194 protein-coding genes, 1 pseudogene and 3 riboswitches (1 of these 198 cut by a window edge) are annotated in these 230,686 nt (G+C 59.7%); of the genes and pseudogenes, 105 read left to right on the top strand and 90 right to left on the bottom strand.

The window, feature by feature from the left end:
* Positions 1–2,116, bottom strand: the 5' portion of a protein-coding gene (gene leuS / locus QD336_RS10380; RefSeq protein WP_499170548.1) for a leucine--tRNA ligase. 515 nt of this gene lie to the left of the window's left edge; the window shows 2,116 of its 2,631 coding nt (coding positions 1–2,116); it begins with the start codon at positions 2,114–2,116; the stop codon falls past the left edge of the window.
* Positions 2,117–2,307: 191 nt separating this feature from the next.
* Here leuS and QD336_RS10375 point away from each other — a divergent pair, with 191 nt between their 5' ends.
* Positions 2,308–2,967: a YggS family pyridoxal phosphate-dependent enzyme gene (locus QD336_RS10375; protein ID WP_499170546.1), complete on the top strand. Its 660-nt coding sequence runs from the start codon at positions 2,308–2,310 to the stop codon at positions 2,965–2,967.
* A 59-nt stretch (positions 2,968–3,026) separates the two neighbouring features.
* Here QD336_RS10375 and QD336_RS10370 read toward each other — a convergent pair whose 3' ends face one another.
* Positions 3,027–3,728 carry a DUF1013 domain-containing protein gene (locus QD336_RS10370; RefSeq protein ID WP_269347223.1) on the bottom strand — a complete coding sequence of 234 codons (702 nt, stop codon included), beginning with the start codon at positions 3,726–3,728 and terminating at the stop codon, positions 3,027–3,029.
* 230 nt (positions 3,729–3,958) lie between these two features.
* Between QD336_RS10370 and acs the strand changes: the two genes are divergently transcribed.
* The gene (gene acs / locus QD336_RS10365; protein ID WP_499170544.1) at positions 3,959–5,914 is read left to right on the top strand and encodes an acetate--CoA ligase; all 1,956 of its coding nucleotides are present in this window, start codon (positions 3,959–3,961) and stop codon (positions 5,912–5,914) included.
* A 108-nt stretch (positions 5,915–6,022) separates the two neighbouring features.
* Here acs and QD336_RS10360 read toward each other — a convergent pair whose 3' ends face one another.
* The 6 genes from QD336_RS10360 to QD336_RS10335 form a co-directional block, all read right to left on the bottom strand.
* On the bottom strand, positions 6,023–7,030 hold the full coding sequence (locus tag QD336_RS10360) for a TRAP transporter substrate-binding protein (protein WP_269347227.1): 1,008 nt from the start codon (positions 7,028–7,030) through the stop codon (positions 6,023–6,025).
* Between the two features lie 40 nt (positions 7,031–7,070).
* Positions 7,071–8,348: a TRAP transporter large permease gene (locus tag QD336_RS10355; RefSeq protein ID WP_269347228.1), complete on the bottom strand. Its 1,278-nt coding sequence runs from the start codon at positions 8,346–8,348 to the stop codon at positions 7,071–7,073.
* A gap of 4 nt (positions 8,349–8,352) precedes the next feature.
* Positions 8,353–8,883 carry a TRAP transporter small permease gene (locus QD336_RS10350; RefSeq protein ID WP_080815535.1) on the bottom strand — a complete coding sequence of 177 codons (531 nt, stop codon included), beginning with the start codon at positions 8,881–8,883 and terminating at the stop codon, positions 8,353–8,355.
* Between the two features lie 21 nt (positions 8,884–8,904).
* On the bottom strand, positions 8,905–10,065 hold the full coding sequence (locus QD336_RS10345; protein WP_499170542.1) for a fumarylacetoacetate hydrolase family protein: 1,161 nt from the start codon (positions 10,063–10,065) through the stop codon (positions 8,905–8,907).
* Between the two features lie 204 nt (positions 10,066–10,269).
* Positions 10,270–10,986 (bottom strand): FadR/GntR family transcriptional regulator, encoded by a 717-nt coding sequence (locus tag QD336_RS10340; RefSeq protein WP_269347230.1) that lies wholly within the window; start codon positions 10,984–10,986, stop codon positions 10,270–10,272.
* Between the two features lie 118 nt (positions 10,987–11,104).
* Complete coding sequence (locus QD336_RS10335; protein ID WP_499170541.1) at positions 11,105–12,547, bottom strand: FAD-binding oxidoreductase; 1,443 nt, start codon at positions 12,545–12,547, stop codon at positions 11,105–11,107.
* A gap of 193 nt (positions 12,548–12,740) precedes the next feature.
* Here QD336_RS10335 and denD point away from each other — a divergent pair, with 193 nt between their 5' ends.
* The 4 genes from denD (at position 12,741) to QD336_RS10315 (ending at position 17,509) form a co-directional block, all read left to right on the top strand.
* Positions 12,741–13,727, top strand: coding sequence for a D-erythronate dehydrogenase (denD, locus tag QD336_RS10330; protein ID WP_269347232.1), 987 nt, complete (start codon positions 12,741–12,743; stop codon positions 13,725–13,727).
* The gene (locus QD336_RS10325) at positions 13,724–14,626 is read left to right on the top strand and encodes an NAD(P)-dependent oxidoreductase (protein ID WP_499170539.1); all 903 of its coding nucleotides are present in this window, start codon (positions 13,724–13,726) and stop codon (positions 14,624–14,626) included. Before denD ends, QD336_RS10325 begins: the two co-directional genes overlap by 4 nt.
* Before the next feature lie 9 nt (positions 14,627–14,635).
* On the top strand, positions 14,636–16,420 hold the full coding sequence (locus QD336_RS10320) for an IlvD/Edd family dehydratase (protein WP_499170538.1): 1,785 nt from the start codon (positions 14,636–14,638) through the stop codon (positions 16,418–16,420).
* Between the two features lie 114 nt (positions 16,421–16,534).
* Entirely contained in the window at positions 16,535–17,509 is a 975-nt protein-coding gene (locus QD336_RS10315; RefSeq protein ID WP_499170536.1) for a threonine ammonia-lyase, read from the top strand.
* Positions 17,510–17,523: 14 nt separating this feature from the next.
* On the opposite strand, the gene QD336_RS10310 is transcribed toward QD336_RS10315, so the two are convergent.
* Positions 17,524–18,627 (bottom strand): NAD(P)/FAD-dependent oxidoreductase, encoded by a 1,104-nt coding sequence (locus QD336_RS10310; RefSeq protein ID WP_499170535.1) that lies wholly within the window; start codon positions 18,625–18,627, stop codon positions 17,524–17,526.
* Positions 18,628–19,071: 444 nt separating this feature from the next.
* Positions 19,072–20,253, bottom strand: coding sequence for a M20 aminoacylase family protein (locus QD336_RS10305; RefSeq protein WP_499170533.1), 1,182 nt, complete (start codon positions 20,251–20,253; stop codon positions 19,072–19,074).
* A gap of 577 nt (positions 20,254–20,830) precedes the next feature.
* On the opposite strand from QD336_RS10305, the gene QD336_RS10300 reads away from it, so the two are divergent.
* Entirely contained in the window at positions 20,831–29,326 is an 8,496-nt protein-coding gene (locus tag QD336_RS10300) for a glycoside hydrolase family 94 protein (RefSeq protein ID WP_499170531.1), read from the top strand.
* A 714-nt stretch (positions 29,327–30,040) separates the two neighbouring features.
* Here the strand turns inward: QD336_RS10300 and QD336_RS10295 are convergent.
* Complete coding sequence (locus tag QD336_RS10295; RefSeq protein ID WP_499170529.1) at positions 30,041–31,807, bottom strand: glucan ABC transporter ATP-binding protein/ permease; 1,767 nt, start codon at positions 31,805–31,807, stop codon at positions 30,041–30,043.
* 338 nt (positions 31,808–32,145) lie between these two features.
* On the opposite strand from QD336_RS10295, the gene QD336_RS10290 reads away from it, so the two are divergent.
* From QD336_RS10290 to QD336_RS10265, 6 genes are all read left to right on the top strand, one after another.
* Entirely contained in the window at positions 32,146–32,883 is a 738-nt protein-coding gene (locus tag QD336_RS10290) for a helix-turn-helix transcriptional regulator (protein WP_269347242.1), read from the top strand.
* Between the two features lie 106 nt (positions 32,884–32,989).
* Positions 32,990–36,451, top strand: a complete 3,462-nt coding sequence (pyc, locus tag QD336_RS10285) for a pyruvate carboxylase (protein ID WP_499170527.1) — start codon at positions 32,990–32,992, stop codon at positions 36,449–36,451.
* A 126-nt stretch (positions 36,452–36,577) separates the two neighbouring features.
* Positions 36,578–37,378 carry a DeoR/GlpR family DNA-binding transcription regulator gene (locus QD336_RS10280; protein WP_499170525.1) on the top strand — a complete coding sequence of 267 codons (801 nt, stop codon included), beginning with the start codon at positions 36,578–36,580 and terminating at the stop codon, positions 37,376–37,378.
* 12 nt (positions 37,379–37,390) lie between these two features.
* On the top strand, positions 37,391–38,581 hold the full coding sequence (locus QD336_RS10275; RefSeq protein WP_269346796.1) for an MFS transporter: 1,191 nt from the start codon (positions 37,391–37,393) through the stop codon (positions 38,579–38,581).
* Between the two features lie 120 nt (positions 38,582–38,701).
* The gene (ispG, locus tag QD336_RS10270; RefSeq protein WP_269346797.1) at positions 38,702–39,952 is read left to right on the top strand and encodes a flavodoxin-dependent (E)-4-hydroxy-3-methylbut-2-enyl-diphosphate synthase; all 1,251 of its coding nucleotides are present in this window, start codon (positions 38,702–38,704) and stop codon (positions 39,950–39,952) included.
* Between the two features lie 66 nt (positions 39,953–40,018).
* Positions 40,019–40,681 carry a YiaD family glycine zipper/OmpA-like lipoprotein gene (locus tag QD336_RS10265; protein WP_269346798.1) on the top strand — a complete coding sequence of 221 codons (663 nt, stop codon included), beginning with the start codon at positions 40,019–40,021 and terminating at the stop codon, positions 40,679–40,681.
* Positions 40,682–40,710: 29 nt separating this feature from the next.
* Here QD336_RS10265 and QD336_RS10260 read toward each other — a convergent pair whose 3' ends face one another.
* Positions 40,711–41,625 carry a polyprenyl synthetase family protein gene (locus tag QD336_RS10260; protein WP_499170523.1) on the bottom strand — a complete coding sequence of 305 codons (915 nt, stop codon included), beginning with the start codon at positions 41,623–41,625 and terminating at the stop codon, positions 40,711–40,713.
* A 137-nt stretch (positions 41,626–41,762) separates the two neighbouring features.
* On the opposite strand from QD336_RS10260, the gene mtgA reads away from it, so the two are divergent.
* A complete protein-coding gene (mtgA, locus tag QD336_RS10255) occupies positions 41,763–42,509 on the top strand; it encodes a monofunctional biosynthetic peptidoglycan transglycosylase (protein WP_499170522.1) in 747 nt (248 codons plus the stop codon).
* A 17-nt stretch (positions 42,510–42,526) separates the two neighbouring features.
* Here mtgA and QD336_RS10250 read toward each other — a convergent pair whose 3' ends face one another.
* Positions 42,527–43,546 carry an aldose epimerase family protein gene (locus QD336_RS10250; RefSeq protein ID WP_269346801.1) on the bottom strand — a complete coding sequence of 340 codons (1,020 nt, stop codon included), beginning with the start codon at positions 43,544–43,546 and terminating at the stop codon, positions 42,527–42,529.
* Positions 43,547–43,723: 177 nt separating this feature from the next.
* Positions 43,724–44,650 carry a homoserine O-acetyltransferase MetA gene (gene metA / locus QD336_RS10245; protein WP_499170521.1) on the bottom strand — a complete coding sequence of 309 codons (927 nt, stop codon included), beginning with the start codon at positions 44,648–44,650 and terminating at the stop codon, positions 43,724–43,726.
* An 84-nt stretch (positions 44,651–44,734) separates the two neighbouring features.
* Positions 44,735–44,811: riboswitch (SAM riboswitch) on the bottom strand.
* 90 nt (positions 44,812–44,901) lie between these two features.
* On the opposite strand from metA, the gene QD336_RS10240 reads away from it, so the two are divergent.
* From QD336_RS10240 to QD336_RS10210, 7 genes are all read left to right on the top strand, one after another.
* The gene (locus tag QD336_RS10240; RefSeq protein WP_499170520.1) at positions 44,902–45,555 is read left to right on the top strand and encodes a thiamine diphosphokinase; all 654 of its coding nucleotides are present in this window, start codon (positions 44,902–44,904) and stop codon (positions 45,553–45,555) included.
* A 4-nt stretch (positions 45,556–45,559) separates the two neighbouring features.
* On the top strand, positions 45,560–47,386 hold the full coding sequence (locus QD336_RS10235; protein ID WP_499170519.1) for an ABC-F family ATP-binding cassette domain-containing protein: 1,827 nt from the start codon (positions 45,560–45,562) through the stop codon (positions 47,384–47,386).
* 98 nt (positions 47,387–47,484) lie between these two features.
* Positions 47,485–47,877, top strand: coding sequence for a VOC family protein (locus QD336_RS10230; RefSeq protein WP_499170518.1), 393 nt, complete (start codon positions 47,485–47,487; stop codon positions 47,875–47,877).
* Between the two features lie 46 nt (positions 47,878–47,923).
* Positions 47,924–48,034, top strand: a riboswitch (TPP riboswitch).
* A 39-nt stretch (positions 48,035–48,073) separates the two neighbouring features.
* Positions 48,074–49,087, top strand: a complete 1,014-nt coding sequence (gene thiB / locus QD336_RS10225) for a thiamine ABC transporter substrate binding subunit (RefSeq protein WP_499170517.1) — start codon at positions 48,074–48,076, stop codon at positions 49,085–49,087.
* 19 nt (positions 49,088–49,106) lie between these two features.
* Positions 49,107–50,732 carry a thiamine/thiamine pyrophosphate ABC transporter permease ThiP gene (gene thiP, locus QD336_RS10220; protein ID WP_499170516.1) on the top strand — a complete coding sequence of 542 codons (1,626 nt, stop codon included), beginning with the start codon at positions 49,107–49,109 and terminating at the stop codon, positions 50,730–50,732.
* Complete coding sequence (thiQ, locus tag QD336_RS10215) at positions 50,729–51,445, top strand: thiamine ABC transporter ATP-binding protein (RefSeq protein WP_499170515.1); 717 nt, start codon at positions 50,729–50,731, stop codon at positions 51,443–51,445. The genes thiP and thiQ overlap by 4 nt, the downstream gene beginning before the upstream one ends.
* A 254-nt stretch (positions 51,446–51,699) precedes the next feature.
* The gene (locus tag QD336_RS10210; protein ID WP_499170513.1) at positions 51,700–53,214 is read left to right on the top strand and encodes a M48 family metalloprotease; all 1,515 of its coding nucleotides are present in this window, start codon (positions 51,700–51,702) and stop codon (positions 53,212–53,214) included.
* A gap of 12 nt (positions 53,215–53,226) precedes the next feature.
* Here QD336_RS10210 and QD336_RS10205 read toward each other — a convergent pair whose 3' ends face one another.
* Positions 53,227–53,820, bottom strand: a complete 594-nt coding sequence (locus tag QD336_RS10205; protein WP_499170657.1) for a TetR/AcrR family transcriptional regulator — start codon at positions 53,818–53,820, stop codon at positions 53,227–53,229.
* Between the two features lie 97 nt (positions 53,821–53,917).
* Here QD336_RS10205 and QD336_RS10200 point away from each other — a divergent pair, with 97 nt between their 5' ends.
* Entirely contained in the window at positions 53,918–54,427 is a 510-nt protein-coding gene (locus tag QD336_RS10200) for a DinB family protein (RefSeq protein ID WP_499170512.1), read from the top strand.
* Positions 54,428–54,483: 56 nt separating this feature from the next.
* On the opposite strand, the gene leuC is transcribed toward QD336_RS10200, so the two are convergent.
* Positions 54,484–55,893 carry a 3-isopropylmalate dehydratase large subunit gene (gene leuC, locus QD336_RS10195; RefSeq protein WP_269346818.1) on the bottom strand — a complete coding sequence of 470 codons (1,410 nt, stop codon included), beginning with the start codon at positions 55,891–55,893 and terminating at the stop codon, positions 54,484–54,486.
* A gap of 428 nt (positions 55,894–56,321) precedes the next feature.
* Here leuC and QD336_RS10190 point away from each other — a divergent pair, with 428 nt between their 5' ends.
* Positions 56,322–57,599, top strand: a complete 1,278-nt coding sequence (locus QD336_RS10190; protein ID WP_499170510.1) for an MFS transporter — start codon at positions 56,322–56,324, stop codon at positions 57,597–57,599.
* Positions 57,600–57,715: 116 nt separating this feature from the next.
* Here the strand turns inward: QD336_RS10190 and QD336_RS10185 are convergent, their stop codons facing one another.
* From QD336_RS10185 to rplS, 4 genes are all read right to left on the bottom strand, one after another.
* Positions 57,716–58,654 (bottom strand): calcium-binding protein, encoded by a 939-nt coding sequence (locus tag QD336_RS10185; RefSeq protein ID WP_269346822.1) that lies wholly within the window; start codon positions 58,652–58,654, stop codon positions 57,716–57,718.
* 180 nt (positions 58,655–58,834) lie between these two features.
* Positions 58,835–60,148, bottom strand: coding sequence for an HlyD family type I secretion periplasmic adaptor subunit (locus QD336_RS10180; RefSeq protein ID WP_499170509.1), 1,314 nt, complete (start codon positions 60,146–60,148; stop codon positions 58,835–58,837).
* A complete protein-coding gene (locus QD336_RS10175) occupies positions 60,141–61,874 on the bottom strand; it encodes a type I secretion system permease/ATPase (RefSeq protein WP_499170507.1) in 1,734 nt (577 codons plus the stop codon). The genes QD336_RS10180 and QD336_RS10175 overlap by 8 nt, the downstream gene beginning before the upstream one ends.
* A gap of 335 nt (positions 61,875–62,209) precedes the next feature.
* Complete coding sequence (gene rplS, locus QD336_RS10170) at positions 62,210–62,749, bottom strand: 50S ribosomal protein L19 (RefSeq protein WP_046799594.1); 540 nt, start codon at positions 62,747–62,749, stop codon at positions 62,210–62,212.
* 268 nt (positions 62,750–63,017) lie between these two features.
* Between rplS and QD336_RS10165 the strand changes: the two genes are divergently transcribed.
* Positions 63,018–63,764, top strand: coding sequence for a sulfite exporter TauE/SafE family protein (locus QD336_RS10165; RefSeq protein ID WP_499170506.1), 747 nt, complete (start codon positions 63,018–63,020; stop codon positions 63,762–63,764).
* Here QD336_RS10165 and trmD read toward each other — a convergent pair.
* From trmD to ffh, 5 genes are all read right to left on the bottom strand, one after another.
* Positions 63,746–64,444 (bottom strand): tRNA (guanosine(37)-N1)-methyltransferase TrmD, encoded by a 699-nt coding sequence (gene trmD / locus QD336_RS10160; protein ID WP_499170505.1) that lies wholly within the window; start codon positions 64,442–64,444, stop codon positions 63,746–63,748. The two genes, QD336_RS10165 and trmD, sit on opposite strands and share 19 nt — an antisense overlap.
* 3 nt (positions 64,445–64,447) lie before the next feature.
* Positions 64,448–65,014, bottom strand: coding sequence for a ribosome maturation factor RimM (gene rimM, locus QD336_RS10155; RefSeq protein ID WP_499170504.1), 567 nt, complete (start codon positions 65,012–65,014; stop codon positions 64,448–64,450).
* Positions 65,015–65,134: 120 nt separating this feature from the next.
* Positions 65,135–65,512: a 30S ribosomal protein S16 gene (rpsP, locus tag QD336_RS10150; protein ID WP_004443943.1), complete on the bottom strand. Its 378-nt coding sequence runs from the start codon at positions 65,510–65,512 to the stop codon at positions 65,135–65,137.
* A gap of 33 nt (positions 65,513–65,545) precedes the next feature.
* Positions 65,546–65,863 (bottom strand): chorismate mutase, encoded by a 318-nt coding sequence (locus tag QD336_RS10145; RefSeq protein ID WP_269346833.1) that lies wholly within the window; start codon positions 65,861–65,863, stop codon positions 65,546–65,548.
* 11 nt (positions 65,864–65,874) lie between these two features.
* Positions 65,875–67,446: a signal recognition particle protein gene (ffh, locus tag QD336_RS10140; RefSeq protein WP_499170502.1), complete on the bottom strand. Its 1,572-nt coding sequence runs from the start codon at positions 67,444–67,446 to the stop codon at positions 65,875–65,877.
* Between the two features lie 325 nt (positions 67,447–67,771).
* Here ffh and QD336_RS10135 point away from each other — a divergent pair, with 325 nt between their 5' ends.
* The 7 genes from QD336_RS10135 (at position 67,772) to QD336_RS10105 (ending at position 75,150) form a co-directional block, all read left to right on the top strand.
* Positions 67,772–68,842, top strand: a complete 1,071-nt coding sequence (locus QD336_RS10135; RefSeq protein WP_499170501.1) for an MBL fold metallo-hydrolase — start codon at positions 67,772–67,774, stop codon at positions 68,840–68,842.
* Positions 68,843–68,964: 122 nt separating this feature from the next.
* Positions 68,965–69,864, top strand: coding sequence for a diaminopimelate epimerase (dapF, locus tag QD336_RS10130; protein WP_499170499.1), 900 nt, complete (start codon positions 68,965–68,967; stop codon positions 69,862–69,864).
* Entirely contained in the window at positions 69,861–71,135 is a 1,275-nt protein-coding gene (gene mtaB, locus QD336_RS10125) for a tRNA (N(6)-L-threonylcarbamoyladenosine(37)-C(2))-methylthiotransferase MtaB (protein ID WP_499170498.1), read from the top strand. Before dapF ends, mtaB begins: the two co-directional genes overlap by 4 nt.
* 31 nt (positions 71,136–71,166) lie before the next feature.
* Positions 71,167–72,603: a signal recognition particle-docking protein FtsY gene (ftsY, locus tag QD336_RS10120; protein ID WP_499170497.1), complete on the top strand. Its 1,437-nt coding sequence runs from the start codon at positions 71,167–71,169 to the stop codon at positions 72,601–72,603.
* Positions 72,604–72,605: 2 nt separating this feature from the next.
* Positions 72,606–73,256: a septation protein A gene (locus QD336_RS10115; RefSeq protein WP_269346844.1), complete on the top strand. Its 651-nt coding sequence runs from the start codon at positions 72,606–72,608 to the stop codon at positions 73,254–73,256.
* Positions 73,253–73,849 (top strand): DUF2585 domain-containing protein, encoded by a 597-nt coding sequence (locus QD336_RS10110; protein ID WP_499170495.1) that lies wholly within the window; start codon positions 73,253–73,255, stop codon positions 73,847–73,849. Before QD336_RS10115 ends, QD336_RS10110 begins: the two co-directional genes overlap by 4 nt.
* 119 nt (positions 73,850–73,968) lie before the next feature.
* Positions 73,969–75,150, top strand: a complete 1,182-nt coding sequence (locus QD336_RS10105; RefSeq protein ID WP_499170494.1) for a GGDEF domain-containing protein — start codon at positions 73,969–73,971, stop codon at positions 75,148–75,150.
* Positions 75,151–75,167: 17 nt separating this feature from the next.
* On the opposite strand, the gene QD336_RS10100 is transcribed toward QD336_RS10105, so the two are convergent.
* From QD336_RS10100 to ccmA, 5 genes are all read right to left on the bottom strand, one after another.
* Positions 75,168–75,767: a DsbE family thiol:disulfide interchange protein gene (locus QD336_RS10100; RefSeq protein ID WP_269346850.1), complete on the bottom strand. Its 600-nt coding sequence runs from the start codon at positions 75,765–75,767 to the stop codon at positions 75,168–75,170.
* A complete protein-coding gene (gene ccmD / locus QD336_RS10095) occupies positions 75,764–75,937 on the bottom strand; it encodes a heme exporter protein CcmD (protein WP_269346852.1) in 174 nt (57 codons plus the stop codon). The genes QD336_RS10100 and ccmD overlap by 4 nt, the downstream gene beginning before the upstream one ends.
* Before the next feature lie 4 nt (positions 75,938–75,941).
* A complete protein-coding gene (locus QD336_RS10090; protein WP_499170493.1) occupies positions 75,942–76,703 on the bottom strand; it encodes a heme ABC transporter permease in 762 nt (253 codons plus the stop codon).
* A gap of 74 nt (positions 76,704–76,777) precedes the next feature.
* Positions 76,778–77,437 (bottom strand): heme exporter protein CcmB, encoded by a 660-nt coding sequence (ccmB, locus tag QD336_RS10085; RefSeq protein ID WP_173987904.1) that lies wholly within the window; start codon positions 77,435–77,437, stop codon positions 76,778–76,780.
* A 202-nt stretch (positions 77,438–77,639) separates the two neighbouring features.
* Positions 77,640–78,281, bottom strand: a complete 642-nt coding sequence (gene ccmA, locus QD336_RS10080) for a heme ABC exporter ATP-binding protein CcmA (protein ID WP_499170491.1) — start codon at positions 78,279–78,281, stop codon at positions 77,640–77,642.
* Between the two features lie 269 nt (positions 78,282–78,550).
* Here ccmA and acnA point away from each other — a divergent pair, with 269 nt between their 5' ends.
* The 3 genes from acnA (at position 78,551) to QD336_RS10065 (ending at position 82,957) form a co-directional block, all read left to right on the top strand.
* Positions 78,551–81,244, top strand: a complete 2,694-nt coding sequence (gene acnA, locus QD336_RS10075; RefSeq protein WP_499170490.1) for an aconitate hydratase AcnA — start codon at positions 78,551–78,553, stop codon at positions 81,242–81,244.
* Between the two features lie 190 nt (positions 81,245–81,434).
* Entirely contained in the window at positions 81,435–82,175 is a 741-nt protein-coding gene (locus QD336_RS10070) for a DUF1223 domain-containing protein (RefSeq protein WP_269346860.1), read from the top strand.
* Between the two features lie 389 nt (positions 82,176–82,564).
* A complete protein-coding gene (locus QD336_RS10065; protein ID WP_269346862.1) occupies positions 82,565–82,957 on the top strand; it encodes a DUF2794 domain-containing protein in 393 nt (130 codons plus the stop codon).
* 118 nt (positions 82,958–83,075) lie between these two features.
* Here the strand turns inward: QD336_RS10065 and QD336_RS10060 are convergent, their stop codons facing one another.
* The 3 genes from QD336_RS10060 to QD336_RS10050 all read right to left on the bottom strand — a co-directional run bounded on the left by QD336_RS10060 (position 83,076) and on the right by QD336_RS10050 (position 87,300).
* Entirely contained in the window at positions 83,076–83,813 is a 738-nt protein-coding gene (locus QD336_RS10060) for a Bax inhibitor-1/YccA family protein (protein ID WP_269346863.1), read from the bottom strand.
* A gap of 218 nt (positions 83,814–84,031) precedes the next feature.
* The gene (locus tag QD336_RS10055) at positions 84,032–86,593 is read right to left on the bottom strand and encodes an ABC transporter permease (RefSeq protein ID WP_499170489.1); all 2,562 of its coding nucleotides are present in this window, start codon (positions 86,591–86,593) and stop codon (positions 84,032–84,034) included.
* A complete protein-coding gene (locus QD336_RS10050; RefSeq protein ID WP_269346866.1) occupies positions 86,590–87,300 on the bottom strand; it encodes an ABC transporter ATP-binding protein in 711 nt (236 codons plus the stop codon). Before QD336_RS10050 ends, QD336_RS10055 begins: the two co-directional genes overlap by 4 nt.
* Positions 87,301–87,392: 92 nt before the next feature.
* Here QD336_RS10050 and QD336_RS10045 point away from each other — a divergent pair, with 92 nt between their 5' ends.
* Positions 87,393–88,043, top strand: coding sequence for an arylesterase (locus tag QD336_RS10045; protein WP_269346868.1), 651 nt, complete (start codon positions 87,393–87,395; stop codon positions 88,041–88,043).
* Positions 88,044–88,111: 68 nt separating this feature from the next.
* The gene (gene thpR, locus QD336_RS10040) at positions 88,112–88,705 is read left to right on the top strand and encodes an RNA 2',3'-cyclic phosphodiesterase (protein WP_269346870.1); all 594 of its coding nucleotides are present in this window, start codon (positions 88,112–88,114) and stop codon (positions 88,703–88,705) included.
* Here thpR and QD336_RS10035 read toward each other — a convergent pair.
* Positions 88,639–89,118, bottom strand: a complete 480-nt coding sequence (locus QD336_RS10035) for a low molecular weight protein-tyrosine-phosphatase (RefSeq protein WP_269346872.1) — start codon at positions 89,116–89,118, stop codon at positions 88,639–88,641. The genes thpR and QD336_RS10035 overlap by 67 nt on opposite strands.
* Positions 89,119–89,177: 59 nt before the next feature.
* Between QD336_RS10035 and QD336_RS10030 the strand changes: the two genes are divergently transcribed.
* The 7 genes from QD336_RS10030 to QD336_RS10000 all read left to right on the top strand — a co-directional run bounded on the left by QD336_RS10030 (position 89,178) and on the right by QD336_RS10000 (position 94,997).
* Positions 89,178–89,483, top strand: a complete 306-nt coding sequence (locus QD336_RS10030) for a 4a-hydroxytetrahydrobiopterin dehydratase (protein ID WP_269346874.1) — start codon at positions 89,178–89,180, stop codon at positions 89,481–89,483.
* A gap of 51 nt (positions 89,484–89,534) precedes the next feature.
* Complete coding sequence (locus QD336_RS10025) at positions 89,535–89,915, top strand: YkvA family protein (protein ID WP_269346875.1); 381 nt, start codon at positions 89,535–89,537, stop codon at positions 89,913–89,915.
* A 298-nt stretch (positions 89,916–90,213) separates the two neighbouring features.
* On the top strand, positions 90,214–90,717 hold the full coding sequence (locus QD336_RS10020; protein WP_269346877.1) for an invasion associated locus B family protein: 504 nt from the start codon (positions 90,214–90,216) through the stop codon (positions 90,715–90,717).
* Positions 90,718–90,983: 266 nt separating this feature from the next.
* On the top strand, positions 90,984–92,156 hold the full coding sequence (rlmN, locus tag QD336_RS10015) for a dual-specificity RNA methyltransferase RlmN (RefSeq protein ID WP_269347074.1): 1,173 nt from the start codon (positions 90,984–90,986) through the stop codon (positions 92,154–92,156).
* A 108-nt stretch (positions 92,157–92,264) separates the two neighbouring features.
* Positions 92,265–93,218: an ABC transporter substrate-binding protein gene (locus QD336_RS10010; protein WP_269346878.1), complete on the top strand. Its 954-nt coding sequence runs from the start codon at positions 92,265–92,267 to the stop codon at positions 93,216–93,218.
* Between the two features lie 106 nt (positions 93,219–93,324).
* Positions 93,325–94,206: an ABC transporter permease gene (locus QD336_RS10005; protein ID WP_269346879.1), complete on the top strand. Its 882-nt coding sequence runs from the start codon at positions 93,325–93,327 to the stop codon at positions 94,204–94,206.
* Positions 94,203–94,997, top strand: a complete 795-nt coding sequence (locus QD336_RS10000; RefSeq protein WP_269346881.1) for an ABC transporter ATP-binding protein — start codon at positions 94,203–94,205, stop codon at positions 94,995–94,997. Before QD336_RS10005 ends, QD336_RS10000 begins: the two co-directional genes overlap by 4 nt.
* 39 nt (positions 94,998–95,036) lie before the next feature.
* Here the strand turns inward: QD336_RS10000 and QD336_RS09995 are convergent, their stop codons facing one another.
* Both QD336_RS09995 and QD336_RS09990 read right to left on the bottom strand, forming a co-directional pair.
* Positions 95,037–95,684, bottom strand: a complete 648-nt coding sequence (locus QD336_RS09995) for a LysE family translocator (RefSeq protein WP_269346883.1) — start codon at positions 95,682–95,684, stop codon at positions 95,037–95,039.
* 131 nt (positions 95,685–95,815) lie between these two features.
* The gene (locus tag QD336_RS09990; protein WP_269346885.1) at positions 95,816–96,670 is read right to left on the bottom strand and encodes an SDR family NAD(P)-dependent oxidoreductase; all 855 of its coding nucleotides are present in this window, start codon (positions 96,668–96,670) and stop codon (positions 95,816–95,818) included.
* A gap of 315 nt (positions 96,671–96,985) precedes the next feature.
* Between QD336_RS09990 and QD336_RS09985 the strand changes: the two genes are divergently transcribed.
* Positions 96,986–98,209: an argininosuccinate synthase gene (locus QD336_RS09985; protein WP_269346887.1), complete on the top strand. Its 1,224-nt coding sequence runs from the start codon at positions 96,986–96,988 to the stop codon at positions 98,207–98,209.
* Between the two features lie 53 nt (positions 98,210–98,262).
* Here the strand turns inward: QD336_RS09985 and QD336_RS09980 are convergent, their stop codons facing one another.
* Both QD336_RS09980 and QD336_RS09975 read right to left on the bottom strand, forming a co-directional pair.
* Entirely contained in the window at positions 98,263–99,459 is a 1,197-nt protein-coding gene (locus QD336_RS09980; protein ID WP_499170485.1) for a multidrug effflux MFS transporter, read from the bottom strand.
* A gap of 5 nt (positions 99,460–99,464) precedes the next feature.
* Positions 99,465–99,923 (bottom strand): MarR family winged helix-turn-helix transcriptional regulator, encoded by a 459-nt coding sequence (locus tag QD336_RS09975; protein ID WP_499170483.1) that lies wholly within the window; start codon positions 99,921–99,923, stop codon positions 99,465–99,467.
* 265 nt (positions 99,924–100,188) lie between these two features.
* Here QD336_RS09975 and QD336_RS09970 point away from each other — a divergent pair, with 265 nt between their 5' ends.
* From QD336_RS09970 to ppa, 4 genes are all read left to right on the top strand, one after another.
* Positions 100,189–102,249, top strand: a complete 2,061-nt coding sequence (locus QD336_RS09970) for a M3 family metallopeptidase (RefSeq protein WP_499170481.1) — start codon at positions 100,189–100,191, stop codon at positions 102,247–102,249.
* 150 nt (positions 102,250–102,399) lie between these two features.
* Positions 102,400–104,220, top strand: coding sequence for a translational GTPase TypA (gene typA, locus QD336_RS09965; protein ID WP_269346894.1), 1,821 nt, complete (start codon positions 102,400–102,402; stop codon positions 104,218–104,220).
* 215 nt (positions 104,221–104,435) lie between these two features.
* A complete protein-coding gene (locus QD336_RS09960; RefSeq protein ID WP_269346896.1) occupies positions 104,436–104,942 on the top strand; it encodes a GNAT family N-acetyltransferase in 507 nt (168 codons plus the stop codon).
* Positions 104,943–105,076: 134 nt separating this feature from the next.
* The gene (ppa, locus tag QD336_RS09955) at positions 105,077–105,610 is read left to right on the top strand and encodes an inorganic diphosphatase (RefSeq protein ID WP_269346898.1); all 534 of its coding nucleotides are present in this window, start codon (positions 105,077–105,079) and stop codon (positions 105,608–105,610) included.
* A 6-nt stretch (positions 105,611–105,616) separates the two neighbouring features.
* On the opposite strand, the gene QD336_RS09950 is transcribed toward ppa, so the two are convergent.
* Positions 105,617–105,922, bottom strand: coding sequence for a DUF167 domain-containing protein (locus QD336_RS09950; protein WP_499170480.1), 306 nt, complete (start codon positions 105,920–105,922; stop codon positions 105,617–105,619).
* Complete coding sequence (locus tag QD336_RS09945) at positions 105,919–106,209, bottom strand: YggT family protein (RefSeq protein WP_269346902.1); 291 nt, start codon at positions 106,207–106,209, stop codon at positions 105,919–105,921. Before QD336_RS09945 ends, QD336_RS09950 begins: the two co-directional genes overlap by 4 nt.
* Positions 106,210–106,455: 246 nt before the next feature.
* On the opposite strand from QD336_RS09945, the gene QD336_RS09940 reads away from it, so the two are divergent.
* The gene (locus tag QD336_RS09940) at positions 106,456–107,688 is read left to right on the top strand and encodes an MFS transporter (protein WP_499170479.1); all 1,233 of its coding nucleotides are present in this window, start codon (positions 106,456–106,458) and stop codon (positions 107,686–107,688) included.
* Positions 107,689–107,700: 12 nt separating this feature from the next.
* On the opposite strand, the gene QD336_RS09935 is transcribed toward QD336_RS09940, so the two are convergent.
* The 6 genes from QD336_RS09935 to hemC all read right to left on the bottom strand — a co-directional run bounded on the left by QD336_RS09935 (position 107,701) and on the right by hemC (position 113,751).
* The gene (locus QD336_RS09935; protein WP_499170478.1) at positions 107,701–108,432 is read right to left on the bottom strand and encodes a glutamine amidotransferase; all 732 of its coding nucleotides are present in this window, start codon (positions 108,430–108,432) and stop codon (positions 107,701–107,703) included.
* Positions 108,422–108,910, bottom strand: a complete 489-nt coding sequence (locus QD336_RS09930) for a tellurite resistance TerB family protein (protein ID WP_269346907.1) — start codon at positions 108,908–108,910, stop codon at positions 108,422–108,424. Before QD336_RS09930 ends, QD336_RS09935 begins: the two co-directional genes overlap by 11 nt.
* A gap of 14 nt (positions 108,911–108,924) precedes the next feature.
* Positions 108,925–110,541, bottom strand: a complete 1,617-nt coding sequence (locus QD336_RS09925) for a heme biosynthesis protein HemY (RefSeq protein WP_499170477.1) — start codon at positions 110,539–110,541, stop codon at positions 108,925–108,927.
* Positions 110,542–110,545: 4 nt separating this feature from the next.
* Positions 110,546–112,003 (bottom strand): COG4223 family protein, encoded by a 1,458-nt coding sequence (locus tag QD336_RS09920; RefSeq protein WP_499170475.1) that lies wholly within the window; start codon positions 112,001–112,003, stop codon positions 110,546–110,548.
* 73 nt (positions 112,004–112,076) lie between these two features.
* The gene (locus tag QD336_RS09915; RefSeq protein WP_499170474.1) at positions 112,077–112,817 is read right to left on the bottom strand and encodes a uroporphyrinogen-III synthase; all 741 of its coding nucleotides are present in this window, start codon (positions 112,815–112,817) and stop codon (positions 112,077–112,079) included.
* Between the two features lie 4 nt (positions 112,818–112,821).
* Positions 112,822–113,751: a hydroxymethylbilane synthase gene (gene hemC / locus QD336_RS09910; RefSeq protein ID WP_499170473.1), complete on the bottom strand. Its 930-nt coding sequence runs from the start codon at positions 113,749–113,751 to the stop codon at positions 112,822–112,824.
* 73 nt (positions 113,752–113,824) lie between these two features.
* On the opposite strand from hemC, the gene tsaD reads away from it, so the two are divergent.
* The 5 genes from tsaD (at position 113,825) to QD336_RS09885 (ending at position 117,390) form a co-directional block, all read left to right on the top strand.
* Positions 113,825–114,922: a tRNA (adenosine(37)-N6)-threonylcarbamoyltransferase complex transferase subunit TsaD gene (tsaD, locus tag QD336_RS09905; protein WP_499170472.1), complete on the top strand. Its 1,098-nt coding sequence runs from the start codon at positions 113,825–113,827 to the stop codon at positions 114,920–114,922.
* On the top strand, positions 114,922–115,905 hold the full coding sequence (locus QD336_RS09900) for an NAD(P)H-dependent glycerol-3-phosphate dehydrogenase (RefSeq protein ID WP_499170471.1): 984 nt from the start codon (positions 114,922–114,924) through the stop codon (positions 115,903–115,905). Before tsaD ends, QD336_RS09900 begins: the two co-directional genes overlap by 1 nt.
* 89 nt (positions 115,906–115,994) lie before the next feature.
* Positions 115,995–116,288: a YciI-like protein gene (locus QD336_RS09895; protein WP_269346921.1), complete on the top strand. Its 294-nt coding sequence runs from the start codon at positions 115,995–115,997 to the stop codon at positions 116,286–116,288.
* A 6-nt stretch (positions 116,289–116,294) separates the two neighbouring features.
* Positions 116,295–116,738, top strand: a complete 444-nt coding sequence (locus QD336_RS09890) for an EVE domain-containing protein (protein ID WP_269346923.1) — start codon at positions 116,295–116,297, stop codon at positions 116,736–116,738.
* A 7-nt stretch (positions 116,739–116,745) separates the two neighbouring features.
* Positions 116,746–117,390: a class I SAM-dependent methyltransferase gene (locus QD336_RS09885; protein WP_499170469.1), complete on the top strand. Its 645-nt coding sequence runs from the start codon at positions 116,746–116,748 to the stop codon at positions 117,388–117,390.
* Here the strand turns inward: QD336_RS09885 and QD336_RS09880 are convergent, their stop codons facing one another.
* Positions 117,391–117,759 (bottom strand): hypothetical protein, encoded by a 369-nt coding sequence (locus QD336_RS09880; protein WP_499170656.1) that lies wholly within the window; start codon positions 117,757–117,759, stop codon positions 117,391–117,393.
* 304 nt (positions 117,760–118,063) lie between these two features.
* Between QD336_RS09880 and sdhC the strand changes: the two genes are divergently transcribed.
* The 16 genes from sdhC (at position 118,064) to QD336_RS09800 (ending at position 134,982) form a co-directional block, all read left to right on the top strand.
* Positions 118,064–118,456 carry a succinate dehydrogenase, cytochrome b556 subunit gene (sdhC, locus tag QD336_RS09875; RefSeq protein WP_006310797.1) on the top strand — a complete coding sequence of 131 codons (393 nt, stop codon included), beginning with the start codon at positions 118,064–118,066 and terminating at the stop codon, positions 118,454–118,456.
* An 11-nt stretch (positions 118,457–118,467) separates the two neighbouring features.
* On the top strand, positions 118,468–118,848 hold the full coding sequence (sdhD, locus tag QD336_RS09870) for a succinate dehydrogenase, hydrophobic membrane anchor protein (RefSeq protein ID WP_499170468.1): 381 nt from the start codon (positions 118,468–118,470) through the stop codon (positions 118,846–118,848).
* 7 nt (positions 118,849–118,855) lie between these two features.
* Positions 118,856–120,697 carry a succinate dehydrogenase flavoprotein subunit gene (gene sdhA / locus QD336_RS09865; RefSeq protein ID WP_149742089.1) on the top strand — a complete coding sequence of 614 codons (1,842 nt, stop codon included), beginning with the start codon at positions 118,856–118,858 and terminating at the stop codon, positions 120,695–120,697.
* Positions 120,698–120,712: 15 nt separating this feature from the next.
* On the top strand, positions 120,713–121,492 hold the full coding sequence (locus tag QD336_RS09860) for a succinate dehydrogenase iron-sulfur subunit (protein WP_003523509.1): 780 nt from the start codon (positions 120,713–120,715) through the stop codon (positions 121,490–121,492).
* A 205-nt stretch (positions 121,493–121,697) separates the two neighbouring features.
* Positions 121,698–122,240 (top strand): protease inhibitor Inh/omp19 family protein, encoded by a 543-nt coding sequence (locus QD336_RS09855; protein WP_080853029.1) that lies wholly within the window; start codon positions 121,698–121,700, stop codon positions 122,238–122,240.
* A 92-nt stretch (positions 122,241–122,332) separates the two neighbouring features.
* Entirely contained in the window at positions 122,333–123,496 is a 1,164-nt protein-coding gene (gene zapE, locus QD336_RS09850; RefSeq protein WP_499170466.1) for a cell division protein ZapE, read from the top strand.
* 178 nt (positions 123,497–123,674) lie between these two features.
* A complete protein-coding gene (mdh, locus tag QD336_RS09845) occupies positions 123,675–124,637 on the top strand; it encodes a malate dehydrogenase (protein ID WP_065114269.1) in 963 nt (320 codons plus the stop codon).
* Between the two features lie 33 nt (positions 124,638–124,670).
* Positions 124,671–125,864 carry an ADP-forming succinate--CoA ligase subunit beta gene (gene sucC / locus QD336_RS09840; protein WP_269346938.1) on the top strand — a complete coding sequence of 398 codons (1,194 nt, stop codon included), beginning with the start codon at positions 124,671–124,673 and terminating at the stop codon, positions 125,862–125,864.
* 17 nt (positions 125,865–125,881) lie between these two features.
* The gene (sucD, locus tag QD336_RS09835; protein WP_127756557.1) at positions 125,882–126,784 is read left to right on the top strand and encodes a succinate--CoA ligase subunit alpha; all 903 of its coding nucleotides are present in this window, start codon (positions 125,882–125,884) and stop codon (positions 126,782–126,784) included.
* Between the two features lie 175 nt (positions 126,785–126,959).
* The gene (locus QD336_RS09830; protein ID WP_269346942.1) at positions 126,960–129,956 is read left to right on the top strand and encodes a 2-oxoglutarate dehydrogenase E1 component; all 2,997 of its coding nucleotides are present in this window, start codon (positions 126,960–126,962) and stop codon (positions 129,954–129,956) included.
* Positions 129,957–130,009: 53 nt separating this feature from the next.
* Positions 130,010–131,239: a 2-oxoglutarate dehydrogenase complex dihydrolipoyllysine-residue succinyltransferase gene (gene odhB, locus QD336_RS09825; RefSeq protein ID WP_499170464.1), complete on the top strand. Its 1,230-nt coding sequence runs from the start codon at positions 130,010–130,012 to the stop codon at positions 131,237–131,239.
* A gap of 22 nt (positions 131,240–131,261) precedes the next feature.
* Positions 131,262–131,672 carry an MAPEG family protein gene (locus tag QD336_RS09820; protein WP_269346945.1) on the top strand — a complete coding sequence of 137 codons (411 nt, stop codon included), beginning with the start codon at positions 131,262–131,264 and terminating at the stop codon, positions 131,670–131,672.
* A gap of 10 nt (positions 131,673–131,682) precedes the next feature.
* Positions 131,683–132,327 (top strand): LysE family translocator, encoded by a 645-nt coding sequence (locus QD336_RS09815; protein ID WP_499170462.1) that lies wholly within the window; start codon positions 131,683–131,685, stop codon positions 132,325–132,327.
* A 67-nt stretch (positions 132,328–132,394) separates the two neighbouring features.
* Positions 132,395–133,801 (top strand): dihydrolipoyl dehydrogenase, encoded by a 1,407-nt coding sequence (lpdA, locus tag QD336_RS09810; RefSeq protein ID WP_499170460.1) that lies wholly within the window; start codon positions 132,395–132,397, stop codon positions 133,799–133,801.
* Positions 133,802–133,927: 126 nt separating this feature from the next.
* Positions 133,928–134,428, top strand: coding sequence for a cytochrome b (locus QD336_RS09805; protein ID WP_499170459.1), 501 nt, complete (start codon positions 133,928–133,930; stop codon positions 134,426–134,428).
* An 86-nt stretch (positions 134,429–134,514) separates the two neighbouring features.
* On the top strand, positions 134,515–134,982 hold the full coding sequence (locus QD336_RS09800) for a DUF2867 domain-containing protein (RefSeq protein ID WP_499170654.1): 468 nt from the start codon (positions 134,515–134,517) through the stop codon (positions 134,980–134,982).
* A gap of 4 nt (positions 134,983–134,986) precedes the next feature.
* On the opposite strand, the gene QD336_RS09795 is transcribed toward QD336_RS09800, so the two are convergent.
* Positions 134,987–136,084, bottom strand: a complete 1,098-nt coding sequence (locus QD336_RS09795) for a TraB/GumN family protein (protein WP_499170457.1) — start codon at positions 136,082–136,084, stop codon at positions 134,987–134,989.
* A gap of 80 nt (positions 136,085–136,164) precedes the next feature.
* Positions 136,165–137,112, bottom strand: a complete 948-nt coding sequence (locus QD336_RS09790) for a tyrosine recombinase XerC (RefSeq protein WP_499170652.1) — start codon at positions 137,110–137,112, stop codon at positions 136,165–136,167.
* A gap of 121 nt (positions 137,113–137,233) precedes the next feature.
* Here QD336_RS09790 and QD336_RS09785 point away from each other — a divergent pair, with 121 nt between their 5' ends.
* From QD336_RS09785 to fdhD, 8 genes are all read left to right on the top strand, one after another.
* On the top strand, positions 137,234–139,450 hold the full coding sequence (locus QD336_RS09785) for a primosomal protein N' (RefSeq protein WP_499170456.1): 2,217 nt from the start codon (positions 137,234–137,236) through the stop codon (positions 139,448–139,450).
* Between the two features lie 80 nt (positions 139,451–139,530).
* Positions 139,531–139,917, top strand: a complete 387-nt coding sequence (locus QD336_RS09780; protein WP_269346958.1) for an AGROH133_08824 family phage infection protein — start codon at positions 139,531–139,533, stop codon at positions 139,915–139,917.
* Positions 139,918–140,178: 261 nt separating this feature from the next.
* On the top strand, positions 140,179–140,745 hold the full coding sequence (locus tag QD336_RS09775) for a F0F1 ATP synthase subunit delta (RefSeq protein WP_269346960.1): 567 nt from the start codon (positions 140,179–140,181) through the stop codon (positions 140,743–140,745).
* On the top strand, positions 140,745–142,274 hold the full coding sequence (gene atpA / locus QD336_RS09770; RefSeq protein WP_004443771.1) for a F0F1 ATP synthase subunit alpha: 1,530 nt from the start codon (positions 140,745–140,747) through the stop codon (positions 142,272–142,274). Before QD336_RS09775 ends, atpA begins: the two co-directional genes overlap by 1 nt.
* A 30-nt stretch (positions 142,275–142,304) precedes the next feature.
* Positions 142,305–143,183 (top strand): F0F1 ATP synthase subunit gamma, encoded by an 879-nt coding sequence (locus QD336_RS09765; RefSeq protein ID WP_499170454.1) that lies wholly within the window; start codon positions 142,305–142,307, stop codon positions 143,181–143,183.
* 23 nt (positions 143,184–143,206) lie between these two features.
* Positions 143,207–144,661 (top strand): F0F1 ATP synthase subunit beta, encoded by a 1,455-nt coding sequence (gene atpD / locus QD336_RS09760; protein ID WP_499170452.1) that lies wholly within the window; start codon positions 143,207–143,209, stop codon positions 144,659–144,661.
* Positions 144,662–144,791: 130 nt separating this feature from the next.
* The gene (locus QD336_RS09755; RefSeq protein WP_269346969.1) at positions 144,792–145,202 is read left to right on the top strand and encodes a F0F1 ATP synthase subunit epsilon; all 411 of its coding nucleotides are present in this window, start codon (positions 144,792–144,794) and stop codon (positions 145,200–145,202) included.
* Between the two features lie 347 nt (positions 145,203–145,549).
* Entirely contained in the window at positions 145,550–146,365 is an 816-nt protein-coding gene (gene fdhD, locus QD336_RS09750) for a formate dehydrogenase accessory sulfurtransferase FdhD (RefSeq protein ID WP_499170450.1), read from the top strand.
* A gap of 138 nt (positions 146,366–146,503) precedes the next feature.
* Here the strand turns inward: fdhD and QD336_RS09745 are convergent, their stop codons facing one another.
* From QD336_RS09745 to QD336_RS09725, 5 genes are all read right to left on the bottom strand, one after another.
* A complete protein-coding gene (locus tag QD336_RS09745; protein WP_499170448.1) occupies positions 146,504–148,240 on the bottom strand; it encodes a methyl-accepting chemotaxis protein in 1,737 nt (578 codons plus the stop codon).
* Positions 148,241–148,619: 379 nt separating this feature from the next.
* Complete coding sequence (locus tag QD336_RS09740) at positions 148,620–149,096, bottom strand: chemotaxis protein CheW (RefSeq protein ID WP_003504949.1); 477 nt, start codon at positions 149,094–149,096, stop codon at positions 148,620–148,622.
* Positions 149,097–149,264: 168 nt separating this feature from the next.
* On the bottom strand, positions 149,265–153,425 hold the full coding sequence (locus QD336_RS09735; RefSeq protein ID WP_499170447.1) for a translocation/assembly module TamB domain-containing protein: 4,161 nt from the start codon (positions 153,423–153,425) through the stop codon (positions 149,265–149,267).
* 45 nt (positions 153,426–153,470) lie between these two features.
* Complete coding sequence (locus tag QD336_RS09730) at positions 153,471–155,396, bottom strand: autotransporter assembly complex protein TamA (RefSeq protein ID WP_499170445.1); 1,926 nt, start codon at positions 155,394–155,396, stop codon at positions 153,471–153,473.
* Between the two features lie 175 nt (positions 155,397–155,571).
* The gene (locus QD336_RS09725) at positions 155,572–155,823 is read right to left on the bottom strand and encodes a YMGG-like glycine zipper-containing protein (RefSeq protein WP_003504940.1); all 252 of its coding nucleotides are present in this window, start codon (positions 155,821–155,823) and stop codon (positions 155,572–155,574) included.
* A 371-nt stretch (positions 155,824–156,194) separates the two neighbouring features.
* On the opposite strand from QD336_RS09725, the gene hemA reads away from it, so the two are divergent.
* Complete coding sequence (gene hemA / locus QD336_RS09720) at positions 156,195–157,412, top strand: 5-aminolevulinate synthase (protein WP_003521261.1); 1,218 nt, start codon at positions 156,195–156,197, stop codon at positions 157,410–157,412.
* Between the two features lie 34 nt (positions 157,413–157,446).
* On the opposite strand, the gene dxr is transcribed toward hemA, so the two are convergent.
* Positions 157,447–158,640: a 1-deoxy-D-xylulose-5-phosphate reductoisomerase gene (dxr, locus tag QD336_RS09715; RefSeq protein ID WP_499170443.1), complete on the bottom strand. Its 1,194-nt coding sequence runs from the start codon at positions 158,638–158,640 to the stop codon at positions 157,447–157,449.
* A 175-nt stretch (positions 158,641–158,815) separates the two neighbouring features.
* Between dxr and QD336_RS09710 the strand changes: the two genes are divergently transcribed.
* The gene (locus tag QD336_RS09710) at positions 158,816–159,517 is read left to right on the top strand and encodes a phosphatase PAP2 family protein (RefSeq protein WP_269347078.1); all 702 of its coding nucleotides are present in this window, start codon (positions 158,816–158,818) and stop codon (positions 159,515–159,517) included.
* A 32-nt stretch (positions 159,518–159,549) separates the two neighbouring features.
* Positions 159,550–160,806 (top strand): FAD-dependent oxidoreductase, encoded by a 1,257-nt coding sequence (locus QD336_RS09705; RefSeq protein WP_499170442.1) that lies wholly within the window; start codon positions 159,550–159,552, stop codon positions 160,804–160,806.
* A 12-nt stretch (positions 160,807–160,818) separates the two neighbouring features.
* Here the strand turns inward: QD336_RS09705 and QD336_RS09700 are convergent, their stop codons facing one another.
* The 4 genes from QD336_RS09700 to QD336_RS09685 are packed head-to-tail and all read right to left on the bottom strand — an operon-like array spanning position 160,819 to position 164,705.
* On the bottom strand, positions 160,819–161,739 hold the full coding sequence (locus QD336_RS09700) for an ROK family protein (protein WP_269346988.1): 921 nt from the start codon (positions 161,737–161,739) through the stop codon (positions 160,819–160,821).
* Positions 161,740–161,742: 3 nt separating this feature from the next.
* Positions 161,743–162,909, bottom strand: a complete 1,167-nt coding sequence (gene nagA / locus QD336_RS09695) for an N-acetylglucosamine-6-phosphate deacetylase (RefSeq protein ID WP_499170441.1) — start codon at positions 162,907–162,909, stop codon at positions 161,743–161,745.
* Complete coding sequence (locus tag QD336_RS09690) at positions 162,906–163,928, bottom strand: SIS domain-containing protein (protein WP_499170439.1); 1,023 nt, start codon at positions 163,926–163,928, stop codon at positions 162,906–162,908. Before QD336_RS09690 ends, nagA begins: the two co-directional genes overlap by 4 nt.
* Positions 163,929–163,952: 24 nt before the next feature.
* Entirely contained in the window at positions 163,953–164,705 is a 753-nt protein-coding gene (locus QD336_RS09685) for a GntR family transcriptional regulator (protein ID WP_269346994.1), read from the bottom strand.
* 440 nt (positions 164,706–165,145) lie between these two features.
* Here QD336_RS09685 and QD336_RS09680 point away from each other — a divergent pair, with 440 nt between their 5' ends.
* The 5 genes from QD336_RS09680 (at position 165,146) to QD336_RS09660 (ending at position 170,654) form a co-directional block, all read left to right on the top strand.
* Positions 165,146–166,327, top strand: a complete 1,182-nt coding sequence (locus QD336_RS09680) for a Gfo/Idh/MocA family protein (RefSeq protein WP_499170438.1) — start codon at positions 165,146–165,148, stop codon at positions 166,325–166,327.
* Between the two features lie 13 nt (positions 166,328–166,340).
* Positions 166,341–167,225, top strand: coding sequence for a carbohydrate ABC transporter permease (locus QD336_RS09675; RefSeq protein WP_269346997.1), 885 nt, complete (start codon positions 166,341–166,343; stop codon positions 167,223–167,225).
* Positions 167,222–168,079 (top strand): carbohydrate ABC transporter permease, encoded by an 858-nt coding sequence (locus QD336_RS09670; RefSeq protein WP_269346999.1) that lies wholly within the window; start codon positions 167,222–167,224, stop codon positions 168,077–168,079. Before QD336_RS09675 ends, QD336_RS09670 begins: the two co-directional genes overlap by 4 nt.
* Positions 168,080–168,117: 38 nt before the next feature.
* Positions 168,118–169,350: an ABC transporter substrate-binding protein gene (locus tag QD336_RS09665; protein ID WP_269347000.1), complete on the top strand. Its 1,233-nt coding sequence runs from the start codon at positions 168,118–168,120 to the stop codon at positions 169,348–169,350.
* Between the two features lie 191 nt (positions 169,351–169,541).
* On the top strand, positions 169,542–170,654 hold the full coding sequence (locus QD336_RS09660) for an ABC transporter ATP-binding protein (protein ID WP_269347002.1): 1,113 nt from the start codon (positions 169,542–169,544) through the stop codon (positions 170,652–170,654).
* A gap of 152 nt (positions 170,655–170,806) precedes the next feature.
* On the opposite strand, the gene QD336_RS09655 is transcribed toward QD336_RS09660, so the two are convergent.
* Positions 170,807–171,292, bottom strand: a complete 486-nt coding sequence (locus QD336_RS09655; protein ID WP_499170436.1) for a hypothetical protein — start codon at positions 171,290–171,292, stop codon at positions 170,807–170,809.
* A 243-nt stretch (positions 171,293–171,535) separates the two neighbouring features.
* On the opposite strand from QD336_RS09655, the gene QD336_RS09650 reads away from it, so the two are divergent.
* From QD336_RS09650 to QD336_RS09625, 6 genes are all read left to right on the top strand, one after another.
* The gene (locus tag QD336_RS09650) at positions 171,536–172,399 is read left to right on the top strand and encodes a MurR/RpiR family transcriptional regulator (RefSeq protein ID WP_499170434.1); all 864 of its coding nucleotides are present in this window, start codon (positions 171,536–171,538) and stop codon (positions 172,397–172,399) included.
* 76 nt (positions 172,400–172,475) lie between these two features.
* Positions 172,476–173,258 (top strand): SDR family oxidoreductase, encoded by a 783-nt coding sequence (locus tag QD336_RS09645; RefSeq protein ID WP_499170433.1) that lies wholly within the window; start codon positions 172,476–172,478, stop codon positions 173,256–173,258.
* A 44-nt stretch (positions 173,259–173,302) separates the two neighbouring features.
* The gene (locus QD336_RS09640; RefSeq protein ID WP_499170432.1) at positions 173,303–175,222 is read left to right on the top strand and encodes a beta-N-acetylhexosaminidase; all 1,920 of its coding nucleotides are present in this window, start codon (positions 173,303–173,305) and stop codon (positions 175,220–175,222) included.
* A 12-nt stretch (positions 175,223–175,234) separates the two neighbouring features.
* On the top strand, positions 175,235–176,668 hold the full coding sequence (locus QD336_RS09635; protein ID WP_499170430.1) for a M81 family metallopeptidase: 1,434 nt from the start codon (positions 175,235–175,237) through the stop codon (positions 176,666–176,668).
* Positions 176,669–176,730: 62 nt separating this feature from the next.
* Positions 176,731–177,936, top strand: coding sequence for an MFS transporter (locus tag QD336_RS09630; protein ID WP_499170428.1), 1,206 nt, complete (start codon positions 176,731–176,733; stop codon positions 177,934–177,936).
* Between the two features lie 77 nt (positions 177,937–178,013).
* A complete protein-coding gene (locus QD336_RS09625) occupies positions 178,014–178,754 on the top strand; it encodes a copper homeostasis protein CutC (RefSeq protein ID WP_499170427.1) in 741 nt (246 codons plus the stop codon).
* On the opposite strand, the gene QD336_RS09620 is transcribed toward QD336_RS09625, so the two are convergent.
* From QD336_RS09620 to QD336_RS09590, 7 genes are all read right to left on the bottom strand, one after another.
* Positions 178,720–179,871, bottom strand: coding sequence for a glycosyltransferase family protein (locus QD336_RS09620; protein WP_499170425.1), 1,152 nt, complete (start codon positions 179,869–179,871; stop codon positions 178,720–178,722). The two genes, QD336_RS09625 and QD336_RS09620, sit on opposite strands and share 35 nt — an antisense overlap.
* Positions 179,868–181,115 carry a glycosyltransferase gene (locus QD336_RS09615; protein ID WP_499170424.1) on the bottom strand — a complete coding sequence of 416 codons (1,248 nt, stop codon included), beginning with the start codon at positions 181,113–181,115 and terminating at the stop codon, positions 179,868–179,870. Before QD336_RS09615 ends, QD336_RS09620 begins: the two co-directional genes overlap by 4 nt.
* Before the next feature lie 43 nt (positions 181,116–181,158).
* Positions 181,159–182,367, bottom strand: coding sequence for a glycosyltransferase family protein (locus tag QD336_RS09610; protein ID WP_499170423.1), 1,209 nt, complete (start codon positions 182,365–182,367; stop codon positions 181,159–181,161).
* Positions 182,368–182,439: 72 nt separating this feature from the next.
* Positions 182,440–183,615: an ABC transporter permease gene (locus QD336_RS09605; protein ID WP_269347022.1), complete on the bottom strand. Its 1,176-nt coding sequence runs from the start codon at positions 183,613–183,615 to the stop codon at positions 182,440–182,442.
* Positions 183,612–184,610 (bottom strand): ABC transporter permease, encoded by a 999-nt coding sequence (locus QD336_RS09600; protein WP_026363773.1) that lies wholly within the window; start codon positions 184,608–184,610, stop codon positions 183,612–183,614. Before QD336_RS09600 ends, QD336_RS09605 begins: the two co-directional genes overlap by 4 nt.
* 1 nt (position 184,611) lies before the next feature.
* Positions 184,612–186,513, bottom strand: a complete 1,902-nt coding sequence (locus QD336_RS09595; RefSeq protein ID WP_499170421.1) for an ABC transporter substrate-binding protein — start codon at positions 186,511–186,513, stop codon at positions 184,612–184,614.
* Positions 186,510–188,402 (bottom strand): ABC transporter ATP-binding protein, encoded by a 1,893-nt coding sequence (locus QD336_RS09590; RefSeq protein ID WP_499170420.1) that lies wholly within the window; start codon positions 188,400–188,402, stop codon positions 186,510–186,512. The genes QD336_RS09595 and QD336_RS09590 overlap by 4 nt, the downstream gene beginning before the upstream one ends.
* A gap of 210 nt (positions 188,403–188,612) precedes the next feature.
* Here QD336_RS09590 and QD336_RS09585 point away from each other — a divergent pair, with 210 nt between their 5' ends.
* Positions 188,613–189,575, top strand: coding sequence for a glycosyltransferase family 32 protein (locus QD336_RS09585; protein ID WP_499170419.1), 963 nt, complete (start codon positions 188,613–188,615; stop codon positions 189,573–189,575).
* Here the strand turns inward: QD336_RS09585 and QD336_RS09580 are convergent.
* The gene (locus QD336_RS09580) at positions 189,567–190,310 is read right to left on the bottom strand and encodes a polysaccharide deacetylase family protein (protein ID WP_499170418.1); all 744 of its coding nucleotides are present in this window, start codon (positions 190,308–190,310) and stop codon (positions 189,567–189,569) included. The genes QD336_RS09585 and QD336_RS09580 overlap by 9 nt on opposite strands.
* Complete coding sequence (locus QD336_RS09575) at positions 190,307–191,404, bottom strand: glycosyltransferase family 4 protein (protein WP_499170417.1); 1,098 nt, start codon at positions 191,402–191,404, stop codon at positions 190,307–190,309. The genes QD336_RS09580 and QD336_RS09575 overlap by 4 nt, the downstream gene beginning before the upstream one ends.
* 127 nt (positions 191,405–191,531) lie before the next feature.
* Between QD336_RS09575 and QD336_RS09570 the strand changes: the two genes are divergently transcribed.
* Both QD336_RS09570 and QD336_RS09565 read left to right on the top strand, forming a co-directional pair.
* Positions 191,532–192,872: a nucleotide sugar dehydrogenase gene (locus tag QD336_RS09570; protein ID WP_499170416.1), complete on the top strand. Its 1,341-nt coding sequence runs from the start codon at positions 191,532–191,534 to the stop codon at positions 192,870–192,872.
* Between the two features lie 4 nt (positions 192,873–192,876).
* Positions 192,877–193,359, top strand: coding sequence for a class I SAM-dependent methyltransferase (locus tag QD336_RS09565; RefSeq protein ID WP_499170415.1), 483 nt, complete (start codon positions 192,877–192,879; stop codon positions 193,357–193,359).
* A 32-nt stretch (positions 193,360–193,391) separates the two neighbouring features.
* Here the strand turns inward: QD336_RS09565 and QD336_RS09560 are convergent, their stop codons facing one another.
* The 4 genes and pseudogenes from QD336_RS09560 to QD336_RS09545 form a co-directional block, all read right to left on the bottom strand.
* Positions 193,392–195,086 (bottom strand): adenylate/guanylate cyclase domain-containing protein, encoded by a 1,695-nt coding sequence (locus QD336_RS09560; RefSeq protein WP_499170413.1) that lies wholly within the window; start codon positions 195,084–195,086, stop codon positions 193,392–193,394.
* Between the two features lie 267 nt (positions 195,087–195,353).
* Complete coding sequence (locus QD336_RS09555) at positions 195,354–196,214, bottom strand: MBL fold metallo-hydrolase (protein WP_269347037.1); 861 nt, start codon at positions 196,212–196,214, stop codon at positions 195,354–195,356.
* Positions 196,215–196,404: 190 nt separating this feature from the next.
* Positions 196,405–196,860, bottom strand: coding sequence for a cyclic nucleotide-binding domain-containing protein (locus QD336_RS09550; protein ID WP_269347039.1), 456 nt, complete (start codon positions 196,858–196,860; stop codon positions 196,405–196,407).
* A 43-nt stretch (positions 196,861–196,903) separates the two neighbouring features.
* Positions 196,904–199,622 (bottom strand): annotated as a pseudogene (locus QD336_RS09545) (ABC transporter transmembrane domain-containing protein).
* 344 nt (positions 199,623–199,966) lie between these two features.
* Here QD336_RS09545 and QD336_RS09540 point away from each other — a divergent pair.
* On the top strand, positions 199,967–201,787 hold the full coding sequence (locus QD336_RS09540; RefSeq protein WP_499170410.1) for a hypothetical protein: 1,821 nt from the start codon (positions 199,967–199,969) through the stop codon (positions 201,785–201,787).
* Here the strand turns inward: QD336_RS09540 and QD336_RS09535 are convergent.
* Genes QD336_RS09535 through QD336_RS09515 form a run of 5 tightly spaced genes read right to left on the bottom strand, consistent with a single transcriptional unit; the run spans position 201,755 to position 207,543 of the window.
* Positions 201,755–204,211, bottom strand: a complete 2,457-nt coding sequence (locus QD336_RS09535; protein ID WP_499170408.1) for a glycoside hydrolase family 2 protein — start codon at positions 204,209–204,211, stop codon at positions 201,755–201,757. The two genes, QD336_RS09540 and QD336_RS09535, sit on opposite strands and share 33 nt — an antisense overlap.
* Positions 204,208–205,191, bottom strand: a complete 984-nt coding sequence (locus QD336_RS09530) for a DUF1839 family protein (RefSeq protein ID WP_499170406.1) — start codon at positions 205,189–205,191, stop codon at positions 204,208–204,210. The genes QD336_RS09535 and QD336_RS09530 overlap by 4 nt, the downstream gene beginning before the upstream one ends.
* Before the next feature lie 6 nt (positions 205,192–205,197).
* On the bottom strand, positions 205,198–206,106 hold the full coding sequence (locus QD336_RS09525; protein ID WP_269347049.1) for an amino acid--[acyl-carrier-protein] ligase: 909 nt from the start codon (positions 206,104–206,106) through the stop codon (positions 205,198–205,200).
* 4 nt (positions 206,107–206,110) lie between these two features.
* Entirely contained in the window at positions 206,111–207,292 is a 1,182-nt protein-coding gene (locus QD336_RS09520; RefSeq protein WP_499170404.1) for an acyl-CoA dehydrogenase family protein, read from the bottom strand.
* A complete protein-coding gene (locus tag QD336_RS09515) occupies positions 207,292–207,543 on the bottom strand; it encodes an acyl carrier protein (protein ID WP_003504852.1) in 252 nt (83 codons plus the stop codon). Before QD336_RS09515 ends, QD336_RS09520 begins: the two co-directional genes overlap by 1 nt.
* A gap of 182 nt (positions 207,544–207,725) precedes the next feature.
* Positions 207,726–207,837, top strand: a riboswitch (TPP riboswitch).
* A 95-nt stretch (positions 207,838–207,932) separates the two neighbouring features.
* Here QD336_RS09515 and thiC point away from each other — a divergent pair.
* The 6 genes from thiC to QD336_RS09485 all read left to right on the top strand — a co-directional run bounded on the left by thiC (position 207,933) and on the right by QD336_RS09485 (position 213,195).
* Positions 207,933–209,756 carry a phosphomethylpyrimidine synthase ThiC gene (gene thiC / locus QD336_RS09510; RefSeq protein ID WP_499170401.1) on the top strand — a complete coding sequence of 608 codons (1,824 nt, stop codon included), beginning with the start codon at positions 207,933–207,935 and terminating at the stop codon, positions 209,754–209,756.
* Position 209,757: 1 nt separating this feature from the next.
* Entirely contained in the window at positions 209,758–210,762 is a 1,005-nt protein-coding gene (gene thiO / locus QD336_RS09505; protein WP_499170400.1) for a glycine oxidase ThiO, read from the top strand.
* On the top strand, positions 210,731–210,928 hold the full coding sequence (gene thiS, locus QD336_RS09500) for a sulfur carrier protein ThiS (protein ID WP_269347056.1): 198 nt from the start codon (positions 210,731–210,733) through the stop codon (positions 210,926–210,928). The genes thiO and thiS overlap by 32 nt, the downstream gene beginning before the upstream one ends.
* A 4-nt stretch (positions 210,929–210,932) precedes the next feature.
* A complete protein-coding gene (locus QD336_RS09495) occupies positions 210,933–211,706 on the top strand; it encodes a thiazole synthase (RefSeq protein WP_269347057.1) in 774 nt (257 codons plus the stop codon).
* Positions 211,707–211,791: 85 nt separating this feature from the next.
* On the top strand, positions 211,792–212,796 hold the full coding sequence (locus tag QD336_RS09490) for a P1 family peptidase (protein WP_499170397.1): 1,005 nt from the start codon (positions 211,792–211,794) through the stop codon (positions 212,794–212,796).
* Between the two features lie 3 nt (positions 212,797–212,799).
* Complete coding sequence (locus QD336_RS09485) at positions 212,800–213,195, top strand: winged helix-turn-helix domain-containing protein (RefSeq protein WP_499170396.1); 396 nt, start codon at positions 212,800–212,802, stop codon at positions 213,193–213,195.
* On the opposite strand, the gene modC is transcribed toward QD336_RS09485, so the two are convergent.
* The 4 genes from modC to QD336_RS09465 form a co-directional block, all read right to left on the bottom strand.
* The gene (modC, locus tag QD336_RS09480; RefSeq protein WP_499170394.1) at positions 213,164–214,240 is read right to left on the bottom strand and encodes a molybdenum ABC transporter ATP-binding protein; all 1,077 of its coding nucleotides are present in this window, start codon (positions 214,238–214,240) and stop codon (positions 213,164–213,166) included. The two genes, QD336_RS09485 and modC, sit on opposite strands and share 32 nt — an antisense overlap.
* Entirely contained in the window at positions 214,237–214,944 is a 708-nt protein-coding gene (gene modB / locus QD336_RS09475) for a molybdate ABC transporter permease subunit (RefSeq protein WP_499170392.1), read from the bottom strand. The genes modC and modB overlap by 4 nt, the downstream gene beginning before the upstream one ends.
* 53 nt (positions 214,945–214,997) lie before the next feature.
* Positions 214,998–215,789 (bottom strand): molybdate ABC transporter substrate-binding protein, encoded by a 792-nt coding sequence (gene modA / locus QD336_RS09470; RefSeq protein ID WP_499170391.1) that lies wholly within the window; start codon positions 215,787–215,789, stop codon positions 214,998–215,000.
* Between the two features lie 292 nt (positions 215,790–216,081).
* Positions 216,082–217,365 carry an NAD(P)/FAD-dependent oxidoreductase gene (locus QD336_RS09465; RefSeq protein WP_499170390.1) on the bottom strand — a complete coding sequence of 428 codons (1,284 nt, stop codon included), beginning with the start codon at positions 217,363–217,365 and terminating at the stop codon, positions 216,082–216,084.
* Positions 217,366–217,495: 130 nt separating this feature from the next.
* Between QD336_RS09465 and QD336_RS09460 the strand changes: the two genes are divergently transcribed.
* On the top strand, positions 217,496–218,422 hold the full coding sequence (locus tag QD336_RS09460) for a LysR family transcriptional regulator (RefSeq protein WP_499170389.1): 927 nt from the start codon (positions 217,496–217,498) through the stop codon (positions 218,420–218,422).
* 103 nt (positions 218,423–218,525) lie between these two features.
* Entirely contained in the window at positions 218,526–218,762 is a 237-nt protein-coding gene (locus QD336_RS09455) for an Lrp/AsnC ligand binding domain-containing protein (protein ID WP_003521320.1), read from the top strand.
* A gap of 188 nt (positions 218,763–218,950) precedes the next feature.
* On the opposite strand, the gene QD336_RS09450 is transcribed toward QD336_RS09455, so the two are convergent.
* The 3 genes from QD336_RS09450 to epmA all read right to left on the bottom strand — a co-directional run bounded on the left by QD336_RS09450 (position 218,951) and on the right by epmA (position 221,642).
* Positions 218,951–219,139: a hypothetical protein gene (locus QD336_RS09450; protein WP_045019798.1), complete on the bottom strand. Its 189-nt coding sequence runs from the start codon at positions 219,137–219,139 to the stop codon at positions 218,951–218,953.
* 377 nt (positions 219,140–219,516) lie between these two features.
* A complete protein-coding gene (locus tag QD336_RS09445) occupies positions 219,517–220,581 on the bottom strand; it encodes a lysine-2,3-aminomutase-like protein (protein ID WP_499170388.1) in 1,065 nt (354 codons plus the stop codon).
* Positions 220,578–221,642, bottom strand: coding sequence for an EF-P lysine aminoacylase EpmA (gene epmA, locus QD336_RS09440; protein ID WP_499170386.1), 1,065 nt, complete (start codon positions 221,640–221,642; stop codon positions 220,578–220,580). The genes QD336_RS09445 and epmA overlap by 4 nt, the downstream gene beginning before the upstream one ends.
* A gap of 251 nt (positions 221,643–221,893) precedes the next feature.
* Between epmA and efp the strand changes: the two genes are divergently transcribed.
* Positions 221,894–222,463 carry an elongation factor P gene (efp, locus tag QD336_RS09435; RefSeq protein WP_269347069.1) on the top strand — a complete coding sequence of 190 codons (570 nt, stop codon included), beginning with the start codon at positions 221,894–221,896 and terminating at the stop codon, positions 222,461–222,463.
* A gap of 113 nt (positions 222,464–222,576) precedes the next feature.
* On the opposite strand, the gene QD336_RS09430 is transcribed toward efp, so the two are convergent.
* From QD336_RS09430 to QD336_RS09410, 5 genes are all read right to left on the bottom strand, one after another.
* On the bottom strand, positions 222,577–224,019 hold the full coding sequence (locus tag QD336_RS09430) for an efflux transporter outer membrane subunit (RefSeq protein ID WP_269347070.1): 1,443 nt from the start codon (positions 224,017–224,019) through the stop codon (positions 222,577–222,579).
* Between the two features lie 149 nt (positions 224,020–224,168).
* Positions 224,169–227,258, bottom strand: coding sequence for an efflux RND transporter permease subunit (locus QD336_RS09425; protein ID WP_499170383.1), 3,090 nt, complete (start codon positions 227,256–227,258; stop codon positions 224,169–224,171).
* Between the two features lie 53 nt (positions 227,259–227,311).
* Positions 227,312–228,514: an efflux RND transporter periplasmic adaptor subunit gene (locus QD336_RS09420; protein ID WP_499170382.1), complete on the bottom strand. Its 1,203-nt coding sequence runs from the start codon at positions 228,512–228,514 to the stop codon at positions 227,312–227,314.
* A 199-nt stretch (positions 228,515–228,713) separates the two neighbouring features.
* Positions 228,714–229,373 carry a TetR/AcrR family transcriptional regulator gene (locus QD336_RS09415; RefSeq protein WP_499170380.1) on the bottom strand — a complete coding sequence of 220 codons (660 nt, stop codon included), beginning with the start codon at positions 229,371–229,373 and terminating at the stop codon, positions 228,714–228,716.
* A gap of 2 nt (positions 229,374–229,375) precedes the next feature.
* Positions 229,376–230,326 carry a phosphoribosylaminoimidazolesuccinocarboxamide synthase gene (locus tag QD336_RS09410; protein ID WP_499170378.1) on the bottom strand — a complete coding sequence of 317 codons (951 nt, stop codon included), beginning with the start codon at positions 230,324–230,326 and terminating at the stop codon, positions 229,376–229,378.
* Positions 230,327–230,686 lie beyond the last annotated feature (360 nt).

Raw genomic sequence — 230,686 nt, 5'->3', positions numbered from 1 at the left:
TCGCCGGCTTCGGCTTCACGCCCTTCAACTCTTCAGCCGCTTCACCGATGATGCGCCAGACGCGCTGGACGAATCGGTTCGCACCTTCGACGCCGGCTTCCGACCAGATGACATCGCGATCGGGCGGCGAATCCGACAGGACGAAGAAGCGTGCGGTATCGGCGCCATAGGATGCGATGATGTCATCCGGGTCGACCACGTTCTTCTTCGACTTCGACATTTTTTCGATGGAGCCGATCTTCACCTCTTCACCGGAAGAGAGCAGGAACGCCCGGCGCGTACCGTCATTTTCCTCGATCCTGAGATCGGCAGGCGGCACCCATTCGCGTGTCATGCCTTCGCCGCGGCTGTAGGTCTCATGCACCACCATGCCCTGCGTGAACAGGCCCTTGAAGGGTTCCTTGACGTCCACATGGCCGGTCTCGCGCATCGCGCGGGTGAAGAAACGCGAATAGAGCAGATGCAGGATCGCGTGTTCGATACCGCCGATATATTGATCCACCGGCAGCCAGTGATTGGCGACCTTCGGATCGGTCGGCGCGTCTTCCCAAGGCGCGGTAAAGCGCGTGTAATACCAGCTGGAATCGACGAAGGTGTCCATCGTATCCGTCTCGCGGCGCGCGTCATGGCCGCATTGCGGGCAGGAGACATGGCGCCAGGTCGGATGGCGATCCAGCGGGTTGCCGGGCACGTCGAAAGTCACGTCGTCGGGCAGCTTGACGGGCAGGTCCTTTTTCGGAACCGGCACGACGCCGCAGACTTCGCAATGGATGACCGGGATCGGGCAGCCCCAATAACGCTGGCGGGAAATGCCCCAGTCGCGCAGGCGGAAATTGACCTTGCGTTCGGCCTGCGGCGTATTGCCCAGCGTCTGCGCCGACAGCTTCTGCACGACGGCTTCGAAGGCGTCCGCCGTCTTCATGCCGTTCAGGAAACCGGAATTGATCATCACGCCATCATCGGTGAAGGCGGTGTCGTCGATGGTGAAGTTTGCTGCATCCGGGCCTTCGGGGGCGACGACCGCCACGACCGGCAGGCCGTATTTGCGAGCGAAATCCAGGTCGCGCTGGTCACCGGAGGGGCAGCCGAAGATCGCGCCGGTGCCGTAGTCCATCAACACGAAGTTGGCGACATAGACCGGCAGTTCCCAGCTGGGGTCCAGCGGATGCATGACCTTGACGCCGGTATCGATGCCCTTCTTTTCCGCGGTTTCCAGCGCTGCCAGCGAAGTGCCATGGCGGCGGCATTCATCGCAGAACTCGGCAATCGCCGGGTTGTTCGCCGACAGTTCCTTTGCCAGCGGGTGGTCGGCGGCGATTGCCAGGAAGGAGGCGCCGAACAGCGTGTCTGGACGCGTCGTGTAGACAGTGATGTCGGAGAAACCTTCCGGAGCCGTCTCAGTGACGGTCTGCCAGCGCAGCGACAGGCCTTCGGAGCGGCCGATCCAGTTCTTCTGCATCAGGCGCACTTTTTCCGGCCACTGGTCCAGCGTATCCAGCTCGTCCAGCAGGTCCTGGCTGAAATCGGTGATGCGGAAGAACCATTGCGTCAGTTCACGCTGTTCGACCAGTGCGCCGGAACGCCAGCCGCGGCCGTCTATGACCTGCTCATTGGCCAGAACCGTGTGGTCGACCGGGTCCCAGTTGACCTTGGACTGCTTGCGGTAAACCAGGCCCTTATCCATGAAGTCGACGAACAGCGCCTGCTGGCGGTGGTAATATTCCACGTCGCAGGTGGCGAATTCGCGGGTCCAGTCCAGCGACAGGCCCATGGATTTCAGCTGGCCACGCATGGTGGCGATGTTCTGGTAGGTCCAGTCCTTGGGATGGACCTTGTTCTGCATGGCCGCATTTTCGGCGGGCATGCCGAAGGCGTCCCAGCCCATCGGGTGCAGGACGTTGAAACCGCGGGCGCGCTTGTAACGGGCGACGACGTCACCCATGGCGTAGTTGCGGACATGGCCCATATGGATGCGTCCCGAGGGATAGGGAAACATCTCTAGAACGTAATATTTCTCGCGCGGATCGCTGTTGTCGGTGACGAAAACCTTGTCTTCGTTCCATTTCTGCTGCCAGCGCGGCTCGGCGTCGCGAGGATTGTAACGTTCGATGGCCATTGTCTAAAATTCCGGGTATCGAGGGGAAAAATGTGCGCTGACCTTCACCATGAAACGACCGGGGCGTCAAGTTTGGCGGGACATTCGGAGGTGCAATCTTGACCAGCGTGCCTCAAATGGTGCTAAACCCGCTTGGCATCAAGGCATTCGGCGTCTAGTTAGCGGTTTGAATGGTAAAAGAAGGTCTTGTGATGGAAATCGAAGCACGTCTTGAGGATGTCAGGCAGCGCATTGGCGATGTCGCGGAAAAATCCGGCCGCAAGCCTGCCGACGTAGCCCTCGTTGCTGTCTCGAAGACATTTGATGCGGAAGCGATCCAGTCCGTCATCGATGCAGGCCAACGCATATTTGGTGAAAACCGCGTGCAGGAAGCACAGGCCAAGTGGCCGGAGCTGAAAGAGAAGGCGCCGGGCATAGAATTGCATCTGATCGGCCCGCTGCAATCCAACAAAGCGGCGGATGCCGTTGCGCTGTTCGATGTGGTGCAGAGTGTCGACCGGGAGAAGATCGCCCGCGCGCTTGCCGAAGAATGCACGAAACAGGACCGCAACCTGCGTTTTTACATCCAGGTCAATACCGGCCTTGAGCCACAGAAGGCGGGCATCGATCCGCGGGAAACTGTCGCCTTCGTCAAGCTTTGCCGGGAGGAACTGAAACTTCCAGTGGAGGGCCTGATGTGCATTCCGCCGGCGGAGGAAAATCCCGGTCCGCATTTTGCGCTTCTGGCGAAGCTTGCGAAGGAATGTGGCCTTGAAAAGCTTTCCATGGGCATGTCTGGCGATTTCGAAACCGCCGTCGAATTTGGCGCGACCAGCGTGCGCGTCGGCTCGGCAATCTTTGGCGCGCGATAGGGCGGAAAATAAAAAACCCGGCGCTGAGGCCGGGTTCTCAATCTTCAGACGGGTTGAGATCAGTATTGATCGTCTTCGTCTTCATCCTTCTGCGTGGACTTCAGCGAAGAGAGCTTCTTGAAGACTGCATCGGCGTCGATCTGCTCGTCTTCCTCACGCTGGAAGTTGTAGTCCAGGCCTTCCGTTGCCGATGCCGGCTGCAGCGTGTTGTCGAGTTCTTCCGCAGTCGGCAGCGGACGGCCGCGCGAGGCGCGTTCGACTTCGAGGTCGAGGTCGATCTGGCTGCAGAGGCCGAGCGTTACCGGGTCCATCGGCGTCAGGTTGGCCGAGTTCCAATGGGTGCGGTCGCGAATCTGTTCAATCGTCGACTTGGTGGTGCCGACGAGACGCGAAATCTGCGCGTCCTTCAATTCCGGATGGTTGCGAACGAGCCAGAGAATGGCATTCGGACGGTCCTGACGCTTGGAAACCGGGGTGTAACGCGGGCCACGGCGCTTGGATTCTGGAACGCGGACTTTCGGCTCGGAAAGCTTGAGCTTGTGGTTGGGATTGGCTTCGGCGCGGGCGATCTCGTCGCGGGAAAGCTGTCCGGTCGCGATCGGGTCGAGGCCCTTGATACCCTGCGCGGCTTCACCGTCGGCAATGGCCTTGACTTCGAGCGGATGCAGTTTGCAGAACGTGGCGATCTGATCGAACGACAGCGCGGTGTTGTCAACCAGCCATACAGCCGTTGCCTTTGGCATGAGCAATTGTTGAGCCATAGATACAGTCCTTCTGTCCGTCCGCGCCGGTGTCGCGGGCGTGGTATCAACCACTGATTTCCGGGATATTGGCGCTCTATAACCGGATTGCATCATAATTGCAATTCTTTGCGAAACAAATGACCTTTGTCTAATTGCCGTGCGCATTTGACCTGCTATGAATTCAACACATGCCTGAGGTGGGAGTCTCGGGCCGCGTCAAAAGCCATACCCGGTTCCAGGAGGAGTTAATGTCTGCCAAAATCTATCCGGTGCTCAAGTCGGCGAAAGCCCGCACGCTCATCGACAATGAGCGTTACCAGAAATGGTACCAGGAGAGCGTCGAGAATCCTGAAAAATTCTGGGACAAGCACGGCCGGCGTATCGACTGGTTCAAGCCTTATACCAAGGTCAAGAACACGTCCTTCAAGGGCCGGGTGCCGATCAAGTGGTTCGAGGACGGCCTGACGAACGTTTCGTATAACTGTATCGACCGGCATCTGAAGACGCATGGCGAGCGTACCGCGATCATCTGGGAAGGCGACAACCCCTATATCGACAAGAAGATCACCTATAACCAGCTCTATGATTATGTCTGCCGTCTGGCCAATGTGCTGAAGAAGCACGGCGTCAAGAAGGGCGACCGCGTCACCATTTACATGCCGATGATTCCCGAGGCGGCCTATGCCATGCTCGCCTGTGCCCGCATCGGTGCCGTGCATTCCGTCGTTTTTGGCGGCTTCTCGCCGGAGGCGCTGGCCGGCCGCATCGTCGACTGCGAATCAACCTTCGTCATCACCTGCGATGAAGGCGTGCGCGGCGGCAAACCGATCCCGCTCAAGGAAAACACGGACAAGGCGATCGATATCGCCGCCAAGCAATACGTCATCGTCAACAAGGTTCTCGTCGTGCGCCGCACCGGCGGCAAGACCGGCTGGGCGCCCGGCCGTGACGTCTGGTATCATCAGGAAATCGCCACGGTGAAGCCGGATTGCCCGCCGGTGAAGATGCGCGCGGAAGATCCGCTGTTCATCCTCTATACTTCAGGCTCCACCGGCAAGCCGAAAGGCGTGCTGCACACCACGGGCGGCTACCTCGTCTATACGTCGATGACGCATGAATATGTCTTCGACTACAAGGATGGCGAGGTCTTCTGGTGCACCGCCGATGTCGGCTGGGTCACCGGCCATTCCTATATCGTCTACGGGCCGCTCGCGAATTGCGCGACGACGCTGATGTTCGAAGGTGTGCCCAACTTCCCGGATCAGGGCCGTTTCTGGGAAGTCATCGACAAACACAAGGTCAATATCTTCTATACCGCGCCGACGGCGCTCCGATCGCTGATGGGATCGGGTGACCAGTTCGTCACGCGTTCATCTCGCGACAGCCTGCGGCTTCTCGGCACGGTTGGCGAGCCGATCAATCCGGAAGCCTGGGAGTGGTATTACCATGTGGTCGGCGAGGACAAGAGCCCGATCGTCGACACCTGGTGGCAGACGGAAACCGGCGGCATCCTCATCTCGCCGTTGCCCGGTGCAACCGATCTGAAACCGGGTTCGGCAACGAGGCCGTTCTTCGGCGTGCAGCCGCAGCTTGTCGATGCGGAGGGCAATGTGCTGGAAGGCCCCGCTGACGGCAATCTCTGCATCATCGACAGCTGGCCGGGCCAGTCGCGCTCCGTCTATGGCGATCACCAGCGCTTCGTCGATACATACTTCTCCACCTACAAGGGCAAGTACTTCACCGGCGATGGCTGCCGTCGCGACGAGGATGGTTATTACTGGATCACCGGCCGCGTCGATGACGTGTTGAACGTTTCCGGCCACCGTCTTGGCACGGCCGAGGTGGAATCGGCGCTGGTGTCGCATCATCTCGTTTCGGAAGCGGCCGTGGTCGGTTACCCGCATGCCATCAAGGGGCAGGGCATCTATTGTTATGTCACGCTGATGGCGGGCCAGAATGGCGATTATGCGCTGCGTGAGGAGCTGGTAAAGCACGTGCGTAACGAGATCGGGCCGGTCGCGACACCGGACAAGATTCAGTTCGCACCGGGCCTGCCCAAGACCCGCTCCGGCAAGATCATGCGGCGTATCCTGCGCAAGATCGCCGAGGATGACTTTGGCGCGTTGGGGGATACATCGACGCTCGCCGATCCGGCGGTGGTCGAAGATCTCATCGCCAACCGGCAGAACCGCACGGCATCCTGATTGCCTGAGAAGGCTGCTCCGGCAGCTTTTTTCCGGCCTGAATTTTCCGCAAACAAAAACACCCGGAGGCGGAAACCTCCGGGTGTTTTTCATTTCAACCAGATGGGCTTACTGGCCGCGGATCTTCTTCAGGTCCGCAAGAGCGGCATCAACGACGTCGGCGCCGATTTCAGCCTTGTGCTTTTCGTAAACGACCATCGACTTTTCGCGAATGCGGGTCTGCTCTTCTGCAGACAGCGTGTTCACTTCAAGGCCGGCAGCCTTGATCTTCTCCAGCGACTTCTGGTTCAGTTCACGGATGACCTTGCGCTCTTCATCGCGGCCGACGACTGCGCATTCACGCAGCGCTGCCTGCTCTTCGGGCGTGTAGCTGTCGAAGATCGGCTTGGAGAAGAGGAAGAGGAACGGCGTATAAGCGTGGTTCGTCTCGGTGATGTACTTCTGCACCTCGTAGAACTTCGAGGTGTCGATCGTCACATAGGGGTTTTCCTGTGCGTCGATCGCGTTGGTTTCCAGCGCCGAGAAGACTTCGCCGAAGGCCATCGGCGTCGCATTGGCGCCGAGGTTCTGGAAGGTGTCGAGGAAGATGTTGTTCTGCATCACGCGGACCTTAAGGCCCGAGAAATCTTCCCACTTGTTCACGGCATGCTTGGAGTTGGAGAGGTTGCGGAAACCGTTTTCCCAGTAAGCCAGGTTCACGAGGCCCTGTTCTTCCAGCTTCTTGTTCATCATGTCGCCAAAGGCGCCGTCCATGACGGCATCGGCTTCCTTGGCATTGGCGAAGAGGAACGGCAGGTCGAAGACGCCAAGCGACGGGATGAGGCCGACGAGCGGCGAAGAGGACGTTACGACGGCTTCCTGAACGCCGGAGCGGAGTGCCTGGGTTGCCTGAAGGTCACCGCCGAGAGCGCCGCCCCAGAATGCCGTCAGCTTCAGCTTGCCGCCCGACTTGTCGTCCAGGCAGGCCTGCATGGCCTTGATGCCGTTGCCGACCGGGTGGTCCTGGTTGATGCCGTTCGAAACGCGGATATTGCGGCTGTTGAATTCGGCCATTGCCGGCGCTGCTGCGCCAACGGCGAAAGCGATGGCCGTGGTGGTCAGAAGAAGCTTTCTCATAATATCCTCCCTTGGATTGTGTTCGAGAAACGGATGCGGATTAACGAAGGTACTGCAACGGAACCATGACGATGTCCGGGAAAATCACGAGCAGCGCCAGTACGATGGTCTCGGCAACGAGGAACGGCCAGACGCCGATCGTAACCTTGCCGAGTGGAATGCGGCCGACGCCGCTGACGACGTTCAGCACGACGCCAACCGGAGGGGTAATCAGGCCGATGGCGTTGTTGATGATGAAGAGAACACCGAAATAGACTGGATCGATGCCCGCCTGCTTGATGATGGGCATCAGAACAGGCGTCAGGATCAGGATGGTCGGCGTCAGGTCGAGCGCGGTGCCGACGATGAAGACCAGCACCATGATGACAACCATCAGCAGCATCGGACGATCGATCAGCGGCTCGATGTAGCTTGCGACTTCGTTCGGAATGTTCGCTGCGGTGATGAGCCATGCGGAGACGAGTGCTGCGCAGACGAGGAACATGATGATCGAGGTGCTCTTGGCGGCGCGCAGAAGCACGTGGAAAAGATCCGCCGGCTTCAGTTCGCGATAGATCACCATGCCGACGAAAAGCGCGTAAGCGGCGGCGACGACGGCGGCTTCCGTCGGCGTCATGATGCCGGCCTTGATACCGCCCAGAATAATGACGGGCATGCCCAACGCCCAGCCGGCGCGTGCGGTGGCGACGAGACGTTCCTTGGCGGTGGTTTTCGGCAGCGGCTTGATATTGTCCTTACGCACCACGATCAGCCAGGCAACGATCAGCGAAATACCCATCAGAATACCGGGAACGATACCTGCGAGGAACAGCTGGGTGATCGAGACGTTGGCGGCGACACCGAAAACGATGAAGGCCATGGACGGCGGAATGACAGGGGCGATGATGCCGCCTGCGGCGATGAGGCCGCCGGAGCGCGGAATGTTGTAGCCGGCCTTGGCCATCATCGGGATGAGGATGGCAGCGAGAGCCGCGGTATCGGCCGCGGCCGAACCGGAGATGCTGGCCATGATGATGGCTGCGACGATGGCCACGATGCCGAGACCGCCGCGGATATGGCCAACGCAGGCAATGGCGAAATCGATGATGCGGCGGGAAAGGCCGCCCGAATTCATCAGTTCGCCGGCCAGAATGAAGAAGGGGATGGCGAGCAGCGTGAAGGTGTCTGCGCCGGAGATCATGTTCTGGGCGATGATCGCGGTGTTGAACATGCCCATGTACCACATGAGCACGACGCCGCAGAACATCAGCGAGAAAGCGACGGGAACGCCAATCGCCATGGCTCCCAGAAGAGAGCCGATAAAAACGAGAAGTGTCATGGTATCAGCGCTCCGAAAGCTGTTCGATCGTCAGGTTCTCGCCCGCGAACTGGGCGATTTCGTCTTCCGTAACGCGGCCCGTCAAAAGACGGTACAGGCGTTCCAACGCGATGATGAACATCAGGCCGCCCGTGAACATGCCGACGCCATAGACCCAGATCATCGAAAGCTTGGTGACCGGTGCATGCATGCTGGCATTGATGCCGGACTGCTTCCAGGTTCCCCAGAAGAAGATGGCGGAACAGGCCAGAATGATGATGTTTGACGCGATCATGCAGACGATGCGGGCACGGCGCGACAGGAACATCACCAGCGTTTCGATGCCCATGTGGCTGTTCTCGCGGAAGGTCAGCACGGCACCGATGAAGGTCAGCCACACGAAGAAATAGCGTGACAGTTCTTCCGAGACGTTGATGCCGGAATTCATCGTGTAACGCATGACGACGTTGACGAAGACCATGATCGACATGCCGGCGAGCAGCAGGACGAGAATGATTTCGAGAATCCGGTAAAAGAGATTGATGGTCTTTTGCATTTTCCCCTCCCGAAGAAATATCTAGAGCAGCCCTCGTTTCGCCAGGTTGCGCATCAGGGCCGCGGTGCCGAATGTCCATTCCGGGCATTCGTCGGTCGTCGTGACCCAGTTGATCAGCTTGCCGAGCTTGGGCGTGGAGATTTCGACACGGTCACCCTTTGAATGGGTGAAACCGAGACCTGGACCATGGCGGTCCTTCACCGGCGCGAACATCGTGCCAAGGAAAAAGACTGCGCCGTCAGGATATTGATGGTTGCGGTTCAAAAGCTGCGAAGCGAGGTTTTCCGGCGTGCGGCTGATCGCCTCCATGGGGCTGACGCCCGTCATGGTGAAACCGTCTTCGCCCTCGACCAGAAGCGAGATCTGCGACTTCTTCACATCTTCAATGGTGAAGTTGCCGTCGAACAGGCGGATGAAGGGACCGATCGCGCAGGATGCGTTGTTGTCCTTCGCCTTGCTGAGCAGCAGGGCGGAACGGCCTTCGAAATCGCGCAGGTTGACGTCGTTGCCGAGCGTTGCGCCGATGATGCGACCGTCGGAGGTGATGGCCAGAACCACCTCCGGCTCCGGGTTGTTCCATTGCGATTTCGGGTGAACGCCGATCAAAGCGCCGCAGCCGACCGAGGCCATGGCCTGCGCCTTGGAGAATATTTCCGCATCCGGACCGATGCCAACTTCCAGATATTGCGACCAGAGGCCCATTTCCTGAAGCAGTTTCTTGACCTCGGCGGCCTTTTCCGAACCGGCCTCGAGACCCTTGAGATTGTCGCCGAGAACCGGTGCCAGCCGTCCGCGGATTTCCTGCGCGCGCAGCGGGTCGCCCTTGGCCTGCTCCTCGATCACGCGTTCCAGCATGCTGTCGGCAAAGGTGACGCCAGCGGCCTTTACGGCCTGAATGTCGTTGGGAGCAAGAAGCTCACCGGCGGAGCCGTCCAGAAACGCGTCAAGCGCGCCGAGCGCGACGAAAGTGCTGGTGTCGGCAAGCCGCTCCAACAGATCGGCCTTTTCCAGAAGTTCGGACATGGTGGGAGAAAGCGAGGTGAGGTCATAAAGCACACCACCCTTGAGCAGGACGGGGCAGGGGCCGCTTTCGCTTTTCGACCAGACGCGGCCGACGAGCAGCGCGTTTTCGAAATCGTCAGGCAAAATTGCGGTAGCGTCGATGGACCTTGTACCGGTCATGTATTCCTCCCCTTCAGCATCTGACAGGCCGCCTCCTGCGGTCTTATTGTCTGGATGTCTGACAACCTAATCTTATTCTTCTTAGTATGACTTTTCGGACGAGTCTAGCGGTCTCGCGGACAAAATTATCGCCTTTTGTTTCTGGATTACCGGAAAGCTGTGAAACCTGTCCTATAGCTTTGCGGTTCAGCCCTTATTCTATCTTCAGAAGATATCCAGTTCGAGATTGACCCGGCTTGCCGCGCCGATCAGGTGCTTGCGCATGGCGTTCTTGGCGGCGGCCGCATCCGCCTTCTCGATGGCCTCATAGATCGCCACATGTTCGGCGATCGTCACCTCGAGAATTTCACCAAAAACCGCGCGGGAGAAAGCGATGTTGATGGCGGAGCTGATGCGTTCCGCGATGAAGCCGAGGAACATCAGGAAATATTCATTTCCGGTCGCCTCCGCCAGAATGCGGTGAAAGTCGAGATCGGCCGCAACGCCTTCCGTCGACCAGTCGTCGGCGGTCTTCATTTTTTCCAGTGCCGTTGCCAGCCGTGCCAGTTGCTGCGGGCTGCGATGCAGCGCCGCAAGCCCTGCCGCCTCGATTTCCAACGGCATGCGAAGCTGGAAGAGGTCGCGGAAATTTTCCGGGTCGTTCAGGCGGGAGCGCTCGATACGGATGGAAATTCTCTGACGGGGATCGGTGACGAAAGCGCCCACGCCCTGGCGGGTTTCAACGAAACCTTCGTTGCGCAATTGCGCGATCGCCTCGCGAATGACCGAGCGGCTGACGCCGAAGGTTTTCGCAAGGACATGTTCCGTTGGCAGCCTGTCGCCCGGCCCGAGTTTCGAATCATTGATCTCGCGGGCGATCTCCGCGGCGATACGGCCGGGCAGATGGTCGTTGCGATGTATCTGATTGAACTCCAGCGTCATGATTGCTCCCGTTCCACAGAAACGATTGGTTCGTTTTTCCCGCAGCAGGCGACTTCCTCCTTCGCCGTCAGCGGGGTTTTCAAAGGCGGCATTTTCAGCCGCCTTTGCCATTTCTCGATTAGCTATCCGGTTGCAGGCTTATCTGGCAACCGGGATTCATCCGCAAATCGGGGTCGAACGCGTTTTTCAATCCCGTGATCATCCGACGTTGCACATCAGATAGCCGGCTTTCGAAATCGGAGCGTTTCAGGCGACCGATGCCGTGTTCGGCGCTGATGCTGCCGACATAACGATCGAGGACCTCGTTCACGAGTGTCTTGGACTTGTAGATGAAGGCCTCCCGCTCTTCCGGCGTGGCGCCATTCGGCGGCAGCACGTTGAGGTGGACATTGCCGTCTCCGACATGGCCGTAAGAAACCGCGAGGCACTCGGGCAGCTTTTCCGCCAGTTCCGCTTCCGCTTCAGCCACGAAAGCCGCGAGTTTGGAGAGCGGTACCGAGATATCGGTGCGCATATGACTGCCGCGCAGCGCCTGGCCTTCGTTCATGCCTTCACGGAACAGCCAGAGCGACTGTGCCTGTGCGCGGGAGGAGGCGATGACGCCATCCAGCACGAGCCCGTCTTCCATTACGCCTTCAAGGAAACGTCCCATCAGATCGGCGGTGTCCACCAGACCCGAGCCGGAAATCTCCATCAGCACATAGGCGGGATAATCAGCGGCGATCGGCATCTTCAGATCGGGAATAGCCTCGATCGCCAGCGTGAAGGCGACGGGCGGCATGAATTCGAATGCGGACATGAGATCACAGCATTCGCGGCGGGCGCGGCGGTAAAGTTTGATGGCGTCATCAAGCGAATTGAGGCCAAGCAGTGCCGTCTCGACATGTTCGGGGTTGGGGTAAAGCTTGACCGCAACGGCGGTGATGATGCCGAGCGTTCCTTCCGCGCCGATGAAGAGCTGTTTCAGGTCGATGCCGCGATTGTCCTTGCGCAGCGTCGAGAGGCCGTTCCAGATGGTGCCATCCGGCAGCACCACTTCGAGGCCCAGCACCAGTTCGCGGGTCATGCCGTAACGCAGGACGTTGATGCCGCCGGCATTGGTGGAGACGTTGCCGCCGATGCGGCAGCTGCCCTGCGCGCCGAGCGATAGCGGGAAGAACATGCCCTTGTCCTGAACCGCATCCTTGAATTCCGAGAGGATGCAGCCGGCCTCGACCACGGCCGAAAAATCGTCGCCATCTATGGTGCGGATGGCGTTCATGCGCTCGAGGCTCAGCACGACCTGATGTTTTGGCGCATCGGGAATGCCGCCGAGCACAAGACCGGTATTGCCGCCCTGGGGGATGATGGCGAGGCCGAGTTCGGCGCAGGCTTGCACCGTGTCGGAAACTTCCTTCGTCGAACGGGGGCGGATGACGGCCACGGCCGAGCTGGTGACGTCGCCATGCCAGTCACGGCAATAGCGCAGCATGTCTTCCTGCGACGTCAGCAGCAAGGCTTCGCCCAGCCTGTTCTTCAGCGAGAACCGCAATTCCTCGATATTGTGTTCGCTCAATTCCACCCTCTCCGTCCAATCCGCCCTAAAATATCCGGGCAGGGGTCTTTAGCCCTTGCTTTTACCGGTTTGTGAAAAATACTATTTTCAATCGGATCATATAAGGTTATCAGACAACCTTACAAGCTAATTTATCGGTCACCAGGCCGATGGTGATTTTCGGTCCCGGGAGAACGGCCGGGACATAGAGGAGGAAGACATGCATATCGCAATCATCGGCGCCGCAGGCATGGTTGGCCGCAAGCTGACACAGCGTCTCGTCAAGGATGGATCGCTCGGCGGCAAGCCGGTCGAGAAATTCACGCTCATCGACGTGTTCCAGCCCGAAGCGCCCGCCGGTTTTTCGGGTGTGGTCGATGCGCGGGCGGCTGATCTGTCCGCGCCGGGCGAAGCCGAAAAGCTGGTCGAAGCCCGTCCCGATGTCATCTTCCACCTCGCGGCCATCGTCTCCGGCGAAGCCGAACTCGATTTCGACAAGGGTTATCGCATCAATCTCGACGGCACGCGTTATCTCTTCGACGCCATCCGCATTGCCAACGGCAAGGATGGCTACAAGCCGCGCGTGGTGTTCACCTCGTCGATCGCCGTTTTCGGTGCGCCGCTTCCCTATCCGATCCCGGATGAATTCCACACCACGCCGCTGACCAGCTACGGCACGCAGAAGGCGATCTGCGAATTGCTGCTCTCCGACTACAGCCGCCGCGGTTTCTTTGACGGTATCGGCATCCGCCTTCCCACCATCTGCATTCGCCCCGGCAAGCCGAACGCGGCTGCCTCCGGCTTCTTTTCCAATATCCTGCGTGAGCCGCTGGTCGGCCAGGAAGCGGTTCTGCCGGTGCCGGAGAGCATTCGCCACTGGCACGCCTCGCCGCGTTCCGCCGTCGGTTTCCTCATCCATGGTGCGACGATCGACGTCGAAAAGGTCGGCCCGCGCCGCAACCTTTCGATGCCGGGCCTCAGCGCCACCGTTGGCGAACAGATCGAGGCGCTGCGCAAGGTTGCCGGTGAAAAGGCCGTTGCCCTCATCCGCCGCGAGCCGAACGAGATGATCATGCGCATGTGTGAAGGCTGGGCGCCCGGTTTCGAAGCCAAGCGCGCCCGGGAGCTGGGCTTCACGGCCGAGAGCTCGTTTGAAGAAATCATTCAGGTTCATATCGAGGACGAGCTGGGAGGTTCGCTGAAATGACTGTTGGCGGGGAGGAGAAGAAGCGGTCTGTCGCCTTTATCGGCACGGGCCTGATGGGCGGGCCGATGGCCCGGCGTCTGCTGGGTGCCGGTTTTTCAGTCACGGTCTGGAACCGTAGCGTCGATAAGGCGCAGGCGCTGGTTGCCGATGGTGCCGTTCTGGCGGCATCTCCGGCGGAGGCCGCCAGGGGTGCCGATATCGTCATTACCATGCTGAGCGACGGCAATGCCGTGGGCGAGGTACTGTTCGAGGCGGGCGTGGCCGAAGTGCTGGCCAAGGGTGCCGTCGTCATCGATAGCAGCTCGATTGCGCCGCCGATCGCGCGTGACCATTCCTCCCGGCTTCAGACGCTTGGCATTCATCACGTTGATGCCCCGGTTTCCGGTGGCGTACCCGGTGCAACGGCCGGCACGCTCGCCATCATGGCAGGCGGGGACGAGGCATTGATCGCCGGACTTGCAGATGTCTTCGCGCCTATGGGCCGGCTTACCTATGTCGGTCCTTCGGGTGCGGGCCAGCTCTGCAAGCTCGCCAACCAGCAGATAGTCGCGATTACCATCGGCGCGGTCGCCGAGGCGATGATGTTGGTGGAAGCGGGCGGAGCTTCGCGCGAAGGCTTCCGCAATGCCATACGCGGTGGTTTCGCCGAAAGCCGGATTCTGGAACTGCATGGCGAGCGTATGGTGAAGCGCAATTTCGTGCCGGGCGGTCCGTCCAAGTTCCAGCTGAAGGATCTGAACGGCGTATTGGCCACGGCGAAGGATCTCGCTCTAAACCTGCCGCTCACCCAGCAGGTCACGCGGGAATTCGATGATTTCGTTGGCGATGGCGGGGCCGATATCGACCATAGCGGCATTCTGCTTTACCTCGAAAAACTCAACAACCGGGAACAGGGCTGAAGCGATCTCATGAGCGACGACAAGACCCCCATGCGCCGCCTGCGGTCCCAGGACTGGTTCGACAACCCCGATCATCTCGACATGACGGCGCTCTATCTTGAGCGCTTCATGAATTACGGCGTGACACCGGAAGAGTTGCGCTCCGGCAAGCCTGTCATCGGCATTGCGCAGAGCGGCAGCGATCTCACGCCTTGCAACCGGGTCCATGTGGAGCTGGTCAAGCGGGTGCGCGACGGCATCCGCGATGCGGGTGGCATCCCGATCGAGTTTCCGACGCATCCGATGTTCGAAAACTGCAAGCGCCCGACGGCGGCGCTTGATCGCAATCTGGCCTATCTCAGCCTTGTGGAAGTGCTCTACGGCTACCCGCTCGACGGTGTCGTTCTGACAACGGGCTGCGACAAGACCACTCCTTCGGCGCTGATGGCGGCGAGCACGGTTGATATTCCCGCGATCGTGCTCTCCGGTGGGCCGATGCTCGATGGGTATCATGACGGCGATCTGGTCGGTTCCGGCACCGTCATCTGGCGCATGCGCCGCAAATATGGCGCCGGCGAAATCACCCGCGAGGAGTTTTTGCAGGCGGCGCTGGAATCGGCTCCGTCGGTCGGCCATTGCAACACCATGGGCACGGCCTCCACCATGAATGCCATGGCGGAAGCGCTCGGCATGTCGCTCACCGGCTGTGGAGCTATCCCGGCCGCTTACCGTGAGCGCGGCCAGATGGCCTATCGCACTGGCCGCCGCGCCGTCGAACTGGTCATCGAGAATATCAAGCCTTCCGACATCATGACACGTGAAGCGTTCCTGAATGCGATCCGCGTCAACTCGGCGATCGGCGGTTCCACCAACGCGCAGCCGCATCTGGCGGCGATGGCGAAACATGCGGGCGTAGAGCTTCACGAAGAGGACTGGCAGGTCCACGGCTATGACATTCCGCTGCTGGCCAACGTCCAGCCGGCCGGCAAATGGCTGGGTGAAAAATATCACCGCGCCGGCGGCACGCCCGCCATCATGTGGGAGCTTCTGAAGGCCGGCAAGCTCGACGGAAGCTGTCCGACCGTAACCGGCAAGACCATGTCGGAAAATCTGGAAGGACGGGAATCGACCGACCGCGACGTGATCCTGCCTTATGATCAGCCGCTCAAGGAACGCGCTGGTTTCCTCGTCCTCAAGGGCAATCTCTTCGATTTTGCCATCATGAAGACGAGCGTGATCTCGGCGGAATTCCGCCAGCGTTATCTGAGCGAGCCGGGCCGCGAAGGCATCTTCGAAGGCAAGTGCGTCGTATTTGACGGTTCGGAGGATTATCACGCCCGCATCAACGATCCCTCACTTGATATTGACGAGCGCACCATTCTCGTCATTCGCGGCGCGGGGCCGCTAGGATGGCCGGGTTCGGCCGAGGTCGTCAACATGCAGCCGCCGGATGCGCTTCTGAAAAAGGGCATTACCAGCCTGCCGACCATCGGCGATGGCCGCCAATCAGGAACGGCGGACAGCCCGTCGATCCTCAATGCTTCGCCCGAAAGTGCGGCGGGTGGCGGGCTGGCATGGCTGCGCACCGGCGATGTGATCCGCATTGACTTCAACAAGGGCGAATGCAACGCGCTGGTGCCGGATGCAGAGCTTTCCGCCCGCAAGGCCGATGGCATTCCCGCCGTGCCGGCGGACGCGACGCCCTGGCAGCGCATCTATCGTCAATCGGTAACCCAGCTTTCGGATGGTGCGGTGCTGGAAGGCGCTGCGGATTTCCGCAGGATTGCCGAAAAAATGCCGCGGCACAATCACTGACAAAATCCCCGGCCAAGACCGGGGATTTTTCTTTTGGGGGCGGTTTCGCATTTGATTGCGACCTCCTAATGTAGCTGCGAATCCGCGTTACATCCGCATTTCCGGGGACAGGGCATGACAGATATTTCGATGATCGAGGCGGCGCGTAAGCGCATCGGCAACCATGCGGTGCGGACACCGCTGCTCACATCGCCTTTTCTGGACGAGATTGCCGGGCGCAAGCTCTTCGTGAAGGCGGAATGCCTGCAAAGGACGGGCTCCTTCAAGTTCCGCGGCGGCTGGTCGGCGGTGTCCGGCCTGCCGGCGGCGGTGCGCGCCAAGGGCGTGATCGCCTTCTCTTCCGGCAACCACGCGCAGGGCGTGGCGCTGGCCGCCCGCCTGCACGGCGTACCCGCCGTCATCATCATGCCCTCGGATGCGCCGAAGATCAAAATCGACAATACCCGCGCCTATGGTGCTGAAGTGGTGCTTTACGACCGGGCAAACGAGGATCGCGACGCCATCGGCGACCGGCTGTCGCGTGAACGCGAATTGACGCTGATCAGACCCTTCGATGAACCGCTGGTCATTGCCGGGCAGGGGACCGTAGGGCTGGAAATTGCCGAACAGGGCGCGGAACTGGGCATTGGCGCGGCCGAGGTTCTGGTGCCCTGCGGCGGCGGCGGGCTGACCTCCGGCATTGCGCTCGCGCTTGCTGCAAAAGCCCCGAATTACAAGGTCAGGACGTCGGAGCCGGAGCATTTCGACGATGTGGCGCGCTCGCTTGCATCCGGCAGGATAGAGCGCAATGCCACGACGTCAGGCTCGCTCTGCGATGCGATCATCACGCCGCAGCCGGGTAACATCACCTTCCCCATCATGGCCCGGCTTTGCGGAAAAGGCATCGCCGTGACCGAAGAGGAAGCGTTGCGGGCCATGGTGCTTGCCTTCAACCGGCTGAAGATCGTCGTCGAACCCGGCGGCGCAGTAGCGCTCGCAGCCGCCCTGTTTCACGGCAAAGAGCTGGAAAGCGAGACGGCGATTGCAGTCACCTCCGGCGGCAATGTCGATCCGGGGATCATGGCGGACGCTCTGTCTCGCTTCGGTTGAAGCTGCGGCTGATATCAGGCCTCTAGCCGTGCCGCGACCTCGCCGGCGATCGCCAGTGACGCGGTCAGGCCGGGGCTTTCGATGCCGAACAGATTGACGAGGCCGGCAAGACCATGGGTTTCCGGGCCATCGATGCGAAAGTCCATGGCCGGCTCGTCCGGCCCGGAAATTTTCGGGCGGATGCCGGAATAGGCCGGGGCCAGCGCGTGTTCCGGCAGGCCCGGCCAATAACGCCTTATGGCGTCGCCGAAACCCTCCATGCGGCGGGGATCAACGGCATAATCGATCGCGTCCACCCATTCCACATCCGGCCCGAACCGGGCCTGACCGGCAAGATCCAGCGTCAGGTGTACACCCAGGCCGTGGGTGTGTGGCGCGGGATAGATCAACCGCGAAAAAGGCGATTTGCCTGTCAGTGAGAAATAGCTGCCCTTGGCGAAACGCGCCTGCGGGATCACTTCTGACGGTAGTCCCTCAATCATTGCCGCCACCATCGGCGCGACAAGGCCGGCGGAATTGACGAGCAGCCGGCATGTGAGGCTGACAGGTTCCTTTCCGCCGACATGAACCCGGAAACCGTTGCCGATCGCTTCCGCCCGTTCGAACGGCGCGTTGAGCGCGAGGGCCGCGCCATGGTCTTCCGCCTCGCCAAGCAGGGCCAGCATATAGCCATGGCTGTCGATGATGCCCGTCGAGGGCGATAGCAGGGCGGAGCTGCAGGCAAGGGCAGGTTCGAGTGAAAGTGCGTGTCGCTCACCGATCAGCTCCAGATCGTCGCACCCATTGGCTTCGCCTTTTTCGCGAAGGGCGGCGAGCAGGGGCGTTTCGTCATCGCTCGTGGCGACGATGAGTTTTCCGCAGCGGCGATGCGCAACACCATGGCTCCGGCAGAAGTCATAAAGCCGCTCCTTGCCCTCGACGCAGAGTTTCGCCTTGAGGCTTCCGGCCGGATAATAGAGGCCCGCATGGATGACTTCGCTATTGCGGGAAGACGTCGCGGAGCCGAATTCCTTTTCGCTTTCGAGGATGATGACGGAAAGGCCGCGTTTTGCCAGTTCGCGGGCTGTCGCAAGCCCGATCACACCGGCTCCGATGATGATGGCGTCGATATCCGTCATGGTCTCTTGCGCATTGGCCCTGATTTTGAACGGAAACAGCCTCCGCCGCGTTGATGCTGCGCAATGGGTAGATTGATGCTTGCCAACGGGCAAGTCGCAATCCGTATTTTTCCCGATGCGCCGATCTTATGGAATTTTATCTCTACCGAAACAGTGGGGAATAAAGCTATTCTTTGCTGGAACTAAGCAATGCCCGCTTTGACGGGCTGAGCAGGAAGGGAGTTGTACAATGTCTTATTCCAAGGCAGGAAAAGTAAAAGACTTTGTCTCGCAGCCCCAGTCGCCGCGTAACTGGAGAGATTCGGTGCATGCGGCTCTTGTCGGCGTCTGCGTGGCTTTTGTCGCCGCGGTCATATTCGGTCTCGTTCCCTGATCCTCCCGATCTTTTCCATCAGGTAACTGGAGAATAAAGGCCGGTCGCTCCTCCGACCGGCCTTTTTATATTTATCGCGCTTTCAGATAATCCTCTGCCAGATCCACCCAGAAGGTAGCACCGATCGGCAGGATATCGTCGTTGAAATCGAATTTCGGATGGTGCAGCGGCGGATCATTATCGGTGCGCGCCGTACCGAGGAAGAAATAGCAGCCCGGCCGCTTCTCCAGCATATAGGCGAAGTCTTCCGCACCCATGGACGGGCGCTGCATCTCTGCCACCTTTTCCGGCCCGGCAAAACGGCGGGCGAGATCGGTGACATAATCCGTTTCCGCCTTGTGGTTGACGGTTGCGTTATAACCGCGCTCGTAATCGATGGTCACGCTCATGCCATAGCTGGCCGCCTGGCCTTCAGCGATGGCCCGGATGCGCTTTTCCAGCTCGTCGCGCACGCCCGGGTCGAAGGAGCGGATGGTCAGCAGCATCTCCGCCGTTTCAGGAATGACGTTGCTGGCAGCACCAGCATGGAATGCGCCCACGGTGACGACGGCCGACAGTTGCGGATGGATGTTGCGCGACACCACCGTCTGCAAGGCCATGATGATGCTTGCGCCGGCAACGATGGGGTCGGCCGCATCCTGCGGTTCGGCGCCATGGCCGCCATAACCCTTGACGGTGATCTTGCATTCGTCCACGGCGGCAAGGATTGGCCCGTCGCGCAGCACGAACTGCCCGAAGGGCAGGCCGGGATCATTATGCAGGGCAAAGACCGCATCGCAGGGGAAACGCTCGAACAGGCCGTCCTCGATCATGATGCGGGCGCCGCCGAAATTTTCCTCCGCCGGCTGGAAGATCAGATGCAGGGTTCCGTCGAAATTCCTGCGTTCGGCGATGATCTTCGCCGCTCCCAGCAACATGGCCGTGTGACCGTCATGGCCGCAGGCGTGCATCACACCCTGATTGGCGCTTGCATAATCCGTCCCGGTTTCCTCGTGGATCGGCAGGGCGTCGATATCGGCGCGAATGCCCAGCGTGCGCGCACTGTCGCCGTTGCGTAGCGTCGCGACGATGCCGGTTCCGGCGAGCCCCCGCGTCACTTCATAGCCCATTGCCAGCAATTGTTCGGCAATGAAATCCGAGGTCTTGAACTCGGAAAGGCCGATTTCCGGATTGCGGTGCAGGTGGCGGCGAATAGCCACCACATCTGGCATATGGTTGGCGAAGGATGCGATATTCGCGGTCTGTCTGGTCATTTTCGAAGTCCCGGGTTCGGCCGTTTTTTCTGGCGCCTTTTACAAAGGACATAGCAGCATATGCGAACATGCGTAAGGGGCGTTACCGGTGCCGAAACGGCCTGAAATTCAGCGCTTGCATCGTGCCGCGACAGGTGGCATGGAACTATTGACGTCCTGGGGCATTAGCTTCTTTCGGATGTAGCGCGGGCAGTCCCGGTTCCGCGTTGCCTTTCAGGTTGTCAACGGGGGAATATCGGACTTTGCGCGAACAGTTTTCGCCGTCGGGGAGGGTGCGAAATGCGGTCGGAACGGCGATGCCGGGCCGCAGGACGTCATTTTCTTCCCATTATCGAAAATCTCGTTGCCGCACCGATCTCCGGTTTTGCAAGTATATCGGAATAAATGCAGACCAAGATGCCAGGCCTGCGGGTGCCTTCCACCTGATGACCCGTTCCGCTCGGTGTCGCGTCCGGTTCACCGAAGGTTCAGGATAAGTCATAAATATAGCGTGGCCTGATTTTCGTTCGTGTTTCCGCCATGAACGAAATGCCGGTCCAGTCGAACAAATCTCCATAAAGTTCAGAATACGAGCCCGATGTCATTTCATATCACCCCGACCGCCGCCGCCCGTGATTCCGAGACGAAGCAGATCGATCATAACGATTCGATCCGTGCGTCCTACATGACGATCGAGGAACTGCATGATGCCGGTGCCGCGCTTTCCCGCGACGGTGCCGACAGCCTGCCCGGCTTCATGGAATTCGATTTCTTCGAGCGTCACCGCGAGAATGAGAAGGAAATCCTGCGGGTCTACCGCACGACGGCCGTTGATGCGGAAAATGGTGCAACGATCACGCCGGCGGCGGAATGGTTGCTCGACAATCATTACGTCATCGAAGAGGCGATCCAGGAAGTGCGGCGCGATTTCCCGCGCAAATTCTATCGCCAGCTGCCGACGATGACGGTGGGCGGAGTGACCATTCCTCGCGTCATGGCGCTCGGCTGGCTTTATGTCGCCCATACCCACAGCACGGTTTCGCGCGAAAACATGACGGCGCTGGTGGATGGCTACCAGACGTCCAAAACGCTGCAGATCGGCGAATTGTGGGCGCTGCCTTCGATCATCCGTTTTGTTCTCATCGAAAATCTGCGCCGCATCTCCATTCGCGTCGAGCGCTCGCGCCGCATGCGCCAGAAGGCGAATGAGGTCGTCGATGAGATCATCCGGCTGAATGATGCCGAAGCATCGGCCGCACTTCTCAAGCAGGTCGATTCACTGGTCGATGATCCGACCTTTGCGACGCAGTTCCTCTATCGTCTGCGCAACGGTTCGCAGACATCGGGCTTCGCGGTTGCCTGGCTCGAAGAGCGTCTGCATGCCGCCGGCACCGACGCCGAAAACGTCATGATGTCGGAACATAACCGCCTGGCCTCCGGCAATGTGACGATGGGCAACATCGTCAAGAGCCTGCGTGAAATCGACGACACCGAATGGTCGGTGTGGTTCGAGGAAGTCAGCCATATCGACAAGGTCCTGCGCGAGGAGACCGATTACGAGGTTCTCGATTTCGGTTCGCGCAACACCTATCGCAACACGATCGAGCTTCTGGCTCGCCGCTCACCCAAGACCGAAGTGGAGGTGGCGCGTGCCGCCGTCGAAATGGCACGGTCCGATCTGCCTGCGGGCGCTGACGAGAACCATCGCGTCAATGTCGGCTCGGTGCTCGTCGGTCAGCGCCGCTTCGAGCTTGAAAAGGCGCTGGGGTATCGGCCGCTCGCGTCGCAGCACATCGTCCGCTCGATGCGCAAGTTCAACTGGCTTGCGATCGCCGCGCCGGTGCTTCTCATTACGGCGGTCGCGATGCTTGCGGTAGGCTGGTTCCTGGCAAAGGCGGGCATGCCCTGGTATGTCGTCACCGCCTTCCTGCTGATGTTTGCATTGCCGGCATCCGAAGGTGCTACCGGCCTCTTCAACACGCTCGTCACCTTCTTCGTGAAGCCGTTCCGCCTCGTCGGATACGAATTCAAGAACGGCATCCCTGAGGATGCCCGAACATTGGTCGCCGTGCCCTGCATGTTGACCAGCCGCGACAGCGTCGATGAGATGATGCGCAATATCGAGGTGCATTATCTCGCCAACCCGCATGGCGAGATTTATTTCTCGCTGGTGAGCGACTGGCGCGATGCGCAGTACGAGCAGTCCGAAGACGATATCGAGATTCTCGATTATGCCAGGCGCGAGCTTGCGGCGCTGAACAACCGTTATGCCTTCGACGGCAAGACACGTTTTTACCTGCTGCATCGCCGCCGCATCTACAATCCGGCCGAAGGTTGCTGGATGGGCTGGGAGCGCAAGCGCGGCAAGCTGCATGAGCTGAACATGCTGCTGCGCGGCGACAAGGACACGACGTTCCTCAGCGGTGCGAACATCGTGCCGGCCGATGTCAAATACGTCATGACGCTGGATGCCGATACGCGCCTGATGCGCGATGCGGTGACCAAGCTCGTCGGCAAGATGCACCACCCGATCAACCGTCCGAAGATCGATCCGGTGTCCGGCCGCGTCGTGGAAGGTTACGGCCTGTTGCAGCCGCGCGTGACACCCTCGTTGACGACCGGCAAGGACGCATCCGTCTTCCAGCGCGTCTTCTCGATCAATCGCGGTATCGATCCTTACGTCTTCACCGTTTCCGACGTCTATCAGGACCTGACCTCCGAAGGCACCTTCACCGGCAAGGGTCTTTATGATGTGGACGCCTTTGAAGCGGCGCTGAAGGGCCGTATCGAGGAGAACTCCATTCTCAGCCACGATCTGCTCGAAGGCTCCTTCGCGCGCTGCGCGCTGGTGACCGATGTGGAGCTGGTCGAGGATTTCCCGACCCGCTACGAGGTTGAAGTCTCCCGTCAGCACCGCTGGGCACGTGGCGACTGGCAGCTGCTTCCCTTCATCCTTGACCGTGCCCGTGGCGTCACCGCCATCGGCCGCTGGAAGATGGTCGACAATCTGCGCCGTTCGCTGACGCCGATTGCCTGGTTCTTCGCTTCGGTGCTGGGCTGGTATTTCATGGATCCGCTCGGTGCCCTGATCTGGCAGATCCTGCTGATCTTCTCGCTCTTCGTTGCGCCCACGCTGTCGCTGCTGTCCGGCCTCGTGCCGCGCTCCACCGATATCGTGCCGCAGGCGCATTTCCACACCATCTGGTCGGAAATCCGCGCCACCAATGCGCAGGTGGCGCTGCGCATTGTCTTCATCGCCGATGCCGCCTGCATGATGACGGATGCGATTGCCCGCTCGCTCTATCGCCTGCTCGTCAGCCACAAGCTGATGCTGGAATGGCGCACGGCCGCTAGCATGCAGTCCAGTGCGCAGGGCAGCATCGTCGATTATTACCGGCAGATGTGGCATGCGCCCGTGGTGGCCATGCTCGGCCTCCTGTTCGCGGCGCTGCCCGGCGACAATGCCTTCCTGATCGGCATTCCCTTCACGCTGCTCTGGGTTCTCTCCCCGGCTGTTGCCTGGTATGTCAGCCAGTCGGCGGAAACCGAAGACCGGCTGTTCGTTTCCGAACACGTCTCCTTCGAGCTGCGCAAGATCGCGCGTCGCACCTGGCGTTATTATGAAACCTTCGTGACGCCGCAGGAAAACCACCTGCCGCCGGACAACTTCCAGGAAACGCCGGAGCCGATCGTTGCCTCCCGCACCTCGCCCACCAATATCGGCGTCTATCTGCTGTCCGTCATATCGGCGCGCCAGTTCGGCTGGATCAGCTTTGCCGATACGCTGGAGCGGATCGAAAACACGATCCAGACCGTCGAGAAGATGGAGAAGCATCGCGGCCATCTCTACAACTGGTATCATACGGATACGCTGCAGACGCTTGGACCGCGCTATGTTTCGGCGGTGGACAGCGGCAATCTCGCCGGCCACCTGATTGCGGTTTCGTCCGCCTGCCGTGACTGGGCCGAAGCGCCGTCGGCCCATCTTCAGGGTAATCTGGACGGTATCGGTGATGTCGCCGGCATTCTGCGCGAAACGCTGAAGGCGCTGCCCGACGACCGCAAGAACCTGCGTCCGCTGCATCGCCGTCTCGAGGAACGCATCATCGGCTTCTCGAACGCTCTTGCCTCCGTCAAGCGCGAGCATGAATTCGCCTCGATCCGCGTCATCAACCTTGCGGTTCTGGCACGTGACATCCAGAAGCTCGCCACCAACGTCGATCACGAGGTAAAGTCCGCACAAAGCGCGGAAGTGACCCGCTGGGCGCAATTGCTGGTGGAATCCTGCGAGGCGCATATTTCCGACAGCGCCATCGATCTCACCAATATGGAACCGCTGCGCCAGCGTCTCGCATCGCTGCGCGACCGCAGCCGCAACCTCGCTTTCTCGATGGACTTCACCTTCCTTTACCGCAAGGATCGTCGTCTTCTGTCGATTGGCTACCGCGTCGAAAGCAAGGAGCTGGACGAGGCCTGCTATGACCTTCTGGCATCCGAATGCCGCCTGACCAGCCTTTTTGCCATCGCAAAAGGCGATCTGCCGACCGAACACTGGTACCGTCTCGGCCGCCAGGTCGTGCCGATCGGCGCGCAGGGCGCGCTGGTGTCGTGGTCGGGCTCGATGTTCGAATATCTGATGCCGCCGCTTGTCATGCAGGAGCGTCAGGGTGGCATTCTCAACCAGACCAACAATCTGATCGTCAAGGAACAGATGAACCACGGCCGCCGCCTCGGCACGCCATGGGGCATTTCCGAAGCGGCATTCAACGCCCGCGATCACAACATGAATTACCAGTACACCAACTTCGGTGTGCCGACGCTTGGCCTCAAGCGTGGCCTTGGCCAGAATGCGGTGATCGCGCCTTATGCGTCGATCCTCGCCAGCCAGTACGATCCTGACGGTGCGCTTGAGAACCTCGACAAGCTGCGCAAGCTTGGCGCTCTTGGCCAGTACGGCTTCCACGATGCGGTGGATTTCACGCCGACGCGTGTGCCTGACGGCAAGGTCTGCGCGGTGGTCTACAACTATTATGCCCACCACCACGGCATGTCGATCGCGGCCGTTGCCAACGTCGCCTTTGATGGCGTGCTGCGCGAGCTTTTCCATTCCGATCCGGTGATCGAAGCGGCCGAACTGCTGCTGCAGGAAAAGGCGCCGCGCGAAGTGCCCGTCATGAGCGCAAAATACGAGCCGGAAACTCCCGGCAAGGAACAGGCCGACCTCCTGCGTGCGGAAGTGCGCTCCATTGCCGATCCGGCGGTGCGCGACCGCGAAGTGGTGTTCCTCTCGAACGGCCATTATTCGACGATGCTCACCTCGACGGGTGCGGGTTATTCGAAGTGGAACGGACAGGCGATTTCCCGCTGGAAGGCGGATCCGACCGACGACCGCTGGGGCACCTTCATCTTCCTGCGCGACACCACCAATGGACAATGGTGGAGTGCGACGGCCGAGCCGCGTGTCATCGAAGGTGAAAAGACCAAGACGATCTTCACCGACGACAAGGCCGAGTTCCACAAGACCATCGGCGATCTGCAGAGCGTGGTCGAGTGCATCGTTGCCACCGAGCACGATGCCGAAGGCCGCCGCATCACCCTGCTGAACGTCGGTTCCGAGGATCGTTACATTGAAGTGACCTCCTATATGGAGCCGGTCATCGCGTCCGAGGATGATGACAACGCCCATCCGCTGTTCTCGCGCATGTTCGTGCAGACGGAAATCGGCCGCCGCGGTGACGTCATCCGCGCCTGGCGCAACCGCCGCAGCCCGAACGAGCCGGGCACCGTCATCGCGCATCTGGCCGCCGACAATGCCGGTCCGTCGCGCCCGACGGAGTTCGAGACGGACCGCGCCAAGTTCATCGGCCGCGGACGGTCGCTGCGCGAAGCGGCGGCATTCGATGCCGGTGCGACGCTCTCCAGCACCGACGGTTTCACGCTCGATCCGATCCTGTCGCTGCGGCGCACCGTGCGTGTGCCTGCCGGCAAGAAGGTGAGCGTGATCTTCTGGACGATTGCTGCACCGAGCCGTGAGGAAGTCGACAAGGCGATCGATCGTTATCGTCATCCGGACGCTTTCGCCCACGAACTCGTGCATGCCTGGACGCGTACGCAGGTGCAGATGCGTCATGTCGGCGTCACCTCGCAGCAGGCGGCCGCCTTCCAGCATCTCGGTCGTTATCTGACCTATCCCGACATGCATCTGCGTGCGGATTCGGAAACGCTGAAAACGGGCCTCGCTTCGCAGCGCGCCTTGTGGCCGCTTGCCATTTCGGGCGATTTCCCGATCTTCAGCCTGCGCATCAACGATGACATGGACATGGATATCGCCCGTGAAGCGCTGAGCGCCCACGAATATCTGCGTTCACGCGGCGTGATCTTCGATCTCGTCATCGTCAACGAACGGGCTGCGTCCTATGCGCAGGATATGCAGCATGCGCTCGATCATATTTCCGAGACGCAGCGCCGCATCAATCCTGCCGATGGTGGTCGCCCGCACGTCTTCTCCGTTCGCCGCGACCTGATGGACGAAGAGACATGGAGCGCGCTTCTCGCCGCTTCCCGCGTTGTGCTGCACGTGCGCAACGGCAAGATCGTCGACCAGATCAACCGCGCGGTCTCGCTGTTTGCGGCCAATCGCGGTCCTGACGGCACCTCTGATGCTGCACAGGCCCGTCTGCCCGTGCCGGCCTTCCCGGTTGCGGAGCCGGTCGAGGATGCGGGTGATCTCGATTTCTGGAACGGTTTCGGCGGCTTCGCCAGGAACGGCCAGGAATATGTGGTGCGCCTCAATGGCGGGCAGTCCACGCCGCATCCATGGATCAACGTTATCTCGAACGAGAATTTCGGCTTCCATATTTCAGCCGAAGGCGCCGGTTTCAGCTGGAGCCGCAATTCGCGTGACTATCAGCTGACGCCATGGACCAATGACCCGGTCATCAACCGGCCGGGTGAGGCCTTCTATGTTGCCGATGTGGAAACAGGAAAGCTCTATACGCCCTGTGCCGCGCTGTCGCGCGATCCCGAAGCCATGTTCGAAACCCGCCATGGTCTCGGTTATTCCGTGCTGACCAGCGTGGCGGATACGCTCGAAGTCGAGCTGACGCAGACCGTTGACCGTGAAAAGCCGGTCAAGTTCTCGCAGGTCATCGTGCGCAACAAGGGTTCGAAAAGCCGCCGTCTGAAGGTCTATGCCTATGTGGAATGGGTGCTCGGCAATAATGGCCAGAAATCCGCGCCGTTCATCCTGAGCAGGCATGATGCGGACAGCAACGCGATCTTCGCGTCGAACCCCTACAGCATCGATTATAGCGCCCGCACCGCGTTCCTTACGCTCGACAGTGAAGCCAGCGGCTTCACCACCAGCCGCCGGGAATTCATCGGCCGCTTCGGTTCGGCACAGGCCCCGCAGGGCATCGTGTCCGGTGCGGCGCTCAGCGGCACCACCGAGGTCGATGGTGATCCCTGCGCGGCACTGATGCAGGAAATCCACCTGAAGCCCGGCGAAGAACGGCACATGACCTTCATTCTCGGCGATGCCGACAATGCGGAAGAGGCTGAAGCGCTGGTGAAGGATGTTCGCCAGGCGGACTTCCTGTCGGTACTGGACGAGAGCAAGGCATTCTGGACGGGCTTTACCGGCCAGTTGCAGGTCTCCACGCCTGATGCCGGCTTCAACCACATGGTCAATAACTGGCTGCCCTATCAGGCGCTGGCGTGCCGCATTCTGGCGCGCACGGCCTTTTACCAGTCGAGCGGCGCCTTCGGTTTCCGTGACCAGCTTCAGGATACGCTGGCTTTCCTGCTCTACCAGCCGGATCTCGCCCGCAAGCAGATCCTGCGCGCGGCAGGCCGCCAGTTCCCGGAAGGCGATGTGCAGCACTGGTGGCTGCCGCTGACGGGCGCCGGTGTCCGCACGACGATCTCCGATGACGTGGTCTGGCTTGCTTATGCCATCAACCAATATGTCTCGGCGACGGGCGACGCTGCCATCCTCGATGAGAGCATTCCCTTCCTGAAGGGGCCGGCATTGATGCCCGGTCAGCACGATGCTTTCTTCCAGCCGGAAACGAGTGACAGGTCTGGCACGCTTTATGAACATGCGGCGCTGGCGCTTGATCTTGCCATCCATCGCACCGGTGAAAACGGCCTGCCGTTGATCCTCGGCGGCGACTGGAACGACGGCATGAACCGCGTGGGCGTCGGTGGCAAGGGCACAAGCGTCTGGCTCGGCTGGTTCCTCTCAGGGGCTTTGCGCGATTTCATCGAGATCGCCGAAAAGCGTGGTGATGCCGACCGTGTTGGCAAGTGGGCGGCGCATCGTGAAAAGCTGCGTAATGTTCTCGAAACCGCTGGTTGGGACGGCAGCTATTATCGTCGTGGTTACTTCGATGATGGCACGCCGCTCGGTTCCGCCGAAAGCGAGGAATGCCGGATCGATTCCCTCGGCCAGAGCTGGAGCGTCCTCTCCGGTGAAGGTGAGGAAGGTCGGTCGCGGCAGGCAATGGATGCGGTCATGGAACATCTGGTCGATGAACAGACCGGCATCATCCGGCTGTTCACACCGCCCTTCTCGCGTGCGCCGCATGATCCCGGCTACATCAAGGGATATCCGCCGGGTGTGCGCGAAAACGGCGGGCAATATACCCATGCGGCGACCTGGGTGGTTCTTGCGCTTGCCAAGCAGGGCCGCGCGCAGGAGGCCTGGAACTGCTTCAAGCTGCTCAACCCGGTCAACCATGCGCTCGACGCGGCATCCTCGGAAACCTATCGGGTCGAACCTTATGTGGTGACTGCCGATGTTTATGGTGAAGGCGCCTATGCGGGTCGCGGTGGCTGGAGCTGGTACACCGGCTCCGCCGGCTGGCTCTACCGCGCCGCAGTCGAGGGCATTCTCGGTATCACCCGGACGGATAGTAAGCTTCACATCTCGCCGTCACTGCCGGAGGATTGGAGCGGCTTCTCGGTCAAGATCGCGCTCGACGGCAAGGCAAGAAACATCACCGTCAGCCGCAAGGCCGGTACGGCGGAGGTTTCCGTATCCGTCGACGGTAAAGACCTGGCGGTTGGTGATGGGGTGATCTCCCTCGACTGAGACGATCAGGTCTCTGCTCGCTTTTAAACTCAGGCTCCTGCGGTGACGCAGGGGCCTGATTTTTTTTGGCAGCCTTTGCCTATGCTTCGGCACGTTTACCGGATCATAGGCCCGTCGCAGTCGCCTTCGAAATCACCGGCTGAAGATCGGCGGCAATGAGCGGGCGTCCACGAGAGCCACGATCAGCGGGGCCGGATTGCCAGGTCACGATGGTCAATGACTCCGAGCATGGACGGTGGTCGCGAGCGAGCCATTCCCCAAAGATGTTCCATGACAGGAAGCCGGCATGTATGGTCCGTTTCAGAAAACGACCGTAACGCTGGGGTTTCCGTGGGCTTCTCGATGAACCTGGCCAATCGGGGAGGAGGGGACTTTGCAGTTCAGCGCATCTTTCACAGAAACCGGCTTGCTGGTCTTGCTCGCCATTCTTTCCCTGGCGTTGTCGTGTTGGTCGGCACGCTATCCTCGGAAAACGAGCGTTGGAATCCTGTTCGGCGTGCTTCTCGGAATTTTCGCATTCAATATCGCTGCAGGTTTAGTTGCCTTCCTGGGGAATGTCCTCCCTTTCGGGCAGATAGATTTTTGGCTGTCGAACTCTTTGGCCGGAATTCTCCGATAGGCGATCCATGGTTTCGCCCAAGTCCCGTGAAAGCACGCAAAGAAAAAGGGCGGACAATCCTGTCCGCCCTTGCTTTTATTGCCTCGGCCAAGGCCTCAGGAGGCTATGGCCTTCGGTCGGGGCTGCTGGCCTTCGTCTTCCGTCAGCAGGCCACTGGTGCGCAGCAGCGAGGTGAAGCGTCCGCCGCGCTGGCTCAGCTCATCGAAGGTGCCCTTTTCGATGATCCGGCCCTGATCGAGGAACAGGACGAGATCGGCATCGCGAACCGTGGAAAGACGGTGGGCGATAATGAAGGTCGTGCGGTTCTTTCTCAGTGCATCCACGGCCGCCTTCACGCGGGCTTCGGTTTCAACGTCCAGCGCACTGGTCGCCTCATCGAGGACCAGAATGGGGGCGTTCTTCAGGATGGCGCGGGCAATGGCGATACGCTGGCGCTCGCCGCCGGACAGGCGGTTGCCGCGCTCGCCCACCTGGGTCAGATAGCCGTTGATGCGGCTGTCGATGAAATCCGTTGCCGCTGCCGCTGCTGCTGCTTCCACCACTTCCGCATCGGTGGCCGTTTCACGGCCGAGGCGGATGTTTTCGCGGATGGAGCGGTTCAGCAGGCCGGCATCCTGAAACACGGTCGCGATGGAGTTGCGCAGCGAGTTTTTCGTGACCGTCGAAATATCGGTACCGTCGATCAGGATCTGACCGGAATCGGGATCGTAGACGCGTTGCAGAAGGTTGATCAGCGTGGTCTTGCCAGCGCCGGTCGGCCCGACGATCGCAATGGTCTCACCGGCCTTGGCCGTAAACGAAACGTCGTGAACGCCCTGCTTGGTGTTGGCAAAACCGAAATTGATGTGGCGGAACTCCACGGTGCCGGAGACATTGGACAATTCGCGGGCATCGCCCGGCTCTTCCCGTTCCTTGACGGAATCCTCCAGAACGAAAAAGTCCTCAAGCTTGGCGCGGGCTTCGAAAATCTGCGTCACGAATTGGCGCATCTGGTCCAGACGGCCGATCAGGAGATTGGCGAAACCGATAAAGGCGATGACATCACCCACACGCAGCTCGCCGTTCTTTACAAGCACGGTGCCAATGACGAGGATGATCATCATCGAAACGGTGGAGGCCGTGCGGTTCAGAGCGCTCGCGAAAGCCCACCAGTCGAGCACGGGATATTGCGCGCTCAGGAGCTTCTCGGTGAAGGATTTCAGCGCCTTCGTTTCGGCCTCGATGCGGTTGTAGCTATGCAGCACCGATACGTTGCTGATGGAATCGCTGACATGGGCAAAAACGCTGTGATAGTGCTCCTCGACCGAAGCCTGGCCGTCCTTGGTGCGGTCCATCACCCACTTGCCGATGAACCAGTAGACGATGCCGAGGCCGATCAGGACGAAGCTCAGGCGCAGGTCCATGGCCATGGCAGTCGGGACGAGCAGCACCAGCGCCACGAAGGTGGCGAGATGCGTGCGCATGAATTCAAGCCAGAGGCCGAACAGAGTTTCACTGGCGCGCAGCAGCGTATGCAGGGCATTGGACGTGCCGCGCTGATGGTGCCAGGAGAGCGGCATCGAGATAATGCGCCCGAAGGCTTCCGTCAGGAGCGTTGCGCGCCGGCCATGGGCCAGACGGTCGGCCTCGCGGGCGACCGCGACATAGGCGACGGTGTTGAAGACGCCAAAACCCGCCCACAGAATGAGGATGGGCGTGACATTGGTGCCGGAGGAAATGGCGTCAATGATCCGGCCGAACAGCACGGGTTCGGCGATGGTGATCGCTGCAAGAATGACGTTGGCGATGACGACCACCGTCACACGCCATTTATGAACGGTCAGATAGCGCAGAGCGCGTGTGTAAACCTGAAACAAGGTCAAATTTTCAATCCAGTCCGGGCGTCTTTTCAAGCGGTTGATTGTTCGGCCTCAATACTCTGCTGCTTTAGCAAGGTTGCATGAGACGGCGAATTTTGTGTAATTATCGCTCTTTCTGTCTGAATGGCGGCTTAACAGATTGACCGCGCGTGCGAACCGAAAAAACCGAACCCGATGTTTCCCGGGGCCTGCCGTCACTAGATTTCGCATCTTCGTTTCAGGGATTGCTAACGACGATATGTTCAATCTGAACCGACCGGCGCCCGAGTAACATGACGTCATCGCGGGACCATGTCCTTCGTGTCATCCCCTTCAAGCCAAGCCCCGGACCATGTGTCTTTATGCATGATATTCTTCACTTCATCTCTGCGTGCTACCAGGCGGGAAACGCCGACCGCGTTCGCTCTGAATTCGTGACGCTTATTCGCGAATACGGTTTCGAGTATTTCCTCGTCAGCAGGCGAATGACCGGCGAACTCGCCACGACCGGCCAGATTCTTGCGCAACATCTTCCCGAGGGCTGGATCGAGGTCTACAGGGCCAAGAAATACAATCTCGTCGATCCCGTCCGCAAAGTGATCGGCATGGTGCACAAGCCGTTCCAGTGGAAGGAAGCGCTTGAAGGCCTGCCGCGCGCGATGCATCGGAAAAGGGCGAGTGTCTTTTTTCATGATGCCGGGCGTTACGGTCTGCAGGGCGGTTATGCCTTTCCCGTGCATGGCCGCGCGGGCTTCATCGGCGCGGTGTTCATCGGCGGTCAGGACCGGCAATTGCCCTCGTTGCAGGTCGAATTGCTCGACGCGGCCACGCGTGCGGTGTTCTGGCGCCTGCTCGATCTTTCGGGTCAGGCTCATCATCTCAGCAATGCGCCGGATGTTTCGGCTCTTGAGTTGACGAGGCGAGAAATGGAGGTGCTGACGCTGATGGCGGATGGCATGACTTCCACCGAAATCGGACGCCAGCTATCGATCTCCAACCACACTGTCGACTGGTATATCAACGGAATCCAGCGCCGTTTCAGCGCCAGGAACCGGCAACATACCGTAGCGCTTGCTTTCCGCCACGGTCTGCTGAGCTAGCGCAAACAGGACATTTCTCGCCGGAATTGCCCTTTCCAAGACGGGTTTTTGCTGCTTAATTCCGCAGTGCAGCAGAAAATTTGTTTTGGCGTGTGGGGAGACCGTCTTGAAGATATCGAAAATACTTGTTGCCAACCGATCCGAAATAGCGATCCGCGTTTTCCGGGCAGCGAACGAGCTTGGGATCAAAACCGTTGCGATTTGGGCGGAAGAGGACAAGTTGTCTTTGCACCGCTTCAAGGCGGATGAATCCTATCAGGTCGGCAGGGGCCCGCATCTTGCCAAGGACATGGGACCGATCGAGAGCTATCTTTCGATCGAGGAGGTTATCCGTGTGGCCAGGCTCTCCGGAGCGGATGCGATCCATCCCGGTTACGGTCTTCTGTCCGAAAGCCCTGAGTTCGTGGAGGCCTGCAACAAGGCCGGCATCACCTTCATCGGACCGACGGCGGATACGATGCGCCAGCTCGGCAACAAGGTTGCCGCCCGCAATCTCGCGATCTCGGTCAACGTCCCCGTTGTTCCCGCCACCGATCCGCTGCCGGACGATATAGCGGAAGTGGAGCGCATGGCCGAGGAAATCGGCTATCCCGTCATGCTGAAGGCCTCCTGGGGCGGTGGCGGCCGCGGCATGCGCGCCATCCGCAAAAAGGAAGACCTCGCCCGTGAGGTGACGGAAGCCAAGCGCGAGGCGAAGGCTGCCTTCGGCAAGGACGAAGTCTATCTGGAAAAGCTCGTTGAGCGCGCCCGCCATGTCGAGAGCCAGATTCTCGGTGATACGCATGGCAATGTCGTGCATCTGTTCGAGCGTGATTGTTCGATCCAGCGGCGCAATCAAAAGGTCGTCGAGCGCGCGCCTGCACCGTATCTGTCAGAAGCGCAGCGCCAGGAGCTGGCCGCTTACTCCCTGAAGATCGCCGCTGCGACCAGCTATATCGGTGCCGGCACGGTCGAATATCTGATGGATGCCGATACCGGTAAATTCTACTTCATCGAGGTCAATCCGCGCATCCAGGTGGAGCACACGGTCACCGAAGTCGTGACCGGCATCGATATCGTCAAGGCGCAGATCCATATTCTCGAAGGTGCTGCCATCGGCACGGCGGAATCCGGCGTGCCCAAGCAGGAAGATATCCGCCTCAACGGCCATGCGCTCCAGTGCCGCATCACGACGGAAGACCCGGAACACAACTTCATTCCGGATTATGGCCGCATCACTGCCTATCGTTCCGCTTCGGGCTTCGGCATCCGTCTGGATGGCGGCACGTCCTATACCGGCGCCGTCATCACCCGTTATTACGATCCGCTGCTCGTCAAGGTCACGGCCTGGGCGCCGCAGCCGGATGAGGCGATCAACCGCATGGACCGCGCGCTGCGCGAATTCCGTATCCGCGGCGTTGCCACCAACCTCACCTTCCTCGAAGCCATCATCGGTCACGACAGTTTCCGCAACAACACCTATACGACGCGTTTCATCGATTCGACGCCGGAACTGTTCGCGCAGGTCAAGCGTCAGGACCGCGCCACCAAGCTCCTGACCTATCTGGCTGATGTGACCGTCAACGGCCACCCGGAAACCAAGGGTCGTGCCAAGCCTTCCGAAAAGGCGGCAAAGCCCATCGTGCCCTATATCGATGCGCCGACGCCGGACGGCACCAAGCAGCTGCTGGACAAGCTCGGGCCGAAGGGCTTTGCGGACTGGATGCGCAACGAAAAGCGCGTGCTGGTCACGGATACGACCATGCGCGACGGACATCAGTCGCTGCTGGCCACCCGCGTCCGCACCCATGATATCGCCCGTGTCGCCAGCGTTTACGGTAAGGCTCTGCCGCAGCTTTTGTCGCTGGAATGCTGGGGTGGCGCGACCTTCGACGTTTCCATGCGCTTCCTGACCGAAGACCCGTGGGAGCGCCTGGCACTGATCCGCGAAGGCGCGCCGAACCTGCTGCTGCAGATGCTGCTGCGCGGTGCGAACGGCGTCGGTTACAAGAACTATCCCGATAATGTCGTGAAGTATTTCGTCCGCCAGGCCGCAAGGGGCGGGGTCGATCTTTTCCGCGTCTTCGACTGCCTGAACTGGGTGGAGAATATGCGCGTCTCGATGGATGCGATTGCCGAGGAGAACAAGCTCTGCGAGGCAACCATCTGCTACACTGGCGATTTGCTGAATTCGGCGCGTCCGAAATATGATCTCAAATATTATACCAGCCTTGCCGCCGAGCTTGAAAAGGCCGGTGCCCATATCATCGCCGTCAAGGATATGGCGGGCCTGCTAAAACCGGCTGCCGCCAGGGTTCTGTTCAAGGCGCTGCGCGAGGCGACCGGTCTGCCGATCCACTTCCACACCCATGATACATCGGGCATTTCCGCCGCGACCGTTCTTGCGGCTGTGGATGCCGGCGTCGATGCCGTCGATGCTGCAATGGATGCCTTCTCCGGCAATACGTCGCAGCCTTGCCTCGGCTCGATCGTGGAGGCACTCGCCGGATCGGAACGCGATACGGGTCTCGATACCGAATGGATCCGTCGCATTTCCTTCTATTGGGAGGCTGTGCGCAATCAATATGCGGCGTTCGAAAGCGATCTCAAAGGACCGGCTTCGGAAGTCTATCTGCATGAAATGCCGGGCGGCCAGTTCACCAATCTCAAGGAACAAGCTCGTTCGCTGGGTCTTGAAAGCCGCTGGCACGAGGTGGCGCAGGCCTATGCCGATGCCAACAGGATGTTCGGTGATATCGTCAAGGTGACACCGTCCTCCAAGGTCGTCGGTGACATGGCACTGATGATGGTCAGTCAGGACCTGACGGTGGCCGATGTCGAAAACCCTGACCGTGAAGTATCCTTCCCGGACTCGGTGGTGTCGATGCTGAAGGGCGACCTTGGCCAATCACCGGGAGGCTGGCCGGCAGCGCTGCAGAAAAAGGCGCTGAAGGGTGACGCGCCCTATACGGTGCGTCCGGGCTCGCTGCTGGCGGATGCCGATCTTGATGCCGAACGGAAGGTGATCGAGACCAAGCTGGAGCGCAAGGTCGATGACTTCGAGTTCGCATCCTATCTGATGTATCCGAAGGTGTTCACCGATTTCGCGCTTACTGCCGAGACCTACGGCCCGGTTTCCGTGCTGCCGACCCATGCCTATTTCTATGGCATGGAGGATGGTGAAGAGCTGTTTGCCGATATCGAGCGCGGCAAGACGCTTGTCATCGTCAATCAGGCCTCGTCCGGCACGGATGATAAGGGCATGGTGACGGTGTTCTTCGAGATCAACGGTCAGCCGCGCCGCATCAAGGTACCGGATCGCGCCCATGGCGCCTCCGGCTCCGCGGTGCGCCGCAAGGCAGAACCCGGCAATGCGTCTCATATCGGCGCGCCGATGCCGGGCGTGATCAGCCGGGTCTTCGTCAATCAGGGTCAGGAGATCAAGGCCGGCGACGTGCTGCTCTCCATCGAGGCCATGAAGATGGAAACCGCGTTGCATGCCGAGCGTGACGGCAAGATCGCTGAAGTTCTGGTAAAGCCCGGTGACCAGATCGATGCAAAGGATCTGCTGATCTCATACGCCGAATAACGGCTTACCTTATCGGCAATAGGTTACAGACGCCCGCCTTCCCGGCGGGCGTTTTTTATTGCGCTCCGGCAGAAACTTGATTATGCATGTTCGTGCACGTTTATTCTTGTTTATGCATGAGTCCCCATGAGTGATCATTTTGTCAGCGAGCGGCAGGCGCTCATTCTGGCGCAGTTGCGGCAAAGCGGCCGTGTGCTGGCGCAGGATCTGGCCCAGAATTTCGGTGTTTCCGAAGACACGGTGCGCCGCGACCTGCGCGAGATGGCGGCGCGCGGGGAATGCCTTCGCGTTTATGGCGGGGCACTGCTTTCCGACAGCACGACAGTGCCGCTGAAAACGCGGATTGCCGAGGATGCCGACCGCAAGGCCCTGCTGGCGCGCGCCGTCATTCCGCTCATTGAACCGGGCATGGTGGTTTTCATCGATGCAGGGTCGACCAATCTCGCCATTGCAAGAGCGATCCCAGCCGGCCTTAATCTGACCGTGGTGACGAATACGCCCGCCATAGCCGCCGAGCTGACCGGGCGGGCCGATATCGATCTGGTGCTGATTGGCGGCAAGGTCGATCCGGCCGTCGGTGCGGCAATCGATGCCATGGCGCTTCGGCAGCTTGAGCTGATGCGGCCCGATCTCTGCGTGCTCGGTGTTTGTGGTGTTGCGGTTGAGACGGGCCTTTCGGCGGATGTTTTCGAGGATGCGGTGTTCAAGAGGCTTGCCTGTAGTGCCAGCCAGCGGGTCATCGCCGCAATCACCACGGAAAAGCTCGGCCATAAGGCCGCTTTCCACGTTCATGATTTTTCCCCACCGCTTTGCCTCGTGCTGGAACGGGATGCCGACCGTGCATTGGTCGAGTCGCTCTCGGCAAAGGGCGTAGACGTTCATTGCGGCGACGATGACGCTGCTCAGTTTTCTCATGGTCAAGTCTGAAGGATATTGCCGATGAATGGCCCCACGACATTTTCGCCGACAGGCACACGCTCATCCTATCTGACGCGGCACAGGCTTGGCGTTTCGCTGCTGTTTTTGATGAACGGCTTCATGATGGGATCATGGGCGCCCAAGATTCCGGAATTTGCCGCACGGCTGTCCCTCAGCGAAAGTGCGCTCGGCCTGATCATTCTGGTTTTTGGTATAGGTTCGCTGGTTTTCATGCCCATTGCCGGTTCGCAGATCGCCCGTTTTGGATCGCGTACGGTGAGCCTTGTCACCGCCGCGATCTTTCTGCCGACGCTGCTTTTCATTTCCTGGGCCGGCACCGTCTGGGCAGGGGTGATCGCAGTTTTCCTGTTCGGCGGGCTGACGGGGGCAATGGATGTCGCCATGAATGCCAACGCCGTGGCTGTGGAGCGTGATATGCGCCGGGCGATCATGTCGTCCTGCCATGCCTTCTGGAGCCTCGGCGGCCTCATCGGGGCCGGTCTTGGCGGTTACCTCATCACGGCCATTGGCGTGCAGGGCCACGCCATTGCGCTCACCGTCATCGCGCTCGTGCTTCTGGTCATCGCATGGCCACGGGTTCTGGCGGATCGTCCGCACCCCGAGGAGGAGCGTCCGAAAGGTGGCCTGCCGCTGACGCCGCTACCGTGGATCATCGGCCTGATGGCGCTGTTCTCGATGATCCCGGAAGGGGCCATCCTCGATTGGGGTGCCCTTTATCTGCGCAATGAGCTCGGCGCTTCCGTATCGCAGTCCGGTTTTGCCTTCGCGGCCTTTTCCATGACCATGGCGGTGATGCGTTTTGCCGGCGATCTGGTGCGGGACCGCTTCGGCGCCGTGACGACCCTGCGGTTCTGCTCGGCGATGTCGATCATCGGCCTCGTCATTGCCGGTCTTGCGGGTAATTCCACCATTGCGATCATCGGCTTCGCGATTGCCGGCATCGGTATTTCCAACATGGTGCCCATCGCTTTTTCGGCCGCAGGCAATATGCCGGGGCTGGCGCCGGGAATCGGCCTTTCGGTCGTTACCACCATGGGTTACTCCGGTATTCTGGTGGCACCGTCCGCCATCGGTTTCATTGCAGAACATACCGGCCTTGCCAGTGTCTTCATCGCGCTGCCCCTGCTGCATGTGGTGGTTTTTCTGCTTTCGCGGCTCGCCCGCCATGCGGATGGTGCGGGCAAGGAATAGGCGTCTCGAATTTTGCCATGATTGCGGTAAAGTAGAAGCTCCAGTGCGTTGGGTGTTGACAAGCAGCCCCCCTTGTTTCACCTCAATTGCAAGACCTTGCCGCAAGCTCCAGAGACCGCCATGACGTCACATGCCGATTACGACCCGAAGCCCCGCCGTGCATCCGTCGCCGTAGACGTGGGCGGCGTCATCGTGGGTGGCGGCGCACCCGTCGTCGTGCAGTCGATGACCAATACCGACACGGCGGATATCGACGCCACCGTGCAGCAGGTGGCGGCGCTGTTTCGAGCTGGTTCGGAAATCGTGCGCATCACCGTTGATCGCGACGAAAGTGCGGCCGCTGTGCCGAAAATCCGTGAGCGGCTGCTGCGCCTTGGGCTTGATGTGCCGCTTGTGGGCGATTTCCATTATATCGGCCACAAGCTTCTGGCCGATCACCCGGCCTGTGCAGAGGCGCTGGCCAAATACCGCATCAATCCCGGCAATGTCGGTTTCAAGGACAAGAAGGACAAGCAGTTCGGCGAGATCGTCGAAATGGCGATCCGTTATGACAAGCCCGTCCGCATCGGCGTGAACTGGGGGTCGCTCGATCAGGAACTGCTGACGACGCTGATGGACAGGAACAAGGAGCAGGGTTTTCCGCTCTCCGCCCGTCAGGTCACACGAGAAGCCATCGTTCAGTCGGCGCTGATTTCCGCCGAACTTGCCGAAGAGATCGGCCTGCCGCGCAATCGCATCATCCTGTCTGCCAAGGTCAGCCAGGTTCAGGACCTGATCGCCGTTTATTCGATGCTGTCGGAACGCTCCGACCACGCCCTGCATCTGGGCTTGACCGAGGCGGGCATGGGTTCGAAGGGCATCGTCGCTTCGTCCGCCGCCATGGGTTATGTGCTGCAGCACGGTATCGGCGATACGATCCGCGTTTCGCTGACGCCGGAGCCGAATGGTGACCGCACCCGCGAGGTGCAGGTGGCGCAGGAACTGCTGCAGGTCATGGGCTTTCGGCAATTCATTCCTGTTGTGGCGGCATGTCCCGGCTGCGGGCGCACCACGTCCACCGTGTTCCAGGAACTGGCGCAGAACATCCAGAACGACATTCGCAAGAACATGCCGATCTGGCGTGAGAAATATCCCGGTGTCGAGGCGCTGAATGTTGCCGTCATGGGCTGCATCGTCAACGGCCCCGGCGAAAGCAAACATGCCGATATCGGCATTTCGCTGCCCGGAACCGGCGAAAGCCCGGCTGCACCGGTCTTCATCGATGGCGAAAAGGCGCTCACCCTGCGTGGTCCCAATATCGCCGCCGATTTTGAAGCGCTTGTGATCGATTACATCGAAAAGCGTTTTGGCCAGAAAGATGCGGCGGAGTAAAAACGACCGTGAAAAGGCCGGAATTCCACTGTCATACCTCCTGAACCTCTCGGAGCATCAAAACACATGATCAAAAAAATCGCGATCGTCGCCCTTTGCGGCACCTATCTTTCCGCCTGCACCACCACCGATCCCTATACGGGCGAGCAGAAGATGTCGAACACCGCCGGCGGTGCCGGTATCGGCGCTGTTGTTGGTGCTCTCGGTGGTCTGGCTGTCGGCGGTTCGCCGGTTGGTCGCCGTAACGCCGCGCTTATCGGTGCTGGTATCGGTGCTCTCGCTGGCGGCGCCATCGGCAACTACATGGACGGGCAGGAAGCCGAGCTTCGCGCCCAGCTTCAGGGAACCGGCGTTTCGGTGACCCGCCGTGGCGACAGCATCGTTCTCAACATGCCGTCCAACATCACCTTTGCCACGGATCAGGACCAGGTCATTCCGCCGTTCTACCAGACGCTCGATTCCGTCGCCATCGTGCTGAACAAGTTCAACCGCACGCTGATCGATATTAACGGCCACACCGATTCCACCGGTAGCCTGCAGCATAACCAGGCGCTCTCCGAGCGTCGTGCGGCCTCTGTTGCAAATTATCTCGGTGCACGCGGCGTCGACCAGCGCCGTATTTCGACGCTCGGTTACGGCCCGTCCCAGCCGATCGCTTCGAATGCCTCCTCGGACGGCCGTGCCCAGAACCGTCGCGTCGAAGTGCTGATTTCGCCGCTCAAGGGCTGATGGGATGATGAAAAGCTGAGCGGTTCCGCTCAGCTTTTCCGTTCGGCGATGAATCTTGCGGCGGCGATGAGAATCGCGGCCTTTTCGCCATAAGGGGTTAGGAGTTCGCTGGCCTCGGCCACCTGTTCCTGCAGTTTGCTGCGTGCCCAGTCTTCGCCGCGCAAAGACACCAGCGTGCCCTTGCCGCGTGCGGCATCCTTGCCGGTCGCCTTGCCCATGGTGGCGGCATCGGCGGTCAGATCCAGAAGATCGTCGGCAAGCTGGAAGGCGAGGCCGATCTTTTCGCCGAAGTGACGCAGTCGCTGCCTTTCGGATTGATCGCTGCCGGCAATGATCGCGCCGGCCTCGCAGGCGAAACGCAGCAAGGCGCCGGTTTTCATAGCCTGCAATGTAATAATGCCGTCCTCATCAGGCGCTTTCTTTTCGGCAGCAAGGTCAAGGGCCTGCCCGCCAGCCATGCCGCCAATACCGGCGGCGCGCGCGAGCGAAAGAACGAGTGCGGCCTTGCGCTCGGCCGCGAGCGGATTTTCATCCGAGGCGATGATGTCGAAAGCAAGCGTCAGCAGGCTGTCACCGGCGAGGATGGCGGTTGCCTCATCGAATTTGCGGTGCACGGTCGGCTGACCACGGCGCAGGTCGTCGTCGTCCATGGCCGGCAGATCGTCATGGACAAGCGAATAACAATGCAGGCATTCGAGTGCCGCGCCGACATAAAGGGCGGCTTCGGCATCTCCGCCGAGAAGCGCGACACTTTCTATGACGAGAAAAGGCCGCAGGCGTTTGCCGCCGTTCAGCACGCCATGGCGCATGGCCTCGAGCAGGTTTTGCGGGCGTGTGATCTCATCCGCGCGTGCCTTGCCGGAAAGCAGTTGGCCAAGCAGCGCTTCGGTTTTTGCCGCGTTTTCGCGCAGCCTTGTTTCGAAATTCGTCATCTGAGCGTCCATGCCGCGCTCTTTGGCATGCCGCGCGAATGCAGGCAAACCTTTTCGTGATTCCTGCGCCGCAACAGTGTGACCGGACTCGCCTTGAAGGCGGCAATGGACTATGAAAGGCTTAAATTGGTGCGGGGCTTTGACGAATATTGAGCAGTACGCCTGAAAGCGACGCAGATTACGCCGTGCCGGCGGAAGACCGGAGCAGTCCGAAGGTGGATTTTCGCACGTTGGCAAAGCGCATCATCATGACCTTGCTGGCCTTGCTGATCCTGCCCTATCTGCTGATCCCGGTTTATGCGTTGCCGTTCATCCGGCCTGTTTCAACGCTGATGCTTGCCGATCTCGTGACCCTGCAGGGTTATGACAGGCGCTGGGTGCCGCTCGAGGATATTTCGCCGCGCCTCGTGCAATCCGTAATGATGTCCGAGGATGGGCAATTCTGTTTCCACGGCGGTGTGGACTGGAACCAGATGCAGTCCGTGGTCAGCAATGCACTCGACGGCGCCTCCACCCGTGGCGCAAGCACCATTCCGATGCAGACGGCGAAGAACCTGTTTTTATGGAACGGCCGCTCTTTCCTGCGCAAAGGGCTGGAATTGCCGCTGGCAATAGCGGCTGATTTCGTCTGGTCGAAAAAGCGGATGATGGAGATTTATCTCAATGTTGCCGAATGGGGGCCAGGCATTTACGGCATCGAGGCGGCGGCCCAGCATCATTTCAAGATACCTGCCGCCAAGCTCAGCTCCCGTCAGGCGGCGCTTTTGGCCGTCTCCCTGCCCAATCCCATCGACCGTGTCGCGAGCAAGCCCGGGCGCGGTCTGCAACGGCTGGCCGGCCTTATCGAGCGCCGTGCCCGTGCCTCGGGCGGCTATGTCGGCTGTGTACTGGACTGATCCCGGCCCTCTGCTTCTCAGCCCTTCGTGAAGATATAATCGGTTTCCTGACGCAGGGTTTCGCCCGGCCGTAGGATCGCATGCGGAAAATCCGGGTGATTGACGGCGTCAGGCCAAATCTGTGTTTCCAGGCAGAAACCGGCAAAGGGGCCGTAATGGCGGCCATCGAGGCCCGGAACGGGGACATCCAGCTTGAAGGCCGAATATAACTGCACGCCGGGCTCTGTCGTGTGAACCTCAAGTGCGATATCGGAGGCGGGCGAATAGGCGCGGGCGACCTTGCGCTTGGCGCGACGCTCGGGCGAGAGGCAGAAATTGTGGTCGTAGAGAACCTGTTCGCCATTCTCCTTGCGCCGCATCGGCGTTGTGTGGCGCAGGTCGAAGACGGTGCCTTCGACGGAGCGGATTTCGCCGGTCGGTATCTGCTGTTCGTTTGTCGGCAGGTAAAAGTCAGCGGCGATGCTGATCTCATGACCAAGTGCGGTATCCGCGCCATCGAGATTGAAATAGGAGTGCTGGCAGACATTGGCGATGGTTGGCTGGTCCGTCACCGTTTCATAAACCACCGAAAGCACGCCGCCATCGCGGATCGTATAGGTGGCCGTGACCGTGCAGTTGCCGGGATAACCGGCGCGGCCATCGGGATCGATGATCTGCAGGACGGCATGGCTTTCGCCATGTTCCATCAGCATCCAGTTGCGCTTGCCCATGCCATCGCTGCCGCCATGCAGATGGGTTACGCCCTTTTCGTTCAGCTCCAGCTGGTATTCATGCCCGTCGATGGCGAACCTGCCATTGCCGATGCGATTGGCGTTGCGGCCCGGCGTGGCGCCGAAATAGGAGGAATATTTGTAATCCTCAAACTTGTCGAAGCCGAGAACGAGTGGCGGCTGGTGGCCGTCAAGGCGCAGATCCTGAATGACAGCGCCCCAGGTGATAACCTTCGCCGTCAAACCGTCTTTCGAGATGGTGACGCGTTCGACCTTTTCACCGGTTGCCGTGAAACCGAAATCTTCCCGTGCCGCGCCGTCGCTCATCTCGTCATTCTCCCTGGTGTCGCGAATTGCCGGGCGGACGTTGCGTCATTTTCCGGCAATTCGCAATCCCGCAATTCAAAGCATGTCTCCCAAAAGTGTCCTGCGGTTTTGGGACAAAGACATGCTTAAAACAAAGACGAAAGCGCGTCGTATGCGTTTGGCCAAACGCGACGCGCTTTACGCGGCCAGTTTGCCTATGGCTTGGAGATCATAGGGCGTCGTCTGGTATATCTCGTTGATCCAATTTCCGAAAAACAGATGGGCATGGCTGCGCCAGCGGTTGAGCGGAGCGAGTTCCGGGTCGTTATGCGGAAAATAATCATGCGGCAGCTTGATGGGCACGCCGGAATTCACGTCGCGGAAATATTCGTCGGAAAGAGAGGTCGAATCATATTCGACATGATTGAACATGTAGAGCCGGTTGCCTGTCTTCTCATGCACCAGACACACGCCCATTTCCTCTGATTCCATCAGGATTTCGAGTTCGGGGTTTTTCTCGATATCGGCGCGGCGCACTTCCGTCCAGCGCGAGACGGGAACCTGAAAGTCATCCGAAAAGCCGTTGAGGTAAATCGATGAGGGGCAGAGATTGCGGTGGCGATAAACGCCGAAAGCCTTCTCCTTCAGCTCGTATTTCGGCACGCCGTGGAAATGGTAGATGGCGGCCATAGCGCCCCAGCAGACATTCAGGGTGGAATGGACGTTGGTCTGCGTCCATTCGAAAATCTGCTGCATCTCGTTCCAGTAGGTCACATCTTCATAGTCCAGCAGCTCGATCGGTGCGCCGGTGATGATGAAGCCGTCGAACTTGCGGTGGCGTACTTCCTCCCACGTTTCATAGAAGGAGAGGAGATGCTCTTCCGGCGTGTTCTTGGCGCGGTGACCGCCGATGCGGATGAGCGACAATTCCACCTGCAGCGGGGAGGCGCCGACGAGGCGCGCCATCTGGATTTCCGTCTTGATCTTGTTCGGCATGAGGTTGAGAAGCCCGATCTGGAGCGGGCGGATATCCTGCCGGATGGCCGCCGTTTCGGTCATGACCCGCACACCCTCATGAACGAGGGTCTCAAAGGCGGGAAGCGTATCGGGGATCTTGATTGGCATGTCGAACTCTCTTTTCCGGATCACGTAAAGAACGTTGCGAAAACAAAAAAAACCGGCAGCGAAATCGCGGCCGGTCCCAGGAAATTGCCCTTTTCCTCGACCCTTTAGCGACTTCTTTAAAGTGGCTGCAAGCCGGTCGGCAAATCACCACTGAGGCGTTTCATAGTCCCGAAGCCGGCGAAAATCAATATAGGCTGATTTCATCGGGGTTTCGGCTTTCCATTTTCGGCCGAGGTGCGGTAAGGCAGGGCATGAACAAAGAGCGCTTCACCATTCTGCTTGGCGGCGATGTCGCGGTGACCGATCGTCTGAAACAGGCGGTCGGCAATAGCCGCGTGATTGCGGCCGATGGCGGCATGCGCCATGCCGCGCCGCTTGGTCTCACACCTGAACTGTGGGTCGGAGATTTCGATTCCGCCAGCCAAGAGCTGCTCGATGCCTGGCCGGATGTGACGCGGCAACCCTATCCGGCCGCAAAGGCAGTGACGGATGGTGAGATCGCGGTCTCCGAGGCACTTTCGCGCGGCGCGCGTTCGTTGCTGCTGGTGGGCGCGCTCGGCGGCGCGCGAAGCGACCATGCGCTTCAGCACCTTCTTTATGCCGTAGCGCTTGCGGAGCGCGGTTTCGAGGTGACGCTGACCTCCGGTGAGGAAGAGGCGAAGCCGCTGCTTGCCGGTTCGCTCACCATCGATTTGCCGGCCGGATCGTTATTTTCCGTCGCCGGCTTTACCGCCCTGGAGGGGCTCGATATCGGCAATGTGCGTTATCCGCTTGATGATTTCGCGCTTGCTTTCGGTTCCTCCCGCACTATTTCCAATGTCGCGAATGGCGGCCTTGTGCATTTCTCGCTGAAAAGCGGCAAAGCCATCGTGCTCGCCCGCCCCTATGATCTGACCGGAGCCTGACGCCTTGGCACCCCCAATTCTGAAACTCGATGATATCAAGCTGACCTTCGGCGTGACCCCGCTGCTCGACGGCGCCAATCTCCAGGTGGAGCCCGGTGACCGCATCTGCCTCGTCGGACGCAATGGCTCTGGCAAATCCACGCTGATGAAGATCGCTGCCGGCCTGGTTGAAGCGCAGTCGGGCGAGGTTTTCCGGCATCCGGCCGCCACCATTCGTTACCTGGAACAGGCGCCGGATTTTGCCGGTTACGACACCATTCAGGCCTATGCGGAATCGGGGCTCGGGCCGGGCGACGATCCCTATCGCGTGACCTATCTTCTCGAGCATCTGGGTCTTACCGGACAGGAAAACCCGGAGAGCCTTTCAGGCGGCGAAGCACGCCGTGCGGCGCTTGCCCGCGTCATGGCGCCGGAACCCGATATTCTGATGCTGGACGAGCCCACCAACCATCTGGACCTTCCCACCATCGAATGGCTGGAAAGCGAGCTGCAGCAGACGCGCAGTGCGCTGGTGCTGATCTCGCACGACCGGCGCTTTCTGGAGAAGGTCTCGACCTCCACGGTGTGGCTCGATCGCGGCCAGTCGCGTCGCCTCAATCGCGGCTTTGCCCATTTCGAGGAATGGCGCGACAAGGTGCTGGAAGAGGAAGAGCTTGAACAGCACAAGCTCGGCAAGGCCATTGAGCGCGAAGAACACTGGATGCGCTATGGCGTGACCGCAAGGCGCAAGCGTAACATGCGCCGCGTCGGCGAGCTTCAGGCCATGCGCGCGGAATATCGCGGCCACAAGGGACCGCAGGGTTCCGTGCAGGCGACCGTCACGGAAGGGCGGGAATCCGGCAAGCTGGTCATCGAGGCGGATGCCATCACCAAGGCTTATGGTGAGCGCGTGATCGTCGCGCCATTTTCGCTTCGCGTGCATCGTGGTGACTGCATCGGTCTCGTCGGACCGAACGGTGCGGGCAAAACCACGCTTCTGAAGATGCTGACGGGCCAGCTTGAGCCCGATAGCGGCACGGTGAAGCTCGGCACCAATCTGGAGATCGCCACGCTCGACCAGAAGCGTGAGGATCTCAATCCTAACGAAACGCTCGCGCATTATCTGACCGACGGGCGTGGTGACAATCTTCTCGTCAATGGCGAAGTGAAGCATGTCACTGGTTACATGAAGGACTTCCTGTTCCAGCCGGAGCAGGCGCGCACGCCCATCCGCAATCTTTCCGGTGGGGAGCGCGCCCGTCTTATCCTGGCGCGCATTCTGGCCCGGCCGACCAATCTTCTGATCCTCGACGAACCGACCAACGATCTCGATATTGAAACGCTCGATCTGCTGCAGGAGATCGTCGCCGGTTTTTCCGGCACGGTCATTCTCGTCAGCCACGACCGTGATTTTCTGGACCGCACCGTCACCTCCACCATCGCACCGGCCAACCCCGATCAGCCGGATGGGCGCTGGATCGAATATGCGGGCGGCTATTCGGACATGATGGCGCAGCGCAAGGGTGCGGCCGAAGAAAAACGCAAGGCCGAAAGGCAGGAAAAGGCCAAGGCGGTATCTTCAGCTTCGACGCCGCAGGAGCCTGCAAAGGCCAAGGGCAAACTCTCCTTCAAGCAGAAATTCGCCCTCGAAAATCTGCCGAAGGAAATGGAAAAGGCTCAGGAAGAGATCGCAAAACGCGAACAGCGCATGGCTGACCCGGAACTTTTTGCCAAGGATCAGGCCACCTTCAACAAGCTGGCGCAGGAAATGGAAAAGCTGCGCGACAAGCTGGAGACCATGGAGGAGGAATGGCTGGAACTGGAAATGCTGCGCGAGGAACTGGAGAGCTGAAGCCAGACGCGCGCCCGTTCGACCAGCTTTTCTTCGGCCTTTGACAGGTAAGCGGAATTGCCGTTTTATGACCGCGTTCGTTTGGAGGAGGTCTGAAAATGCGCATGATTTTCGTCAATCTGCCGGTCAAGAATATCGAGGCATCGAGAAGCTTCTTCACGGCCCTCGGTTTCAGCTTCAATCCGGAATATTCCGACGACCGGACGCTCTGCATGATCGTGGAGGAAAACATCTTCGTGATGCTTCTTCAGGAAGACCGTTTTCGCGATTTCATCAATGGCGATATCGCCGATGCCAAAAGCAGCACCGAGGTTCTGACCTGTCTCTCCGCCGGAAGCCGCGAGGAGATTGACCGGATGATTGCAACCGCGCTTGCGTCTGGCGGCGGCAGCTGGAAACCGGTTCAGGACCACGGTTTCATGTATGCCGGCAGCTTTCAGGATCCCGACGGGCACGTCTGGGAACTGGTGCATATGACGGAGCAGGGCTGATCTTCGGCCATCTTGCCAATCGGGGACGGCGGGACTAAACCATCATCTTGATCTAACGGGGTGTCTTCTGTGCTCGTGCGCAGAAGGCTGAGAGGCTTGCCAACCCGAAGAACCTGATCCGGTTCATACCGGCGGAGGGATTAGACGGCTTCAAGGCAGGCGGCTATTTCCCTTCTCGTTTTTTGAGGAGATACCCGTGCGCCGTCGTCTTTTCCTGAATTCCGTCATTGCCGCCTCGCTGTTCCTGCCCGGTTTCGCCGTGGCTCAGGACAAGCCGGAACTGACCGTCTACACCTATGAAAGCTTCGTTTCCGAATGGGGTCCGGGTCCCAAGGTGAAGGAAGTCTTCGAGAAGGTCTGCGGCTGCACGGTCAATTTTGTGGGTGTCGCGGATGGCGTGGCGCTGCTCAACCGTCTGAAACTTGAGGGCAGCGGTTCCAAGGCGGATGTCGTTGTTGGTCTCGACACCAATCTTGTCGCGGAAGCCAAACAGACCGGCCTTTTTGACGCCAGCGGCATCGATGCATCGGCGGCCAAGGCGCCGGGCGGTTATACCGACGATGTTTTCGTGCCCTATGATTATGGGCATTTCGCTGTCATCTATGATACGCAGACGGTGAAAAACCCGCCGGCGAGCCTCAAGGAGCTGGTGGAAGGCGACCCTGCGCAGAAGATCGCCATTCAGGACCCGCGTACTTCCACGCCGGGGCTCGGCCTGCTTTTGTGGGTAAAATCGGTTTATGGCGACAAGGCGCCGGAGGCCTGGACAAAGCTCAGGAAGCGCATTCTCACCGTCACGCCGGGCTGGTCGGAATCCTATGGCCTGTTCACCAAGGGGGAGGTGCCGATGGTGCTCTCCTACACCACCTCGCCTGCCTATCACATGGTCGCCGAAAAGTCGGACCGTTATCAGGCCGCGGTCTTTTCCGAAGGGCATTACATCCAGATCGAAGTGTCTGGCCTTCTCAAAAATGCACCGCATAAGGAGCTGGCAAAGCAGTTCCTCGCTTTCACGCTGACCTCAGGTTTTCAGGATGCCATCCCGGAAAACAACTGGATGATGCCGGTCGCGGCAACCTCGACGCCCTTGCCCGAGGCATTTTCCAAACTCGTCGTGCCGCAGAAGACCTTCCTGATGGATCCCGAAGAAGTGGCGAAGAACCGCAAGGCGTGGATCGACGAATGGCTTGCCGCCATGAGCATGAACTGAGGAAGAGGCACGCCCGCGCATGATGCTGCGTCGCGATTATCGGCGATCGATCATTTTCGGGACGGCGGCTTTTGCCGCCGTTTTCCTGTTCATGGCGCTTGCGGTTTTTGCGCTGCTGTCATTTGACGCTGGCGCATCCGCCGCCGGTATCATGGATGCCTATACGTTGCGCATCCTGCGCTTCACGCTGTATCAGGCCACGCTCTCCACCCTTTTGTCCATCACTCTTGGCCTGCCCGTCGCTCTGGCGCTCGCCCGACGGAAAGAGTTTCCGGGAAGGATCTGGATCATCCGGCTGATGGCGGTGCCAATGGGGCTGCCGGTGATCGTCGGCGCTTTCGGCATCATCACCATCTGGGGCCGGCAGGGTGTGCTGAACAGTGCCCTTGTTTTTGCCGGTGTGGATGAGCCTTTCAGCATTTATAGCCTTTCCGGTATTCTCATTGCTCACGTCTTCTTCAATCTGCCACTTTGCGTGCGGCTGATGCTGGCGGGGCTGGAGCGTATTCCGGGGGAATATTGGCGCATGGCGGCAAGTCTCGGCATGGGGCCGGTTTCGGTTTTCCGTTTCATCGAATGGCCGGCGGTCTCGCGGCTCATTCCCGGCATTGCCGGGTTGGTTTTCATGCTGTGCGCCACCAGCTTCACGCTTGTGCTTCTTCTCGGCGGCGGGCCGGCGGCGACAACGCTGGAGGTGGCGATCTATCAGGCGCTGCGGTTCGATTTCGATCCGCAGCGGGCAATCGCGCTATCGGTTCTGCAGATCGCCCTCACCGCAATCCTGCTCGGAATGCTCGCCTTTCTGCCGTCACCGGAAGCGGAAATCTCGTCGCTTGGTCGCAGCATCCGCCGTTTCGACGGCAAAAGTACCGCTGCACGCCTGTGGGACGGGGCGGCAATCGTTTTTGCCGTTTTCCTGATCGGGCTGCCGCTTGTCGCCATAGCGGTTTCGGGGCTGCAGGCCGATCTGCCGCGTCTGCTCACCGCGCCGGTCTTCCTGCGCGCCGCGGCGACCAGTCTTGCAATCGCCATGCTGTCGGCAATTCTCGTCGTCCTTTGCTGCATGGCGATCATCGGCGCGCGTCAGGCTGTCAACTCCAGACGCAGGGTGGCCTGGCCTCTCCGCCTGCTTTCCGCAGTCCTTGGGGCGGGGGCGTCGCTGGTGCTGCTTGTGCCGCCCGTCGTGCTGGGAAGCGGATGGTTCCTGCTGCTGCGGGTGTTCGGTGATGTCAGCTTTTATGCGCCCGTTCTCGTGGCGCTCATCAATATGTTGATGGCCTTACCCCTTGCCATGCGGGTGATGGAGCCGGCTTTCACCAGCCATTTTCTGCGCACTGGCCGGCTTTCCGCCAGTCTCGGGCTTCAGGGCCTGTCGCGGCTGCGGTTTGCCGATCTGCCGGTTCTGTGGCGGCCCGTGCTGATGGCACTTTCCTTTGCCATGGCGCTGTCGCTTGGTGATCTCGGGGCGGTTGCGCTGTTCGGATCGGAAAGTTTCGTCACCTTGCCCTGGCTGGTTTATAGCAATATGGGCAGCTATCGCACCAATGATGCCGCCGGTTATGCCTTCCTCCTCGGTGTCGTTTGCCTGCTGCTGGCCGCAGGCGGCGTTTCGCGGCAATCCCAATCAGCAAGGGCGAGCATATGACGGGTCATGATTTTGCCGTTGAGTTGGACAAGGTCACGCTGCGGCTTGGAGCGCAGGATTTCGATCTCGATTGCGCCTTCCCGCAAGGTCAGGTGACCGCCGTTGTGGGTGCCTCCGGTTCGGGAAAATCGACTCTCCTTAATCTTGTCGCTGGTTTTGAGGTGCCGGATTCCGGTCGCGTAGTGATCGATGGGCAGGATATGACGGCACAAGATCCTTCGGAGAGACCGGTTTCGTCGATCTTTCAGGACAATAATCTTTTTGCCCATCTCGATATTTTCACCAATGTCGCTCTCGGCGTCAGCCCCGGGCTGAAATTGCGGGCGGAAGACCGGCAGAGGATCGAGGTGGCGCTGGCGCGCGTCGGCCTTGCGGGTTTCGACAAGCGCCTGCCGGGCACGCTTTCCGGCGGGGAAAGACAGAGGGCGGCGCTGGCGCGTGCGCTGGTGCGGAAAAAACCGGTCATGTTGCTCGACGAGCCCTTCGCCGCGCTCGATCCGGGATTGCGGGCGGGCATGGCCTCTTTGCTTCTCGACTTGCATGATGAAACAAAAAATACGGTGATTATTGTCACGCATCACCCCGATGACATAAGAAAGCTGGCGCAGCGGGTGGTTTTTCTTGAGCGCGGCCGCGTTGTCTATGCAGGCTCGACCGCAGATTTCTTCACCACACAAAATGTGAAGGCGGTCGACAGTTTTCTGAATGGCTGATCGCCTTATTTTCGACGCGCGCCGCTGGCAATCGCTTTAGATGACTTCAATGGCGCTAATTTGCACTTGCCAGTTTCAAGTTGTTGTCCGAGAAAAGATGGGAATTATTGCGTTCTTCAGGAATATTCCGGACTTGATGGATCGTTTTTACCGCTTTGGCATTCATCGCCCATTGGGGCGAATCTGTTATTCTGGTCTGCAATTAACGGATGATCAGGAACGTTAAGGGGCAGGCATAGAGAATGAAAAATAGCATGACTGCACAGCGGAGGCTCTTCTCCGGTTCAGGCCTTCGCCGTTCCGGCCGGCTTGCTGCGGCCTGGTCCGCGCTGACGGCGTCCGCCGTGTTGCTGTCATCGTGCCAGTCTCTCTTCAGCCCGGCCTACCAGTCCACATTGCGTCCCTCGGACAATCCCCAGACTGTGGAAGAGGTGCAGAAGAATGATCCCCGCGCTCAGATGGGCGCGCGCGAGCATCCGCGCATCGTCGCAAGTTATGGCGGCGAATATCGTGACGCCAAGACGGAGCGGCTGGTCGCCCGCATTGCCGGCGCGCTGACGGCCGTCTCGGAAAATCCGCAGCAATCCTATCGAATCACCATTCTGAACTCCCCCGCCATCAATGCTTTCGCATTGCCCGGCGGATATCTCTACGTGACGCGCGGACTTCTGGCGCTCGCCAATGATGCTTCGGAAGTGGCGGCGGTGCTGTCGCACGAGATGGGCCATGTGACCGCAAACCACGGCATCGAACGCCAGCGCCGCGAAGAGGCCGAGGTGATTGCGAGCCGCGTAGTCGCCGAGGTGCTGTCGAGCGACCTTGCCGGCAAGCAGGCACTAGCCCGCGGCAAGCTGCGGCTTGCGGCCTTCTCCCGCCAACAGGAATTGCAGGCGGACGTGATCGGCGTTCGTATGCTGGGCGAGGCTGGCTACGATCCCTTCGCATCGCCGCGTTTTCTGGATTCCATGGCGGCCTATGCGCGGTTCTCCTCGGCTGATCCCGAAAACGACCAGAGCCTCGACTTCCTTTCCAGCCACCCCAATACGCCGCAGCGCATCGAGCTTGCCCGCCGTCACGCCCGTGCCTTCGGCCAGGAAGGTCAGGTCGGGGATCGTGGCCGCGACTGGTTTCTGGATGGCATAGATGGCCTGCTTTATGGCGACAGTCCGCAGGAAGGTTACGTCCGCGGTCAGACATTCCTGCATGGAACGCTGGGTATCCGCTTCGATGTGCCGGAAGGTTTCGTCATCGACAACAAGGTGGAGGCCGTTCTGGCGACGGGGCCGGGCGACATGGCGATCCGTTTCGACGGCGTGGCAGATCCGAAACAGACGAGCCTTGCCAATTACCTGACCAGCGGCTGGGTTGCCGGCCTGTTGCCGGAAACCGTCAAGGAAACGCAGATCAATGGTCTGGAAGCTGCGACAGCCCACGCCAGCGCGGATAAATGGGATTTCGACGTGACCGTCATTCGTGTCGGGCAGCAGATTTTCCGGTTCCTGACGGCGGTGCCGAAGGGCAATACGCAGCTTGATTCCATCGCCAATATATTGCGTACCAGCTTCCGCAAGATGACGCCGCAGGAGATCGCCTCGCTGAAGCCGCTGAGGGTGCGGGTGGTGACGGTGAAGTCCGGTGAAACCGTGGCGACGATGGCAGCACGGATGATGGGAACCGACCGGAAGCTCGACATGTTCCGCATGATCAACGCGATGAGCGCCACGGCCACCATTCAGCCCGGTCAGCGGGTGAAGATCATTTCGGAATGAGCTGAGAAGCTTTTATTGGCCGCTTGCCTTCGACAGATAGGCGTGAACGAGTGCGATCATTTCCCGCCTGACTTTGGGTGACTGCAATTCTCCACGGCGGGCGGCATTGTGAATGATGCCGTCGATGGCGTCTGATACGATCAGGGCCGCCGTTCTGCTCTCTGCCTTCGAACTAGCCATATGTGTCGCGATCGCGGCCGCATAGAGACCGAGATATTCCTGTTCGAAGGCGCTGTTCGGATCGTTCATTCCCTCGTGGCTCGGCGCGTCATCCAGAAGGACCTTGTGAAGGCCGGGATGGATGCTGTGGACCGCGATCATGCCGGTCACGAGTTCTTCCACGAATTTGGCAAGCGATTGCTGCCGTTCGGCAACACGCTTCATCACCGAGAGGCAGTCCTCGAGGTGACGGTGGCGCACCGCTTCCACGATCGAAACCTTGTCCGGGAAATATTGATAAAGCGAGCCGATGCTGACACCAGCCGTTTCTGCCACCTTGTTCGTGGTGAAGCCTGCCCAGCCGTGATCGCTCAAAATGCGAGCCGCTGCGTGGATGACGGCATCGACCGTGGCTCTGGAACGCTTCTGACGTGGCTCCTTGCGCATCTCGGTCTTCCGCTTGGCAATGCGAGTAGACAAGCCGTCCTCCATGGCGAAAATATAAACATAATGCTCACATTTTTCAGATGTAAAGGATATTGTCATGAGGGATTTGCTCAGGAGCCTGCTCGGCTATCACGCATGGGCGAACAGGGACTTGTTCGAGAAGCTGCAACATCTCGATCCCGATCGAAACGCATCCGAACGCCACGCCGCCATTCGGCTGATCAATCACTATTACGTCGTCGCAAGGATTTTTTCGGGTCACCTCACCGGAACGGCACACGGTTTTCTCTCGGACAATACCGAGGCAACACCGCAACTGGGTGATCTTGCGAAGGATGTCGCCGCTCTTGATGGCTGGTATCTCGATTATATCGAGGCAACATCGCCGGCGTCGCTCGGCGAGTTCGTCGCCTTCACCTTTACGGATGGCGACAGGGGGTACATGTCCCGCGCAGAGATGATCTCACATATGGTCCTGCATGCCGGCATTCACAGGGGCGAGGTTGCGCGTATTTTGAGCCAGCTCGCCATCACGCCGCCCTGGGATACTTTTGCGGTATTTCTGCATGGGACGCAGCTGCAGCGGCGTTTGCAAGGGGCGCAATAAAAAGCCACCCACCCCTGTGCGGGGCAGGTGGCTCGTCTTAAGCGGACTTCAGGCTCTTATTCCCACTCGCGCACGTCGACGAAATGACCGGCAATCGCCGCCGCTGCCGCCATGGCGGGGGAGACGAGGTGGGTGCGGCTCTTGTAACCCTGACGGCCCTCGAAATTGCGGTTCGAGGTCGAGGCGCAACGTTCGCCGGGCTTCAGGCGGTCGTCATTCATGGCAAGGCACATGGAGCAGCCCGGTTCGCGCCACTCGAAACCGGCGTCGAGGAAAATCTTGTCCAGACCTTCCTTTTCCGCCTGTTCCTTCACGAGGCCGGAGCCGGGCACGATCATGGCCGAGACGGTGGGGGCCACCTTGCGGCCATCGACGATCTTCGCCGCCGCACGCAGATCCTCGATGCGGCCATTGGTGCAGGAGCCGATGAAGACGCGGTCGATGGCGATATCGGTGATGCGCGTGCCGGGCTTCAGGCCCATATATTCAAGCGCGCGCCACTTGGAGGTGCGCTTGTTTTCTTCCGCGATATCGTCCGGATTGGGAACGATGCCCTGAACGGAGGTCACGTCTTCCGGTGATGAACCCCAGGAGACGATGGGCGGCAGGTTGGCCGCATCCAGCACCACGACCTTGTCGTAATGAGCGCCTTCATCGGATTTCAGCGTCTTCCAATAGGCTATGGCCTGTTCCAGCGTTTCGCCCTTCGGTGCGCGCGGCTTGTCCTTGATGTAGTCGAAGGTCGTCTCATCCGGTGCGATCAGACCGGCGCGGGCTCCGCCTTCGATGGTCATGTTGCAGACCGTCATGCGGCCTTCCATGGAGAGCGACCGGATTGCCTCGCCGGCAAATTCGATCACATGGCCGGTGCCGCCGGCGGTGCCGATCTCGCCGATAATGGCAAGGATGATATCCTTGGCCGTGACGCCTTCCGGAATCTTGCCGTCGACACGCACCAGCATGTTCTTGGCCTTTTTCTGGATCAGTGTCTGGGTGGCCAGAACATGTTCCACTTCCGAAGTGCCGATGCCATGGGCGAGTGCGCCGAAAGCACCGTGGGTGGAGGTGTGGCTGTCACCGCAGACGATGGTCATGCCGGGCAGGGTGAAGCCCTGTTCGGGGCCAACGATATGGACGATGCCCTGGCGCTTGTCGCGCTCGGAATAATATTCCACACCGAAATCCTTGGCGTTCTGCGCAAGCGCTTCCACCTGAATACGGCTTTCCTCGTTCTTGATGCCTTCCAGCCTGTCGGCGGTGGTCGGGACGTTATGGTCGACCACAGCCAGCGTGCGGGTCGGCGAATGGACCGGGCGGCCGGCCATACGCAGACCTTCGAAGGCCTGTGGGCTCGTCACCTCGTGCACGAGGTGACGGTCGATGTAGAGAAGACAGGTTCCGTCCGGGTCACGATTGACGACGTGGTCGTCCCAGATCTTGTCATATAAGGTGCGGGGTGCGCTCATGGCTCTATGCCTTGTCATGAAAAAGGGTAATCGGGGTTCAAAAAGGCGGTGGACAGCGGGTGCTGTCAGGCGAGCCTAAGTCGGCTGGTGAGCGCCCCGGAAACGCGCGCAAAGAACCGTGCCGGCAGACGCTTGTGGTCCTGCAGCACGTAAACATTCTGTGCGAGACATCCGAATTTAGATCCCATGGCAGCCTTCATAGCAGATCGCCGGTTTTACGGCAATATGGATGCGTATTGTCGGCAGAGCGGTTGATGGGCGGCTCTTATATGCGCTGCACCATGCTATTCCGGTCGTGACTTGCCTGTTCTGCGGAGGTTCCGCCCATTGTCATGATGCGATGCAACTTGCGTATTTTGCGACGCACATATAGATGGGTTCCCTTATCATCTGCATTTCGACGAGAAATCGAAGGGAGGGAAAAGCATATGGTATCCGAAAAAGCCCTTATCTCGAAGATCACCTGGCGGCTGATGCCGTTTCTTGGCCTTCTCTATCTCATCGCCTATATCGACCGCCAGAATGTCAGCTATGCCAAGCTGCAGATGGTCGATGCGCTGAGCCTGAGCGAATATGCCTACGGTCTTGGCGCTTCGCTGTTCTTCATCGGTTACTTCATCTTCGAAGTTCCGAGCAACCTGTTCCTCAACCGTTTCGGCGCCAGCAAATGGTTCGCCCGCATTCTGGTTTCCTGGGGTGCCGTCACCATCGCGCTTGCCTATACGCAGAACGCCACGATGTTCTACATCCTGCGCTTCCTGCTCGGGCTTTGCGAGGCTGGCTTCTTCCCCGGCGTGCTGTTCTTGATGACGCTCTGGTTCCCGCGTGATTATCGCGGCCGCATGATCGGCCTGTTCATGATCTTCAGCGCGCTTGCCAATGCCATCGGCGCGCCGCTCGGCGGCATGCTGCTCGATCTCGACGGTTTCCTCGGTTATGCCGGCTGGGAATGGGTATTCTTGGCAACGGGTATTCCGGCTGTCATCGCCGGCGTCGCCACCTTCTTTTATCTGGATGATACGCCCGAAAAGGCGAAGTTCCTGACACAGGACGAGAAGGACTGGCTGAAGAATCGTCTGGCCGAAGAAAACAAGGGCATGGAAGATCATGCGGAAGACGGCTTTAAGGCGCTGACCAATCCGCGTGTCCTGTTCATGGCGCTTTGTTATGTCGGTTTTCCGCTGGCGGCCTACGGTCTCAGCTACTGGCTTCCGACGATCGTGAAGAGCTTCGGCGTTTCCAATACCGCCAATGGCTTCATCAACATCATCCCCTGGGTGATCGTCGCCATTGCCCTGTTCATCGTGCCTTTGGCCGCCGACAAGGCAAAGAACAAGACGCCCTATATCGTTGGCCCTGCCTTCGTCGGCGCCTTCTGCCTGCTGATGTCGGCGCTGCTCAGCGATCCCGTCTTGCAGTTTGCCTTCCTGTGCGTTGCCGCTGCGGGTATCTTTGCCGGCCAGCCGGTATTCTGGAGCCTGCCCGGCCGCTTCCTCAAGGGTGCGGGTGCGGCTGCTGGCATTGCCGCCATCAATTCCGTCGGCAATCTGGGTGGCTTCGTGGCGCAGAATGTCGTGCCCTGGATCAAGGATCAGACCGGCAGCACCATCGCGCCGATGTTCTTCCTCGCCCTGTGCCTGGCGCTTGCGGGCGTATTGGTCATCATCGCCACGCGTAAAATGGGGAGCCAGGCCAAGATGGCCTGACCTTGAAGAAAGCGACAGCCGTAAATTACGGCTCTCATACATACAAAAATCGTGGCCCGGATAGTTCCGGGCCACGACTATTTTAAGCACTGTTGTATGCGATCCCTTTGAGGGAATTATGCGGTGAACCAGTCGCTACCGGTCAGGTGAACGCCGGAAAGAACGATTTTCTCGCCCTTGTGCTCGCCAGTGACGTTGTAGGTAAGGATGGTGTCGCTATCGCTCGTCGATACTGCCCAGTTATCGATCACCGTACCGACCAGCTTGAGCTTGTCCTTGACGACGTCAAAGCCTTCAATGCTGTCGGTGGCAAGGCTCTTGGCCATGTCGCCGAGATTGAAGACGAAAGTGTCGGCGCCACCGCTTGCCTTGATGTTGTCGATGCCCTTGCCGCCGGTTACCAGCGAGGAAGCAAGGTTCACACCGCTCAGGTCGATCGTATCGTTGCCGGCACCGGCATCGATCTTGACGGTGGTGAAGCTGCCGTCGGTGACGCCAGCGCCGCCGTTCACAGCCTGGGCGCTGACAATACCGCCCGTACCTCCGGCGGAAGTGTCGTTGAACGCCTTGCCTGCCTTGAAAGTGATGGTGTCGTTGCCGGCACCGGTATCGACGTTGAAGGCATTTACCCAGAACTTCTCGTTCGAAACGAGGGAGACGGTGACCGTGTCGTTGCCCGAGCCCGTGGAAATATTGCCACGCTTGGCGTTGAGAACTTCAACGTTGGAGGAACCCGTGCCGCCGAGGTGAACGTCGACGTGAACGAAATCCTTGAACGAAAGGTTTTCGGATGTGTTGGATTTGGCGAGGACGTTTTTCACGGAGTTCCACGCCGTTACGACGTCGAAATTGAAGCTGTTGGTATCGGCATTGTATCCGACAGCGACCTTGGCGGCCGGGTTGTCGACCTGAACGATGCCGGTATTGAGCGAGGAGCCGTTCTTGGTCTGCGTCGTCGCTTCATCGAGGAGTTTGTATGTTTCCTGATCGACCGGATTGGTGAGCGAAGCGACCGTGTAAGCGCCGCCGTTACCGAAAGTTACCGTCAATGCCATGTTACTCTCCCATAAATTTTTGAGAATGAATTGAAGTGAAAATGTGCTTTTGGATAAATGTGCATGCAATTTCTAATCCATAAAAATTCATAGTACAATATATTAATTCGTTTTTTATAAAAATTGATAATAATAATATTTATGGAAATTTTTACTGGATAACGCGTTTTTGGTGATGAATTATTCCTGAACGAATGTCTTTCTAAGTCTATCCTGGAATGGCTTCACAAAATAAGAAAGAACACTCCTTTCGCTGGTCTGTATGAATACTTCAGCGGGCATGCCGGGGTACAACCGCCCACCTGGCAGATGAGACATGCCGGTCTTGTCGGGTTTGATGCGCAGCGCGTAATAGGATGCGCCAGTTCGGGGATCTGCCTGCAGATCGGGGGCAACGACAGCAACTTCCGCGCTCAAATCCGGCGTCGTGCTTTGATTGAATGCCGTGAAGCGAACGGTAACCGGCTGCCCGACGTAAATCTGATCGATGTCGCGCGGGGTTATATTGGCTTCGATGGCAAGCTCATCCTGCTCCGGCACGACCAGCATCAGCACTTCACCCGGTTGGATGACGCCATTTATGTTGTGCACTGAAAGCTGGTAGATGCGACCGGAAATCGGCGAGCGGATATCGAGGCGATCCAGCTGGTCGCGCGTTGCTGCAAGCCGTTCTTCGTATTCTGCGACCGTTGCTTCGATCGCGGTCAGATCTTTCGTGACTTCCGATTTGCGGTCTTCGTCGAGCTGAAGCAATTGCAGATCCAGTTCGCTCAGCTTGCCCACCGTCTGCGCGCGAGCCGCCATATATTGGCCCTGCTGACCCTCGAGATTGGAAAGCTGGCGCTTGAGGAGATTGAGGCGCTGAAGCGTGACGAGCCCTTTTTTGAAGAGCTCATCGGTCTTGGAAACATCGTCCTTTACAATGGCAAGCTCATTTCCCGTCGCCTCCACCTGCACCTCGAGACCCCGTGCCTCGTCGGCCAGCTGATCCTTGCGTGTTCCGAGCTGCTTTTTCATCCCGACCAACGCGTTGCGACGGCTGCTGAAAAGGTTCTGCTCACTGTCGATGAAGGTCTTGGCGGCCTTGGAAGTCGTCAGCGCCGCCAGGTCTTCCTGCACGGTGAAAGAGGGTTCCTCGGCAATCTCCGCACGCAGGCGCGCCCGGCGCGAATAGAGTTGCGCGAGCGTGTTTTCAACGATGGAGAGGTTTGCCTGAACGATCGTGCTGCTCAGCCGCACCACGATCTGGCCTGCCTCGACCCTGTCGCCTTCGGCGACATCGATTTCGCTGACGATCCCGCCGGAAAGATGCTGGATCTTTTTGGAGTTGCCCTCAACCACAACCCGGCCCGTGGCCACCACGGCGCCCGCAAGCTTCGCGAGGGCCGCCCAGCCGCCCAATCCGACCAGAAGGCCGAGGGCAAGAACGATCACCGCCGCCGAGTGCCTGACGATGGACGGATTTGTCATACCGGCTTTTTCCGCCTCAGCCATTTTCGCTCACCCGGTTTTCGATCTTGCGTGTTTCTTCCCCCTCCGGCACCTGGCGGATATTCTGTCGTAGGATTTGCGCAAGCACCTCTTCCTTGGTGCCGAAGCGCAGCATCCGGCCATTGCTCATCACCATCACCAGATTGATGCTTTCGATGGCGCTGGGGCGATGGGCAATGACGACGACGATGCCGCCCCGCGCCCTGATATCGCCAATGGCAGTGCGCAGGGCCGCTTCGCCTTCACTGTCCAGATTGGAGTTCGGTTCGTCGAGAAGAACGAAGAAGGGCTCGCCGAACAGCGCGCGTGCCAGGCCGATGCGCTGTTTTTGCCCACCCGACAAAGCCTCGCCACGATCGCCTATGTGGGTGTCGTAGCCATTGGGCAGGTTCAGGATCAGCTCATGCACCTGAGCGGCCTTGGCGGCGGCGACGATCGATTCCGCGGTCGCATCACGGTCGAAGCGGGCGATATTCTGCGCCACTGTTCCCGGCATTAGCTCCACCTGCTGGGGCATGTAGCCGATGGATTTGCCGAGAAACTCGAAATCCCACTGGTTCAGTGCCGCCCCATCGAAGCGGACGGAGCCGCGTTCATAGGGCCAGATGCCGGCTATCAAACGTGCCAGCGTAGATTTGCCGGATGCGCTCGGGCCAATGATGCCGAGACCATCGCCCGCATTCAGCGTGAAGGAGATATCGGCCACGGTATCGCGCGCACCATTGGGCGGGCCACCGGTGACGCGATCGACGGCAACGGTATATTGCGGACGCGGCAGGGAGAGAGGCGGTGCGGGTTCGGGCACCAGTTCAAGGAATTCGTTGACGCGTTTCCACCCCTGCCGGGCAGTCATGAAACTGCGCCAGTTTGCAATCGCATGTTCGACGGGACCGAGCGCCTTTGCCGAGAGGATCGAGCCGGCAATGATGCTGCCCGCCGATGCGTGGCCGTCGATCACCAGCACGGCGCCAAGCGCCATGACACCGGATTGCAGCAACAGGCGGAATGTTCGGGATATTGCGCCAAGCATGCCGGTCGTATCGGATGCCGACAGGGTGATGGCGCGATAGCCGGAATGCAGCTCATCCCACATCGAGGTCACCGCTCCCATCATGCCCATGGTCCTGATGGATTCGATGTTGCGCTGGCTGCTGCCGACAAGCGCGTTTCTGTGTCCCCGCACAGTATAGGCCTGCTTTGTCGCTCTTTCGGTCAGCCAATTGGTCAGCAGCGTCAGCACGACAAGGACCACGGCGCCGGCGAGCACGGCAAAGCCGATCCACGGATGCAGGGCAAAACAGATCACGAGATAGACGGGCAGCCAGGGTATATCGAAAAAGGCCGCCGGTCCCGGCCCGGAGAGAAACTGACGAATCTGGTCGAGATCGGCGATAATCTGCAAACCATCGACTTTGGCGGAAGCGATGAGCGGTGTGCTGATCGACGCCCGGAAAAGCTTCCGATTGAGCGCGTCGTCCATATTGTCGGAGATGCGCGCCAATATCCGGCCTCGCAATGCATCGAACCCCGTAAGAAACGCGTAGAGAACGACAAGCAGAACAACCAGCGCCACAAGAGATGGAATGCTCTTGCTGGGCAGAATCCGGTCGTAAACTTCCAGCATGAAAAGTGAGCCGGAAAGATTGAGAACGTTCATCAACGCGCTGGCGAGGCCAACGGCGAAAAAGGCAGACTTATTTCTTGTTAAAAAAGAATTAAAGAAAAACATAATAACACCTAAAACAGCAAGAAAATTGCACAATAAAAGGAATTAGGCAATGCTATTCGAGGAAGGGCTAAAACACCCGCACGAAAAATTTAAGTAAGTATCCGTTATCTTGTTGGAATTTGCCGTATCCTCCCATGAAAAAAGACTGAAGGACGTGCGGCCGACGGGAAGGATGGCGGCTTTTCTTTCGGTTTTCTGGCCTATCGCCCGTCGCGCATAGTTCAGGTCAGGTATCGAATTCCCAATCTGTGGGCTGCGACTTCCGATTGGCAGTCAGGCACCACAAAAAAAGGCGACCCGAAGGTCGCCTTTCGTGCATCCATCGAAATGGAATCTTATTCCGCCGTTGCTTCTGCAGCCTTTGCTGCTTCTTCCGCTGCCTTGGCTTCTGCGGCTTCGGCTGCTGCCTTTTCGGCGGCGAGAGCCTGTGCTGCTGCTACCTTTTCAGCTTCCAGACGTGCCTTTTCTTCGGCAGCTGCCTGGCGCTCGGATTCATTCAGCTTGCGCGCGCGCGTACCGGTGTTTTCAACGATACGGGCAGCCTTGCCGCGACGGTCGCGCAGGTAGTAGAGCTTCGCGCGGCGAACCTTACCACGGCGAACGATTTCAACGCCTTCGACCAGCGGGGAGTAGATCGGGAATACGCGCTCGACGCCTTCGCCGTAGGAGATCTTGCGAACGGTGAAGCTTTCGGAAAGACCACCGCCGGAACGGGCGATGCAAACGCCTTCATAAGCCTGAACGCGGGTACGGTTACCTTCCGTCACGCGCACGTTGACGCGTAGCGTGTCGCCCGGAGAAAAGTCCGGCAGGGTGCGCTTTGCTTCGATCTTGGCAGCCTGTTCGGCTTCCAGCTGCTGAATGATATTGGTCATGTTAACCTCTGATTTCTTCTGAAACAGCCAGAGCGCTCAACGGTTCGCCTGTCGGTCAATGCCTTCAGACCATGCCTTGCGGCAGGAGCGGGTTCGCCATTCTTTGCTTGCGGTTAAAGGGGTAAACCCCAATTCCACGCGGGCACATACACGAGGATGCGCCGTTTGTCATCCCTTTCATGACAATATTTTATCAATTACGCACTGCGTCACGGTGATTGCGAAGGCGCGTCTGCCCGGTTATGGCATGGGAACCTTGGGAGGGGCCATGTCTGTATTTATCATTCTCATGCTGTTTGCGACCGGTTTCCTGTCGGGTGTCGTCAATGCGATCGCCGGTGGCGGCACCTTCCTGACCTTCGGGGCGATGACGCTTGCCGGCCTGCCGCCCATCGTCGCCAATGCCACGTCGGCGATCGTGCAGTTTCCGGGCTATATCACTTCCGTTATCGCCTATGGGCCGGAAATCCGTGCACATTGGCGCGAAGCGGTCTCGCTGTCTGTCGTCTCCATTGTCGGCGGGCTTGCCGGGTCGCTGCTTCTGCTGTCGCTCGACAATCCGTCCTTCCGTCAGCTGGTGCCATGGCTGCTTCTGGCCGCTACCGCCGTTTTCGCCGGCGGCCCATGGCTGCGACCAAAGGCGAGCGCGGAACGTTCACCCGGCAATCTGCCGAGCCTCGTCTTTCAGGGGCTCGCCTCCATCTATGGCGGTTTTTTCGGAGCGGGCATGGGCATTATGATGCTGGCCATCCTCGGAATAACCTCGGGTGGCAGCTATCATCATCTGAACGCGCTGAAGAACCTGCTGTCGGTGGTGATTGCCGTCATCGCCATCACGATCTTTGTCAGCGGCGGGGTCGTGTCCTGGTGGGCCGCCCTCATCATGTTCCCGGCGGCGGCACTTGGCGGTTATGTGGGCGTGCATACTGCTAGGCGGGTGCCGCAATGGATCATCCGCTGGCTGGTCATTGCGGTCGGGCTGGTGCTGACGGCCTATTATTTCGTCTCGGTCTGAGTACTTTCCAGCAGATCGGGCCGTCTTTCCTTCGTCAACGCCAGCGCCTGTTCGTGCCGCCATTTATCGATGGCGGCATGGTTGCCTGAGGTGAGGACGGCGGGAATATCGCGGCCTTCCCAGAGCTGTGGGCGGGTATAATGCGGATGTTCCAGCAACCCACCCTCGAAGCTTTCATGCACGCCGGAAAGATCGTTGCCCATGACGCCCGGCAGGATGCGGACGACGGCATCCAGAAGCGTCAGCGCCGCCGGTTCGCCACCGGAGAGGATGTAGTCGCCAATCGACACTTCCTCCAGTCCACGCGCCTCGATGACGCGCTGGTCGACACCTTCGAAACGGCCGCAGACGATGATCGCGCCTTCGCCGGCCGCCAGTTCCCGCACGCGGGTCTGAGACAGGGGTTTGCCGCGCGGGCTCATCAGCAGCCGTGGCCGGGTGTCGCCATTTGAAACATGATCGATGGCCGTAGCCAGAACATCGGGCTTCAGCACCATGCCGGCACCGCCGCCTGCCGGCGTGTCATCGACGCTTCTGTGCCTGTCGGTGGCGAATTCGCGGATCTGCACGGCATCCAGAGACCATTGCCCCCGCTCCAGCGCCTTGCCGGCCAGCGAATATTGGAGATGCCCCGGAAACATTTCCGGGTAGAGCGTCAGCACGGTCGCCTTGAAGGTCATGGATTATTTCTTGCCGAACGGCGGTACGCCGGTTTCGTTCTTGTCGTCAGGATTGTCGATCAGGCCGGCGGCCATGGGATCGATGAGAATGCGCCCCGCTTCCAGATCGATCTCAAGCACGGCCGCTTCTGAAAATGGAATAAGGGCGGGCCGGCGGCCGGCGCCTTTCAGTTCCAGCAGATCGCCGGCGCCGAAATCATAGACGGCGCTGACGGCACCATAGCTTTTTCCCTCGGCGTCAACGGCTTCCAGCCCTTCGAGATCGGCATAATAGAATTCGTCGTCATCGAGTTCGTCATCCGGCAGATTGTCGCGTTCGACAAAGAGTTCCAGCCCGTTCAGGCTTTCGGCCGCATTGCGGTCGTTGATGCCACGGAAGCGGACAACGACGACATTCTTGCCCTCGCGCAGTTCCAGAATCTCGAAGACGCGGCCATCGGCGGTGACCAGATTGCCGTAATCGCCAAGCGCCAGAGGGTCGGCCGTATAGGTGCTGACACGGACTTCGCCGCGCAGGCCCTGCGCGCCGCCGATCTTTGCCATGAGTACCGGGTTTTCCAGCTTTGCCATCGGGCCGTCCGTCTTCTGGTGTTGGTTGCGTCAGCTTTAAGGTTTGTTGACGCCAAAATAAACAAAAAACGGGCGGCATGGAAAACCACGCCGCCCGTTCTTCAAAAGTTTCCGTGCAGATTATTCTGCAGCAGAGGCTTCCGCAGCAGCAGCGGCTGCATCTTCAGCCTTCTGCTTCTTTTCAGCAACGCGTTCCAGAGCGCGCTTGCCCGGCTTTGCCTTTTCCGGGTTGCTGCGAGCGGCGCGCTCGGCAAGGCCGGCTTCGGCGAGGAAGCGCAGAACGCGGTCGGTCGGCTGCGCGCCCTTGGCGATCCATTCCTTGATGAGGTCAGCCTTCAGCTCAACGCGCTGCGGGTTGTCCTTGGCGAGCATCGGGTTCCAGGAACCGACCTTCTCGAGGAAACGGCCGTCGCGGGGCGAGCGGGCGTCAGCAACGACGATCTGGTAGTACGGGCGCTTCTTGGAACCACCGCGTGCGAGACGAATTTTCAGTGCCATGTCATTTACTCCTTAGGATGGCTTGTCCGCCGTTCAGGCGGTCTTTTCATTACCGCCATGTTCGGCGGCTATTGCTTCATGATGCCGGATGACTTCCTTGATGACGAAGTTCAGGAACTTCTCGGCGAAATCCGGGTCCAGATTGGCGTCCTTCGCCAGACGGCGAAGGCGTTCGATCTGGTATTCCTCGCGCGCCGGGTCGGCCGGCGGCAAACTGTATTTTGCCTTCAATACGCCCACCGCCTTGGTGCAGCGGAAACGTTCGGCAAGAATGTGAACCAGTGCGGCATCGATATTGTCGATCGACTGGCGGTATTCGGAAAGCTGGGCTTTCACCTCTGCATTGTTCATCGGCGTCGACCTCACTTCTTTTTCGGGAAACCGGGCAGGCCCGGCATGCCACCAAGACCCGGCAGCTTTGCCCCACCGAGACCGGGCAGCCCGCCCGGCAGGCCGCCAAGACCTGGCATTGCGCCCGGCTTGCCGAGGCCGGCGGCTTCAGCCTGTTTCTGGAGCGCCTCAAGCTGCTTGGGATCAATGTTCGACAGGTCAGGCATGCCGCCGCCCATCATGCCACCAAGCCCCATCTTGCCGGCAAGGCCGCCCATCATCTGTTTCATGATGCCGCCTTTGCCCTTGCCGCCCATGGCCTTCATCATGTCGGCCATGCCGCGATGCATCTTCAGGAGCTTGTTGATTTCAGCGGCATCGGTGCCGGAACCGGCGGCGATGCGCTTCTTGCGGCTGTGCTTCAGAATGTCCGGATTGGCGCGTTCCGCCTTGGTCATGGAGGAGATGATGGCGATCTGACGGTCGAACATCTTGTCGTTCATACCGGCCGAGGCCATTTTGTCCTTCATGCCGGCCATGCCGGGCATAAGCCCCATGATGCCGCCCATGCCGCCCATCTTCTTCATCTGGCCAAGCTGGTCGGCCAGATCGTTGAGGTCGAACTTGCCCTTGGCCATTTTCTCGGCCATGGCGCGGGCTTTTTCCGCATCGATGTTTTCGGCGGCCTTTTCGACCAGCGAAACGATGTCGCCCATGCCGAGAATACGGTCGGCGATACGGCGCGGATGGAACTCATCGAGTTCGTTCATGCGCTCGCCGATACCGATCAGCTTGATCGGCTTGCCGGTGACGGCGCGCATGGAGAGGGCCGCACCGCCGCGGCCGTCGCCATCCATACGGGTGAGCACGAGACCGGTTATGCCGACACGCTCATCGAAATTGCGCGCCAGATTGACGGCGTCCTGACCGGTCAGCGAATCCGCGACCAGCAGGATTTCATGCGGGTTGGACTTCTTCTTGATGTCGGCCATTTCCAGCATCAAGGGTTCGTCGATATGGGTACGGCCGGCGGTATCGAGAATGACGACGTCATGGCCGCCGAGCTTTGCCGCCTGCACAGCGCGTGCGGCGATATCGGTCGGCGACTGGCCGGCGATGATCGGCAGCGTGTCGACGCCGGTCTGGACGCCGAGCTGGCGCAGCTGCTCCTGTGCGGCCGGACGACGCGTGTCGAGAGATGCCATCAGCACCTTCTTCTTGTCGCGGTCGGTCAGGCGCTTGGCGATCTTGCCGGTCGTGGTCGTCTTACCCGAGCCCTGCAGACCCACCATCATGATGACGACGGGAGCCGGGGCATGAAGGTCGATGGAGACGCCTTCGGTGCCGAGCATTTCGACAAGTTCGTCATGCACGATCTTGACGACCATCTGGCCGGGCTTGATGGATTTCAGGACGGCCGCGCCGACGGCCTTTTCACGCACCCTGTCGGTGAAGGAACGCACGACTTCCAGCGCCACGTCCGCTTCCAGAAGCGCACGGCGAACCTCGCGCAGGGCGGCGGCAACATCGGCTTCCGTCAGCGCGCCACGGCCGGTCAGTCCATTCAGAATGGAACCAAGGCGGTCCTGGAGGTTTTCAAACATCGTTTCTTCCTTCTTCGTTCCGGGTCTCCGAAACGTCGGTGCTTTCGCTGGCAAAAACAAGACGCAAAGCCAAAAAGCACCCGAGGGCGCATCGCGCTGTCGGGTGTTGACCTCCGGGATCTCTTTATACCTTTGCGGGTCCCGGTCGGCGGCTTGGAGTCATGAAACTGCCAGCTGATGGGCGGGATAAACAGGAAAGTGCGGGAAAAGTCAAGGCAGCGCCGGTTTATGGCTGGCAAAGCCCGCATTTCATCTTTGCGTGATCGGTCGCAGGCCGTTGTTGGCAGCGCTTGAACGGCGCCAATGCGCTTCCTATACCTTTGTCATGAAACGTCGAAACTTTTTTCGTTTTTCCGCACTTGGCCTGCTCGCTCTGGCGGGCGGCGGCCTTTATGCACGCCGTTCGAGCGCCAGCGCCTATTATAGCGGCCCGATCTCCGATCATTTCGACGGGGTACGCTTTTTCAATCCCGGCGGCACGCCGCCCGGCAATTTCATGGGCCTTTTGAAATGGCGCTTTAATGGCGAGCGTGCCACATGGCCGGAAAGTTATCCGAGCCCCTTTCCCTTCGCAAAGCCGGAAGCCCGGATCGAAGGTAAGGATATGCGTGTCACCTTCGTCGGCCATGCCTCCTTTCTCATCCAGACGGCAGGGCTGAATATTCTCGTTGATCCGGTATGGTCGCAGCGCACCAGCCCCTTCAGCTTTGCCGGTCCCAAACGGGTCAATGCACCCGGCATCCGTTTCGAGGACCTGCCGCCTATTGATCTGGCTCTGGTGACGCATAATCATTACGACCATCTGGATATGGAAACGCTGAAGCGCCTGCATGTGGCGCACAAGCCGCTTTTCATCACCCCACTCGGCAATGACGCCATCATCCGTACCGGCGTTCAGGCGGCGCGTATCGAGGTGGGGGACTGGGGCGATGTGGTGGAGACGGGTTCGGTGAAAATTCACTTCGAACCGTGCCACCACTGGTCGGCGCGCGGTTTGAACGATCGGAGCATGGCGCTCTGGGCCGCCTTCGTTATCGAAACGCCGGGCGGCAAGATTTACCATATCGGCGATACCGGCTTCCACGAAGGCCTCAACTATCACGCCGCACGCAAGAAGCATGGTGAATTCCGCCTCGCTAACCTGCCTTTCGGCGCCTATGAACCGCGCTGGTTCATGAAGGGCCAGCATCAGAACCCGGCGGAAGCCGTGGAAGGCATGAGGCTTTGCGGTGCGGCGCATGTCTGCGGCCACCATTGGGGTACGGTACAGCTTACCGATGAGGCGGTGGATGCACCGCTTGTGGCGCTTAAGGCCGCACTGACGGAGCAGGGGGCGGAGGAGAGCCGTTTCCGGCCGATGCGCCCCGGCGAGGTTTTCGACGTGCCTGCCGCCTGAGCCGCTGCCGCGTTTGCGCCGCAACAGTCTGGTAATTTCCCGTCCTTTCCGCCATATAGGGCGAAAGCGCGGGGAAATCCCGTATGCAAACCGGTTTTCAGACAGTTTTCAGGTTTAAGGCGATGGCGGACACGGTCGAATTTGCGAAGATGAACGGGCTTGGCAACAAGATCCTCGTTGTCGACATGCGCGGCCGCAAGGATATGGTCACGCCAGCGGCTGCAATCGCCCTCAACGCCGATCCCGCCACACAGTTCGACCAGATCATGGCGATCCACGATCCGCGTGTCAGCGGCACGGATGCCTTCATCGATATTCTCAATTGCGATGGCACCAAGGCGCAGGCCTGCGGCAATGGTACGCGCTGCGTTGTGCAGGCGCTATCTTCCGAAACCGGCAAGACCAGCTTCACCTTCCAGACGGTCGCCGGCATTCTGAACGCCGTCGAGCATGAAGACGGCATGATATCGGTCGATATGGGCCTGCCGCGTTTCCGCTGGAGTGACATTCCGCTTTCTGAGGAGTTCCACGACACGAGCCGCATCGAATTGCAGATCGGGCCGATCGACGCACCGATCCTGCATTCGCCCGCCGTCATGTCCATGGGTAACCCGCATGCGATTTTCTGGGTGGATCGCGATCCGATGGAATTCGATCTCGAACGTTTCGGGCCGCTTCTCGAAAATCATCCGATGTTTCCGGAAAAGGCCAATATCACGCTGGCACAGGTCATTTCCGACAGCGCGCTTCGCACCCGCACCTGGGAGCGCGGCGCCGGGCTGACGCTTGCATGCGGTTCCGCCGCCTGTGCGGCGGCCGTTTCCGCCGCTCGCACCGGTCGCACCGGCAGGAAGGTCACCATCGATGTCGCCTCGAGCCCCATCCGCGTGCCGCTGACCATCGACTGGCGTGAGGATAACCACGTCATCATGACCGGCCCGGCCGAATGGGAATGGTCGGGTTCCGTCGATCCCGTTACTGGCGCGTGGTCGCGCGATGCAGTCGAACGGGGGGCCGTATGAGTGGCGTCGAGGTCATAACCTTCGGCTGTCGTCTCAACACCTATGAATCGGAAGTGATGCGGGCGGAGGCCGAAAAGGCGGGGCTCAACAATGCCGTGCTGGTCAATACCTGCGCCGTGACGGGTGAAGCGGTGCGGCAGGCGCGTCAGGCCATACGTCGCGCACGGCGGGACAATCCGCATGCGCGCATCATCGTTACCGGCTGCGCCGCTCAGACCGAAAAGCAGACCTTTGCCGAAATGCCCGAGGTGGATGCGGTGCTGGGCAACGAGGAAAAGCTGAAAAGCGTCTCCTATCGCGCGCTGCCGGATTTTGGCGTCTCGGCGGAAGAAAAACTGCGCGTCAACGATATCATGAGCATCAAGGCGACTGCGCCGCAGATGGTCAAGCATATTGACGGGCATGTGCGCGCCTTCATTCAGGTGCAGAATGGCTGCGATCATCGCTGCACCTTCTGCATCATTCCCTATGGGCGCGGCAATTCGCGCTCCGTGCCGATGGGTGCGGTGGTGGATCAGGCGCGCAGGCTGACGGAAAGCGGTTATCGCGAAATCGTACTGACCGGGGTGGATGCCACGAGTTATGGCGCGGACCTGCCCGGCGAGCCGTCGCTCGGTTACCTCGCCAAGACCTTGCTGAAGCAGGTGCCTGATATTCTCCGCCTGCGGCTTTCCTCGATCGACAGTATCGAGGCCGACCATCATCTGATGGATATGATTGCCGACGAGCCACGTTTCATGCCGCATCTGCATCTCTCTCTTCAGCATGGCGATGACATGATCCTGAAACGCATGAAGCGCCGCCATTCGCGCGCCGATGCCATCCGTTTCTGTCACGAGGTGCGATCGCTGAGACCGGATATCGCCTTCGGTGCGGATATGATCGCCGGGTTTCCGACCGAAACGGAAGAGATGTTCGAAAACGCCGCGACGCTGGCTGAAGAGTGCGGCATTTCCAGCCTGCATGTCTTCCCCTACAGCCCGCGTGCCGGTACGCCGGCGGCGCGCATGCCGCAGCTCGACCGCTCTCTGGTGAAGGAGCGGGCGGGCAGGCTTCGGGCACGCGGTGAGGCGCTGAGACTGGCGCATCTGCAAAACATGGTCGGTTCGGTGCAGACGATCCTGGTCGAAAACAACGGTTTTGCCCATACCGACAATTTCACGCTGGTGGAGACGCCTGATCTCGCCCCGCGCACTCTTGCGCAGGTTGCGATTACCGGCCACAACGGCAAACATCTGAACATGAAGCTTCTGGCGGCGGACGCGGCCTGAGGCGGCTAAGAGAAAAGACACGGGAACAACCATGGCCCTCGGCTTCATCAAAAAAGTCTTTTCGTTCGGCAAGGACAAGGCCGAAACGGAAGAGCGGCCGCAAGAGGATGCCGCACCCGCGCGCGGCAATGAAAACGCCTCCTTCGAAGCCGCGCTGAGCGACGCTGAAGCGCATGACCCTGTCGACAAGGACCCGGTTTCCGAACTGGAAATGGAGACGGCCGGCGGGCCGGCTGCTGACGAGGCCGTCGATGCTGCCCTCGCTGAAGACGACGAGGAAGAGGACGCGCCGCTTCTGCCCGGCGCCGAGCTTTCCGGCGATATGGGTCTCGTGCCCTTATCCTTGCTGCAGGCGGAGGCCGCTGCCGAGGAGCAGGCGGAACCTTTGCAGGAGCCTCTGGATGCCGGGCTCGATGCGGATGCAATGGATGCGCTGCTCGATGAGGCGGAAGCCGCGAGTGCGGCCGAACCCTCTGCCATTCCTCCGGTCCTGCCCAAGGGCTTTTCGTCAGCAAGCGAGCGGCAGGAACCTGCCCCTGCCGCGCCTCAGGTAAAATTGACCTGGTTCCAGCGCCTGCGGGCCGGTCTTGCACGCACATCAACACAGCTGACCACGCAGATTTCAGCGCTCTTCACCAAACGCAAGCTGGATGAGGATACGCTCGACGAGCTGGAAGACCTTCTCATCCAGTCCGATCTTGGCGTCGAAACCGCCATGCGTATCACCGGCGCCCTGTCTTCGGAACGCTACGGCAAGGATGTGAGCGGCGAAGATGTGGCGCGCATCATGGCGGGTGAGATCACCAAGGTTTTGAAACCCGTCGCCAAGCCGCTGGAACTCGATCTTTCGCACAAGCCGCATGTCATCCTCGTCGTCGGCGTGAACGGTACCGGCAAGACGACCACCATCGGCAAGCTTGCCGCCAAGCTCTCCGGCTCCGGCCTCAAGGTCATGCTGGCGGCGGGCGATACGTTCCGCGCGGCGGCAATCGAGCAGCTCAAGATCTGGGCCGATCGCACGGGTTCGGAATTCATCGGCACCAAGCTCGGTGCGGATGCCTCGGGTCTCGCCTACGACGCTTACGAGCAGGCGCGGGCGCAGAAAAGCGACGTGCTGATCATCGATACGGCCGGCCGTCTGCAGAACAAGACGGAATTGATGGCGGAACTGGAAAAGATCGTGCGTGTGCTCGGCAAGCTCGACCCGGATGCGCCGCACACCGTGCTGCAGACGCTGGATGCGACGACGGGACAGAACGCCATGAACCAGGTGGAGATATTCCGCAATGTTGCGGGTGTTTCGGGCCTGATTATGACAAAATTGGATGGCACGGCGCGGGGCGGTATCCTCGTCGCCATCGCTGCCAAACATAAGCTGCCGGTCTATTTCATCGGTGTGGGTGAAGGTGTTGACGATCTGGAGCCCTTCGAGGCGGAAGATTTCGCCAAGGCCATTGCGGGAGTTTGAGTATGGATATTGAAAGCAATTCCAAGGAAAGCGAAAAGATGGTGGCGGAAATCAGCCCGCTGCTGAAGTTCGTGCTCGAGCTTGGCCCGCTGATGGTGTTCTTCTTCGCCAATTCCCGCGGCGAATGGCTGGCTTCCACCTTCCCGGTGCTGACGGAGTTCGGTGGGCCGATCTTCATCGCAACCGGCCTCTTCATGATCGCCACGGCCGTTGCCCTTTCCGTTTCCTGGGTGCTGACGCGCAAGCTGCCGATCATGCCGCTGATTTCCGGCATCGTGGTGTTCGTGTTCGGTGCGCTGACCTTGTGGTTGCAGAACGACACCTTCATCAAGATGAAGCCGACCATCGTCAACACGCTGTTCGGCGTCATCCTGCTCGGCGGCCTGTTCTTCGGGCAATCGCTTTTGGGTTATGTCTTCAATTCGGCCTTCAGGCTGACGGATGAGGGCTGGCGCAAGCTGACGCTGCGCTGGGGCATTTTCTTCCTCTTCCTCGCGGTGCTGAACGAGGTCGTGTGGCGCATGTTCACCACTGATACCTGGGTGGCTTTCAAGGTGTGGGGCACGATGCCGATCACCATTATCTTCACCATGGCGCAGATGCCGCTCGTCATGCGTCATTCGCTGGAACCGCTTAACAAGGACGAAAAATGACAGTTGCGGAGATGCCGACTTCCCGTTCGCGTTCGCTCAAATGGTTCGGCGTGGCCGCCGCGCTGCTTCTCCTGCAAATCATCATTCTTTATGCCATGGGCCGTATTCCCATCTGTGAATGCGGTTATGTGAAGCTGTTCGAGCCGGGCGTGAACACGCCGGGCAATTCCCAGCATCTGGCCGACTGGTATACGCCTTCGCATATCATTCATGGCTTCCTGTTCTACTGGTTCGCCTGGCTGCTGTTCCGCAACAAGCCGCTCTCCATGCGCCTTTCGCTGGCGGTTCTGGTGGAGGCGGCGTGGGAAATCCTCGAAAACTCCCCGCTCATCATTGATCGCTACCGCACCGCGACCATGGCGCTGGGTTACACCGGCGACAGCATCCTGAACTCGGCGATGGATACGGTCTTCATGGTGCTGGGTTTCCTCTTCGCCGCGCGCGTGCCGGTGTGGCTGACGGTCCTGATCGCCATCTTCTTTGAAATCTTCACCGGCTGGCTGATCCGCGATAATCTGACGCTGAATGTGGTGATGCTGGTCTGGCCCGTCGAAGCGATCAAGGAATGGCAGAACGCGCTCCCGCAAATGTGAACGGGTTCGCCGGGATTTTGGCCGGAAAGGTGCTGAAACCGCGCGTTATATGCAGGCTTTCTTAAGGGCATTGCGGTAACGTCCGGCTTCAAAGGCCCGTTTCTTCCTGGCAGATCCCGTTGCAAGATAATTTCGCCTATCTTCTTCCCTTCATCATGCTGACATTCGGCGTGGTGTTCCTGTTCCTGCAGAGGATCGGCCACGCTTCGGCGCGCTATTGGGGTATAGGATATCTTGCGGCGGCTTTTGGTTTCGCGACGCCTCTGGTGCTTGGCGGCCTGCCCTTCGAAGTCCAGGCGATCCTTTCGAACCTGCTGTTCTTCTCCGCCTTCTTTCTGTATGGCCATGCGCTGCTCACCCATTTTGAGCGGCCGCTTTATACCAAGGCGCGGCTGTCGATCGTGGCAGTGGCGGTATTGCTGGTCTCGTTCCATGTTTTCGTCACGCCGGATCTGAAACGCGAACTCGTCATCGGTGATTTCGTCTGTGCCCTGCTGCTTGCCTTTCCGGTCTGGCTCGTGCGCCGGCGGCCCGTCGCGCTGGCTGACAGGCTTATGGTAGCCATCGCTTCGCTTGTGGTGCTGGAAACGCTGGTGCGCATCGGCATGCTGCTGGTGATGACGCCGAACGGCTCGATGATCGAGCTCAGCGAATTCTTCGAGTCGGATTATGCCTTCTACATGCAGCTTGCGGCGAGCATCTTCGGCTTCCTGCTCGCGCTGTCTGTGCTCGCAAGCCAGATTTCCGTCACCGTTGACCGTCACCTGCATGCGGCGGAACATGATCCGTTGACGGACGTGTTGAACCGCCGTGGTTTCGACCGGTGCGTTCCCGATTTTCGCAACGATACGCCGGAAGGCGCGATCATCGCCTGCGACATAGACCACTTCAAGCGCATCAACGATGTTTATGGTCATGCGGCCGGCGATATCGTGCTCATCGGCCTTTCCGACCTTCTCAGGCGAAACGCGCCCGCGAATGCGCTGGTGGCGCGTTTCGGCGGTGAGGAATTCGTGGTCTTCCTGCCCGGGCAGACTGCCGCTGCAGCCGGCCAGCTTGCCAATGGCATGCGCACAGGTCTCTCATTGCTCGATTGGCGCAATCGCGGTGTTATGAGCCAGATCACCGCAAGTTTCGGTGTCTCGGCTGTCGCGAGGGGAGATCATTCCATTCACGATGCCATCAAGCGGGCAGATGACAGCCTTTATGCCGCAAAGCGTGGCGGCCGTGATCAGGTCGTGCTGGAAGGCATACGCCTGCCTGCGGAAGGGCCGGCGCTGAGGGTCGTTACCAAGGGGTAAGGCCTTACGGTATGAGGTTATTTCCCGGCTGCGGCCGTAATGGCGGGCAGCAGGTCACGTTCGACACTGCGGGCATCGAAGGGGCCGACCTTTTTATAAAGGATCGTGCCATCAACGCCGACCAGATAACTTTCGGGAATGCCATAGACACCCCAGTCGATTGCCGCCTTGCCATTCGGATCGACGCCTATCGCGGCAAAGGGATTGCCGAGTTCACCAAGGAAGCGCAGCGCATTGTCCTGCTTGTCCTTGTAGTTGATGCCAACGACGGTGATGCGGCTGTCTTTGGCCAGTTCCTGAAGCAACGGATGTTCCTGTCGACATGGAATGCACCAAGAGGCGAAGACGTTGACCAGCGTCAGCTTGCCCTTGATGGCGGCATCGGTGAGCGCCGGCAGGTTCGAGCCTTCCAGCGGCGGCAGCGACAAGGCGGGCGCCTTGGTGCCGATCAGCGCTGACGGGATGGCGCTGATATCCAGCCCGTTCACATCCTGATCGTAAAGCATCTTGCCGGCGATGAGGGCAAAGCCGCCAAATAGCAGAAGCGGCAGCAGCGCCAGCGCGTAACGGGCGCGGCCCGTCGATTTGGCCTTGGTGTCGTGGTCGGTCTGCGTCATTGCGCATCACCTGCGGAACCGGCTCTCGCCCTGCGGCGCACGCCGGATGCTTCGAGTTCCTTCAGTTCCCGTTTGCGCGCCTGGCCATCCATGACGACCCAGGCGATGAGACAGAGAACGACAAACCCGGTCGCAGCATAGGACATGCCGATATAAAAGGCGTGTGTCATCGCTTCAGCCCTCCCGGTTTGCCATGCGCGCGGCAAGCCGCCGCTGCGCGGCCACGCGCCGGCGCCAGATTTCATTGCGCATGGCAGCGATGTGCAAGGTGAAGAACAGCAGCGTGAAGCCGACAGCCATGGTCAGAAGCGGCCAGAGGAACTCCGTATCGATGGCGGAACCGCCCATGCGGATGACGCTTGCCGGCTGATGCAGCGTATTCCACCACTCGACCGAAAACTTGATGATGGGAATATTCACGAAACCGACGAGGATCAGCACGGCGCTTACGCGGGCGGCTCTGGAAGGATCGTCCATGGCGCGGTTGAGCGCAATCAGCCCGAGATACATCAGGAAAAGCACGAAAACGGAGGTGAGCCGCGCATCCCACACCCACCAGGTTCCCCACATGGGCTTGCCCCAGAGCGAGCCGGTGATGAGCGCTATCAGCGTGAAGGCGGCGCCAATGGGAGCGGCGGCCTTGTGGCTGACATCCGCCAGCGGATGACGCCAGACGAGCGTGCCGATGGCCGAGATCGCCATGACCGAATAACACATCATCGCCAGCCAGGCGGAGGGCACATGCACATACATGATGCGCACGGTATAACCCTGCTGGTAATCACCTTCGGTGGTGAAGGACAGATAAAGACCGGCGGCCAGCACCAGCGCCGTGAGCCCAGCGAGCCAGGGCAGAATGCGCGCCGCCAGCGCCAGAAACCGCGTGGGGTTGGCGAGATCGCTGAATTTGGTGATGGTAAAGGTCTGCTCGTTCATGCCGTTTGTGTAACCCGAGAATGGCCGCCCCGCAATTGATCCCTGTCAATCGGGGATCGTCCATCACGGTTTCGTCAATCCATAACATTGCGCAGCGCCAAAGCGGCAAAGAAAGGGCCGGTCACGGCTGAAAATAACGTGATCGCGCCGAGAATGAGAAATGGCGGCATGAAGGGTGCTGGGTCCTGCACCGCCGCGTAGGAAGCGCTGACGCCGAAGATCAGCACCGGAATGGCGAGCGGCAGGACGAGGATGGAAACGAGAAGCCCGCCGCGCGGCAGGGCAACGGCAACCGCCGCGCCCACCGCGCCGATGAAGGTGATGGCGGGTGAGCCGACGAGAAGCGTAAGCATCACCGCACCGATCGCCACCTCGTCCATGTTCATGAACAGGCCGAGCAAGGGTGATGCCAGCACCAATGGCAGCCCGGTCGTGACCCAGTGCGCCAGGCATTTGACGAAGACGGTCAGCACCAGCGGGGTTTCCTGCATCAGGATCAGATCGAGGGAGCCGTCATCCCGCTCGGCCTGAAACAGCCGGTCGAGGCCGAGAAGCGCGGACAGAAGCGCGCCGATCCAGACGATGGCCGGGCCGATGCGGGCGAGCAGGTTGAGATCGGGGCCGACGCCGAAGGGGATGACGGCAACCACGGTCATGAAGAAGAGCACGCCGATCAGCGCGCCGCCGCCGGCGCGGATGGAGAGTTTGATATCGCGGAGGAAGAGGGCGGTCATTGGGGTTGCTCCGCGTCTGGGGCTTTACCCCCCTCTGCCCTGCCGGGCATCTCCCCCTCAAGGGGGGAGATCGACCCGCGGCAAGGTCTCGTCCATCTCAATGCTGGAGAAAGAAACGGCGGGAGTGCGCCTTGCCTATCTCCCCCCTTGAGGGGGAGATGCCCGGCAGGGCAGAGGGGGGTAAGCCCCGTGTGCAAACCGTTCATGCCCAAGCCTCCACACCCGCAAAACCCGTCATCTGCAATTCCCGCGCCTTCTCCAGCCCCAGGGGCTGATGGGTCGCAGCCAGAACGATCCCACCTTTCCCAAGGTGGCTTTTCACGAGATCGGTAAACATGGCGTCCGCAGCCCTGTCGAGCGCCGCCGTCGGCTCATCGAGAATCCACACCGGTCGCCATGCGATCAAAAGCTTCGCCATGGCAAAACGCCGCTGCTGGCCGGCCGAGAGATAACCGAAGGGCAGGTGGGTGATGCCCGCAAGGCCGACGATCTCCGCCGCCTCGTCGATCGTCGTGCCCGTGCTGCCGGAAAAATCGCAGAGGAAGTCCTTCCAGAAGCGCAGATTTTCCGCGACGGTCAGTTCGGTTTTCATCGCATTGCGATGGCCGAGATAATGGCAGGCCTCCGACGGCCGCATCTCGGCGTCTATTCCTTTGCCGGCTATCTTCACCCGCCCCTGTTCGGGGCGCAGCAGGCCAGCCACCGCGCGCAGCAGCGTGGATTTTCCCGAGCCGTTGCGGCCGGTCAGCACCAGCGCCTCACCGTCGCTTAACTTGAAGGAAATGTTCATGAATATGAAATCTTCGCCGCGTCGCACGCCAAGATTTTCCGCCGTCAAATCCATGCTGCGGTTCCGTTTAAGATTTCGTCGTCTCGATAAAAAAATCGATTAGCTTCGTTGAATGGTCTGGCACGTTTCTCCGAAATTATCTATATGGGTGTCAACCACGCCAGCGGCCGGCGTGAACATCATCTTGCGCCGGACTTGACGATTGCGAGGAGCAATTTTCACGTGCGGACAGCGGAAATGGTCGTACCCGCATCCTGATGTGCATGAGTGCATAGGTGTCCGCACGAACGTGTTGGCTATCAGTGTAAGCGGGGTTTTGATCCATGCCCAAATCACTCGACAGTTTTCAATGTCGTTCCGTCCTTACCGTGGATGGTAAGGAATACGTCTATTTCAGCCTTCCCAAGGCTGAAGCCAATGGCCTGAAGGGCGTTTCCAAGCTGCCCTATTCCATGAAGGTTCTCCTGGAAAATCTGCTGCGTTTCGAGGACGGTCAGTCCGTCACCAAGGAACACATTCTGGCGGTTTCCGAATGGCTGAACAACAAGGGCCTGACCGAAACCGAGATCGCCTACCGCCCCGCCCGCGTTCTCATGCAGGACTTTACCGGTGTTCCCGCCGTGGTCGACCTTGCCGCCATGCGTGACGGCATCAAGGCGCTTGGTGGCGACCCGGAAAAGATCAATCCGCTGGTTCCTGTCGATCTCGTCATTGACCACTCCGTTATCGTTGACGAATTCGGCACGCCGAGCGCCTTTGCCCGTAACGTTGAACTGGAATATGAGCGCAATGGCGAGCGTTACCGCTTCCTGAAGTGGGGCCAGCAGGCGTTCAAGAACTTCCGTGTGGTTCCACCCGGCACCGGCATCTGTCACCAGGTCAACCTCGAATATCTCGGCCAGACCGTCTGGACGAAGGAAGAGGACGGCGAGACGGTCGCTTATCCGGATACCTGCGTCGGCACTGATAGTCACACGACCATGATCAACGGTCTCGGCGTTCTCGGCTGGGGTGTTGGTGGTATCGAGGCTGAGGCAGCCATGCTCGGCCAGCCGGTCTCCATGCTCCTGCCCGAGGTCATCGGTTTCAAGTTGACCGGAAAGGTGAAGGAAGGCGTTACCGCGACCGACCTCGTGCTGACCGTGGTACAGATGCTGCGCAAGAAGGGCGTCGTCTCCAAATTCGTCGAATTCTTCGGCCCGGGCCTCGATTCGATGTCTCTCGCCGACCGTGCGACCATCGGTAACATGGGTCCGGAATATGGCGCGACCTGCGGCTTCTTCCCGGTTGATGGCGAAACCATCAATTACCTCACCATGTCCGGCCGCGCCAAGGACCGTATCGCCCTCGTTGAGGCCTACTCCAAGGCTCAGGACATGTGGCGCACCGGCGATGGTTCCGACCTCGTCTTCACCGACACGCTGGAACTCGATCTCGGCGACGTCGTGTCCTCCATGGCCGGTCCGAAGCGTCCGGAAGGCCGCCTGCCGCTCGAAACCATCGCGCCGAATTTTGCGACGGCTCTCGAAAACGACTACAAGAAGCCCGGCCAGCTTTCGAACCGTTACGCAGTTGAAGGCGAAGCTTTCGATCTTGGCCATGGCGATGTGGCGATTGCCGCCATCACCTCCTGCACCAACACCTCCAACCCCTCGGTTCTCATCGCTGCCGGCCTTCTCGCCCGCAATGCGGTCGCCAAGGGGCTGACGTCCAAGCCATGGGTGAAGACCTCGCTTGCACCGGGATCGCAGGTGGTTGCGGAATATCTCGACAAGTCCGGTCTGCAGAAGGATCTCGATGCGATCGGTTTCAACCTCGTTGGTTTCGGTTGCACCACCTGCATCGGTAACTCCGGTCCGCTGCCACCGGCGATCTCCAAGACGATCAACGACAAGGGCCTGATCACCGCAGGTGTTCTCTCGGGTAACCGCAACTTCGAAGGCCGTATCTCGCCGGATGTTCAGGCGAACTATCTAGCCTCGCCGCCGCTTGTCGTGGCTTACGCGCTTGCCGGCACGGTCCAGAAGGACCTGACGAAGGAGCCGATCGGCAACGACCAGAACGGCAATCCGGTCTATCTCAAGGATATCTGGCCGACTTCGAAGGAAATCCAGGAATTCATCCTGAAATACGTCACCCGCGAGCTTTATGAAACCAAGTATGCCGACGTGTTCAAGGGTGATGCGAACTGGCAGGCCGTTCAGGTTCCGCCGGGCCAGACCTATGCCTGGGACGACCAGTCGACCTATGTTCAGAACCCGCCTTATTTCGTCGGCATGGGCAAGAAGGGCACGGGTCTCAAGAACATCAAGGGTGCGCGCGTCCTTGGTCTCTTCGGCGACAAGATCACCACCGACCATATTTCTCCGGCCGGTTCGATCAAGGCAGCTTCGCCTGCCGGCGCCTACCTGACGGAGCATGGGGTCGGAGTTGCCGACTTCAACCAGTACGGCACGCGTCGTGGCAATCATGAAGTGATGATGCGCGGCACCTTCGCCAATATCCGCATCCGCAATCACATGCTCGGCCCGAACGGTAAGGAAGGTGGCTACACCATCCACTATCCGTCCAAGGAAGAGATGTCGATCTATGACGCCGCCATGAAATACAAGGCGGAAGGCGTTCCGCTCGTCATCTTCGCCGGCGTCGAATATGGCAATGGCTCGTCGCGCGACTGGGCGGCGAAGGGTACCAACCTGCTCGGTGTCAAGGCTGTCATCGCGCAGTCCTTCGAGCGTATCCATCGCTCTAACCTCGTCGGCATGGGTGTCGTTCCCTTCGTCTTCGAAGAAGGTACGACCTGGGCGAGCCTTGATCTCAAGGGTGACGAAATCGTCGAGATCGATGGTCTCGAAGGTGACATCAAGCCGCGTGAAAAGAAGATCGCCAAGATCACCTATAGCGACGGTTCGGTGAAGGAAGTTCCGCTTCTCTGCCGCATCGATACGCTGGATGAGGTGATCTACATGAACAATGGCGGCATTCTGCAGACCGTTCTTCGCGATCTGGCCGCCTAACGCTTCAACAATTGCAGGCGCCGGGAGAAATCCCGGCGTCTTTCCATTTCTTGTTCTCGTTTTTTGTGATTGTCGCTCACCCCTTCGTGACTTTCTATTGAAGGGCAATAGACGTTATTTTCCGGTTTGCATCCCGGCAGGATTGATCGCATCAATTCGTCTGGATCTCTTCCGGACAAAGGTTTTTGTAATGCCGCTGAAATTCCCCCTGTCGATATGTCTTCTCGGCACGTTCCTCGTCACCTCCGCGCAGGCGCAGGAGGCCGTGAAGGGCGTCGTCGAATTGTTCACATCTCAGGGGTGTGCCTCCTGCCCGCCGGCGGATGAGGCCTTGCGCAAGATGATCCAGAAGGGCGATGTCGTCGGTCTCTCCTATCATGTCGATTACTGGAACTATCTCGGCTGGACCGATTCGCTGGCATCGAAGGAAAATACCGAGCGGCAATATGGCTATATGCGCGCACTCGGTCGCAACGGGGTTTATACGCCGCAGGCTATTCTGAACGGCCGCGACCATGTCAAGGGCGCCGATGTCCGTGGTATCTATGACAGGCTGGACGCCTTCAAGCGCGAGGGCAAGGGGCTGAACGTGCCGGTCTCGTCAAAGTTTGCCGGAAATGAGGTGGAGATCGATATCGGTGCCGGCAGCGGCAGGGCGGATGTCGTGGTCGCCTATTTCACCCGTGAACAGACGGTGGATGTGCAGAAGGGCGATAACCAGGGCAAAAAAATATCCTACTGGCACAGCGTTTATGACGTGCAGACCGTCGGCATGTGGGATGGTTCGCCGATGACGGTGAAGCTTCCGGCAAGCGTTGTGGCAAAGGTGAAAAAGGGCGGCTGCGCCGTTCTGTTGCAGAGCGCCAATGCCAGCGGCGATCCGGCGGCTATCGTCGGCGCAAGTATTCTGCTGGGAAGCGAAACGCCATAATCGCCTATTGGCGATTGAAGATCCGGTCCGGGCATTGGGGGCTGGGGGTAAAGGGTCAATGCACCGGACCGGGTCATCTTGGTGCCTAGGCATCAATTGACAATAGGACTATTCCACCCAATTCAGGCCATGGTTTGACCGAAATACGGCAGGGTCCCCTAAAATGGGTGCCTAAATGGTTACCAATTTTTACCTCTGCTTTTACGGAGGCACCTGTCATGCGGCCGTGCTGCCGTCGTTCCGTATCGTCGCGTCCGGTTCTGCCGCTGCCCGAAAGCCCTCAAGCCCTATGGAATGGGTGGCCTGCTCCCGGCAGGGGGCAAGGCTTGCAATTTCGTCGTCTCAGGCTCACATTGATGGGATGATTTGGGTGGATTCGGAGGCATTGGATGACCGATCAACCGGATGTGCAGCAGGTGCAGACCGCTTCACGCGACAGTTCCACCGTTATCGATCTCCGCGAATATAAGAAGAACAAGGACCCTCTGCCGGTCACCTTTCACCGCCGCGAGCTGGATGCGATCCTGCGCATCTATGGCCGCATGGTGGGCGAGGGCGAGTGGCGTGACTACGCCATTGACCATCTGAAGGAGAAGGCGGTGTTTTCCGTCTTCAAGCGCTCGGGTGAGATGCCGCTTTACAGGATCGAGAAGAACCCCAGGCTGGCGGCGAAACAGGGCGCCTATTGCGTGGTGAATGTGGATGGCCGCATCCTCAAGCGCGGTCATGAGTTGCCGCAGGTTCTCAAGGTTTTTGACAAGGTTTTGAAGCTTATCGAGTGAGCTTTGACTGGCTGTAATGTCGATAACGACGGGAACACGCGAAGCGCAAAGGTATTTGCAAACAAAAAAGGCGGCCGATCGGCCGCCTTTTGTGTGTCTGTCACCAGAACTCCCGACCTTAGTCGTCGCGGTTGCCGAGGAACTGCAGAAGGAAGGTGAAGAGGTTGATGAAGTCGAGATAGAGCGTCAGCGCGCCCATGATGGCCTTGCGGCCAGCCACGGCAACATCATCAGCGTCAAAGTACATTTCCTTGATCTTCTGCGTGTCGTAGGCGGTCAAACCTGCGAAGATCAGAACGCCGATCGCAGAGATCGCGAACTGCAGCGCAGACGATGCGAGGAAGATGTTGACGATCGACGCGATGATCAAGCCGAACAGGCCCATGATCAGGAACGAACCGAGGCCCGAGAGATTCTTCTTCGTGGTGTAGCCGTAGAGCGAAAGCGCGCCGAACGAAGCAGCGGTCACAAAGAACGTCTGCACGATGCTCTGGCCGGTATAGACCAGGAAGATCGAGGAGAGCGAAACGCCCATCAGTGCAGCGTAGACCCAGAAGGTCGTCTGCGCAGCGGAAACGCTCATGTTCTGAATACGGAAGCTAAGGAAGAACACCAGTGCCAGCGGTGCGAGCATCACGACCCAGCGCAGCGGCGATGCGAAAAGCAACTGGGCAAAAGCCGGGTTGGAGGCGGCGAGCGTATAGGTGCCGAACGCCGCGACGCCGGTGATGACCAGAGCCAGCGCCATCAGGTTGTAAACCTTGAGCATGTAGGCGCGAAGACCTTCATCGATCATCGCACCAGACTGTGCACGGGTCTGCGCCATGCGGTTCTGGTAGTTATTGAAGTCAGCCATTGTTTCCTCTTTTGAGCTCCGTGATTGCTACGGTGTCGGGATACCTCCCGGGCGCCGCTGCGGAGCTTCAGCAAGCCTGCTCAAGAATATGATGGCAGAACGTGTCCGATACAAGGCCTTTTGCGGTTGAAAAGACACCATATGCGCGAAAAGCGCTCACGTTTTGGCGATCATTACAAAGAATTAATCGTTAAAGTTAAGCGGTGCGCAACCGATGATTATTCCCCCGCCTGCCTGAGGACCGGCGCCGCCTTCTGCCCGAGAATTCGCCAAGTGCCGATGAGGCCGATGCCGACCGTCATGACGAGGGCGACGAGAAGGGTTCCGATCGCCACATCCGGCAGGAAGCTGGAGGGCAGTTTCATGATGCGGGCTACGACGAACCATGCGGAAACGCCGCCGGCAAAAAGCGCGAAGACGGCGGTGGCGAGGCCGAGCATCATATATTCGTAGGAGAAGGCGCGGATGAGCAGGTTTCGCGTGCCGCCCAGCGTCTTGAGGATGACCGCGTCATGGGTGCGGGCGCGGTTGCCGGCTGCAAGCGCGCCGGCGAGAACGAGGACGGAGGCTATCAGGGCGACGGCCGCAGCTGCGCGAATGGCGGTGGCAAGCTGGCCGACCAGCCGGTTCACGACATCGAGCGCGTCCTTCACGCGCACGCTGGTGATCGTTGGGTAGGTGTTGGTGACGGCGCGCAATATCCGGCCCTCATCGCCGGCGGTTGCGGAAGGATCGTCAAGGGTTGCGAGCCAGGCATGCGGTGCGCCGCGGAAGGTATTCGGCGAAAACACCATGACGAAATTGATCGACAGCGATTCCCATTCGACATTGCGCAGATTGGCGATCTTGGCCGTGATGCTGCGACCGAGCACGTTGACGGTGACCTTGTCACCGATCTTGAGGCCCAGATCCCCCGCCTCTTTCGCCGCGAAGGAGACCAGTGGCTCGCCGCTATAATCTGGCTGCCACCATGTTCCCTCCGTCAGCGTCGCGTTTTCGGGAACGTCCTGCGAATAGGTGATGCCACGGTCACCGCGCAGCAGCCAGCGCCCTCCCGGCGGCACCTCCATTTTCGTCACATCCGTGCCGTTCAGCGCCATGATGCGGCCGCGCAGCATCGGCACTTCGGTCAGGGTTCCCTCCGGCGCTTCCCGCTTCAGGAGATCGCGGAAGCCCTGAACTTCGCTGCCCTGAATATCCACGAAGAAGAAATTCGGCGCCTTTTCCGGCAGGCTGTCAGTCAGTTCACGGCGAAGATTGCCGTCGATCAGCGTTAGCGTCACGAGCAGGGTGAGGCCGAGGCCGAGGGAAAGAACGACTGACGGGGTGAGCGCACCGGGCCGGTGAATATTGCCGATCGCCAGACGAAGGGCTGCGGAGTGAACGCGCGGGCTGCGTTTGGCAATGGCCTTGACGCCGGAAGCCACCAGCCGCAGCACCACGAAGGCAAAGGCGATTGCCGCAAGGAAGACCGAGGCGATGAAACGGTCTTCCGCCGAAAAGATGGCCAGTGCGGCCAGCGCCGCCAGCAGAACGCCGGTTGCAGCGAGATAAGGCCAGGATGGCCAGCTGCCCTCCTCGAAACCCTGTTCGCGGAAAAGCGCCGTCGCCGGAACCTCGCGCGCCTGGCCGAGCGGCACGATGGCGAAGGCAAGCGTTGTCAGGAGACCGAACAGGGCGGCGAGACCGAGTGCGCCGGGATAAAAGGCAAGTCCTTCTGGCACCGGCAGCACACCTTCCAGAAACCGCATGGCGATAAGCGGCGCAACGGCGCCAACCACAAGGCCGATCACGATGCCGACGGTGGCAATGAAGGCGATCTGGAAGAGGTAGGTCATGGTGACCACCGAGGCCGGCGCACCCAGGCATTTCAGCGAGGCGATCGTGGTGCGCTTGGAATCGAGAAAGGCGCGAACGGCGTTGGCGACGCCGACGCCGCCGACGATAAGGGCTGTGAGGCCTACCAGTGTGAGGAATTGCGAGAAGCGGTTGACGTTTTCGGTGAGCGAGGGTGCTGCCCGGTCGCTGGTGCGGATGGACCAGCCGGCATCGGGAAAGGCCTTGTTGGCCGCATCGGTCATGGTTACCCGCGCTGACGGATCGTTCAACTTGATCTTGTAGGCGTGTTCGACGAGGCTGCCGGTCTGGACGAGGCCGGAGGCGAAGAGGGCATCGCGGCTGACGATGAGCCTTGGCGCAAAACCGAAACCGTCGGACAGCGCGTCCGGCTCGTCGACGACGGTGCCGGTCAATTTCAATTTCACATTGCCGAGCAGTATCTCATCGCCCACCTTGATACCGAGCCGTTCCAGCAGAAGTGGCGCGGCAATGGCGCCATAGGCGTCGCCATTGCCGGCCAGCAGTTCCGCCAAAGGTTGATTGGGATCGGCGACGAAAGTTCCATAGAGCGGGTAGGCGCCGTCTATGGCTTTCACTTCCGTCAAAGTCTGTTCGGAGCCGTCGGCAAGGCGGGCCATGGAGCGCAGCCCGGTGGAGACCGCGACGGTGCCAAGGCCGTCGAGATAGGCCTTCTCCTCCGCCGTTGCCTCCCTGTTGCGCAGTTCGAAGCGCACGTCGCCCGCCAGAATCGACTGGCCTTCGGTGGCAATCGCGCTGGTGACCGCACGCGAGACGGAATTGACCGCAGCGATGGCCCCTGTTCCAAGCGCAATGCAGGCGAGGAAAATGTAAAAGCCGCGCAGACCGCCGCGGATTTCGCGACGGGCGAGCCTTGCGGCGTTTCTGATATTGGCAAAAGACGGGAGAATGAATCCGGTCATGCCGATACCACCCGCGCTACCTGCGGTCTGGCGCTGTCGCCCTCGATCTCGCCGGAGCGCACCTTGATCTGCCGCGAGCAGCGGGCGGCGAGCGACGGATCATGGGTGACGAGCACCATGGTCATGCCGCGTTCGGCCTGTTTGGTAAACAGAAGATCGGCGATCTGCCTGCCGGTATCGGTATCGAGATTGCCGGTCGGTTCGTCGGCGATCAGCACGGCCGGTGAGGGGGCAAGCGCGCGGGCGATGGCGACACGCTGCTGCTCGCCGCCGGAAAGCTGGCCGGGATAATGGTTGAGGCGTTCGCCGAGACCGACGGCGACGAGTTCGCGCTTGGCAATCTCGAAGGGATTGGGAACGTTGGCCAATTCCAGCGGAACGGCGACATTCTCCAGCGCCGTCATATTGGCGATGAGGTGAAAGGACTGGAAAACAATGCCGATATTCCGGCCGCGAAAATCCGCCAGCGCGTCTTCGCCAAGCTTGTGCAGTTGCGTATCCGCAATGACGATTTCGCCGCTGTCCAGCCGCTCCAGACCGGCAAGCACCATGAGAAGCGTCGATTTTCCCGAACCGGAAGGGCCGACGATGCCGACCGCTTCGCCTTCGCCGATGGAAAGATCGATGTTCTTGAGAACGTGAACGGAGGCGGCGGCGTTACCGAGCGTGAGGTCGGCCTTCTTCAGCTCTATGATGCTTTTCGTCACAATTCTCGTTCCTATATAGGGGATGAAAACGGTCTGGCGGTGTCGATGCGGTCGGTATTTCAGACAATGCGAACCAAGTTAGGAAAGCCGTGATGAGATTTAAAGCTGCCCTGTTTCACTTCATCGTCATTTTCGCCGCCGCCTTTTCCGCCGCGTCCGCCATGGCGCAGGAGCGGACATTGCAACTGGTCGGCCTCGGCGACAGCCTCATGGCCGGGTACCAGCTTCCGCCCACCGACAGCTACACCGCACAGCTTGAAGCTGCATTAAAGGCGAAGGGCGCCAATGTCGCCATCGCCAATGCCGGCGTCTCCGGCGATACGTCCTCCGGTGGTCTGGCGCGGGCGGAATGGTCGGTTCCGGACGGCACGGACGGGGTCATTCTGGAGCTTGGCGCCAATGATGCACTGCGCGGTATTGCACCGGAACAGACGGAAAAGAACCTCGATACCATCATTTCCGGCTTTCAGAAGCGTAACATAGCCGTGTTGCTGGTCGGCATTATGGCGCCGCCGAACATGGGCGAGGATTATGCCGGGCGGTTCAATCCGATCTTCCCGAAGCTTGCCGAAAAATACAACCTGCCGCTTTATCCCTTCTTTCTGGACGGCGTCGTGACGGATGATGCGCTGAAGCTCGATGACAAGATGCACCCCAATACCAAGGGGGTGGCGATGATGGTCGAAAAATCTTTGCCGGCTGTTGAAAGCTTCATCAAGACAATCGGTGCGCAAAAAAAATAAGCACTTGCGCCCGTCTGCATTGCGTGATTCGCTATGCTTGTTCTGCCAAGAGATTCGGGGAGCTCGCCATGCCGAGACTGTTTACCGCCCTCGAAATTCCGCGCAATGCGGCTATGAGCCTCTCATTGTTGCGCGGTGGTCTGCCGGGAGCCCGGTGGATCGATGTGGAGAATTATCACATAACCCTGCGTTTTATCGGTGACATCGACGGGCGTACCGCCGATGAGGTCGTGGACAGGCTGGACCGGATCGACAGGCCGGAATTCCAGCTCAGCCTCACCGGCATGGGGTCCTTCGGTTCCAAGAAACCGCATTCCATCTGGGCCGGGGTCTCGCCCTCGCCGGAAATGCATGCGCTGCAGGCGGAGGTGGAGAGAATCTGCCAGAGGATCGGTCTCCCGCCCGATCCGCGCAAGTTCATGCCGCATGTCACGCTGGCGCGGCTGCGCTCTTCCCGCCTGGATGATGTGGTGCATTATCTTTCCGGACGCGGCAACTTCCGCACCTCGCCCTTCACGGTCGGCCGTTTCGTGCTGATGTCGTCGAAGGAATCGGTGGGCGGCGGGCCCTATATCGTGGAGGAGGCTTTCCCGCTTCACGAGGCGCGATCCAGCTCCATCTTTTCGAGCAACGATCTGCATCCTGCCAAGAGCATGTTGTAGACGGTCAGAAAACCGTCTTCACCGCCGAAATAGGGATCCGGGACGCTCTCGTGGTGTCCCGAAGCATAGTCCAGAAACAGGTGGATTTTGTGCCTGTGGTTTTCCGGCGACTTTTGAAGCAGTTTCGCCAGATTGCTCGTGTCCATGGCAAGGATGAGATCGAAGTTTTCGAAATCGGCCTGACTGACCTGCCGCGCGCGCTGCCCTGAAATATCGATGCCATGCTTGCGGGCTATCGCGATGGATCGACGATCCGGGGCATTGCCGGTATGCCAGCCGCCGGTGCCGGCGGAGTCGACCGTAAGTTGGCGGGATACGCCGTCTCCATCGGCAAGGTTTGTCAAAACGCCTTCGGCAAGTGGTGAGCGGCAGATATTGCCCATGCAGACAAAAAGAACAGCTATATGTTTCATGGAATATGCGTCGATCCGGTCGTTGAAGCGTTAATGGGTCTCAAGCGGAGGCAAGAGTCATGAAATATCCCAGACTTGAACCGGACGCCATCCGGCAGGCATTGTCGAAACTCGAGGGCTGGTCGCTGCGTGAAGACGGGGCGGCGATCGTTCGCTCCTTCAAGTTTTCGAGTTTTGCGGAGGCCTTCGGTTTCATGGCCGAGTCCGCACTTGTCGCGGAAAGGCTCAATCATCATCCCGAATGGTCCAATGTCTATTCGCGGGTCAAGGTCTGCCTCACCACCCATGATTCACAGGGTGTGACGGAGCGGGACTTTCTTCTGGCCGAAGCCATGCAGAAGGCGGCTGCGGGTCGGGGGAATTGAACGGCGCGCGTTCAGTCCCATATAATAGCCGTGACCGGAGGACCGTCGATCATGGATGATGTGAAAATCGGTGAAATTCTTCTGCCGGGCGAAGCCGACAAGCAGCAGGAGCGTGAGAATGTCGTGCGCGCCAAATTCTGGCCCAAGCTGAAGCGGGTGATGACGAAGGTTCCCTTCGCGCGCGACGCGGCTGCGGCCTATTATTGCGCGATCGACCGTGACACGCCGTTGCGCGCCAAGGGTATTATTCTGGCTGCCCTTGCCTATTTCATCATGCCCATCGATGCGGTGCCGGACATGCTGGCGGTCGTCGGTTTTACCGATGATATCGCGGTCATTACCGCCGCGCTCGCCATGATCCGCGCCCATATCAAGATGGAGCATTACGAGGCGGCTGACGCCATGCTGAAGCGCCAGCAGGAAGCCGGGTAACGTCTCTGTGATGTGTCCTTCCGGCAGAGCCCGGCGGGTGACAAATTCTTGCCTGAATTTATGTGTCTTACACACGAGGGAAGGGCGTGCCACGCCGTTCTCCTCAGGGCGTCGGGAAGTCGCCAATCTGTAACACCGCAAGACGTTTCCGGCATTTTATGCGTGTTGTTGACGGTTTGGTAACCGCTTTCCGACCACAATGAGAAAAGACGATCCGCACCTGAACGTGGCCGATCCAGAAAATGGAGCCCGCCGCTGCTTCGGGCCAATGGAAGACAATAACCCGGCAGGAAATTCTATGTTTGTAAGAAGTGTAGCAACCGCAGCGGCCATTTTGCTGACCAGCGTCGGCGTAGCATCTGCACAGTCGCCCACGCGCATCCAGCAGTTCAATGCCTGGGGTGCCTATTCGTACAAATCGGGCAACAGCACCGTCTGCTACGTTCTTTCCATTCCGACCTCCAAGGAACCGGCAAGTGTTGACCACGGCGATATCTTCTTCATCGTCTCGCAGCGCCCTGGCCAGAACATCTCCTATGAGCCGCAGGCCATGGTAGGTTATCCGCTGAAGCAGGGCTCCAAGGTCAATGTGACGATCGACAACAAGAACTTCGTCATGTTCACCAAGGACAAGGCCGCCTGGGTTGAGAACGCCGCTGAAGAGCCAGCTCTCGTCGCAGCGATGAAGAGCGGCAAGTCGATGACGGTGAAGGCGACGTCCGGTCGCGGAACCGGCACTTCCTACTCCTATTCGCTCTCGGGTATTTCGGCTGCTCTCAAGCAGATCGAGAGCTGCAAGTAACACGGACGCTTCATCGCGTTTGATAATGGCCGGTCCTCGACCGGCCATTTGCGTTTTTGCCAGTTTGATGCTAAAGGCGCGGCAACATTGACAGGCGGATGCGCGAAAAGTGCTCCGCCTTTGATTTTCTCGACATGCAGACGATTTTCCGCCTTTCCGACAGGCCGGTCGTGCGATGCATGGAACGATGGGATAACGTGATGTCCGTAATGCAAGCTTCTGCCGGTCTGGCAGTCAAAACCCCGCTGATCGCCAATAGCGATCTCATGTCCGGCAAGCCGTCGCTGATCGGCCTGACGCGTGAGGAAATGGGCGAGGCGCTGGCAGAAATCGGCGTGCCGCAGAAGCAGGTGAAGATGCGCGTCAGCCAGTTGTGGAACTGGCTTTATGTGCGCGGCGTCTCCGATTTCGACAATATGACCAATGTCGCCAAGGAACTTCGCGAGAAGCTGAAGGCGGCCTTCACCATCGCTCGCCCGGAAATCGTCGAGGAGCAGATCTCCAATGACGGCACCCGCAAATGGCTGATGCGTTTTCCGCCGCGCGGTGCCGGCCGCCCCGTCGAGATCGAGACGGTCTATATTCCCGAAGAAGGGCGCGGCACGCTGTGCATATCGAGCCAGGTGGGCTGTTCGCTGACCTGCTCCTTCTGTCACACCGGCACGCAGCGCCTGGTGCGCAACCTGACGGCGGAGGAAATTCTCTCGCAGCTTCTACTCGCCCGCGACCGGCTGGGTGATTTCCCTGATGGTTCTACGCCGGTCGGTGCCTATGTGCCGAGCGAAGGCCGCAAGGTCTCCAACATCGTGATGATGGGCATGGGCGAACCGCTCTATAATTTCGAGCACGTGAAGACCGCGCTCCTGATTGCCACCGACGGCGACGGCCTGTCGCTCTCCAAGCGTCGCGTCACGCTCTCGACGTCCGGCGTTGTGCCGGAAATCTTCCGCACGGGTGATGAGATCGGCGTGATGCTGGCGATTTCGCTGCATGCGGTGCGTGATGAGCTGCGCGACATGCTGGTGCCGATCAACAAGAAATATCCGCTGAAGGAGCTGATCGAGGCTTGCCGCAACTATCCGGGTCTTTCCAATGCCCGCCGCATCACCTTCGAATATGTGATGCTGAAGGACGTCAATGACAGCCTGGAAGACGCCAAGATGCTGGTGCAGCTTCTGAAGGGCGTTCCGGCCAAGATCAATCTCATTCCGTTCAACCCCTGGCCGGGCACGAATTACCAGTGCTCCGACTGGGCGCAGATCGAGAAGTTTGCCGATTTCATCAATCAGGCGGGTTATGCATCGCCGATCCGCACGCCGCGCGGCCGCGACATCCTTGCCGCCTGCGGTCAGCTGAAGTCGGAATCGGAACGCATGCGCAAGACCGAGCGACTGGCTTTTGAGGCGATGATGATCGCTAACCACGGCGCAGACGACTGAATAAGCCGCATTTGCGCCATAAAGCTGGGTTTCCGGCGGTTCTCCGATTGATTTCGGTCTGTCTTGTTCCTAGAAAGACGAAAACAGGGAACCAACAGGAGGATATCCATGCGCGCATTCATTCTGGCTCTCGCTGCCGCGAGCGCCATCGTTCTGCCGGCCAAGGCTGAAAACGTCACCGTTGCCGTCACCGCCATCGTTGAACATCCGGCGCTTGACGCCGCCCGTGACGGCGTCAAGGCTGCCCTTGCCGAAGCCGGTTACAAGGAAGGCGAGAACCTCAAGTTCCTTTATGAGTCCGCACAGGGAAATCCCGGCACCGCAGCGCAGATTGCGCGCCAGTTCGTGGGCGACGCTCCTTCGGTCATCGTGCCGATCTCCACGCCGTCGGCTCAGGCTGTCGTTGCGGCCACGCGTGATATCCCGGTCGTCTTCACGGCAGTTTCCGATCCTGTCGGCGCACAGCTTATAAAGAGCATGGAAAAGCCCGGTGGCAACGTGACCGGCCTTTCCGACATGCTGCCGGTTGGCGAGCACCTGGCGCTTATCAAGGAAATCTCCCCGAACGCCAAGTCCATCGGTTTCATCTACAACTCGGCCGAAGCCAATTCCGCCTCGACGCTCGCCCTGCTGAAGGCCGAAGCCGACAAGGCCGGCCTGAAGGTTGTCGAATCCGTCGCCACCAAGTCCGCTGAAGTTCAGGGCGCAACCCGCGCACTGGTCGGCAAGGCCGACGTGATCTACGTTCCGACCGACAATACCATCGTTTCTGCTTTCGAGGCGGCAGCCGGTGTTGCCTCCGAAGCGAAGATCCCGCTTTACGCTGCTGACACGGATTCCGTCGCGCGTGGCGCGGTTGCAGCCCTCGGCTTCAACTATTTCGACGTTGGCAAGCAGACAGGCGCCGTCGTTGTCCGCATCCTCAAGGGTGAAAAGCCGGGCGACATTCCGGCCACCGTGGCTGTCGGCACCGATCTCGTGATCAACAAGAAGGTTGCCGAAAAAGTTGGCGTCACCTTCCCTGAAAGCGTGACGAAGCGCGCCACCAAGGTCATCGACTGAACCGAAACATGACTGAATTGCGGGCGGCGGCATTCCGCCGCCCGTTTTACGTGGCACGAGACGGTGCCCGTATCCGCCTGATGGCGGCAATAACAAGGACATTACCGTGAGCCAAATCGCCTTCTGGGGTGCCGTGGAGCTGGGACTGGTCTTCGCTTTCGTGGCGATCGGCGTCTATCTCGCTTTCCGCGTACTCGATTTTCCGGACCTGACCGTGGACGGTTCGTTTCCGCTTGGCGCCGCCGTTGCTGCCGTGCTGATCATCGCCGGTCTGAATGCCTGGGTCGCGACGGCGATTGCCATGGTTGCCGGCGCTGCCGCGGGCATCGTGACCGCCACCCTCAATGTTCGTTTCAAGATCCTGAACCTGCTTGCCTCGATCCTGACGATGATCGCGCTGTTTTCCGTCAATCTTCGGGTGATGGGAAAGCCGAATGTGGCGCTGCTCAATCAGGACACGATGATTTCGCCGTTTTATGGCCTCGGCCTCTCCGAATATCTGGTACGGCCGCTCTTCGTTGGTGCGCTGGTGCTGATCGTGGTCATTCTCGTCTGGCGTTTCCTTGAAAGCGATGCGGGCCTCGCCATGCGGGCGACGGGTGCCAATGCGCGGATGGCGCGGGCGCAGGGCGTGAAGACCGGCAACCAGATCTATCTCGGCATGGCGCTCTCAAACGCGCTGGTGGCTCTTGGTGGTGCGCTGTTTGCGCAGACCAATGGTTTTGCGGATGTGACCTCCGGTGTCGGTACCATCGTTGTCGGGCTTGCGGCCGTCATCATCGGTGAGACGCTGTTTGGTGCACGTGGCATCCTGATCGCGCTGATCGGCTGTGTCTTCGGCTCCATCGCCTATCGTCTCGCCATTCAGCTCGCTTTGTCGAGCGATGTGCTGGGTCTCAAGGCGTCCGATCTCAATTTCGTAACGGCGGTATTGGTGGCCATTGCATTGATCCTGCCGCGACTGCGCCGTGGGGGAGCAACATCGTGATTTCGCTTTCCGATATCCAGGTCGTCTTCGGGCGCGGCACACCGCTGCAAAAGCAGGCGCTGGCCAAGATCGATCTCACCATCGAGGATGGCTCCTTCGTCACAGTCATCGGCTCCAATGGTGCGGGTAAATCCACGCTTCTCGGTGTTCTGGCCGGTGATGTCCTGCCAACGGCGGGTAAGGTGATGATCGGCGGCGCCGATGTCACCCGCAAGCCGACTGCCAGCCGGGCGGGACGGGTGGCGCGCGTGTTTCAGGACCCGCTGGCGGGCAGCTGCGGTGCGCTGACCATCGAGGAAAACCTGGCACTGGCGGCATCGCGTGGTGAACGCCGCGGCCTTCTGCCGGCGCTCGGGCGCGGCCGCCGGGAGTTCTTCAAGGAACGGATTGCTTCGCTCAATCTCGGTCTCGAAAACCGTTTGAAGGACCGTATGGACCTTCTGTCCGGCGGGCAGAGGCAGGCCGTGTCGCTTGTCATGGCGACGCTTTCTGGTTCGGACGTGCTGCTGCTGGATGAACATACGGCAGCGCTCGATCCCGGCATGGCGGAATTTGTGATGGAGCTGACCCGCAAGGTGGTGTCGGAGCGCAAGCTGACGACCCTGATGGTCACCCATTCCATGCGTCAGGCGCTGGATTACGGCACCCGCACGATCATGCTGCATGCCGGTGAAATTGTGCTCGACGTATCCGGTGACAGCCGTAAGGATCTCGAGGTCGAAGACCTGATCGAGATGTTCCGCAAGATACGCGGCCAGACGCTTGACGATGACGAGTTGCTTATCGGTTGATTATAGAAAAGGCGCCTTCCGGCGCCTTTTTATTTGCCCTCAGCGCGTTTGCGTGAAGAAAATCTTGACTGCGAAAAGCGAGAAGACGCCGGCGATCGTATAATCCAGCCCGCGCAGAACCTTCCGGTTGCGCTGCAGCCAGGCGGAGAGAACATCGGCGGCAATCACGATGCCGATACCGATCGGCAGCGCCACGATGATGGACCAGATGCCGAGGAAGATCAGCTTGCCGGTGACATGCGGATCGGAGGCGCTGACGAATTGCGGCAGGAAGGTCATGAAAAAGATGATGACCTTGGGGTTCAGCAGATTGACCCAGATGCCGTTCAGCAAGGCCGATTTCAGCGAGGCCTGCGCTTTTTCACCGGTGCTTTTCACCATCACGAAATCCGAGCCCTTGCGGATGGCCTGAATGGCGAGCCAGACCAGATAGGCAGCGCCACCGGTTTTCAGGATCATGAAGGCGGTCGGCGATGCGACGATGAGGGCGGCGACGCCGAAAGCGACCAGCATTGTGTGCACGGTGATGCCGATATTGGTTCCCACCAGCGTCATGAAACCTGCCGCGCGGCCTTCACGCAAAGAGCGGCTGATCCAGAGCGTCATGTCGGGCCCCGGCGTCACCGCCAGAAGCAGAATGGCAATGGTGAAGGCGATCAGTGTTGGCAGGCTCGGAACGAAATCCATCGCGGCACCCGTAAAATTTGGAGATTGCCGTTGCTTAACGCGGTTTCGCGTTTCTGCCAATGTTTTTGCGCGACAATGCGCCTGTCGGGGAGGATAGCCGCCGTACCCTTTCAAGCACGGCGACTGGGAATTCAGTTTTTCAGGAAGCTGGTGAAGGCGGCGGAATATTCCGTGTGCCAGCGCGAAAGCGGCGGGCGGTTCTGGACGATATCATAGGCGGCCCAGAGAATGCGTTTTTCATCCGTCGGGCGATCCACCTCGCCATCCGGGCAGAGAATGTAGAAATCGCCCCGGCCGATGCTCTCGATCATGAAATCGACGGTTTGTTCGCCGGTCCAGGCGCCCTCCGGCTTTTCCGTCCTGCCATGGGCGGTGAGACCCGTGAAAACGAAACCGGGTATCAGCAAATGGGCGGAAACTGCGCCGTTCGGAATATTGCGCAGCTCGTGCTGAAGCGCTTCCGTGAAGGTTTTGACGCCTGACTTCGAGACGTTGTAGGCCGGATCACCGGGAGGCGTGGTGATGCCCTGTTTTGAGCCGGTGTTGATGATGAGCGCTGGCTCGCCATGGGCGATCATGCCTTGACCGAAAACGCGGCTGCCGTTCACCACGCCCATCAGATTGACGCCGATAATCTTTTCCCAATTGGCCTGCGGTCCGAAGATGGCGCTGCCCGGCTGAATGCCGGCATTGTTCATGAGGACGTGGACGCGCCCGAAACGCTGGATCACGGCGCGTTCCAGCGCCTCCAGCTCATCGAGTTTCGATACGTCGGTTGGGATTGTGACGATCTGCGCTTCGCCGTCCTTGGCGACGGCAAGAATATCCGCATGGGCTGCGGCGAGCTTTTCGCCATCGAGATCGACGAGCACGACGCTCATGCCGAAACCGGCGAATTTGCGGGCGGCGGCGAGTCCGATGCCGGATGCCGCACCGGTGATGACAGCGACATTATCTTCCTTGAATGCGGGGTGGATGGTCGTCATAGGTTTCTCCTTCGCGTCGTTTCTGCTGTTTCCAGCGGTTTGCAACGTTGCCTGAACCTGAGTGGCTTCATTCACGGTCTTCAAGTCGATCGCGCCGCTTTATGATAAAGCGCGAATTTTCTAAATGCATGTGACAATTGCTTCGTTCCCATCGGTGCGGCCGGTGATCACCTGTCGTCATGCGCGCCCATCAATTGTTTTGTCGCTTATCTCACGGAAAAGCGCTTCACACATTTCGGGTTGCACTGTAAAAGTGCCGAAATCCCAAGGAAATGGCGGTGCCCTGATGCCGTCATCATGCAGATGGACATCACTATGGCACTTCCGAAAGACGTTAAGAAAGTCGTTCTCGCCTATTCCGGCGGCCTCGACACCTCGATCATCCTGAAATGGCTTCAGACGGAACTCGGCGCTGAAGTCGTGACCTTCACCGCCGATCTCGGCCAGGGCGAAGAGCTTGAGCCGGCGCGCAAGAAGGCCGAGATGCTGGGCATCAAGGAAATCTTCATCGAGGACGTCCGCGAAGAATTCGTGCGTGATTTCGTCTTCCCGATGTTCCGCGCCAACGCCGTTTATGAAGGCGTCTATCTGCTCGGCACGTCGATTGCCCGTCCGCTGATTTCCAAGCACCTGATCGAGATCGCCAAGAAGACCGGCGCCGACGCCATCGCCCATGGCGCCACCGGCAAGGGCAACGACCAGGTTCGTTTCGAGCTTTCGGCCTATGCGCTGAACCCGGACATCAAGATCATCGCGCCCTGGCGCGACTGGACGTTCAAGAGCCGTACCGACCTCCTGAACTTCGCCGAACAGCACCAGATTCCGGTCGCCAAGGACAAGAAGGGCGAAGCGCCTTTCTCCGTCGACGCCAACCTGCTGCACTCCTCTTCCGAGGGCAAGGTTCTGGAAGATCCGGCACAGGAAGCGCCGGAATATGTGCATATGCGCACCATCTCGCCGGAAGCGGCTCCGGACAAGGCAACCGTCATCAAGGTCGGTTTCCGCAAGGGTGATGCCTGCTCCATCAACGGCGTTGAAATGTCGCCTGCGACGCTTCTTGCCACGCTCAATAATTACGGCCGTGAAAACGGCATCGGTCGTCTCGATCTGGTCGAGAACCGCTTCGTTGGCATGAAGTCGCGCGGCGTTTACGAAACACCCGGCGGCACCATCCTGCTTGCCGCGCATCGCGCCATCGAATCCATCACGCTCGACCGGGGTGCAGCGCACCTCAAGGACGAGCTGATGCCGCGTTATGCCGAGCTGATCTATTACGGCTTCTGGTTCTCGCCGGAGCGCGAGATGCTGCAGGCCCTGATCGACAAGAGCCAGGAACATGTGGAAGGCGAAGTGACGCTGAAGCTCTACAAGGGCAATGTCATGGTGACCGGCCGCGAAAGCGCCAAGTCGCTTTATTCCGACGCGCTGGTGACCTTCGAAGACGACCACGGCGCTTACGACCAGAAGGATGCTGCGGGCTTCATCAAGCTCAACGCGCTGCGCCTGCGCACGCTGGCCAAGCGCAATCTCAGCAAGTAATTCTGCTCACGTGAAGATGATGAAACCCGCTGACGGCGACGTCGGCGGGTTTTTTATGTCTCTTTTCTGGAGATGATACGGAAGCCGATATAGCTCGCGACGGCTGTGAATTCCATCACCGGGATGATGATGCCGAAACCGGTCAAGGGCGAACCGATGAGCGAGGCGGCAGCGCCGCCCGCAAAACCCGATCCCATCTGGATGAAACCCATCATCGCCGAGGCCGAACCGGCGATATGCGGGAAGGGTGCAAGCGCCGCCGTCACCATCGAGGGTGTCAGCAAGGCGATACCGACCGTTGCAACCGCCACAGGCCCCATGATGGAGAGGAAGGACGGCGGTATCAGGAAGACCGACAGCAGGATGAGCAGACCGCCCGCTCCTGAAAAGCAGAGGCCGAGCATGACGGAACGGCGATCACCCAGTCGCGGTGCGATGTAGCGCAGGGCGATGGAGCCGAAAAAATAAGCGCCGGTCTGCATCAACATGCCGATGCCGAAAGCGGTGGGCGTCAGGCCGACTGTGTTGATGAGAATGAAGGTCAGCATGGTGGCCTGCGCATAAAGCGCGCCGATGGAGCCGCCAAGTACCAGTGCGGCCAGAAGAAAACGCGGCTCGGTCAGCAAGGTGCCGTAGGCCGACAGGAGCCGGCGGGGGCGGATCAGGCCTTTGTCGGGGACCGTCGTTTCGCGCAGGAAAACCACGACGGCGAAAATGGCGACGGCACCGAGGCCGGCCATCAGGAAAAACACGGATTTCCAGCCGAAAGCCGCAAGTGAAAGTCCGCCGATCGCCGGTCCCATGGCGGGGCCGATGGCCAGCATGATGCCGATGAGGTTCATGATGCTGGAGGCTTCCGCGCCGGTGAACTGGTCGCGGACGATGGCGCGCGCCACCGTCATGCCGACGGAGGCGCCGATGCCCTGAATGAGCCGGGCGAAAAGCAGCACTTCAATCGTCGGGGCAAAAATCGCCAGCAGCCCGCCGCCCAGAAAGATCGAAAGGAAAGCGAGGCTCGCCCTGCGTCGCCCGAAGGCGTCGGAAGCCGGCCCGGCGAGCAGCTGTGCCATGGCAAAACCGGCAAAATAAAGCGAGAGGCTGAGCTTTATCGCGGATTCGTTTGTGGCGAAAACCCGTGTCAGTTCCGGCATGGCCGGCGTATAGATCGCCATGGAAATCGGCGCCAGCGCCGTCAGCAACGCGCCGAGCAGGGCCGTGCGTTTTGTCGACATGATCGGTTCTGGCGGCATTGCGGTCAGCAGCTCTGGCCCGGCTGTTCCGGCTGGAGATTGTTGCGAAGCGTCTGCAGGAAGTCACGGAGAAGCGCGACCTCTTCTTCGTTCAGGCCCCGCGTGGCGTGACGCACCAGTTCATCGATTTCCTGGCGCACGGCTTCCAGCATCTCGGTGGAGTTTTTCGTCAGCACGATGCGCTTGGAACGCCTGTCCTGCGGGTCCTGCTGGCGCTCGATGAGGTCGAGGGATTGCAGCTTGTCGAGATAGGCGCAGATGGTCATGGGCTCGATGCCGAGGCGGGCGGCAATATCCGACTGCTTGCTGCCATCGACGGCGGCAACCGTCAGTAATGCGCGCGCTTCGCCGGGCGTCAGGCCCAGGCCGGCTTCAGAAATTCGGCGCTCAAAAGCACTGTTCAGCAGGCGTGCGCCGCTGTTCAGCAAAAATGCCAGTGAGTCTTTTTCGCGTTTCGTGCCCATGCTTCGCCTTTTCGTAAGTCAGCCTTACTAAATTCCGGGCGATAATCAATGGTGCACAAATCATATTGTCGAAAATCGAGTAAAGTATGCGTCAATTCGGTTATTGGATGGCCCGTAACATAGTCGACAATTGTTACGCCGAAGCAAAAAGACCGGAGTTTCTGCGTTTTTTCCACATCGCCTGTCATCTGCGCCCGGCATATTGAATTGGCGGTGGAGGCGTGCCCATATGGGTTTTAAATCGGAATTGCACAAGGAAGACGAAATGCCATTGAAGACCGCGCTTTATCCCGCACTCGTCCACTGGAACGGCCATAATGGTCTGCCAAAATTCGATGCGGTCAAGGATGAGAATTTCGCGCCGGCCTTCGATGCCGCCCTTCTGTCCCACGAGCAGGAAATCGACGCGATTGCCGGCAACCTGGAAGCGCCGAGTTTCGTAAACACGGTGACCGCACTCGAAATCGCCGGCGATGATCTTTCGCGCATTTCGTCGCTGTTCTGGAACAGGGCAGGCGCCAATACCAATGGTGTGATTCAGGCGCTGGAGCGGGAGATCGCTCCGAAAATGTCGCGGCATTATTCCAAGATCGGCATGAACGAGGCGCTGTTCAAACGCATCGACACATTGTGGGAAAAGCGCGAGACGCTGGGGCTCTCGGGTGAGGAAAAGCGGGTTCTCGAGCGGCACTGGAAGGGTTTCGTGCGTTCTGGCGCAAAATTGCCCAAAGACCGGCAGGAGCGGCTGGCCGCGATCAACGAGGAACTCGCCGGTCTCGGTGCCAGGTTCGGTCAGAACGTGCTGGCGGATGAAAAGAACTGGAAGCTCCTGCTTGTCAACGAGGAGGAACTGGCCGGCATTCCCGGTTTCCTGCGCGATGCGATGGCGGGGGCTGCCCGCGAGCATGGCGAGGACGGCAAATTTGCCGTTACGCTTTCCCGCTCGATCATCGAGCCCTTCCTGACATTTTCCGAGCGCCGCGACCTGCGCGAACAGGCCTTCAAGGCCTGGGTGGCGCGCGGTGAAAATGGCGGCGAGACCGATAATCGCGAAACCGTCCACCGCACGCTTGAACTGCGCGAGGAAAAGGCAAAACTTCTCGGTTATGCGAATTTCGCTGCTTACAAGCTCGATGACACGATGGCGAAGACGCCGGATGCGGTAAGCGGTCTTCTCGGCCAGGTCTGGGAAAAGGCTGTTCGTCGCGCCGGTGAGGAAGAGGCTGAACTTGCAGCCATCATCGCTAACGAAGGCAAGAACCACGAGGTGCTGCCATGGGACTGGCGGCATTATGCCGAAAAGCTCCGGGCGCAGAAATTCAATTTCTCCGAGGCGGAACTGAAGCCCTACCTGCAACTGGAAAAGATCATCGAAGCCTGTTTCGATGTGGCCGGGCGGTTGTTCGGGATTCACGCGGTCGAGGTCAAAGGCGTTGCCGCTTACCACCCGGATGTGCGGATTTTCGAGATCCGTGACGGCAAGGGCGATCTGAAGGCCATGTTCCTCGGCGATTATTTCGCCCGCCCCTCCAAACGGTCCGGCGCATGGATGAGCTCCTTCCAGTCGCAGCATAAGTTGCCGCTGAAGAATGGCACGGTCGGTGAAATCCCGATCATCTACAATGTCTGCAATTTTGCCAAACCGGCGGAGGGAAAACCGGCGCTGCTTTCGCTTGATGATGCACGCACGCTGTTCCATGAATTCGGCCACGCCTTGCATGGCATGTTGTCCGATGTCACTTATCCTTCCGTATCCGGAACGGGCGTCTCGCGCGATTTCGTCGAATTGCCGTCGCAGCTTTACGAACATTGGCTGACGGTGCCGGAAATTCTGGAAAAATACGCCCTCCATTACGAAACCGGTGCGCCGATGCCGAAGGCGCTGCTGGACAAGGTTTTGGCCGCTCAGACCTTTAATGCCGGTTTCAGCACGGTGGAATTCACCTCTTCGGCGATTGTCGACATGGCCTTTCACACCCGCGACAGCGTTGCCGATCCGATGGCCGTGCAGGGTGAGGTGCTCTCCAGCCTCAATATGCCGAAATCCATCGTCATGCGGCACGCGACGCCGCATTTCCAGCATGTGTTCTCGGGCGATGGTTATTCCGCCGGTTATTATTCCTACATGTGGTCGGAAGTTCTCGATGCCGATGCCTTTGCCGCTTTCGAGGAAACCGGCAATGCCTTTGATGGCGAGATGGCGCGCCGGCTGAAGGATAATATCTATTCCGTCGGCGGATCGATCGATCCCGAGGAGGCCTATCTCGCCTTCCGCGGCAAGATGCCAAGCCCGGATGCGATGCTTTCGAAGCGCGGTCTCCTATAAGAGACTGTCATAATTCTCAGCTAGAAGCTGAGCGCAGGGGGCTTATGATATGAGCCCCCCTTTCGCATTTGCAAAAAAAAGGTTATGAGCGCGCCAAACTAAATTGGCGTTTCTCATCAATATAGCGCCCAACCTCAGAGATTTTGAACAATGGCACTTCGCAACATCGCGATCATCGCGCACGTTGACCATGGAAAAACGACGCTTGTTGACGAGCTTCTGAAGCAGTCCGGCTCGTTCCGCGATAACCAGCGCGTTGCAGAGCGCGTGATGGACAGCAACGACCTCGAAAAGGAACGTGGTATCACCATTCTCGCCAAGGCGACCTCGGTGGAGTGGAAGGGTGTTCGCATCAACATCGTCGACACCCCCGGCCACGCCGACTTCGGCGGCGAAGTTGAGCGTATCCTGTCGATGGTGGATGGCGCGATCGTTCTGGTCGATAGTTCCGAAGGTCCGATGCCGCAGACCAAGTTCGTGGTCAGCAAGGCGCTGAAGGTTGGTCTGCGCCCGATCGTCGCGATCAACAAGATCGACCGTCCGGATGGCCGTCATGAAGAAGTCATCAACGAAGTCTTCGACCTCTTCGCAAACCTCGATGCGACCGACGAGCAGCTCGACTTCCCGATCCTCTACGGTTCTGGCCGTGACGGCTGGATGAACGTCAACCCGGAAGGCCCGAAGGATCAGGGTCTCGCGCCCTTGCTCGATCTGGTTCTCGAACATGTTCCGGAGCCCAAGGTCGAAGAAGGTCCGTTCCGTCTGATCGGCACGATCCTCGAAGCCAACCCCTTCCTCGGTCGTATCATCACCGGCCGCATCGCTTCCGGTTCGATCAAGCCGAACCAGGCTGTGAAGGTGCTTGGCCAGGATGGCAAGACGATCGAAACCGGTCGTATTTCCAAGATTCTCGCATTCCGTGGTATCGAGCGCACGGCCATCGATGAAGCCCATGCTGGCGACATCGTCGCCATTGCCGGTCTCTCCAAGGGTACGGTCGCCGATACCTTCTGTGATCCGTCCGTCACCGAGGCGATGACCGCGCAGCCGATCGATCCGCCGACCGTCACCATGTCGTTCATCGTTAACGACAGCCCGCTTGCCGGCACCGAAGGCGACAAGGTTACGAGCCGCGTTATCCGCGACCGTCTGTTCAAGGAAGCCGAAGGCAACGTTGCGCTGAAGATCGAAGAGGCCGAAGGCAAGGATTCGTTCTTCGTTTCCGGCCGTGGCGAATTGCAGCTGGCGGTTCTGATCGAAACCATGCGTCGCGAAGGCTTCGAGCTTGCCGTTTCGCGTCCGCGCGTTGTGATGCACAAGGACGAGAACGGCACCCTGCTGGAGCCGATCGAAGAAGTCGTGATCGACGTTGACGAAGAGCATTCCGGTGTCGTCGTTCAGAAGATGTCCGAGCGCAAGGCTGAAATGGCCGAGCTCCGTCCTTCCGGCGGCAATCGCGTTCGTCTGAAGTTCTACGCTCCGACCCGTGGCCTGATCGGCTACCAGTCGGAACTGCTGACCGACACGCGCGGTACGGCCATCATGAACCGTCTGTTCCACGACTATCAGCCCTTCAAGGGCCAGATTGCCGGTCGCGTCAACGGCGTTCTGCTGTCCAACGGTTCGGGCGAGGCTGTTGCCTACGCCATGTTCAACCTGGAAGATCGCGGCCCGATGATCATCGAGCCGGGTGAAAAGGTTTATGCCGGTATGATCATCGGTATTCACACGCGCGACAACGATCTCGAAGTGAACGTGCTGAAGGGCAAGCAGCTGACCAACATCCGCGCCGCCGGCAAGGATGAAGCCGTCAAGCTGACGCCGCCGATCCGCATGACGCTCGACCGCGCTCTTTCCTGGATCCAGGAAGACGAGTTGATGGAAGTGACGCCGAAGTCGATCCGTCTGCGCAAGATGTTCCTCGACGCAAATGACCGCAAGCGTTTTGAAAAGGCCAAGCTCGCAATCTGATTGCGGTTGGTCATCACGAATGCAAAAAACCCGGCCTTGTGCCGGGTTTTTTTATGCATTCGTTTTTATGTGTGCATGAGTCGAAAGGCGCTTGTGTCGAAGGTTAAGGATGCGTTAATTTTTTCTGGTCGTCCACATGAATAGGCTGTGGGTAAGCCTGCCGGCGTTAACCTTTATGACTGGCAAGTTTCCGTGGCCGGGGCCAGAATCGCGTTATGAAAACGTTATCCATCGATGTTCGCCGTGCCGAGCCGCATGATGCGCGCGCCATCTCCGAGGCGCACCGTCTGTCGTGGCAACAGGCCTATGCGGGGCTGATCCCGCACAGGCCGTTGACGCAGATGCTGGAGCGTCGCGGCGAAATCTGGTGGAGGAAGGCGACCAAGGGCTCCGCGACCATGCTGGTGGTGGAAGTGGCAGGTGTGGTTGCCGGATATGCGACGCTGGGTCTCAGCCGCGCGCGCGGGCTGCCGCATGATGGCGAGATTTACGAAATTTATCTCCGTCCGGAATATCAGGGTATCGGGCTCGGCTCGCTGCTGTTCACGGAGGCCCGCAGACTGCTGACCTCACTCGGCTGCAACGGCATCGTCGTCTGGTGCCTCGAGGACAGCGATGTCGCCAATCGCTTTTTCCGGTCGCATGGCGGCCGCGATATTGCCGAAGGCATGGAAGATTTCGATGGCACCTCGCTGCGAAAGGTCGGCTTCGTCTGGAACTGACGAAGACGCCGGCGATAGGCAATTGCGATGGCCTCAAATCCGGCATTCTGCCTTATCAGCCCAAACCCATGTTGCAATGCGGCGACTTTCCCAGTATCGAAAACCAAATCCAACCCGTCGAATGAGGGAAGCGAATGCGTATCGATGCAATTTCCGTAGGCAAAAATCCGCCGGAAGACGTGAATGTTATCGTTGAAGTGCCGGTTGGCGGCCAGCCGATCAAGTACGAGATGGACAAGGATGCCGGTGCGCTGATCGTCGATCGCTTCCTCTACACGCCGATGACCTATCCGGGTAACTATGGCTTCGTGCCGCACACCCTGTCCGACGATGGCGACCCGATCGACGTTCTTATCTGCAACACCCGCCCGCTGGTTCCCGGCTGCGTCATCAATGTTCGCCCCATCGGCGTAATGATCATGGAAGATGATGGCGGCAAGGACGAGAAGATCCTCGCCGTACCGGTTCCGAAGCTGACGCGCCGTTACGACAAGGTCCACAATTACACCGACCTGCCGGAAATCACCCTGAAGCAGATCGAGCACTTCTTCGAACACTACAAGGATCTGGAGCCCGGCAAGTGGGTGAAGATGGGCGGCTGGCAGAATGTCGACGTCGCCAAGAAACTGATCGTCGAAGCCATCGAGCGCTACAAGGCGCAGGGCTGATTCGGTCTAAAGCTTTTTAAAACGCTCTTCGAAATCCTCCGGTTCGGTATCGATCCGGAGGATTTTTTTGCGCGCTGTTTCGCCTGAAACGAAGCTGATGGAAGATTTGGGCAGGCCGAGTTTTTTCGCCAGCAAAACAATCAGCGCCTTGTTGGCCTTGCCGTCTTCCGGCACGGCGCTGACGCGGGCCTTCAGATGCGCGTGTCCATCCGCATCCTGCTCCACGCCGTCGATGGCATCCCGCCCGCCATTCGGGGTGAGGCGGACGGACAGGCGGATATGATCGCCGTGTTTTAGCCAGCAGCTGCTCAAGCGAACATCGGGTAAAGCGTGTTCCACATGAAGGAGCGGATGAAGAAGATAATCAACAGCACGATGATCGGTGAAATGTCGATGCCGCCGAGATTGGGCAGAATGCGGCGGATGGGGCGCAGAACCGGTTCCGTGACATTGACCAGGAAACTCCCGATGGCGTTCACGAACTGGTTGCGGGAATTGATGACGTTGAAGGCGTAAAGCCAGGAAAAAATAGCGCTGGCGATCAGCACCCACGTATAGAGGTTCAAGGCCAGATCGATGGTCTGAAACAGGGCAAGCATCAATATCTCCGTATCTTGGTTGCAAGACATTTAGACATTGACGCGTGAACCGGCAAGTGTTCCGCCAGATCGTAATGATCTTTGGTCGGATCGACCGGCGATCGTCACGATCTGGTCCATGGCCTGGCAGCGGGATTTCAGGCGAAAACCGCTCACACTTTTCGCCATCCCGCTGGCGAGGGCTAGCGATTCTTGTCATATCGCTCTATTGCAAAGCTCTCATATTGTCTCGCGAGCACCTAGCCGATGTCCCTGCCTTCTGCCGAAAACCGCTTTGGCGCATTCCGGCATAGTTCCTATCGCCGCTTCTTCAGCGCCCGGTTTTTCTCGGCCTTCGCCATCCAGATCGTCAGCGTCTCCGTCGGCTGGCAGATGTATGAGGTAACAGGCAATGCCTTTTATCTCGGCCTGATCGGTCTTTTCCAGTTTCTGCCATCGTTGCTCCTGATCCTGGTGACCGGAACGGTCGCCGACCGGCACAATCGCCGCCGCATCATGGCCATATGCCTGCTGATGGCGGCGCTCTGTGCTGCGGCGCTCCTCGGTCTCACGTTGACGCATAGTTTTTCCCCCTGGCCGGTCTTTGCCATTCTCGTCGTCTTCGGCATTGAGCGGGCCTTTATGGGACCGGCGGTCCAGTCGCTGGCGCCCAATCTCGTGCCGGTCGAGGACTTGCCGAATGCCATCGCCTGGAATTCGTCTTCCTGGCAGATGGCATCGATTCTTGGACCGGTTGCCGGTGGTCTGCTTTATGGCCTCGGTGCGTCCGTCGCCTATAGCGTGGCGTTCGTGCTGTTCATCGTATCTGCAACGCTTGCGGTCGCTATCCGCAAACCGGAACAACGCGGACCGGCAAAAGCCATCAGCCTCGAAACCATGCTGGCAGGGTTCAAATTCATCTCGCAGGAGGGGATCGTTCTTGGAGCGATCTCGCTCGACCTTTTCGCCGTCCTGCTGGGTGGTGCTGTTGCGCTGATGCCGATCTTTGCCAAAGAAGTGCTGACACTCGGACCATGGGGCCTCGGGCTTTTGCGTGCGGCTCCCGGCATCGGGGCTATCACCGTTGCGGTCATTCTGGCGTTCAAACCCATCCGGCACCATGCGGGCCTGCTGATGTTTGTCGGTGTCGGTCTCTTCGGCGTTTCCACCGTGGTCTTCGGGCTTTCACAAACCGCGTGGCTCTCCATCGCCGCGCTGGTGGTCATGGGCGCATCGGACATGGTGTCGGTCTATGTGCGTGAAACACTGATCGCGCTCTGGACGCCGGATGAGGTGCGCGGGCGCGTGAATGCGGTGAACATGGTGTTCGTGGGGGCATCAAACGAATTGGGTGAGTTCCGCGCCGGCACCATGGCCCATGTCGTGGGGGCGGTTCCGGCCGTCGTCATCGGCGGGGCAGGCACGCTTGCTGTGGCGGTCATCTGGGCGCTCGGTTTTTCCAAGCTGCGCAAGATCGACAATCTGGACGCGCCGCATTGAGGGTACAAGGTCTCAGCGCTGCGCCTTGCCTTCGAAGACCAGATCGAGAAAATTGCCGAGCCATGCTCTGAGCGGTGTGTCGAACAGCATGCGGCCTTCCAGATGCTGGCTGCCGACCTGCGCATTGGGCATGCCGAAACGCTGCGCGCCGCGCACCACCCAGCTATGCATCATGGCGCGGGTGAGTTCTGCGTGAAACTGCAGGCCCCAGGCATTTTTTCCATAACGATAGGCCTGGTTGGGATAGGTCTCACCGGAGGCCAGAAGCTCAGCGCCACGCGGCAGTTCAAAGCCTTCCTTATGAAAATGATAGACCATCTTTGGCCAATGCGGCATTAAAAGCCGCCCATGTTCGGTGGCGTGAAGCGGATACCAGCCGATTTCCACCTTGCCATCCCTGTCGGCCTCGACCCTGCCGCCCAGATGTTTGGACAGCATCTGCGCGCCGAGACAGATGCCGAGAAAGGGCTTGTTTTCCTTCAGCGGCACCTTCAGCCAGTCGATTTCGGCTTTGACATAATCATGTGGGTCATTGGCGCTCATCGGGCCGCCGAAGATGATGGCGCCGGCGTGTTTTTCCAATGTCTGCGGCAGGTCATCGCCGAGCGCTGGGCGCCTTACATCGAGGCGATACCCCTTTTCCACCAGCATCTGGCCGACGCGACCGGGCGTGGAACGTTCCTGATGCAGGACGACAAGCAGCGAAGGTTGTTCTTTCTGTTGCCTGGAGGGGTCAAACAGCATCGTCTTCGTTTTCGCTTTCTTCAGCGGGCCCGGACCTCGTGGCGGCCTGCTGACGTTGCAGAACCCTGTCGCGCACGGAAACACCAAGCAGATCGGCGACTCGCCAGATCACATGATCTTCCATTTCGCTTCGTTCGCCGTCAGCGTAAACAATATCCCATAATATGCCAATAAGCTCCACGCGCTGATCTTCATCGAGATGGCGGCGGATATCGGTGGTGAAGCGGTAATAATCGACGGCTTCCTTGCCGGCCTCCTGGCCGGCGGCGAGAAGGGCATCGAGTTTGCCGCTGTCGAGATGATAATAATCCTGCAGGATTTCGCGCAGGCGATCACGTTCGCTTTTCGAGACGGTGCCATCCGCTTCCATCACCTGGAAACAAAGGGCGGCGACTGCCACCCTCAGATCGTCCGGGCTGAAATCACCCGCATGCGGACCGACGAGGTTTTGAAGAAACGACTGTATTTGATGGAACATTGATCGCCTGTTCGTCAAAAGAGTTTGAGCCGGGTCTTGGGGTCGGCTTCCGCGGCGGGTTTCTTGACGCCCGGATCATCCGGTGCGCCGCCGAAAAATGGCACGGCTTCCGCCTTTTCATCCGGTTGATCGGCTTCCGCCGGCGCTTCGATTGTGACGGGCTTCTTTTCCTTCGGGGCTGATACGATCGGCTTCACCTCGATCGGCGCAGCCGGGGCGGGTTTCGGTTCCGCGCGGGTCTCGGGCGCGGCTTCGACAATGATCGTCTTTGCAGCCGGTTCGGCCCGTGCTGGTGCTGCGGCAATCGCGTTTTCGATCGCAAGATCCTCGACGGGACCTTCGAGTTGGCCGAAGGGCGCTTTCCATTCGAAGGCGTCGAGACGACCGGTGACGGGCGAAACGGGCAGCCATTTTTCAGAGACGATGCCATCGGCAACCCAGGCGGGGTCTCGCGGCGCGCGCAGCGCCTGCGCCATCCAGTAGCGCACCCGGCCCTGATCGCCGGTTTCGGCCTCCTCGATATCGGCCATCAGCAGGAAGATGCTTTCACGCGGTTCGATCCGGGCGGCGGCCTCGGCCTTGGCCCGCGCCTTGGCGAATTCCTTGGCATCGAGTGCTGCCTGCGCCACGGCGAACAGGGATTCGATATTGTTGGGTTTCAGGCTTTCCAGCCGCTCGGCGCGTTTCAGCCGGTCGATGGCGGTGTCGCCACTGCGGGCGCGGACATAAAGCTCGGCGATCTGCGGATGTGGATCGTTCTTCCACACCGGTTCCAGAACCGTTGCCGCCTTGCGCAGATTGTCTTCACGCAGATAGGATTTCGCCGCGATCAGCGCCGCCGGCACGAGGCCTTTTGCGAGCTTGAGAGCCTGCTTGGCATCCTCGCGCGCACCGACCGGATCGCTTTCCAGCTTCTCGCCTGCCTTGGCGGTGAGAAGCACGGCTTTCAGCCGTTCCGCTTCACCACGCTCGATCACGCTTGCCGCCTTCTGCTGGTCGAGCAGGCGGATGGCATCGTCCCATTGCCCATTGCGGCAGCGGTTTTCCAGCGTTGCCTGTGCTGCCCAGGGCAGATAGGGGGCTTTTTCCGCTGCATCCTCGGCATATTGCTGGGCGGCCTCATAAGCTCCCTGTCGGCGCGCCTCTATATACAAGCCACGAAGCCCCAGCTCGCGGGTTTCCGGATCTCGGGCCATGGCTTCGAATTTGCGCCGCGCCTCGTCATATTTGCCTTCGATCAGATCGGCCTGCGCATCCAGCAGGTGGATGAGTGGTTCCTGATCGGCGCTAAGCAGCCCCTGCGTGCGGGCCGTCATCTTGCGGGCGAGGATGGCATTGCCGGCGCCGGCGGCGATGAGGCCGGTGGACAGGGCCTGATAACCGCGGTCACGCTTGCGGGCGCGAAAATAACGGCGGGCGGCATTGGGCGAGGTCCAGATGGCGTTGACGACCCACCAGACCAGCATGACGGCGGCAACCAGCGCCGCGATGATGGAGGCGGCAACCATCAGGCTCATTTCGATCAGCTGGCCCTGCCAGACGATGGAGAGCACGCCCGGCCTGTCCGCCAGCCAGGAGAAACCGAAACCGAGCGCCAGAACGATAACGGCGAAAGTCAGAATTCTGGTCATGCCCTTACCCCTGCCTGCCGGTGCTGGTGATGGCACGGTTCAACGTGCCTCCCACCAGATTTTCGACCTCGATACGCGCATCCAGAGATTTCTTGTAGTCGGCGGATGCCGCCTTGGCCGCCTCGGGAAGCCCGTTCCATTCAAGCGCTGCGCCCTGCAGATCGCCGTTGCGCAGCTTGTTTTCCATGCGCGCGATCACCGCGTCGGGGGTCTCACCCTCGATATTTCCGACGGGGCGAACCTTCACCAGCGAAAAGGCGCTTTCGGTCAGGCGTTCCATTATGCCCTGGTTGGGATCGGGCTGGTTGATGGCCGATAGCATCGCATTGGCGACATCAGGGAATTTCTGCATCAGTTCCGAACGTGACGGCACGCCGGTGGCGGCGAAAGATTGCAGCGATGCGATGGCCGGATCGTCAGGCGTGACCTTGGAGAGCGTATCGAGTTCGGTGAGGAACGGCCCGCCGCGATCGATCGCGGCTTTCAGCGCGGCCGAGGCTATGGCGCGGGCGACTTCGATATCGTCGCGCGGCTCGTTGATCTTGGCTTCCGCATCGGCCAGGCGGCGCGTCAATTCGGCCGTAGCGGAGGCCTGCGCGGAACGCTCGGACTGAAGGGTGGCCTCCAGTGCCGTGATTTTTTCCGAAAGCCCATCCACTTGCGGGGCTTCACCCTTTGCCCCTTCGAGCGCTGCAATGCGCTGTTCCAGCGCCGAGCTGTCTGCCGCCGGAGTGTTGGCAAGCTGTTGCCGCAGGCTGCCGAGATCGGATTTCAGTGTGGTGATTTCATCGCTTCCGGCCCGGCCTGCATTAAAGGATGGCAGGATACCGGCATATTGCATACTGCCGGCGGCGGCGAGCGCCACAAGGCCGCCGACGATACCGGCCGCAACCAATCCTGAGGTGGCCGCCTGTTTGCGCTCCGCCTGCTGCGGCGTGGAGGGCTTCGTCGGCCCCGACGAGGAGGTGGCGGTCGAGGATTTTGCAGCAGCCGAAGCAGCGGCGCTGCCGGATGTGCTGGAGGAGGCCGGGGAGCCGAAGGCCGGCTTCGAAGCCGCTGAGGCAGCCGAAGCGGCGCTCGTTCCGGCGGTGCCTGTCGCTGGTCCTGCATCGGCTTTCGGCGGGACAGCAGCTGGCGAAACGGGCTCCTTCGGCTTGTCCGCAGGGCTTTCCGCATTCTGCCCGGCAGTCGCCGATTCCGTCCTGCCGACATTGGGCCCAGGTTCGAGAGGGGTTTTGTGTGGCTGGTCCCAGACGGGGGCAGGATTGCCCGCTGCGGCTGCTGCGGGTTTTGTTTCTGCTGCGCCCGACTCGGTCGCTGCCGGCGTTTTGTCACCGGGCTTTTCGTCCGTTCTGGCAGCATCTCCATCGGCAGAAATTGCTTTCACGTCTTTCGCGTCCAGGTCGATGGTGACCGGTTCGGCTTTGGACTTGGAGTGGCGTGGCGGCTTTCCCGATACCATGACAACCTCATTTCTGCCTGCAGTAGTCTAAACCTAGTCAGTGACGGCGGCAAAGGAAAGAGGCGAGCTTGAATTAGGTTCCAGAGTCGCGGCGCAGAAGTTTGAACATGGCCACCTCGCTCGGCTCTTCGGCGGCTCTGGCGTTTGCACGAAAGATTTCCGGAACCAGAGACAGCACGTTGCGGCTGATGCAGATGAATTTTGTCGCCGCCAGCGCTGCCCCGTATTTTTCTGCCGATGCATGCCGGAAAAAGGCCCGCGCCGCTTCCGAGGAATAGAGCAGAACGACATCGGCAGCGGGTTCGGCAAGCACCGTTTCCAGCATGGCTTCGGAGATAGGCGAGGGCAGCATCTCGTAACAGTCGACCGCTCTGAAGGGGATTGCAGCGGCGGCGAGACCCTCTTCGAAGACGGTGCCGCGTGGCCTGCCGGCGAGATAGAGCAGGGGGTCTTCTTCAGTCAGAAAAGCGCGGTGCTGCGTTACCAGAGCGGTCAGGCTCACGGCATCACCGGAGGCGGTGAATATCTGCTCGAAGCCGGTTTTTTCCGCCGCTTCCGCTGTCGCCTCGCCGACGGCAAAAAGCGGTTTTGACAGATGCGGGGCGAGCCGCTCCCCGGAGGTTGCCAGCGCATGCAGGGCTTCGGCGCTCGTCACCGCGATGGCTCCGGCCGGGTCGGACAGTGCCGCCACGGCGCGTTCCCCATGATGGACGGGATGAAACAGCGGCAGAAGCGCAGGCTCATGGCCGAACGCTTCAAGCTTTGCGGCCGTCCTTTCTCCCGAACGTTGCGGCCGGGTGACGACGATCCGCATCGGTTCAGCTCCAGCCTTCGAAGAAATTGCTGCCCGCCTCGGCGCGCACCTCTTCGCCGGCCTGTTGGCCGAGCTTCGCCGCATCCCTGCGGTTGCCGGAGATTTCGACGCCGTGGCTCGTCTGGCCATCCGGCGTGAGGATCAGGCCGGAAAAATGCAGCGCTTCGCCGTCGCAGGTGGCGTAACCGGCAATGGGGGTGCGACAGGAACCGTCAAGTGCCGCCAGAAAGGCGCGCTCGCAGGTTACGGCATCATGGGTGGGCCTGTGGTTTATGGGGGCGAGCAGCTCGTCCATGCGAGCGTCGCCGATGCGGCTCTCGATCCCGATTGCGCCTTGGGCCGGAGCGGGGGGAAATTCTTTCGGATCGAGAATTTCCGTCGGGACGTTGTCCTTGCCGAGCCGCTTCAGGCCTGCAAAGGCAAGAAGTGTCGCGTCTGCCTGGCCATCTTCCAGCTTACGCAAGCGTGTATCGACCTGACCACGAAAGATGATGACACGGAGATCCGGGCGCTGTCGGCGGATCAGTGCCTGGCGGCGCAAGGATGCGGACCCCACCACGGCGCCCTGCGGTAGTTCCAGCAGCTTTGGCGCGGTACGACCGATAAAAGCATCGCGCACGTCCTCACGCGGCAGGAAAGCGGAAAGATGGAGGCCGTCAGGCAAAACCGTTGGCATGTCCTTGGAGGAGTGCACGGCAATATCGAGCTCGCCGGAAAGCAGCTGGCTTTCCAACTCCTCCGTGAACAGGCCCTTGCCGCCGATTTCCGAAAGGGCGCGGTCGGTGATCCGGTCGCCCTTGGTGGACAGCACGACGATCTCGAACATTTCTTCCGGCAGACCATGCGCCGCCATCAGCCGGCTGCGGGTCTCATAAGCCTGTGCAAGCGCCAGCGGGCTGCCGCGCGTGCCGATTCGGAAAGGTTTTGTTTGCATCCGCGTCTATCCATTGTTACCGGAGTTGTCTTAGACCAACTCAGCGCATGATCGCAATGAACGAACAGATTTGATGGCCCCCTTTCTTCGTATCCTCGGCATAGAGACCAGCTGTGACGAAACCGCTGCATCCATTGTGGTTCGGCATGCGGACGGGCGCGGCGAGATCGTCTCCGACGTCGTTTTGTCGCAGCTTGAGGAACACAGCGCCTATGGCGGTGTGGTGCCGGAAATTGCTGCCCGTGCCCATGTCGAGGCGCTGGATACGCTGGTGGAGGAAGCGCTGGAGCAGGCGGGTGTGACCCTTGCGGATGTCGATGCCATCGCCGCCACCTCCGGCCCCGGTCTCATCGGCGGCCTGCTGGTGGGGCTGATGACGGGCAAGGCCATCGCCAAGGCGGCCGGCAAGCCGCTTTACGCCATCAACCACCTGGAAGGCCATGCGCTGACGGCGCGGCTGACCGACGGTCTGTCTTTTCCCTATCTGATGTTGCTGGTGTCCGGTGGCCACACCCAGCTGGTGCTGGTGCGCGGGGTGGGCGACTACGAGCGCTGGGGAACCACCATCGATGACGCTTTGGGCGAGGCCTTCGACAAGACTGCGAAGCTTCTGGGCCTGCCCTATCCCGGTGGGCCTGCCGTGGAGAAAGCGGCGGCGAAAGGTGACCCGGACCGTTTTACGCTTCCCCGCCCGATGGTGGGTGAAACACGGCTCGACTTTTCCTTCTCGGGCTTGAAGACAGCAGTGCGGCAGGCCGCGACCGCTATCGCACCACTTTCGGAGCAGGATATCGCCGATATCTGCGCCTCCTTCCAGAAGGCGGTGTCGCGCACCCTGAAAGACCGTATCGGCCGTGGCCTTGCGCGGTTCAGCCGAGAGTTTCCGCAGTTGGAGACCACACCTGCACTGGTCGTGGCCGGCGGCGTCGCTGCCAACCAGGAAATCCGCCAGACCCTGCAATCGCTTTGCGACACCCATGGCTTTCGTTTCGTCGCACCGCCGCACCGGCTCTGCACCGATAATGCCGCGATGATTGCCTGGGCCGGGCTGGAGCGCATGGCGGATGGCAGGCAAGCCGATCCGCTGGAAATTCCGCCGCGCTCGCGCTGGCCGCTTGATGGCAGCGCCGAGACATTGATCGGTTTCGGTAAAAGGGGAGCCAAGGCCTGATGCAGCGGGAAAAAATCGTCGTTGTAGGCGCCGGCGCCTTCGGAACTGCGCTCGCCGTCGTTATCGCGCTGGAGAACCGGCATGATGTGATCCTGCTCGGCCGCGATCCGGCCTTGATGGCCGATCTCAGGAGCGACCGGATGCACGAGGCGGCCCTGCCGGGCGTGGACCTGCCGGATGCGCTTGAATTTTCCGCCGAGCCGGATGTGCTGACTGGTGCCGATATCGTCCTCTTCGCCATGCCTTCGCAGGCCCATGCCGATGCTGCCCGCCATTATGGTCCTTATCTGGCTAATGACTCTATCGTCGTCACCTGTGCCAAGGGTATTGACCGCAATTCCGGCCGTCTGCTGACGGAACTTCTGGAATTGGAACTGCCGCATCATCCGATCGCGGTTCTGTCCGGTCCGGGGTTTGCTGCCGATATAGCGCGCGGATTGCCGACGGCCATGGCTATTGCGGCGGAAGATGCAGCGGTTGCCGAACGGCTGGCAACCACGATTTCCGGCAGAACCTTCCGGCTTTATGCCTCGACCGACCGCATCGGCGTGCAGCTTGGTGGCGCACTCAAGAATGTTCTCGCCATTGCCGCCGGCATCGTCGAAGGCGCTGGCCTTGGCGATTCCGCCCGGGCGGCGCTGATTTCGCGCGGGCTCGCGGAAATGTCGCGCCTCATCGTCGCCATGGGTGGCAAGGCTGATACGGTGCGCGGACTTTCCGGCCTCGGCGATCTGGTGCTGACCGCAACCAGCCACCAGTCGCGAAACCTGCGTTTCGGCATCGCGCTTGGCCGGGGTGAGGGCAAGGACATGTCCGGCGGGCTGGTTGAAGGCGCTTTTGCGGCAGCCGTCGCCGCCAGGCTTGGCGAACAGCACGCTGTCGACATGCCGGTCACGCAGGCGGTGGCCGCCATCATTGATGGCAATCTGGATGTGGCGAGCGCCATGCAACAATTGATGACACGGCCGATCACCACCGAATGAGGGTGGGGCGGTCGAATAATATTCTACGCATGTCCTGGTCCCAAAACCGCTGACACTTTTGGGAGACATGCTTTAACGAGGAGACGAAAATGCTGTTTGCCTTTATCTGCAAGGACAAGCCCGGCCATCTGAACGTGCGCATGGAGACGCGTCCGGCCCATCTGGAGCACCTGAACACGCTGAACGCCGAGGGTAAATTGAAGATTGCCGGCCCGTTTCTCGATGCCGAAGGCAAACCGAATGGCAGCCTCGTCATCGTGGAAGCGGCTGATATCGACGCGGCGAAGGCTATCGCCGATGCCGATCCCTATGCCAAGGCCGGTCTGTTCGAAAGCGTGGATGTGAAGCCCTATAATTGGGTCTTCAACAATCCGGGGGCGTGACCGGACATGGCAAATTACTGGCTTTACAAGTCCGAGCCGTTCAAATGGTCCTGGGAAATGCAGAAGGCCAAGGGCGAGGCGGGCGAAGAATGGACCGGCGTGCGCAACTATCAGGCCCGCAACAACATGCGCGCCATGAAAATCGGCGACAAGGGTTTCTTCTATCACTCCAATGAGGGGCTTGATGTCGTCGGCATCGTCGAAGTCTGCGCATTGTCGCATCCGGATTCGACCGCCGAAGGCGATCTGAAATGGGATTGCGTTGATATCCGCGCCGTCTGCGATGTGCCGCAGCCGGTCTCTCTGAAGGATGTGAAGGCCAATCCGAAGCTGGCGAAGATGTCGCTGGTGACGTCCATGCGCCTTTCCGTGCAGCCGGTGACGGAAGAGGAATATCTCGAGGTCTGCCGCATGGGCGGTCTTGCCAATCCGCCGAAATCGCCGGATTGATGCTTCGGTGAGGACCGATCCCGAACGCTTCATTCTCGACAATGCCGCCATCATGCGCCCGCCGCATGTGCCGGAATTACGTCTTTATCTCGCCACCGAAGCCCATGAGCTGTGGCTGAAGACGGAGGAGGAGCTGGAGGCGGTCGGCCTGCCGCCGCCCTTCTGGGCCTTTGCCTGGGCTGGTGGGCAGGGGCTTGCCCGCTATGTTCTCGATCATCCTGAAAGCGTTTGCGGCAAGCGCGTGCTGGATTTCGCCAGCGGCTCCGGACTGGTCGCCATCGCGGCGTCGAAGGCCGGCGCCCGTGAAGTTCTGGCCGCCGATATAGATCCGTGGACGGAAACGGCCATTCGGTTGAATGCGGCGCTCAATGGCGTGGATATCGGCTTTACGGGGCTCGACCTGGTCGGAAAGCCGGTCGAGGCGGATGTTCTGCTGGCGGGCGACGTGTTTTACGACCGTGCCTTTGCCGACCGTCTCGTGCCATGGTTTCTGGAATTGACGGAAAAGGGCGTGAGTGTGCTCGTCGGCGATCCGGGTCGGGCCTATCTGCCCAAGGAGCGGCTTCACCCCGAGGCGACCTATCAGGTGCCGGTGACGCGGGCGCTTGAAGACAGCGAAGTGAAGAAGACCACGGTGTGGCGTTTTATCTGATCAGGGCCTGATGATGCAGACGCCATGCTCATACGAGCAGGCATCGTCTGCGTTTTCGGCATGGACAGAGATGATTTTCGCCTTGGGGGCTAGTTGTAAGCCCGTTCTATCCGTTACACTTCTTCGCGAAAATCCGCTGCTGATCGCGAAATAATTGCCGTTTCCGCGCACCCGCAGCGCCGATATGCCGCCGACATAGGTGCCGCCGGGGAGGGTGGATGGCAATCCATCGGTGGAGAAGCTTACCTCGGATTGATGGTGACGATATTGGTGGCGGCCATAAAAATCCTCTGCCGCTACCGGCGGCACGAAGGTAAAAATAGCGCCTGCGACCATCATGGTCAGGGCGGCGATTCGGCGCTGTAACATGAGCTTCATGCTCCGGTTTTCGAGGTTAACCAATCGTAAATTACACCTTTTCTGAATTACGTAAAGGTAAATATTTTGAGGGCGTAAATCTTGGAAACGCTTGATTTTTTATTTTGACATGAAAAAATCCAAAAAAAATTCGTGAACCAATCGATTAAATTCGAATCGGTCATGAAATATGCTTGTGGTGACGCCCCCATGTGATTAAACGTCGCGGTTGGTGCAATGCACATTCTTTCGTCATGTGCTGTTGCTTGGGGGCGTCCGATCTTACGGACGCACGGGAAAACGCCGCGAGGTTCTGATGGCGAATGTGACAAATAACCGGCCTCTGTCGCCGCATCTTCAAATTTACAAGCCGATTCCGACGATGGTTGCATCCATCGTGCACCGCATCACGGGCGGTGCACTTTATTTCGGAACGCTTCTGGTTGCCTGGTGGCTGATCGCGCTCGCTTCGGGCCCTGCCTATTACGACTGGGTCAACTGGGCGATGGGCACGATCATCGGCAGGCTTATCCTGATCGGATATACCTGGGCTCTGGTCCACCACATGCTGGGCGGCCTTCGCCACTTCATGTGGGATCTGGGGCATGGCTTCGACAAGCACTTTACCACCAAGCTGGCAAAGGCCTCGTGGGTCGCGTCGATCTGTCTGACCGCGCTGATCTGGGTCATCGTCCTGATCGTGCGCTGAGGAGATTTTTCATGGATATGCGTACACCCCTCGGAAAGGTTCGCGGCCTCGGCTCCGCCAAGGAAGGCACCGACCATTTCCTGCGCCAGCGCGTCACAGCGGTCGCCAACGTTCCGCTGCTGATCTTCTTCGTAATCTTCCTCATCAAATATGCCGGTGCGCCCTATCCGGAAGTCGTCGCCGCGCTGTCGAACCCGCTCGTTGCGGTCATCATGGCTCTGGTGCTGGTCTCCGGCCTCATCCATATGAAGCTCGGCATGCAGGTCATCATCGAAGACTACGTTCACGCCGAGGTTTCGAAGCTCGTTCTTCTGATGCTCAATACGTTTTTCGCGATCCTGATTGGCGGTTTTTCCATCTTCGCCATTCTGAAAATCGCATTCGCAGGATAAGTCCGCCATGGCATCGATCAGTTCACCTTCCCAGAATGGCAAGGCCTACACCTATGTCGATCACTCCTATGACGTGATCGTGGTGGGCGCCGGTGGCGCGGGTCTGCGCGCAACGCTCGGCATGGCGGAACAGGGTTTCCGCACGGCCTGCATCACCAAGGTTTTCCCGACGCGCTCCCACACGGTCGCGGCGCAGGGCGGCATCGCCGCATCGCTCACCAATATGACGCCCGACTGTTGGCAGTGGCACCTTTACGACACCGTAAAGGGCTCCGACTGGCTGGGCGACGTCGATGCGATGCAATATCTTGCCATGGAAGCGCCGAAGGCGGTCTATGAGCTGGAGCACTACGGCGTGCCCTTCTCGCGCAATGCCGAGGGCAAGATTTACCAGCGCCCGTTCGGTGGTCACATGCAGAATTACGGCGAAGGCCCGCCGGTGCAGCGCACCTGCGCCGCCGCCGACCGTACCGGCCACGCCATTCTGCACACGCTTTATGGCCAGTCGCTGCGCAACAATGCGGAATTCTTCATCGAATATTTCGCGCTCGACCTCATCATGTCGGCAGACGGCCGCTGCACGGGCGTCGTCGCCTGGAACCTCGATGATGGCACGATCCATCGCTTTGCCGCCAAGATGGTGGTTCTGGCGACCGGCGGTTACGGCCGCGCCTATTTCTCGGCGACCTCTGCCCACACCTGCACCGGCGACGGCGGCGGCATGATTGCCCGCGCCGGCCTGCCGCTCCAGGACATGGAATTCGTCCAGTTCCACCCGACCGGCATTTATGGCGCAGGCTGCCTGATCACCGAAGGCGCACGCGGTGAAGGCGGTTATCTCGTCAACTCCGAAGGCGAGCGCTTCATGGAGCGTTATGCGCCATCGGCAAAGGATCTTGCCTCGCGTGACGTTGTCTCCCGCTGCATGACGATGGAAATCCGTGAAGGCCGCGGCGTCGGCAAGAACAAGGATCACATCTTCCTGCATCTCGATCACCTCGATCCGGCGATCCTGCATGAGCGTCTTCCGGGTATTTCCGAAAGCGCGAAGATTTTCGCCGGCGTCGACGTAACGCGCGAGCCGATCCCGGTTCTGCCGACGGTTCACTACAATATGGGCGGCATTCCGACCAACTATTGGGGTGAAGTGCTGAATGCCGATGCCAACAACCCGGAACGCATCGCGCCCGGCCTGATGGCTGTCGGCGAAGCCGGTTGCGCCTCGGTTCATGGTGCCAACCGCCTCGGTTCCAACTCGCTGATCGACCTCGTGGTCTTCGGCCGCGCCGCTGCGATCCGCGCCGCACAGATCATCGACCGCAACGAGCCGGTGCCCGCGCTCGATACGGCCGCCTGCGACAGGATCATGGACCGCTTCAACGGCCTGCGTTACGCCAATGGCTCGACGCCGACGGCGGTGCTGCGCGACAAGATGCAGCGCGCCATGCAGGACGATGCGGCCGTGTTCCGCACCCAGGAATCGCTGGAAAGCGGCTGCAAGCGTCTTTCCGCCATCTGGAAGGAACTGCCCGACGTCAAGGTCACGGACCGCTCGATGGTCTGGAACTCCGATCTGGTCGAGACGCTTGAGCTGCACAACCTCATGGCCAATGCGATCACCACGGTCTATGGCGCGGAAGCACGCAAGGAAAGCCGCGGTTCGCACGCCCGCGAGGATTTCGTCGACGGTCCGTTCGCCGGTCGCGACGATGTGAACTGGCGCAAGCACACGCTTGCCTGGGTCAGCCCGGAAGGCGACGTGAAGCTCGACTACCGCCCGGTTCACACCGACCTGATCGCCGACGGCATCGATCCGAAAAAGATCGAGCCGAAGGCGCGCGTCTACTGATTTGAGGAACTGGATATGGTTGAACTCGCTCTCCCCAAGAATTCCCAGATCAGCGAAGGCAAGGTCTGGCCGAAGCCGGATGGTGCCAAGAATGTGCGCGAATACCGCATCTATCGCTGGAACCCGGATGACGGCCAGAACCCGCGCATTGATACCTATTATATCGATGTCGATGATTGCGGGCCGATGGTTCTCGATGCACTGCTTTACATCAAGAACAATATCGATCCGACGCTGACGCTGCGCCGCTCCTGCCGCGAAGGCATTTGCGGTTCGTGCGCGATGAACATCGACGGCACCAATACGCTCGCCTGCACCAAGGGCATGGAAGAGATCAACGGCACGGTGAAGGTTTATCCGCTGCCGCACATGCCGGTCGTGAAGGACCTCGTTCCTGACCTGTCGAACTTCTACGCCCAGCACCGCTCCATCGAGCCCTGGCTGAAGACGGTTTCGCCGACGCCCGCCAAGGAATGGAAGCAGAGCCATGAGGACCGTCTGAAGCTGGATGGTCTTTACGAGTGCATCCTGTGCGCCTGCTGCTCCACCTCCTGTCCCAGCTACTGGTGGAATGGCGACCGCTACCTCGGTCCCGCTGTTCTGCTGCAGGCCTATCGCTGGCTGATCGACAGCCGCGACGAAGCAACCGGCGAGCGTCTCGACAATCTCGAGGACCCGTTCCGTCTTTATCGCTGCCACACCATCATGAACTGCGCGCAGGCCTGCCCGAAGGGCTTGAACCCGGCCAAGGCGATCGCGGAAATCAAGAAGATGATGGTCGAGCGTCGCGTCTAAAGGCGATTCGCTGGTAATGGCAATCAATCCGGGCCGCGGTCTCAGCCGCGGCTCTTTTTACAACCGGGCCTGGGAAAATTCGGTAAAAATCGACCGAAATGGTAATTATCCCGGCCATCGCTTGCGCAAGATAAGGCTTTGGTAATAATTCAGCCTTCTTGTTTGATCATGGTCTTTCCTGAAGCGAGAGAATCGGGAGCTTGATATGCAATTCAGATATGTGGTGACGGGCCTTGCGGTTGTGATGACTCTCGCCGGTTGCCAACGTACCTCCTACGATTACAACAACAACGGCAGCAACAATCCCGGTTATACGCCGCCATTGCAGGCGCAGCCGGTTCCCTCCGTTCAGTCCGGCGCCCTGCCGCCGCCCGGTGGTGCCACCGGCGGCCAGTTCCCGTCGGCGCCTGCCTCGGCAGCTCCCGGCGGCACCAATGTTGCTTCCGCCGCTCCGCCGGCAGCCGCACTTGATGTCACCAAGGAATCCATGGTCGGCAACTGGCGTGTCTCCAACGGCGGCGCCAATTGCGACATGTTCCTGACGCTCACCAACCTGGGCAGCGGTTCGCGTGGCGGCACGCGTGGTTGCTCGGGCGAGCTGACGGCGATGGGCTCCTGGGAAGTGTCCGGCAAGATGGTCCTCTTCAAGAACCGTTCCGGTGATACGATCGGCCGTGTCTACAAGAGCGCCGATGCGCGTTTTGACGGCACGACCAATAGTGGCCAGCCACTCAGCCTCAGCCGATGAGCATTTCCGGTGCAGCCGGATCGCCTTCCTTGTTGTGAGCCATTCCATTCCTCGCGGGTGCTTTGTTGCGCCCGCGACCGAGGCGCTTTTTCATGAAGCCATTGCCTGATTACAATCATAGTGTCGTTGAACAGCTCAACGCATTGACGGCAGCTGGCACTCTGCAGGCCGATGCTGCCCAGCTTGGCGTGGCGGCGCATCTCGACCGTATTCTTGCCGATCTGAAGGCACGCAAGCCCGCCAAGAAAAAGAGCGCGCTCGGCTGGATGTTCGCCCGCAAGTCCGGCCCGGCAACGACGGTCAAGGGATTGTATGTCTATGGCAGCGTCGGCCGTGGCAAGACGATGTTGATGGACATGTTTTACGAGATGGCGCCCGTCTCTTCCAAGCGGCGCTGCCATTTTCATGAATTCATGGCGGATGTGCATAATCGCGTGCATGCACACCGGCAGAAACTGAAGAATGGCGAAACCAAACAGGCCGATCCCATTCCGCCCGTCGCCGCCCAGCTTCTGGCGGAAGCCGAACTTCTGTGCTTCGATGAGTTCACCGTCACGGATATTGCCGATGCGATGATCCTCGCGCGCCTGTTCAGCGAGCTATTCGCCAATGGCTGTACATTGGTGACGACCTCCAACGTCGCGCCGGATAATCTCTACAAGGACGGTCTCAATCGCGGCCTGTTCCTGCCCTTTGTCGATCTGCTGAAGAAGCATGTCGAAGTGGTAACGCTGGATAGCCCGACAGACTACCGGATGGAGAAGCTGGAAAGCCTGCCGGTCTACGTCACGCCGCTTGACGGCTCAGCGGATCAGGCGATGGACATGGCCTGGCGGCACATGATTGCCGGTCATCTCGTTGCGCCAACCGAGATCCCCATGAAGGGCCGTTCCATTCTGGTGCCGCGCGCCAGCGGCCGAATTGCCCGTTTTTCCTTTTCCGACCTTTGCGAAAAGCCGCTCGGCGCTTCCGACTTCCTTGCCATCGCCAACCGTTTCGATACGGTCTTCGTTGACCATATCCCGTTCCTGAGCGCGGACAAGCGTAACGAGACCAAGCGCTTCATCATCCTCATCGATGCGCTTTACGATCACAGCGTCAGGCTTTTCGCTTCTGCCGCGGCCATGCCGGAAGACCTGCTCGGCAAGCGCAAGGGGACGGAAGGTTTCGAATTCGATCGCACTGCCTCGCGCCTGTTTGAAATGCGCAGTGCTGATTATCTGGCGCTACACCACGAGAAACGGCAGAAAGTTTGACACTTTCGTGACGCATTTTCTTACGTTTACGTAAGAAAATAATGATCTAAACGATTGAAAATATTCACCACAAAAGAATCTGTTGCCAATTTTGGCCAATGGGGCTAATCGAAGTGCGACAATTTGGCTGCCGGTTTGGCGCGGTGAAATTGAATTGAAGCTCAAGAGGAAGCATTCGATGGCTCGCAAAAAAATTGCACTTATTGGTTCTGGCATGATCGGCGGCACGCTGGCGCATCTCGCCAGCCTGAAGGAACTGGGCGATATCGTCCTCTTCGACATCGCCGACGGCATCCCGCAGGGCAAGGGTCTGGATATTGCCCAGTCCGGCCCGGTTGAAGGCTTCAATGCAAAGCTCTCCGGCGCTTCCGATTACGCCGCCATCGAAGGCGCAGACGTCTGCATCGTCACCGCCGGTGTTGCCCGCAAGCCCGGCATGAGCCGCGACGATCTGCTCGGCATCAACCTCAAGGTCATGGAACAGGTCGGCGCCGGCATCAAGAAATATGCCCCGAACGCTTTCGTCATCTGCATCACCAACCCGCTCGACGCCATGGTCTGGGCCCTGCAGAAGTTCTCCGGCCTGCCGAAGAACAAGGTCGTTGGCATGGCCGGCGTTCTCGACAGCGCGCGTTTCCGCCTGTTCCTGGCTGAAGAATTTAACGTTTCGGTTCAGGACGTCACTGCCTTCGTTCTCGGCGGTCACGGCGACACGATGGTGCCGCTTGCACGTTATTCCACCGTTGGCGGCATTCCGCTGACCGATCTCGTCAAGATGGGCTGGCTGACCGCCGAGCGCCTCGAGCAGATCATCCAGCGCACCCGTGACGGTGGCGCGGAAATCGTCGGCCTGCTGAAGACCGGTTCCGCCTATTACGCTCCGGCTGCTTCGGCGATCGAAATGGCTGAATCCTACCTCAAGGACAAGAAGCGCGTTCTGCCCGCCGCTGCCCATCTGTCGGGCCAGTATGGCGTTGACGATATGTATGTCGGCGTTCCCACCATCATCGGTGCCGGCGGTATCGAGCGCATCATCGAGATCGAACTGAACAAGGAAGAAGAGGCCGCCTTCCAGAAATCCGTCGGCGCTGTCGCTGGTCTTTGCGAAGCCTGCGTCAACATCGCTCCGTCGCTGAAGTAATAGCTCCAAGCGGCTCCAAACAGGGATTATTCCATGAATATTCACGAATATCAGGCCAAGGCTCTTCTGAAGGGCTACGGCGCGCCGGTTGCTGAAGGCGTCGCCATCCTCAAGGTCGAAGAAGCCGAAGCTGCTGCAAAGCAGCTTCCCGGCCCGCTTTACGTCGTCAAGAGCCAGATTCACGCTGGCGGTCGCGGCAAGGGCAAGTTCAAGGAACTCGGCCCCGACGCCAAGGGCGGCGTTCGTCTGGCGAAGTCGATCGACGAAGTCGTTTCCCATGCCAAGGACATGCTCGGCAACACGCTGGTAACGGCCCAGACGGGCGACGCCGGCAAGCAGGTCAACCGTCTCTACATCGAAGACGGCGCCGACATTGCCCGCGAACTTTACTGCTCGCTGCTGGTTGACCGTTCCGTCGGCCAGGTCGCATTCGTGGTTTCCACCGAAGGCGGCATGGACATCGAGGCTGTCGCCCACGACACGCCCGAAAAGATCCACACCATCGCCATCAACCCGGAAAAGGGCGTAACCGACGCCGACGTTGCTGCGATCTCCAAGGCTCTCGAGCTTGAGGGTGTTGCCGCGGAAGATGCCAAGTCGCTCTTCCCGATCCTCTACAAGGCCTTCAACGAGAAGGACATGGCGCTCCTCGAAGTCAACCCGCTGATCGTCATGGAAAATGGCCATCTGCGCGTTCTCGACGCCAAGATGTCCTTCGACGGCAACGCGCTGTTCCGCCATGACGATGTCAAGGCGCTGCGCGACGAGACCGAAGAAGACGCCAAGGAAATCGAAGCCTCCAAGTGGGACCTCGCTTATGTGGCGCTCGACGGCAACATCGGCTGCATGGTCAATGGTGCAGGTCTTGCCATGGCGACGATGGACATCATCAAGCTTTACGGCAAAGAGCCGGCTAACTTCTGCGACGTCGGCGGCGGCGCCGGCAAGGAGAAGGTTGCTGCAGCCTTCAAGATCATCACGGCTGACCCGAAGGTCGAGGGTATCCTCGTCAACATCTTCGGCGGCATCATGAAGTGCGACGTCATCGCCGAAGGCGTTATCGCCGCGGTGAAGGAAGTCGGTTTGCAGGTTCCGCTCGTTGTTCGCCTCGAAGGCACCAACGTCGAACTTGGCAAGAAGCTCCTGAACGAATCGGGCCTTGCGATTACGGCTGCTGACGATCTGGACGACGCAGCCAAGAAGATCGTCGCGGCGATCAACGGCTAATTGAGGGACCGGAAATAATGTCTATTCTCGTTAATAAAGACACCAAGATCCTCGTTCAGGGTCTGACCGGCAAGACCGGTACCTTCCACACCGAACAGGCGCTTGCCTACTACGGCACGCAGATGGTTGGCGGTATTCACCCGAAGAAGGGTGGCGAAACCTGGACCGGATCGAAGGGCGAAAGCCTGCCGATCTTCGCAACGGTTGCCGAAGCCAAGGAAAAGACCGGTGCAGACGCATCCGTGATCTATGTTCCGCCGGCAGGTGCAGCAGATGCCATCATCGAAGCCATCGATGCGGAAATTCCGTTCATCACCTGCATCACCGAAGGTATCCCGGTCATGGACATGGTCCGCGTCAAGGCTCGCCTCGACCGTTCCAAGTCGCGCCTGCTCGGCCCGAACTGCCCGGGTATCCTGACGCCGGAAGAATGCAAGATCGGCATCATGCCGGGCTCCATCTTCCGCAAGGGTTCGGTCGGTATCGTTTCGCGCTCCGGCACGCTCACCTACGAAGCCGTGTTCCAGACCTCCAACGAAGGCCTCGGCCAGACGACGGCTGTCGGCATCGGCGGCGACCCGGTCAAGGGCACCGAGTTCATCGACGTGCTGGAAATGTTCCTCGCTGACGAAGCCACGCAGTCGATCATCATGATCGGCGAAATCGGCGGCTCGGCTGAAGAAGATGCGGCACAGTTCCTGATCGACGAAGCCAAGAAGGGTCGCAAGAAGCCGATGGCCGGCTTCATCGCAGGCCGCACCGCTCCGAAGGGCCGCACCATGGGCCACGCCGGTGCTGTCGTTTCCGGCGGCAAGGGTGACGCAGAGTCCAAGATCGCAGCCATGGAAGCAGCCGGCATCAAGGTTTCGCCTTCCCCGGCGCGCCTCGGCAAGACGCTGGTTGAAGTCCTCAAGGGCTGAGACCACATGAGACCGGTAACGGGCGGCGCGGCTTCAACGCTGCGCTGCCCGATGCCGCAAGAAGACAGACAGACGGCATACCGCCCCGGCGGCAGACAGCAATAATCAAAGCGGCAGGCCGGCGAACGGCCCTAACGGCATCGAGGAGGCGGACGGACAAGTCCGCAAGAACACAATGGCAAGGCAAGAAGCGAACGAGCAGTTTCAGATCACGTCGTTTCTGGACGGCGCGAATGCAGCCTATATCGAGCAGCTCTATGCCCGGTACGAAGAGGACCCCTCTTCCGTGTCGCCGGAGTGGCAGAGCTTCTTCAAGGCGTTGTCCGATAATCCGGAAGACGTGAAGAAGGCGGCCAAGGGCGCCTCCTGGAAGCGCGCCAACTGGCCTATCCCGGCAAATGGCGAACTGGTTTCCGCACTCGACGGCAACTGGGCCACGGTCGAAAAGGCCATCGAAAAGAAGGTTCAGGCGAAGGCTGAGGCCAAGAGCGCCGACACCGGCAAGCCGGTCAGCGAAGCCGAAGTGCTGCAGGCGACCCGTGATAGCGTTCGCGCCATCATGATGATCCGCGCCTACCGCATGCGCGGCCACCTGCACGCCAAGCTCGATCCGCTCGGCATCGCGGTCGCGGTTGAAGATTACAACGAGCTGTCACCGAAGTCCTATGGCTTCGAGGAAAGCGACTACGACCGCAAGATTTTCATCGATAACGTGCTCGGCCTTGAATATGCGACGGTGCGCGAGATGATCGATATTCTGGAGCGCACCTACTGCTCCACCATCGGCGTCGAATTCATGCACATGTCCAGCCCGGAAGAAAAAGGCTGGATTCAGGAGCGCATTGAAGGTCCGGACAAGGGCGTTGCCTTCACGGCTGAAGGCAAGAAGGCCATTCTGTCCAAGCTGGTCGAAGCCGAAGGTTACGAGCAGTTCCTCGACGTGCGTTTCAAGGGCACCAAGCGTTTCGGCCTCGATGGCGGTGAATCGCTGATCCCGGCGCTCGAGCAGATCATCAAGCGCGGCGGCCAGGAAGGCCTGGAAGAAGTCGTTCTCGGCATGGCCCACCGTGGCCGCCTGAACGTTCTGACCAACGTCATGGGCAAGCCGCACCGCGCCGTGTTCCACGAATTCAAGGGCGGTTCGTTCAAGCCTGACGACGTTGAAGGTTCGGGCGACGTGAAGTACCACCTCGGTGCGTCTTCCGACCGCGAATTCGACGGCAACAAGGTTCACCTGTCGCTGACGGCTAACCCGTCGCACCTTGAAATCGTCAACCCTGTCGTCATGGGCAAGGCCCGCGCCAAGCAGGACCAGCTGGCCAAGGTTTGGGACGGCGATATCATTCCGCTTTCCGAACGCGCCAAGGTGCTGCCGCTGCTTCTGCACGGCGACGCCGCTTTTGCGGGTCAGGGCGTGGTTGCTGAAATTCTCGGCCTTTCCGGCCTGCGCGGTCACCGCGTTGCCGGCACCATGCACTTCATCATCAACAACCAGATCGGTTTCACGACGAACCCGGCCTTCTCGCGTTCGTCGCCCTATCCGTCCGACGTTGCCAAGATGATCGAAGCGCCGATCTTCCATGTTAACGGCGATGATCCGGAAGCGGTGACCTATGCGGCCAAGGTTGCCACCGAATACCGCATGAAGTTCCACAAGCCTGTCGTCATCGACATGTTCTGCTACCGCCGCTTCGGCCATAACGAAGGCGATGAGCCGGCGTTCACGCAGCCGAAGATGTACAAGGTCATCCGCGCTCACAAGACGGTCGCTCGCATCTATGCCGACCGTCTGATCGCCGAAGGTCTGATCAGCGAAGGCGAATTCGAGAAGATGAAGGCCGACTGGCGCGCTCATCTTGAGCAGGAGTTCGAGGCAGGCCAGTCCTACAAGCCGAACAAGGCCGACTGGCTTGATGGTCAGTGGTCGGGTCTGCGCGCCGCCGACAATGCCGATGAGCAGCGTCGTGGCAAGACCGGCGTGCCGATGAAGCAGCTCAAGGAAATCGGCAAGAAGCTGTCGACCATTCCGGAAGGTTTCAGCGCCCACCGCACCATCCAGCGCTTCATGGAAAACCGCTCGCAGATGATCGAGACGGGTGAAGGCATCGACTGGGCAATGGCGGAAGCGCTTGCCTTCGGTTCGCTCGTTGCCGACGGCCACAAGATTCGTCTTTCCGGTCAGGATTGCGAACGCGGCACCTTCTCGCAGCGTCATTCGGTTCTCTACGATCAGGAAACCGAAGAGCGTTATATTCCGCTCGCCAACCTTTCGCCGACCCAGGCCCGTTACGAAGTCATCAACTCGATGCTTTCGGAAGAAGCCGTTCTTGGTTTCGAATATGGCTATTCGCTGGCCCGTCCGAATGCGCTGACCCTTTGGGAAGCCCAGTTCGGCGACTTCGCCAACGGCGCGCAGGTGGTGTTCGACCAGTTCATCTCTTCGGGTGAACGCAAGTGGCTGCGCATGTCCGGTCTCGTCTGCCTTCTGCCGCATGGTTACGAAGGTCAGGGTCCGGAACATTCGTCCGCCCGTCTGGAGCGCTGGCTGCAGATGTGCGCTGAAGACAACATGCAGGTTGCCAACTGCACGACGCCGGCAAACTACTTCCATATCCTGCGCCGCCAGGTGAAGCGTGACTTCCGCAAGCCGCTGATCCTGATGACGCCGAAGTCGCTGCTGCGTCACAAGCGCGCCACCTCTTCGCTGGCCGAACTGGCGGGCGAGTCCTCCTTCCACCGTCTCCTGTGGGACGATGCGGAGGTCATCAAGGACGGTCCGATCAAGCTGCAGAAGGATTCGAAGATCCGCCGCGTCGTCATGTGCACGGGCAAGGTCTATTACGATCTGCTCGAGGAACGCGAAAAGCGTGGCATCGACGATATCTACCTGCTGCGCGTCGAACAGCTTTACCCGTTCCCGGCCAAGGCTCTCATCAACGAGCTGTCGCGCTTCCGCAATGCGGAGATGGTCTGGTGCCAGGAAGAGCCGAAGAACATGGGTGCGTGGTCGTTCATCGATCCTTACCTGGAGTGGGTTCTGGCGCATATCGACGCCAAGTACCAGAAGGTCCGTTACACGGGCCGTCCGGCTGCCGCCTCTCCGGCGACCGGCCTGATGTCCAAGCATCTGGCGCAGCTTGCTGCGTTCCTGGAAGACGCGCTGGGAGAGTGAGAACTCTCCCGCATCGCCCCGCAAAAAAGACACCTGAATAACGGAACTAGATCATGGCCACTGAAATCCGCGTACCAACCCTCGGCGAATCCGTCAGCGAAGCGACCGTCGGCATCTGGTTCAAGAAGGTCGGCGATACCGTCAAGGCCGACGAACCGCTCGTTGAACTGGAAACCGACAAGGTTACCGTAGAAGTCCCGGCGCCTGCGTCCGGCGTTCTCACCGAAATCGTTGCGCAGAACGGCGAGACCGTCGGTCTCGACGCGCTTCTCGGCCAGATCGCCGAAGGTGCCGCCGGCGCTGCGACCTCCGCACCGGCAGCAGAACCGGCAAAGCCTGCCGCTGCGGCCGCTGCCGCACCGGCACCTGCTGCTTCGGCTGCCAGCGCCATGCCGCCGGCACCCGCCGCTGGCAAGCTGCTTGCTGAAAACAACCTGTCTGCCGATCAGGTCGACGGTTCCGGCAAGCGTGGCCAGGTTCTGAAGGGCGATGTTCTTGCCGCCGTCGCCAAGGGTGTTTCGGCGCCTGCCGCCGCCCCGGCACCGGTTGCTGCTCCCCGTCCGGTTTCGGCCGAGCAGGATCAGGTTCGCGAAGAGCGCGTGAAGATGACCCGTCTGCGCCAGACGATCGCACGTCGCCTGAAGGATGCGCAGAACACCGCCGCCATGCTCACCACTTACAACGAAGTGGACATGAGTGCGGTCATGGACCTGCGTAACCGTTACAAGGACGTGTTCGAGAAGAAACATGGCGTCAAGCTCGGCTTCATGGGCTTCTTCACCAAGGCCGTCACCCACGCGCTGAAGGAACTGCCGGCCGTCAACGCTGAAATCGACGGCACGGACATCATCTACAAGAACTATTGTCACGTCGGCATGGCTGTCGGCACCGACAAGGGTCTCGTCGTTCCCGTCATCCGCGATGCCGACCAGCTCTCCATCGCCGGCGTCGAAAAGGAACTCGGCCGCCTCGCCAAGGCAGCCCGCGACGGTTCGCTCGGCATGGCCGACATGCAGGGCGGCACCTTCACCATCACCAATGGTGGCGTCTACGGCTCGCTGATGTCTTCGCCGATCCTCAATGCACCGCAGTCGGGTATCCTCGGCATGCACAAGATCCAGGAGCGCCCGGTCGCTATCGGCGGTCAGGTCGTCATCCGTCCGATGATGTATCTTGCGCTCTCCTACGATCACCGTATCGTTGACGGCAAGGAAGCCGTGACCTTCCTCGTTCGCGTCAAGGAGAGCCTGGAAGATCCGGAACGTCTGGTTCTCGATCTCTAAGACTGGATAGGGGAGAAGAGGGATGGAAAACCTGGCCGGCGGGAATGGACCTTTCGTGTTCCTGCTGGCGCTCAGCGTTATTCTTCTTCTCCTGCATATCTGCCTTCAGGCCATGTCCGCCACGCGGGAAGTTGGCCTTGCCTGGAATGCGGGCGCGCGTGATGTGCGTCTGGATTTCAAAGGGGTTTTTGCGGGACGCGCGCAGCGCGCCTCGGATAATTTTCGGGAGACCTATCCGGCTTTCGTCGGTCTGGTTCTCGCTCTTGCGATCGTCGGCGATGCCTCAGGCTGGGGGCTGACGGGCGGCTGGATATGGACCGTGGCGCGCCTCGTCTACATCCCGCTTTATCTTGCAGGCGTTCCCTATGTGCGGTCGATCGCGTGGGTCGTTTCCCTTGGCGGTCTGGTCCTCATGCTTGTCGCGCTGATCTGAGGTTGAGCCTATGCATCAATATCTCATCGAACTCGCATCCCTGATGGCGATCTTCTCCTTCGCGATCATCTCCCCCGGGGCTGATCTTGCGATGGTGATGCGTCAGGCCATGGTGCATGGGCGCAAACAGGCCATCATCACCAGCTTCGGTGTGGGAACGTCGTTGATGTTCCATGTCACCTATACGATCCTCGGACTTGGCCTCATCATTTCCCAGTCGATCTATCTCTTCAATATCGTCAAATGGCTCGGCGTTGCCTATCTCATCTACATCGGTATCAAGGCGCTGCGCGCCGGCAAGACCGAGTTGCCCACCGCGGAAGGTGAGGCAGGCGTTCAGATGAAGAGCAGCCAGACCGCCCTGAAGGCTTTCACGCTCGGTTTTGCCGCCAATGCGCTCAACCCCAAGCCGGTATTTTTCTTCCTGTCGATCTTTTCGACGGTGGTTCACGCCCACACGCCGGTCGCCATCAAATTCGGCTACGGTCTCGTTATGGCAAGCTGCCTCATCCTGTGGTTCGTCGGTGTCAGCCTGTTCATGACGACGCCACGCATGCGCGCCGCATTTCAGCGCGCCAGCCAATGGATCGACCGCACCAGCGGTGTGGTCTTCATCGCACTCGGTATAAAACTCGCAACGGAAAAAGCGGCCTGAGTTTCAGGTCAAACGCAAGCAGGGCAATGATCCCGCATCTTGCCCGACATCAATCAGGAAAACGAACATGGCATATGATGTAGTTGTAATCGGCACAGGCCCCGGCGGTTATGTTTGCGCGGTCAAGGCGGCACAGCTCGGCCTCAAGGTCGCCGTCATCGAAAAGCGCGCGACCTATGGCGGTACCTGCCTCAATGTCGGCTGCATCCCCTCTAAGGCGCTGCTGCATGCGTCCGAAACCTTCGCCCATGTCGCCCACGGCGTCGATTCGCTCGGCATCGAAGTTGCAGCACCGAAGCTGAATCTTGAGAAGATGATGGCGCACAAGGACGGTGTGGTGAAGGCCAATGTCGACGGCGTCTCCTTCCTGTTCAAGAAGAACAAGATCGATGCCTTCCAGGGCACCGGCAAGGTGGTTTCCGCCGGCAAGGTTTCCGTCACCAACGACAAGGGTGAGACCCAGGAAATCGAGACGAAGAACATCGTCATCGCCACCGGTTCTGACGTTGCCGGCATTCCCGGCGTCAAGGTCGATATCGATGAAACCGTCATCGTGTCCTCCACCGGCGCAATCGCCCTTTCCAAGGTTCCGGAAAAGCTGATCGTCGTTGGCGGTGGCGTCATCGGCCTCGAGCTCGGTTCGGTCTGGTCGCGCCTTGGCGCGAAGGTCACCGTCGTCGAATATCTCGACAACATTCTCGGCGGCATGGATGGCGAAGTTTCCAAGCAGTCGCAGCGTCTGCTCGCCAAGCAGGGTCTCGATTTCAAGCTCGGCGCCAAGGTGACGGCCGTTGAAAAGACCGCCGCCGGTGCAAAGGTGGTGTTCGAGCCGGTTAAGGGCGGCGCTGCCGAAACGCTGGAAGCGAATGTCGTGCTGATCTCCACTGGCCGCAAGCCCTACACCGAAGGTCTCGGCCTTGCGGAAGCAGGCGTTGTGCTGGACAGCCGCGGTCGCGTCGAAATCGATGGCCATTTCAAGACCAATGTCGATGGCATCTATGCGATCGGCGACGTGGTGAGGGGCCCGATGCTGGCGCACAAGGCCGAAGACGAGGGCGTTGCGCTTGCCGAAATCCTCGCCGGCCAGCGTGGCCACGTGAACTACGACGTCATTCCGGCAGTCGTTTACACGCAGCCGGAAATCGCTTCCGTCGGCAAGACTGAAGAGGAACTGAAGGCCGCTGGCATCGCCTACAAGGTCGGCAAGTTCCCCTTCACCGCCAATGGCCGCGCTCGCGCCATGCAGGTGACGGATGGTTTCGTGAAAATCCTTGCCGACAAGGAAACTGATCGGGTTCTCGGCGGCCACATCGTCGGTTTCGGTGCTGGCGAAATGATCCACGAGATCACCGTGCTGATGGAGTTCGGCGGTTCTTCGGAAGATCTCGGCCGCACTTGCCATGCGCACCCAACCATGTCGGAAGCCGTCAAGGAAGCAGCACTTGCGACGTTCTTCAAGCCGATCCACATGTGATCGGCGTTGAGCCCAACGTTCGAATATTAAATTTCAGTCATCTGTTGAACCCCGGCTTGCCATGCAGGCCGGGGTTTTTCATACTCGTGCCATAGCCTGTCTAACCTTTTGATAAAAGGCAATAAAATGGCATCTTCCAGTCAACTTTCCTTTTCCCTTCCGCAGCGTGCCATTCATTGGGCAATGGCGCTTCTGATCCTCTTCAATCTGCTGTTTCCCGACGCCATGGCCCATGCCTACCGGCTGATGCGACGGGGCGAAACATTGACGCCGGATCAGATTTCTTCGGCCAATATCCATGCCTATGTCGGCTTCGCCATCCTGTTGCTTGCGGTCCTGCGTCTCTGTCTGCGCTTTTTCCAAGGCGTGCCGCCGCATCCGGACGAAGAGCCGCGGCCGTTTCAGATCGCCGCGAAGGTAGCGCATTTCACCTTCTACGCCCTGTTCTTCGTCCTGCCGCTTTCCGGCATCGCCGCTTATTACTTCGGCGCGCAGCCGGCCGGGCAGCTGCATTCCGGCCCGTTCAAGGTGCTGATGTGGGTGCTGATCGCCGGCCATGTCGCCGCCGTTCTGGTTCACCAGTTCTACTGGCGCACCAACCTCCTGAAGCGCATGACGCACGGCTAGGCTCCGAGCGGCGGTTTGTCGCGTTTCCGCCCCGTTGGAAAAAGAGGATGGTGGTCCTTGCCGCACCGGGCGGCTGGGGTACAGAGATGCGAAACAGCGAAGACATATTGCCGGGCGCCGACTGGCGCGATCGCTTTCACGGAGAGATGATGACGCCGGGAATGACCTCGCTCGATGTGAGCAGGCTTCTTCTCGATCATCCTCCGGCATGGATCAGCGGGCTGATGGCACTTCGAAACCGCATCGTTTCGCTTTTCGGCTTAAAAACGGTCGAGTTGGTGGCTGGCGCTTCGGCGGGCGGATTTCCGGTCCTGTTTTCCACACCGGAACGGACCGTGCTGGGCTTCGATGACCGCCATCTGGATTTCAGGATCGTCGTTGACCTCGAAGAAAAGGGAAACCGCCAGCTGGTGAGTGTCACCACCATCGTTCGGCGCAAGAACCTGTTCGGGCGGCTTTATCTTCTTGCCGTCGGGCCGTTTCACCGCCGTATCGTGCCGGCGACGATGCGGCCGTTCTGCAGCCATGTCCGACCGGCCAACAGCGGGACCTAGTCGTTCAGTCAACCCGCGTGAGTGTGAAACCCTTTGCGCGCAGCAGTTTGACAAGGCCTTCTTCACCCGGCAGATGTAATGCACCGACGGCCATGAAGACATTGCCCTTGGCAAGCTCGGGGGTGGCCCTGTCGGCCATGACGTGATTGCGGTCGGTGATGATGCGTTGTTCGAAGGCGGCGTAGCCCTGCTCGCTTTCCGCCGCGGCCTTCTTTGGGTCCAGGCTTTTCAGCATGGGCATGGTCATGCCGATATCGCCGGTGACATAAAGATCGGTCATGGTCGTCATCACGTCGTCCATGCGGTCGCCGAGTTCCAGCGTCTCGATCAGCGCCTGAAGATGAAACTCCATCGGCAGTTCGGACATGGCCGTCAGCTGCTCGACCATGGTCTCAAGGCCAACAAGCCGTTTTCCATCCGCAATCGCGTCTTCGGCCAGCTTCTTGTCGAGAAAGGAGAGGCCGGTCGCCTTGCGGGCGAATTCGCAGGCGGGCAGGGCAACGAAGCTCGACAGCATCCAGGGTTTCATCCGCGAAACCGCATTCAGCGGAATGCCGCGTTCCTTGAGACCCTTTTCCAGGCGGGCGACATTTTCGGCCGACAGGATGTCGGTGATCGATTTGCCATCCAGAAACATGGTGAGTTCGGGCTTGCCCAGCAGCGATGCCGCGACCTTCCTGTCGTCGACGATCTCGTCCGACTCCACGATCACCGTTGCGGCCTTTTCGAAGGCGGGGCTGGCGGCGGCCGGCATTTCCAGAACACGCGGATCGGTGATATGCATGGTGCCGAGAAGATAGGACGGGGCCGTGCCTGCTTTTTCGATGCGCCAGAAATTGCCCTTGCCGTTCGGGATGGCGGCCGCTTCCTGCTCGATCTTTGCGAAAGCTTCCGGATCGGTCTGGCGCATCTCCACGAGAATGTCGCTGCCCGTGCAGGTGATATTCTGCTCCGCGGCTTCCGCTTGACCCAGCGACAGCAAGGTCATGAGCAGGATGGCAACGGCGGTGACATGCAGGGCCGCCAGCAGCCAGAGCAGGGCATCGCCGGTCTTGCCCATCAGGGTGGCGGTGAGATTTTGAGGTTTTATCAGGCTGTGCATCGGTCCAATCCGGTTCTTGTTCGCTTATAGAACGGTGGCTTGGACGTCTGGTTAATGTTTATGGTTAACCATTTCCTGCTTCATGCGCGCGGATGGGCGTTGTCGTAGATTTCCAGCAGTCTCGCGGTATCGACGCCGGTATAGACCTGTGTGGTGGAGAGGCTCGCATGGCCGAGCAGTTCCTGAATGGTGCGCAGATCCCCACCGCCGGCTAGAAGATGGGTGGCGAAGGAATGGCGCAGCGCATGCGGGGTGGCGTTTTCCGGTAGGCCGAAAGCGCCACGCAGCTTCTGCATTTCCCGCTGGATGATGGCGGGCTGCAGCTTGCCGCCGCGCGCGCCAAGGAACATCGGTTCATTCGCCGCCAGAGCATAGGGGCAGAGCTTCCTGTAGGCATCGACTGCTTCCGTGACCACTGCCAGCAACGGCACGATCCGCGTCTTGTTGCCCTTGCCGGTGATACGCAGGCTGCGGGTGCCGGGCGGGAAATCGGTGGGCGTGAGACTGAGCGCCTCGGAAATGCGCAGACCGCAGCCATAAAGCAACGAAAGGACCGCGGCGTTGCGGGCGGCAATCCACGGTTCTTCGTTCAATTGTGCCTCGGCCGTGGTGATTTTCAGCGCCTGCCGGTCGGTCAGCGGTTTCGGCAGGGATTTTGGTTGTTTTGGTGCGCGCATGGCGGTGGCGCCCGCCGCGTTGACGAGACCTTTTTTCTGCAGGTGGTGCAACAGCGAGCGCAGGCCGGCCAGATGCCGTCCGAGCGACCGTGCGCCGGCCCCCTCCTTGCGCCGGTTGGCCAGAAAGGCGCGAAGATCGACGGGGCGCAGATCGGCTATATCGCTTATGGCGGCTGGCTTGCCGTTATAGCTGGTGAGGAATGTCAGGAACTGGCGCGTGTCGCGCTCATAGGCCTCGACGGTATTGTCGGCAAGGCGGCGCTCGCCGGCAAGGGCGACGAGCCAGGACTGGCGCTCGTTCAGGAGATCGGGTTCGGCAAATGTCAGGATTTCGGTCACGCGGCGCTCCATTCCATGCGTCAAAGCTATGCCCTTATGGTCAGCATTTGGTTAAGAGGTGGACTTTGCCGGGCGCGCCCACTACATCCGGGCGGTTTCCTTTTTCCTGTCGCCGGGGCATGGTCGCCACATCATGGCAAAAGATTCGTCCGATCTGTTTGGGGCTCTGTTCGACCCGCCGTCGCCCACGCGCACGGTGCCCGTTCTGGTGCCCATGCCGGCGCCCGGGCCTTACAGTTATGCCGTGCCGGAGGATATGGTGGTCGAGACGGGTTCCGTCGTGCAGGTGCCGCTTGGTCCGCGGCAGGTCTTCGGCGTGGTATGGGACGACGCTGGTGAGAAGGGTGTCGATCCCAAGAAGTTGCGGCCCATTACCAAGAGTTTCGAGTGCCCGCCGCTGAAGGCGGAGATGCGCCGCTTCGTGGACTGGGTTGCCGCCTATACGCTTTCTCCGCCAGGCCTCGTGGCACGCATGGCGCTGCGTGCGCCCGCCGCCTTCGATCCCGAGCCGATGATCGAGGGGCTGCGGCTGACCGAAGGCAGGCCGGAGCGCCTGACCCCCGCCCGTGAACGGGTGATGGAGCTGGCGGCCGAAGGGCATGGCTGGACGAAAAGCGGGCTTGCCCATGCCGCCGGCGTCTCGACCAGCGTCATCGACGGTCTCGTGAAGCAGGGTGTGTTCGAGACGGCTTTCCTGCCCGCGCCGCCAGTGGTGCCCGAGCCCGACCCTGACTATGTCGAGCCGCGTCTGGAGGGCCCGCAGCGGCAGGCCGCATCGGAGATACTTGAAGATGTGCGCAAGGGCGGTTTTCATGTTTCGCTGATCGACGGCGTCACCGGCTCCGGCAAGACCGAGGTCTATTTCGAGGCGGTGGCCGAAACGCTGAGGCAGGGCAAGCAGGTCCTTATCCTGCTGCCGGAAATCGCCCTGACGGCGGCGTTTCTCGAGCGCTTTCAGGATCGTTTCGGCGCGAAACCGGCGGAATGGCATTCGGATTTGTCGCCGCGCATGCGCGAAAAGGTCTGGCGGCAGGCGGTGACGGGTGAGGTGAAGGTGGTGGCCGGCGCGCGCTCGGCGCTTTTCCTCCCCTTCGATAATCTCGGTCTCATCATCGTCGATGAAGAGCATGACCCCGCCTACAAGCAGGAAGATCGCGTCTTTTATAATGCGCGCGACATGGCGGTGGTAAGGGCGCGGATCGCCGAATTCCCCGTCGTGCTGGTCTCGGCCACGCCGTCGGTGGAAAGCCAGGTCAACGGCAGCTCCGGGCGATACAATACCATTCACCTGCATACGCGTTTCGGTGATGCGGCGATGCCGGACCTGCATCTTGTCGATATGCGCCGCCACCCGCCGGAAAGGGGAGGGTTTCTCTCACCCGTCCTGTTGCGGGGCATCGGCAAGACGATCGAGAAGGGTGAGCAGTCCCTCCTCTTCCTTAATCGTCGCGGTTATGCACCGCTCACGCTTTGCCGGGTCTGCGGCCACCGTTTCCAATGCCCGCAATGTTCCAGCTGGCTGGTGGAGCACCGTTTTCGCAATCAATTGCAATGCCATCAATGCGGCCACAACGAGCCGACGCCCGACCATTGCCCGGAATGCGGCACCTTCGATCATCTGGTGGCCTGCGGGCCGGGGGTGGAGCGCATTGCCGAGGAGGTGGAGAAACATTTTCCCGAGGCCCGCACCATCGTGCTCTCCTCCGATCTCATGGGCGTCAAGCGGCTGCGGCTGGAGCTGGAGGCCATCGTCAAGGGCGAGGCCGATATCGTCATCGGCACGCAGCTCGTCGCCAAGGGCCATAACTTCCCGCTGATGACGCTCGTCGGCATCGTCGATGCCGATCTCGGCCTTGCCAATGGCGATCCGCGCGCAGCGGAGCGAACCTTCCAGCTGCTCTCGCAGGTGACCGGGCGCGCCGGGCGAACGGGGTTGAAGAGCCATGGCCTGTTGCAAACTTACCAGCCGCAGCATCCCGTCATGCAGGCAATCGTCTCCGGTGATGCCTCGGCCTTTTATGAAAGGGAGATCGTTGAGCGGGAAAAGGCCGTTCTGCCGCCCTTCGGCCGTCTCGCCTCGATCATCGTTTCCGCCGATACGCGCGCAGAGGCGGAAACCCATGCGCGTGGATTGCGGGCCGCCGCTCCGCAGGTCACCGGCATCATGCTGCTCGGCCCGGCAGAAGCGCCGCTCGCGCTCATCCGCGGCCGCCACCGTTTTCGTCTCCTGGTGCACGGGCGGCGCAATTCCGACATGCAGTCTTTTCTCCGTACATTGCTCGCCAATGGTCCGAAGGAGCGGGGCAGCGTGCATGTGCAGCTCGATATCGATCCGCAAAGTTTCCTTTGAACTTTGCCAAAGAGGGCGTTTTCCCGTTGTCATGACCGTGTCATAACGCGAGCGAACAACACAATGATTTGGGGAACGAGATGGAGTTTTATTTTCCGGCCGAGTTTGGCGAGCAACTGGCCTTCGGTGCAGCGGTCGTATCGGCGGTCATCGGCCTGTTTTTCATGTTTGCACCGGGGCTGACGCTTCGTGCCTTCGGTCTGCAGCCGGCCGGTGAGCGCAGGGATGGTTACGCGCTCGTGCGCTCGTCGCTTGCCGGGTTTTATCTCGGCCTCGGTGCCGCCGCCCTGCTTCTCGCCCAGCCGATGGTCTATCTCGCCTTTGGTGCCGCATTCGGCCTCAGCGTCTTCGGCGGCATTCTCTCCATATTGTCGGACGGTGGCGCAACCATGCGGAATTTCTTACTTCTGGTTGTACACTTTCTGCTGTCCGCACTTGCGTTGAGCTACGTCTTCGGGCTGGTCTGAGGCGGGCTTTTTGGCTTTTGTGCCGCACATGCGCCGCATCCTGAGCGAAATCGGAAAATTTAAACGCATTCCCCCTTGCCCAAACGGCGCTTTCCGCTATTACGCGTGTTGCGAGTCCCGGCGTCCTATGCTAGACGGACCGCGAAATTGGGAAAAGGCAGGGGGGAATTCCGGTCTTTTTCGGGGAAATTGAAACGATTTCAAGAATTTGATGCGGTGGAGCCCCATCGCTGATGGTCTTGGACGATTAGCAGGGAAAAAGTGCCCGTGGCAGAGACCTCCCAGGGAACATCCGGTGTAGCGGAAAGGTATGCGTCGTCGCTTTTCGAGCTTGCTTTGGAAGCGGGTACGGTCGAAGCGGTTCAGGCCGAACTGGACAAGTTTGGCGCACTTCTCGACGAAAGCGACGATTTGAAGCGTCTGGTTGCGAGCCCGGTGTTTTCCGCCGAGGATCAGTTCAAGGCAATCACCGCGATCTGCGAAAAGGCCGGCATCGGCGGTCTCGCACTCAATTTCCTCAAGGTTGTTGCGAATAACCGCCGTCTCTTTGCCGTTCCCGGCATGATCCGCGCCTACCGCACCATTGCCGCCGCCCACCGCGGCGAAATCACCGCCGAGGTCACCTCGGCACATGCGCTCGACGAGGCGCAGGAAACTGAACTGAAGGCGGCGCTGAAGAGCGTTACTGGCAAGGATGTGGCGGTTTCCGTTACCGTCGATCCCTCGATCCTCGGTGGCCTGATCGTCAAGGTCGGCTCCCGCCAGATCGATACGTCTCTTCGCACCAAACTTTCCACCCTTAAGCTTGCACTGAAAGAGGTTGGCTGATGGATATCCGCGCCGCGGAAATTTCCGCAATTCTGAAAGATCAAATTAAAAATTTCGGCAACGAGGCGGAAGTCTCGGAAGTCGGTCAGGTGCTTTCCGTCGGTGACGGTATCGCCCGCGTCTATGGCCTTGACAATGTTCAGGCCGGCGAAATGGTCGAGTTCCCGGGCGGCATCCGTGGCATGGCGCTCAACCTCGAAGCCGACAACGTCGGTGTGGTTATCTTCGGTTCGGACCGTGACATCAAGGAAGGCGACACCGTAAAGCGGACTGGCGCTATCGTTGATGTTCCCGTTGGTCCGGAACTGCTCGGTCGCGTCGTTGACGCGCTCGGCAACCCGATCGACGGCAAGGGCCCGATCAATGCCGCCAAGCGTTCGCGCGTTGACGTTAAGGCTCCCGGCATCATTCCGCGCAAGTCGGTTCATGAGCCGATGTCGACCGGCCTCAAGGCCATCGATGCCCTCATCCCGGTTGGCCGCGGCCAGCGCGAGCTCGTCATCGGCGACCGCCAGACCGGCAAGACCGCGATCATTCTCGACACGATCCTGAACCAGAAGGCCATTCACGACAATGGCCCTGACGGCGACAAGCTTTATTGCGTCTACGTCGCTATCGGTCAGAAGCGTTCGACCGTTGCCCAGTTCGTGAAGGTTCTGGAAGAGCGCGGCGCGCTGCAGTATTCGATCATCGTTGCTGCGACCGCCTCCGATCCGGCTCCGATGCAGTATCTGGCACCGTTTGCCGGCTGCGCCATGGGCGAATACTTCCGTGACAACGGCAAGCACGCTCTCATCGGCTACGACGACCTTTCCAAGCAGGCCGTTGCCTATCGTCAGATGTCGCTTCTGCTGCGCCGTCCTCCGGGCCGTGAAGCTTATCCGGGCGACGTTTTCTACCTGCATTCCCGTCTTCTCGAGCGCGCTGCAAAGCTCTCCGACGAAATGGGCGCCGGTTCGCTGACGGCTCTGCCGGTCATCGAAACCCAGGGTAACGACGTTTCGGCCTTCATTCCGACCAACGTGATCTCGATCACCGACGGCCAGATCTTCCTTGAAACCGACCTGTTCTATCAGGGTATCCGCCCGGCCGTTAACGTCGGTCTGTCGGTTTCGCGCGTTGGCTCTGCCGCCCAGATCAAGGCGATGAAGCAGGTTGCCGGCTCGATCAAGGGTGAACTCGCCCAGTATCGCGAAATGGCTGCCTTCGCCCAGTTCGGTTCGGACCTTGACGCTTCCACGCAGCGCCTGCTTAACCGCGGTGCACGCCTGACCGAGCTTCTGAAGCAGCCGCAGTTCTCTCCGCTCAAGACGGAAGAGCAGGTTGCGGTGATCTTCGCCGGTGTCAACGGTTACCTCGACAAGGTTCCGGTCGCACAGGTCGGCAAGTTCGAGCAGGGTCTGCTCTCCTACCTCCGGTCGGAAGGCAAGGCGATCCTCGACACCATCCGCACGGAAAAGGCTATCAGCGACGATACCAAGGGCAAGCTCAAGGGCGCTCTTGATAGCTTCGCCAAGTCTTTCTCGTAATCAGGGCTCTTTTACTCGGACGGATAACGGATGCCTTCACTAAAGGATCTGAAAAACCGCATTGCCTCCGTAAAGGCGACGCAGAAGATTACCAAGGCGATGAAAATGGTCGCCGCGGCGAAGCTTCGGCGCGCCCAGGAAGCTGCGGAGGCCGCCCGGCCTTATTCTCAGCGCATGAGCGCCGTTCTTGCCAACATCGCCACGGCGGTCGAGGCGGACGTTGCTCCGGCGCTGATGACCGGCACCGGCAAGGACGACGTGCATCTGCTCGTCGTCTGCACGGCTGAACGTGGTCTTTGCGGCGGTTTCAACTCGCAGATTTCCCGTTTTGCCCGCGATCACGCCCGCAAGCTGATTTCGGAAGGCAAGACGGTCAAGATCATCACGGTTGGCAAGAAGGGTTACGACAGCCTTCGCCGCGAATTTGCAGCCAACATCATCGAGCGCGTCGAACTGCGCGAAGTGAAGAAGGTCGGTTTTGAAAACGCCGACCAGATCGCCAAGAAGGTGATCTTGCTCTTCAACGCGGGTGAATTCGACGTCTGCACGCTGATCTATTCGGAATTCAAGTCCGTCATCAGCCAGATCCCGACCGGCCTGCAGCTCATCCCGGCCGCAACGCCTGTTGTGGAAGAGGATGCCGCGACGCAGAACGCCGTCTACGAATATGAGCCCGATGCGGCTTCTATTCTGGAAGACCTTATTCCGCGCAACATTTCGGTTCAGGTTTTCCGGGCTCTGCTCGAAAACGTTGCCGGTGAAATGGGCGCCAAGATGAGCGCGATGGACAATGCAACGCGCAATGCCGGTGAGATGATCAACAAGCTGACGCTTTCCTACAACCGTCAGCGTCAGGCTCAGATCACCAAGGAACTCATTGAAATCATTTCGGGCGCGGAAGCGCTCTGAGGTAAGGAAAGAGGGTAAGGATAATGGCTAAGGCAGCTACCCCCAAGAAAACCGCAGCGGTGAACGGCGCGGGCAAGGTTACCCAGGTTATCGGCGCTGTTGTCGACGTGGCGTTCGAAGGCGAACTGCCTCCGATCCTGAACGCGCTCGAAACCGAGAACAATGGCAACCGCCTGGTTCTGGAAGTCGCGCAGCATCTCGGTGAAAACGTCGTTCGCACGATCGCCATGGACTCGACCGAAGGTCTGGTCCGCGGTCAGGCCGTCACCAACACCGGCGCGCCAATCGAAGTTCCGGTCGGTCCGGAAACGCTCGGTCGCATCATGAACGTCATCGGTGAACCGGTTGACGAAGCCGGTCCGATCACCACGGCCAAGAAGCGCGCCATCCACCAGGACGCACCTTCCTACGTCGAGCAGTCGACCGAAGCGCAGATCCTCGTCACCGGCATCAAGGTCGTCGACCTTCTGGCTCCTTACGCCAAGGGCGGCAAGATCGGCCTGTTCGGCGGCGCCGGCGTTGGCAAGACCGTTCTCATCATGGAACTGATCAACAACGTCGCCAAGGCGCATGGTGGTTACTCGGTATTCGCCGGCGTGGGTGAACGTACCCGCGAAGGTAACGACCTCTATCACGAAATGATCGAGTCGAACGTCAACAAGCTCGGCGGTGGCGAAGGCTCCAAGGCCGCGCTGGTTTACGGCCAGATGAACGAACCGCCGGGTGCCCGCGCCCGCGTCGCTCTGACCGGTCTGACGATCGCTGAAAACTTCCGTGACGAAGGTCAGGACGTTCTGTTCTTCGTGGACAACATCTTCCGCTTCACGCAGGCTGGTTCGGAAGTGTCGGCTCTGCTCGGCCGTATTCCTTCGGCCGTGGGCTATCAGCCGACGCTCGCAACCGACATGGGCCAGATGCAGGAACGCATCACCACCACGACCAAGGGTTCGATCACCTCGGTTCAGGCCATTTACGTTCCCGCCGACGACTTGACCGACCCGGCTCCGGCCACCTCGTTCGCACACCTTGATGCAACGACGGTTCTGTCGCGTTCGATCGCCGAAAAAGGTATTTACCCGGCTGTTGACCCGCTCGACTCCACGTCGCGTATGCTTGACCCGATGATCGTCGGCGAAGAGCACTACGAAGTGGCTCGTAAGGTTCAGTCGACCCTGCAGCGTTACAAGGCTCTCCAGGACATCATCGCCATCCTCGGCATGGACGAACTGTCTGAAGAAGACAAGCTGACGGTTGCACGCGCCCGTAAGATCGAGCGCTTCCTGTCGCAGCCGTTCTTCGTTGCCGAAGTCTTCACCGGTTCGCCGGGCAAGCTCGTTGCTCTCGAAGACACGATCAAGGGCTTCAAGGGCCTGGTCAACGGCGAATACGACAACCTGCCGGAAGCTGCTTTCTACATGGTCGGTTCGATGGAAGAAGCCATCGAAAAGGCGAAGAAGCTGGCTGCCGAGGCTGCCTGATTATGAATTGGCGGGCGCGTGGTTTTACCGCGCGCCTTCCAACCAATGACGGCGAAACCGGAACGGCTTTCGCCTACGGTGTAAAAGACAAGTCCGTGACGCCCGCGTAATTGAAAAGAAGTGAATAGCCATGGCTGACAGTTTCAAATTCGATCTCGTTTCCCCGGAGCGTCTGCTCGTTTCCGAAACGGTTACGGAAGTCGTCATCCCGGCTACGCTGGGTGAAATGACCGTTCTGGCCAATCACGCGCCGACGATGACCACGATCAAGCCGGGTCTGGTAACGGTGAAATTCGCTTCCGGCGAGACCCATAAATATGTGGTTTTCGGCGGTTTTGCCGATATTCTTCCGACCGGCTGCACGCTTCTCGCCGAATCCGCGATTTCGGCCGATGATATGTCTCCCGACACGCTGCAGAAGCGTATCGATGCGGCCAAGGCCGAAATCGAAGAGGGCAATCATCACCACGAACATTTGACCAAGCTTGAAAAGCACCTCTATGAGCTGACGAACCTGCATGAGGTTCTCGTCGCTGCTTGAAAGCACCGGGCGGGTTCGAAAGAATGACTGCCCACAAAAAACTTAAAACAGAAAGCGGCCGTTTCGGTCGCTTTTTTGTTTTTGGCGCTGCCTGTCCTCACATGAGTGAAACACACCAGCCGCCACGTGGCTGCATGTCAACTGGCCCAGTCGGTCCGAGCGTCGCGACTCATGTCGGCAAACGGAGTAAGGACGACGACGTAGAGCGCGGCCAATAGTCCCGCTTTAGCGAAGCATGCTTGGGGAAACCGATTCCGCTTCTCGGCGCTATAGGCTAGATGTGATGTCGGAAAGAAACGCTGCCTTTCGATCGCAAGCGAAGCAAGGCGGTTTTTCATCATGGAGGAATGATCGCGGTGTCGACAAAGGCAAGTTACCGAAGGGTCGCAAGAACCGCTCTGCGGGAAGGGGGAGTAACCGAGGGCGAACGGGCGGTGCCTGAGGAAGTGCCGGTTGCCTTTTCTTATGGTGGCAGCACCCATGCCGTGATGATGGCCAGTCCAGCCGATCTGGTCGATTTCGCGGTGGGGTTCAGCCTTACTGAGGGCATCATATCGGTGAAGGCGGACATCCGCGCCATCGAAGTGGTGGAGGCCGGGCAGGGCTACGATGTTCAGGTGGATTTGCAGGATACCAATGCCGATGCCCTGCGGGCAAGACGGCGGCATATGGCCGGCCCGGTCGGTTGCGGTCTTTGCGGTATCGAATCCATAGAGCAAGCGGTTCGTGTGGTGCCGGATTTGAACGACGTCAAAATCTCAGTCGGCGGTCATGACATCGTTGCCGCGATGAAAGCGCTGAACGAGGCGCAGAGTCTCAATCGCGAGACGCGGGCCGTTCATGGCGCGGGTTTCTACGATGCGCGGAAGGGGCTGCTTGCGGCGCGCGAGGATGTCGGCCGCCATAATGCGCTGGACAAGCTGGCGGGTGCGGTCATCAATGCGGAACTGTCTTCCCGTGCGGGCATTGTGGCCGTCACCAGCCGCCTGTCGGTGGAGATGGTCCAGAAGACGGCCATTCTCGGCAGCCCCATTCTGGCGGCGATCTCGGCGCCCACGGCTCTCGCCATCGAAACGGCGGAGAAGGCGGGAGTCACCCTTGTCGCGCTGGTGCGGGGTGAGGAGTTTGAAATCTTCACCCGCGCGGAGCGCATCATTCTATAGCACATTGCCGGGAAGGTCGGACCTCTGTTTTCCGTCCGGAAGTGAAATGTGTCAGAGCGTTATCGCGTTTGGAAAAAGCGAAAACGCTCTGGTGGTGTGGCCGCCGTTTTTCCGGCGGCCTCCGGTTTCAGACTTGGCCTAAAATTCCGCCCATTCGGCTGCAGCATTTCCATGAGATCTCGGCGCGGCATATCGTGGCTGCTGCACCGGCAGTCTGGTCACGACCGCTGGCTTTTTGTCAGCCGGCCGGGCAGGGGATACGGAAGCCTCATGCGATATTCTGAACTGCCGCAGCAATTCATGCAGGTTCTCCGCTTCATTGGCGAGACCATGGCTGGCGGCGGTGGTTTCTTCCACCATGGCGGCGTTTTTCTGGGTCGCCTGGTCCATGACGTTGACGGCCTGATTGATTTCCCGGAGCCCGTTCGCCTGTTCGCGTGATGCCTCGACGATGGCCGAGACATTGGCGTCTATTTCGCCCATCTGGGACTGAATATCCTTAAGGGCGCCACCGGTTCTGCCGACAAGATCCACACCACTGGCGACCTGTTCGCGGGAGGTGTTGATGAGGGATTTGATTTCCTTGGCCGCGACGGCGGACCGCTGCGCGAGTTCCCGCACCTCCTGTGCCACGACGGCGAAGCCCTTGCCAGCCTCCCCGGCGCGGGCGGCTTCGACGCCCGCATTCAGCGCCAGAAGATTGGTCTGGAAGGCGATATCGTCGATGACGCCGATAATGTTGGTGATTTCTCCGGAGGATCGGGAGATCGCGTCCATGGCGGAAATCGCCTGCTGAACGATGTCGCCGGAGTGTTCGGCGTGTTCCCTCGTTCGCAGCACCAGCTTCCCGGCCTCGCCGGCGCGCTGGCTGGCATCGGTGACGGTTGTGGTGATTTCTTCCAGCGCGGCGGCCGTCTCTTCCAGCGAGGCGGCCTGCTGTTCGGTGCGCTGTGAGAGTTGATCGGCGGCTATGCGGATTTCACCCGAGCCGGAAGCGATGGTCGAGGCATTATGGGCGATGGTCTGCATGGTGGCCTGAAGCTTGCCGACCACTTCGTTGAAGTCCTGTCGCAATTTCTCCATGCTCGGCACGAAGCCGGTATCGAGGCGTTGCACTAGATCACCCTCGGCCAGCGCCCGCAGAGCCTCGGCCAGAATGGCGATGGCACTCATGCGGGGCGTCACGTCGGTGGCGAATTTCACCACTTTCACCACCTTGCCAGCCTCGTCCAGCACGGGATTGTAAGCGGCCTGGATCCATATTTCCTTGCCGTTCTTTCCGTAACGAACAAATTCGTCCGAGATGAATTCACCGGAGGCCAGCCGCCGCCAGAAATTGGCGTAGTCGGATGTCGCCGCATAGGCGGGATCGCAGAACATGCGATGATGCCTGCCCTCGATTTCCTTGAGGTCGTAATTTACTGCGGCGCAGAAATTCGGATTGGCGGTGATGATCGTGCCGTCAGGAGAAAATTCGATGGTGGCCTGTGAGCGGGAGAGCGCCTCCAGCTTGCCGGCGTCTTCCACCGCTCTGATTTTCTTGGCGGTGATATCGGTGGCGATCTTGATCACCTTATAGGGTTTTCCCGAACGGAAGACGGGATTGTAGGAGGCCTCGATCCAGATGACCGAGCCGTCTTTGCGGATGCGGCGATATTCCTTGGCCTGGAATTCACCACGGGCAAGAGATTCCCAGAATTCCTGATAGGCGCGCGAGGCGACAAAGTCGCCATCGCAGAAGATGCGGTGGTGCTTGCCGACGATTTCGGCGAGTTCATAACCGAGCGCCGTGCAGAAATTGCGGTTTGCCGTGAGAATATTACCCTTGAGATCGAATTCTATGACCGCCTGCGATCTGGATATCGCATTGAGCATATTTCGGTTATCTGCGCTTTTCCCTAACCCCAGCATTAACGTCCCCCAAATATCAGCCAACGGCGCGGCTTGTCGCACGGGAGGTGCAGTCTGCGCCGTATTATGTTGAACAACGAACAGGTTTGCCACCGAAGGCGGCGTACAGGCACTTGCGACTTTAAAGCCTCCGTCAGCTATCGGGCCCTCATGCGGGTGAATACTATTCGTCGGCTTTTAATATTAGATATTCATAATATTAAAATGTTCTTATTTACATTTGCGGAACAGGCGCAAAATAAAAACCGCCGGGCGGATGCTCCGGCGGTCTGGTTCAGTTCTCGATGGGGGCCGTGAAAAGCCTGCATCAGGATGCAATCGGCGCTTCAGGTTACACGCCTGATTAAGCGGCGAGATCTTCCGCTTCGGTTCCCTTGAACATTTTCGCGAGGTTCAGGAAGCAGATCATGCCATGTTCGTTGGCAATGATGCCTTCGGAATAGGATTTGTCGAAGGAGGCCGAGATTTCCGGAACCGGCTGGACCTGATTTGCCGGGATCGTCAGAATGTCGGACACGCGGTCGACCAGCATGCCGATGACCATGTTGTGCACTTCGGCCACCACGATCGCGCTTCTTTCATTGGCGACGGTGCTCTTCATGCCAAGCTTGTGGGCCAGATCGATGATCGGAATGACCGAACCGCGCAGGTTCATGACACCGATGACGTCTTTCGGCGCGTGGGGAATGGGCGTGGAAGGCGCCCAGCCGCGAATTTCGCGGATGGTGGTCGTCTTCACGCAGAATTCCTGATCATGCAGGCGGAATGCGATGATTTCGAGCGTCTCACCGCCAAAATTGGTAGAGTTAATCATTGCCATCAGAATTCTTCCCAATGCTCGCTGTGGAGGCCGGCGCAAGTGCACCGACACTTGCATATGCGGATTTGGCGTTCTGCCTGGTGCCTGAACAGCCGGAAACAATATTTCCGTCTTCAATGGAAGATTCGTAACATGAGATGGTTTCGCAAACCTAAATGCGAAGCCGTCTCAATATTCCTTCTCGTAAAATATGCCGGCTGCGCCTTCGCCATTGCCGCCCGCTTCGCCGCGCAGCTTCACGCCACGCCCGACATCGAGGTTGATGATCGCCTTTGCACCGGATTCGCCGCTCTGCTGCAGCTCGAGATAGGTTCTTTCATTGAGGTACTTGCCGGCGGAAACGCGGGCCTGCCCTTCGGAATCGGTCGAAATATCGAGATCGTCGACGCCGAGATTGCTTCTGAGCTTGTCGAACAACGAGGTGGAGCGTCCGCCGGCCAGTTGGGCGGCGGCATCGGCCAGCCGCGCGATCTGCAGGGCCGAGAGTTTCGACATGGATTGCCCGAAGATCAGCTGCGCCATAACCTCATCCTGCGGCAGCGCCGGGGCGGAGGAGAAGGCGAAGGTAGGGTCGTTGGCATTGCCGGAAACGGACACGGTGATCGTCGTCGAACCGACCGTCGAGTCCGCCTTCATGTCGAGAACCGGGATAAGGCCACCGCCAAAGCTGATATTGCCGGTGGTGAAATCAAGGCGGCGGGTCAGGATCTCCAGCCGGCCGCGGCGCATTTCAAAGCCGCCGGAAATGACGGGAACGGCCGCCGTGCCGCGGATCGTCAGATTGCCGGTCAATTCCGCATCAATGCCGCGCCCGCGCACGAAGATGCCGCTCGGCGCATTCACCTGCAAATCGAGATTGATGGGAGATGAGCTGCCGCTGCCGCCCTGGTCGGCCCCGAGTGACTTTGCCTGCGCGCGCACCTTTGGCGGAGCGTTCTTGTGCTTGACGTCGATTTCCGTCAGCGAGGCTGGAAGTTTCTCAGGAATGGTGATGGCGCTTCTGTCCAGCGTCAGGTTGCCGCCCAGCACCGGAGAACCGAGAAGTGGGCCTTTCAGCGTCAGCGTGCCGCTTACCACCGTCGTCACCAGCGTTCCGTCATTATAACCGGCGCGGTCGAGCGTAATCGTAATATCGGCCGGGAAACCCGAACCACCGGCAATGCCGATGTTGCCGGTTCCGGAGATCGTTCCGCCGCCTGCCAGCTTGCCCGTCAACCGGGAGATGACGGCGCGATCGCGATCGAAGGTAACGGTTGCTCCCAGCCCGTTGATCGTCAGGTTCCGGCGCACATCGGTCAGGCGGGTACCATCGGTGGTGATGCTGCCGGTAACGACCGGTGCGGAAGCGCTGCCGGAGATTCTCACATCGATGGCGGCGGTGCCGTCCACATCGAGGCCCTGCGCGGCAGTCTGCGCCGCGACGGCGGAGAAGGGCAGTTTGCCGGTGAAGGCCATGGCAAGCGGGCGATTGCCGGCGATGCCGAGCGAGCCGCCGCCGGAAAGCGACATGCCGCCCTGACCCGTTACATTCGTGTCGATCTGCAGCATGCCGGCGGCAAAGCGGCCGTTCGCCCTGATGCCGAGTGCGGCAAGCCCCGCGGCGCGCGTCTGCGCGACCTCGGCATTGGCCCAGTTCAGATTATACTCGACCGAAGGGTCTGATGCCGCGCCCTTGGCACTGACCGTGCCGGAGATGTTGCCCGCCGCATCCAGCCCGGTGGCGAAGGCATTGGCCAGGCTCGCGGGAAGCGAGCGAATATCGGCCTTGATGTCGAGCGTCGATCCGGCCGTACCGTTGACCTCGACACGCCCGTCACCGGTGATGATGGTCAGATTGGAAATGCGGGTCGTACCATTCTGGATGGCAACGGTGCTTGGCTTTTCAAGGCGAACCGCAATTCCCTTCGGGGCAGCGGAAAAGGCGTCCACCCGCACCGTCATCGGCGATCCGCCAGTGTCGGCACTGCCCTTCACCACCAGCGGCGCATTATCGTACCGACCGTTGACGTCGAACTGGGTCGTCGTACCGGAATGACCAATCGTGGCATTCAGGCCGGAAATCGCGGTCGCGCCGGCATTGACGCTGTCGGCGCTGACCTTGCCATTGATCGCGAGCGCCTGGAGATCGTCAATGGAAATATCGGCGGCTAGCTTCGAGATCACCGTGGTGCCCTGGCGGATGCTGCCGCCATTTGCCTCTATCGTCGCGGCGATCCGGCCATTGGCGTTGCTCAGCGCGATATCGCCGGCAATATCGCCATCAGCCTGCTGCGCGGCGAGTGCGGCCAGCAGGGCGAGATCGGGGAAATTGAAGGAGAGATTGCCGGAAGGCAGGAATTGCTGCGAAAATTGCAGCTGCCCGTTCAAAATGTTGCGGCCCACCGCCACATGCAGCTCAGGTATTGCCGTGCCGTTTTCGGTCTGAACCACATTGGCATCGGCGTCGATTTTCTGCCGGTCGAGACTACCGCTGGCCGTCAGCTTCGCCTGCGGCGCAGCCGGGTCGGCCTTGCCCGAGGCATTGATCTTCAGCGCTTCGAGCTTTCGTCCGGCAAGGATCGCGCTTTCGGAATTCAGGGTGACATTAAAGTCGGGTGCGGCAAGTGCACCGCTGGCTTCGATTGCAAAATCGGCAACGCCCTTCGCCTGCGGTGTCAGCTTTTCGAGAGCGGGGAATTTACCCTTGATTTCGGCGCTCAGCGCATCGTTTTCGAGGCTGACATTACCGGCCGCCTCGATCGTTCCGGATTTGACGACGAGGTTCTCAACGCTGGTGCGTCCGCCAATGGTCAGGTCTATGTCGCCCTGAAGGGCAATAGTCGTGTCGAATTTTTCCGCGAGCGCCGGTGGAAGCGTGGCGGGCAATGCGAAGAGCTGAATGTTCGAAGTCAGGCGGTTGTCGACGAGATCGAAACTGCCTTTCAGCGTGCCACCGACACTGGCGCTTTCCAGCGTTGCGCCGTCAAAGCCGATGGCGGAAGCGGAGAGACTGAGCGGCGCCTTGACGGTGAGGGGTGCGCGCACCAGCCGGTCGATATCCGGGCTGACGAAGGATGATTGCGCCACGGAAAGGACGGTGACGATCGTGCCGCTGCGGTTGGCGATATTGAGATCGGCGCTTTCGGCGGTCAGTTTGACATCCTCAAGCCGGCCCTGCGGCAGGGAGAGACTGCGCAACGATGCGGTCGTGTTGAGATGTGCGGCGTTTGCATCACCCTTAAGGGAAAGATCGAGGCCATTGATGAGGGCCTGAACCTCGCCATTGTTGAGCGGCCAGCGAAAATCGACGGGCCCCGCCGTGCCGATGAGGTTGGCGGCGAGATCGTTCTCACCGTTCGGATCGACGGTGCCGGAAGCGGTCAGCAATAATGTGCCGGTCTCCAGCGTGCTGCTGCCGATTTCAATGCGGCCCTGCGGTGAGAGAGACGCATTTGCATCGAGTTTGGTTTCGCCGGCAAAAAGCTGGCGGAAGGCGGGCGGTAGGAGCAGGTCGGGCTGGCCGCCGCCCGAAATCTCGATACGGCGGGTGCCGTCGTCGCCGAGAAGATGGCGGCCGGTGACGTTGACGACAGGGTTGCCGGCGACATTGCCGCGCAGACTGCCTGTCCAGTCGGAAAGCGGGCCTTCGCCATTGAGGTCTATCGCCACTGCGGGCGTGCCGGGAAGCGAAAGCAAGGTGGCAAGAAGCCCGCCTTCGGGTTCCTTCATCTCCGCTTTCAGCTTCAGGACATTTTCGTTGGGAAGGAAGGCGATGTCGGCATTGACCTCCGCATCCGGCGCATTCAGCCGGTGGGCGGTGAGCGACAGCCGCATATCGTCCTGGGCAGCCGTGAGGTTGCCTTCGGCATTCAGATCGAAGGCACGGCCGAGAAGCGATTGCCCGAGACTGATATCGGGAAAGCTGAAATTGTCGATGGAGATTTCGATCGGCAGCGATGAATTGCCGGAACTCCTGGCCGCGGTTTGCTCGGGGGCAAGCGGTTTGCGTTCGACATCGATCGATCCGGCCGAGATCCGGTCGGCATGGAAGGTGCCGGCAAGCAGCGAGAGCGGCGACCAGTCGACGGCGATCTGGTTTACGCGGGCATAGGCCCCCTGCCGGTCTGAAAGGGTAACATTGTCGAGCCGCAGGCGGCCGGTCAAAAGCCCGCTGGGAGGCGAGATTTCGATCGTCTGATCGGGCGTGGAAACGAGCGATGAAATCTGCTTTGCGGCAATTCGGGCGCCCATCGGGGTAAAACCGACGAACAGAACCGCAAGCAACACCAGCACCACGCCGCACAAAGCAGAGTAGCCCAGCCATTTCAGCAATCGAATCAACGTTTTCATCAAGGGTAATCTACACTCTGTTGTAAGGGTGTTCGACTGCGGCGTTTAAAAAGACTGGCCGATGCCAGCATAAATGCCGAAACTGTTGCCGCCATCGTATTTGTCGAGCGGCATGGCGACATCGAGACGCAGAGGCCCGAAGGGCGTGGCATAACGCAGGCCGATACCGGCGCCAGCCCGGATATCGGAAAAATCGGGGGCCACATCATCCGAAACCACGCCGGCATCGATGAAGGGCACGATGCCGATCGTATCGGTAACCTTGATACGGGCTTCGATGGAACCGACCACATAGGAGCGGCCACCGGTTGCGTCGCCCGCCGCATTATAGGGCGATATTTCCTGATAGCTGTAGCCGCGTACCGATCCGCCGCCACCGGCATAAAAGCGCCGTGTGGTGGGTATGTCCTGCAGGTCGCTGCCGCCGACGAGCACGCCGCCGGAAAGTTTTCCGGCCATGATCAACCGGTCCTCGGCGCCTAGCCCCTTGTAGCCCGTAATGGAGCCTTCGAAAGAGGAAAAGAAGGTGCCATTCAGTGCTTCATAGCTCGGCTTGGCGGCCAGCGATGCGCGGAAGCCCTCGGTGGGATTGAGCTTGTCGTCGCGTGTATCACGAACGAATTCCAGCGGGATCGAGGTGGTGAGATATTCATTCCTGCCGAAGGCGTCTTCCGTATCGGCCCATTGCACTTCGAGACCGGCGGCGGCGGTGTCGGTGTCGTTCAGCTCATAACTGAAACCTGCGGTCCCGGTTATGGTCTTGGCCTCATAGGTATCGGGATGCTCTGTCTTGGCAATCAGGCTGGTCTTGAAGGTGGTGCGCGGATTGAACATGCCGGGCTTGGTGAAGGTGATGCCCGCCGAATAATCCATGCCTTCGACGCTCGATGCTTCGGCGATGCGCGAAACCGAGCCTTCGATACGCAGCGATTCCGCCTGCCCGAACAGGTTCCGGTGACCCCAATAGCCCTGGAGACCGATGCCTTCCGTGGTGGAGTATTGCGCGCCGACGCCGAAATAACGGTGTTTGCCCTCGGAGACCTCGATGGTCAGCGGAATGGTGCCGTCGCGGGCGAGTGTCCCCGCCTCCTTGATGGTCAGGCTGGAAAAAACGCCGAGCTGGCGCAGCCGGTCTGCGGCCTTGCGCAGCTTTTCCGGCGAATAGGGCTCGCCGCCATTGAGACGCGAATAACGGCGGATGAAGTCGCCATCGACGGTCTTTTCACCGGTAACGGTGACCGTGCCGAGTGGCGCGACGGGGCCGCCTTCGGCCGCCATGGTGATGTCGACCGTGTTCGTCGCGTGGTTTGCGACTGCTTCGCGCTTCGTCAGCTTGGCAAGCGGGCGGCCTTCCGCCTTCAGATCGTCGATCAGCTTGTTGCCGGCGCGGATGATCGCCAAAGACCCGGCATCTCCGCCAGCCGTCAGACCATATTCTTCAAGGTTGCGGCCGGTCACATCGCCTTCGAGGCGAATGTTGCCGAGCGTGAATTTCGGGCCGGGCGTCACCGTTATGACGATGGGTACGGGCGCACTGTGATCGAAAACCGGATTGGGTGGCAGGTCATCGACGTTCTTTCCGGCCACCGTAACATTGACGATGCCGCCATAACGGGCGTTTTCATAAAGCGCCGCGATCATCCTGTCCCTGTCGTCTCGCGCCTTTATCAGGAGGCCGAGATCACCGGAGGCGGGCTTGTCCTTGTCCGCCAGGAGCAGCGAGCTGTTCTCTAGGCTGTCTTGCAGGGATTTATCCGCATCGACAGCATTCAGCGTGACGGCATATTTGACCGGGTTGATAACCTCGACCTCCGGCTCTTCCGAACCCCAGAGGCGCATGCCGAACAGTTTGAAGGCGAAGGCGTCACGGGTAAACGCCGGATACAGGGCGAACGTGAAAGCAACCGCAAGGGCGGTGCCAGCTTTCCGATACGCAATACCTGTCTTCGGGTTAGTTCGTGTTCTTCGCATAAGCTGCTTTATGGTTGAGCATTTATTGTCGCTCTAACCCGTTTCCTGTCCGTTAACATTGCAATTTAATCATAAATAAACGGCTTTGAGGACCCTTCCGCCTGAGTTTTGCCCGCCATAACGCAAAAAGCCCCGGATGACCGGGGCTTCTGTGCAACGGTATGTCGCGCAGCGATTAGCGGCAACGTGCCGTGTAACGCTGACCGTACTGGTCGCGATAATAGCAATAGCCCGGCTCGGAAGCATTGCCGATCAGAGCACCGCCCACGCCGCCGATTGCCGCGCCAACTGCTGCGCCGCGAACGTTACCCGTAATGGCTCCACCAATGACAGCGCCGGAAACGGCGCCGATCGAAGCGCCCTTTTCAGTCTGCGTGCAGCTTGCAAGCGACAGGCCGACGAGCGCAAATATGATTGCCTTTTTCATGAAACTCTCTCCAACGTTACAATGAGCTCTTCGGCTCGGTAGGCGTCCCATATTTATCTGCGGCGACTGCTACCTCCGACCGCCACAGATAACTAACAATTCGATGTCGTTTAGGGAAGCCTCCTCTTTCAGGCTTTCCGCCGAGCGTAAATCGATTGCGTCCCAAACAACGGGGTCGGGCGAAAAAGGTTCCAAAATTCCGGGTTTTTTGATGTGAATCAATTTTGTACTTTTCATTGGGTTCTATAAACGGTTTATTGGAATGGTTCAAAACAACGGCGAATTGACGCAGACACGGTTAAAGTGACCCGCAAGGGTTGACGGTCCCCGTATCGAGGCAGAAAACGATCTGGTCAATTCTGGAGCATGGCATGGACTTCGAGGCATTTTTCACGACGGAACTGCAAAGCCTGCATTCTGAGGGACGCTATCGCGTTTTTGCGGATATCGAGCGCCAGCAGGGCAATTTTCCCCGCGCGACACGGTACAACGCCAATGGCGAGCGCAAGGATGTAACCGTCTGGTGCTCCAACGACTATCTCGGCATGGGCCAGAACCCGAAAGTCATCGAAGCCATGAAAGCCGCCATCGATCACTGTGGCGCGGGTGCGGGAGGCACCCGGAATATTTCTGGCACCAACCATTATCACGTCCTGCTCGAGCGCGAACTTGCTGACCTTCACGGTAAGGAATCGGCGCTGATCTTCACCTCGGGTTATGTTTCCAACTGGGCAACCCTCGGCACGCTTGGCCAGAAAATTCCGGGCCTCATCATCTTCTCCGATGCGCTCAACCACGCATCGATGATTGAGGGTATCCGTTACGGCCGTTGTGAGCGGGTGATCTGGAAACATAACGACCTCGAAGATCTTGAGGCGAAGCTCAAGGCCGCCGATCCGAATGCGCCGAAGCTCATCGCCTTTGAATCCGTCTATTCGATGGATGGCGACATCGCGCCGATCAAGGAAATCTGCGATCTGGCCGACCGTTACGGTGCCATGACCTATCTCGATGAAGTCCACGCTGTCGGCATGTATGGCCCGCGCGGCGGCGGCATTGCCGAACGCGAAGGCCTGATGGATCGCCTGACGATCATCGAGGGTACGCTTGGCAAGGCATTCGGCGTGATGGGCGGTTATATCACCGGCTCCACCGCGGTCTGTGATTTCATCCGTTCTTTCGCATCCGGCTTCATCTTCACGACGGCCCTGCCGCCGTCGCTCGCTGCCGGTGCGATCGCCTCGATCCAGCACCTGAAGGCCAGCCCCTTCGAGCGCGCCCGCCATCAGGACCGGGTGCGCAAGCTGCGTGGTCTTCTCGATGCCCGCGGTATTCCGCATATGGACAATCCAAGCCACATCGTGCCGGTCATGGTCGGCGATGCCGCCAAGTGCAAGTGGATTTCGGATATCCTGCTCGACAATCACGGCGTCTACGTACAGCCGATCAACTATCCGACCGTGCCGCGCAAGACTGAGCGCCTGCGCATTACGCCGACGCCGCTGCATAGCGATGCCGATATCGAGCATCTGGTCGGTGCATTGCACCAGCTTTGGTCGCATTGTGCGCTGGCGCGTGCGGTGGCGTGAGGCCGCGGTTCGGATAGAAGAAGTCAGGCCGCGTTTACGCGGCCTTTTCTTTTGTGGCGATGAGTTCCAGCGCATGGCTTCGGGCTTCCTCGTCTGCCGCGAAAACATCGTCCATCGTCTCGGCGGAGCGCCCGTCATGCATGCGGTCCATGACCGTTTCGACGATCTCGGCCATATCGAGAAAACCGATGCCGCCGGCAACGAAGGCGTGAAAGGCGGTCTCCTCGGCGGCATTCAGGGCGGCACCCTGCAAACCGCCACGCTCTAGCGCCATGCGGGCCAGCCGGATCGCCGGGAACCGGGTTTCATCCGGCGCTTCGAAATCGAGCCGTGCCAGTTTTGCGAAATCCAGCCGCTCGACATTCAGATTGCCGCGTTGCGGATAGGTGAGGGCATAAGAAATGGCGGTGCGCATATCGGGGGAGCCGAGCTGGGCGATATAGGAACCATCGGTATAACCCACCATCGAATGGATGATCGACTGCGGGTGGACGATCACTTCCACCTGGTCGGGCCTGAGATCGAAGAGATATTTCGCCTCGATCATTTCCAGCCCCTTGTTGAACATCGAGGCACTGCCGATCGAGACCTTCAGCCCCATCGACCAGTTGGGATGGGCGCGGGCGATATCCGCCGTGACGTTGGACATTTCGTCGCGTGACCAGGTGCGGAACGGCCCGCCGGAGGCCGTCAGCACGATGCGTTCCACGGCCTGTTTGTGTTCGCCCGTCAGGCACTGGAAGATCGCGCTGTGTTCGCTGTCGACCGGGATCAGCCGGCCGCCGCCCTGCCTGATCGTGCGCAGAAAAACATCGCCTGCCGAAACCAGACATTCCTTGTTGGCAAGTGCAATATCGGCACCGCGCCGGGCGGCCGTCAGTGTGGGCGCGAGGCCGGGGGTTCCCGCAATCGCCGCCATCACCCATCCGGCTTCCATCGAGGCTGCCTCTTCGAGGCCGGATTTGCCCGCAGCAACCTTGATGCCGGTGCCGGCAAGGGCGGATTTCAGCGCTTCGTATTTGTCATCGTCCGCAGTGACCGCGAGCTGCGCGCCAAATTCCCGCGCCTGTTCCGCCAGAAGTGCGATGTTGCCCGCACCGGTCAGAGCCATGATCTCGAACCCGTCGCGGCCGCCCAGCTGACGCACGACGTCCAGCGTATTGGTGCCGATCGAACCCGTCGAACCCAATATGGTCAGCTTGCGTGGCATTTCACTGGCATTCGTCATCTTCAGCCCGTTGGTGGTTTTCGGTTCACATGCCGTTCTCCCGAAACCGCTGCACATCTTCGGGCGACATGCATTAGCCTCTACTCGTGAAAACCAGCCATAACAAGGACAAAGCCCACCTATTGTTTTTGGGGAGGGCAAAGCCATATGCAAGAAAAACGATGAGAGGACGATGATGCGACGTTTCCTGGTTTCCAGCGGGTGGATTTTTGCGGCAAGCCTTGTGCTGGTGCTGGTCTTCATTCCTTTCGACCCGCGCCTTTCCGAAACCGCGCAGGCCCTGCCGGGCAGGGTGGTCTCCTTCAACCGCGCCATTACCGATTTCGGAACGTTCCGCTGGATGCTTTATTCCACCGGCGCGCTCGCTATTCTTGCCTATGTCGGCGCGCGGGTCCTGCAGGCGCGAACCTATGCCGGGCGTTTGAGAACGGCATGGCGGCTTCTCGCCTATTTTTTCCTGACGATCGGAACGGCGAGCATTCTTGTCCATACGCTGAAATTCCTGATCGGACGGGCAAGGCCGGAGCTTCTGCTGGAAATGGGCGCCTACAGCCTCACGCCTTTTACCGGCGATAATCTCTATGAGAGCTTTCCCTCGGGTCATTCGACCGCGGCCGGGGCATTTTTTGGCGTTTTTGCCATGCTGATGCCGCGCTTTCGCTGGGTGTTCCTGCTGTTCGCGCTTATCATCGGTGTTTCGCGCGTCATCGTTGGCGCGCATTATCCAAGCGACGTTGCCGCCGGGCTGTTGCTCGGCCTGTGGACGGCCATGGCCTTCGCCTTTATCTTCGCCCGGTCCGAAATGCTGTTTCGTTTCGATGCGCATGGTTGGCCGCAGCCGAAAAATGCAAACCTGCCGGCGACGGAGATAAGATAGGGACTTTTAACGGGACGGAATGGGGGTAGGCGATGGAAGACGCGAAAGCCGGGCATGAAAAGGACGGCAAGGCTGTTCAGCATATTCGCACCTGCGTTGCTGTGGCCGGTGGTGGGCCGGCGGGCATGATGCTTGGCCTGCTGCTTGCCCGCAGCGGTATCGATGTGGTTGTCGTCGAAAAACACGGGGATTTCCTGCGCGATTTTCGCGGCGATACCATCCATCCTTCCACACTTGAACTGATGGAGCAGCTCGGTTTCATCGACGAGTTCCTGAGCCTTCCGCATACGCGTGCGCCGCGGCTGAACGCGGTTATCGGTGGCGAGCGTGTTACGATTGCGGATTTTTCCCGCCTGCCGGTCCGGCACCGTTTCATCGCCTTCATGCCGCAATGGGATTTTCTCAATTTCATCGTCGGCAAGGCAGGCCAGTATGAAAATTTCCGGCTGCTGATGAACGCTCCGGTGACCGGCCTCCTCGAACAGGACGGGAGGGTGGGCGGTTTCACCGTCGAAACCTCTGACGGCGTCATCGAGATTGCCGCCGAACTGGTGGTCGGTGCGGATGGCCGCAACTCCATCGTCCGCGAGGCGGCGGGGCTCGAGATCCAGCGCTTTGGAATTCCGACCGAGGTGCTCTGGCTGCGCCTTTCGAAACAACCTGAGGATCCGATCGAAACCATGGGGCATGCCGGTTCGCGCCAGGGTTTCGTAATGATCAACCGGGGTGACTACTGGCAGTGCGGTTATGTGGTGCGCAAGGGATTTTTCGCGGACATAAAGCTTGAGGGGCTGGAAGCCTTCCGGGACAGGGTCGCGCAAATCTGCCCTTTCCCGCGCGAAAGGCTCGATGAGATCAAAAGCTGGGACGATGTGCATCTCCTGACCGTTCGTATCGACCGGCTGAAGCGCTGGTGGAAACCCGGCCTGGTCTGCATCGGAGATGCGGCCCATGCCATGTCGCCCGTCGGCGGCGTCGGCGTCAATCTGGCMATTCAGGATGCGGTTGCGGCCGCCAATATACTGGTGCCGGTGCTGGTGTCCGGCCGGGCTATTCGTGACGACGACCTCGCCGCAATCGAAAAGCGGCGGTCCTTCCCGACAAAAGCCACGCAGTCTCTGCAGCGGATGATACGCATCGGTCGCAAGAAAGGGCAGGAGGAAAAATCGGAAAAACCCAAAGGCCCGCCTGCCTTCGTGCGGGCGATCATTCGGTTTCCGCTTCTTTCCCACCTGACGGGCCGGCTGGTTGGGCTCGGTTTCCGGCGGGAAAAGATCGAAACGTTGTGAGGCCGGTCAGGACTATCCGGCGATCTCCTGCGCATATTTCAGTCCGATAACGGCCGATCCGATCAGCCCGGGCTCGATGCGGCAGATCGCGGGCACGACCAGCGGGCGGTCGAAACGTCTGAGAATGCGGGCCCTGACCGCTTCATCCAACGCGGCAAGAAGCTCCTTTGAGTTCGAAAGGCCACCGCCAACCGGAACGATGGTCGCGCCGGTGACATTGATCACCATCGCCAGCGGCGAGGCGAGAATATCGATGAGAACATCGATGGTTCTGGCGGCTTTTGCATCGCCTGCCTGCCAGGCGGCGATAATGTCCTCGCTGGTCATCTCCTGCCGGTGAAGATGCGCGTGCAGCTTTTCCATGCCGCGGGCGCTGCCGATGGCATCGACGCAGCCGGTGAGGCCACAGCCGCATTCGAAGCGGGGCAGCGAGACCGGCGGATTGCCGGCCAGTGTCGCGGCCACCGGACCATGGCCCCATTCGCCGGCGAAACCGCCATGGCTGTTGATGAGCTTGCCATCGATCACCAGGCCGCCGCCGACACCCGTTCCAAGGATGACGCCAAAAACCACGCGGTGGCCCTGACCCGAGCCGATTTCCGATTCGGCGATCACGAAACAATCCGCGTCGTTCGACACGATGACGGGAAGGTTGAGGGCTTTTTCCAGCTCGTCCTTCAGGACCCGGCCATGGATGCTCGGAATATTGGCAACGGTAGCCTTGCCGGTGTCGGGATCGATGACACCGGCAATTGACAACGATACGCAGCCGGGCGTGCCGCCGCTCGCATCGATGACGGATTTGAGGCCGGCGGCGAAGTCTTCGAAACTGGTTTTCGGCGTTGGTATGCGCGGCACGGGGCGAATATCGTCCGGGGCATGGGCAACCGCGCCCTTGATGGTCGTTCCGCCAATATCGAAACAAACGATCATGGTTCACACTCCGGAATGCGCGGCATCGTAGATTTTTTCCCCGCCAATCCAGGTCGAATGCATCTGGACATCGGGTGTCAGCACAACGAAATCGGCATCGAAACCGGGCAGGAGTTTTCCCTTATCCGACGCGCCGATGGCCTGCGCAGGATAGGCGGATGCCATTCTCAAAGCTTCTTCCAGCGGCGTATCCAGCTTCTCATGCATGAAGCGGACGCAGGAGAGCATGTCTATATCCGCCCCCGCCAGCGTGCCGTCTTCAAGCGTCAGCCGCCCGCCATTGCGATAGACGCGCCTGCCGTTCAGTTCGAAACCATCATCATCCGTGCCGATGGTCGACATGGCGTCGGTGACGAGGAAAATCTGGCCGGGGCCATTCTTGGCGCGTAGCGCAATGCCGATGGCAGCGGGATCGACATGGAAACCGTCGGCGATCAGCCCGCAATCCAGTCCGCCGTTCGAGAGGGCTGCGCCCACCAGACCCGGTTCGCGATGGCCGAGTGGGCTCATGGCGTTGAAAAGATGTGTCACCATGGAAGCGCCGGCCTCGGCATAGGCCGTCGCAACACCAAGGCGGGTATCGGTATGGCCGAGGCTGACGGTGATGCCGGCTTTTCTGAGGGCAGAGACCTGCCCCTCGGTCACGTTCTCAGGGGCAATGGTCGTCATCACGAAGGCAAGCTCCGCCTTGCAGCCGGTCAGAATGGCAAGATCGGCCGTCTCCATCTTGCGGATCAGCGCCGGATCATGTGTGCCCTTGCGTGCGACGGAAAGATGCGGCCCTTCGAAATGCAGGCCCAGAAAGCCCGGCACCTGCTTCTTGCCGGCGGCAATACCCGCCTGCGCCGCTTCTGCCGTCACATCCGGCCGGTCTGTGATGAGCGTGACCATCAGCGCTGTCGTGCCGAACCTGGCGTGGGCCGAGCAGATGCGGGCAATGCCATCGACATCGGGCTGGTTGTTGAACATCACCCCGCCGCCGCCATTGACCTGAAGATCGATGAAGCCCGGCGCGATCAGCAGTCCCTTCACATCGATCGTTTCGGCCTCGGCTGGCACGCCGTCCGAGATGGCGGTGACATGCCCGCCGCCGGTCAGGAGCACCTTGTCATCGTGCCACACGGCACCGTCGAAAATGCGGGCGCCGACAAATGCCTTGATGCCGCTCATTGGGTTTCCGTTACCTTCTTCAATGCCACGGGTGCATCCGGGTTGAAGCCGCGTGCTCGGGACAATTGTTCGATGAAGCTGTAAAACGGTGCAATCAGCAGCAATGCGTCGGTCAGCGGGTGGTTGGTCTCCACGAAAGGCAGGGGCTTGGCCGGGCTGCCCTTTGTGGAGGTAACGAAAACGCTTGCACCTTTATTGGCAAGACCTGCGGCGATATCCGTGACGGAGGTCTCGGCACGGTCGCGGGCGGCAAAGGCGATGACGGGGAATTGCGGCGCGACCAGCGAGACCGGGCCGTGCATGACTTCCGCCGAGGAATAGGCTTCCGCATGTAGCTCGCAGGTTTCCTTGCATTTCAGCGCGGCTTCCGCGGCAATGGCAAGGGCAGGGCCGCGGCCCAGCATGTAAAGCGATTCTTCGCCCTTCACCGCCTCGTCGATATGGCTCCAATCAAGCGCGATGGCCTTGGCGAAATTCTGCGGCAGGGCGCTGACGGCCTTGGCAAGCAGGCTGTCCTCGGTCCATTCGGCAAGGATCGCCAGACCCGCAACGATGGAATTGACGAAGGATTTGGTTGCTGCCACGGCTTTTTCCGGTCCTGCCTGAATATTGATGGCATGATCGGCCGCCTCACCCAGGGGAGAAGGCAGGGTGTTGACGAGCGAGAAGGTGAGCGCGCCGCCCTTGCGGGCACTTTGTGCGAGCGCGACGATATCCGGGCTCTTGCCGGATTGCGAGACGGCGAAGGCCGCTGCCCGTTCAAGCCGCAGTTTCGTCTGGTAGATGGAGGCGAGCGAGGGGCCGAGCGAGGCGACCGGCAGACCGGTCTGCAATTCGATCGCATATTTCAGGAAATGTGCGGCGTGATCGGAGGAGCCGCGGGCAATGGTGACGACGACCGCAGGGTCACGGGCCTTCAGCTTGCTGCCGGCCTCCAGGAAGTCGGTCTTGGCATTGTCCAGCAGGCGGGCGACAGCATCGGGAATCTCATCGATTTCCTGGCGCATCAGGGTTGTCATTGTTTCGTGTCCTTGGTCAATGTTTCACTCTGGACCCATCGTCAGTTCGGCGACGAGGTCATAGGCATCACTGCGGTAAAGCGCGCGGGATATTTCCATGAGGCGCCCGCTTTCCAGATAGGCCATGCGCTGAACGGAAAGCGCTGCCGAGCCGAGCGGAACCCCAAGCAGCAGGGTTTCCTCATCCGTGAGATTGCGGGCCGAGATGCGCTGAATGGCGCGCACGGGGCGAATACCGTTTTTCTCAAGCTCCAGATAAAGCGAATTTTCGACGAGTTGCGGATCGGGCAGAATATCGCCCGGCAGGCTGGTGACTTCCAGTGCGATCGGCTGGTCATTGGCAAGACGCAGGCGCGTGAGCCGTGCCACCATGGCGGATTGAGAAAGGCCGAGCGCCATCATTTCATCGCCGGTGGGGTGGAACAGGCCCCTGTCCAGCCAGCGTGTGCTCGCCGTCATGCCGCGCCGGCGCATGTCCTCGGTAAAGGAGGTGAGCTTGGTCAGCGGCTGCTGCATGCGGGTAATGGGCTTGACGACGAAGGTGCCCGAACCATGCCGGCGAACGAGAAGGCCGTCGCGGACAAGATCATCCACCGCCTTGCGCACGGTGACGCGGCTGACACAGGCGCTTTCAGCAATATCGCGCTCCGGTGGCAGGGCGTCACCATGTTTCAGGCGGCCGCCATTGATGGCGTCTTCGATCGTCTGGCGCAATTTCAGGTATAGCGGGCCGCCGCCTGATTGCAGGTCCTCCAGATTAAGCGCTGCCCCGTTCATCCATAACCTCTGTCACAATCCGATATGGCTGCTTCTGGCTATACCACAGAAGATGCGATCGGCAATACCAAAATAGAACCATTCGCGAACTTGTATGATTAATCGGAGCATTTTTCGTTCTGATGCCTTAAATTAAGGCCTTGTGATCGAAATTTCCGCATTAACCAAAAAAATTTTCCCATCTGTGTAATTGCTCTAGACGATTGGCATTTTTTTGGTATTGTTTTGGCATCGGTTGCCGGTGAATAACTGTTGCGCGTCCCGCTGGCCTGGAAGAATCGGTTTCTTATCCGCGACTTGCCAGAGTAAATCGAATTTTGCTTGACCGTTGTGAAAACTAATTTCATCATGGTTGGAAATTATCGCAGATAACTGAATGACCAGCGTAGAAATGGTTGCTTCTGCGAAAATTATTTACGAATAAGCAGGGAACAAAGTTCATGAAGGTGGGAATTATCGGACTCGGATTCCGTCTCGGTTATCTGGGCTACGTTTTTCACGAGATCGACAAGGATTTCGAGATCGTCGGTTATGTCGATCCTCATCCGGCTGGTCTGCCGGGTTTGCAGGAAAAAGGCATTTCGGCCGGCAAGGCCTATGATAGTCCGGAAGCGCTGATCGCCGGCGAAAAATTCGACCTCCTGATGATCGGTTCTCCGAACCACATGCATCTGGAGCATATCCGCATCGGCCTTGAGGCCGGTTGCACCATCTTCTCGGAAAAACCCATCGTCGTCAGCATCGAAGAAAGCCTCGATCTCGCCCGGCTGCTCAATAAGCATGGTCACGAGCGGCTGCTCGTTGGTCTGGTTTTGCGTTATTCCCCGCTCTACCGCGATCTGCGCGCCGCGCAGGCGGAAGGCAAACTGGGCGATGTCGTTTCCATCGAGGCCTCGGAGCATATTCCGCCCTATCACGGCGCATTCTTCATGCGTGACTGGCGGCGTTACGAGAATTATTCCGGCTCCTTTATGCTGGAAAAATGCTGCCACGATCTCGATCTCTATAATGGTGTGGTCGGCGCGCGTCCGCGTTTCGTATCGAGCTTCGGCGGTCGCAAGAGCTTCACGCCGGCAAACGCGCCGCAGAATGATGGCATCAACGACATGGAGGTCTATCACCGCAAGCCGAGCGGCTGGATGGGCTCCGACAAGGTCTTCGACAGCGACGGCGACATCATCGATTACCAGACGGCGATCGTCGAATATGAAAACGGCGCTTCGCTTGCCTTCCATACCAATCTCAACGTTCCCGACGATTTCCGCCGCTTCTGCGTCATCGGCGCCAAGGGCATGGCGGAGGGGGATTTCGTGCGCGGTTTCCTGAACGTTCACAATGCCCGCACCAATGAAAAGACCGTCGCCAAGACCTATTCGGCGGCGACCACGCTCTCGCAGCATTATGGCGCGGATGAGCAGATGGCCGAGGACGTGATCGCCCATATCGTCAAGGGCGCGCCCTTGCCGGTTTCCGCGCTCGACGCGATCGAGGCCGGTATTCTGGCGCTTGCCATGGATGAGGCACGCCATGGCCGCAAGGTGGTCGATCTCAAACCGGTGTGGGAGGAGTACGATCTGGCGCTGCACGGTCAGCCGAAATCCCCCGCCGTGAAAACGGCTTGAGGGGGACTGCGCGATGGATGCAAAACGCAGCGCAGTCATTTTCGCCTGGTTTCTTCTTCTGCCGGCGCTCCTCTACATCACATTGATCGTCGCCTATCCGCTCGTCGATACTTTCATCCTGTCGTTCACCGATGCGTCGCTTAAAAAAGTGACGAATTGGGTCGGTTTCATCAATTACGAGAAGATCTTCAACGCGACTTTTGCCGATGTCATCACGCGGACCTTTATCTGGACGTTCTTTTCCGTCTCGATAAAGATGATCATCGGCACATTTGGTGCGGTGCTGCTGAATTCCGCCGTGCCCGGCCGTGCAGTGTTTCGTATCCTGACCATGCCGCCATGGATCGTGCCGATGGCTATCGGCATCTTCATGTGGGGCTGGATGTATAATGGCCAGTTCGGCATGATTTCCGGGGTACTGCAGAATCTTGGCCTGGTGGATGGTCCGGTGGCTTTCCTTGCCTATGGCAGAACGGCCTTCTGGGCGACGATCGTCACCGATGTGTGGATCGGCGTGCCGATGGTGACGCTTTATCTGCTGGCAGCGATCCAGTCCATTCCGCAGGACCTCTACGAGGCGGCGTGGACGGACGGCGCCAGCCGTGCCTATCGCTTCCGCCGCATCACGCTGCCGCTGATGCTACCGGCCATGATCACCATGTCGGTCCTGTCACTGATTTCGACGTTCAATTCCTTCGATATCATCTGGATTCTCACGCGTGGCGGTCCGAACGGCGAAACCACAACGATGATCATCGACACCTACAAGACGGCGATCGGCGCTTACAAATATGGTGAAGGTGCCGCGCGCGCAGTGCTCATCTGCATCTTCCTGTCGATCTTCACCTTCTTCTATTTCCGCATTACCCGCCGTATCTCGCAGGAGGCCAGCCGATGACCGACAGACATGCGAGGATCAACCGCTACACCTGGTATGAAATGGTCGGAATCTATTGCGGTATCGCTGTGTTCCTGACCTTCGTGCTGGCGCCCTTCGTCGAAGGTTTTCTGGTGTCGCTGAAGCCGCTCAGCCTGCTGTTTTCGTCCCCCTACAGGTTCTGGCCGGAGAATGGCTCCTTCGAGGCCTACCGGACGATGTGGGTGAGCGTACCGGGTTTTGCGCTTTATATCTTCAATTCGTTCTTCATCGCGGGTTCGATCACCCTGATCGTGCTTGTGCTTGTCATCCCTGCCGCCTACGCCTTCGCGCGTTTCGAGTTCAAGGGAGCCGGCCTGTTGCTGGGAGTATTCCTGGCGGTGAAGATGTTCTCCGGCGCGGTCCTGCTCATTCCGCTGTTTCGTCTGATGCGGTCCATCGGCGTGCTGAACAGCTATTTCGCGATGATCATTCCCGGTGTTGCATTCATCATTCCCACCGGCATCCTGCTCCTTGTGACCTATATGCGCCGCATTCCCCGTGAGCTGGAGGAAGCGGCCTATGTGGATGGGGCGAGCCGTCTCTACACGCTTCGCCGGGTGGTCTTGCCGATCGCAACGCCGGGCATTGCCGTTGTCGCGATCTCCTCCTTCATCGAGGCCTATGCACAGCAATTCATCTACGCGCTGACCTTCAATTCCAAGACGGAATACATGCCGCTGCCGGTCGGGCTGTTTGCCTATTTCGGTCGGCAGGAAGTCGTCTGGAACGAGCTGATGGCGGCGAGCTTCGTGGGCATCGCGCCGGCTATGATCGCGATCTTCCTGATGCAACGATATCTCGTCGGCGGGCTGACCGCCGGCGCGGTGAAATAAGCAATAACCGGAACGACTACCAAAACGGGAGACTAACTATGGCACTGAAACATTACGGATTGGCGCTCTGCGCTTTCGCATTTGCCGGTTCCACCGCCCTTGGCACGGTGGCGGCGCATGCCGCCGACAAGGAGATCAGCTGGATCTATTGCGGCGACAAGATGGATCCCATCCATGAAAAATACATCAAGGAATGGGAAGGCAAGAACGCGGGCTTCAAGGTTGTGCCTGAAGTCGTCGGCTGGGAGCAGTGCCAGGACAAGGCCACGACGCTCGCCGCTGCCGGCACACCGGTCGCCATGGCCTATGTCGGTTCGCGCACGCTGAAGCAGTTCGCGCAGAACGATCTGATCGTTCCGGTGCCGATGACCGAAGACGAAAAGAAGAGCTATTATCCGAACATCGTCGACACGGTCACCTTCGAGGACACACAATGGGGCGTGCCGGTCGCTTTCTCGACCAAGGCGCTCTACTGGAACAAGGATCTGTTCAAGAAGGCCGGCCTCGATCCGGAAGTGCCGCCGAAGACCTGGGCTGAAGAAATCGCCTTTGCCAAGCAGATCAAGGAAAAGACCGGCATTGCCGGTTACGGCCTGCCCGCCAAGACCTTCGACAATACCATGCACCAGTTCATGCATTGGGTTTACACCAATAATGGCAAGGTAATTGACGGCGACAAGATCACCGTCGACAGCCCGCAGGTCGTCGCCGCGTTGAAGGCTTACAAGGACATTACGCCCTATTCCGTCGAAGGCCCGACCGCCTACGAGCAGAACGAAATCCGCGCGATCTTCCTCGACGGCAAGGTCGGCATGATCCAGGCGGGCTCGGGTGCTGCAACCCGCCTGCAGGAAACCAAGATCAACTGGGGCATCGCGACGCTGCCGCTCGGTCCTGAAGCCAAGGGTCCCGGCACGCTGCTCATCACCGACAGCCTTGCGATCTTCAAGGGAACCGGTGTGGAAGAAAAGGCGACCGAATTCGCCAAATTCATCACCTCGCCCGGCCCGCAGGGCGAATATGAGCTGCAGGGCGGCGCTGGCCTCACCCCGCTGCGTCCGTCGGCCAAGGTCGATGAATTTGTCGCCAAGGATCCCTTCTGGAAGCCGCTGATCGACGGTATCGCCTATGGTGGTCCTGAGCCGCTCTTCACCGACTACAAGGGCTTCCAGGACACGATGATCGAGATGGTTCAGTCCGTCGTCACCGGCAAGGCTACGCCGGAAGATGCCGCGAAGAAGGCATCCGCCGCTCTCGAGCAGTACAAATAATTCCTCATGAGCAGGGATGCGGGCGTAAGGCCGCCCGCATCCTCTCAATTTCGCCGCGGGAATGCCTGCGCCCCTTTTTTGGCGCTCCGTCCCCGTGTTTTTCAACGGTTCCGATCCAGCGCGGTTTTGTCCCTGTTTCGGACCATCTCTGAACGTGGCCTGATGTCGGCCGCTGACGGGAGAGGCAAGTCTTGGGTCAGCTTTATCTCAACAACGTCCGCAAGAACTATGGACATTTCGAAGTCATCAAGGGCGTTCAGCTCGACATCAAGGATGGCGAGTTCGTCGTTTTTGTCGGCCCTTCGGGATGCGGTAAATCCACATTGCTGCGCATGATTGCCGGCCTTGAGGAGATTTCCGCCGGCGACGTCGTCATTAACGGCGTGAAGGTCAATGAATTGCCGCCGGTCAAACGCGGCATTGCCATGGTGTTCCAGTCCTATGCGCTTTATCCGCATATGACGGTTTTTGAAAACATCGCTTTTCCCCTCCGTGTCGAGAAGATGGAGGAGGAGAAAATCAAACAGAAGGTCGAGGGTGTCGCGAAAATCCTCCAGCTCGACCAGCGCCTGCAGCAGCGCCCCGGCAATTTGTCCGGCGGCCAGCGCCAGCGCGTGGCGATCGGCCGTGCGATCGTTCGCGAGCCGAAGATATTCCTGTTCGATGAGCCGCTTTCCAACCTGGATGCCGCCCTTCGCGCCGATATGCGCATCGAACTGACCAATCTTCACCGGACGCTGAAGGCGACGATGATCTATGTCACCCACGACCAGGTGGAAGCCATGACCATGGCTGACCGTATCGTGGTGCTGAATGCCGGCGAAATCGCCCAGGTCGGTGCGCCGCTCGAGCTTTATCACAAGCCGGCGAACCTGTTCGTGGCGGGCTTCATCGGCAATCCGAAAATGAATTTCCTGAAGGTCACCTGCAAATCGGTCAGCGCCGAGGGCGTGACGGTGGCCTATGAAGGACAGACGATCACCGTGCCGGTGGAGCCCCGTGCCGGTCTCGAGGGTAAGCAACTGACACTCGGCATTCGTCCGGAACATACCGGTCTCGAAGCGGCCGATCTCAACATCAAGGTCGCGCCGAGCGTGATCGAGCGGCTTGGGGTGAATACCATCGCTTATGGCGTTGCGCCCACGGGTGAGAATTATTGTGCTCTGCTTCCCGGCTCCGCACCCGTTGTCGTGGATGAGCCGATCGTTACCGGCATCAAGGCATCGGATTGCCATCTGTTCGATGAAAGCGGCATCGCGCTGGAGCGTCGCGTCGACCTGTCAGTCCTCAAGCTGATCCAATAAGGGGCAGGAGCCGGGCTATGTATTCTGTCTTTCCATGCCCGGCTTTTCCTGATGAGATCCGTTTTCGGCGTTTTTCGTCCGTCGCCGCGAGGAGAAAAAACAACGCCGGGCTTTCGGCCCGGCGTTCAAGGGTGTCGTGCATGCCCGCTGGATCACGGCATCGGGTTGGGCATGTAGCCGGTAAAGCCGCTGATCTTCCAGCGGCCCTGATGCAGCCGGCAATAATAGAGCGTCTGCCACTTCATGACGTCGAAGCTGCCATCGGCCTTGCGGAGCCCGCCGTCGAACTTCTTGCGCACCAGCGCGGTTTCGCCTTCCACTTCGATCTCTTCCAGCGTGGTGGTGGTGAAAATCGCATGGCGCGGGTCTTCCGCGAATTGCTGGGTCTGGAAATCCTTCGCCTGCCGCAGCCACTCGTCACGATAGGCCTCAAGCGAGGGGAAGGACAGGCGCCAATTGTCCGCGTTCGCATCACGGTTGGCGTTGATGCCGAGGAAACCGTCCTCAACGAAATCATCCGCGACCTTCGACCAGTCGGCCGCAAGGAAAGCGTCGATATCGCGCGTCACCAGCATCTCCCAGATGGAATGGCGGGCGGTGTCGGTTTCGGGAAAGGGGTTTTTGAAGGGATCGCGCATGGCTTGGGTCCGTTGTTGAAATTATTTTCAAGATTTGGAGATTTCTCTGGTGAATATTGTTGGCATATGCTCATCTCTCAATCAACAGAGAAAATAATTTTCAAATCAAAGGTGCCCGTCGTGTCGTCAAGGGGACGAAACATGGTCGATTCATGGGTCTATGCGGTTGACGGGCGCGCTTTATTAGGGTGCATCGGCAACGGGGCCAGGCTTTAAGTTTTGGCGGAACGGAGACCGGTGAGCATGGATATTTTCGCAAGGATACAGGAAGACAAGGGGCAGTTCTCGCAATCGGAACGGCGGATCGCCGATGTTTTGGTTTCGGACTTCGAATTCGCCGTCAATGCGTCGATCATCGAGCTTGCAGCCCGCGCCGAAGTCTCGCCGCCGACGGTGACGCGGTTCTGCCGTCGTCTCGGTTGCCAGAGCTTTTCGGATTTCAAGGTCAGCCTTGCCAAGACGGCCTATGTGGGTGTGCGGTATCTCACCTCCGAACCTTCCAGCACCGGCCCTTCCGATGTCGCAGAAGAGGTTTTGGCCAAGGCGCAGGAAGCTCTGTTCCTGCTGCACAAGACGCTCGATCCCGCGATCGCCGATGAAGCGGCGGTCAGGATTGCCAATAGCGGCATGATCTATGCCTTCGGTGCGGGCGGCAATTCCTCGATGATCGCTTCGGAAATCCAGAACCGGCTCTTCCGGCTGGGTTTGCGCGTTTCGACCAGTGCCGATCACAGCATGCAGCTGATGATGACGGCTGCGGCGCGCAAGGAAGACGTGATTATCGGTTCCTCGTTTTCCGGCCGCAACATGGAGCTGGTGAAGTGTTTCCGGCTGGCGCGGGAAATGGGGGTCACGACCATCGCGCTTACCCAGAGCGACACGCCGGTTGCTGCCGCAGCTGACATGGTGGTGGCCGTTAATGTGCCCGAAGGGAACAATATCTTCCGGCCGACTTCGTCCCGTTACGCCTATCTGGCTGCCGTCGATATTCTTGCGACGCTTGCCGCTTACCACCAGCGGCAGAGATCGATGGTGACGTTGCGCCACATCAAGCAGCAGCTCGTGGAGCATCGCGATCCGGATGACAAACAATTGCTCGGTGACTGAGGGCGAAAAAAATACAGGTAGTTTTGCCTGGGACCCCTGCGTTGGGTCGGAGAGTTTCAAGGGAGTTGTAAAGGTGATGAAGGACAGGAAAGACCAGCTCGCCATCGTAACCGGTGCGGCAGGGGATATTGGCCGGGCGATTGCTGCGGCACTTTCTGAAAGCCATGCGAAGGTGGTGTTGGTCGATATCGATGCCGAGGCCCTGTCCGATGCGCTTTCCAGGCTTTCCGGTCCGGGCTTCGTTGCTAAAACCTGTGATGTTACCGATCCGCAGGATCTTGCGCGGCTGGCCACCGAGGTCGCGGAACTGGGCGAAGTCGCCACCCTCGTCAATAATGCCGGTGCGGCACGGGCCGTCAGCCTGCATGACACGACCGCTGAGATATGGCGCCAGGACAATGCGCTCAATCTGGAGGCGCCGTTTCTCTGCTTCAGGGCTTTCGAGGAGGCGTTGAAGCGCACCCAGGGCTCCGTGGTCAATATCACCTCCGTTAATGGCATGGCGGTGTTCGGCCATCCGGCCTATAGCGCGGCAAAGGCCGGGCTGATCCATCTGACCAAGCTGATCGCCGTCGAATACGGCAAATTCGGCATCCGCGCCAACGCTGTCGCGCCGGGCACCGTGCGCACGCAGGCATGGGAGGCGCGTGCCGCCGCCAATCCCCAGGTCTTCGAGGAGGCCAAGCACTGGTATCCGCTGCAGCGCATCGTCAGACCCGAGGATGTGGCAAATGCGGTTGTTTTTCTCGCCGGTCCGCAGGCTGCGGCCATCAGCGGCGTGTGCCTGCCGGTTGATTGTGGGCTGACGGCAGGGCAGGCGCCGCTGGCCCGGACTTTTTCACAATCCGAACATTACTGACTGAAACTCTCTGACGGGTTCAATGCGCAATAAAGGGGAGCATCATGGCGCTCGCACAGTATCGTCTTGAAAATTCATGGCATCCGCTCGCAGACTCCGCATCCGGCGGCTTCACCTTCACGCTGGTCAATCTATCCCGCGAACCGTTGAAGGATTTTCGCATCGTCTATACGTCGCTGACGCGGACGGTGGACAAGCCGGTATGCGGCAACGCCATCTATCTGCGTCGCAACGCCAATTTCCATGAATTTGCACCCCCATCCGGTTTCGTGCTGGAGCCGGGAAAATTCTGGCGCTTCACCGTCGATGGTCTGCTGAGACCGGCCCGGCACCGCACGGACGGCGCAAAATCTGCCTATGTCAGTCTTGTCGATGGCACACATCGTGCCGTGGATGTGGGTGACCTGATGCTGGATGGACGCCACAGCGAACCGGCGCCGGTGCTGCTTCCCGAAGGAAAGCTCGATCTGCCCTTCGCCATTCAGCCCTGGCCGGCCGAAATCGATGCCGAGCCGGGGAAGGGCTTTCCCGTCGCGCTTTTCCCGATGGAAGACGCCAGGGCGGAGGAAGTGCTTGCGGTGGAAACCGTGCTGTCGCTGTTCCGGAGGCTCTTTGCCGTCGGGCATGTGCCTTTCAGCCTTGCGCCGGTGCATGAGGGAAAGCCGCTGCATTTCAAGCAGCATAGCGGGCTCGAAGCGGAAGGGTATCGCATCACTTTCTCCAACGAAGCCGTTACCGTGGAATATTCGGCCGCTGCCGGCCTGCAATATGGCCTGACAGTTCTGGCGCAGCTGCTGCACGGCGCGCGTATCGATCCGAAGTTCCGTTTCCCGGCCTCCGGCACCATCAGCGATGCGCCGCGTTATAGCTGGCGCGGTTGCCATCTGGATGTTTCGCGGCAATTTTATCCGACTGATGATGTGCTGCGGCTGATCGATATTCTCGCATGGCTACGCATGAACCGCTTCCATTGGCACCTGACGGATGACGAGGCGTGGCGTCTGGAAATCAAGGCTTATCCGCTGCTGACCACCGTCGGCGCGACGCGTGGTCCGGATGCGCCGCTTCTGCCGCAGCTCGGCAATGGGGCGGAACCGGTTTCCGGCTATTACACGCAGGATGATGTGCGTCTGGTCGTGGCGCATGCGGCGGCGTTGAATGTCGAAATCGTGCCGGAGGTGGATATTCCCGGTCATAGCACCGCTGCTCTTGTTGCCTATCCGGAACTGACGGACGGGCAGGAAGCGCCGGACAGCTATCGCTCGGTGCAGGGCTATCCCAATAACGCGCTCAACCCGGCCATCGAACCGACCTATGAATTCCTCGGCAAGATTTTCGACGAGATGGTGGAGCTGTTCCCGTCGCGGCTCATCCATATCGGCGGCGACGAGGTTGCGGATGGCTCGTGGCTCGCTTCGCCGCTCGCCAAGTCGCTGACGGAGAAAGAGGGGCTGGACGGCACCTTCGGCATCCAGTCCTATTTCATGAAACGCATTCAGGGGATGCTGCATGAGCGCGGACGCCAGCTTGCGGGCTGGGACGAGGTTTCACATGGCGGCGGCGTTGATCCGGCCGGAACATTGCTGATGGCATGGCAGAAGCCGGAAATCGGACTTGAGCTTGCAAGGCAGGGTTATGACGTGGTGATGACGCCGGGTCAGGCCTATTATCTCGACATGGTGCAGGATGAAGCCTGGCAGGAGCCCGGCGCAAGCTGGGCGGGCACGGTTCCGCCGTCGCACACCTATGCTTATGAGGCTGTCGGGGATTTCCCTGAGGAATTGAAGGAGCGGATGAAAGGCGTTCAGGCCTGCATCTGGTCTGAACATTTCCTCAACCGCGCCTATTTCAACCATCTGGTTTTCCCGAGGCTGCCGGCGATTGCCGAGGCGGCGTGGACACCAAAGGCGCAGAAGGATTGGCTGCGTTTTTCCGCCATCGTTCCCTTGAGCCCGGTTTATTGAGGGGAAGGCGAGATGCGTATTGCCGTAGGTGGAATCCATACCGAATGCAGCACCTATTCTCCGGTGCTGATGGGGCAGGAGGATTTCCGCGTCTTTCGGGGCGCGGAGCTTCTGGAGGCCGAATATTTCAATTTCCTCGGTGAAGGCGGAGCGGAGGTATTGCCGCTTCTGCATGCGCGGGCGGTGCCGGGCGGCCCGGTGTCGCGCGCGACCTATGACGCATTCAAACAGGAGTTCCTCGAACGCCTGAAAGCCTCGTTGCCGCTGGACGGGCTTTATCTCGCCATGCATGGTGCGATGAATGTCGAAGGCATGGATGATGCGGAAGGCGACTGGATTTCCAGCGCCCGCGCCGTGGTCGGGCCGGATATCGTGGTCTCTGCGAGCTACGACCTGCACGGCAATGTCAGCCAGACCATCATCGATCAGCTGGATATATTTGCCGGCTACCGAACTGCACCGCATATCGATGTGCGTGAGACGATGGTGCGGGCGTGGGCGATGCTGTTGAAGGCCCTTAAGACGGGAGAAAAGCCCGGTGTGGCCTGGGCGAAAATCCCCGTTCTGCTGCCGGGTGAAAAGACCTCCACGGAAGACGAGCCCACCAAGAGCCTTTATGCCGTTCTGCCGGATCACGATGCGCAGCCCGGTATATGGGATGCAAATTTCATGATCGGTTACGTCTGGGCCGATGAACCCCGGGCGACGGCCTGTGCGGTGGTGACGGGAACCGACAAAGCGGCAGCAAAGGCCATCGCCACAGAGATCGCGCAATCCTACTGGAACGCCCGGCAGGATTTTCGTTTTGGGCCTGTGACGGAGCCGCTCGACGCCATCATGGATATTGCGGAAAAGACGACTAGCCGACCGATCATTCTCGCCGACTCCGGCGACAACCCGACCGGCGGCGGGGTGGGTGACCGCGCCGATGTTCTTTCGGCGCTGATTGAGCGCAACTGGCAGGGCGCATTGCTGGGCGGCATCACCGACCGGCCGGCTGTCGAAGCCTGTTTTGCGGCAGGCGAGGGCGCGCGCCTTACCCTAAAGATCGGTGGCAGTCTCGATCCGCAAAGCCCGTCCGTCACCGCCGGAGCCCAAGTTCTGAAACTGGACGATCCCGGCGCTGCCGATCACCGGCAGGCGGTGGTCATGATCGGTGGCATCACGGTCATTCTGGCGGCGCGGCGCAGGCCCTATCACATGATTGCGGATTTCACCCGTCTGGGCTTCGATCCGAAAGAGGTCAGGCTGCTGGTCGTCAAGTCAGGTTATCTTTCGCCGGAGCTTGCGCCGATCGCCAACCCCAACCTCATGGCGCTGACGGAAGGGGTGATCAATCAGGATATCGAAAACCTTCCCAATCACCGCCGGCCCGGCGATTTTTATCCGTGGAAGCCGGATTTCGACTATATCCCCAAACCCATCCTTTCGGCCCGCTGGCAATGACAGCGGTTCGGTAGCTTTACCCCAGCGATCCGGCGTTGCCGGATCATCTCAGGCGAATATCCATGCCGTCGGCTCTTTCCATCGTCATCAACAATCCGTCGATCCGCATCGGGGCGCTCGCCATCCTGTTTTTCGGCTTTTCGAATGCGGCGACCGCGCCCTATCAGGCGGTCATCGGCATTCGTGAAATCGGGCTGAGCAACAGCGTCTATTCGTTGCTGATGCTGTTTGCCGCCGTCATCAATGTCAGCGCCAGCGTCTTGATGGGTATCGTCGCCGACAGGCTGGGCGAATATCGCAAGCCCATGCTGTTCATCGCGCTTTTTGGCGTCAGCGGATATCTGCTGGTTTATCTGGTCGGCAACGCCACGGCTTTCGTCAGTGCAAAGCTCCTTCTGCTGCCGATTTTCGGGGCGATGAACTCGCTGATCTTCGCGCATGTGCGCGCCGATGCCCGCAATCTTTCGACGGGCGACATGATCGCCGTGAATTCGATCATGCGGGCCACTATCTCGCTGTCCTGGGTGTTGGTGCCCGGCATTGTCGGCATTTTTCTGGTGAATTCCGGCAATATGCTCCTGGCGTTCCTGTTTTCGGGCATCTGCGCGCTTATCTGTTTCCTGCTGGTCGCTTTCTGCCTGCCACGCGCCGCCACGCCGGCGGTTGTCAATAATGAAGCGCGCTTCGGCCTCATGGCTTCCCTTGCGGAAATCGGATCGCGGCGGGTGCTTTTGCGGATCATCGCCATCGCGCTGATCTGCTCCATGCTGCATCTGAATGATTCCATCCGCTCGCTCATCATAACCGGGCAGGCGAAGGGTACGGTCGCGGATATCGGTATCGTCGCGGGTATCGTCGCCGCGTTGGAAATCGTTTTCATTCTCCTCTGGGGCTGGATTGAAAAGAAGGTGCCACAAACGCTGACGCTGGCGGCGGGCGCGGTGCTTTACGCCATCTATCTCATCCTGCAGGGGCTCGCTTCCGCGCCCTGGCACATCTATGCGCAGACCGTTATCAGCGCTCTCGGTGCCGCGGCCATCATCAGCATTCCCATCACCTATCTGCAGGAATTGATCGCCGACCGGCCGGGGCTCGGAAGTTCGCTGATCGCGGTCAATATCTTCCTCGGTGCCGGTCTCGGTGCGCTGATTTTTGCCGTTGGAACCCTGATCTCCAGCTATTCCGGAACCTCCATATTGGGAGCGATCGTGGGTCTCGGCGGGGTTTATATGCTCTATGCGCTTGATGGGACGGGTCGCCGCAGGTAGAGCGTCGGCCAAAAGTGTAGGCGGTTTTCGGATGATCCGGCGCGTGAACGGACCACAGCCAGATAAAAGAGGTTAGAATGATTCTCGAGATTTGCGTGGACGATGTGGCCGGTCTGGAAGCGGCGGTCAGGGGCGGGGCCGACCGGATCGAGCTTTGTGCCGCGTTGTCCGGCGGCGGCGTGACGCCATCGGCGGGGTTCATGCAGCGGGCGGCGACCTATGGATTGCCGGTGAGCGTCATGATCAGGCCGCGCGCCGGGGATTTCGTGTTCACGCGCGACGAGGCAGATGTGATGAAACGCGATATCGATGCGGCGCGCGCGGCGGGGCTCTCCGGCGTTGTACTCGGCGCATCGCGTGGCGATGGCGCGCTTGATATGGCTTTGCTCGAAGATTTGCGCCGTCACGCCGATGGAATGGATGCGACACTGCACCGGGCGTTTGATGTCGTACCGGATATGGAAGAGGCCTTGGAGGCCGCCATTTCGCTTGGTTTCCCCCGCATTCTCACGTCTGGCGGCGCGCGATCCGCACTCGAGGGCGTCGAGACGCTCGCACACCTGTCGGAGATTGCAAAAGGCCGGATCGTCATCATGCCTGGAGCGGGTGTGCGTCCGCAAAGCGTTCAGGCTTTGCTGGATAGCTTTCCGATCGTTGAAATCCACGCGTCCTGTTCCGCCGTTCCGTCTTATGATCCGGAAAGCAGTGTGGCGAAGCTCGGTTTCACCGGCGCGGGGCGCAAGGCGACGGATGAGGCCGCCGTGCGCGAATTAAAGACGATTCTCAGCGCTCATCATAAAGGCGGCGCAGTGCTCTAGCGGTGCCGGCCGCGCCATCGAGATCGAGGTGGATCTTGCCCGGTTCCGGCAGCGCCAGCGTCGCCTTGATGGCCTCGGCCATGGACTGCGCGGAGATGTGTTCTTCCGCCAGCACCTGTGCCAAGCCCAGCCGTGCCAGTCGCTCGGCGCGGGTGCTCTGCTCGGTTTCTCCACCGGCCGCGAAGGGAATCAGAAGCGAGCGGCATTTGGCCTGAAGAATATCGCAGACGGTGTTGTAGCCGGCCTGTGAGACCGAAAGCCGCGCGCCGGCAAGCAGGCTGGCGAAATCCTTGCGGAAGCGGAAGACAGAGACATTGTCCGGCGCTTCAGCGGAGATCTCGTCGAAATCCACCCGCGGCATGTTGGGACCGGTGACGAGGCACCAGCTTTTGATGCCATCCAGCAGCGGGGCTGCCTCAAGAGCCGCCCGGATGAGCGCTGCACCGACGGCGCCGCCACCTGCGGAAACGACGATATCGAATTTTTCCGCCGGCTCCGGCGGTGGCGGCGGGGCGACGAGCCCGGTATAGACAACGCGCTGGCTGATTTCGTTTGCCAGAGGGAAAGTATCTTCCAGTCGGGCGAAATCCGGGTCGCCATGCACGAGCACCGCGTCGAAATGTTTCTTCACCAGAGAGACCGTCTCTTCGTCGCGACCGGGCTTGGTCTTTTCCTGCAGGATATCCCGCAGCGATGTCATGACGAGCGGGCGCGGTTCGCTGTCCTCGATCTCGTCCAGCAGCGGCAGCAATTCGAAACGCACCTGTCTGCGACCGAAGGGAAAAGCCTCGATGATGACGATATCAGGCTTTGCGCCGTGATAGGCGCCGATCAGCATGTCGGTTCTGAGTTTCCTGAATATCTCGTCCACCGGCTTGCCGGAACTGTCGACCAGGCCCGAAAAATTGCCATCGCTGACGGCGATCGGCGGCAATTCGACATGGCGGATGCCCTCGCCCGGAAAACCCGGAACCGGGGTGCCGCCCGTGACCAGAACGACGTCGAAACCATTCGCCTGCAAGGCATTGGCAATGCGGCTGGCGCGGGCGATATGGCCGATGCCGAGAAGATGCTGCACGTAGAAGAAAACGGAAGGGCGCTTTTCCATCTCGGTCATGGTGTCTTTTCCCATTCGGTCTCGAACAGAGCCTTCAATTCGGCGATGCTGGTGCGATGGTCGAAAGCCGTTCGCACACGGTTTTCGGCGGCAGCACCCAGACGCTGGCGTAATTGCGGATCGGTGATCGCGGTGCGCAGCGCTTCTGCGAAGGCCGCCGGATTTTCCGGCTCCGTCAGCAGGCCGTTTTCGCCATTGACGAAGAATTCCGGAATACCGGAAATATTGGTGGAAATGCAGGTCAGTGCCTGACTCGCGGCCTCGACCAGCACATTGGGAAGACCGTCGCGGTCGCCATCGCTGGTGATGCGGCAAGCAAGCGCGAAGAGATCAGCCTCGCGGTAGTTCTCCAGTACCTGTTTCTGGTCCATGGCGCCGGTCCAGACGATCCTGTCGGCAATACCGAGTTCGTCGGCGAGTTTCTTCAGCACGGAGAGTTCGTCGCCACCGCCGATATGGGTGAAGCGCCAATGGATGGTGCGGGGAAGCGAAGCGAGTGCCCGCAGCAGAATATCGATGCCCTTTTTCTTGACCGCGCGGCCGACACTCAAGATTTTGACCGGATCATCGGCGTTCGATCCGTCCCTTGCGGGGCGCGGCCCATCAAAATGCGGGAAACGGGTAAGGTCGAGCCCGTGATAGCTTAGATGCACATTCCGCCTTGCCCCGGAAAGCGCCTGCAGATGCTGAAAGCCGCCGGCGGTGCAGGTCACGGCCCAGCGGGCGCTTTGCAGCTTGGCCGCGAGGTCGCGGTCGCTGGAGGTCCAGATGTCCTTGGCATGGGCGGAAATCGTCCACGGGGTGCCTGTTATGAGATGGGTATAGGCAGCGACGGAGGCGGGCGTGTGGATGAAATGAACATGCAGCCATTCGGCATCCACAGGCCATTCATGGGCCAGCACCGCGGCCTGCCCGAAACGGCGGAAACGGTTGCGGCTGAGATCATGCGGCAGATCGCTGAAAAACCGGCGAAGCGCGCTTCTGAAGCCCGGCTTCTTGCGGCAGGCCCATAGCGCGTTCAGAACCCGCAGCGGTTCTTCATGCAGATATTCCGGCAGGTATGTGACGGGCGCGCGGATTTCATCATGAACGGGGTGGCGCTTCTTATCCGTCGGACGGCGCATGGACATGAGTTCGAGTTTCAGCCCGGCCTTTTCGAGCCCCAGAAGCTCCTGGGCGATGAAAGTCTCGGACAGGCGCGGATAGCCCTTGAGGAGCACCACGATTTTTTTTGTGTCGGTCACGTTGCGCGTGTCTCTTTTGAAGCGGTGTTGGTCGGGAAACCGCTCACGCGGTGAGCGTGATAGGCGCCTTTTCGCTCTCGGGTGGCAGCCATTCGGCGATCCGGCGCGATATGTTTTCCAGACCGTCGAGCTTCAGATTCTGCGAATTGACGGAAGGTGGCGCGCGGTTCGGCAGGGCTTTGAGAGCCGCTGCCATCTTGGCGGGGTTCTCCGCGTCTTCCGGCAGAAGCATGTCGAAAAGGCCAAGCTCGGATGCCCGGCTGGCGCGGATGAGCTGCTCCTCCCGTGGCACTGTGCGCGGCACGACGAGGGCCGGCTTGTCGAAGGACAATATCTCGCAGACGGTGTTGTAGCCGCCCATGGAGACAACGGCCTGCGCACCGGCGACGAGGTCTTCCATGCGATTGTCGAATTCGATGATCTCTATATGCGGAATATCGACAACGCTGTTCATGAAGCGCTGGCGCTGATCCGCCGGCATATAGGGGCCGAGCACGACAAGCGCCTTATGCGTCAGTTCGCTGTCATGGCGATAGGCGTTGATGACGTCATCGATCAATTCGCTGCCGTCGCCGCCGCCGCCGGTGGTGACGAGGAGATAATCGCCTTCCGGCCGGTGCGACACGGTTTCGGCCTGCGTCTTTGATCTTTGCAGAAAGCCGACGAAATCCATCTTGTCGCGCACGGTCTGCGGAACATTGAGCCCGGTCAGCGGGTCGTGGAAATCCGGCGGACCATAGACCCAGACATGGTCATAGAACTGGCCGATCTTGGTCATGACGTTGTTGCGCTTCCACTCGGCCTCAAGCAGCTGCGGTGCATCCATGACGTCGCGCAGGCCGATGACGAGCTTGGTGCCCTGTCCCTTGAGATAGGCGAGCGTTTCTTCCACCTCGCCGCGCAGGCCCATGGGCTCCTTGTCGACGATGAAGATGTCCGGCTGGAAGCTTTCGGCGGTATGATAGATGATGGAGCGGCGCATCTTCAGCGTTTCCTGAAGATCGATATGTCTGTCCATCGAAGTGTATTCGCCGTTGCGCAGCTTGATGACGCTCGGGATTTTCACGAAATCGACGCGGGCGCGATAATCAAAAGCGCCGGCAATGGTCGCGCCGGAAATGATGAGGACGTTGAGGCCGCGATAATCCTCCACCAGGGCATGCGCGATGGTGCGACACCGCCGCAGATGGCCGAGGCCGAAGGAATCGTGGCTGTACATGAGGATGCGCGCGTCGTTCAAACGGGAACTCATGGGCCACACCTCTTGTTGCCTTTCACGATGAAGGCGGCGTCGGAAGGGCAGTATATCAAGGCATATTCCATTTTATTTGAACGGGTCCGCTGCATCACGTAGTCCGTCACCGAAGAAATTAAAGGCCAGAATGACGAGAACGACCGGGATCGTCGGGATGAGGAGCCACGGATATAGCGCAATGACGCTGACGCTGCGCGCCTCCGTGAGCAGAATTCCCCAACTTGTGATCGGTGGCCTGAGACCGAGGCCGAGGAAGCTCAACGCTGTCTCGCCGAGAATCATGCCCGGTATCGTCAGGGTGGCCGAAGCGATGAGGTGCGACATGAAACCGGGAATGAGGTGTCTGCCGATGATGCGCGGCGTACCGGCACCCATCAATTGCGCAGACAAAACATAGTCTTCCTCACGAAGCGCCAGAAGTTTGGAGCGCACGGCGCGCGCTAGCCCCGTCCAGTCCAGCATGCCGAGAATGATGGTGATGCCGAGATAGACGAGGATCGGGCTCCAGGTCACCGGCATGATTGCCGCCAGCGCCAGCCACAGCGGAATGCTGGGGATGGATTGCAGCACCTCGATGATGCGCTGGACAATCAGGTCGAAGGTGCCGCCGCGATAACCCGCCAGACCACCGATCACAATGCCGAGAACGAAGCTCATGGCGACGCCAAGAAGGCCGATGGTCAGCGAAATACGGGCGCCGTAAATGATGCGGGACAGCACATCACGGCCGAGACGATCGGTGCCGAGCAGGAAGAATTCACCGCCCTCTGCCGGGCAAACGAGATGGGTTCTGCCCTCGAACAGGCCCCAGAAGCGATAGGTATCGCCCTTGCAGAAGAAACGCAGCGGCTGAATATCCGTCGGCACATCCCGGTAGACGCGCCGCAGATTATCCATGTCGAGCGTCATTTCCCGGCCATAAACGAAGGGGCCGACAAATTTTCCGTCGTTGAAGAGATGAATGGCCTGCGGCGGCGCGTAGATATGCTCGATATTGCGGGTATGGAGATTATAGGGCGCGAGGAACTCGCTGATCAGGATCGAGAGATAAAGCACGACCAGAAAAGCGCCGGACCATACCGCGACCTTGTGCTGGCGGAACTGCCACCACATGAGGCGCAGCTGCGAGGCCTTGCTGAAGGCCGCCATTCCCGATGTGTTGGGTTCGATCAGGGACGGATCGAAGGGCGCGGTCGAGACATAGTGCGGCAGGGCTTCGCCGGGGTTCGGAATGGATGAAGTCATTTGACGTTACCACCTCCGAAGCGGATTCTCGGGTCGAGTATGGCAAGGGCGATATCCGACACCAGAACGCCGATCACCGTCAGGAAAGCCAGGAACATCAGGAACGAGCCGGCCAGATACATATCCTGGCTTTGCAAAGCCCGGATGAGCATCGGGCCGGTGGTTTCGAGCGACAGGACGACGGCGGTGATTTCCGCGCCTGAGATGATGGCGGGCAGGATCGAGCCGATATCCGAGATGAAGAAATTCAATGCCATGCGCAGCGGATATTTGGTGAGCACCTTGAAGGGATGCAGCCCCTTGGCGCGGGCTGTCACCACATATTGTTTCTGCAGCTCGTCCAGCAGATTGGCGCGCAGGCGGCGGATCATGCCGGCCGTGCCCGCCGTTCCGATGATGAGGACGGGGATCCAGATATGTTCGAGGATCGACTTGAACTTCGCCCAGCTCATCGCCTGGTTCAGATATTCCCGGTCCATCAGATGGCCGATGGAGATGCCGAACCAGATATTGGCGAAATACATCAGGATCAGCGCCAGCATGAAGTTGGGAATGGCAATGCCGAGCAGGCCGAGGAAGGTGAGCCCGTAATCACCCCAGCTGTATTTATGCGTGGCGGAATAGATGCCGATCGGAAAGGCAAGGATCCAGGTGACGATGATGGTGACGAAGGAGACCAGAACCGTCAGCCAGAGGCGGTCTCCCACCACATCGCTGACCGGCAGCTGATATTCGAAGGAATAACCGAAATCGCCAACCAGCATGCCGGTCGCCCAGCGGAAATAACGGATCGGTGCCGGCTGGTCGAAACCGTAGCGGACGCGCAGTTCCTCGATTTCGGCAAGGTTTGCCGTCTCGCCCATGGCACGCAGCTCGGCGACATAACTTTCGAAATAATCGCCCGGCGGTAGTTCGATGATGGTGAAGACCAGCATCGAGATCAGGATCAGCGTGGGGATCATGACGAGGATGCGCTTTAAAATATACCGCAGCATCTCAGGCGTCTCCGTCGTACCAGAAGGCATCCGGCAGGTAGACGCCGAGATAGGATGTGGGTTCGTAACCGAAAAGCGCCTTTTCCGGCACGTTTCGCATGCGTTTGACATGGACAACGGGTTGCAGCGCGCCATTGACGATGCCGATCGAAAACACCTGCTGCGTATAAATACCGAGCATTTCCAGCCAGATCGCCTCGCGTTCTTCCTCGGTGACGCTTCTGCGCCATTTTTTCAGGAGATCGAGAAGATGCGCCGCCTCCGGCAGGTCAGGCTCCTTGCCCTCGCGCCCGCCGGATAGATAATGAATGCCCCAGACCGGCCATTGCAGCTGATCGTCGCCGGTGGGGGCGAGACCGGAAGGCAGCATGTCAGGGGTGGGCACGCCATTGTCCATGCCCATCCATACCGACATCAGCACCTCGCCGCCCATGGCGCGCTTGCGGAAGACATCGCGCTGGGTGGGGCGCACGGAAACGGCAATGCCGATATGCCGCCAGTGATCCGTCACCAGTTCCATCACGTCGGTTTCAAGCGTGCTTTCGCCTGTCGTCTCGACGATGATATAGGCCGGTCGCCCATCCGGCAGGAGCCGAAGGCCGGCATTGTCGCGCTTGTCGAGGCCGGCTTCATCAAGCAGCCGGTTGGCCGTCGCACGATCGAAAGCGCTCCATGCTTCGGCGAATTCCTGCCGGTAGAGCGGGCTTTCCGGCAGGACGGTATCGGCGCTTTCTTTTGCCAGCCCGTAAAAGCAGACCATGTTGATTTCATGCCGGTTGATTGCGAGCGACAGGGCACGGCGCACACGCACGTCCTGGAAAGCGCTGCGCCAGACCGGGTCGGCGCAATTGAGATTGGGCAAAAGCGCGATGCGCGAGCCCTGAGAACGCTTGTAGAGATTGACCTTCAGCGGGAAACGCTTTTCGGCATCCTTCAGGAAGGTGTAATCGGCGAAGTCGAGGCCGAAATATTGCAGGTCGCTATCGCCCGATGCCGTCTTGGCCGAGATGATATCGGAAGAGGTGACGTTGAGCAGGAACCGGTCGAGATAGGGCAGCTGCAGGCCGTTTTCGTCGACACGGTGATAATAGGGATTGCGCTCGAAGACGAATTGTTCGGCCGGCGGCGCGGTGGTGTTACGCCAGGCATCGAGCGTCGGCAGATCAGGGTTTTCAGGGCGCACCTGCCGCGACATCTTGATATGCAGACCGCTCCAGTCATCCGTCTTGTTTTTCTTGATGAGCTTGGCGAGTTTTTCCGCCGTCTGATATTTGACGTGGAACTGTTTCATGTAGGCGGCGGGCAAAAACAGCCGCGCCGGCGAAGCGGCGGCGAGCTTCGCCAGAAAATCGGGGTTCGGACCATCCCAGGTGTAACGGACGGTCAGCGGGTTGATGACCTCGATCAGCGGTGGCTTGCTGTTGACCAGAAGTTCGATCGGCGGACCACCCTTGTGGATTTCCCGGTTGAGGGCGACGTCCTCCCAGAAATAGCGGAAATCCTCTGCGGTAAAATCGCTGCCGTCGGACCATTTGTGGCCTTCGCGCAGCCTGAAGGTGAAGATGCGCTCTTCCTGAACATCGTAGCTTTCGAGAATGTCCGGATGAAGCTCGAATTTTTCGTCATAACCGACCAGGCGGGCATAGTTGCTGATCGGCATGAGCCGGATGTCACGCTGGCCGCCTATGAGCATACGCACGGAGCCACCATGTTTTCCCGGCTCGCGGCCAAGCGCTTTCATGTCAATGACGCGCGGATTTTTCGGCAGGCGTTCCGCCACGTCCGGCAATTCGCCCTTCTCCCGCTTTTCCTTGAAATAAGCGGGATCGACATAGGCGGCGCGCGCATAGGCCGGCAGAAAAACGGAGGCAAGCAAAGCAAGCGTAGTGCGGCGCGTGATCAAGGGCGAAGCTCCCGGATATCGGCATTGCCGTTGGCGAGGACGAAATGGCCTTCGCCGAGATCGGCGGAAATCATGTCGCCATCACCCTCGTCCCGGAACTGTTTGCCCCAGTCGAATTTGCCCGTTGCGCTGATCTTGCCGATGGTGCGGAAATCGAGCGGACGATCGAGATCGGGGAAAGGCACGGCGGCCAGCAGGGATTTCGTATAGGGATGGACCGGAGAGCGCATCAGGATTTCCCGCGGCGCCAGTTCCACGATGCGACCTTCGCACATCACCGCCACGCGGTCTGCCATATAATCCACCACCGCGAGATTATGCGAGATGAAGAGATAGGTGAGCCCGAGATCCTGCTGCAAATCCTTCAGCAGATTGAGGATTTGCGCCTGCACCGAAACATCGAGGGCGGAGACGGGTTCATCGCAGATCAGCAATTCGGGGCCGAGCGCCAGGGCGCGGGCAATGCCGATACGCTGCCTCTGGCCGCCGGAAAAACTATGGGGGTAGCGGTTCAGCGCGCTTTCTCCAAGGCCAATGGCCCTTACGAGATTACGGACTTTTTCCGCGCGGTATTTCGCATCGCCGCGCCCGTGGATTTCGAGAGGCTCGCTGAGGATATTGCCGACGGTCATGCGGGGAGACAGCGATGAAATCGGGTCCTGAAAGACCATCTGTATCTTCGAGCGCAATTCCTTGAGGTCGCCGTTCGTCGCATTGAGGACATCGATATCGCCCTCTGGCCGGTGAAAGGTCACCGAGCCTTCATCCGGGCGAACGGCGCGCATGAGGATTTTGCTGACGGTGGTTTTGCCGCTGCCGCTTTCGCCGACCAGTCCGAGGCATTCGCCGCGGCGGATTTCAAAACTGACGCTGTTGACCGCCTTCGTGGCATTGGCGTCGCTTTTGCGGAACCAGCTGGATTTGCGGGTCGTGAAGGTCTTGCTGATATTGTCGACGGTCAGAAGCGGGCCGGGGGTTTTGTTGACCGCAGCGGTCTTTTTGCCGACAAGGCTTTCGTGGTCCACCTTGATTTCGCGTAGCGCCTTCAGCCTCTCGCCGGGCTTCATGTCGAAATGCGGTACGGCGGCCATCAGGCCCTTGAGATAGGGATGGCCCGGGGACTTGAAAATGTCATCGACGGTGCCGGCTTCCATGATCTCACCCTGATAGATCACGGCGACCTCGTCGGCGATGTTGGCGACCACACCAAGATCGTGGGTGATGAGCAGCATGCTCATGTTCAGCCGGCTCTGGAGATCGCGCAGCAGCTTTAGGATTTGCGCCTGTATCGTCACATCCAGCGCCGTCGTCGGCTCATCGGCAATCAGCAGTGCAGGCCGGCAGATCAGCGCCATGGCGATCATGGCGCGCTGACGCATGCCGCCCGACAGTTCGAAGGGATACATGTTCACGACCTTCTTGGGCTTGGAAAACCCTACGAGATCGAGTGTTTCATACATTTTTTCCGCGCGCTCGGCCGGCGACAGGATGCTGTGGATTCTGAGCGCTTCATCGATCTGGTTGCCGATGGTGTGCAGCGGCGAAAACGAGGTCATGGGCTCCTGAAAGATCAGACCGATGCGATTGCCGCGTATCGAGCGGATTTCCCGGCCGTCCTTCGGCAATTGCAGCAGATCGATCGGGCCGGTGGCGGTATTCTCGGGGTCGGTAAACAGCACGCGCCCGTTCACCCGCGCCGTCTTGGGATGGATGCCCATGATGGTCTGGCCGATGACGGATTTTCCGGAGCCGGATTCTCCGACGAGAGCCGTGACTTTTCCCGGGAGAATACGAAGGCTTGCGCCCCTGACGGCATCGATGGTGCCGCCCATGAGAGAAAAAGAGACCCGCAGATTTTCAATACGGAGCAAATCTGCGCCAGCACTCATGCCAAAAGGTTCCTTGCCGTCTCTTTATCGTTGCCTTGTGACAATTGTTCAGGAGGGCTTAAATTCACGTTATCGCAGGGTTTGTTGTCTGTCTATGCCTCTGAAACATCGAATTGTTTAGCAAATTCAAAGCCGGCTGCCGAAATGCGGCGGCTTGCCTGACGGCGCCTGTTTCGTGATATGTTGACGGGCGCTTTTGAATGAGGATCCATGTCCGACAAGAAATATTATGACGCTGAGCTCGATAAAGCCCGGCAGTTGCAAAATGATGGCCGATATGGCGAAGCCAACGCGCTTCTCTTATCGCTGGTTGCAGCAAAGGACGCGCATCTGATGGGTGAGCGAACCGTGCTCGGCCTGCCGCGCCGTCTGCATGCCGCGCGGCTGCGTCTCGCCAAGGCCGAAGGCGATCTGGTCGCCAGGGTCGGGTATCAGTATACGCTGGTTCCGCCACCGCAGGCGCTGGCAAAATATGCCCGGTTTTCCCCGGAAGAACGGCGCATGATCAATCTCAAAAGCCGGGAGGATGTGCCGCGGCTCATTCACCAGATATGGATCGGGGAAAAAGCTCCGCCGGTATCGGTCAAAGCCTGGGCTGCACATGCCGCAACGCACGGGTACGATTATCGCCTCTGGCGGGAGGCCGATCTTGAGCGGGAGGGCGTGTTTTCGAACAGCATCTTCAACAGGATGCTGGGCGAGGGCGATTATCCCGGTGCGGTGGATGTGGCCCGCTATATCCTGCTGGAACGTTTTGGCGGCATCTATCTCGATTGCGACTGGTATCCGGCGCGCGACGATGTGAGTTTCGATTCCTTCCTGCCCTTGGCGGGGCTGACGGCGTTTGACGAAAAAACGCCGCGCGATACGGGGCAGGGCAGCACGCTGCTTGCCAATTCCTTCATCGCAGCACCGGCCGGACATCCGGTCTTCCGCAAGATGTTGCAGGCTTTTCCGGGGATCATCGAAGAGATGCCGCGTGCGCCGGCCTGGTGGTCGACCGGCCCGCTGATCTTCACCGTCATCGCCCGGGCGGGCAGCATCAGCCTTGCCCCGGCGGCGTTCGTTGCCGCGTCACTTCCCGACCGCGCGCCGCTTGAGGAGGTGGAGGAGGTCAGGCAGAAACTTGCGGCCGACGCAGGCGGGATACTGATCGCCTGGAAGTCATGGTGAAATTTCGTCAACGAGGTCTTTCGAGGAACGCCAGCGGGCGGCGGGATGCCCGGCGGTTGTTTCGAAAAGCCGTCGCAGGAAGCGCCAGACATTGTCATCATGCACAAGATGATGGGTAAGGATACCGGTCTCGCCGCCTTCTTCGGCAGTGCGCAGGATGCGGGCGGCGGTCTCGGCAAATAAGATGTCGTCGGCACGGCCGCCACGGCTGCCGTGCCAGTCGATCACATCGACATGGGTGTTCAGGCAAGGCGGCACGGTGTTTTTCTCTGGACCGTAAACGGATAAAGCCCGATATCCGAGATCGGCCAATCCCTTGACGATACCGGCATCGATGCGGTTCCATGGCGGCACGAGCATCGGCACCAGACGTCCGCCATGCAGGTCGTGGAGCTTATCCAGTCCGGACTGCAATTCATCGAGAACGATGTCCGGGTCGCGATGCGATCCGAGTTCCTGTTTCTTTTCCTTGGCTCCGGCATAATTCACATGGGACCAGCCATGGACGGCGACCTCAGCGATATCCGAGACATCCAGATGCGTTGCAAGCTTGTCCGTCGTCATTTCGGGAATAACCGCGAGTGTGACCGGAACGGAAAAGCTGCCGCAAAGATCAAGCAGCATGTCGAGCGCCTGTGTCGGCTCCACCGCATCATCGTCCCGGAGCCAGAGATCGGCCTTTATGCCGCGCCGGCTGCATTCATCCAGTGCCGCGACGAGTTTTTCCAGACTCATGATCTTCGTGCCTTTGCCTGCATAAGGATATGGTTCAGTTTCGTTGCGGCGTTTTCCAGAGATCGTTCATCGATGACGAACCGGCGGGCCGCTTCTGCCAGTTCCTCACGCTGCCTGTCATCGCCGAGCAGGGTCCGTATCGCCTCGGCATAGGCGGCTGTATCATTTTCCGGTGTCAGTAATCCTGTCGTGCCGGATTTTACCACTTCGGGAACGCCGGCCACTTTTTCGGCCACGACGGGCAGACCAGCGGCCTGTGCTTCGAGATAGGCGAGACCATAGGCCTCGCCATGGCCCGGCCAGACATAGAGGGACGCTTTTGAAAGAAGTGCCGCAATCTCCGTTGCGCCTTTTTCCCCATGCCAGACGAGGCGGTGATCGGGAAACGTGCTGAACATGGCCTCTACGGCTGCGCGTTCCGGGCCGTCGCCGACGATATCCAGCGTCCAGTCGAGATTTTCAGGCAATAAGGCCAGCGCTTCGGAAAGTGCGCGATAGCTTGAGAGCTTGTCGCCCGCCCGCATCATGGCGACGGTGACGAGCCTTCCATGTTCCGGCCGCGGTGTGTTGTGGAGAAACGCTGCGGCTTCGATGAAGGGCGGCAACATCGCCCATTGCAGGGTGGGGGAAGCGCGCACCAGCCCTTCGCGATCCCGCGCGGTGAAGCAGATATTGACCGCAGCCCCGTTCAATGCGGCGAGCAAATCATCCTGAACCGCCTGCCAGCCCATGCCGTTGCGCTTCGGCGAATAGGATGCCTCGGCGGTCAGATAGGCGATGCCGAAACGTCGCGACAGTTCCGGGCCGAGCAGGTCAGGGGCCTTGTAATAGGGGTGATAACAAAACCAGAGGTCCGGTGCGCCCTCCTGCCGCCAGCGCCGCGAGATCGTTTCGATTTCGCGCTCGGCGGCTTCGGCGAGCGACGGCCGCGCCGGATCGTCCGGCTGTTTCAGAAAGCTGCGCAGTTCCGAGGCGACAAAAACGTCATGGCCGCCCATCGTCATCGCTTTCATCAACAATCGGGCCATCAGCCGGTCGCCGGAGGGAACAGGATGGTTGGGTGATTTGAGCGGCGAATAAAAGGCGATCTTCATGCCGATGGTTGTGCGTCGCCGGCAGCTTGGGCGTCAACCGGAATTTGAAAGGCCCGAGCCTTGACAGGTCAGTCATTCTTGCCCAACTGAAAGGCATCTTTTGCACATGCGCGGAGCGTGACACGCTTTGACTTCTCCAGACATTTCCCAGACCCTGCTTTCCAGCATTGAAAACAAAAGCGCCAAAGCGGGGGTGATCGGCCTCGGCTATGTCGGCCTGCCGCTTGCCATGACGGTTGCCAAGGCCGGCTTCAAGGTCGTCGGTTTCGACATCGATCCCGGTAAAATTACCGCGATCGAAGCGGGCCGCAGCTATATCGAGGCGGTTTCGGATGAGGTGCTGGCAAGTGTGCGGCAGGATGACGGTTTCGTTGCCACCAGCGATTTCTCCAGACTGGCCGAATGTGATGTGATCGCCATCTGCGTGCCGACGCCGCTGACGAAATATCGCGAGCCGGACCTTTCCTATGTCGAAAAGACCTGCCGGGAGATCGCCGCCCATCTGCGCAAGGGACAGCTTGTGGTGCTGGAATCGACCACCTATCCCGGCACGACCGACGGGGTGGTGAAGACCATTCTGGAAAGCACCGGCCTCGTCTCCGGTGTCGATTTCTTCATCGGCTTTTCACCTGAGCGGGAAGACCCCGGAAATCGCGATTTCGAAACCTCGACCATTCCGAAGGTCGTCGCCGGTGATGGTGAGGCGGCCGGAAAACTGATGGCGGCATTTTACGGCTCGGTGGTGATGAAGATCGTTCCGGTCTCGACCAATGCCACGGCGGAGGCGGTGAAAATCACCGAAAACGTCTTTCGTGCCGTCAACATCGCGCTCGTCAACGAACTCAAGGTCGTCTACGAGGCGATGGGTATCGACATATGGGAAGTGATCGATGCGGCGAAAACCAAGCCGTTCGGTTTCATGCCGTTTTATCCCGGTCCGGGTCTCGGCGGCCATTGCATACCGATCGACCCGTTCTACCTCACCTGGAAATCGCGCGAGTATGAATTGCCGACGCGGTTCATCGAGCTTGCCGGCGAAATCAATACCGGCATGCCGCGCCATGTCGTCGGGCGGGTCGCCGAAGCGCTCGATATCCATTCCGGCAAGGCGCTCAGCCGCTCCAAGGTGCTGGTGGTCGGTCTCGCCTACAAGAAAAACGTGCCCGACATTCGCGAAAGCCCGTCGCTGAAGCTCATGGAGCTTATTCAGGAGCGCGGCGGCGAAGCGGCCTATTTTGATCCCTATGTGGCCGAAATCCCGAAAACCCGGGAATATAGCCACCTGATGGGCATGAAATCCGTGTTATGGGACAGTGAGACCATCGGCGGCTTCGATGCCGTTCTTGTCGCGACCGATCACGACAATGTCGATTATGCTGCGCTTAGCGACTGGGCGCCGCTGATCATTGACACACGGAATGTCTTCGCGCGCCGGGGCATTGGCGCAAAACACATCATCAAGGCCTGATATTATGAGCAGACTGGACAGTTTCATTCGCCGGTTAACCGCGCAGCGCGATATCCTCAACCATGTCAAGGCCGATCTTGATCTGCCGGATGAGGGCGCGCTCATGGAGATCGGGCTTGGAAACGGGCGCACTTTCAATCATCTGCGGGAACTGTTTCCCAACCGCCGCATCATCGCTTTTGACAGGGCCATGGGCGCGCATGCCTCCTCCGTTCCACCGGAAGAGGATCTGGTGATCGGTGAAATCTCGCAAACCGCTCCGGCTTTCATCGGCACAGATGCGGCGATGGTGCATGCCGATATCGGCACGGGCTATCCGGAAAAGGATGCCGTCACCCTGACATGGTTGCCCGATCTTGCCGCGGGCATGCTGGCGAAAGGCGGTATCGCCATCAGCGGCCTGCCGCTCGATCATGCCATGCTGAAACCGCTGCCGGTGCCCGAAAGCGTGCCGACGGACCGTTATTTTCTCTATCGCAAGATTTGAGGCCGAATAGCCCGGCCGCAGCAGCGCCGGGCTTATAAATAGCGCTCGCTCTCTTCCTTGGAGAGCAGAAACACTTTCATCTGCGAGTTTCGCCCGCGAATGGCGATATCTTCGCTTCTGAGATCGGCAATATCCTGTCCCGCCTGAATGAGGGCCGGTTCGGAGACCACGATGGCGGCGCCGAATTCCTTCGCCTTGGATTCGAGCCGGCTTGCCACATTCACGGTATCGCCGATGGCCGTCAGGGTTTTTGCGGCGCCATATCCCATGACGCCGACGATGGTCGGGCCGGAATGAATGCCGATCACGACTTCCAGACGGACGGCGAATTGTTTCTCCAATCCCTCGTTCAGGATTGCGATATCCCGCAATATAGCTGCCGCCGCCTTCATGGCGTTGCGGCAGGCGTGTTCGGCGTTGTCGCCCAGTCCGAAAAGGGCCATGGCGCCATCGCCGATGAATTTGTCGAGATGACCACCAGCCTGTTCGACGGCCTGGCCGACGATGGTGAAGTAGCGGTTGAGAAGAAAGACCACATCATAGGGCAGCTTCGCTTCCGACAGCGTGGTGAAATTGCGCAGATCGCAGAAGAGGATGGCGATTTCCTCTTCCCGACCGGGCCGGGCAGGCTGCGCATCCGCCGGCAGGTCGCTCTGCTGTGGCGGTGAAACGAGAAGTGCGACGTCAAGATCGCTGGTGGGGCGCAACTGACAGCCAAGCCTAACGTCCGAATCGGCATGGATGCGCCGCAATGTGGTTTGTTCGATATCGCCGGGCGGCGGAAGCGGGCCCTTGCTGCTGAGAACCTTGACCCGGCAGGTCGAGCAGCGCCCCTTGCCGCCGCAGACGGAATAATGCGGGATGCCGGCAATTCTGCTGGCTTCCAGAATGCTGAGCCCGGCCGGGACACGCGCCTGCGCGCCATGTTCGTAGCGGATTTCAATGGCGGTCAGCCGCTGCCGGAAGCTGCGCGCGCCACGCAATAAGAAGACCAGCACCACCGCCCCGGCGAAAATCGCTTCCGTCGTGCCGGTGATGAACTGGATCCGGGTCTCCATTTCCCGCTGCAGCGAAATTTCGTCTCGTTGCACGGTGTTATCGGTGAGCCCCGGAGGAAGCGAATATTTCCGATCGACCTCTTCGAGCCAGCGGCCGGCATCGCTGAAACCCAGCAGTGCCAATAGCGGCAGCATCACAGCCACCGTCATGAACAGGCCAGCAATTTTCGGATACCAGTTCCGATAACGCAGCCAGAAATAAAGGCCGATACATCCGTGGACCCAGATGACGATCAGGGCGAGGCTTTGCCAGGCACCGCCGATGGGGTTGTTGATCCAGAGCCGGCGAACGATTGTGTAATAGCCGATGTCGATGCCGTAGAGCATGTGCGACACGCGGATATTGACGGCGTGGCCGATGATCAGAAACGGGATCGACAGGCCGAATATCACCTGAAGCGCTTCGCGCAGCGGCATGCGCAACGTTCTGCGCAAATAAAGCGAGCGCAGGACAAGACAGACATGCACCACGACCGAACCATAAAAAAGCAGGCTGCTGACGGGATTGAGCCAGATCAGGCTAAACCATTTTCGCGCCCGTTCGGCGGTATCGATGGAGATGAGTGCGAGGGAGTGATTGGAAAGGTGGGAAAAGACGAAAGCAAATATGATGAGGCCGGATGAAATCCGGGCGCGTCTCAAATTGGTCTCCGAAAAGAAACGGATCATGCAAATCCCATCAGATGGCCGTTCGGCGTCAAGTCATGCAATATGTAGTGGCGATCCCCTGGACCGTCTGTCACATTTCCGGATGGAAAATCGAGCCCCACTGTTCCTGGAAATATCCTAAATGCAGGCCGTCTCATGGCAATATCGTGGAGCAATCGATCGGATTTGGTCAATTGTGCGTGTTCGAACTCACGCATGGCCAGGGACGTTCATTCCGTATGTCGAAAAACGGCCGGAACCTGAACTTTCGCCGGCGCCAGGCTGTGGTCAGAGTACGATGATCTGGCCGTCCATGGCTGCGAATGCGCCGCTAAACTGTGCTTTCGCCTGCTTTTCGATAGTGTCCAGCTCCTCGTCGCTGCGGCTTGGTGCGTGGTGGATGAAGCCGACATTCTTTGCGTCGGCGAGTTTGGCGAGCCGGATCGCCTGCTGCCATGAGGAGTGACCGTAACCACGGTAAAGGCCCATTTCCTCATCGGTGAACATGGCGTCGTAGAGAAAAAGATCGACGTCCCTGATGAGATCGAGCACGGTTTCGTCGATGCTGCCCGGCTCATGTTCGGTGTCGGTGATGATGGCCAGCGACTTGCCTTCCCAGTCCAGCCGGTATCCGATGGCGTTACCTGGATGGTTGAGCATTCCGGTTCTGATCGAGAGACCGGGATGCACATCGAGCACGTCGCCCGCCTTGAAGTCCCGGGTTGCGATCTTGGCGCAGCATATCTCCAATGGCACGGGGAACCAGGGCGGGCTCATGAAATCCTTGAGCATTTCCCGGGTCGTCATGGCTCCGGCGAGATGGCCCGACCAGATCGCGACATCATTGGAGCTGTTATAAAAGGGCTTGAAATAGGGAAAGCCGACAATGTGGTCGTAGTGGCAGTGCGAGAAGAACAGATTGACGTCGGTAATGCCTTCCGCCCGCAGGGCAAGACCAGCGGGATGCAGGCCCGAACCTGCATCGAACAAAAGAACGTGATCGCCGCACCTTACTTCGATGCAGATGGTATTCCCGCCGTATTTTCGGAAGTTTTCACCTGAAACGGGAAGCGTTCCCCGCGCACCCCAGATCTTTACCCGAAAATTTCTATTACTTTCCCGACTTGCTGTGTCGGAATCGAACACCATGACACACCCCAATAACAACGGAATCTTGCACGCTTTCCTCCCATGAAGCCCGTTGTCTCTACAGATTCTTATATCCGCCCTTTTGGGCGGATGCCCTTTACCCCTTATTCAGTCAGCATTTCATTTATATTGCAATAGTACGACATTTATTTTTCCAATATCGCCATTCAAGGTAGCAAGGAATTGCCGTTTATGTCTTGGCGCCTGCGCGCGCTTTGCTCAGTTCCGCCGTCGTCTGGGTAAGGCGTTCGGCCAGAACGCGCATGACCTTGATGGTGATATCGGGGAAATCGGACATGAGCTTGAAGAACTGTTCCTTGCCGATGCGCAGGGCTTCCACATTGGTGGAGGCGCGGATGGTCGCGGTTCTGACGCTGTCACAGAGAATGGCGATTTCGCCGACGATCGCGTTGCCGGTCATCTCGGTCACTTTCAGCGGTCCCGATGGGGAATCGACCAGCACATCCACTTTTCCGGTCAGAAGGACATAGGCCGCATCGCCGACATCTCCCTGCCGGAACAGTATATCGCCGGCATGATAGGAGACCCGGTCGGATGCGAATGCGAGCAGCTTGAGCTTGGACGGTTCCATTTCCGAAAAAAACGGAACCCTTTTCAGCATCTGAATTTCGTCTTTAAACAGCATTGCTTTACCCTGTTCTTGTTCCACCTCGGTCACCTTCTTGGATTTATGTTGCGACCATGTCCTTGAATGTACCGTTTTCCTCGGCGAGAGTCTCGTAACTTCCGTCGGCGGTGATCAGGCCCTGATGAACGACGATGACCCGCTCGAACATGCGCGAGAGGTGGGCGTTCGACAGAACCCATACGATGGACGGGTTATTGTTGTTCTGTTTCAGGAGTGTGATGACCCGCTCGACAATTTCCTCCTGCTGTCGGGGATCGAGGCCGGGAAGGGGGCGGTTGAAGATGTAATATTCGGATTTGCGGATGAGTGCCCGTGCAAGATTGAGCTTCTGGCGCTGAAGCGGGCCGAGCCGCTTGCCGCCGGCCCCCCAGGTTGAAATCCAGCCCCACAGCCAGCACGCGCTCATAAACACCCTGCATGCGCATGACATCCGCCACGATACGGGTGATGCGCCGCGAGGCGTCGGTATAGCGATGGCTGACCTTGCCGAAGAGAATATTGTCGAGAAGGCTGGTGGCGCTCATGTATTTGGTCGGATCGTAGATTTCGATCACGTTTTTCAGGCTGTCGGGCAGGTTCTCATGGAACATGTGCCGGACCTCGACGATCCGATTCATGATTTCCGGCGAGAGAAGACCGAAACGCTGGCGAGGTTCGATGTAGAAGAAGCTCAGCCGCAGCATTGCGCGCTTTTCGCTCTCATTGGCCTCGTCGAAGCTCTTTCCCTGAAGCCGCTGCAGCATCTGCTGATAGACCGGGATGTCATCAGGCGTCATGAAGGTGAGCTGCTGGAAGAAGGGGTGATCTCCCGGCAGGTCGGCGAAGATTTCCACGATGTTTTCGGCAATGGTGTACCCCATTTCAAAGAGGGTTTTGACAAGGCCGGTCTCACGCATCAGCGAGCGGAAATAGTCGCTTTCGATGACGGTTCGGATCGTCTGGGACGGGTCCCGCATGGTGCCGAACAGCAGGTTCTCACCCACCGTCGCTTCGCTGTTGTAGCTCTCCAGTTCGAACGGCGCGATGAGGCCGCTCAGATTTTCCCGTTCCAGTTCGGCGCGCAGCACATGTCGTAGTTCAACGATGCGGGCGGCCAGATGCAGGTCGGTCAGGGGATCGATTGACGAGCGCAGGGCAAATTCCAGAATATCCTGTGACAGTTCCACGCTATCGAGTACGGCGAGAACGGCCTTGATGAGATTTTCCGGCTTGCCGTCGCCGGCCGGGCTCGAGGCATAATCGATCCATTCGCTGTTGATGTCGATCAGCGGATTACCCGCCATCCTCGCCTCGTGGATTTCCCACTTGCGGTGCTCAAGTGCTGCGCCTTCATAGTCCTTATCCACAAGCGGCGCATGTTTGAGGCCGTAAAGCAGATTGTCCTTCAGGCTGGCGTGGAAAAAATAACTGTCCGAGGAGACGTAGGAGATGCGCCGTCCGGTCAGCGATTCCGGCAATTCCAGGATATCGACGTCATTGATGCTGATCTTGCCGGAGGTCGGCCAGAGGGTGCGGCCGATCGCATCCGCCAGCGCCTCGGCGCCCGAGCCACCGACGATGGCGATCACTTCGCCAGGCTCGATCTTCAGCGACGCCTGCTCCAGAAGCCGGCTGCCGCTGTCGTCCTCGAGCGTCAGATTGGCGACGACGAGCGGCGCGGTGATGGCCGCGACGGCGCCGGGGGATAGTTTCTGCACCTTTTCGTCGATCATGTTCGGAGCGTCGAACTGCTCGAAGACCTGCTCATATTTCACCTGCACGTCCTGACGCGCCTGATCCCAGTCGATCAGTTCCTTCAGTGGTCCGGGCAGTTCCTTATAGGCGTTGATGACGGCGACGAGCTGGCCGACATCGAGGCTGCCCTTCAGGGTGAGATAACCGCCGAGCGCATAAAAGAAGAAGGGCGTGAGCTGTGCCAGGAAGTTATTGATGAATTTGACCAGAAACTTCCACTGGTAGAGATCGTAACGGATCTTGAAGATGTCGCCGAGCCGGTGCGAGGCATCGGCGCGCTCGTAATTCGACGTGTCATAGGCATGGATTGTGCCGATGCCATCGACCATTTCGCCGATGCGCCCGGCCAGCTGGCGGGCGCTGAGCTGCCGCTGGCGACCGAGTTCGATCAGGCGACGGCGCATCTTCGGGATAATGCCCACCTGGATTGCAGCCATGAAAGCCGCGATCAGGCCGAGCCAGAAATTCTGCACGAGAATGAAGAAGAGCGCAGAGAGCGCCTGCCCGCCGAGAAGTGCCGGCTGTACGAAGGCGTCGCCGGTAAAACCGCCGAGCGGCTCCACCTCGTCCTTCACCATGCTGGAGATTTCAGCGCCCTTTACCCGCTTGAAGTGGGTTGGCGGAAACCGCAGGATCTTGTCGATGAGCTCGAAGCGGATACGCCGCAGCAGCCGCTCGCCAAGGCGGCCCTTGTAGGTATTGATGTAATATTTGAAGAGCCCGTTGATGATGACGAGCGCAAGGAACGTCAGGCTGAGCGCCATCAGCATCGACATGCGGCCGAGTTCAAGCCCGGGGAATAAGGTCACGGTGCCCCAATAGGGAATATCGACCGTGAGATGCATGAAAAGCTGCGTCGCGTTCGCCCCTTCAAAACCATCCCCCTGGATAGGCCCGTTGACGATCTGCTTGGGCAGGTCGAAAGCAAGGAAATAGGGGATCATGGACAGGGCCACGATCAGCAGAATGAAAAGCTGCTGCCGCCTCGTGTGCGACCAGATATAACGCGTAAGGCTTTGTTCCATATATAACTTCTATGACCTGTCGGGCGAGGCCCGGCGTGTTGGTTTGCGCGATGTCTAGACGATCCGGTGGCCGGGTGGCGCAACCTCCTCCTGCAAATAGGTATGGGATTCGCTATTTATCAGTATATTCAAGCGGTTTCGAGCAAAATAGCGGTCTCGTCGGGACTTGTCCGTCGCTCCGGTGATTGTTTTTGCAACGTATGGATGGCAGGCGATATAAATACGACTATATTTTTAGAGTTCTCTAATATTGTTGTTTTTATTGTAGCGCAGGCGTTATGACGCTTCGATACAATGATCCCGTAATGGTTGAGCCAGACACTGGCGCAATGATGGCAAGGTCGATGGCGATAGATATTTCAGAGCGTGCAGGCGGCAACCCTTTCCTTGATGCATTGCCGCTTGCCGGCGTTGACTCGAAAGGGGGCGTTGCGCATCCTGTGTCTTTTGAAGGGCTTGCGGGCATTTTTCATCCGGCGCGCAAGGATGTAAGGCAGGCCCATGCCGTTCTTTTCGTCAGCCCATGGGGCATGGAAGAGCTATGCAGCCGCAAGTTTCAGCGGGTTCTGGCTGAGAGGCTGGCGGCTCGCGGCGTCGCGAGCCTGCGATTTGATTATCTTGGCGCGGGTGATGCCTTCGATCCGGATGATGCCGGTCGCGCGGCGGACTGGCTTTCCGACACGCGTGCCGCGCTTGCCTATCTGAAGCGTCTTTCCGGATGTGCCGAAGTGGTTGTCGTTGCGCAGGGTCTCGGTTGCCTGATCGCGGCGCAGGCGCTTGCCGGTCTCCCCGAGGCTGGCTCCATGGCGTTCATGGCGCCGGTCGTTTCCGGCCGTGCCTATCTGCGCGAACTGGCGATGTGGTCATCCATGATCGATGACGGCCTTGGCCTTCGGCCTGCGCAACGCCTCGCGGAGGCTGGGGCGATTGCGGACATGACCATGCCGGCGGGTGTTGCGGACGCGATCAAGAAGGCCAATCTTTCCAATATGACTGCCGCTCCGGCGCACGCCATTCTGGTTCTGTCGCGACCGGGCCGTGTGACCGATGCCGATTTTGCCCGGCATCTCGCCACGATCGGCGGTCAGGTGGAGGAGGCGGAGTTTTCAGGCTATGACGATCTTGTCTCCAGCCCCACTCTTTCGAGAATATCCGGCGATGTGGTGAACCGGCTGGTCGAGTGGGTTCTGTCCCGGACCCATGCCGAAAGCCCGATGGTATCGGGGGAAAGTTTCATCCTCAATGTCCCGCAGCGCGGCCGTGGTTTCGTCGAGCAGCCGGTGCAGTTTGGCGAAGGCGGGCGGCTTTTTGGCGTGTTTTGCGGACCGGATGACCGGGACGTGGTGTCTTCGGTTCTTCTGCTGGGTGCTGCCTATGACCGGCATGCGGGCTGGGGCAGGCTTTCCGTGCAGATGGCCCGTTCCCTGGCGCGCGAGGGCGTGGCGTCGCTGCGCTTTGACGCAGCCAATATTGCCGACAGCCCGCCCGTCCAGAACGTGCCCGATCAGGTTCTCTATGATGCCGCGCAGAATGACGACGTGGCCGCCGCGCTCGATTTTCTCGGCAGGCGCAGCACGGGGCCTTTCATTGCGGCGGGCCGGTGCAGTGGCGCCTACCTCGCCTTTAACGGCGCCCTTGCCGATGATCGGATCGGTGCCGTGGTCGCGGTCAATCCGGTAGTCTTCCATTGGCGCAAGGGCCGCTCGGTGGATGAAGCGCTGCACAAACGGCCGCGTTCCTTCGGGGAATACAGCCAGCGTTTTCGCCAGGGCGCGACATTCAAGCGTCTCATCAGTGGCGATGTCGATGTGGTAAGCGCCGGTCTGAACATCCTCAAGGCGACGATGAAGCGGCTGTCGACAAAAACCGCAAGGTTGTTCCGCAGGGGCAGCGAGGAAGGGCGTGCCGTTTTCGGCGCTTTCGACAGGCTGAAGGCGAAGGACACCACCATTCGTCTGCTCTATAGCGACAATGACGATGGTCTCGAGCATTTCCAGTATTATTTCGATGCCAATGGTGAAGGGCTGGCAGCCTATCGCAACGTGTCGCTGACCATCATTCCCGATGCCGATCACAATCTCTCCACACCGGAATCAAAGAAAATCTATATCGAAACGGTGAAGCAGCTGGCTCTAGAAGGAAAACCGCCGGCTGGAACCCAGTGATACGACCTCTCCGGAGGGAGGGGTTTCGGTTGCCGCGGTCTCCGGCAGAAGGTTGATTTTTCTGGTTTCGCCGGGGCCGAGATGGAACCAGTTTTCCAAGGCTCGATACCCTTCCGCCGCGATATGGACGGATTGTGCCAGCCGGTCCGTGCCGATTTCGAGGCACCAGTTGCCGTCCGTTTCGCTGGTTGCGACCTGAAGGTTTGCCGCATGCAACGCCTTTTTCCGACCGAGCGGAAAATGGAACGCGTCGGCGATAACATGCCCGGTCCCAATATCCCGAAGGCGGGCGACCGTCACATCATGGGATGGCGGGCCGAAACGATAGGCATAGGTAGTATCGAAAAATGCACCGAACAGGTCGGTTGCGGTAATCGTCTGGCTTTGTCGCGGCAACAGGGTGAGTGGCCGTTTGGCATGAACGACGGGCTGTATGCCTTCGCGCAGGCAGGTCAGTTCCAGCATGACGTTCGGGCTATCGCCGGTTTCGTTGAGGATGTGAATGTCGAGCCCGTTGGTGCCTTCATCGGAAAGGCTGACCTGAACGGGACGGAACGCCCTTTTCAGCGCATGCCAGACGGATTTGGGCCTGCCAGTGGCATCGATGATGCCCCAGCCCGCGCCGGGGACGAGATCCTGCAGCGTCCAGACTAGCGCGCCCTGACAGGAGGAGCCGCTGCGCCGCCATTCGGCGAAGGTCGCCTCCATCGCCTCGGCAGTCGCGGCGCGCGACATGTCGAGATAAAGGCTGCCATCTTCCCGCCGCAGCACATCCGGTTCAACCTCGTAAAGCAGCTTCAGATAATGATCGCGGACATCCTCGAAATCCCAGGAGGCGCCACGGTCACGCGGTGTTCGGGCTTTCCATCGCGGATCGTGAACGGCAACGCCGGGAAGATATCTGTCCAGCGTTTCCTGTTCGGGAATATTGGCGAAGGCGAGACACTCGGCGGCAAAACGCAGATCGGCGCGGCGGGCATCTTCCAGCGGCCGGCAATAGGCGCCCACGCCGTAATAATGGCCGACGCCGGCGTTAGGAAAAAACGGCAAAGCGCCGCCGGAAGGGGAATTGGCGACATAGGCCGCACCCGGCCGTTTTTCGGCGACCAGTTCCGGCAGGACCTCCTCGGTGAGCGTTCCCTTCCATATCTGCTCCGGCAGGCCGAGCATTGCGCCCTGCTGGTACATTTCACTGCCGCCGCAGAAAACGGTGAGTGATGGAGAAAGTGCCGTCGCTTCAAGGAACTGCGAGATTTCCGCGACGATATGCTGGCGCAAGCCGTCATCTTTTGCCGGATAATCAAAATTGGCGAGCATGGCATCCTGCCAGACCATGATGCCGAGTTCGTCGCAGAGGGCGAAGAATTCCGGCGTTTCATAGGCCATGGTGCCGCCGATGCGGATCATGTTCATGCCGGCTTCCGCGGCTTTTCGGAGCCAGGGCTCATAGTCCGGTGTTGTTCCCGGCAGACGGACAATGTCGGCTGTCGTCCAGACCGCGCCGCGGCAGAAGACGCGCTCGCCATTCACCTTGAGGCCGAAACCTCTGCCGTCATCGCCGTGATCGACCTCGACCCGTCGGAAGCCGGTGCGTCCAACGTGATGTTGCGTGCCATCCAGTTCCAGAACGACGTCGTGCAGAGCCGGCATGCCATGGGTATGCGGCCACCATTGCTCTACATTGGATATGCGCAGTTCGCCGGAAAGTTTGCCGTTCTTGTCCCGGGAAAGGTCGGTGCTGTAACCGGCGCAGCCAAGCCGTGCCGTTTTTATGGGCCGGTCGGTTTCCAGCGCGATGCTCACCGTTCCCGTTCCGTCCGCGTCCAGCGAAGACCGGAGCGTGCAGAGCAGCCCGTCCTGCCTTATCAGGCTGATGGGCCGCCATGGGCCGGCGGCATGGACTTCCGGGCACCAGCCGGGCATGTAGCCGAGCGCCGTGGTGCGGATCAGCCGCAGCCCTTGTGTATTCATCATCTGCGGCCGCCAGCGGGCGCGCGGACCGGTTTTTTCAAGCCGGGGGGCGAGCGCGCGAAAGCAAATCGAAAGCTCATCCGCGCCTGTCAGCTCGACGGGCACTTCCAGCCTTTCGAACATGCTCTGGCTTGCGGCAATCAGCCCGCCGTTGAAGAAAATTTCGGCAATGGTGGCAAGACCATCGAAGCGCAGGGTCGCCCGCTCCCGGGCGTCGGAAATCATCGTCAGCCGATACCAGGCGTCCCTGTCATTCAAGGCGATGGGGGCGAGGCGATCGAATTTCCCGGCGTTTTCCAGAGCCTGTGCGACGGTGCCGGGAACGGAGACATGCAGGCTTTCAAGCGATGCCGGAATGTCGGAGGGTGTTTCGCAGGCATCGGCGGGTGTCAGTGTCAGCGTCCAGCCTTCACTCAGCAATTCCTCGCTTTCGCCGGGAAGATAGGTCCTCACGCGGCCTCGCTGGCATTGGACAGTTTTTCGCTAAGGCTTTCCATCAAGCCATCCCATGCATCCGCGGCCGGATCGAGCACAGTGGCCAGCGCATCGAATTTACGGCGGGTGACGGCGCGGGCAAGCTGGAACTGCACGGTCTTGGCAACCTCCGAGATCTTGAGCGCGTGGTCTCTCGCTTCCGAAAAATCATTCGCATCCAGCCATTCGAAATGGCTCGCCGCCAGCTCGAAATTGGCGCCGAGCTGCCGCAGCGTATTGAACGCGTATTTGTGGAAGAAGCCGAAGGGTCTGTCGGCAACCTTTTCCACCTGGGCCGGAAACACCTTTGCAAAAGCCCGGACCGGGTTGACGGAGGGGCGCCTGGAAAAATGAAACTTCAAGAGCCGTTCGGCCGTCTTGCGAATATGAGCGGCAGAAGGAGTGACGTCCGCGAATTTCGCAAATTCGGTATAGGGCAGGAAAGGCGGGTCGGTCTCGGCCAGATGATGCTGGAACAGTCCGTCAAAGTCCTCGCCGGAGAGATGGAAAAAGCCGGCATTGTGGAAATAGTCGAGTTCGCGCTTTTCGAGATCGAGCCGGTTGATGGCGATGGTGGTCTTGCCGTGTTCCTTTTGGTAGCCCACCCCATGGGTGTCGGGCATATAGAAGCTGTCCATCTCGATCAGGCAGATGCGGCCGCGCTCCAGCTGCGCCTCGATGTGGTCTTCCACCCTGTCGAAGATCGCAAGTTCGGTGGCGCGAACGCCATAAAGGGCTTCGAGGTCTTCCAGCGGCACCTTGAAAAAGGTGAACTGGTCACCTTCGAAATCCTGCGTCAGGGTGAAACCGAACATGGCTTCCGGGGATAAGCCTTTCGAGGCCAGTACCTCGATCCATAAATCGATGTAGCAATTGGTCTCCGGCCACATTCTTTCCGAGGAATGAAGCGGATGCTGCACATAGTTTTTGGGATCGAGGCCCGGAAAAATCTGCCGCATGGATAATCAGCCCCAGAGGGTTTCCACGACCTTTGCAGGCCATTTCTTCACGTCGAGACCGTGATGCGCAAACAGGGCCAGCGCGATGCGCTCCAGCCCGAAACCGACGCAGGCGGTGTGGGCGACATCGCCATTCTGGAGGTTGAGACCCCATTTCTGGCCGAACGCATCCTGATGGTAATTGAAGCTCATGCAGGCCGTCGGGCTGGTCGTTGAGGTGACCGGGATCAAGAGTTCGAATTTCAGGTTCTGGTCGCGCTGGTTGTTGGCCAGCATCTTGCCAGCGCGGCCGAAGAAGGGATCGTTGGCGACATCGATCGTAACGTCGAGCCCGACCGCTTTCATCATTTCCACGCCGCGATCCATCCAGCTCTGGCGGAATTCGGTAACATCGGCCTCCGTGCCCATGCAGACATATTCGCGCATGCGGAAAAGCTGCTGGCGGGCTGGGTCCTTGGAAGGTTCATGGCGGAAGCAATAGGACTGGATGTCATAGAGGCCGCCGCCGGCCGGCAAGGCGCCGCGCTTGGCGATCGTCGGATAAAGCGGGTAGCAGGCCGCCGGCGTCAGCACGATGTCGGTGGCTTTCTGGTCCTTGGTCCAGTCGCCGCCCTCATCCATGGTTTTCAGCAGGCTGACATGATCAAGCTCGCAGCCGCAGAAGGAATGGACCGTGCCCGCGAGCTGCGGGAAGCTCTTCATGTAACCGCTCTTTTCGAAATAGGCGCGGTTGATGCCGGGCGGAAAGCGGATTGCTTCGGCGCCGTCGGCGCCACCGGTGCGGTCGATCAGCCGCTCGAAGGCGGCAATCACGTCCTCGAACTGGCCGCTGCGCCCATAAAGACCGTCCACACCCGTTTCAATCAGCAGGCCTTCTTCGAACAGTCGATCAAGAAACGATGTTTGCATGTCCATGGTCTTATCCCAAGAGGCTGGTGTCCTGCTTGTGAACCAGCAGGAGATTGGCGGAATTGCCGAGAATACGGTCGTTGGAAATCATCAGCCGGGCGGAATGCGCGTCGCGCAGATGCCGGCCGAGGCTGTAGGGCGTGCCGTTCTTGTAGCCCATGATACCGCAGACCAGCATGGCATGGTCGATGATCTCGAGAATGGTTTCCGAAGAGCAGATCTTCACATTGTTCATGGCCACCGCAAAGGCCATCGACATCAGCTTTTCCGGGTCGCTCTTGGTGTCCTCGTAAGCCTTGATGCCGGCAATGATGTTGGATTTCACCACCTGCAGCTTTGTGGAGACTTCCGCAAGGCGGATGGCGCCCGGAGGGGCGGTGCCGGGCGATTTGCGCGCTGCGGCTCTGACGAAGGATTGGGCGCGCAACACGGCGTCCGAGGCAATGCCATACCAGACGGCGCTCCACAGCAGATGGGAGCTTGCCAGCATGGATTGTGCGGCGATTTCCGCGAAAGGTTTCGGGAATATCTGCGCCGCCGGCGCTTCGCCGCGGAACAGGAAACCGTCCGAACAGGTGCCACGCATGCCGAGCGTATCCCAGACATGGGTCTTTTCAAGCGTGTACTGGTTTTTCAGAAACACGGTCATCACCTGATCGGCGGGCGCGGCATCCTTGTGGGCGCGCGAGGTGATGAGGATGGCGTCGGCATTGCTGCCATAGGAAATGACGGTGGCATCCTTTTCCAGCCGGCAGGAATCACCCTCGACTTCGATCGCGCAGATGGAGTTGCGCAGATTGCCGCCGATGCCGCCTTCGGTGGTGGCGGAGCCGAGCAGAAGCTGTTCGCCGGCAACGCGGCGCATGAAGCCCGGATGCCAGGTGCTTTCCACGCCATGTTCCACCAGGCTCGACAGCTTGATGTGGTGCATGGCGAAAATCATCGCGGTTGCCGAACAGGCCTGGCCGAGCCGGGCGCAGATATCGGCGATTTCCTGCAGGGAAGTACCTTCGCCGCCCAGCGAGGAAGGGACCTGGATGCCGAGCAGGCGCTCCTGCCGCAGGGCATTGACGGCTTCCTCAGGGAAGCGGCCGGTGACATCCACCTCATCTGCATGTTTGGCGGCAATTGCCGCGACACGGCCCGCGCGCGCGGACAGAGTTTCATCCTGCGGCGCAACGGTCACGTTCATCAGGCTGCCTCTTTACCATCCAGAATGAGCTTAACGGTGTCTTCAATGGCCTTGATGCTGGCGAAAGACTTGCGGTTCAGCAGGTTATCGGGAAATTCTATATCGAAAGCTTCTTCGATACCCAGCATCAATTGCACGGATGCGAAGGAAGAGAGGCCCGCCGCATAAAGATCGGCCTCATCTGCAATCGTATCGACAGGGGTTGGAAGCTGGCCGAATTTGGCCAGTATTTCACGTATAGTCGCATTCATTCCGACGTATCTCCCATGAATTTCACATCAGGATTGTTTGTGCTTATCGTTACGTGGCAAACGATAATATTCGCCTAAACCGTTAGGTTAATTACAACTAACGGCAGCATGCGCCATTCCCGCACCTTTGCCAAGCGTTGATCGGCGGCCTTGACAAAAGCCGAGCGGTGTTTTTTGCTGTCGTCATTCACCAGGGGTGTCCCGTCAAGGGGCTGAGATTCTGCTTTCATGCGCAGTGACCCGTTGAACCTGATCCAGTTCATACTGGCGTAGGGACGGTGCAAAGATCGAAGGTCGGCTGGCGTCAGGACGTCCGGTATCGGCACTTCGGTATTTTCCATCATTCCGGCTCGAACTGGGTCTCCACAGTCAAACTTTGGAGCCTCAAGATGAATATCGTTGCCAAGACCAACCCGCTTGTCGTCACCACCGGGCCGCATGCTGCCTCCACGAAAATCCATAAACCCGGAATTTTACATCCGCATATTCGCGTGCCGATGCGAGAGATCGCGGTGCACCCGACTGCAGGCGAACCGCCCGTCACGGTCTATGATTCCTCCGGTCCCTATACCGATCCCACGCATCCGGTCCTGATCGAAAAGGGTCTGCCGCGCCTGCGTCACGACTGGGTTGTGGCGCGCGGTGATGTCGAGGCTTATGAGGGACGGCACGTCAAGCCGGAGGATAACGGCTTTGCCACCGGCGAGCGCCTGACGCCCGAATTTGCCATGCGCCACCAGCCGCTGCGAGCCACGGCGGGCAAGGCGGTGACGCAGCTTGCCTACGCGCGGGCGGGCATCGTCACGCCGGAAATGGAATTCATCGCCATCCGCGAAAATCTCGGCCGCGAGGCTGCGAAGGAAAAGCTCGCGCGGGACGGCGAGAGTTTCGGCGCGCATATTCCCGACTATGTCACGGCGGAATTCGTGCGTCAGGAAGTCGCCTCGGGTCGCGCCATCATTCCCGCCAATATCAACCACTCCGAACTTGAGCCGATGATCATCGGCCGCAATTTTCTCGTCAAGATCAATGCCAATATCGGCAATTCCGCCGTCACCTCCTCCATGGCGGAAGAAGTGGAGAAGATGGTCTGGGCCATCCGCTGGGGTGCGGATACCGTCATGGACCTGTCTACTGGCCGCAATATCCACAATATCCGTGAATGGATCATCCGCAATTCGCCGGTGCCGATCGGCACGGTGCCACTTTATCAGGCGCTGGAGAAGGTCAACGGCATTGCCGAGGATCTTACCTGGGAGGTGTTCCGCGATACGCTGATCGAGCAGGCGGAACAGGGCGTCGACTATTTCACCATCCATGCCGGGGTGCGGTTGCATTACATCCCGCTCACCGTCAACCGCGTCACCGGCATCGTCTCGCGCGGCGGGTCGATCATGGCCAAGTGGTGTCTGCATCACCACAAGGAAAGTTTCCTCTATGAGCATTTCGAGGAAATTTGCGACATCTGCCGCGCCTACGACGTCTCCTTCTCGCTGGGTGACGGCCTGCGTCCCGGCTCGATTGCTGACGCCAATGATGCGGCGCAGTTCGCCGAGCTGGAAACGCTGGGCGAGTTGACGCAGATCGCCTGGGCGAAGGATTGCCAGGTGATGATCGAAGGCCCCGGCCATGTGCCGATGCACAAGATCAAGGAGAATATGGACAAGCAGCTGAAGACCTGCGGCGAGGCGCCCTTTTACACGCTCGGGCCGCTCACCACAGATATCGCGCCCGGCTACGACCACATCACGTCAGGCATCGGCGCGGCGATGATCGGCTGGTTCGGTACGGCAATGCTCTGCTATGTCACGCCGAAGGAACATCTCGGCCTGCCGGATCGCAACGACGTGAAGGTTGGCGTCATCACCTACAAGATCGCCGCCCATGCCGCCGATCTTGCCAAGGGTCATCCGGCTGCGCAGGTGCGGGACGATGCGCTGTCACGCGCAAGGTTCGAGTTCCGCTGGGAGGACCAGTTCAACCTGTCGCTCGATCCGGATACGGCACGTTCCTTCCACGACGAGACCCTGCCGAAGGAGGCGCACAAGGTTGCACACTTCTGCTCCATGTGCGGGCCGAAATTCTGCTCGATGCGGATTTCCCACGATATCCGCGCCGAGGCGCAGAAGGAGGGGCTTGAGGCCATGGCCGCGCGCTTCAAGGAGGGTGGCGAGCTCTACATGCCGCTGCCGACGTCCGCGAGCGCCGAATAACATGCGTGTCCTCGTCAAGGGAACGGGGGTCGCCGGACTGACGGCGGCCCTCGAGCTGGCACGCAGTGGCGTTGCTGTCGAAGTGTCGGAGCGCAATGCCGAACCCTCTCGTGGTGCGTCCTTTTATGCGGGCGGCATGCTGGCGCCCTGGTGCGAGCGTGAAAGTGCGGACGAGGCGGTTCTGACGCTCGGCACGGCGGCACTCGACTGGTGGGATGAAGCGACGCCCGGCCTTGTGGTCCGCAACGGCACGCTGGTCGTCGCGCCTGCCCGTGACAAGGTGGAGCTTTCACGTTTTGCATCGAGGACCAGCGGCTATCGATGGGTGGGTGAGGCCGAGATCGCCGATCTGGAGCCTGATCTTGCCGGCCGCTTCCGGTCCGGGCTCTATTTTGCCGATGAAGGCCATCTCGATCCGCGTCTTGCACTAGCATCGCTGTATCAGCGGCTTTGCGCCATGGGTGTCCGGTTTCATATGGGTGTCCTCGTGGATGAACGGTCGTTCGAACGGGTTGTGGATTGCACCGGGCCTGCGGCGGTGGGCAAGATTCCCCGTCTTCGTGGTGTGCGGGGGGAAATGCTCTACCTCGCCACGCGGGAGGTTTCCCTTTCCCGCCCCATCCGGCTGCTGCATCCGCGCATTCCGCTCTACATCGTGCCGCGCGAGCCCGGCCGCTTCATGGTGGGGGCGACGATGATCGAGACGGAGGACAAGGGAGCCATTTCCGCCCGCTCGATGATGGAATTCCTCAACGCCGCCTATGCGGTTCATCCGGCCTTTGCGGAGGCGGAAATCATCGAAACCGGCACGGGCGTGCGGCCGGCTTATCCCGATAATCTGCCGAAGGTCACCGAGGATGGCCGAACCATCTTCATCAACGGCGCGCACCGGCACGGCTTTCTGCTTTCGCCGGCCATGGCGCGGCAGGCAGCCGGAATCGTCTGCGAAACTCTCTCTTACAAGGAACAGGATCATGAAACTTCTGGTGAATGGCGACGAGCTTGATCTCGCCACTGAGACGCTGGCCGGTCTGCTCGCCAGCCTCGAATATGAAGGCGAATGGCTGGCGACGGCAGTAAACGGCGATCTGGTGCATTCGGAAGAGCGTGCCGGTTACGTGCTGAAGGCTTTCGATCGCGTCGAAATCCTCTCGCCGATGCAGGGAGGTTGAGGTCATGCTGACACTTTATGGCCGCGAGGTCTCGTCCCGTCTTCTGCTCGGCACGGCGCGTTATCCGTCTCCCGCGGTGCTCGCGGATGCGGTGCGGGCGAGCAACACGGATATCCTGACGATTTCGCTGCGCCGGGAAATGGCGGGGGCGAAGAAGGGCGGTCAGTTTTTCGAGCTGGTCCGCGAACTGGACCGGCATATTCTCCCCAATACGGCCGGTTGCCATACCGTCAAGGAAGCGGTGCTCACCGCGAAGATGGCGCGGGAGGTGTTCCGCACCAACTGGATCAAACTCGAAGTCATCGGCCATCACGATACCTTGCAGCCCGATGTCTTTGCGCTGGTCGAAGCGGCCAAGATTCTCTGCGAGGAGGGTTTCGAGGTCTTCCCCTATACGACCGACGATCTTGTTGTTGGTGAAAAGCTGCTGGAGGCGGGCTGCAGGGTGCTGATGCCCTGGTGCGCGCCGATCGGCAGCGCCATGGGGCCGCTCAATCTGATGGCGCTGAAATCGATGCGGGCGCGATTTCCCGAGGTGCCGCTGATCGTCGATGCCGGTATCGGCCGGCCATCGCACGCGGTGACCGTGATGGAGCTTGGTTACGATGCCGTTCTTCTCAACACGGCGGTTGCGGGCGCGGGTGATCCTGTCGGAATGGCGGCGGCTTTCGCCAGTGCCATTGAGGCCGGCCACCAGGCCTTCAGGTCCGGTCCGCTGGAGCCGAGGGATATGGCGGTGCCTTCGACACCCGTGATCGGCACTGCGGTTTTCTCCTGATAGCGGCTTTCGGCCGAAGGCGGGCAGGTCTTTTGCGTTGACAGTGCGCCGTGGCGGCGGGATACCGAAAGAAAAGGGAAACGGCATGGCGGCACGCAACAATCTTCTCACGGATATCGACGGCGTTTCGGTCGGTAATGTCACCGATCTTACCCTCGGCTCCGGCGTTACGGCGATTGTTTTCGAAAAGCCCGCCATCGCCTCCGGTTCGGTTCTTGGTGGTGCGCCCGGTGGACGCGATACCGGTCTGCTGGACCCGGCCATGACCGTGGAGACGGTGGACGCATTGGTGCTCTCCGGTGGTTCGGCCTTCGGGCTGGATGCGGCGGGTGGCGTTCAGGCCGGTTTGCGGGAGATCGGCCGTGGCCTGCAGGTGGGCTCCACCCGCGTGCCCATCGTGCCGCAGGCGATCCTGATGGATCTGCTGAACGGCGGGAACAAGGATTGGGGACTGCATTCGCCCTATCGCGAGATGGGATATGCGGCCTTCAAGGCGGCGCACGCTGCCCCCTTCGCGTTAGGAACGGTTGGTGCCGGAACGGGGGCGACCACGGCCACTTTCAAAGGCGGGCTTGGTTCGGCAAGTGCCGTCAGTTCCGGTAGATACAAAGTGGCGGCAATCGTTGCCGTCAACGCGCTGGGCTCCGCCACCGTCGGCGCGAGCCGCCATTTCTGGTCCGCGCCTTTTGAGGCTGACGGTGAATTTGGCGATTGCGGTTTTCCGGATCGTTTTTTAGCGGATGATACCGCATTGCGCCTCAAGGGCGTCAATCTCACCGCGACGACAATCGGCGCAGTGGTGACCGACGCCGTACTCACCAAGGCGCAGGCCCACCGCCTCTCCATCATGGCGCATGATGGGTTGGCGCGCGCCGTGCTTCCCGCCCATCTGCCGAGCGATGGCGACACCATGTTCGCGGCCGCGACTGGCGACAAACCGCTTGAGGGTGGCGCTCACTTCGCCGAACTCTGCTATCTCGCGACAATCGTGATGGCGCGGGCGGTGGCGCGCGGGGTCTATGAGGCCAAGGCGCTGCCGGTGGCGGGCGCACAAAAGGCCTATCGTGACATTCATGGCCGGGGTGTTTGAACCATGAGCGAGACACGCCCGCTGCTGAAGCCCGTCCTGCGCATCGACTTCCCGCCCGGAGAGCGTCTGGGTCACGGCAAGGTCGAGCTGATGGAATTGATTGTCGAAACCGGGTCGATCTCGGCCGCCGGGCGGGCGATGGATATGTCCTATCGCCGGGCGTGGCTGCTGGTGGATGCGCTGAACCACATGTTCCGGCAGCCGGTAATCGAATCCCAGCGCGGCGGCAAGCAGGGCGGCGGCGCGGCGCTGACCGCCTTCGGCGCCGAATTGCTGGAGCGTTATCGCGGCATGGAAGAGCGGATGAACAAGGCTCTGCGCGCGGATATCGACTGGCTGGAGGCCAACCGTAATCCCAAAGATGCGTTCAATAGGGATCGAGAGCCGCCGACTTTATGATCGCATGCACCGGTTTGCCGGGTTCCAGTTGCAGCCGCTCACGGGACAGGTCGGTGATACGTGACTGGATGATATCGCCGCCGCAATCCACCTGGATCGTCACCATGCCGTCTTCGTTCATCGAGATATCGGCGACATGGCCTTCGAGAATGTTGAGCGCGCTGAGGCCCTCGGGTTTCACCAGAGCCAACATGACATCGCGTGCCGGTATCAGCACCCGCGCGGGGCTGCCCGGCGCTGCCTTCTTTGCCGGAACCTGCAGCAGTGCCGTGCTGAGCCGGACGGCGGCAAGGCCATGGCGTTCATCGAAGCTTTCGATACGCCCGGACAGGATGCTGCCCGCTTCACGCCGCTCGAGATGCAGGCTGAAATCGGGTCTCGCCAGAACCTCGGTCGCTTTTCCTTCCGTCTCCACCCTGCCGTCCTTCATCACGACGATACGGTCGGCAAGGCGGGCGACTTCCTGGATGGAATGGCTGACATAAACGATCGGAATTTTCGTCTCGTCGCGCAGCCGCTCGAGATAGGGGACAATTTCGGCCTTCCGCTGCTCGTCCAGCGAGGCGAGCGGTTCGTCCATCAGCAGCAGTCGGGGTGAGGAGAGCAGCGCGCGGCCGATGGCGACACGCTGTTTTTCCCCGCCGGACAGCCTGTTCGGGCGGCGTTGCAAAAGATGGCCGATGCCGAGCATGTCGATGATGTGGTCGTCATTCGCATTTGTCTCCTTGCCTGCGGCGAACCATCTGCCGTATCGCAGGTTCTGCGCCACGCTGAGATGTGGGAAGAGCCGTGCCTCCTGAAAAACATAACCGAAGCGGCGTTTGTGGGCCGGCAGAAACAGGCACTTTCCACTATCGGCCAGCACTTCGCCATCAAGCGAAACCTGTCCCTCATCCGGCCGCAACAGGCCGGCAATGATGCGGATCATCGATGTCTTGCCGGAGCCGGAACGCCCGAACAGCGCGGTCACCCCGCCGTCAGAGGTGAAGGACGCGTGGAGTTCGAAGGCACCGAGGTGGTGATGCGCGGAGACTGAAAGCGTCATTCCATGCTCACCCGTTTGCCGATGATGCGGGCCAGAAATTCCGAGACGAGCAGGGCCAGCATGGAAATCACGACCGAAACGATGGTGAGGCGTAATGCGCCGGCATCGCCACCCGGCACCTGCGTGAAGGTATAGATGGCGGCGGAAAGCGTCTGGGTCTCACCGGGAATGTTTGAAACGAAGGTGATGGTCGCACCGAATTCGCCCATGGCCTTGGCGAAAGCGAGGATCATGCCGGCGATGATGCCGGGTAGAGTGAGGGGGAGTGTGACGGTGAGGAACACCCAGAGCGGGCTTGCCCCCAATGTTCCCGCCGCCTCTTCCAGCTTGCGGTCCACCGCTTCGATGGAGAGGCGGATGGAGCGCACCATCAGCGGAAAGGCCATGACGGCGCAGGCAAGTGCCGCCCCTGTCCAGCGAAAGGAAAAGACGATGCCGAAATACGTATCGAGAAACTGTCCGATCGCGCCACGGCGGCCGAAGAGGACGAGCAGCAGAAAGCCGGTGACAACGGGCGGCAGAATGAGCGGCAGGTGCACGATACCGTTGAGCAGCGACTTGCCCCAGAAGCGGCCACGCGCCAATGCCACGGCCACTGCGATACCGAAGGGCAGGCTGGCAAGCATGGCGATGGAGGACACCCACAGGCTGAGCCTGATCGCCGTCCATTCTTCAGCGCTGAGTGTCCACCAATGCAATGTCATATCCTGCAATTGCCATGTTTCATGGCCCGCCGGGAAGCGGGCCTGAAGCAAGCTTATTTCAAAACGGTAAAGCCTTGCTTTTCGAAGAAGGGCGTCGCCTTCGCGGACTTCAGGAAATCCAGATAGGACTTCGCTGCCGGCGATTTTGCTTCCGAAAGAATGGCAACCGGGTAGATGATCGGCGGATGGCTGTTTTCGGGGAAGGTGCCGACGATCTTGACGCCGGGATCGGCGGCGGCGTCGGTCTGGTAAACGATGCCATAGGGTGCCTCGCCGCGCGAGACGAGCAGCAGGGCGGCGCGCACGCTTTCCGCGCCGGCGACTTTCGTTTCGACGGAGGACCAGACGCCCAGCTTTTCCAGCGCGGCTTTGCCATATTTACCTGCGGGAACGGAATCGACCGCGCCCATGGCGAGGCGGCCATCACCCACCAGAGCGGCAAGATCGAAGCCCTGCTTGATCTCGACCGGCTTTGCCTTGTCTGCAGGCGCCACGAGAATGATGCGGTTGCCGAGAAGATTGGAGCGGCTGTCGGCATTGATCAGTTTCTTGTCGGCGACATAATCCATCCATGCGAGGTCGGCGGAGATGAAAATATCCGCCGGTGCACCCTGTTCGATCTGCTTGGCGAGTGCCGAGCTTGCGGCATAAGAAACCGTCGCCTCGTTACCGCTTTCCTTCGCCCATTCCGCATTGATGGCATCGAGCGCGTTTTTCATGCTCGCGGCGGCAAAAACCGTGACCTTTTCGGCGGCATGAGCCGGAACAGCCACGAAGGAGGCCGCCATCCAGAGGGATGTGGCGGCGGCAATGGTTTTGAAGAAGCTGCGGCGCATAAGTATCATGGTGTTCCCCGAGTTGGATATATTCCGATGAATATAACGATAGGCCTATAGGGCAATCATTATATTTTCAAGGATATATCGATTGGGGTGCGGAAAAGCAGCGGCTGCGGATGTTTCTGTGAGCAGGTGGTTAGGCTGAAAATCCCACTTCCGTCACGCTCGGGCCTGTCCCGGGCATCTGCGAGGTGTCATTTGAATGCGACCTGATTAAATCCTTGGGACAAGCCCAAGGATGAGGTCGAGTATGAGACAGTTGGTAATTTAACCTCAAAACGGCCGCCAGCTCTTGCCGTCAAAACCGCTCACCGGCGAAATGGGCGATTTGCGCGCCCGTCTCGTAATAGGCTTCCTTCACTGCGCGGAAAGCCTGGGCTTTCGGCTCCGTCACAGGTAAGGGCAGATCGGCTTCGGCGATTTCTCCGAGAATATGCTGCGCGATCACCTTGCCAAAGGTCGTTCCCGGCGCGATGCCGCGGCCGTTATAGCCCGAGAATCCGACGACATTCTCCGCGAATTTATGGAAACGCGGCACGGCATTGTCCGTCATGCCGATCTGGCCATACCATTCGCATTCGAATTCCGTGTCGCCGAGCTGCGGAAAAAGCCGCTTCAGCGAGCGTTTTGCCCACGCCCGATGAATGGTGGCGCCCGGTCCCCTTAGGGCTCCGACGCTGCCGAAGACCAGTCGCCCTGCCTTGTCCATGCGGAAGGATGAGAGGATTTCCTTCGTGTCCCAGCAGCCTTCACGGCCGGGCAGGATGCTTTTTTGCAGATTGTCGCCGAGCGGCCGGGTCGCGAAGTTGAAATAGGGCAGGTAGACCTGCTCATCACGAACGATCTGCCAGGGGCCGGTGCTATAGGCTTCCGTGGCCACAACGATCCAGTCGGCACTTACCGAGCCCTGCGGTGTCTTCACCAGCCATTTCCCCCCGTCGCGTTCGGTGGCTATCACGGGGCTTGCGGTGTGCAGCCGCACGCCTGCCTTTTGTGCGGCTGCGGCCAGGCCACGAACATAGGCCAGCGGCTGGAGTGTGCCGGCGCGGGTGTCGAGAAGTGCACCGGAATAGGTGGTGCTGCCGATGCGTCTCGCCGTTTCATCGGCATCGAGAACACGGACGGGCGCGCCCCTTGTTGACCATTGCTCGCAGCGCTCGCGGATTTCGGCGAGCCCTTTTTCGCCAACGGCACAATGCAGCGTGCCGTTTTTCTCGATTTCGCAGGGGATTTCGTGTTTTTCCACCAGTTCGCGCACGAGAAGCGGGGCGTTGCCGAGAAGGTCGAGAAGCCGTTCGCCGTAGGTCTCCCCCAGCACACCGGGCAGTTCCTTTGGCATGACCCACATGCCGCCATTGATGAGGCCGACATTGCGGCCGGCGCCGCCGAAGCCGATTTCCTTTGCTTCCAGAAGAACGACGTCCACGCCCCTTTCGGCAAGATGAAGGGCGGCGGATTGCCCGGTGAAACCGCCGCCAACGACGACGACATCGGCAACCGCCGGGCCCTGCAAGGCCGAAGTTACGGGCGGTTGCGGCGCGGTCTTTTCCCAGAGGCCGTGCGAGCGGGGGTCGTTATACATCGTTCCACCATGTTCCGGACAAGTTCATTTGTTTTTCGTATGAGTGACAAGCCCTTGTTTATGAGACTTTACAAGCGCTCCTGCCTGTTGAATATCGACATATCGTCAAGAGTTCATTCCGTGAGGGAATATGGTCCTGCCACCGCGCCGTTTTCTGCCGTCGCTTTCGCTGCTGGCGGCTTTCGAAGCCGCCTCGCGCACGGGCAGCGTCACGGCTGCGGCGAGGGAACTCGGCCTGACACAGGGCGCGGTCAGCCGGCAAATCCTGGCGCTTGAAGAGCAGCTTGGCGTGGCGCTGTTTCTGCGCGAACGACAGACCATCCGGCTGACCCGGGCGGGGGAAGGTTATGCACGGGAAATCCGCGAGGCTTTGCGGCGTATTTCGACGGCGTCGCTCAATCTGCGCGCCAATCCGGATGGCGGCACGCTCAACCTCGGTGTTCTGCCCAGCTTCGGCACGCGCTGGCTGGTGCCGCGCCTTCCGGATTTCATCGCCCGGCATCCGGGCGTTTCCGTCAATCTCCTGACACGGTCGTCGTTGTTCGATTTCCGCACCGATACTGTCGATGCAGCGATCCATTTCGGCTTGCCGCACTGGCCGGGCACCGAGCTGGTTTTCCTGATGCATGAAAAGGTCATTCCGGTATGCAGCCCGGCCTTCAAGGCGCGCTACGGACTTTCGACACCTGGCGACCTGCTGCATGTGCCGCTGCTGCACATGACGACCCGGCCAGATGCCTGGGAACAGTGGTTTCGCGGCCATGATGTGCGTTTCGAGAATGTGCACGGTATGCTTTTCGATCAGTTCACCACCATTGCCGAGGCGGCGAGCGCGGGCGTTGGAGCATCGCTCATCCCCTCCTTCATGATCGAGGAGGAGGTGCGAAGCGGTCGTCTCGTCGCGGCCGTTGCGGGGGAAGTGGAAAGCGAAGAGGCCTATTATCTCGCCTGCATGCCGGATCGTGCCGGATATGCTCCGCTCGAGAGTTTCCGGCGCTGGATCGTTTCCGAGGCCGCCCGTGGGGCCGGCGGCAGGACGGGGGAGTTTTCGGCGTAAACCGGCGGGCGGTCTTGCAAGAGCGGCGCGGCTCAGCCAATAGTGCGGCATGACGCGTGGCGCGTGCCGCCACGCACCGAAAGTTCCAATACGGGAGATGTCCGTGAAGCCCATTTTCGTTCAGCTTCAATGCGAACCCGGCAAGACCTATGATGTCGCCGATGCCATCTATAAAACGGAGCTGGTTTCCGAGCTTTATTCCACCAGCGGCGAATATGATCTGCTGTTGAAAATCTATCTTCCGCAGGAAGAGGATATCGGCAAGTTCATCAACCAGAACATCGTCAATATTCCGGGCATCGTGCGTTCGCTGACGACGCTGACCTTTACGGCGTTTTGACAAGTCCGGGTAGTGGGGGAGCTGCTTCAGCTCAACTGGTGACGTTTGACGCGCGATATATGGCCGGCGATGCGGGCCTGCGGATTGTCACACAAAAGAAAAGCGCGCCGCCGGTCCGGTGTTCGGGATCCGATTTTCGGCGCGCTCTGGTTTTGAAAATTCTTCAAGCGGGCGATGCTTTTCCCGCATCAGGCCGCGGCCAGGTTGCGGTTGCGCACGAGATCGCGAATAGCGATCCGCACGTCGTCGGCGCTGTCGAACTTCTGTTCGTCCAGATCGTGAACGTGGAACTTCACCGCGATGAACTTCAACCGGTCATTGTCCGGGATAACGATGCCGACGGGTTCGCCAGCGAATTCAATGACTTGCTTCTGCATAATATACTCCCGCTGTGGCTAATTCACACAGCATGTTGTCGAACTGATTTTAGGAAATTGAGACCGTCAGGTCACATTCGACAGCAGCGGGAACACGTGGATTTAAATCCAGCATTCCAGGACTCAAGACCAAGGATTGCGTTAATGTTGATATGTTTTGACATGACACACTCCCTGTATTGGTGTTGGCCCGGAATCAGGAGACTCGTTCTCCAGTTCCACACTGATATTCCAGACCAGCACTAAAATCAATGCTGATTGTTATAGGTAGAATATTTTTCTTTATGATGACAGGAGAGGGGCGGAAATGTGAAATTTTTGTTTTCGTCCGAAGCCACTCTCGAAAAGCCCGGCGCGGCGGGCTTTTTATGCTTTTTTTAATCGCTACCGAATGCCTGTGGTGGGTAAATATGCTCGTTTCCGTTGAAGTCTGACACGGAATAACAGCCACCGTTTGTTTTTTCGGCCGCATTTCTGCCAATTGCCGCTTTGCCGTGGCCACCGGGAATGTCGAGAACATAGGTTGGCTGGCAGAGACCGGAGACATGTCCGCGCAGGGCGGAAACGATTCGCTGCCCTTCTTCTATCGTCAGCCGGAAATGGCTGGTGCCGGGCGCGAGATCCGGATGGTGCAGGTAATAAGGCTTGATGCGGGTCTCGACAAAGGCGCGCATCAGCTCGGCGAGAATCGCCGGGTCGTCATTGACGCCTTTCAAAAGCACGGTCTGGCTGACCATGGCGATACCGGCATCGATCAACCGCGCCGAAGCGCATCGGGCTTCTTCGCCAAGTTCACGCGCGTGATTCGCGTGCAGGGCGACATAGGTGGTCTTGCCGCTGGCTTTCAGCGCGTCGATCAGGGCCCCGTCGATGCGATCGGGGTCGACCACCGGTACACGGGTATGGAAGCGGACGATCTTCACATGCGGTATGTCCCTCAACCGCTTCATCAGATCGGACAGGCGACGTGGGGAGAGCACCAGCGGATCGCCGCCGGTGAGGATGACCTCCCAGATGGCGGGCCTCGCCTTTATATAGTCGAATGCGGCGTCCAGCTCCTCCGGGGTCATCATGCCATTGCCCTGCGGCCCGACCATTTCTCGGCGGAAACAGAAACGGCAATAGACCGGGCAGACATGTACTGCCTTCAAGAGAACCCGGTCGGGATAACGGTGAACGATGCCATGCACGGGGCTGTGGGCGTCGTCGCCGATCGGATCGCCGTTTTCTTCGGGAAGCTGGATGAGCTCGGCGGCGTCCGGCACGAATTGCCGGGCGATGGGGTCGAGCGGATCGCGGCTGTCCATCAATCCGGTAACCGAAGGCGTGATGGCCAGCGCGTAACGCTGGGTGACCGCGCGCAGGCTTTCCAGCGCGTCGGCTTCGATCAGCCCCGCCTCGAGAAGCGCCTCGGGCGTCTTGATGGTTTCAAGCCCTGTCATCGTCCATATTCCGCAACGGGTGCCCACATGACGAGATCAATGCGGGGCGCGCCGGTGGCCAGCATTACCAGCCGGTCGAAACCGAGCGCTATGCCACTTGCCGGCGGCATTATGGCGAGCGCGGCGAGAAAATCCTCATCGAGCGGATAGGTCTCACCGTAGACACGCTGCTTTTCGGCCATCTCCATTTCAAGGCGCCGCTTCTGTTCGGTCGCATCGGTCAATTCGCCGAAGGCATTGGCAAGTTCCACGCCGCAGGCATAAAGCTCGAAACGTTCCGCCACCCGCGCATCCTTCGGCGACTTGCGGGCAAGGGCGGCTTCGCTGGTGGGATATGCGTCGAGAATGGTTACTCTGCCAAAGCCCAGTTCCGGCTCCACCCGCTCGACGATGACGCGGCTGAACATATCCGCCCAGGTATCATCTTCGGCGATGCGGATGCCAGCATGGGTGAGGCTCGCTGCAAGGTGGCGCTCATCCGTTTCGCCATTTCGGCTGATGGTCGCCAAAAGGTCAATGCCCGCATAACGCTCGAAGGCCTCGGCGACGCTCAACCGTTCCGGCTCCAGAAACGGATCGACGCTGCGGCCGCGATAGCTGAAATGTTTCGTTCCGGCGGTTTCGGCCGCCAGAGCCAGAAGATTGGCACTGTCCTTCATCAGGCTCTCATAGGTCTCGCCGACCCTATACCATTCCAGCATGGTGAATTCCGGGTGGTGCAGCGGGCCTCTTTCCCGGTTCCTGTAAACATGGGCGAAACAGGAAATGCGTTTTTCACCGGCGGCGAGCAGTTTCTTGCAGGCGAATTCCGGCGATGTATGGAGATAGAGCGGCACGGCCTTGCCGCCCGGAGTCAGGCCTTCGGTGGCAAATGCGTGCAGATGCGCCTCGTTGCCGGGGGAAATCTGCAGGGTGGCGGTATCGACCTCGAGAAAATCCGCACGGGCGAAATAGCTGCGAAACGCCGACTGGATCGCATTGCGGCCAAGGAGAAAAGCGCGACGGTCGGCATGGACGTCGGGCGTCCACCAGGGTGACATTGTCTCTTTGCCTGCGCGCATCTTCTGTTCTTTTCCGTCTTCTCTGCGGCGCTGAATTGCGGGTAAACCGCCCGCAAAACGCCTGATCGCGTCATTTAAAGCAATTCCGGGCGGAAAACCGCTAGGCACTCTTCCGTGAATTGCTGTAGAAGGCTGGCAATTCGTGCGGATTTAAGGTAGTTGCGCCCCAGAAAAAAGACAAAACGTCTGCCGGGGCCGGTGCTGCCGCGCAGTCCTTTACGACGCATTTCATCGAGTTACAAGGAAGTCATATGGTCAAGGTTATCGCCTCATCCGTCCGCAAGGGCAATGTTCTCGACGTGGACGGCAAGCTTTACGTCGTTCTCACCGCGCAGAACTTTCACCCCGGCAAGGGCACGCCAGTCACGCAGGTGGACATGCGCCGCATCGTTGACGGTGTGAAGGTTTCCGAGCGCTGGCGCACCACCGAACAGGTCGAGCGCGCTTTTGTCGAAGACCTGAACTTCCAGTTCCTTTATGAAGACGGCGAAGGCTTCCACTTCATGAACCCGGATAACTACGATCAGGTCGTTGTCGACGTCGAAACGATGGGTGAGCAGAAGGCCTATCTGCAGGAAGGCATGACCTGCGTTCTTTCCATCCATGAAGGCAACCCGCTGGCCGTTGAACTGCCGCGTCACGTCACGCTGGAAATCACCGAAACGGAACCGGTCGTGAAGGGCCAGACGGCTTCTTCTTCCTACAAGCCGGCAATTCTCTCCAACGGCATCCGCACCATGGTGCCGCCGCATATCGATGCCGGCATCCGCGTCGTCATCGCGACGGAAGACAATTCCTACGTCGAGCGCGCCAAGAACTGAGCCTGGTTGCCAGCTCGAAAAAAAGCACCGGGTGACCGGTGCTTTTTTTATACCCTGAACAGCAAAAAGCCCGCGTCGAGACGCGGGCTTTTTAATTGCCTTGTGGGCCGTTCTTACATGCCCTTTGCCGCGGCCACGGTCGGGCCGGCAGACTTCTTCGGCGTGGGCTGGCCAACGGCATAGCCACCGCCGAGCGCCACGTTCAGCGACACATAATCCTGCGCGGTCTGCTGGATTGCCGTGGCAAGGTTTGCCTGCGCATCCGAGACCGAGCGCTGGGCATCCAGAACATCGAGCAGAGACGATGCGCCGTCGCGGTAGCTGGCGGTGGAGAGCTGCAGCGCTTCCTGGTAGGAGGAAACGGTCTTTCTCAGTGCGTCCACGGTACGCTGGTCGCGGTTGACGGCGGCCAGGGCGTTTTCGACTTCTTCCACCGCGTTGAGAACGGTCGCCTTCCAGACGAGATATTGCTCGCGTGCCTGGGAGTTGGCGAGGTCGACATTGGCGCGAAGCTTGCCGCCATCGAGGATCGGCAGCACGAGGCTCGGACCGAACGACCAGCTATTGGCTGATCCACGGCCTCCGCCGCTCACAAAGTTGTAGCTCGGGGTAATCGCGCCACCGAGTTCGATGCTCGGATAAAGCTGAGCCTCGGCAACGCCGATCGAGGCGACCGCAGCGGCGAGATTGCGTTCGGCAACGCGAATGTCCGGACGGTTGCGGATGAGGTCGGCCGGGATGCCGGTGCGGGGAATTGCGCGTGCGACAGGCTGGCGCGCGCCCTTCTGCAACTCGGCAATGAGCGACGAGGCTGGCATGCCGAGCAGGGTTGCGATGCGATGCGCGGCCTTGCGGAAACTGGTTTCGAGGCCAGGGATCTGCGACAGCGTGGAATTGACCAGACCTTCGGACTGGACGACATCGAGGCGCGAGGCAGCGCCCGCTTCGAGCTGCAGCTTGGTCAGATCCAGTGTTTCGCGGCGGGAGCTCAGGTTCTGGCGGGCAATCGCCAGACGCTCCTGATAATAGCGCACATCGATATAGGCGGCGGCGACAGACGAAATCAGCGTCAGGCGCTGGACGTCGACCGTGGAGTAAGCCGCATCGAGCGATGCATCGGCGCTTTCGGTTGCCCGGCGATAGCGACCGAAGAGGTCGAGAAACCAGGAAACGCTGAGGCCGCCGGAGGACGCGTTGGTGACGGGAACGTCACGGTAGCTGCCCTTGGTCTGGCTGGTCGTGTGCTGTCCCTGAGCCGTGAGGCTGGGCAGACCGCCTGCGCCGGCCGAGATCACCTGGGCTTCCGCCTGGTTGATGCGCTCGATCGCCTGCATCACCGTCAGGTTCTGTGCGAGGCCCGTGGAAACGTATCCGTTCAGGCGGCTGTCGTTAAAGGCAGTCCACCATGCCACGCTGCTGATGTCGCCATTGCCGGTTTTTCCGGCTTCCGCAAACTTTCCCGGTAATTGGATTTCCGGCGTCTTGTGGTCGGGTCCGACAACGCAGCCTGAAAGCAGCAGCATTGTCAGGGGAAGAGTGGCGCGAATAGACAGCATGTAATTTTCCCAATTCTCTGGTTGGCTTACCGAGCGCGGCTTGCTGACAAATGGGCTGCGCGGTCGATATGCCGTAGAAACGTGCATTTGCCAAATCGGCAACATTTCTAGCAGCGTATTAACGGTTGGCACAGCCCATTTTTGTTTTGTTAACGCCTTGAAAGGCGACGAATGATGACGAAAAAGGACGGAACGAAGAAAATTCCGAGGAGTGTTGCAGAAAGCATACCACCCAGAACCCCGATACCGATTGCATTTTGTGCGGCTGAACCCGCTCCGGTTGCGATTGCGAGAGGCACGACGCCGAGGATGAAGGCGAGCGATGTCATGATGATCGGACGCAGGCGCAGCTTCGCCGCCTCCAGCGTCGCTTCCATCAGGCTTAAACCGTGCTCCTGTCTTTCCTTGGCGAATTCGACGATCAGGATCGCATTCTTCGCGGCAAGGCCGATGGTCGTCAAAAGACCCACCTTGAAGTAGACGTCGTTCGACTGGCCGAAGAAATGCGCCGCGGTCAATGCGCCAAGAACGCCTACCGGCACGGCCATGATGACCGAGAAGGGGATCGACCAGCTTTCATAAAGTGCGGCAAGGCAAAGGAACACGATGAGCACCGATAGCGCGTAAAGCATCGGGGCCTGCGAGCCGGAAAGCCGTTCCTGATAGGAAATGCCCTGCCATGCCACCGTGTAACCGCCCGGCAGGCCTGCCGTCAGGCGCTCCATCTCGTCCATGGCGTCACCGGAAGCGACGCCCGCACCGGCGGTGCCTTCAAGCGAGATCGCACCCGTGCCGTTGAAACGGGCGAGAGACGGCGGAGCATTGATCCACTTCACCTCGCTGAAGGAGGAGAAAGGCACCATCTCTCCGTTGGTGTTGCGCGCATACCAGAACTTGAGGTCGTCCGGCTGCATGCGATAGGGCGCGTCGCCCTGAACATAGACGGGCTTCAATTCGCCGTTCAGGGTGAAGTCATTGACATCCCGGCCGGCAAAGATCGTCGACAGCATGAGGTTCACGGAGGCGAGATCGACCCCCATGGCGCCCATCTTTTCCTGATCGAGAATGATCTTCATCTGCGTTTCATTGTCCTGGCTGTCGCTTCGGAGTGAGCTGATCTTCGGATTGCTGGTGGCAAGCGCGATCAATTCCTTCGATGAGGCTGTCAGGGCGTCGGTGCCGTTGCGGCCGCTATCCACCAGATACATCGAGAAACCGCTCGATGTGCCCATGCCCTGAATGGCCGGCGGCAGAAGCGGGAACACCTGTGCATCGCGGAAACCGAAGAAGGTGCCCATTGCACGCTGCACGATGGCGCCGGCATGTTGGTCAGGCGCGGTTCGTTCGGCAAAATCCTTGAGCTTGGTGAAGACGATGGCGTTGTTCTGGCCGGAACCGCTGAAGCTGAAGCCGAGCACGCCGAAAACCGATTCGACATTGGCGGCTTCCTTTTCGCGGAAGTAGCTTTCGACCTGTTTCACCACCTCGTTGGTGCGTTCGATGTTCGAACCGGTCGGCGTCTGGATGATCGTCAGCAGCACGCCCTGGTCTTCCTGCGGCAGGAACGAGCTTGGCAGCTTCGAGAAGAACCAGGCGCAGCCGCCGATCACGATCGCGAAGAGGATCATCACGCGCAGCGGGCGTTTCAGCAGATAGCCGATGGAGGACACATAGCCGTCCGTCGTCTTGCCGAAGCCGCGGTTGAACCAGGCACCCGGCCCACGCTGCTTCTTGTGGTGATCGATGGGCTTCAGCATCGTTGCGCAGAGCGCCGGCGTCAGAACGATGGCGACCACGGCCGAAAGCAGCATGGCCGAAACGATGGTGACCGAGAACTGGCGATAGATGATGCCCGTCGATCCACCGAAGAAGGCCATGGGAATGAACACGGCGGTCAGGACCAGCGCGATGCCGATGATTGCCCCGGTGATTTCGCCCATCGACTTTTCGGTCGCTTCGACCGGGGACAGGCCCTCTTCCGACATGATGCGCTCGACGTTTTCGACAACGACGATGGCGTCGTCGACGAGAAGGCCGATGGCCAGAACCATAGCGAACATGGTGAGCGTATTGATGGAATATCCGGTGAGCGCCAGGATGCCGAAGGTGCCGAGAAGCACGACCGGCACGGCGATCATTGGAATGAAGGTGGCCCTGAGGTTCTGCAGGAACACCAGAAGCACGACGAAGACGAGGATGATCGCTTCGATCAGCGTATGCACCACCTTCTCGATCGACAGTTTCACGAAGGGCGTGGTGTCATAGGGATATTCGATCGCGACGCCTTCCGGCAACGAGCCCTCGACATTGGTCAGAGCCGCTTTCACGCGCGCCGCCGTGTCGAGCGCGTTGGCACCCGTGGCGAGATTGACCGCGAAACCGGCCGACGGGCGGCCATTGGAGCGGGAATCGCCACCATAGGTTTCCTGACCGATCTCGATGCGAGCAACGTCGCTGAGACGGACGGTTGCGCCGTCCTTTTCGACTTTCAGGATGACCGATTCGAAATCGGCGACGGTGGTGAGCTGGCTCTGCGCCGTCACAGTCACGTTGAGCTGCTGGCCCTTGACGGCGGGCACGGCGCCGAGCGAACCGACCGAAACCTGGGTATTCTGGCTCTGGATGGCGCTGGTGACGTCGGCCGTGGTCAGCTGGTATTTGTTGAGCTTGAACGGATCGAGCCAGATGCGCATCGCATATTCGGAACCGAAGACGTTGATGCTGCCGACGCCTTCCAGGCGCTTGATCTGGTCTTCGACACGCGAAGAGAACACGTCGCCGAGATCGGCCGAATTGCGCTTGCCGTCGGTGGAGATGAGCGCACCGACCATCAGGATGCTCGATGTGGAACGGCTGACCTGGATGCCCTGCTGCTGCACCGTATCGGGCAGCTGCGACTGGACAAGCTGCAGCTTGTTCTGCACCTGAACCTGCGCGATGTCCGGCAGGATGCTGTTGCCGAAGGTCAGCGTCACTTCGGCGCTGCCGGTCGAGGACGACGAGGTCATATAGGTGAGGTCATCGAGACCGGTCATGCCATCTTCGATGATGGTCGTCACCGATTTCTCGACGGTCTCTGCGCTCGCGCCGTTGTAGGTCGCGCTGACACGGACGGTTGTCGGTGCAATGTCGGGATATTGCGAAATGGAAAGCGTCCAGATCGCAAGGGCGCCGCCCAGCATGATGACGATGGCGATAACCCATGCGAAAACGGGGCGCCGGATGAAGAAATGGGCCATGGCAGTCCTGCCTTACCTTTTGCGAGCTTCGACCAAGGGTTTCGTGCTCATGCTTATTTCGTGGGGGCGGCGGCAGGCGGAGCTTGCTGCGGCAGAACGACGATACCGCGATCGTCGATGGTCACTTCAACCGGTGCGACCGTCGCGCCATCGGCAATCCACTGGAAACCGTCGACGATGAGCTTGTCGCCATCCTTGGCGTTTTCCGTCACCAGCCAGGCATTGCCCGACTGCTGGCTGGACGGGAAGGTGCGGGTTTCCACCTTGTTTTCCGTTGTCACGAATTTTGCGGTCAGTTCGCCATTGGCGTTCCGGCTCGCCGCGCGCTGCGGAATGCGGAAACCCTTTTCCTTGCCGATGGTCAGCGTGGCGCGCACATAGGTGCCGGGAAGCAGAAGATCGTCGGGATTGTCGAAGAGGGCGCGGATGGAGAAGGTGCCCGTGGTTTCGCTCACCGCCATGTCGGACATGTCGATCTTGCCGTCATGCTTGTATTCGGTGCCGTCTTCCAGCGTCAGATGAATACCGGTCTCCTTCGTATCGCCGCCAAGCTGGCCCGACGAGATCGCCTTTTTCAGGCGCAGGAGATTGATGCTGGATTCCATCAGGTCGATATAGATCGGATCGATACGGCGCAGCGTCGTCAAGGCCGTCGTCTGGTTTGCCGTCACCACGTTGCCGATGCTGAAAGCGGTCGCGCTGGTGATGCCGTCGAAAGGCGCGCGGACCTTGGTGAGATCGAGATTGATTTCCGCCGTTTCCAGCGCCGCCTTGGTCTGTGCTACATCGGCTTCGGCCTGAAGCAGTGTCACCTTGGCGTTTTCATATTCGATCTGCGTCGCGCCGCTATTGACCAGCCGCTCATAGCGAGCAAGGTTCGCCTGGGCGCTCGGAATGCTGGCTTCGGCCTTCGCAACGTTCGCCTTGGCCTGGGCTACTTCTGCCAGGTAGGTGTTGTCCTCGATCTGGTAGAGAATATCGCCCTGCTTGACCTCGCTGCCTTCCTTGAAAGGAATTTCGCGGATGATGCCAGTCACGCGCGGTCGGATTTCCGCCGTCTGGAACGCGCTGGCGCGGCCGGGAAGAACCGTGGTGAGGGGATATTCGCTGTTCTTCATCAGGATGATGCTGACCGGAGACGGCGGCCGCTCGGCACCCTGGCCGGCGGTCTTGCTGCTGTCGCCGCCATCGCTGCATCCCGCCAGAGCTGCGGCCACACACAGAGAAGCAAATAGGGGTAAAATACGTCGGCTCATCGTTCTTCCCTGCGTATTGATCGCATTCAACTATAAGCGCAATGTCGCTCGGCGGATGCGCGTCCGGAAACAGACACGACAGGCGAGGGCCTTGGAAGGGACCCGATTCGCTCATTCTGTCCGGACCGCCACGCGCATAGAAGCGCAGGCTTTTGCGCTTCGCAAGCAATTGCGAGAAGGTGACGTAAATTGGGAATCGTCACTTAGCAAGCGGATTGCGTAATCCCGCATCGATTAAATCGACGAGTTGATCGCAACGTGTTGCCAAATTGCCGATATCTTCCCGTGCGATGAGAACGGGATGGATGACGCTTGTAAGCGCATGAAGCACGGTTTCCGAAAGCGGCGGAACATTGGCCTTGGCGTAAATTCCGGCATCGATGCCGTCGCGGATAATATCGGCCAGCAGGTTCGCGATCACGGATTTATAATAGTCGCCGCACTTCATATCCTGCTTGGCCGTCATCAGGATCATTTCGAAAATATAAGGATTGTCGTTGAGGTCCCGATGATGCAGCTCCATCAGGGTGCGGGCGAGGTGGCGCAGCCTTGAAAGCGGCGGTTGGCCCTTGTCCAGCGGCTGGATGTTCCGTTCGAACTCGCTGATCTGCTCAAACGCTATGGCGTCGACGAGCGCGTTTTTCGAGTTGAAATTCTTGAAGACATTGGCGGGCGACATGCCGAGCGCGGCGGCAATATCGGCAATTGCCACCGCACCGAAACCGCGCTCCCGGAAAAGTTCTTCGGCTTTGGCGAGAATGTCCCGCCGCGTTTCTTCGGCGGAACGGCGAGGCCGGCGTCTGACGGAAGCGTCGTTCTTCCTGTCACCCTTTCTCGCCTGTTCGATCATTTTGCTCACGGTCAGACTCCGGGGAAGAACGGCTCCAGATTCCGGCGTACTCTTGCAAGCGGTGTCTCGCCGCTATCGTCGGCAATGAAGCTCTGTCCGGTGATGCGTTCGTAAGCATCAATATAGACCTTGGAGGTCTGCAGAACGAGGTCCTGTGGAATTTCGGGAACGTCGTCCTTGTAGGGATCGCAGCGTTCGGCAACCCAGGCTCTCACGAAATCCTTGTCGAAGCTCGCCGGCCGCGTGCCGTTGCGGAAGCTTTCTTCATAGCTGTCGGCCATCCAGTAGCGGCTGCTATCCGGCGTGTGGATTTCGTCGGCGAGAATGATGGTGCCGTTTTCATCTGTACCGAACTCATATTTCGTATCGACGAGAATGAGGCCCTGCTTTGCGGCGATCTCCTGGCCGCGCTTGAACAGCGCCAGCGCATAATGGGACAGCGTGTCCCACTGCTCCTGCGTCAGGAGCTTCTTCTCAACAATCTCGGCCGGCGTCAGCGGCTCGTCGTGACCGCCATCGAATGCCTTGCTTGTCGGGGTGATCACCGGTTCAGGCAAAATCTGGTTGTCTTTCATCCCGTCCGGCAGGCTCATGCCGTACATCTGCCGCTCGCCCTTCTTATAAAGGGTCAGGATCGATGTGCCGGTGGTGCCGGCCAGATAACCGCGGACCACCACTTCGACCGGCAATATGTCCAGCCTCTTGCCGATAACGACGTTAGGGTCGGGATAGCTCACGACATGGTTAGGACAAATATCCTTCGTCTGCTCGAACCAGTAGCGCGCCGTTTGGGTGAGCACCTGTCCTTTATAAGGAATGCATGTGAGGATCCGGTCGAAGGCGCTCAGGCGATCGGTGGATATGATGATGCGGTTGCCGTCGGGCAGATCGTAGTTTTCCCGCACCTTGCCACGGTAATAATTTGGCAGTTCGGGAATGACGGCTTCATCAAGAATGCGCACGGGCTCTCCAATTCTTGGCTTTATAAGGGGCGCCGGACGCCCCGATCAGACTAAAAATCCTGTCCGTTCCTATTGCATGTTTCCCGGAGGAGGGCCAGTCGCCAGCTGGGGGAGGCGTTTCAGGCCTGTCCATGCTCATAAACTGGAAACTCCCTATAAATATCAAACACTTAATAAAAATGTCAGTTTTTTGACGGTATGTGTGTTGACTTGTTTGAGGGGATGGATTTATAAGTCCGCTCACTGAACGAGGGCGGCGGCGCTGCTGGCGACGAAGTCTTTCGTTCTAAATAAATCAAGTTGATGAGCTGAATGCTTGTTGGTTTCCGGGGTTTTGAGCCTTGGGGGTTTGATTTTTTG

This window comes from Rhizobium sp. BR 250, from assembly GCF_047445855.1.
Lineage (GTDB): Bacteria > Pseudomonadota > Alphaproteobacteria > Rhizobiales > Rhizobiaceae > Agrobacterium > Agrobacterium tumefaciens_I.
Note: the sequence above shows the minus strand (reverse complement) of the source record. Positions and strands in the feature narration are given on the sequence as shown.

Coding starts and splice junctions, on each gene's coding strand:
- QD336_RS09970 (WP_499170481.1), top strand. CDS start 100,189: ATGCCATTGAAGACCGCGCTTTATCCCGCACTCGTCCACTGGAACGGC.
- mdh (WP_065114269.1), top strand. CDS start 123,675: ATGGCTCGCAAAAAAATTGCACTTATTGGTTCTGGCATGATCGGCGGC.
- acnA (WP_499170490.1), top strand. CDS start 78,551: ATGCCCAAATCACTCGACAGTTTTCAATGTCGTTCCGTCCTTACCGTG.
- QD336_RS09590 (WP_499170420.1), bottom strand. CDS start 188,402: ATGAGTGCTGGCGCAGATTTGCTCCGTATTGAAAATCTGCGGGTCTCT.
- QD336_RS09430 (WP_269347070.1), bottom strand. CDS start 224,019: ATGCTGTCTATTCGCGCCACTCTTCCCCTGACAATGCTGCTGCTTTCA.
- QD336_RS10190 (WP_499170510.1), top strand. CDS start 56,322: ATGGTATCCGAAAAAGCCCTTATCTCGAAGATCACCTGGCGGCTGATG.
- QD336_RS09895 (WP_269346921.1), top strand. CDS start 115,995: ATGCTGTTTGCCTTTATCTGCAAGGACAAGCCCGGCCATCTGAACGTG.
- QD336_RS09680 (WP_499170438.1), top strand. CDS start 165,146: ATGAAGGTGGGAATTATCGGACTCGGATTCCGTCTCGGTTATCTGGGC.
- QD336_RS10230 (WP_499170518.1), top strand. CDS start 47,485: ATGCGCATGATTTTCGTCAATCTGCCGGTCAAGAATATCGAGGCATCG.
- QD336_RS09700 (WP_269346988.1), bottom strand. CDS start 161,739: ATGATCGTTTGTTTCGATATTGGCGGAACGACCATCAAGGGCGCGGTT.
- acs (WP_499170544.1), top strand. CDS start 3,959: ATGTCTGCCAAAATCTATCCGGTGCTCAAGTCGGCGAAAGCCCGCACG.
- QD336_RS10210 (WP_499170513.1), top strand. CDS start 51,700: ATGACTGCACAGCGGAGGCTCTTCTCCGGTTCAGGCCTTCGCCGTTCC.
- QD336_RS09830 (WP_269346942.1), top strand. CDS start 126,960: ATGGCAAGGCAAGAAGCGAACGAGCAGTTTCAGATCACGTCGTTTCTG.
- QD336_RS09605 (WP_269347022.1), bottom strand. CDS start 183,615: ATGACTTCATCCATTCCGAACCCCGGCGAAGCCCTGCCGCACTATGTC.
- thiQ (WP_499170515.1), top strand. CDS start 50,729: ATGACGGGTCATGATTTTGCCGTTGAGTTGGACAAGGTCACGCTGCGG.
- QD336_RS10035 (WP_269346872.1), bottom strand. CDS start 89,118: ATGAAACATATAGCTGTTCTTTTTGTCTGCATGGGCAATATCTGCCGC.
- QD336_RS09960 (WP_269346896.1), top strand. CDS start 104,436: ATGAAAACGTTATCCATCGATGTTCGCCGTGCCGAGCCGCATGATGCG.
- QD336_RS09880 (WP_499170656.1), bottom strand. CDS start 117,759: ATGTTACAGCGCCGAATCGCCGCCCTGACCATGATGGTCGCAGGCGCT.
- QD336_RS09460 (WP_499170389.1), top strand. CDS start 217,496: ATGGTCCTGCCACCGCGCCGTTTTCTGCCGTCGCTTTCGCTGCTGGCG.
- fdhD (WP_499170450.1), top strand. CDS start 145,550: ATGATCGCGGTGTCGACAAAGGCAAGTTACCGAAGGGTCGCAAGAACC.
- thiO (WP_499170400.1), top strand. CDS start 209,758: ATGCGTGTCCTCGTCAAGGGAACGGGGGTCGCCGGACTGACGGCGGCC.
- QD336_RS09485 (WP_499170396.1), top strand. CDS start 212,800: ATGAGCGAGACACGCCCGCTGCTGAAGCCCGTCCTGCGCATCGACTTC.
- nagA (WP_499170441.1), bottom strand. CDS start 162,909: ATGAGCGGCATCAAGGCATTTGTCGGCGCCCGCATTTTCGACGGTGCC.
- QD336_RS10320 (WP_499170538.1), top strand. CDS start 14,636: ATGAGCGACGACAAGACCCCCATGCGCCGCCTGCGGTCCCAGGACTGG.
- QD336_RS09925 (WP_499170477.1), bottom strand. CDS start 110,541: ATGACCAGAATTCTGACTTTCGCCGTTATCGTTCTGGCGCTCGGTTTC.
- QD336_RS09855 (WP_080853029.1), top strand. CDS start 121,698: ATGCAATTCAGATATGTGGTGACGGGCCTTGCGGTTGTGATGACTCTC.
- QD336_RS10030 (WP_269346874.1), top strand. CDS start 89,178: ATGAAATATCCCAGACTTGAACCGGACGCCATCCGGCAGGCATTGTCG.
- dapF (WP_499170499.1), top strand. CDS start 68,965: ATGGCGGACACGGTCGAATTTGCGAAGATGAACGGGCTTGGCAACAAG.
- QD336_RS09555 (WP_269347037.1), bottom strand. CDS start 196,214: ATGGTGTTCGATTCCGACACAGCAAGTCGGGAAAGTAATAGAAATTTT.
- trmD (WP_499170505.1), bottom strand. CDS start 64,444: ATGACCTTCAAGGCGACCGTGCTGACGCTCTACCCGGAAATGTTTCCG.
- QD336_RS09645 (WP_499170433.1), top strand. CDS start 172,476: ATGAAGGACAGGAAAGACCAGCTCGCCATCGTAACCGGTGCGGCAGGG.
- QD336_RS09740 (WP_003504949.1), bottom strand. CDS start 149,096: ATGGCAATGATTAACTCTACCAATTTTGGCGGTGAGACGCTCGAAATC.
- QD336_RS09860 (WP_003523509.1), top strand. CDS start 120,713: ATGGTTGAACTCGCTCTCCCCAAGAATTCCCAGATCAGCGAAGGCAAG.
- QD336_RS10260 (WP_499170523.1), bottom strand. CDS start 41,625: ATGGACGCTCAGATGACGAATTTCGAAACAAGGCTGCGCGAAAACGCG.
- QD336_RS10375 (WP_499170546.1), top strand. CDS start 2,308: ATGGAAATCGAAGCACGTCTTGAGGATGTCAGGCAGCGCATTGGCGAT.
- QD336_RS09445 (WP_499170388.1), bottom strand. CDS start 220,581: ATGACAGGGCTTGAAACCATCAAGACGCCCGAGGCGCTTCTCGAGGCG.
- ccmA (WP_499170491.1), bottom strand. CDS start 78,281: ATGGATTTGACGGCGGAAAATCTTGGCGTGCGACGCGGCGAAGATTTC.
- metA (WP_499170521.1), bottom strand. CDS start 44,650: ATGCCAATCAAGATCCCCGATACGCTTCCCGCCTTTGAGACCCTCGTT.
- QD336_RS09550 (WP_269347039.1), bottom strand. CDS start 196,860: ATGCTGTTTAAAGACGAAATTCAGATGCTGAAAAGGGTTCCGTTTTTT.
- QD336_RS10010 (WP_269346878.1), top strand. CDS start 92,265: ATGCGCGCATTCATTCTGGCTCTCGCTGCCGCGAGCGCCATCGTTCTG.
- QD336_RS09635 (WP_499170430.1), top strand. CDS start 175,235: ATGCGTATTGCCGTAGGTGGAATCCATACCGAATGCAGCACCTATTCT.
- QD336_RS09935 (WP_499170478.1), bottom strand. CDS start 108,432: ATGCTGTTTGACCCCTCCAGGCAACAGAAAGAACAACCTTCGCTGCTT.
- rplS (WP_046799594.1), bottom strand. CDS start 62,749: ATGACCAATATCATTCAGCAGCTGGAAGCCGAACAGGCTGCCAAGATC.
- sdhA (WP_149742089.1), top strand. CDS start 118,856: ATGGCATCGATCAGTTCACCTTCCCAGAATGGCAAGGCCTACACCTAT.
- QD336_RS10175 (WP_499170507.1), bottom strand. CDS start 61,874: ATGTTTTTCTTTAATTCTTTTTTAACAAGAAATAAGTCTGCCTTTTTC.
- QD336_RS10340 (WP_269347230.1), bottom strand. CDS start 10,986: ATGACGCTGGAGTTCAATCAGATACATCGCAACGACCATCTGCCCGGC.
- QD336_RS10360 (WP_269347227.1), bottom strand. CDS start 7,030: ATGAGAAAGCTTCTTCTGACCACCACGGCCATCGCTTTCGCCGTTGGC.
- QD336_RS10280 (WP_499170525.1), top strand. CDS start 36,578: ATGAGTGATCATTTTGTCAGCGAGCGGCAGGCGCTCATTCTGGCGCAG.
- QD336_RS10200 (WP_499170512.1), top strand. CDS start 53,918: ATGAGGGATTTGCTCAGGAGCCTGCTCGGCTATCACGCATGGGCGAAC.
- QD336_RS09990 (WP_269346885.1), bottom strand. CDS start 96,670: ATGACGACCATCCACCCCGCATTCAAGGAAGATAATGTCGCTGTCATC.
- QD336_RS09755 (WP_269346969.1), top strand. CDS start 144,792: ATGGCTGACAGTTTCAAATTCGATCTCGTTTCCCCGGAGCGTCTGCTC.
- thiS (WP_269347056.1), top strand. CDS start 210,731: ATGAAACTTCTGGTGAATGGCGACGAGCTTGATCTCGCCACTGAGACG.
- modA (WP_499170391.1), bottom strand. CDS start 215,789: ATGATACTTATGCGCCGCAGCTTCTTCAAAACCATTGCCGCCGCCACA.
- QD336_RS09640 (WP_499170432.1), top strand. CDS start 173,303: ATGGCGCTCGCACAGTATCGTCTTGAAAATTCATGGCATCCGCTCGCA.
- QD336_RS09465 (WP_499170390.1), bottom strand. CDS start 217,365: ATGTATAACGACCCCCGCTCGCACGGCCTCTGGGAAAAGACCGCGCCG.
- QD336_RS09665 (WP_269347000.1), top strand. CDS start 168,118: ATGGCACTGAAACATTACGGATTGGCGCTCTGCGCTTTCGCATTTGCC.
- QD336_RS10135 (WP_499170501.1), top strand. CDS start 67,772: ATGAAACGTCGAAACTTTTTTCGTTTTTCCGCACTTGGCCTGCTCGCT.
- QD336_RS09530 (WP_499170406.1), bottom strand. CDS start 205,191: ATGCGGCAGATTTTTCCGGGCCTCGATCCCAAAAACTATGTGCAGCAT.
- QD336_RS09765 (WP_499170454.1), top strand. CDS start 142,305: ATGCCTTCACTAAAGGATCTGAAAAACCGCATTGCCTCCGTAAAGGCG.
- QD336_RS09565 (WP_499170415.1), top strand. CDS start 192,877: ATGAGCAGACTGGACAGTTTCATTCGCCGGTTAACCGCGCAGCGCGAT.
- epmA (WP_499170386.1), bottom strand. CDS start 221,642: ATGCGCGCAGGCAAAGAGACAATGTCACCCTGGTGGACGCCCGACGTC.
- sucD (WP_127756557.1), top strand. CDS start 125,882: ATGTCTATTCTCGTTAATAAAGACACCAAGATCCTCGTTCAGGGTCTG.
- QD336_RS09690 (WP_499170439.1), bottom strand. CDS start 163,928: ATGACAACCCTGATGCGCCAGGAAATCGATGAGATTCCCGATGCTGTC.
- QD336_RS09515 (WP_003504852.1), bottom strand. CDS start 207,543: ATGAATGCGACTATACGTGAAATACTGGCCAAATTCGGCCAGCTTCCA.
- mtaB (WP_499170498.1), top strand. CDS start 69,861: ATGAGTGGCGTCGAGGTCATAACCTTCGGCTGTCGTCTCAACACCTAT.
- modB (WP_499170392.1), bottom strand. CDS start 214,944: ATGACATTGCATTGGTGGACACTCAGCGCTGAAGAATGGACGGCGATC.
- QD336_RS09525 (WP_269347049.1), bottom strand. CDS start 206,106: ATGGACATGCAAACATCGTTTCTTGATCGACTGTTCGAAGAAGGCCTG.
- QD336_RS09995 (WP_269346883.1), bottom strand. CDS start 95,684: ATGGATTTCGTTCCGAGCCTGCCAACACTGATCGCCTTCACCATTGCC.
- QD336_RS09795 (WP_499170457.1), bottom strand. CDS start 136,084: ATGCACAGCCTGATAAAACCTCAAAATCTCACCGCCACCCTGATGGGC.
- QD336_RS10145 (WP_269346833.1), bottom strand. CDS start 65,863: ATGAACAATGCAGAGGTGAAAGCCCAGCTTTCCGAATACCGCCAGTCG.
- QD336_RS09685 (WP_269346994.1), bottom strand. CDS start 164,705: ATGAACGGGGCAGCGCTTAATCTGGAGGACCTGCAATCAGGCGGCGGC.
- QD336_RS10115 (WP_269346844.1), top strand. CDS start 72,606: ATGGATATTGAAAGCAATTCCAAGGAAAGCGAAAAGATGGTGGCGGAA.
- QD336_RS09575 (WP_499170417.1), bottom strand. CDS start 191,404: ATGAAGATCGCCTTTTATTCGCCGCTCAAATCACCCAACCATCCTGTT.
- hemC (WP_499170473.1), bottom strand. CDS start 113,751: ATGCAAACAAAACCTTTCCGAATCGGCACGCGCGGCAGCCCGCTGGCG.
- QD336_RS10370 (WP_269347223.1), bottom strand. CDS start 3,728: ATGGCTCAACAATTGCTCATGCCAAAGGCAACGGCTGTATGGCTGGTT.
- QD336_RS09780 (WP_269346958.1), top strand. CDS start 139,531: ATGGAGTTTTATTTTCCGGCCGAGTTTGGCGAGCAACTGGCCTTCGGT.
- sdhD (WP_499170468.1), top strand. CDS start 118,468: ATGGATATGCGTACACCCCTCGGAAAGGTTCGCGGCCTCGGCTCCGCC.
- QD336_RS09630 (WP_499170428.1), top strand. CDS start 176,731: ATGCCGTCGGCTCTTTCCATCGTCATCAACAATCCGTCGATCCGCATC.
- QD336_RS10045 (WP_269346868.1), top strand. CDS start 87,393: ATGAGATTTAAAGCTGCCCTGTTTCACTTCATCGTCATTTTCGCCGCC.
- QD336_RS09655 (WP_499170436.1), bottom strand. CDS start 171,292: ATGCGCGATCCCTTCAAAAACCCCTTTCCCGAAACCGACACCGCCCGC.
- typA (WP_269346894.1), top strand. CDS start 102,400: ATGGCACTTCGCAACATCGCGATCATCGCGCACGTTGACCATGGAAAA.
- QD336_RS10055 (WP_499170489.1), bottom strand. CDS start 86,593: ATGACCGGATTCATTCTCCCGTCTTTTGCCAATATCAGAAACGCCGCA.
- QD336_RS10345 (WP_499170542.1), bottom strand. CDS start 10,065: ATGACCGGTACAAGGTCCATCGACGCTACCGCAATTTTGCCTGACGAT.
- sdhC (WP_006310797.1), top strand. CDS start 118,064: ATGGCGAATGTGACAAATAACCGGCCTCTGTCGCCGCATCTTCAAATT.
- ispG (WP_269346797.1), top strand. CDS start 38,702: ATGACGTCACATGCCGATTACGACCCGAAGCCCCGCCGTGCATCCGTC.
- QD336_RS09785 (WP_499170456.1), top strand. CDS start 137,234: ATGGCAAAAGATTCGTCCGATCTGTTTGGGGCTCTGTTCGACCCGCCG.
- atpD (WP_499170452.1), top strand. CDS start 143,207: ATGGCTAAGGCAGCTACCCCCAAGAAAACCGCAGCGGTGAACGGCGCG.
- QD336_RS09915 (WP_499170474.1), bottom strand. CDS start 112,817: ATGCGGATCGTCGTCACCCGGCCGCAACGTTCGGGAGAAAGGACGGCC.
- QD336_RS09580 (WP_499170418.1), bottom strand. CDS start 190,310: ATGAGTCTGGAAAAACTCGTCGCGGCACTGGATGAATGCAGCCGGCGC.
- QD336_RS10165 (WP_499170506.1), top strand. CDS start 63,018: ATGTCTGTATTTATCATTCTCATGCTGTTTGCGACCGGTTTCCTGTCG.
- QD336_RS09940 (WP_499170479.1), top strand. CDS start 106,456: ATGTCCCTGCCTTCTGCCGAAAACCGCTTTGGCGCATTCCGGCATAGT.
- QD336_RS10065 (WP_269346862.1), top strand. CDS start 82,565: ATGACCGATCAACCGGATGTGCAGCAGGTGCAGACCGCTTCACGCGAC.
- QD336_RS09650 (WP_499170434.1), top strand. CDS start 171,536: ATGGATATTTTCGCAAGGATACAGGAAGACAAGGGGCAGTTCTCGCAA.
- QD336_RS09710 (WP_269347078.1), top strand. CDS start 158,816: ATGCGACGTTTCCTGGTTTCCAGCGGGTGGATTTTTGCGGCAAGCCTT.
- QD336_RS10020 (WP_269346877.1), top strand. CDS start 90,214: ATGTTTGTAAGAAGTGTAGCAACCGCAGCGGCCATTTTGCTGACCAGC.
- rpsP (WP_004443943.1), bottom strand. CDS start 65,512: ATGGCACTGAAAATTCGTCTCGCACGCGGTGGTTCCAAGAAGCGCCCG.
- QD336_RS10315 (WP_499170536.1), top strand. CDS start 16,535: ATGACAGATATTTCGATGATCGAGGCGGCGCGTAAGCGCATCGGCAAC.
- tsaD (WP_499170472.1), top strand. CDS start 113,825: ATGGCCCCCTTTCTTCGTATCCTCGGCATAGAGACCAGCTGTGACGAA.
- QD336_RS09495 (WP_269347057.1), top strand. CDS start 210,933: ATGCTGACACTTTATGGCCGCGAGGTCTCGTCCCGTCTTCTGCTCGGC.
- QD336_RS09625 (WP_499170427.1), top strand. CDS start 178,014: ATGATTCTCGAGATTTGCGTGGACGATGTGGCCGGTCTGGAAGCGGCG.
- QD336_RS09900 (WP_499170471.1), top strand. CDS start 114,922: ATGCAGCGGGAAAAAATCGTCGTTGTAGGCGCCGGCGCCTTCGGAACT.
- QD336_RS10185 (WP_269346822.1), bottom strand. CDS start 58,654: ATGGCATTGACGGTAACTTTCGGTAACGGCGGCGCTTACACGGTCGCT.
- dxr (WP_499170443.1), bottom strand. CDS start 158,640: ATGACGAATGCCAGTGAAATGCCACGCAAGCTGACCATATTGGGTTCG.
- QD336_RS09520 (WP_499170404.1), bottom strand. CDS start 207,292: ATGAACGTGACCGTTGCGCCGCAGGATGAAACTCTGTCCGCGCGCGCG.
- QD336_RS10180 (WP_499170509.1), bottom strand. CDS start 60,148: ATGGCTGAGGCGGAAAAAGCCGGTATGACAAATCCGTCCATCGTCAGG.
- QD336_RS10300 (WP_499170531.1), top strand. CDS start 20,831: ATGTCATTTCATATCACCCCGACCGCCGCCGCCCGTGATTCCGAGACG.
- leuC (WP_269346818.1), bottom strand. CDS start 55,893: ATGAGCGCACCCCGCACCTTATATGACAAGATCTGGGACGACCACGTC.
- QD336_RS09490 (WP_499170397.1), top strand. CDS start 211,792: ATGGCGGCACGCAACAATCTTCTCACGGATATCGACGGCGTTTCGGTC.
- QD336_RS09890 (WP_269346923.1), top strand. CDS start 116,295: ATGGCAAATTACTGGCTTTACAAGTCCGAGCCGTTCAAATGGTCCTGG.
- QD336_RS10350 (WP_080815535.1), bottom strand. CDS start 8,883: ATGCAAAAGACCATCAATCTCTTTTACCGGATTCTCGAAATCATTCTC.
- QD336_RS10070 (WP_269346860.1), top strand. CDS start 81,435: ATGCCGCTGAAATTCCCCCTGTCGATATGTCTTCTCGGCACGTTCCTC.
- QD336_RS09670 (WP_269346999.1), top strand. CDS start 167,222: ATGACCGACAGACATGCGAGGATCAACCGCTACACCTGGTATGAAATG.
- odhB (WP_499170464.1), top strand. CDS start 130,010: ATGGCCACTGAAATCCGCGTACCAACCCTCGGCGAATCCGTCAGCGAA.
- QD336_RS10325 (WP_499170539.1), top strand. CDS start 13,724: ATGACTGTTGGCGGGGAGGAGAAGAAGCGGTCTGTCGCCTTTATCGGC.
- sucC (WP_269346938.1), top strand. CDS start 124,671: ATGAATATTCACGAATATCAGGCCAAGGCTCTTCTGAAGGGCTACGGC.
- rlmN (WP_269347074.1), top strand. CDS start 90,984: ATGTCCGGCAAGCCGTCGCTGATCGGCCTGACGCGTGAGGAAATGGGC.
- ffh (WP_499170502.1), bottom strand. CDS start 67,446: ATGTTTGAAAACCTCCAGGACCGCCTTGGTTCCATTCTGAATGGACTG.
- thiC (WP_499170401.1), top strand. CDS start 207,933: ATGAATATCGTTGCCAAGACCAACCCGCTTGTCGTCACCACCGGGCCG.
- QD336_RS09920 (WP_499170475.1), bottom strand. CDS start 112,003: ATGGTATCGGGAAAGCCGCCACGCCACTCCAAGTCCAAAGCCGAACCG.
- QD336_RS09725 (WP_003504940.1), bottom strand. CDS start 155,823: ATGAAAAAGGCAATCATATTTGCGCTCGTCGGCCTGTCGCTTGCAAGC.
- thpR (WP_269346870.1), top strand. CDS start 88,112: ATGCCGAGACTGTTTACCGCCCTCGAAATTCCGCGCAATGCGGCTATG.
- QD336_RS09930 (WP_269346907.1), bottom strand. CDS start 108,910: ATGTTCCATCAAATACAGTCGTTTCTTCAAAACCTCGTCGGTCCGCAT.
- QD336_RS09815 (WP_499170462.1), top strand. CDS start 131,683: ATGCATCAATATCTCATCGAACTCGCATCCCTGATGGCGATCTTCTCC.
- QD336_RS09425 (WP_499170383.1), bottom strand. CDS start 227,258: ATGGCCCATTTCTTCATCCGGCGCCCCGTTTTCGCATGGGTTATCGCC.
- QD336_RS09540 (WP_499170410.1), top strand. CDS start 199,967: ATGGCGATAGATATTTCAGAGCGTGCAGGCGGCAACCCTTTCCTTGAT.
- QD336_RS09585 (WP_499170419.1), top strand. CDS start 188,613: ATGTCCGACAAGAAATATTATGACGCTGAGCTCGATAAAGCCCGGCAG.
- QD336_RS10355 (WP_269347228.1), bottom strand. CDS start 8,348: ATGACACTTCTCGTTTTTATCGGCTCTCTTCTGGGAGCCATGGCGATT.
- QD336_RS10025 (WP_269346875.1), top strand. CDS start 89,535: ATGGATGATGTGAAAATCGGTGAAATTCTTCTGCCGGGCGAAGCCGAC.
- QD336_RS10090 (WP_499170493.1), bottom strand. CDS start 76,703: ATGAACGAGCAGACCTTTACCATCACCAAATTCAGCGATCTCGCCAAC.
- QD336_RS09980 (WP_499170485.1), bottom strand. CDS start 99,459: ATGCCGCCAGAACCGATCATGTCGACAAAACGCACGGCCCTGCTCGGC.
- QD336_RS09975 (WP_499170483.1), bottom strand. CDS start 99,923: ATGGGCACGAAACGCGAAAAAGACTCACTGGCATTTTTGCTGAACAGC.
- QD336_RS09790 (WP_499170652.1), bottom strand. CDS start 137,112: ATGGAGCGCCGCGTGACCGAAATCCTGACATTTGCCGAACCCGATCTC.
- QD336_RS10265 (WP_269346798.1), top strand. CDS start 40,019: ATGATCAAAAAAATCGCGATCGTCGCCCTTTGCGGCACCTATCTTTCC.
- rimM (WP_499170504.1), bottom strand. CDS start 65,014: ATGGCAAAGCTGGAAAACCCGGTACTCATGGCAAAGATCGGCGGCGCG.
- ccmB (WP_173987904.1), bottom strand. CDS start 77,437: ATGACCGCCCTCTTCCTCCGCGATATCAAACTCTCCATCCGCGCCGGC.
- ppa (WP_269346898.1), top strand. CDS start 105,077: ATGCGTATCGATGCAATTTCCGTAGGCAAAAATCCGCCGGAAGACGTG.
- QD336_RS09820 (WP_269346945.1), top strand. CDS start 131,262: ATGGAAAACCTGGCCGGCGGGAATGGACCTTTCGTGTTCCTGCTGGCG.
- QD336_RS09450 (WP_045019798.1), bottom strand. CDS start 219,139: ATGCAGAAGCAAGTCATTGAATTCGCTGGCGAACCCGTCGGCATCGTT.
- QD336_RS09800 (WP_499170654.1), top strand. CDS start 134,515: ATGCGAAACAGCGAAGACATATTGCCGGGCGCCGACTGGCGCGATCGC.
- QD336_RS09600 (WP_026363773.1), bottom strand. CDS start 184,610: ATGCTGCGGTATATTTTAAAGCGCATCCTCGTCATGATCCCCACGCTG.
- QD336_RS09560 (WP_499170413.1), bottom strand. CDS start 195,086: ATGATCCGTTTCTTTTCGGAGACCAATTTGAGACGCGCCCGGATTTCA.
- QD336_RS10060 (WP_269346863.1), bottom strand. CDS start 83,813: ATGGCTGACTTCAATAACTACCAGAACCGCATGGCGCAGACCCGTGCA.
- QD336_RS09675 (WP_269346997.1), top strand. CDS start 166,341: ATGGATGCAAAACGCAGCGCAGTCATTTTCGCCTGGTTTCTTCTTCTG.
- lpdA (WP_499170460.1), top strand. CDS start 132,395: ATGGCATATGATGTAGTTGTAATCGGCACAGGCCCCGGCGGTTATGTT.
- QD336_RS09620 (WP_499170425.1), bottom strand. CDS start 179,871: ATGACCGAGATGGAAAAGCGCCCTTCCGTTTTCTTCTACGTGCAGCAT.
- QD336_RS10100 (WP_269346850.1), bottom strand. CDS start 75,767: ATGACGCAGACCGACCACGACACCAAGGCCAAATCGACGGGCCGCGCC.
- modC (WP_499170394.1), bottom strand. CDS start 214,240: ATGACGCTTTCAGTCTCCGCGCATCACCACCTCGGTGCCTTCGAACTC.
- QD336_RS09420 (WP_499170382.1), bottom strand. CDS start 228,514: ATGAGCCGACGTATTTTACCCCTATTTGCTTCTCTGTGTGTGGCCGCA.
- QD336_RS10110 (WP_499170495.1), top strand. CDS start 73,253: ATGACAGTTGCGGAGATGCCGACTTCCCGTTCGCGTTCGCTCAAATGG.
- QD336_RS10240 (WP_499170520.1), top strand. CDS start 44,902: ATGAACAAAGAGCGCTTCACCATTCTGCTTGGCGGCGATGTCGCGGTG.
- zapE (WP_499170466.1), top strand. CDS start 122,333: ATGAAGCCATTGCCTGATTACAATCATAGTGTCGTTGAACAGCTCAAC.
- QD336_RS09945 (WP_269346902.1), bottom strand. CDS start 106,209: ATGCTTGCCCTGTTTCAGACCATCGATCTGGCCTTGAACCTCTATACG.
- QD336_RS10275 (WP_269346796.1), top strand. CDS start 37,391: ATGAATGGCCCCACGACATTTTCGCCGACAGGCACACGCTCATCCTAT.
- denD (WP_269347232.1), top strand. CDS start 12,741: ATGCATATCGCAATCATCGGCGCCGCAGGCATGGTTGGCCGCAAGCTG.
- QD336_RS09985 (WP_269346887.1), top strand. CDS start 96,986: ATGGCACTTCCGAAAGACGTTAAGAAAGTCGTTCTCGCCTATTCCGGC.
- QD336_RS09805 (WP_499170459.1), top strand. CDS start 133,928: ATGGCATCTTCCAGTCAACTTTCCTTTTCCCTTCCGCAGCGTGCCATT.
- atpA (WP_004443771.1), top strand. CDS start 140,745: ATGGATATCCGCGCCGCGGAAATTTCCGCAATTCTGAAAGATCAAATT.
- QD336_RS09610 (WP_499170423.1), bottom strand. CDS start 182,367: ATGAGTTCCCGTTTGAACGACGCGCGCATCCTCATGTACAGCCACGAT.
- ccmD (WP_269346852.1), bottom strand. CDS start 75,937: ATGACACACGCCTTTTATATCGGCATGTCCTATGCTGCGACCGGGTTT.
- QD336_RS10310 (WP_499170535.1), bottom strand. CDS start 18,627: ATGACGGATATCGACGCCATCATCATCGGAGCCGGTGTGATCGGGCTT.
- QD336_RS10250 (WP_269346801.1), bottom strand. CDS start 43,546: ATGAGCGACGGCGCGGCACGGGAAGATTTCGGTTTCACGGCAACCGGT.
- thiP (WP_499170516.1), top strand. CDS start 49,107: ATGATGCTGCGTCGCGATTATCGGCGATCGATCATTTTCGGGACGGCG.
- ftsY (WP_499170497.1), top strand. CDS start 71,167: ATGGCCCTCGGCTTCATCAAAAAAGTCTTTTCGTTCGGCAAGGACAAG.
- QD336_RS10305 (WP_499170533.1), bottom strand. CDS start 20,253: ATGACCAGACAGACCGCGAATATCGCATCCTTCGCCAACCATATGCCA.
- efp (WP_269347069.1), top strand. CDS start 221,894: ATGGTCAAGGTTATCGCCTCATCCGTCCGCAAGGGCAATGTTCTCGAC.
- QD336_RS09730 (WP_499170445.1), bottom strand. CDS start 155,396: ATGCGAAGAACACGAACTAACCCGAAGACAGGTATTGCGTATCGGAAA.
- QD336_RS09745 (WP_499170448.1), bottom strand. CDS start 148,240: ATGCTCAATGCGATATCCAGATCGCAGGCGGTCATAGAATTCGATCTC.
- QD336_RS10290 (WP_269347242.1), top strand. CDS start 32,146: ATGCATGATATTCTTCACTTCATCTCTGCGTGCTACCAGGCGGGAAAC.
- QD336_RS10205 (WP_499170657.1), bottom strand. CDS start 53,820: ATGCGCAAGGAGCCACGTCAGAAGCGTTCCAGAGCCACGGTCGATGCC.
- hemA (WP_003521261.1), top strand. CDS start 156,195: ATGGACTTCGAGGCATTTTTCACGACGGAACTGCAAAGCCTGCATTCT.
- QD336_RS09735 (WP_499170447.1), bottom strand. CDS start 153,425: ATGAAAACGTTGATTCGATTGCTGAAATGGCTGGGCTACTCTGCTTTG.